Source organism: Streptomyces sp. NPDC048211 (assembly GCF_043202315.1).
GTDB lineage: Bacteria > Actinomycetota > Actinomycetes > Streptomycetales > Streptomycetaceae > Streptomyces.
In genome coordinates this window covers 1129744-1360429 of record NZ_JBIDAD010000002.1, presented here as the reverse complement: position 1 = coordinate 1360429, position 230686 = coordinate 1129744, and the positions used below count along the sequence as shown (strand labels likewise).

At 70.9% G+C, this 230686-nt stretch carries 193 protein-coding genes, 2 tRNA genes, 3 pseudogenes and 1 riboswitch (2 of these 199 running past the window's edge); of the genes and pseudogenes, 83 read left to right on the top strand and 115 right to left on the bottom strand.

The window, feature by feature from the left end; genetic code table 11:
* From ACGFZA_RS12765 to ACGFZA_RS12750, 4 genes are all read right to left on the bottom strand, one after another.
* Positions 1-3629: part of an acyltransferase domain-containing protein coding region (locus tag ACGFZA_RS12765; protein WP_393678874.1), annotated on the bottom strand (this coding region is incomplete at its 3' end). The annotated region extends 192 nt beyond the left edge of the window; the window shows 3629 of its 3821 annotated nt.
* 193 nt (positions 3630-3822) lie between these two features.
* Complete coding sequence (locus tag ACGFZA_RS12760) at positions 3823-6066, bottom strand: condensation domain-containing protein (RefSeq protein ID WP_393678873.1); 2244 nt, start codon at positions 6064-6066, stop codon at positions 3823-3825.
* A 6-nt stretch (positions 6067-6072) separates the two neighbouring features.
* Positions 6073-6936 carry a hypothetical protein gene (locus tag ACGFZA_RS12755; RefSeq protein WP_385289042.1) on the bottom strand — a complete coding sequence of 288 codons (864 nt, stop codon included), beginning with the start codon at positions 6934-6936 and terminating at the stop codon, positions 6073-6075.
* The gene (locus ACGFZA_RS12750) at positions 6933-7967 is read right to left on the bottom strand and encodes a methyltransferase (RefSeq protein WP_385289039.1); all 1035 of its coding nucleotides are present in this window, start codon (positions 7965-7967) and stop codon (positions 6933-6935) included. The genes ACGFZA_RS12755 and ACGFZA_RS12750 overlap by 4 nt, the downstream gene beginning before the upstream one ends.
* Positions 7968-8365: 398 nt before the next feature.
* Here ACGFZA_RS12750 and rfbB point away from each other — a divergent pair, with 398 nt between their 5' ends.
* The 9 genes and pseudogenes from rfbB to ACGFZA_RS12705 all read left to right on the top strand — a co-directional run bounded on the left by rfbB (position 8366) and on the right by ACGFZA_RS12705 (position 19915).
* Positions 8366-9334: a dTDP-glucose 4,6-dehydratase gene (gene rfbB / locus ACGFZA_RS12745; RefSeq protein WP_393678872.1), complete on the top strand. Its 969-nt coding sequence runs from the start codon at positions 8366-8368 to the stop codon at positions 9332-9334.
* 20 nt (positions 9335-9354) lie between these two features.
* On the top strand, positions 9355-10230 hold the full coding sequence (gene rfbA / locus ACGFZA_RS12740) for a glucose-1-phosphate thymidylyltransferase RfbA (protein WP_385287484.1): 876 nt from the start codon (positions 9355-9357) through the stop codon (positions 10228-10230).
* A gap of 198 nt (positions 10231-10428) precedes the next feature.
* Positions 10429-10890, top strand: coding sequence for a MarR family winged helix-turn-helix transcriptional regulator (locus ACGFZA_RS12735; protein WP_385287481.1), 462 nt, complete (start codon positions 10429-10431; stop codon positions 10888-10890).
* Positions 10887-12398: an MFS transporter gene (locus ACGFZA_RS12730; RefSeq protein WP_393678871.1), complete on the top strand. Its 1512-nt coding sequence runs from the start codon at positions 10887-10889 to the stop codon at positions 12396-12398. Before ACGFZA_RS12735 ends, ACGFZA_RS12730 begins: the two co-directional genes overlap by 4 nt.
* Positions 12399-12644: 246 nt before the next feature.
* Positions 12645-13949 carry a lipopolysaccharide biosynthesis protein RfbH gene (gene rfbH, locus ACGFZA_RS12725; RefSeq protein WP_385287476.1) on the top strand — a complete coding sequence of 435 codons (1305 nt, stop codon included), beginning with the start codon at positions 12645-12647 and terminating at the stop codon, positions 13947-13949.
* 265 nt (positions 13950-14214) lie between these two features.
* Positions 14215-15414, top strand: coding sequence for an aminotransferase class I/II-fold pyridoxal phosphate-dependent enzyme (locus tag ACGFZA_RS12720; RefSeq protein ID WP_385287473.1), 1200 nt, complete (start codon positions 14215-14217; stop codon positions 15412-15414).
* Positions 15415-15466: 52 nt separating this feature from the next.
* A complete protein-coding gene (locus ACGFZA_RS12715; RefSeq protein WP_393678870.1) occupies positions 15467-16732 on the top strand; it encodes a macrolide family glycosyltransferase in 1266 nt (421 codons plus the stop codon).
* A 354-nt stretch (positions 16733-17086) separates the two neighbouring features.
* Positions 17087-17527, top strand: a pseudogene (locus tag ACGFZA_RS12710) (AAA family ATPase); the annotation flags it as partial.
* A gap of 357 nt (positions 17528-17884) precedes the next feature.
* Entirely contained in the window at positions 17885-19915 is a 2031-nt protein-coding gene (locus ACGFZA_RS12705; protein ID WP_393678907.1) for a LuxR C-terminal-related transcriptional regulator, read from the top strand.
* A 58-nt stretch (positions 19916-19973) separates the two neighbouring features.
* Here ACGFZA_RS12705 and ACGFZA_RS12700 read toward each other — a convergent pair whose 3' ends face one another.
* The 3 genes from ACGFZA_RS12700 to ACGFZA_RS12690 form a co-directional block, all read right to left on the bottom strand.
* Positions 19974-21632 (bottom strand): carboxypeptidase regulatory-like domain-containing protein, encoded by a 1659-nt coding sequence (locus ACGFZA_RS12700; RefSeq protein ID WP_393678869.1) that lies wholly within the window; start codon positions 21630-21632, stop codon positions 19974-19976.
* 578 nt (positions 21633-22210) lie between these two features.
* A tRNA-Pro gene (locus tag ACGFZA_RS12695) sits at positions 22211-22284 on the bottom strand.
* Between the two features lie 49 nt (positions 22285-22333).
* Positions 22334-24967 carry an ATP-binding protein gene (locus ACGFZA_RS12690; RefSeq protein WP_393678868.1) on the bottom strand — a complete coding sequence of 878 codons (2634 nt, stop codon included), beginning with the start codon at positions 24965-24967 and terminating at the stop codon, positions 22334-22336.
* A gap of 109 nt (positions 24968-25076) precedes the next feature.
* Here ACGFZA_RS12690 and ACGFZA_RS12685 point away from each other — a divergent pair, with 109 nt between their 5' ends.
* Both ACGFZA_RS12685 and ACGFZA_RS12680 read left to right on the top strand, forming a co-directional pair.
* On the top strand, positions 25077-25634 hold the full coding sequence (locus ACGFZA_RS12685) for a DUF309 domain-containing protein (protein ID WP_385287464.1): 558 nt from the start codon (positions 25077-25079) through the stop codon (positions 25632-25634).
* A 360-nt stretch (positions 25635-25994) separates the two neighbouring features.
* Positions 25995-26423, top strand: coding sequence for a hypothetical protein (locus ACGFZA_RS12680; RefSeq protein ID WP_393678867.1), 429 nt, complete (start codon positions 25995-25997; stop codon positions 26421-26423).
* A gap of 28 nt (positions 26424-26451) precedes the next feature.
* Here the strand turns inward: ACGFZA_RS12680 and ACGFZA_RS12675 are convergent, their stop codons facing one another.
* Genes ACGFZA_RS12675 through ACGFZA_RS12665 form a run of 3 tightly spaced genes read right to left on the bottom strand, consistent with a single transcriptional unit; the run spans position 26452 to position 30543 of the window.
* Positions 26452-27681 (bottom strand): FAD-dependent oxidoreductase, encoded by a 1230-nt coding sequence (locus ACGFZA_RS12675; RefSeq protein ID WP_393678866.1) that lies wholly within the window; start codon positions 27679-27681, stop codon positions 26452-26454.
* Complete coding sequence (locus ACGFZA_RS12670; RefSeq protein WP_393678865.1) at positions 27678-29090, bottom strand: NAD(P)/FAD-dependent oxidoreductase; 1413 nt, start codon at positions 29088-29090, stop codon at positions 27678-27680. Before ACGFZA_RS12670 ends, ACGFZA_RS12675 begins: the two co-directional genes overlap by 4 nt.
* 19 nt (positions 29091-29109) lie before the next feature.
* Positions 29110-30543 (bottom strand): FGGY family carbohydrate kinase, encoded by a 1434-nt coding sequence (locus ACGFZA_RS12665; RefSeq protein ID WP_385287456.1) that lies wholly within the window; start codon positions 30541-30543, stop codon positions 29110-29112.
* A gap of 319 nt (positions 30544-30862) precedes the next feature.
* Between ACGFZA_RS12665 and ACGFZA_RS12660 the strand changes: the two genes are divergently transcribed.
* Positions 30863-31870 carry a hypothetical protein gene (locus ACGFZA_RS12660; protein WP_385287455.1) on the top strand — a complete coding sequence of 336 codons (1008 nt, stop codon included), beginning with the start codon at positions 30863-30865 and terminating at the stop codon, positions 31868-31870.
* Between the two features lie 87 nt (positions 31871-31957).
* Entirely contained in the window at positions 31958-33487 is a 1530-nt protein-coding gene (locus ACGFZA_RS12655) for an amino acid permease (protein ID WP_385287453.1), read from the top strand.
* Between the two features lie 52 nt (positions 33488-33539).
* Here the strand turns inward: ACGFZA_RS12655 and ACGFZA_RS12650 are convergent, their stop codons facing one another.
* A complete protein-coding gene (locus ACGFZA_RS12650) occupies positions 33540-34310 on the bottom strand; it encodes a sulfite exporter TauE/SafE family protein (protein WP_385287451.1) in 771 nt (256 codons plus the stop codon).
* A gap of 132 nt (positions 34311-34442) precedes the next feature.
* Here ACGFZA_RS12650 and ACGFZA_RS12645 point away from each other — a divergent pair, with 132 nt between their 5' ends.
* From ACGFZA_RS12645 to ACGFZA_RS12620, 6 genes are all read left to right on the top strand, one after another.
* Positions 34443-35633, top strand: coding sequence for a substrate-binding domain-containing protein (locus ACGFZA_RS12645; RefSeq protein ID WP_393678864.1), 1191 nt, complete (start codon positions 34443-34445; stop codon positions 35631-35633).
* A gap of 102 nt (positions 35634-35735) precedes the next feature.
* A complete protein-coding gene (locus tag ACGFZA_RS12640) occupies positions 35736-37097 on the top strand; it encodes an ABC transporter substrate-binding protein (RefSeq protein WP_393678863.1) in 1362 nt (453 codons plus the stop codon).
* A gap of 48 nt (positions 37098-37145) precedes the next feature.
* The gene (locus ACGFZA_RS12635) at positions 37146-38141 is read left to right on the top strand and encodes a carbohydrate ABC transporter permease (RefSeq protein WP_385287444.1); all 996 of its coding nucleotides are present in this window, start codon (positions 37146-37148) and stop codon (positions 38139-38141) included.
* Positions 38138-39013: a carbohydrate ABC transporter permease gene (locus ACGFZA_RS12630; RefSeq protein ID WP_385287441.1), complete on the top strand. Its 876-nt coding sequence runs from the start codon at positions 38138-38140 to the stop codon at positions 39011-39013. The genes ACGFZA_RS12635 and ACGFZA_RS12630 overlap by 4 nt, the downstream gene beginning before the upstream one ends.
* A 35-nt stretch (positions 39014-39048) precedes the next feature.
* Positions 39049-40089 (top strand): hydroxyacid dehydrogenase, encoded by a 1041-nt coding sequence (locus ACGFZA_RS12625; RefSeq protein ID WP_393678862.1) that lies wholly within the window; start codon positions 39049-39051, stop codon positions 40087-40089.
* Positions 40086-41987, top strand: a complete 1902-nt coding sequence (locus ACGFZA_RS12620) for a DUF2264 domain-containing protein (protein WP_393678861.1) — start codon at positions 40086-40088, stop codon at positions 41985-41987. The genes ACGFZA_RS12625 and ACGFZA_RS12620 overlap by 4 nt, the downstream gene beginning before the upstream one ends.
* A gap of 51 nt (positions 41988-42038) precedes the next feature.
* On the opposite strand, the gene ACGFZA_RS12615 is transcribed toward ACGFZA_RS12620, so the two are convergent.
* The 7 genes from ACGFZA_RS12615 to ACGFZA_RS12585 form a co-directional block, all read right to left on the bottom strand.
* A complete protein-coding gene (locus ACGFZA_RS12615; protein ID WP_393678860.1) occupies positions 42039-42671 on the bottom strand; it encodes a lactate utilization protein C in 633 nt (210 codons plus the stop codon).
* Positions 42668-44209, bottom strand: coding sequence for a LutB/LldF family L-lactate oxidation iron-sulfur protein (locus ACGFZA_RS12610; protein ID WP_393678859.1), 1542 nt, complete (start codon positions 44207-44209; stop codon positions 42668-42670). Before ACGFZA_RS12610 ends, ACGFZA_RS12615 begins: the two co-directional genes overlap by 4 nt.
* Entirely contained in the window at positions 44206-44973 is a 768-nt protein-coding gene (locus ACGFZA_RS12605) for a (Fe-S)-binding protein (protein ID WP_385287431.1), read from the bottom strand. Before ACGFZA_RS12605 ends, ACGFZA_RS12610 begins: the two co-directional genes overlap by 4 nt.
* A 180-nt stretch (positions 44974-45153) precedes the next feature.
* Positions 45154-45885, bottom strand: coding sequence for a FadR/GntR family transcriptional regulator (locus ACGFZA_RS12600; RefSeq protein WP_385287428.1), 732 nt, complete (start codon positions 45883-45885; stop codon positions 45154-45156).
* 293 nt (positions 45886-46178) lie between these two features.
* Positions 46179-47222 (bottom strand): S66 peptidase family protein, encoded by a 1044-nt coding sequence (locus ACGFZA_RS12595; protein ID WP_393678858.1) that lies wholly within the window; start codon positions 47220-47222, stop codon positions 46179-46181.
* Positions 47223-47275: 53 nt separating this feature from the next.
* A complete protein-coding gene (locus ACGFZA_RS12590) occupies positions 47276-47668 on the bottom strand; it encodes a DUF4440 domain-containing protein (RefSeq protein WP_393678857.1) in 393 nt (130 codons plus the stop codon).
* 307 nt (positions 47669-47975) lie between these two features.
* Positions 47976-48755, bottom strand: a complete 780-nt coding sequence (locus tag ACGFZA_RS12585) for a crotonase/enoyl-CoA hydratase family protein (protein WP_393678856.1) — start codon at positions 48753-48755, stop codon at positions 47976-47978.
* Between the two features lie 135 nt (positions 48756-48890).
* Between ACGFZA_RS12585 and ACGFZA_RS12580 the strand changes: the two genes are divergently transcribed.
* Both ACGFZA_RS12580 and ACGFZA_RS12575 read left to right on the top strand, forming a co-directional pair.
* Positions 48891-49784 carry a DUF2510 domain-containing protein gene (locus ACGFZA_RS12580; protein ID WP_393678855.1) on the top strand — a complete coding sequence of 298 codons (894 nt, stop codon included), beginning with the start codon at positions 48891-48893 and terminating at the stop codon, positions 49782-49784.
* Positions 49785-49899: 115 nt separating this feature from the next.
* On the top strand, positions 49900-50205 hold the full coding sequence (locus ACGFZA_RS12575; RefSeq protein WP_385278825.1) for a hypothetical protein: 306 nt from the start codon (positions 49900-49902) through the stop codon (positions 50203-50205).
* Here the strand turns inward: ACGFZA_RS12575 and ACGFZA_RS12570 are convergent.
* Together ACGFZA_RS12570 and ACGFZA_RS12565 are read right to left on the bottom strand one after the other, a co-directional pair.
* On the bottom strand, positions 50190-50486 hold the full coding sequence (locus ACGFZA_RS12570) for a hypothetical protein (protein WP_393678854.1): 297 nt from the start codon (positions 50484-50486) through the stop codon (positions 50190-50192). The two genes, ACGFZA_RS12575 and ACGFZA_RS12570, sit on opposite strands and share 16 nt — an antisense overlap.
* Entirely contained in the window at positions 50473-51903 is a 1431-nt protein-coding gene (locus tag ACGFZA_RS12565; protein WP_393678853.1) for a hypothetical protein, read from the bottom strand. The genes ACGFZA_RS12570 and ACGFZA_RS12565 overlap by 14 nt, the downstream gene beginning before the upstream one ends.
* A gap of 468 nt (positions 51904-52371) precedes the next feature.
* On the opposite strand from ACGFZA_RS12565, the gene fusA reads away from it, so the two are divergent.
* Entirely contained in the window at positions 52372-54447 is a 2076-nt protein-coding gene (fusA, locus tag ACGFZA_RS12560; protein WP_393678852.1) for an elongation factor G, read from the top strand.
* Positions 54448-54520: 73 nt separating this feature from the next.
* Here fusA and ACGFZA_RS12555 read toward each other — a convergent pair whose 3' ends face one another.
* Positions 54521-55966 carry a glyceraldehyde-3-phosphate dehydrogenase gene (locus ACGFZA_RS12555; protein WP_385278819.1) on the bottom strand — a complete coding sequence of 482 codons (1446 nt, stop codon included), beginning with the start codon at positions 55964-55966 and terminating at the stop codon, positions 54521-54523.
* 207 nt (positions 55967-56173) lie between these two features.
* Here ACGFZA_RS12555 and ACGFZA_RS12550 point away from each other — a divergent pair, with 207 nt between their 5' ends.
* Both ACGFZA_RS12550 and ACGFZA_RS12545 read left to right on the top strand, forming a co-directional pair.
* Positions 56174-57097 (top strand): LLM class F420-dependent oxidoreductase, encoded by a 924-nt coding sequence (locus tag ACGFZA_RS12550; RefSeq protein WP_393678851.1) that lies wholly within the window; start codon positions 56174-56176, stop codon positions 57095-57097.
* 444 nt (positions 57098-57541) lie between these two features.
* Positions 57542-59047, top strand: coding sequence for an aldehyde dehydrogenase family protein (locus ACGFZA_RS12545; RefSeq protein WP_393678850.1), 1506 nt, complete (start codon positions 57542-57544; stop codon positions 59045-59047).
* Positions 59048-59107: 60 nt separating this feature from the next.
* On the opposite strand, the gene ACGFZA_RS12540 is transcribed toward ACGFZA_RS12545, so the two are convergent.
* Complete coding sequence (locus ACGFZA_RS12540; RefSeq protein ID WP_385278813.1) at positions 59108-59734, bottom strand: TetR/AcrR family transcriptional regulator; 627 nt, start codon at positions 59732-59734, stop codon at positions 59108-59110.
* A gap of 88 nt (positions 59735-59822) precedes the next feature.
* Between ACGFZA_RS12540 and ACGFZA_RS12535 the strand changes: the two genes are divergently transcribed.
* Positions 59823-60962: an acyl-CoA dehydrogenase family protein gene (locus ACGFZA_RS12535; RefSeq protein ID WP_385278811.1), complete on the top strand. Its 1140-nt coding sequence runs from the start codon at positions 59823-59825 to the stop codon at positions 60960-60962.
* A gap of 103 nt (positions 60963-61065) precedes the next feature.
* On the opposite strand, the gene ACGFZA_RS12530 is transcribed toward ACGFZA_RS12535, so the two are convergent.
* The 3 genes from ACGFZA_RS12530 to ACGFZA_RS12520 form a co-directional block, all read right to left on the bottom strand.
* Complete coding sequence (locus ACGFZA_RS12530) at positions 61066-62898, bottom strand: AMP-dependent synthetase/ligase (protein ID WP_393678849.1); 1833 nt, start codon at positions 62896-62898, stop codon at positions 61066-61068.
* Positions 62899-63176: 278 nt separating this feature from the next.
* Positions 63177-64202, bottom strand: coding sequence for an LLM class F420-dependent oxidoreductase (locus ACGFZA_RS12525; RefSeq protein ID WP_385278807.1), 1026 nt, complete (start codon positions 64200-64202; stop codon positions 63177-63179).
* The gene (locus ACGFZA_RS12520) at positions 64202-65356 is read right to left on the bottom strand and encodes a CaiB/BaiF CoA transferase family protein (RefSeq protein ID WP_385278806.1); all 1155 of its coding nucleotides are present in this window, start codon (positions 65354-65356) and stop codon (positions 64202-64204) included. Before ACGFZA_RS12520 ends, ACGFZA_RS12525 begins: the two co-directional genes overlap by 1 nt.
* A gap of 260 nt (positions 65357-65616) precedes the next feature.
* Between ACGFZA_RS12520 and ACGFZA_RS12515 the strand changes: the two genes are divergently transcribed.
* The 4 genes from ACGFZA_RS12515 (at position 65617) to ACGFZA_RS12500 (ending at position 69307) form a co-directional block, all read left to right on the top strand.
* Complete coding sequence (locus tag ACGFZA_RS12515) at positions 65617-66336, top strand: TetR/AcrR family transcriptional regulator (RefSeq protein ID WP_385278804.1); 720 nt, start codon at positions 65617-65619, stop codon at positions 66334-66336.
* 43 nt (positions 66337-66379) lie between these two features.
* A complete protein-coding gene (locus tag ACGFZA_RS12510; RefSeq protein WP_385278802.1) occupies positions 66380-66889 on the top strand; it encodes a DUF4334 domain-containing protein in 510 nt (169 codons plus the stop codon).
* Positions 66886-67977: an NAD(P)-dependent alcohol dehydrogenase gene (locus tag ACGFZA_RS12505; RefSeq protein ID WP_393678848.1), complete on the top strand. Its 1092-nt coding sequence runs from the start codon at positions 66886-66888 to the stop codon at positions 67975-67977. Before ACGFZA_RS12510 ends, ACGFZA_RS12505 begins: the two co-directional genes overlap by 4 nt.
* A gap of 133 nt (positions 67978-68110) precedes the next feature.
* Complete coding sequence (locus tag ACGFZA_RS12500) at positions 68111-69307, top strand: TetR/AcrR family transcriptional regulator (RefSeq protein WP_393678847.1); 1197 nt, start codon at positions 68111-68113, stop codon at positions 69305-69307.
* Between the two features lie 98 nt (positions 69308-69405).
* On the opposite strand, the gene ACGFZA_RS12495 is transcribed toward ACGFZA_RS12500, so the two are convergent.
* Positions 69406-70605, bottom strand: coding sequence for an oxygenase MpaB family protein (locus ACGFZA_RS12495; protein ID WP_385278796.1), 1200 nt, complete (start codon positions 70603-70605; stop codon positions 69406-69408).
* Positions 70606-71279: 674 nt separating this feature from the next.
* On the opposite strand from ACGFZA_RS12495, the gene ACGFZA_RS12490 reads away from it, so the two are divergent.
* From ACGFZA_RS12490 to ACGFZA_RS12460, 7 genes are all read left to right on the top strand, one after another.
* The gene (locus ACGFZA_RS12490) at positions 71280-71456 is read left to right on the top strand and encodes a hypothetical protein (RefSeq protein WP_187285003.1); all 177 of its coding nucleotides are present in this window, start codon (positions 71280-71282) and stop codon (positions 71454-71456) included.
* A 10-nt stretch (positions 71457-71466) separates the two neighbouring features.
* Positions 71467-72183: a hypothetical protein gene (locus tag ACGFZA_RS12485; RefSeq protein WP_385278794.1), complete on the top strand. Its 717-nt coding sequence runs from the start codon at positions 71467-71469 to the stop codon at positions 72181-72183.
* Positions 72180-73202 carry a DUF6895 family protein gene (locus ACGFZA_RS12480; RefSeq protein ID WP_385278792.1) on the top strand — a complete coding sequence of 341 codons (1023 nt, stop codon included), beginning with the start codon at positions 72180-72182 and terminating at the stop codon, positions 73200-73202. The genes ACGFZA_RS12485 and ACGFZA_RS12480 overlap by 4 nt, the downstream gene beginning before the upstream one ends.
* A gap of 43 nt (positions 73203-73245) precedes the next feature.
* Positions 73246-74169 (top strand): DUF6895 family protein, encoded by a 924-nt coding sequence (locus ACGFZA_RS12475; RefSeq protein ID WP_393678846.1) that lies wholly within the window; start codon positions 73246-73248, stop codon positions 74167-74169.
* 14 nt (positions 74170-74183) lie between these two features.
* Entirely contained in the window at positions 74184-75224 is a 1041-nt protein-coding gene (locus ACGFZA_RS12470) for a serine hydrolase domain-containing protein (RefSeq protein WP_393678906.1), read from the top strand.
* A gap of 1383 nt (positions 75225-76607) precedes the next feature.
* Positions 76608-77732 (top strand): sporulation protein, encoded by a 1125-nt coding sequence (locus ACGFZA_RS12465; protein WP_393678845.1) that lies wholly within the window; start codon positions 76608-76610, stop codon positions 77730-77732.
* A 227-nt stretch (positions 77733-77959) separates the two neighbouring features.
* On the top strand, positions 77960-78373 hold the full coding sequence (locus ACGFZA_RS12460; RefSeq protein WP_393678844.1) for a signal peptidase I: 414 nt from the start codon (positions 77960-77962) through the stop codon (positions 78371-78373).
* A 480-nt stretch (positions 78374-78853) separates the two neighbouring features.
* Here the strand turns inward: ACGFZA_RS12460 and ACGFZA_RS12455 are convergent, their stop codons facing one another.
* From ACGFZA_RS12455 to ACGFZA_RS12435, 5 genes are read right to left on the bottom strand one after another with little or no spacing between them, the layout of a single operon-like run.
* On the bottom strand, positions 78854-79969 hold the full coding sequence (locus ACGFZA_RS12455; RefSeq protein ID WP_393678843.1) for an iron-containing alcohol dehydrogenase: 1116 nt from the start codon (positions 79967-79969) through the stop codon (positions 78854-78856).
* A gap of 1 nt (position 79970) precedes the next feature.
* Positions 79971-81167 carry a phosphoglycerate kinase gene (pgk, locus tag ACGFZA_RS12450; protein ID WP_393678842.1) on the bottom strand — a complete coding sequence of 399 codons (1197 nt, stop codon included), beginning with the start codon at positions 81165-81167 and terminating at the stop codon, positions 79971-79973.
* Between the two features lie 26 nt (positions 81168-81193).
* A complete protein-coding gene (gene argC, locus ACGFZA_RS12445; protein WP_393678841.1) occupies positions 81194-82300 on the bottom strand; it encodes an N-acetyl-gamma-glutamyl-phosphate reductase in 1107 nt (368 codons plus the stop codon).
* A 42-nt stretch (positions 82301-82342) separates the two neighbouring features.
* Positions 82343-83314 (bottom strand): NAD(P)-dependent oxidoreductase, encoded by a 972-nt coding sequence (locus ACGFZA_RS12440; RefSeq protein ID WP_393678840.1) that lies wholly within the window; start codon positions 83312-83314, stop codon positions 82343-82345.
* Positions 83315-83353: 39 nt separating this feature from the next.
* A complete protein-coding gene (locus ACGFZA_RS12435) occupies positions 83354-83767 on the bottom strand; it encodes an isocitrate lyase/phosphoenolpyruvate mutase family protein (protein ID WP_393678839.1) in 414 nt (137 codons plus the stop codon).
* Between the two features lie 156 nt (positions 83768-83923).
* On the opposite strand from ACGFZA_RS12435, the gene ACGFZA_RS12430 reads away from it, so the two are divergent.
* The gene (locus tag ACGFZA_RS12430) at positions 83924-84238 is read left to right on the top strand and encodes a hypothetical protein (RefSeq protein WP_393678838.1); all 315 of its coding nucleotides are present in this window, start codon (positions 83924-83926) and stop codon (positions 84236-84238) included.
* Positions 84239-85199: 961 nt separating this feature from the next.
* Here the strand turns inward: ACGFZA_RS12430 and ACGFZA_RS12425 are convergent.
* Positions 85200-85273, bottom strand: a tRNA-Pro gene (locus ACGFZA_RS12425).
* A 128-nt stretch (positions 85274-85401) separates the two neighbouring features.
* Between ACGFZA_RS12425 and ACGFZA_RS12420 the strand changes: the two genes are divergently transcribed.
* From ACGFZA_RS12420 to ACGFZA_RS12410, 3 genes are all read left to right on the top strand, one after another.
* Positions 85402-86103: a transketolase gene (locus ACGFZA_RS12420; protein WP_393678837.1), complete on the top strand. Its 702-nt coding sequence runs from the start codon at positions 85402-85404 to the stop codon at positions 86101-86103.
* Positions 86104-86188: 85 nt separating this feature from the next.
* Entirely contained in the window at positions 86189-87124 is a 936-nt protein-coding gene (locus tag ACGFZA_RS12415) for a transketolase family protein (RefSeq protein ID WP_393678836.1), read from the top strand.
* Positions 87125-87212: 88 nt separating this feature from the next.
* Positions 87213-87821 carry a carbohydrate-binding protein gene (locus ACGFZA_RS12410; RefSeq protein ID WP_393678835.1) on the top strand — a complete coding sequence of 203 codons (609 nt, stop codon included), beginning with the start codon at positions 87213-87215 and terminating at the stop codon, positions 87819-87821.
* Positions 87822-87928: 107 nt separating this feature from the next.
* Here the strand turns inward: ACGFZA_RS12410 and ACGFZA_RS12405 are convergent, their stop codons facing one another.
* The 5 genes from ACGFZA_RS12405 to ACGFZA_RS12385 form a co-directional block, all read right to left on the bottom strand.
* The gene (locus tag ACGFZA_RS12405) at positions 87929-90127 is read right to left on the bottom strand and encodes a right-handed parallel beta-helix repeat-containing protein (protein WP_393678834.1); all 2199 of its coding nucleotides are present in this window, start codon (positions 90125-90127) and stop codon (positions 87929-87931) included.
* A complete protein-coding gene (locus ACGFZA_RS12400; protein ID WP_393678833.1) occupies positions 90124-91590 on the bottom strand; it encodes a M1 family metallopeptidase in 1467 nt (488 codons plus the stop codon). Before ACGFZA_RS12400 ends, ACGFZA_RS12405 begins: the two co-directional genes overlap by 4 nt.
* Positions 91587-93260 (bottom strand): extracellular solute-binding protein, encoded by a 1674-nt coding sequence (locus tag ACGFZA_RS12395; protein WP_393678832.1) that lies wholly within the window; start codon positions 93258-93260, stop codon positions 91587-91589. The genes ACGFZA_RS12400 and ACGFZA_RS12395 overlap by 4 nt, the downstream gene beginning before the upstream one ends.
* 57 nt (positions 93261-93317) lie before the next feature.
* Positions 93318-94178, bottom strand: a complete 861-nt coding sequence (locus tag ACGFZA_RS12390) for a carbohydrate ABC transporter permease (protein WP_385278846.1) — start codon at positions 94176-94178, stop codon at positions 93318-93320.
* Positions 94179-94260: 82 nt separating this feature from the next.
* Complete coding sequence (locus ACGFZA_RS12385) at positions 94261-95274, bottom strand: ABC transporter permease (RefSeq protein WP_393678831.1); 1014 nt, start codon at positions 95272-95274, stop codon at positions 94261-94263.
* A gap of 339 nt (positions 95275-95613) precedes the next feature.
* Between ACGFZA_RS12385 and ACGFZA_RS12380 the strand changes: the two genes are divergently transcribed.
* From ACGFZA_RS12380 to ACGFZA_RS12360, 5 genes are all read left to right on the top strand, one after another.
* Positions 95614-96600: a hydroxyacid dehydrogenase gene (locus ACGFZA_RS12380; protein WP_393678830.1), complete on the top strand. Its 987-nt coding sequence runs from the start codon at positions 95614-95616 to the stop codon at positions 96598-96600.
* 62 nt (positions 96601-96662) lie between these two features.
* A complete protein-coding gene (locus ACGFZA_RS12375) occupies positions 96663-97757 on the top strand; it encodes a LacI family DNA-binding transcriptional regulator (protein ID WP_385278844.1) in 1095 nt (364 codons plus the stop codon).
* 159 nt (positions 97758-97916) lie between these two features.
* On the top strand, positions 97917-99275 hold the full coding sequence (locus ACGFZA_RS12370; protein WP_393678829.1) for a M60 family metallopeptidase: 1359 nt from the start codon (positions 97917-97919) through the stop codon (positions 99273-99275).
* 22 nt (positions 99276-99297) lie between these two features.
* Positions 99298-101709: a polysaccharide lyase 8 family protein gene (locus ACGFZA_RS12365; RefSeq protein ID WP_393678828.1), complete on the top strand. Its 2412-nt coding sequence runs from the start codon at positions 99298-99300 to the stop codon at positions 101707-101709.
* Positions 101710-101742: 33 nt separating this feature from the next.
* Positions 101743-103680 (top strand): DUF2264 domain-containing protein, encoded by a 1938-nt coding sequence (locus tag ACGFZA_RS12360; protein WP_393678827.1) that lies wholly within the window; start codon positions 101743-101745, stop codon positions 103678-103680.
* A 25-nt stretch (positions 103681-103705) separates the two neighbouring features.
* Here ACGFZA_RS12360 and ACGFZA_RS12355 read toward each other — a convergent pair whose 3' ends face one another.
* From ACGFZA_RS12355 to ACGFZA_RS12310, 10 genes are all read right to left on the bottom strand, one after another.
* A complete protein-coding gene (locus tag ACGFZA_RS12355; RefSeq protein ID WP_385278758.1) occupies positions 103706-104296 on the bottom strand; it encodes a GAF domain-containing protein in 591 nt (196 codons plus the stop codon).
* Positions 104293-105066 (bottom strand): ATP/GTP-binding protein, encoded by a 774-nt coding sequence (locus ACGFZA_RS12350; RefSeq protein ID WP_393678826.1) that lies wholly within the window; start codon positions 105064-105066, stop codon positions 104293-104295. Before ACGFZA_RS12350 ends, ACGFZA_RS12355 begins: the two co-directional genes overlap by 4 nt.
* Positions 105044-105415: a DUF742 domain-containing protein gene (locus tag ACGFZA_RS12345; protein WP_148017001.1), complete on the bottom strand. Its 372-nt coding sequence runs from the start codon at positions 105413-105415 to the stop codon at positions 105044-105046. The genes ACGFZA_RS12350 and ACGFZA_RS12345 overlap by 23 nt, the downstream gene beginning before the upstream one ends.
* A 2-nt stretch (positions 105416-105417) precedes the next feature.
* Positions 105418-105852 (bottom strand): roadblock/LC7 domain-containing protein, encoded by a 435-nt coding sequence (locus ACGFZA_RS12340; RefSeq protein WP_393678825.1) that lies wholly within the window; start codon positions 105850-105852, stop codon positions 105418-105420.
* A gap of 7 nt (positions 105853-105859) precedes the next feature.
* Entirely contained in the window at positions 105860-107821 is a 1962-nt protein-coding gene (locus ACGFZA_RS12335) for an ATP-binding protein (protein ID WP_393678824.1), read from the bottom strand.
* 369 nt (positions 107822-108190) lie between these two features.
* The gene (locus ACGFZA_RS12330) at positions 108191-109186 is read right to left on the bottom strand and encodes an alpha/beta hydrolase (RefSeq protein WP_393678823.1); all 996 of its coding nucleotides are present in this window, start codon (positions 109184-109186) and stop codon (positions 108191-108193) included.
* On the bottom strand, positions 109183-109896 hold the full coding sequence (locus ACGFZA_RS12325; protein WP_393678822.1) for a C39 family peptidase: 714 nt from the start codon (positions 109894-109896) through the stop codon (positions 109183-109185). The genes ACGFZA_RS12330 and ACGFZA_RS12325 overlap by 4 nt, the downstream gene beginning before the upstream one ends.
* 276 nt (positions 109897-110172) lie before the next feature.
* Complete coding sequence (locus tag ACGFZA_RS12320; protein ID WP_393678821.1) at positions 110173-111198, bottom strand: ArsR/SmtB family transcription factor; 1026 nt, start codon at positions 111196-111198, stop codon at positions 110173-110175.
* Between the two features lie 190 nt (positions 111199-111388).
* Entirely contained in the window at positions 111389-112654 is a 1266-nt protein-coding gene (locus ACGFZA_RS12315; protein ID WP_385278744.1) for an MBL fold metallo-hydrolase, read from the bottom strand.
* A gap of 99 nt (positions 112655-112753) precedes the next feature.
* Entirely contained in the window at positions 112754-113194 is a 441-nt protein-coding gene (locus ACGFZA_RS12310) for a PPOX class F420-dependent oxidoreductase (protein ID WP_385278742.1), read from the bottom strand.
* Positions 113195-113409: 215 nt separating this feature from the next.
* Between ACGFZA_RS12310 and ACGFZA_RS12305 the strand changes: the two genes are divergently transcribed.
* From ACGFZA_RS12305 to ACGFZA_RS12295, 3 genes are all read left to right on the top strand, one after another.
* Positions 113410-114000: a carboxymuconolactone decarboxylase family protein gene (locus ACGFZA_RS12305; protein ID WP_393678820.1), complete on the top strand. Its 591-nt coding sequence runs from the start codon at positions 113410-113412 to the stop codon at positions 113998-114000.
* 161 nt (positions 114001-114161) lie between these two features.
* On the top strand, positions 114162-115370 hold the full coding sequence (locus ACGFZA_RS12300; RefSeq protein WP_393678819.1) for a Glu/Leu/Phe/Val dehydrogenase dimerization domain-containing protein: 1209 nt from the start codon (positions 114162-114164) through the stop codon (positions 115368-115370).
* Between the two features lie 238 nt (positions 115371-115608).
* A complete protein-coding gene (locus tag ACGFZA_RS12295; RefSeq protein WP_385278736.1) occupies positions 115609-116220 on the top strand; it encodes a TetR/AcrR family transcriptional regulator in 612 nt (203 codons plus the stop codon).
* Positions 116221-116309: 89 nt separating this feature from the next.
* On the opposite strand, the gene ACGFZA_RS12290 is transcribed toward ACGFZA_RS12295, so the two are convergent.
* Positions 116310-117311: a DUF6745 domain-containing protein gene (locus ACGFZA_RS12290; RefSeq protein WP_393678818.1), complete on the bottom strand. Its 1002-nt coding sequence runs from the start codon at positions 117309-117311 to the stop codon at positions 116310-116312.
* Between the two features lie 63 nt (positions 117312-117374).
* Entirely contained in the window at positions 117375-117701 is a 327-nt protein-coding gene (locus tag ACGFZA_RS12285; RefSeq protein ID WP_385278733.1) for a hypothetical protein, read from the bottom strand.
* Between the two features lie 175 nt (positions 117702-117876).
* Between ACGFZA_RS12285 and ACGFZA_RS12280 the strand changes: the two genes are divergently transcribed.
* The 6 genes from ACGFZA_RS12280 to ACGFZA_RS12255 are packed head-to-tail and all read left to right on the top strand — an operon-like array spanning position 117877 to position 124047.
* On the top strand, positions 117877-118830 hold the full coding sequence (locus tag ACGFZA_RS12280) for an STM4015 family protein (RefSeq protein WP_393678817.1): 954 nt from the start codon (positions 117877-117879) through the stop codon (positions 118828-118830).
* Positions 118831-118837: 7 nt separating this feature from the next.
* On the top strand, positions 118838-119812 hold the full coding sequence (locus tag ACGFZA_RS12275; protein ID WP_393678816.1) for an STM4015 family protein: 975 nt from the start codon (positions 118838-118840) through the stop codon (positions 119810-119812).
* Positions 119793-120935 (top strand): STM4014 family protein, encoded by a 1143-nt coding sequence (locus tag ACGFZA_RS12270; RefSeq protein ID WP_393678815.1) that lies wholly within the window; start codon positions 119793-119795, stop codon positions 120933-120935. Before ACGFZA_RS12275 ends, ACGFZA_RS12270 begins: the two co-directional genes overlap by 20 nt.
* 37 nt (positions 120936-120972) lie before the next feature.
* Positions 120973-121788 carry an STM4013/SEN3800 family hydrolase gene (locus ACGFZA_RS12265; RefSeq protein WP_385278842.1) on the top strand — a complete coding sequence of 272 codons (816 nt, stop codon included), beginning with the start codon at positions 120973-120975 and terminating at the stop codon, positions 121786-121788.
* Positions 121785-123149 carry an STM4012 family radical SAM protein gene (locus ACGFZA_RS12260; protein ID WP_393678814.1) on the top strand — a complete coding sequence of 455 codons (1365 nt, stop codon included), beginning with the start codon at positions 121785-121787 and terminating at the stop codon, positions 123147-123149. The genes ACGFZA_RS12265 and ACGFZA_RS12260 overlap by 4 nt, the downstream gene beginning before the upstream one ends.
* Before the next feature lie 7 nt (positions 123150-123156).
* Positions 123157-124047 carry an STM4011 family radical SAM protein gene (locus ACGFZA_RS12255; protein WP_393678813.1) on the top strand — a complete coding sequence of 297 codons (891 nt, stop codon included), beginning with the start codon at positions 123157-123159 and terminating at the stop codon, positions 124045-124047.
* A 13-nt stretch (positions 124048-124060) separates the two neighbouring features.
* On the opposite strand, the gene ACGFZA_RS12250 is transcribed toward ACGFZA_RS12255, so the two are convergent.
* A complete protein-coding gene (locus tag ACGFZA_RS12250; protein ID WP_385278722.1) occupies positions 124061-124903 on the bottom strand; it encodes an SGNH/GDSL hydrolase family protein in 843 nt (280 codons plus the stop codon).
* Between the two features lie 211 nt (positions 124904-125114).
* Complete coding sequence (locus ACGFZA_RS12245) at positions 125115-126047, bottom strand: peptidoglycan DD-metalloendopeptidase family protein (RefSeq protein ID WP_385278720.1); 933 nt, start codon at positions 126045-126047, stop codon at positions 125115-125117.
* Between the two features lie 5 nt (positions 126048-126052).
* Positions 126053-126205: riboswitch (cyclic di-AMP (ydaO/yuaA leader) on the bottom strand.
* Positions 126206-126706: 501 nt separating this feature from the next.
* Here ACGFZA_RS12245 and ACGFZA_RS12240 point away from each other — a divergent pair.
* Positions 126707-127519, top strand: a complete 813-nt coding sequence (locus ACGFZA_RS12240; RefSeq protein ID WP_385278718.1) for a tyrosine-protein phosphatase — start codon at positions 126707-126709, stop codon at positions 127517-127519.
* Positions 127520-127660: 141 nt separating this feature from the next.
* On the opposite strand, the gene ACGFZA_RS12235 is transcribed toward ACGFZA_RS12240, so the two are convergent.
* The 18 genes from ACGFZA_RS12235 to ACGFZA_RS12150 form a co-directional block, all read right to left on the bottom strand.
* Positions 127661-127837, bottom strand: coding sequence for a DUF6126 family protein (locus ACGFZA_RS12235; RefSeq protein WP_326740262.1), 177 nt, complete (start codon positions 127835-127837; stop codon positions 127661-127663).
* Positions 127838-127884: 47 nt separating this feature from the next.
* A complete protein-coding gene (locus tag ACGFZA_RS12230) occupies positions 127885-128493 on the bottom strand; it encodes a helix-turn-helix domain-containing protein (RefSeq protein ID WP_385278717.1) in 609 nt (202 codons plus the stop codon).
* Between the two features lie 86 nt (positions 128494-128579).
* Positions 128580-129977 carry an aspartate aminotransferase family protein gene (locus ACGFZA_RS12225; protein ID WP_393678812.1) on the bottom strand — a complete coding sequence of 466 codons (1398 nt, stop codon included), beginning with the start codon at positions 129975-129977 and terminating at the stop codon, positions 128580-128582.
* On the bottom strand, positions 129974-131896 hold the full coding sequence (dxs, locus tag ACGFZA_RS12220) for a 1-deoxy-D-xylulose-5-phosphate synthase (protein WP_393678811.1): 1923 nt from the start codon (positions 131894-131896) through the stop codon (positions 129974-129976). Before dxs ends, ACGFZA_RS12225 begins: the two co-directional genes overlap by 4 nt.
* A 212-nt stretch (positions 131897-132108) precedes the next feature.
* Positions 132109-133128, bottom strand: a complete 1020-nt coding sequence (hpnH, locus tag ACGFZA_RS12215; RefSeq protein ID WP_385278713.1) for an adenosyl-hopene transferase HpnH — start codon at positions 133126-133128, stop codon at positions 132109-132111.
* A 5-nt stretch (positions 133129-133133) separates the two neighbouring features.
* Complete coding sequence (locus ACGFZA_RS12210) at positions 133134-133793, bottom strand: 1-hydroxy-2-methyl-2-butenyl 4-diphosphate reductase (protein WP_385278711.1); 660 nt, start codon at positions 133791-133793, stop codon at positions 133134-133136.
* Positions 133793-135796, bottom strand: coding sequence for a squalene--hopene cyclase (gene shc / locus ACGFZA_RS12205; protein ID WP_393678810.1), 2004 nt, complete (start codon positions 135794-135796; stop codon positions 133793-133795). The genes ACGFZA_RS12210 and shc overlap by 1 nt, the downstream gene beginning before the upstream one ends.
* A 107-nt stretch (positions 135797-135903) precedes the next feature.
* Positions 135904-137007, bottom strand: a complete 1104-nt coding sequence (locus ACGFZA_RS12200; RefSeq protein WP_385278707.1) for a polyprenyl synthetase family protein — start codon at positions 137005-137007, stop codon at positions 135904-135906.
* Positions 137004-138392, bottom strand: a complete 1389-nt coding sequence (gene hpnE / locus ACGFZA_RS12195) for a hydroxysqualene dehydroxylase HpnE (protein ID WP_393678809.1) — start codon at positions 138390-138392, stop codon at positions 137004-137006. Before hpnE ends, ACGFZA_RS12200 begins: the two co-directional genes overlap by 4 nt.
* Positions 138393-138511: 119 nt before the next feature.
* Entirely contained in the window at positions 138512-139432 is a 921-nt protein-coding gene (gene hpnD, locus ACGFZA_RS12190; protein WP_385278703.1) for a presqualene diphosphate synthase HpnD, read from the bottom strand.
* 29 nt (positions 139433-139461) lie between these two features.
* Complete coding sequence (gene hpnC, locus ACGFZA_RS12185; RefSeq protein WP_393678808.1) at positions 139462-140382, bottom strand: squalene synthase HpnC; 921 nt, start codon at positions 140380-140382, stop codon at positions 139462-139464.
* A gap of 452 nt (positions 140383-140834) precedes the next feature.
* Entirely contained in the window at positions 140835-141620 is a 786-nt protein-coding gene (locus ACGFZA_RS12180; RefSeq protein ID WP_385278699.1) for an ABC transporter ATP-binding protein, read from the bottom strand.
* Positions 141613-142542: an ABC transporter permease gene (locus ACGFZA_RS12175; RefSeq protein ID WP_385278697.1), complete on the bottom strand. Its 930-nt coding sequence runs from the start codon at positions 142540-142542 to the stop codon at positions 141613-141615. The genes ACGFZA_RS12180 and ACGFZA_RS12175 overlap by 8 nt, the downstream gene beginning before the upstream one ends.
* A gap of 107 nt (positions 142543-142649) precedes the next feature.
* Positions 142650-143522, bottom strand: a complete 873-nt coding sequence (locus tag ACGFZA_RS12170; RefSeq protein ID WP_385278840.1) for a glycosyltransferase family 2 protein — start codon at positions 143520-143522, stop codon at positions 142650-142652.
* A gap of 8 nt (positions 143523-143530) precedes the next feature.
* Positions 143531-144310, bottom strand: a complete 780-nt coding sequence (locus ACGFZA_RS12165; RefSeq protein ID WP_385278695.1) for a CDP-alcohol phosphatidyltransferase family protein — start codon at positions 144308-144310, stop codon at positions 143531-143533.
* Positions 144288-145349: an iron-containing alcohol dehydrogenase family protein gene (locus tag ACGFZA_RS12160; protein WP_385278693.1), complete on the bottom strand. Its 1062-nt coding sequence runs from the start codon at positions 145347-145349 to the stop codon at positions 144288-144290. Before ACGFZA_RS12160 ends, ACGFZA_RS12165 begins: the two co-directional genes overlap by 23 nt.
* On the bottom strand, positions 145337-146074 hold the full coding sequence (locus ACGFZA_RS12155) for a sugar phosphate nucleotidyltransferase (protein ID WP_393678807.1): 738 nt from the start codon (positions 146072-146074) through the stop codon (positions 145337-145339). The genes ACGFZA_RS12160 and ACGFZA_RS12155 overlap by 13 nt, the downstream gene beginning before the upstream one ends.
* A complete protein-coding gene (locus ACGFZA_RS12150; protein WP_393678806.1) occupies positions 146071-147873 on the bottom strand; it encodes a DUF5941 domain-containing protein in 1803 nt (600 codons plus the stop codon). Before ACGFZA_RS12150 ends, ACGFZA_RS12155 begins: the two co-directional genes overlap by 4 nt.
* 271 nt (positions 147874-148144) lie before the next feature.
* Here ACGFZA_RS12150 and galE point away from each other — a divergent pair, with 271 nt between their 5' ends.
* From galE to idi, 4 genes are all read left to right on the top strand, one after another.
* Positions 148145-149128, top strand: a complete 984-nt coding sequence (gene galE / locus ACGFZA_RS12145) for a UDP-glucose 4-epimerase GalE (RefSeq protein ID WP_385278687.1) — start codon at positions 148145-148147, stop codon at positions 149126-149128.
* 215 nt (positions 149129-149343) lie between these two features.
* A complete protein-coding gene (locus tag ACGFZA_RS12140; RefSeq protein ID WP_393678805.1) occupies positions 149344-150285 on the top strand; it encodes a cation diffusion facilitator family transporter in 942 nt (313 codons plus the stop codon).
* A 73-nt stretch (positions 150286-150358) separates the two neighbouring features.
* Positions 150359-150937 (top strand): GNAT family N-acetyltransferase, encoded by a 579-nt coding sequence (locus tag ACGFZA_RS12135; RefSeq protein ID WP_393678804.1) that lies wholly within the window; start codon positions 150359-150361, stop codon positions 150935-150937.
* Positions 150938-151084: 147 nt separating this feature from the next.
* Positions 151085-151678: an isopentenyl-diphosphate Delta-isomerase gene (gene idi, locus ACGFZA_RS12130; RefSeq protein ID WP_385278681.1), complete on the top strand. Its 594-nt coding sequence runs from the start codon at positions 151085-151087 to the stop codon at positions 151676-151678.
* A gap of 24 nt (positions 151679-151702) precedes the next feature.
* Here the strand turns inward: idi and ACGFZA_RS12125 are convergent, their stop codons facing one another.
* Both ACGFZA_RS12125 and ACGFZA_RS12120 read right to left on the bottom strand, forming a co-directional pair.
* Positions 151703-152158 carry an ATP-binding protein gene (locus ACGFZA_RS12125; protein WP_393678803.1) on the bottom strand — a complete coding sequence of 152 codons (456 nt, stop codon included), beginning with the start codon at positions 152156-152158 and terminating at the stop codon, positions 151703-151705.
* 134 nt (positions 152159-152292) lie between these two features.
* Complete coding sequence (locus ACGFZA_RS12120) at positions 152293-152916, bottom strand: HdeD family acid-resistance protein (RefSeq protein WP_385278677.1); 624 nt, start codon at positions 152914-152916, stop codon at positions 152293-152295.
* Positions 152917-152996: 80 nt separating this feature from the next.
* Between ACGFZA_RS12120 and ACGFZA_RS12115 the strand changes: the two genes are divergently transcribed.
* The 3 genes from ACGFZA_RS12115 to ACGFZA_RS12105 all read left to right on the top strand — a co-directional run bounded on the left by ACGFZA_RS12115 (position 152997) and on the right by ACGFZA_RS12105 (position 157441).
* On the top strand, positions 152997-153776 hold the full coding sequence (locus tag ACGFZA_RS12115) for an enoyl-CoA hydratase/isomerase family protein (protein ID WP_393678802.1): 780 nt from the start codon (positions 152997-152999) through the stop codon (positions 153774-153776).
* 194 nt (positions 153777-153970) lie between these two features.
* Complete coding sequence (locus ACGFZA_RS12110) at positions 153971-154828, top strand: hypothetical protein (protein ID WP_385278673.1); 858 nt, start codon at positions 153971-153973, stop codon at positions 154826-154828.
* A gap of 156 nt (positions 154829-154984) precedes the next feature.
* The gene (locus ACGFZA_RS12105) at positions 154985-157441 is read left to right on the top strand and encodes a Tex family protein (RefSeq protein ID WP_393678801.1); all 2457 of its coding nucleotides are present in this window, start codon (positions 154985-154987) and stop codon (positions 157439-157441) included.
* Between the two features lie 151 nt (positions 157442-157592).
* Here the strand turns inward: ACGFZA_RS12105 and ACGFZA_RS12100 are convergent, their stop codons facing one another.
* Entirely contained in the window at positions 157593-159230 is a 1638-nt protein-coding gene (locus tag ACGFZA_RS12100) for an ABC-F family ATP-binding cassette domain-containing protein (protein ID WP_385278669.1), read from the bottom strand.
* Positions 159231-159396: 166 nt separating this feature from the next.
* Between ACGFZA_RS12100 and ACGFZA_RS12095 the strand changes: the two genes are divergently transcribed.
* On the top strand, positions 159397-160359 hold the full coding sequence (locus ACGFZA_RS12095; protein ID WP_393678800.1) for an FAD-dependent oxidoreductase: 963 nt from the start codon (positions 159397-159399) through the stop codon (positions 160357-160359).
* A gap of 27 nt (positions 160360-160386) precedes the next feature.
* Here the strand turns inward: ACGFZA_RS12095 and ACGFZA_RS12090 are convergent, their stop codons facing one another.
* Both ACGFZA_RS12090 and ACGFZA_RS12085 read right to left on the bottom strand, forming a co-directional pair.
* Positions 160387-162132: a BCCT family transporter gene (locus tag ACGFZA_RS12090; RefSeq protein WP_385278665.1), complete on the bottom strand. Its 1746-nt coding sequence runs from the start codon at positions 162130-162132 to the stop codon at positions 160387-160389.
* 74 nt (positions 162133-162206) lie between these two features.
* Positions 162207-163598: a M14 family metallocarboxypeptidase gene (locus ACGFZA_RS12085; protein ID WP_385278663.1), complete on the bottom strand. Its 1392-nt coding sequence runs from the start codon at positions 163596-163598 to the stop codon at positions 162207-162209.
* A 217-nt stretch (positions 163599-163815) separates the two neighbouring features.
* On the opposite strand from ACGFZA_RS12085, the gene ACGFZA_RS12080 reads away from it, so the two are divergent.
* Positions 163816-164859, top strand: coding sequence for a LacI family DNA-binding transcriptional regulator (locus ACGFZA_RS12080; protein ID WP_393678799.1), 1044 nt, complete (start codon positions 163816-163818; stop codon positions 164857-164859).
* Between the two features lie 121 nt (positions 164860-164980).
* On the opposite strand, the gene ACGFZA_RS12075 is transcribed toward ACGFZA_RS12080, so the two are convergent.
* On the bottom strand, positions 164981-165862 hold the full coding sequence (locus tag ACGFZA_RS12075) for an oxygenase MpaB family protein (RefSeq protein ID WP_393678798.1): 882 nt from the start codon (positions 165860-165862) through the stop codon (positions 164981-164983).
* A gap of 378 nt (positions 165863-166240) precedes the next feature.
* Here ACGFZA_RS12075 and ACGFZA_RS12070 point away from each other — a divergent pair, with 378 nt between their 5' ends.
* Positions 166241-167215 (top strand): oxygenase MpaB family protein, encoded by a 975-nt coding sequence (locus ACGFZA_RS12070; RefSeq protein WP_385278657.1) that lies wholly within the window; start codon positions 166241-166243, stop codon positions 167213-167215.
* Here the strand turns inward: ACGFZA_RS12070 and ACGFZA_RS12065 are convergent.
* Together ACGFZA_RS12065 and ACGFZA_RS12060 are read right to left on the bottom strand one after the other, a co-directional pair.
* Positions 167133-167765 carry a TetR/AcrR family transcriptional regulator gene (locus tag ACGFZA_RS12065; RefSeq protein WP_385278655.1) on the bottom strand — a complete coding sequence of 211 codons (633 nt, stop codon included), beginning with the start codon at positions 167763-167765 and terminating at the stop codon, positions 167133-167135. The two genes, ACGFZA_RS12070 and ACGFZA_RS12065, sit on opposite strands and share 83 nt — an antisense overlap.
* 351 nt (positions 167766-168116) lie before the next feature.
* Positions 168117-168593 carry a macro domain-containing protein gene (locus ACGFZA_RS12060; RefSeq protein WP_393678797.1) on the bottom strand — a complete coding sequence of 159 codons (477 nt, stop codon included), beginning with the start codon at positions 168591-168593 and terminating at the stop codon, positions 168117-168119.
* Between the two features lie 129 nt (positions 168594-168722).
* Here ACGFZA_RS12060 and ACGFZA_RS12055 point away from each other — a divergent pair, with 129 nt between their 5' ends.
* Entirely contained in the window at positions 168723-169454 is a 732-nt protein-coding gene (locus ACGFZA_RS12055) for a MerR family transcriptional regulator (RefSeq protein ID WP_385278651.1), read from the top strand.
* Positions 169455-169521: 67 nt separating this feature from the next.
* On the opposite strand, the gene ACGFZA_RS12050 is transcribed toward ACGFZA_RS12055, so the two are convergent.
* The 4 genes from ACGFZA_RS12050 to ACGFZA_RS12035 form a co-directional block, all read right to left on the bottom strand.
* Entirely contained in the window at positions 169522-171693 is a 2172-nt protein-coding gene (locus ACGFZA_RS12050) for a 3-hydroxyacyl-CoA dehydrogenase NAD-binding domain-containing protein (RefSeq protein ID WP_393678796.1), read from the bottom strand.
* A gap of 31 nt (positions 171694-171724) precedes the next feature.
* Positions 171725-172939, bottom strand: coding sequence for an acetyl-CoA C-acetyltransferase (locus ACGFZA_RS12045; protein ID WP_385278647.1), 1215 nt, complete (start codon positions 172937-172939; stop codon positions 171725-171727).
* A 131-nt stretch (positions 172940-173070) separates the two neighbouring features.
* A complete protein-coding gene (locus tag ACGFZA_RS12040; protein ID WP_385278645.1) occupies positions 173071-174213 on the bottom strand; it encodes an acyl-CoA dehydrogenase family protein in 1143 nt (380 codons plus the stop codon).
* Positions 174213-175373 carry a CaiB/BaiF CoA transferase family protein gene (locus tag ACGFZA_RS12035; protein WP_393678795.1) on the bottom strand — a complete coding sequence of 387 codons (1161 nt, stop codon included), beginning with the start codon at positions 175371-175373 and terminating at the stop codon, positions 174213-174215. The genes ACGFZA_RS12040 and ACGFZA_RS12035 overlap by 1 nt, the downstream gene beginning before the upstream one ends.
* Positions 175374-175608: 235 nt before the next feature.
* Between ACGFZA_RS12035 and ACGFZA_RS12030 the strand changes: the two genes are divergently transcribed.
* A complete protein-coding gene (locus tag ACGFZA_RS12030) occupies positions 175609-176799 on the top strand; it encodes a saccharopine dehydrogenase family protein (RefSeq protein WP_385278641.1) in 1191 nt (396 codons plus the stop codon).
* 82 nt (positions 176800-176881) lie between these two features.
* Here ACGFZA_RS12030 and mmpA read toward each other — a convergent pair whose 3' ends face one another.
* The gene (gene mmpA, locus ACGFZA_RS12025) at positions 176882-177025 is read right to left on the bottom strand and encodes a morphogenic membrane protein MmpA (RefSeq protein WP_385278639.1); all 144 of its coding nucleotides are present in this window, start codon (positions 177023-177025) and stop codon (positions 176882-176884) included.
* An 81-nt stretch (positions 177026-177106) separates the two neighbouring features.
* Complete coding sequence (locus ACGFZA_RS12020; protein WP_393678794.1) at positions 177107-177784, bottom strand: endonuclease V; 678 nt, start codon at positions 177782-177784, stop codon at positions 177107-177109.
* Between the two features lie 93 nt (positions 177785-177877).
* Here ACGFZA_RS12020 and ACGFZA_RS12015 point away from each other — a divergent pair, with 93 nt between their 5' ends.
* On the top strand, positions 177878-178171 hold the full coding sequence (locus ACGFZA_RS12015) for a YciI family protein (protein WP_393678793.1): 294 nt from the start codon (positions 177878-177880) through the stop codon (positions 178169-178171).
* Here ACGFZA_RS12015 and ACGFZA_RS12010 read toward each other — a convergent pair.
* On the bottom strand, positions 178168-179253 hold the full coding sequence (locus ACGFZA_RS12010; protein WP_393678792.1) for a YCF48-related protein: 1086 nt from the start codon (positions 179251-179253) through the stop codon (positions 178168-178170). The genes ACGFZA_RS12015 and ACGFZA_RS12010 overlap by 4 nt on opposite strands.
* Positions 179254-179443: 190 nt before the next feature.
* Between ACGFZA_RS12010 and ACGFZA_RS12005 the strand changes: the two genes are divergently transcribed.
* Positions 179444-179860, top strand: coding sequence for an SsgA family sporulation/cell division regulator (locus tag ACGFZA_RS12005; RefSeq protein WP_393678791.1), 417 nt, complete (start codon positions 179444-179446; stop codon positions 179858-179860).
* Between the two features lie 359 nt (positions 179861-180219).
* Positions 180220-181851, top strand: coding sequence for an ABC-F family ATP-binding cassette domain-containing protein (locus ACGFZA_RS12000; protein ID WP_393678790.1), 1632 nt, complete (start codon positions 180220-180222; stop codon positions 181849-181851).
* Between the two features lie 36 nt (positions 181852-181887).
* On the opposite strand, the gene ACGFZA_RS11995 is transcribed toward ACGFZA_RS12000, so the two are convergent.
* Entirely contained in the window at positions 181888-182349 is a 462-nt protein-coding gene (locus ACGFZA_RS11995; protein WP_393678789.1) for an ATP-binding protein, read from the bottom strand.
* A 167-nt stretch (positions 182350-182516) separates the two neighbouring features.
* Between ACGFZA_RS11995 and ACGFZA_RS11990 the strand changes: the two genes are divergently transcribed.
* The 3 genes from ACGFZA_RS11990 (at position 182517) to ACGFZA_RS11980 (ending at position 184824) form a co-directional block, all read left to right on the top strand.
* On the top strand, positions 182517-183368 hold the full coding sequence (locus tag ACGFZA_RS11990; protein WP_385278626.1) for a Scr1 family TA system antitoxin-like transcriptional regulator: 852 nt from the start codon (positions 182517-182519) through the stop codon (positions 183366-183368).
* An 11-nt stretch (positions 183369-183379) separates the two neighbouring features.
* Positions 183380-183571 (top strand): hypothetical protein, encoded by a 192-nt coding sequence (locus tag ACGFZA_RS11985; protein WP_385278624.1) that lies wholly within the window; start codon positions 183380-183382, stop codon positions 183569-183571.
* A 278-nt stretch (positions 183572-183849) separates the two neighbouring features.
* Positions 183850-184824, top strand: a complete 975-nt coding sequence (locus tag ACGFZA_RS11980; protein WP_385278622.1) for an acyl-ACP desaturase — start codon at positions 183850-183852, stop codon at positions 184822-184824.
* Positions 184825-184913: 89 nt separating this feature from the next.
* Here the strand turns inward: ACGFZA_RS11980 and ACGFZA_RS11975 are convergent, their stop codons facing one another.
* Positions 184914-188270 (bottom strand): hypothetical protein, encoded by a 3357-nt coding sequence (locus tag ACGFZA_RS11975; RefSeq protein ID WP_393678788.1) that lies wholly within the window; start codon positions 188268-188270, stop codon positions 184914-184916.
* A 73-nt stretch (positions 188271-188343) separates the two neighbouring features.
* On the opposite strand from ACGFZA_RS11975, the gene ACGFZA_RS11970 reads away from it, so the two are divergent.
* Positions 188344-189255 carry a chitosanase gene (locus tag ACGFZA_RS11970; protein ID WP_385278838.1) on the top strand — a complete coding sequence of 304 codons (912 nt, stop codon included), beginning with the start codon at positions 188344-188346 and terminating at the stop codon, positions 189253-189255.
* A gap of 216 nt (positions 189256-189471) precedes the next feature.
* On the opposite strand, the gene ACGFZA_RS11965 is transcribed toward ACGFZA_RS11970, so the two are convergent.
* The 13 genes from ACGFZA_RS11965 to ACGFZA_RS11905 form a co-directional block, all read right to left on the bottom strand.
* On the bottom strand, positions 189472-191055 hold the full coding sequence (locus ACGFZA_RS11965; protein ID WP_393678787.1) for a GMC family oxidoreductase: 1584 nt from the start codon (positions 191053-191055) through the stop codon (positions 189472-189474).
* Between the two features lie 98 nt (positions 191056-191153).
* Positions 191154-191408 carry a WhiB family transcriptional regulator gene (locus tag ACGFZA_RS11960; RefSeq protein WP_385278616.1) on the bottom strand — a complete coding sequence of 85 codons (255 nt, stop codon included), beginning with the start codon at positions 191406-191408 and terminating at the stop codon, positions 191154-191156.
* Positions 191409-191503: 95 nt separating this feature from the next.
* On the bottom strand, positions 191504-192304 hold the full coding sequence (locus ACGFZA_RS11955; protein ID WP_385278614.1) for a VOC family protein: 801 nt from the start codon (positions 192302-192304) through the stop codon (positions 191504-191506).
* A 115-nt stretch (positions 192305-192419) separates the two neighbouring features.
* Positions 192420-192974, bottom strand: a complete 555-nt coding sequence (locus ACGFZA_RS11950; RefSeq protein ID WP_393678786.1) for a cysteine hydrolase family protein — start codon at positions 192972-192974, stop codon at positions 192420-192422.
* A complete protein-coding gene (locus tag ACGFZA_RS11945) occupies positions 192971-194359 on the bottom strand; it encodes an MFS transporter (protein WP_393678905.1) in 1389 nt (462 codons plus the stop codon). Before ACGFZA_RS11945 ends, ACGFZA_RS11950 begins: the two co-directional genes overlap by 4 nt.
* Positions 194360-194439: 80 nt before the next feature.
* Positions 194440-194898: a MarR family winged helix-turn-helix transcriptional regulator gene (locus ACGFZA_RS11940; protein WP_385278610.1), complete on the bottom strand. Its 459-nt coding sequence runs from the start codon at positions 194896-194898 to the stop codon at positions 194440-194442.
* 72 nt (positions 194899-194970) lie between these two features.
* A complete protein-coding gene (locus ACGFZA_RS11935; RefSeq protein WP_385278608.1) occupies positions 194971-196044 on the bottom strand; it encodes an LLM class flavin-dependent oxidoreductase in 1074 nt (357 codons plus the stop codon).
* Positions 196045-196048: 4 nt separating this feature from the next.
* Entirely contained in the window at positions 196049-196936 is an 888-nt protein-coding gene (locus ACGFZA_RS11930) for an ABC transporter substrate-binding protein (protein ID WP_385278606.1), read from the bottom strand.
* Entirely contained in the window at positions 196937-197695 is a 759-nt protein-coding gene (locus ACGFZA_RS11925) for an ABC transporter ATP-binding protein (RefSeq protein ID WP_385278605.1), read from the bottom strand.
* Positions 197692-198576 (bottom strand): ABC transporter permease, encoded by an 885-nt coding sequence (locus ACGFZA_RS11920; RefSeq protein WP_385278603.1) that lies wholly within the window; start codon positions 198574-198576, stop codon positions 197692-197694. The genes ACGFZA_RS11925 and ACGFZA_RS11920 overlap by 4 nt, the downstream gene beginning before the upstream one ends.
* A complete protein-coding gene (locus tag ACGFZA_RS11915; RefSeq protein WP_393678785.1) occupies positions 198573-199589 on the bottom strand; it encodes an NrtA/SsuA/CpmA family ABC transporter substrate-binding protein in 1017 nt (338 codons plus the stop codon). Before ACGFZA_RS11915 ends, ACGFZA_RS11920 begins: the two co-directional genes overlap by 4 nt.
* A complete protein-coding gene (locus ACGFZA_RS11910; RefSeq protein ID WP_385278599.1) occupies positions 199586-200614 on the bottom strand; it encodes an ABC transporter substrate-binding protein in 1029 nt (342 codons plus the stop codon). The genes ACGFZA_RS11915 and ACGFZA_RS11910 overlap by 4 nt, the downstream gene beginning before the upstream one ends.
* A 153-nt stretch (positions 200615-200767) precedes the next feature.
* Positions 200768-200878 carry a putative leader peptide gene (locus ACGFZA_RS11905; protein WP_385278597.1) on the bottom strand — a complete coding sequence of 37 codons (111 nt, stop codon included), beginning with the start codon at positions 200876-200878 and terminating at the stop codon, positions 200768-200770.
* 196 nt (positions 200879-201074) lie between these two features.
* On the opposite strand from ACGFZA_RS11905, the gene ACGFZA_RS11900 reads away from it, so the two are divergent.
* From ACGFZA_RS11900 to ACGFZA_RS11885, 4 genes and pseudogenes are all read left to right on the top strand, one after another.
* Positions 201075-201857: an IclR family transcriptional regulator gene (locus tag ACGFZA_RS11900; RefSeq protein WP_385278595.1), complete on the top strand. Its 783-nt coding sequence runs from the start codon at positions 201075-201077 to the stop codon at positions 201855-201857.
* A 106-nt stretch (positions 201858-201963) separates the two neighbouring features.
* Positions 201964-204231 carry a DEAD/DEAH box helicase gene (locus ACGFZA_RS11895; protein WP_393678784.1) on the top strand — a complete coding sequence of 756 codons (2268 nt, stop codon included), beginning with the start codon at positions 201964-201966 and terminating at the stop codon, positions 204229-204231.
* A gap of 317 nt (positions 204232-204548) precedes the next feature.
* On the top strand, positions 204549-206099 hold the full coding sequence (locus ACGFZA_RS11890; RefSeq protein ID WP_393678783.1) for an ArnT family glycosyltransferase: 1551 nt from the start codon (positions 204549-204551) through the stop codon (positions 206097-206099).
* Between the two features lie 78 nt (positions 206100-206177).
* A pseudogene (locus ACGFZA_RS11885) lies at positions 206178-206464 on the top strand (transposase); the annotation flags it as partial.
* A 463-nt stretch (positions 206465-206927) separates the two neighbouring features.
* On the opposite strand, the gene ACGFZA_RS11880 reads toward ACGFZA_RS11885, so the two are convergent.
* A complete protein-coding gene (locus ACGFZA_RS11880) occupies positions 206928-207845 on the bottom strand; it encodes a LysR family transcriptional regulator (protein ID WP_385289146.1) in 918 nt (305 codons plus the stop codon).
* Positions 207846-207964: 119 nt separating this feature from the next.
* On the opposite strand from ACGFZA_RS11880, the gene ACGFZA_RS11875 reads away from it, so the two are divergent.
* Together ACGFZA_RS11875 and ACGFZA_RS11870 are read left to right on the top strand one after the other, a co-directional pair.
* Positions 207965-208351 carry a VOC family protein gene (locus ACGFZA_RS11875; protein ID WP_393678782.1) on the top strand — a complete coding sequence of 129 codons (387 nt, stop codon included), beginning with the start codon at positions 207965-207967 and terminating at the stop codon, positions 208349-208351.
* Positions 208352-208780: 429 nt separating this feature from the next.
* Positions 208781-209887, top strand: coding sequence for a serine hydrolase domain-containing protein (locus tag ACGFZA_RS11870; protein ID WP_393678781.1), 1107 nt, complete (start codon positions 208781-208783; stop codon positions 209885-209887).
* A 103-nt stretch (positions 209888-209990) separates the two neighbouring features.
* Here the strand turns inward: ACGFZA_RS11870 and ACGFZA_RS11865 are convergent.
* A pseudogene (locus ACGFZA_RS11865) lies at positions 209991-210278 on the bottom strand (transposase); the annotation flags it as partial.
* Positions 210279-210758: 480 nt separating this feature from the next.
* A complete protein-coding gene (locus tag ACGFZA_RS11860; protein WP_385280318.1) occupies positions 210759-211772 on the bottom strand; it encodes a multicopper oxidase domain-containing protein in 1014 nt (337 codons plus the stop codon).
* A gap of 279 nt (positions 211773-212051) precedes the next feature.
* Between ACGFZA_RS11860 and ACGFZA_RS11855 the strand changes: the two genes are divergently transcribed.
* Positions 212052-214544 (top strand): ThuA domain-containing protein, encoded by a 2493-nt coding sequence (locus ACGFZA_RS11855; protein ID WP_385280315.1) that lies wholly within the window; start codon positions 212052-212054, stop codon positions 214542-214544.
* On the top strand, positions 214541-216778 hold the full coding sequence (locus tag ACGFZA_RS11850) for an OmpL47-type beta-barrel domain-containing protein (RefSeq protein ID WP_393678780.1): 2238 nt from the start codon (positions 214541-214543) through the stop codon (positions 216776-216778). The genes ACGFZA_RS11855 and ACGFZA_RS11850 overlap by 4 nt, the downstream gene beginning before the upstream one ends.
* A 16-nt stretch (positions 216779-216794) precedes the next feature.
* On the opposite strand, the gene ACGFZA_RS11845 is transcribed toward ACGFZA_RS11850, so the two are convergent.
* A complete protein-coding gene (locus ACGFZA_RS11845) occupies positions 216795-217820 on the bottom strand; it encodes an ABC transporter permease (RefSeq protein WP_393678904.1) in 1026 nt (341 codons plus the stop codon).
* Positions 217821-217990: 170 nt separating this feature from the next.
* Positions 217991-219001, bottom strand: a complete 1011-nt coding sequence (ligD, locus tag ACGFZA_RS11840) for a non-homologous end-joining DNA ligase (protein WP_393678903.1) — start codon at positions 218999-219001, stop codon at positions 217991-217993.
* A 97-nt stretch (positions 219002-219098) separates the two neighbouring features.
* Here ligD and ACGFZA_RS11835 point away from each other — a divergent pair, with 97 nt between their 5' ends.
* Positions 219099-220163 (top strand): ATP-dependent DNA ligase, encoded by a 1065-nt coding sequence (locus tag ACGFZA_RS11835; RefSeq protein WP_393678779.1) that lies wholly within the window; start codon positions 219099-219101, stop codon positions 220161-220163.
* A gap of 15 nt (positions 220164-220178) precedes the next feature.
* Here the strand turns inward: ACGFZA_RS11835 and ACGFZA_RS11830 are convergent, their stop codons facing one another.
* The 11 genes in view from ACGFZA_RS11830 to ACGFZA_RS11780 are tightly spaced (at most 59 nt apart) and all read right to left on the bottom strand, a layout consistent with a single transcriptional unit that may run on beyond the window.
* Positions 220179-221453: a lytic transglycosylase domain-containing protein gene (locus tag ACGFZA_RS11830; RefSeq protein WP_393678778.1), complete on the bottom strand. Its 1275-nt coding sequence runs from the start codon at positions 221451-221453 to the stop codon at positions 220179-220181.
* A 22-nt stretch (positions 221454-221475) separates the two neighbouring features.
* A complete protein-coding gene (locus ACGFZA_RS11825) occupies positions 221476-222210 on the bottom strand; it encodes a hypothetical protein (RefSeq protein WP_393678777.1) in 735 nt (244 codons plus the stop codon).
* Positions 222211-222249: 39 nt separating this feature from the next.
* Positions 222250-222780, bottom strand: a complete 531-nt coding sequence (locus tag ACGFZA_RS11820; RefSeq protein WP_385280301.1) for a nuclear transport factor 2 family protein — start codon at positions 222778-222780, stop codon at positions 222250-222252.
* Positions 222781-222839: 59 nt separating this feature from the next.
* Positions 222840-223535, bottom strand: coding sequence for a hypothetical protein (locus tag ACGFZA_RS11815; RefSeq protein WP_393678776.1), 696 nt, complete (start codon positions 223533-223535; stop codon positions 222840-222842).
* Positions 223532-224053 carry a hypothetical protein gene (locus tag ACGFZA_RS11810; RefSeq protein WP_385280297.1) on the bottom strand — a complete coding sequence of 174 codons (522 nt, stop codon included), beginning with the start codon at positions 224051-224053 and terminating at the stop codon, positions 223532-223534. Before ACGFZA_RS11810 ends, ACGFZA_RS11815 begins: the two co-directional genes overlap by 4 nt.
* A complete protein-coding gene (locus ACGFZA_RS11805; protein WP_393678775.1) occupies positions 224050-225312 on the bottom strand; it encodes an MCE family protein in 1263 nt (420 codons plus the stop codon). Before ACGFZA_RS11805 ends, ACGFZA_RS11810 begins: the two co-directional genes overlap by 4 nt.
* Positions 225312-226580, bottom strand: a complete 1269-nt coding sequence (locus ACGFZA_RS11800; protein WP_385280292.1) for an MCE family protein — start codon at positions 226578-226580, stop codon at positions 225312-225314. Before ACGFZA_RS11800 ends, ACGFZA_RS11805 begins: the two co-directional genes overlap by 1 nt.
* Positions 226577-227692: an MCE family protein gene (locus tag ACGFZA_RS11795; RefSeq protein ID WP_385280289.1), complete on the bottom strand. Its 1116-nt coding sequence runs from the start codon at positions 227690-227692 to the stop codon at positions 226577-226579. The genes ACGFZA_RS11800 and ACGFZA_RS11795 overlap by 4 nt, the downstream gene beginning before the upstream one ends.
* Before the next feature lies 1 nt (position 227693).
* Complete coding sequence (locus ACGFZA_RS11790; RefSeq protein WP_385280287.1) at positions 227694-228713, bottom strand: MCE family protein; 1020 nt, start codon at positions 228711-228713, stop codon at positions 227694-227696.
* A complete protein-coding gene (locus ACGFZA_RS11785) occupies positions 228710-229741 on the bottom strand; it encodes an MCE family protein (protein ID WP_385280284.1) in 1032 nt (343 codons plus the stop codon). The genes ACGFZA_RS11790 and ACGFZA_RS11785 overlap by 4 nt, the downstream gene beginning before the upstream one ends.
* Positions 229738-230686, bottom strand: the 3' portion of a protein-coding gene (locus ACGFZA_RS11780) for an MCE family protein (protein ID WP_385280281.1). It continues 359 nt past the right edge of the window; 949 of the gene's 1308 nt are visible here — the last part of the coding sequence; its start codon lies beyond the right edge, outside the window — the gene reads right to left on this strand; the stop codon is at positions 229738-229740. Before ACGFZA_RS11780 ends, ACGFZA_RS11785 begins: the two co-directional genes overlap by 4 nt.

Here is a 230686-nt window from a genome sequence, read left to right as displayed (position 1 = left end):
GCAGCCGGCTCCACACCACACGCCCGCCACACACCCGCCAACGACACCATCACCGCCCACAGAACAGGCTGCACCACCCCCACATCCGACAACGCCTCACCATCACCCCGAACCACCTCCAACAAATCCCACTCCACAAACTCCGACAACGCCTCCCCACACGCCCCCATCCACTCAGCGAAAACCCCCGACACCTCCAACAACTCCACCGCCATACCCACCCACTGCGACCCCTGCCCCGGAAACACGAACACCGGCTTGCGGGGGTGGGCGGGCCCGTTTCCGGTGATGGTGTTGCGGGCCTTCGTCTCGTGGGCGAGGGAGTCCAGAGCGGTCAGCAGCGTGGCGCGATCGGTTCCGAGGGCCACGGCACGGTGGTCGAAAGCCGTGCGGCGTGTGGTGAGCGACAGGGCGACGTCGGCGGGTGCGGTGTCGGGGTGGCGGGTGAGGAAGTCGTGCAGTTTCGCCGCCTGGCCGCGCAGCGCGGCGGCCGACGCGGCGGAGAGCGTCCACGGGAGCACGGGGGCCGTGGAGACCGGACGGACGGCTTCGGGGGTGGGCGGCGTGTTCTGTTCGCTCTCCTCAAGGATGATGTGGGCGTTGGTGCCGCTGACGCCGAAGGAGGACACACCGGCGCGGCGCGGCTCGCCCGTCTGCGGCCATGTCGTCTGCTCCGTCAGCAGACGCACCGCTCCTTCGGTCCAGTCGATGTGGGGGGACGGTTCGTCGGCGTGCAGGGTCCGGGGCAGCACACCGGCCCGCAACGCCATCACCATCTTGATGACGCCCCCCACACCGGCAGCAGCCTGCGCATGCCCGATGTTCGACTTCAACGACCCCAACCACAACGGCTGCTCCACCGACGCACGGTCCTGACCGTACGTCGCCTGCAGCGCCTGCACCTCGATCGGATCACCCAGCTTCGTCCCCGTACCGTGCGCCTCCACCACATCCACCTGACGCGGCTGCAGACCCGCATTCACCAACGCCTGCCGAATCACCCGCTGCTGCGCCGGACCACTCGGCGCACTCAACCCGTTCGACGCACCATCCTGATTCACCGCACTGCCCCGCACCACAGCCAGCACCCGATGCCCCAACCGCCGCGCATCACTCAGCCGCTCCACCAACAACATCCCCGCACCCTCACCCAGGCCGAATCCGTCGGCCGACGCGGAGAACGCCTTGCAGCGCCCGTCCGGGGCCAGGCCTCGCTGGCGGGAGAACTCCACGAGCATTCCGGTGCTCGGCATCACGGTGGCGCCGCCGGCCAGCGCCATGTCGCAGTCACCCGTGCGAAGTGCCTGGCAGGCCTGGTGCAGGGCTACCAGGGAGGAGGAGCAGGCGGTGTCGATCGTCAGGGCGGGGCCTTCGAGCCCCAGGACGTACGAGATACGGCCGGAGGCGACGCTTCCTGTCTTGCCCAGGAAGGCGTGCCCCTCGACCGAGCCCGCTTCGGCGGTGGGCTCTCCGGACCGGGGGCCGTAGTCCTGGGTGATGAGGCCGAGGAAGACTCCGGTGCGGGAGCCCTTGAGGGTGGCGAGGTCGAGTCCGGCGTCCTCGACCGCCTCCCACGCCGTCTCCAGGGCGAGGCGCTGCTGGGGGTCCATGGCGAGCGCCTCGCGCGGCGAGATGCCGAAGAAGTCGGCGTCGAACTCGGTTGCTTCGTGCAGGAATCCGCCTTCGCGCTGGGAGAACCGGCCGGGGCCGCGCATCTCGGGGTCGTAGCCGTCCGCGATGTTCCAGCCGCGGTCGGTGGGCAGGCTGCCGATCAGGTCGTCTCCGGCGCTGACGGCGTGCCACAGGTCGCCGGGGGCGGCGACACCGCCGGGGTAGCGGCACGCCATGCCGACGATGGCGATGGGCTCGGCCAGGTCGGCGGGGGCGACGGGTGCGGTGACGTCGGTGGCGGCGGGTGTGCCGTGGAGTTCGGCGTCCAGGTGGCCGGCGAGGGCGGTGGGCGTGGGGTGGTCGAAGACGACCGTCGGTGCGAGCCGCAGGCCGGTTGCCGCGCGCAGGCGGTCGCGGATGCCGATGGCGGCGAGGGAGGCGACTCCGAGGTCGCGGAAGGCCCTGCGGATGTCGAGGGCCGCGGCGGCGTCGGTGTCGTCCGGGAAGAGGACCGCGGCGGTGTGTACGCGGACCAGGGCGAGGAGTTCGCTGTGGCGATCCGCCCCGTCCAGAGGGGCGAGCCGCTCGCGCAGTACGGTGCCGGGCTCGCCCTGGACGGTGTCGGGGCCGTCGGTGGCGGGGCCCGCTTCGAGGACCTCGACGGGCAGTTCGACGGTGTCGTCGGTGGCGGGCAGCACGGCGCGCAGGTCCGTGTGGCCGCCGGAGACGAGGAGGGTGCCGAGGCCCGCGAGGAACCGGGCGGGGCCGCCTTCGCCGCGGCGGAGGGTCTCCAGAACGGTGGCCGGGCGGCTCGCGGCGGTGGCGGTGACCTCCATCGCGGAGGTGAGCACGGGGTGCGCGCTGACCTCGATCAGCGTGTGGTGCCCGGCGTCCAGGGCGGCACGGGTGGCGGCGGCGAAGCTGACCTTGGAGCGCAGGTTGCGGCACCAGTAGGCGGCGTCGGTCGGTACGCCGTCGAGTGTGCCGCCCAGGAGCCCGGAGTAGAAGGGCAGCCGCGGGGCGTGGGCGCGGATCGGTGCGAAGTCCGCGCGCATGCGGTCCAGGATCCGGTCGATGTGCGGTGAGTGCGCGGCAAGTCCCACATCGATGCGACGGCCGTGGACACCCGTTGCCCGAAGGTGGGAGACGAGTTGGCCGATCGCCTCGGTGTCGCCGGAGACGACGGCCGAGCCGGGGCTGTTCTCGGCGGCGACGACGAGCTGTCCCGGCCAGCGCTGTGCGAGCAGTTCGGCAACCCGGTCGGCGGGCTGCAGGACGGAGACCATGTCGCCGGCGCCCGCCAGGGTGGCCTGGGCCTGGCTCCAGTGGGCTACGACGCGGGCGCTGTCGTCCAGCGAGAGGGTTCCGGCGACCTCGGCGGCGGCCAGTTCGCCGAGGCTGTGGCCGAGGACGGCGGCGGGTTCGACGCCGGCCCGCTGCCAGACGGCGACGAGCGACAGCATGACCGCGAAGAGGGCGGGCTGGACGATGTCGGCGCTGTCGAGGGCGGGGCCGTTCGGCGCGCCGGTCACGGAGTCGAGCAGCGAGTGGCCCAGGAAGGGTGCGAAGGCGTCCGCGCACTCGTGCAGCCGACGGGCGAACACCGGTGAGGTGTCGAGGAGTTCGCGCGCCATGCCGGGCCACTGGGATCCCTGCCCGGGGAAGACGAAGACGGGGCCGGGGCCGGACGCGGCGGCGGGCCCCGCGTCGGTCTCCTCGGTGATCAGTGCCGGGTGCTGCTGGCCGGCGGCGAGGGCGGCCAGCGCCTGGAGGGCTTCGGTGTCGTCGGCGGCGAGCACGACGCCGCGGTGTGCGGCGCCGCGGGCGCGGTCGGAGGCGGCCAGGGCGTGGGCGACGCCGGCGCGGCTCCATCCGGATCGAGTGCTCAGGTGGGTGTGCAGAGCCCGTGCCCGTGCGTGGAGGGCGGCGGTGCCGGGGCCGCCGAGGACCCACGGCACCACGGCGTCGGCCGAGGGGAACAGCGGGGAGGCGCTGGCACTGTCACTGCGTCCGGACACGATGGTGCTCCCGTCGTCGACTTGTCACACGAGACTCTGCGGTGGGCGGGGCCGTGTGGCCGCCGTGGTGGTGAGGGCGTGGGCCGGGACGGTCCGCGGGTGCTGTGCGGACCGTCCCGGCCGTGGGATGTGCCGCTGCCTCAGCGGGGGTCCGAGGCGGCGGCACGGCCACCGGAGTGGCGTTCGTGGTGGTTCAGGCGGCGTATTCCAGGACGCGCACGTGTTGCGCCAGGGCCGCGGGCGTGGGGTTGTCGAAGAGGTCGGCGAGTTTGATGCGGTGCCCGGTGACCTGCTCGATGCGCTGGACGAGCTGGGCTCCGAGCAGTGAGTGGCCGCCGTGTGCGAAGAAGTTGGCGTCCGCCGCGGCCTCGTCGAGTTGCAGCAGGTCGCACCAGAGACGGCGGAGTTCGCCGACCAGGCCGTCGGTGGCGTCCTCCTCGTTCACGACGGGCGGTTCGGCCGCCAGGATCAGAGCTGCCTCGGTGTCCACGCCGCCGCCGGGGCGGGTGGGCAGCGCGTCCAGGCGCAGGATCCGGGCGGGCTGGGCGGCCCTCGGCAGCAGTCGGGCGGCGTGCACGGCGATGTCTTCGGACAGGCCGGGCCGGTCGGTGGCGGCCACGCAGGCGACGGTCTCCGGGTGACCGGTGGTTCCGGGTACGAGGACGAGGTGGGCGTCGGTGACGTCGGGGTGCCGCAGCAGTACGGCCTCGACGCGCTCGGGGTGCAGCAGCCGGTCGTGGACGCGCAGCGCGCGGTCGGCGCGTCCGAAGAGTTGCAGCGTGCCGTCGTGTCCCCAGCGGCCGGTCCATCCGGTCGGTTCCGGGCGGGTGCCGTCGGCCGTGACGGTGCCGATGTCGCCGCTGACTCCGGCGGGCAGCCCACGGCCGGTGGGTCCGGTGACAGTGATGTGGGTGCCGGGCTCGGGGTGTACGGAGCAGGGGTAGGGGTCGCCGGCGGCGACGGCTGCGTTCCAGGCGTCGGCGAGGCTGTGGACCGGCCCGTCGGCGCGGGTGCGGAAGCCGTCCGTGGCGGCCTCGCCGTCGCCGGCCGCTTCGCCGTCCTGGACGCTGAGCAGCGCGTGGTCGTCCGGGCTCCACAGGTCGAACTCGCCGACGGCTCGGTCGGGTTCCGCCGCGACGGCGCACAGCAGTGCCTCGTACCGGCGGGTCAGGGCCTCGGCGTCGGCGCGGGTGAGCATCTCGGTGCAGTAGAGGACCCGCAGCACGACGCGGTCCGGGCCCGACTGCACGAACAGTTCGAGGTCGAACTTGCTGTAGCCGGTCTCCACGTGCACGGGGAGAGCCGTCAGGCCGCCGATCGTCGCGCTGCCGGTGTCCTGGTGGGGGACGTAGTTGAACATGTGCTGGAAGAGGGTGTCGCGCCAGGACACGGTCTCGCGGCGGACCTCGTGGGCGATGGCGTCGACGGGGATGTCCGCGTGCCCGAGTGCCCCGAAGAAGACCTGCCGCGCCGTGGCGGCGAGTTCGCGGAAGGTGCGGCCGCTGTCGACGGTCATGCGCAGGGGCAGTGTGTTGACGTGGTAGCCGATGGCGTCCTGCGCGTCGGGCGGCCGGACGTTGACCGGTGAGCCCACGACGAGGTCGGGGCCGGCGCCGTGGCCCGCGAGCAGCAGGTAGAAGGCCGTCAGGAGGATCACGGCCTCCGGTGCCCGGGCCGTGCGCTGGAGGCCGCGGACCGCGGCGCGGGCCTCGTCGCCCAGGATGTGCAGGACGATGTCGCCGTCCAGGGTGGGCCGTGGTACTCCCCCGGTGCCGATGGCGAGGTCGAGGCCCGCCGGGTCGAAGCCGGCCAGCGCCGTACGCCAGTAGGCGAGGCTGTCCTCGCTGGGCGGTGCGGGGGTGAGGGCCGGGGCGGGGGTGCGCAGGGCGGGGGGCAGCGGGCCGCCCGCGTTCAGCGCGTCGTAGGCGGTGGCGAGTTCGGCGAGCAGCAGCGGCACGGATATGGCGTCGAAGACGAGGTGGTGTGCGGCCACGACGAGGATGTCGTCGGTGGGGCCGCGCAGCAGGGCGACGCGCAGCATCAGGGTGCCGTCGCACTTCAGTGGTGCGGCGGCCAGTGCGCGGAGTTCGGCTTCGGGGGTGTCGGTGGGGTGGAGCTCCACGCGTGGTGCGGGGGTGTCCGCGTCGAGCACCTCGCGCACGAGGCCCGCCTGCCGGTCGAGGTAGACGGTGCGCAGCACTTCGTGGCGGCTCACCACCGCGGCGAGGGCGGACTGCAGGGTCTCCTGGTCGAGGCGGCCTGCGAGGCGCACGGCGAACGGCACGTTGTTGATGCCGGCACCGGGCAGCAGCCGGTCCAGGAGCCACAGCCCGGTCTCCTTGGGGGTCGCTGCTTCGAGACGGCGCTTGCGGGTCAGCGCGGCGAGCAGCGCGGCCGCGGCGCCTTCGGCCGGTTTCGGCTTCTCGACTGGCTGCACGGTGGATCAACCCTTTCCTGTGGAGCGGTGGCCGCCGACGAGGTCGTGCGGGAGCGCCGGGGAGCGAAGGACCAGGCCGGAAACGAGGTCGGCGGTGGCCGGGGTGCGCAGGATGTCCTCGTGGGCACTGTCCACGGGGACGAGCCGGCCTGCGTGCCGGGCGTGCGGGTCGGCACCGGTGGAGGTGAGCGCGGTGGCCGTCGCCCACATGCCGACGGGGTCGAACGCGGAGGCGGCCGTGATGTACGAGACGAACGCGCTGTAGCTGGTGGTGAGTTCGTCGGCCAGTTCGCCGGGCAGCCCGGTACGTTCGAAGGCCGCGCGGGCGATGTCGTCGAAGGTCTTGACCAGCGCTGCCCCGAGGTCGGGGAGCGCGTTGAAGTCCTGCGTGGCCTCCTCGGCGGCCAGGGCCGCCAGCTCGCGCTCGGGTTCCGTCAGGACCGAGGACAGCCGGGAGACGGCGGCGCGGAAGTCGGCGGTCATCCCGGCCGCCATGGGCGGCTCGGGGTCGAGCAGCACGACGAGGGGCGGCTGGTCGTGTGCGTCGGCCAGCCGCTGGGCCAGCCGGGCCGCGTACAGGCCGCCGACACAGTAGCCGAGTACGGCGCGTACCGGCCGGCCGGTGGCGCGTACGGCGTCCGCCCAGAAGTCGACGAAGTCCTCGCCGTCGTAGGCGCGGGCGGCGGCCGGGGCGGGCTGGCGGGTCTCCCACAGCGGCAGCCGCGCGTCGATCAGCCCCGCGAGTTCGGTGAAGGTGGACTCGGGGCGTCCGGAGGCGGCGAAGTCCACGGCGAGCACGAGGCCTGCGCCGTCTCCTTCGGTGCGGGGCTTCCAGGCCTGCGCGGCGGCCGACAGGGCGGGGTCGGTCACGAGGCTCCTTCGGGCAGTACGCATTCGTGGACGGTGTGGCCCGTGGCGAGGCGGAATGTGCCGGCCACCTCGAAGCCGGCGTCGGTGATCTGGGCGCGCTGCACCTCGTCGGTGCGGCCGCGGGTGCCGTCCTCGCAGACGACCATCTGGAACAGCACGCGGATGTGGTCGATGTCGGTCTCGATGAGCGGCTCGACGACCAGCAGGCGAGGTCGGTCCTGTGCGGCGCGGTCGGCTCCGGTGCGCTCGATGGCTTCCCGGATGCGGCTGAGGATGACGACGCTGTTGGCGTGGTTCCAGTTGTGCAGCACGTTCTTGACGACGTACAGGTCGGCGCCCGCCGGCACTTCTTCGAGGAAGCTGCCGGGCGTGAAGGAGAGGCGGTCGGCGAAGGCGGCCAGTCCGGGCTCGGCGAGGGCGGCGGTGCCGCGTTCGCAGACGTCGGGGCGGTCGAAACAGATGCCCTTGAGGTGCGGATGGGCGGTCAGCAGGCCCTGGAGGAGCTCGCCGCTGTTGCCGCCGACGTCGAGGACGGTCCCGACGCCGTCGAAGGCGTAGGTCTCGGCGAGTGCCGAGGCGACGGGCCGGGCGAGGTCGGCCATGGCCTTGTCGTACAGGTCGGCGGTCTCGGCGTGGCTCTCCAGGTACTCGTAGATACGGGTGCCGTGCTGGGAGCGGAAGCCGGACTCGCCGGTGCGAAGGGTGTGGGTGAGGGCTCCGAAGGTGTCCGCGTACAGACCGGTCGACAGCAGCACGTAGTGCCGCATCGACTGGGGGTGGTCCTCGCGCAGCCGCTCCGACAGGGGGGTGGTGTGGTAGACGTCGGCTTCGTCGCGCCGGAACAGGCCGAGCACGGACAGGATGCGCAGCAGCGCCTCCAGGGGCTCCGGCTGGGTGTCGGTCTCCTTGGCGAGTTCCGCGACGGTCATGGGGCGCTCGGTGAGGTGGTCGGCGAGGCGGAGTTCCGCGACGGCGCCGAGCGACTTGCCCACCCAGCCCATCGCTGCCAGTCCCATCAGGTCCATTTCCATGGTGTGCCAAACCCTTTCGCCCGAGATCGTGTGTGCGGTAGCCGGTTCGCCGGCGAGGCGGCCGGACGCGGCGGGCGGCGTGACCAGGCTTGGTGTCGTGTCACGCCGCCCGCCGCGGCAGCTGGCGGATCGTTCCGAGATTCTCGGGAAAGTTCCGTGTCTTTCCGTCGACCGAGGTGCGAACCGGGATCGCCGCCCGACCTGCGGCAACGGCTTCTGGCCGCCTCGCCGGAAATCTAGGCGGCCGCCCCTACCCGGGCTGAACCCCTAACGCCCCCTACCGAAATCCCCCGGCGTTCTCCCCCTCATAAGGGGGCTGGACCGGCTGCCGGGCACCCCATTACAGTTGCGGCCGATCGATTTGGTCAACATTGATTCTGGTCAACTGAGGAGAAAAGATGCGAGCCCTGGTGACCGGAGCCGCCGGGTTCATCGGATCGGCTTTCGTGCGCAACATTCTGCTGAACTCCGCCGCCGAGTCCGGCGGCCTGGAGATAACCGCGTTCGATGCTCTGACCTACGCGGGCAACATGGCGAACCTGGCCTCTGTCGCGAAACGGCCGGAATTCACATTCGTACGGGGGGACATCACCGACGCGGGCCACCTCGCCGAGGTACTGCCGGGACACGACGTCGTGGTGAACTTCGCCGCTGAGACTCACGTGGATCGTTCGATCGACGATCCGTCCGTATTCGCGCGGACCAATGTGCTGGGTACGCAGACGCTTCTGCAGGCGGCGCACCGCGCCGGCGTGAAGCGGTTCGTGCACGTCTCCACGGACGAGGTCTACGGGTCGATCGACGAGGGAGCGTGGACGGAGAGCTCGCCCCTGGACCCGAACTCGCCGTACGCGGCCTCCAAGGCGGCGGCCGATCATCTGGCCCTGGCGTACCACCGTACGTACGGGATGCATGTCTGCGTCACCCGCTGCTCGAACAATTACGGGCCCTACCAGTACCCCGAGAAGGTTATTCCGCGCTTCTTGACTCTCCTCATGGACGGCCAGAAGATTCCGCTCTACGGCGACGGAGAAAACGTGCGGGACTGGCTGCATGTGGACGACCACTGCGCCGGAATCCGCCTGGTACTCGACCGGGGAGAGCCGGGCGAGGTCTATCACATCGGCGGTGGTACCGAGCTGCCCAATCGGGAGCTGGCCCGCCTTCTCCTCGATGAATTCGACCGCACCGACCAAGCGATCGAATGGATCCCCGACCGTCCCGGTCACGACCGGCGTTATTCAATCGACGACTCGAAACTCCGCGCGCTCGGATACCGGCCACGCGTCCCCTTCGACGAGGGGCTGCGGTCGACCGTGACCTGGTACCGGGAGAACGCTTCCTGGTGGAAGGCGCTCCTGCCCTGACGCGGAGCCGGAAGGACATCATGCGTGGAATCCTCCTGGCCGGCGGCTCCGGCACACGATTGCGGCCTGTCACCCATGTCGCCTCGAAGCAGCTGCTGCCGGTCTACAACAAGCCGATGATCTACTACCCCTTGTCCGTGCTGATGTGCGCGGACATCCGGGAGATCCTGATCATCACCACTCCGGCGTTCCTGGAGACGTACCGCCAGCTGCTCGGCGACGGGTCCTGGCTGGGGCTCGATCTCCAGTACGCCGAGCAGCCGAGCCCGGACGGGCTCGCCGACGCACTGCGCATCGGCAGCGACTTCGCGGGCGACGAGCAGATCGCGCTCATCCTCGGTGACAACATCTTCTACAGCCACCAACTGCCCACGATGCTGATGCGCGAGCGGGGACATCTGGACGGCTGCACCCTGTTCGGGTACCCGGTGGCCGACCCGGAGCGGTACGGCATCGCGGTGACGGACGCGGACGGGACGCTCATCGCACTGGAGGAGAAGCCGGAGAAGCCGGCGTCGAACCTGGCGGTGACGGGGCTGTACTTCTACGACAACGACGCCCTGGCGCTCGCCCGTGAGCTGACCCCTTCGGCCCGGGGGGAGCTGGAGATCACCGATCTGAACAACAAGTTCCTGGAGGCGGGCCGGGCCCGGCTGGTCGATCTGGGCCGGGGCAGCGCCTGGTTCGACACCGGGACCCACGACAGCCTGCTCGACGCGGCGACATTCGTGCAGCTCATAGAGAAGCGCCAGGGCATCCGGATCGCCTGTATCGAAGAGGTCGCGTACCGGATGGACTTCATCGGCGCCGACCAGCTCTTCGAACTCGGCCGGCGCACCGGCGGAGCGACCGACTACGGACGTTATGTGATGCAGCTGGCGGACGCCGCCGTCTGACCAGCAGGAACTCCACGAACCCACCGACCCGCACACGCGGGGCCGGTGGGTTCGTCGTTTCCGGGGGCGTCGCCCGCTGTGCGAGACGGCCTCCGCACACAGAGATACGGTGTACTCTCTCAGTATGAGTACACACACACTAAGAGATGGCCGCCACTCCTCGCCGTGGCCCGCCCCGAGCACTACGGGAGCACGCCGATGAGCGCCCCCGGCGACGAAGTCCCCGACGCCCACTCACTGTTGAACGCGTTCGCCGAGGTGGTCGGCCCCCTGCTCGACCGCACGGCCGAGATCTTCGCGGGCCACCAGGTGCCGTTCTCCCAGGCCAATCTGCTGGTCCAGATGAACGAAATGGGCGGACCGCGCCGGATGGCCGTCCTCGCCCAGGCCCACGGGGTGGCACCGCGCACCGTGACGTCCCTGGTGGACGGCCTGGAGAAGCGCGGACTCGCCGCGCGCACGCCCGACCCCGCCGACCGCCGGGTCATCCTCGTCTCGCTGACGGAGAAGGGCGAGGCCCTGATGCAGCAGATCGACGAGACGTCCGCGCAGCTGGCCGACGAGACCTTCGCGCAGTTGCCGGCCGAGGACCGCGTGGCGCTGGCGAAGCTGCTGGGCAAGATCCGTACCCAGAACACCGAGGGGAAGCCGGAGTCATGACGACCGAGAACGACACCCCGGCAGTGGTCCTCACCAAGGCCCAGAACCGGCGCCGTTGGGCCGGTCTCGCCGTCGTGGCATCGGCGCAGCTGGTGGCCATGCTCGACGAGACGGTCATCAACATCGCGCTCCCCTCCGCGCAGAAGTCGTTAGGCATGGCGTCTGCCGACCGCCAGTGGATCATCACCGCCTACACCCTGGCCTTCGGCAGCCTGCTCCTCTTCGGCGGCCGGCTGGCCGACCGCTTCGGACCCAAGCGCACCTTCATGGTGGGCATCACCGGCTTCGCCATCATGTCCGCCGTCGGCGGCAGCGCCACCAGCGGCGGCTGGCTCATCGCCGCACGGGCCCTGCAAGGTGTCTTCGCGGCCATTCTCTCCCCTTCCACGCTGTCGATGGTCACGGCTCTCTTCGACGACAAAAAGGAGCGGGCCAAGGCCTTCGGCATCTACAGCGGCATCATCGCCAGCGGAGCCATCCTCGGTCTGCTGGTCGGCGGCATGGTCACCGAGTACCTGTCCTGGCGCTGGTGCCTGTTCATCAACGTGCCCATCGCCGCTCTGGCACTCGCCGCGGCCCCGATGCTGCTTCCGAACGTACGGGGTGACCGCACCGCCCGGCCGAACGTGCAGGACGTCCTGCTGACCGTCGCCGGCATGGCCGCGCTGGTCTTCGGCTTCTCCGAGGTGGAGGGACACGGCTGGGGATCGACCCGGGTGCTCGTACTGCTCGCACTGTCCGCCGTCCTGCTCACCGGATTCGTCCTGCGGCAGACGCGCGCGCAGCAGCCTCTGCTGCCGCTGCGGGTGGTACGCGACCGCAACCGCGCCGGCTCCTTCCTCGCCGTGGCGCTCGCCGAGTTCGGCCTGCTGGGGATCTCGCTGTTCGCGTCCTACCAGCTCCAGGTGATCATGCACTACAGCCCCGTCAAGGCAGGCCTGGCGTTCCTGCCCATGGTCGCGGTGACCGTGGTCGCGGCCACTCAGATCGCCGCCAGGCTGATGCCGCGGGTGCCCTCCCGCTGGCTGATCGGGCCGGGTCTGCTGTGTATCGCGGCAGGCGTCGCGATGTTCAACCTGATGTCCACGGAAAGCACTTACCTGGGCACGATCCTGCCGACCTGGACGGTGCTCGGCTTCGGCCTCGGCCTGATCACCCCGTCCGCGACCAACATGGTCATGTACGGCACCCTGCCGAACGACCGGGGCATCACGGCCGCGTTCCGCACCACCTCCCAGCAGGTGGGAGGTTCCGTGGGCCTGGCACTCGCCAACACCATCGCGGCCAGCGCGATCGCGTCCTTCGTCACCGCTCATCCCACGGGGCACATGTCCGCCGACTACACGGCGCGAGCCCTGGTACACGGCACGGCGGTGGCCGCCACGTGGTCCAGCGTGCTGATCGCCGTGGGCACCATCGCCGTGTTCTGGCTCGTCAACTCACGCCCCGAATCGCAGGCTTCACCCTCGGACGGCGGAAAGGCCCCGGCCGAACCCGTCACCCCCTGATCCCCGGTCCGTGAAAGGCCGTGGAATAGGGGTGGCCGCCGAACGCTTAGGGGTTGACCCTCGGGCTCGGCCCCTCAGTAGGATCACCGGCGACGGACGATTTCGAAGTCCTGGGCCAACGGGCCCCCATCGCCGCAGGATTCCCTTTCGCGGCGGTCGTCGTCACCGGCATTCGCGGATATTCCACGCACCACGCGGACGACCGTCCGCAACCGCACAACGACGCACGGAGGAAGCGAGTCCGAGGTGGACACCAAGACACAGATCCTGGAGCTGGTACGGAAATACGATCAGGAGTCCTCCCGGCGGACCTCTGCTTTCGAACCCGGCGTCACACCGATCCTGCCGTCCGGAGCGGTACTGAGCGAAGAAGACCGGATGGCGTTCGTGGAGGCGGCGCTGGAGATGCGGATCGCCGCGGGAGTCTCCGCCCGGCGGTTCGAAAGGACGCTGGCCCGGACACTCGACGTCCGCAAGGCGCACTTCACCAACTCCGGCTCCTCCGCCAACCTGCTGGCGCTCGCCTCCCTGACCTCCCCCGTACTCGGGGACGCCCGGCTGGTCCCGGGGGACGAGGTCATCACCGTGGCGGCCGGCTTTCCCACGACGGTCAACCCGATCGTGCAGAACGGGCTCACCCCGGTCTTCGTCGACATCGAGCTGGGCACCTACAACACCACGGTCGAGCGCATAGCGGAGGCGATCGGCCCGCGCACCCGGGCCATCATGATCGCGCACGCACTCGGCAACCCCTACGAGGTGCAGGAGATAGCCGAACTGGCCTCCTCCCGCGACCTCTTCCTGGTCGAGGACAACTGTGACGCCATGGGCAGCACGTACAAGGGCAAGCTCACCGGCGGTTTCGGCGACCTCAGCACGGTCAGCTTCTACCCGGCTCACCACATCACCACGGGCGAGGGCGGCTGCGTCCTCACCAGCAACCTGGTGCTCGCCCGCATCGTGGAGTCACTGCGCGACTGGGGCCGCGACTGCTGGTGCGAACCCGGCGAGAGCGACACCTGCCACAAGCGGTTCTCCTACCAGCTGGGCGAACTCCCTTACGGCTATGACCACAAGTACATCTTCTCGCACGTCGGATACAACCTGAAGGCCGGTGACGTCCAGGCCGCCCTGGGCCTGAGCCAGCTCACCCGGGTGCACGAGTTCGGTGCCGCCCGGCGGGAGAACTGGCGCCGGCTGCGCGAGGGGCTGGACGGGCTGCCCTGGTTCCTGCTCCCCTCCGCCACCCCCGGCAGCGACCCCAGCTGGTTCGGATTCGTCCTCACCCTCACCGAGGACGCGCCCTTCGGCCGCAACGACGTCGTGGAGTTCCTGGAATCCCGTCGCATCGGCACGCGGCTGCTCTTCGCGGGAAACCTGGCCCGTCATCCCGCCTATCTGGACCGCCCCTACCGGGTGTCCGGTGAGCTGACCAACAGCGACATCGTCACCGAACGCACCTTCTGGGTGGGCGTCTATCCCGGCATCAACCAGGAGATGACCACCTACATGACCGACTCCCTGTGGGAGTTCGTCCGGCGCTACCAGTAGCGGGTCATCGTCAGATACCGGCCCCGGCGTCACCGACGGCGGTTCGCTGCCGGAAACCGGCCCCGAGGCCATCCACAGCGTTTCGTCGTCACAGGCCGGGCGTGGGCGGAGAGCCGGACATCGCCGAAGGCCGGCCCGGCCACGAACCGGACGTCGCCGGGCGACGCCGGAAGGCCGGCGCCCCGGCGGCCGGGGCGCCCCCTGGCCGTACGCACCCCCGTTCCGTGCCCGCCGATCCGTGCGCAGAGCCGAAAGTGAACCCATCATGACGCGTACTTCCGTCGAACTCGCCCTTCTGGGCGGCACTCCCGCCTTCACCGAACCGCTGCACGTGGGCCGCCCCAACGTGCTCGATCCCGATCGGGTCATGGAACGCATCAGGGGTGCGCTCGACCGCCGCTGGCTGACGAGTTTCGGCCCGCTGGTCAAGGAGTTCGAGGAACGCCTCGCCGAGGCCGCAGGGGTGCGGCACGCCATCGCCACCTGCAACGCCTCCATCGCCCTGCAGGTGCTCATCCGTGCCCTCGGGCTGCGCGGCGAGGTCGTGCTGCCGTCCTTCACCTTCATCGCGACGGCGCACACCCTGCTGTGGGAGGGCGTCACCCCGGTCTTCTGCGACATCGACGAGAAGACCGGGAACATCGACCCCGAGCACGCCCGGAAGCTGATCAACGAGAACACCAGCGCGCTGGCCGGCGTGCACCTGTGGGGAAACCCCGCGCCGACGCAGCAGTTGGCCGACCTCGCCGCCGAACACGGCATCGCGCTGTACTACGACAGCGCCCACGCCATCGGCAGCCGGCACCTCGGACGGCCGGTCGGCGGCTTCGGTGACGCGGAGGTATTCAGCTTCCACGCCACGAAGTTCATCAACTCCTTCGAGGGCGGCGCGATCGTCACCGACAACGACGAACTGGCGGAGCGGGTCCGCTCGATCCACAACTACGGTCGTGGCGAGGGCGAATACGTCTCCGGCATCGGCACCAACGCGAAGATGACGGAGGTGGCTGCGGCGATGGGGCTGACCTCGCTGGAGAACATGCCGACGCTCATCGACATCAACCGGACCAACCACCACCGCTACCTCACGGGCTTCGCCGACGTGCCCGGCATCCTGCTGCGCGACCCGGCGCCCGAGGACGCCAACCACCAGTACGTCGTCATCGAGGTCGAGGCGGCGGACGCCGGCCTCACCCGCGACGAGCTCGCCGCGGTCCTCCGGGCGGAGAACGTCCTGATCCGGACCCACTTCCACCCCGGTTGCCACCGCACCGAGCCCTACCTCCACGATCCGGCCCGGCACGCCCCGCTTCCACTGCCGCACTCGGAGGCCCTGGGCGAGCGGGTGATCTCCCTGCCGACGGGCACGGGTGTCACCGGTGAGCAGATCGACCGGGTCTGCGCCATCGCCCGGCAGGCGGTCGCGGCGGCCCCCCGGGTGCGCGAGACCCTGCGGACCCGCTGACCCGTACTGTGCCGTCCCTTCCGCCCACCGCCTTCCCCAGGAGATACCGCCCGTGTCCCGAGTGCCTTTCGACCCGGCCGTCCCCTCTGCGCCGGCCGCGTCGCCGGTGAGGCGGCGGTTCGCGTTCTTCTCGACCCCCGCGCACGGCCATGTCCGGCCGACCCTGCCGATCGTGGCGGAGCTCGTCCGCCGCGGTCACCACGTCAGCTACGCGACGGCCGAGCAGTTCTACGACGATGTGGCGGCCACCGGCGCCGAGGTGCTGCGCTATCCGTCCACGGTGCGCGACATCGCCACGGCGATCCCGGCGGACTCCGAGGACTGGATCGCCCTCGCGCTGACCATGGCCGTCACCGAGGCCGAGGCACTGGTGCCGGTCCTGGCGTCCCGGTTCGCGGACGCGCCCCCGGACGCGCTCGTCTACGACTCCGCGATGAACGCGGCCGGGCGGCTCCTGGCGCGCCGGTGGAAGTGCCCCGGCGTGGAGATGTTCCCGGTGTTCCTGCCGCACGGGCAGGGCGTCAAATCCTTCTCGCTGGGCAAGCTGGTCGAGGGTGCCGAGGACGCGGCACCGCGCCCCGCGATCCGTACGTTCCACGAGACGATGTCGCGCTTCCTGGCCGAACACGGTGCCGGGGACTACTCGCTGAGGGATTTCGCCGCGGGCTTCGGCGGTAACCGCATCGCCTTCTTCCCCCGCGCCTTCCAGAAGGGCGGGGACCTCTTCGACGACCATTACGCCTTCGTCGGGCCCTGCCTGGACTTCGAGGCGGCCAACGGTGCCTGGCAGCCGCCCGCCGACGGGCGCCGCGTCATCCTGGTATCGCTCGGCACCACGTACGGCAATCGCCCCGAGTTCTTCCGCGCCTGCGTCAAGGCGTTCGCCGACGGGCCCTGGCACGTCGTCATGACCCTCGGCAACAACGGGGTCTCCCCCGAGGAACTCGCGCCGCTCCCGCCGAACGTGGAGGTTCATCGCTGGCTGCCGCATCTGGCCGTGCTGCCGCACGCGGACGCCTTCGTGTGCCAGGCCGGGATGGGGAGTCTGATGGAGGCTCTCGCCTGCGGTACACCCCTGGTCCTCGCCGCGGACGGCCGGGAGCAGGCCATCGACGCGGGGCGGGCGGTCGAACTCGGACTGGGCGTGCTGCTGTCCGGCGGCGAGCCCTCGGCCGCGGAGGTGCACGCCGCGGTGACCACGGCCACGACATCGCCGCAGATCCGTGCCCGGGTGGACGAGATGCGTGAGCACATACGCGTGGCAGGTGGGACCGCACGCGCCGCCGACGTACTGGAAGGGAGCGCCTCGGCCGGCTGACCGGACGTCCGATCGGACGCAGCCGCAAGGGCATCGCCGGACGTCGCCGCGGGTCCGAAGAAGACCGCGGCAGTTCTCTACCCGTATCGACCGCCTCAAAGTTTCGTTCACTATGCGAACGGCACCCGAAACCTCCGTTTTACTCTTCCGCGCCCCCAGGCTCGCAGCCCCCTGCAAACATATGCGTTCATGGGAAAGACTTTATCGGTTCTTTGCGATTCGTGTGCTTTACTCGACGACGGCAAGGCCTGATGGGGGGCGGGGCAGGCGTGCCTACCCCCAGGACATCTTTTCGCTGGCTTCATCGCCGGAGGCATTTCCCATCCGAAGGCGAGGCGTCGGATAAACGGGGGTATGATATTCGTGTCTTTAATTGAGAGAGACGAAGAACTTTCCATTCTCGACCGTCTTCCGGAGGAGGCGGTCCGGCGGCGCGGCAGGGCCGTCGTCGTGAGCGGCGCCGTCGGCACCGGAAAGACCACGCTGACCCGGGAAGCCGGCGAACGATGGGCAAAACAGGGCGCTTCGGTGCTCAGCGCCACCTCGTCACCTGCTGAGGCGGGCGTCTCACTCGGCGTGATCCAGCAGCTGTTCGCCGGGGCGGGCCTGCCATCCGAGCGCACCCATGCCGCCGAGAAACTGATCGAGGCCGGTGTCGCATGCGTGAAACATCCGCTTGCACCCACCATCGATCAGTCGCATGCGGAAATAGCGGAGAGACTCTGGGCCATTTTGGTGGCCACTTCGGAGCAGCAACCGATCATTCTTCTGGTGGAGGACGCGCGGCACAGCGACCCGCTTTCCCTCCATTTTCTTCTCTATTTCGTACGCCGCATCAGACTGACTCGAATCGTGATGGTTTTCGTCGAATCGGACGGGGTACGCGCACCACACCCGCTTTTCCGTGCGGAATTGATGAGGCAGCCGGAGCTTCTGTATCTGAAGCTTTCGCCCCTCAGTCGCAGGGGCATTACGAAACTGCTGGCGGAGCGCCTGGGTGCCGCGGCGGCGCAGTCGCTGACCGACGTCTGCGAAGAACTCACCGGGGGCAACCAGCTGCTGACGGCCGCGCTGGCCGCCGATATCGAGGCGGCGGGCGGCGGCGAGGCTGCCGATCCCGACCGACTTGAGGGTGAATCGTTTCGGCAAGCCGTGTCCCTCCTTCTGGGCCGGCTGGACTCCGAAACCAGGGACGTCGCACAGACCCTGGCCCTCATCGGTAACGCGGCGTCTGCCGAACTGATCGGCAAGGTCCTCAAGATCGGCGGCTTCTCGGCCGAGCGCGCACTGCACGCACTGACCGCGACCGGGCTGCTGCACGAGGGACGGTTCCGGCATCCGGCCACCCGGAGATCCGTCCGGGACCAGATCGCGGACGAGCCTCGCGCGGCCCTGCAACTGCGCATCGCACGCCTGTTGTACGAAAGCGGGGCGCCCAGCGAGCACGTCGCCGAACACCTCCTCGGAGCGAAAGCGGACTCGGACGACGGGAGCCGGCTGGACACGTGGGGCGTCACCGCCCTCAAGGAGGCCGCCGACCACGCGCTCGACAGCGGCCATCCGCGCAAGGCGGAAGTGTGTCTGGAGCGGGCCCATCTGCTCGCGGCCGACAAGGGGGAACGGGCGGCGATCCTGGCGGCACTCGCCAAGTTGCTGTGGAGACACAGCCCCAGAACGGCATTCCGCCTGCTGGCACCGATCATGATGGCCCGTCAGCAGCCCGAGCGGCACATCACCTCGTACGACTTCCTGCTCGTACGCTACCTGCTGCACCGGGGCCAGCTCCAGGAGGCGCGCAAGCTCCTGCACAGCCTCGTGGAGAAGGCCGACTCGGCCCCGGAGATGGCCGAGGAGATGTATCTGCTGCGCACCTGGCTGTCCGTGGCGTTCCCGGGTGTGGCGGAGTATCTGACCCACGAGCACGGCGAACAGAGCAGGACGCGGCCGATGTCGGAGCGCAACGCGCTGCAGCGGTGGACCACCGACCTGCTCGGGTCCGTACTCCGCGGCACCGCCGGGGAGGGCGAGGTCAGCGAGGCGGAACAGGCTCTGCACGTCTACCAGTTGAACGAGCACACCTTCGACCCGCTGGTGTCCGGCCTGACCGCCCTGGTCTATGCCGGACGGGCCCCGTCCGTGGGCCGCAGGTGCACCGAACTGCTCGCCGAGGCCTGTCGCATGAAGGCGCCCTCCTGGTCTGCGACCTTGCTGCATCTACGCGCGGAGAGCGCTCTGCAGACCGGTGATCTGGAGACCGCCGCCCAGTCCGCGCAGGACGCCCTGACCGAGCTGCCCGCCCGGGAGTGGGGGTCCGACATCGGATACCCCGTGGCCACCCTCGTCCTGGCGAAACTCGCCACCGGACGCGTCGACGAGGCGGGCGACGCGCTCCAGCTGGCCGGTCAGGAAGCCACCGTGCACAACCGCAGCTCCCTGCACTACCGTTCGGCTCGCGGCCACTACTACCTCGCCATGGACAAGCCGCACGCGGCGCTCCGCGACTTCACGGACGTCGGCGTGCTGATGCGGCGGTGGAACATGGACGTCCCGGGCCTGGGGTCCTGGCGGTCCGGTGCGGCGGAGGCCCTGGTCCGCATGGGCAAGCACACGCGCGCCAAGGGCCTGGTCGAGGAGGAACTCAGGCTCCTGCGGGGCGACACCCGAAGCCGTTCCTACGGGCTGGCTCTGCGCCAGCTCGCGGCGGTGTCGGAACCCGAGCGCCGCCCGGAGATCCTGCGCGGGGCCGTCGACGTCCTCAAGGGCTGCGGTGACCGGTACACCCTGGCCAGGACGCTGCGGGATCTGGCCGACGCGCACGAGGCCCTGGGCGAGAGCCAGCGCGCCCGGCACACCGCCCGGCGGGCGCGACGGGTGGCGGAGGCGTGCGGCGCGCGGTCCTTGGTGGCGCAGTTGGGTCCGTCGAGCGAGGAGATCGTCGTACCGGAGCAGCGGACCGCCGACGATCACCACGTGGCCGTCAACGGGGACGAGTTGAGCAAGGCGGAGGAAAAGGTGGCCATGCTCGCCTCGCTCGGCTACTCCAACCGGGAGATCGGGCAGAAGCTGCACATCACCATGAGCACGGTCGAGCAGCACCTCACCCGGGTGTACCGCAAGCTGAGCATCAGCGGCCGGGACGATCTGTCTCCTGCCCGGTTCCAGTCGAACGCCGTCCTGCTGTAGCCGGTTCCATTGGCCGAGGAACCTGAACGGGCCGCGCGCCGTCCGGCGCGCGGCCCGTTCAGGTCTCCTGGTGCGGCGTGCGCAGTGAGAGGTTCTTCTCGATGGGCGCCTCCACGATGCGCACCGCGGCCACCGCCGGCGGCGCGCCCGCGGCCAGGGTGTAGTCCCCCACCGGCACATCGGCGAACCGGTACCGGCCGTCCGGCTCCGTGGTGGTGGTGAGGCCGAGACCGCTTTCGTCGGTGAGCGTGAGCAGGACCCCCGGTGCCGGCACACCCCGCTCGCTGAGGATCACTCCCTCCAGGCGGCCGAACTCCGAGCGGGGGGTGAGGACGACGTCGAGCGGGGACGGGCCGTTGGAGGTGATCTGCAGGACCATCGCCGAGGGGCGGTAGTCCTCGTGGAGGAGGACGAGCGTGTAGGTCTCGCGGGCGAGTCCGTCCAGGGTGAAGTGGCCTCCGGTGTCCGTGGGTACGGTGGTCAGGGCGCCGTCCGGAGACATGAGGACGACCCGGGTCCGGGGCACGGGGATGCCGTCCGAGGCGTCCCACACCCGCCCGGTCACCACATGCGTGCCGACGCGCACCGGGTCGGCGACGAGCGTCAGCCGGTGGCGCGGTGCGGGCTGCTCGGCGGGCAGGGTGAGTTCGGTCACCGCCGGGTGATACGTTCCTGCGCCGGCGACCAGGACGAAGCCCCCGGTGCCGGACGCGTCCAGCGAGAACCGCCCGTCGGCACCGGTGCGGGTGCGGGCCACGTCGTCGCCCTCCGGGGTCAGCAGGGTGAGTGCGGCACGGGCCAACGGCTTGCCGTCGTCGGACCGTACGCTGCCGAGCACTCGTGTCCGTGCCGGAGCCGGGATCGGGGCCCGGCTGTTCCCCGGGGTATGGCGTCCTTCCCATATGGCGCGCGTCGCCAGGGCCACGGCGGCGGTCAGGGTCCAGACAGGTGCCAGGTCCAGGGCCACCGGGGCGTGCTGCCACCCGTACAGGAGCGCCAGGCAGGGGCCCAGCGCGCTCGCGGCGGCCGCCAGCGCCTGGACGGTCGGCAGGGGCCATGACCGGTTGTCCGCCTGCAGCAGGGGATCCACCAGGGCCGGGCGCCCCAGGAACAGGACGACGCCGAGCACCAGGGTGATCAGCGTGAGCACCGAGATCCCGCACATCACCCACCGCCAGCCGAGCTGTTTGGTGAGGAGTTCGCCGGCGGACCTGCTCAGGGCCGCTCCGAAGGCCGCTATGACGCCGAACAGGGCGAGGGCGCGCAGCGGTCCCCGGCCGGCGGACGTCCGGGCGAGCGGTGCCGCGGCGCGCGAGCATGCCGCGAACAGCAGGCAGAGCGCCCCGAACTGCGCGAAGGAGGCGGAGACCGCCTCCAGGACGCAGGCCGCCGCCAGCACGCCGGAGTTGGGTGCCGCCACCGCGACCGCCGCGCAGGTCGCGCTCCCGAGGAGACCGATCAGGACCGCGGGCCGCGGGTCGGGGCTACGGCGCAGCGCGGCGCAGGTCACCAGCACACACGCGACGGCGCACGCGCACAGGACGGTCATGCGTCGGGTGTCCGCGTCGAAGACCTGGGCAGCGGCCCGCGCCGAAGGGGCGGTGGTGGCGACGGCGACGTTGAGCATGGCCAGTAACTGCGCCAGGGCGGCCACTGCGATGGCGAACCAACGGGCCAGCGGCGGCACCGACGGCATCATCGACGAAGGAGGACTCATAGTGAGAGGATACTCACTAACTATCCGCATCGCAGCACTTACAGACCTCATCCGGCCTTGGAACACCAGGAGTTCAGCGGCAGCCCCCCTCCCTTCACACCGTCAGCGAAGGCCCTCCCCGGGGTAATCGGTGGCTGAGCGCCGCACCCCGGCCCCGCTCGGTTCGAGGCCATGGATCCCACCCGGGGCGGCCCGGGCGACTCGGCGGACTCGATGCGGCCCAGCGGCCCCGGAGCAGGCGAGCAGCGTCCGGGAGCACGCGAAGGGGCAGCTGCGCGCGGTCCGGTCCTGGTGGGCGCGCCACGGACGCGGACCGCCGCATCGCATCGGCGACGGGCACGACGGCAGCGCCGGCGACTGGCTTGTTTTCGAGCAGGGAGCTCCCCCGGCCCGAAGCGGCCGATCCTGGGGTGACTTGACTTGAATGTGTCGTCGCGTCGCCGCTGCGCCCGGCGCACGGACCCCCGTCGGCGTCGCGAAGCGCGGCGTGGAACGTGCGGCCCGTCCGGTCCCCGAAAAAGGTCGAGGGGCCGTTTCAGATTGCTCTGAAACGGCCCCTGACCTGCGACTCTTTCGAGTCGGGACGACAGGATTTGAACCTGCGACCCCTTGACCCCCAGTCAAGTGCGCTACCAAGCTGCGCCACGTCCCGCTGCCAGTCCCCCGGACCTGCCGGGCGGCTGCGCAGGACAAACATTACCTCACTCCGCGGACCGGATCGACGCCCGTGCCTGCTGGGCGCGGGTTGCCAGCGCCTCGGCGCCGCAGGCCGTGGCCAGCTTGTGCGCGCGGGCGAGCTCACGTGGCGACCGGATGGCGACGCCGTGGTCGAACAGGGCGAGCGCGAGCTCGTAGGCGGCCGGTGATCCCTCCAGGTGGCGGACCGCCTCGCCCAGCAGCTCGGCGGCCTCCTCCGGACGGGCGAACAGGGAGACACAGCGCAGCGCCTCCCCGATGGCCGTCTCCGTACCGAACCGCTCGGCGTGCACCCGCGCCGCGTTGGCGAGCTGGGCGGCGCGGCCCGGGTCGTCGTCGGCCAGGGCCCGGGCCAGGTCACCGGCCCAGGGGCCCCAGATACCGTTGAACCTGCCGCGCGGTTCGAGTGCCTGGCCGGCCGCCTCCAGCTCCGTGACGGCCTCCTTCGTACGGCCTTCGGCGAGCAGCAGCCGGCCGCGGACGCACGGAGCGTCGGGCAGCACCATGGCACTGGGGTAGGGCAGACCGAACTCGTACGTGTCGGCGATCTTGCGGGCCTCGGTGATGCGGCCCCGGGCCAGCAGCGTATCGATGAGCAGACAGGCGGCGTCCCAGTGCACGGGCAGTCCGCTGCCCACACGGTCGGCGAGGCGGAGTCCCTCGCGCAGGAAACCCTCGGCCTCGGCCAGACGGCCGCGACGGCGGTGGACCAGACCGAGCAGCGTGTGGGCGAAGGCCAGGTGGGCACCGCTCCAGCCGGAGATCTCGAAGGCGCGCACGGCCTCGCCGAAGAGCTCCTCGGCGCGGTCGAGTTGGTCGGTGAAGGCGTAGGTGATGCCGAGCAGGGTCGGGAGCTCGAAGCCCCATTCGGTGTCGGTCCAGCCGAGGCCGCGTGCGGGGTGGCCGTTGACCAGGGCGCGTTCGCAGAGGTCCACGATCAGCTGGGAGTTCTCACCGCGCAGCATCGCGTCGAAGGCGCGCAGTGTGAGGAGTGCCCGCTCGGCGTTGTCCCGGCCGGTGAGGTGGTCCGCGTTGGCGGCGAGCCGGCGCGAGCGGCCGGGACCGTCGTCCTCGGTGGCCTGCATGCCCTCCCAGAGGAAGTGGGCGGCCTGCAGGCGCATCAGGCCCGGTCCGGGTGCCGTGCGCTCGGCCTCGGCCGCGAGAGCGAGCGCCGCCTCCTTCAGCTGGTTGTTGTGCGACAGCGCGGCGGCGAGCCGGTAGGTGGCGTCGACCCGCAGATCGTCGGCGAGGCCGGGCATGTCGAGGGCGGACCGCAGGTGCTGCACGGTGGTGGGCGGCGAGCTGAGCAGCGTGGCGCAGCCCAGTTCGTAGAGGAGGGTGGCGCGCACGTCATGGCGCGGGGGCTCCTGGAGCGCCCGCTCCAGACAGCGCCGGGCGGCCTCGGGGGCGCCGACCGCAAGGTGCTGGTTGGCGGCGGCCCGGAGCTGCTCGACCAGCTCCTGGTCGTCGTCCGGGTGGACTTCGAGCAGGTGCCGGGAGGCTGCGGCCGGCCCGAGTCCGGCCCGGGCGATCGCCCAGGCGGCCCTGCCGTGCATGGCCGTCCGGGTGGCAGGCGGGATGGAGCGGTACACGGCGGTGGCGATCAGGGGGTGGACGAACTCCAGCGGGTCGAAGCCGCTGACGATACGGGCCTCGCGCAGCCGGGCGGTGCAGTCCGCCGCCTCGGCGGCACTCATCCCGGCCAGGGTGGCGGCGAGGTCCTGCGAGATGTCCGTACCGAGGACGGCGGCGGCCCAGGCGAACCGGTTGGCGTTGGTGCCGAGCCGTTCGAGCCGGGCGACGAGGCCGCTGCCCCGGGCCGACGCCCCGAGTTCGCGCAACAGCCCGGCGGACTCCTCCAGCGGGGCCAGTTCACGGTCCTGGACCTTGGCGACGAGTTCGACCGCCTCGTAGGGGTTGCCGCCGGTGACGGCCCACACCTCGCGGCAGAACGGGTCGTCCGCGTGCTCCCCGAGTGCCGCCCTGACCAGTTCGGCGGTGGCGTCGGGGGTGAGCGCGCGCAGGGCGACCCGCACCTGCGCCGGATGGCTGCCCGCCGCGATGCTCTGGGCCTCGCGGGCTGCGAGCTCCTCGGGACGGTGTGCCTGGACGACCAGGACCTTGAGTTCACCGAGGCGGGCGGTGAACGAGGCGAGCCAGGCGAGGGATTCGCCGTCCGCCCAGTGCGCGTCGTCGATGAGCAGGAGCAGCGGGCGGTGGCTCCACCGGGAGGCGAGCTGGGAGACGACCCAGTCGAGGCCGTCGCGCACACCCTGCGGGTCGGGCTGCGGGCCGGTCGGCTCGACGAGGCCGAGAGCCGGTGCCGCGATCTCGTACCAGGCGCCGAACAGAGCCTTCACGTCGTCGGCGGGGAACTGGTCCAGCGCGGGCTGGAGCAGTTGGCGTACGACGTGGAACGGCACCGAGGTGACCGTCTCACCACCGCGCGCGGACCACACGGTGCAGCGGTCGGCCGCCATGGTCTGGATCTCGGCCAGTAGCGCTGTCTTGCCGATGCCTGCTTCGCCGCTGAAGACCAGCAGCCCGCCGGTCGCCTGCGCGCCGCACAGCGCGTCAACGGCTTCTGCGGCAGCGGCGAGTTCCGGTTCTCGCTCGTACAGCGGCCGGGACGGCTTCATGCCTACCCTCCCCCAAAGTCGTATCGATGACAGTCGAGCCTAGTCGTGCGCGGGGGCCCACCAACAGTGGTTCGGGCAGTTCGTCGCAGGTACGGGGCACAATCGACGGGTGGACGAGACTCGCAGGGACCGGGACGCAGAGGGCCGGGCGCACAACGCGCGCCCCCGGGACGGGCTGGGGCGCCCCTTGCCGTACGGCACTCCGGGGGTGGAGCGGCAGCCCGAAGGCGTGGTGCGCACTCCCGCGGACACCGTGCGGGAGGCTCAACGACTGCTGGACGCGGGAATGCCGTTCCACGCGCACGAAGTCTTCGAGGACGCGTGGAAGTCGGGACCCGAGACGGAGCGGGAGTTGTGGCGCGGGCTGGCCCAGCTGGCCGTGGGGCTGACCCACGCGGCACGGGGGAACGTGACGGGCGGGGCACGGCTGCTGCGGCGGGGCGCTGCGGCACTGGCGGAGTTCGCCGGGTCCGGCGGGGTGGACGCGTCCGCGGGGACCGGCGCCGCGACGGCCGGGGACGAAGCCGAAGCCGCGCCGCCGTACGGGATCGGCATCGGCGCACTGACCGGCTGGGCCCTGGAACTGGCCACGCGGGTGGAGGACACGGGCGCCCCGACTGTCGACGCGGCCGCGGAGGCTCCGCGGCTGCGAGCGGACGGCGGGTGACACGGGCCTCCTGGCCTGCAACCGGACAGCGGGAGGTACGGCGGACCCGTGACCGGCCGGCAGGAGGCACAGGCGCCTGGCCTGCGACCGGACAGCGGGCGGCACGGACTCCGGATCTGCGACCGGACAGCAGGAGACACGGTCTCCGGATCTGCGACCGGCCGGCGGAGGTGCCGGCCGCCTCCCGATGATCCGGCGGAGTTGCGCCGGAACGGGGAGCGCGGGAGCCGCACCGCACCGGAACCGGATCGTGGGAGCCTGGCCGCACCGGAGTCCGATGGCGCCGAACTCACCCTGCTTTTCCTTCCCTTGACCCGGAGCGGTGAACACTGTCGTGCAAAACCATTAGCATCCGGCGTCATGAGCACTTCTGACCAGGACCAGCACCAGGCCGTGGACGCGCCGATAACCGTCCTCGAAGAGACCGAGGCAACCGAGGCAACCGAAGAGACCGAGAAATCCGGAGAATCCGCGGCGACCGGGGAGACCTCGGCGACCGAGGAGGCTGAGGATGCCTCGGAAGACGGGGACCGGCGGCTGACGCCGCGGCAGGCGAGACGCCTGCGCATCGTCCTCTCCTCGGTCGGGATGGCGGCGATGGCGGTCGTTCTCGGGATGCGGATCGCGAGCCGGTCCTCCGTTCTGGTGGTCGGCGTGTACGGGCTCGCGCTCATCCTCTGCGGGATCGTGATCGAGCTCAGCAGGAACGGCCGGACCCGGCTCGGCAGCTGGCTGCTGGGCGTCGGTCTGGTGGCGGCGATCGGTTCGGACTGGCTGCTGATCCCCTGAGTGACCGGTTGATCCCCCCGCACCCCGGTCAGCCGACCGAGACGCGCACGGTGCCACCGCGTGGATCGGTGCGGTCCAGCCAGTCGGCGGGCAGGTGGAGGGCGTGGCCCGGCCGGGCGGGGCGCAGCAGGCGTCGGCGGTACAGCTCCGCTCCGTCCTGCCGGACGACGAGCAGCGGGGCCGTGAGCGGCCGGCCGGTGCGCAGGATGAAGCGGTTGCCGACCGGCCGGAATCCGTCGGGGCCGGTCAGATTGGGTGCGATCCACTCCAGTGGGGCGGCGACGGCGAGCGCGGGCCCGCCGGCGGGCCAGGCACCGGTGGCCAGGTGGCGTCGTACGGCGGCGGCGAGGGCCCGGCCCTCCGCCGCCGCGGTGCCGGCGCTCTCCACGGCGTGGAGCAGGTTGCCGACGGCGAAGACGCCGGGCCTGTGGGTCCGGTAGGCGGGGTCGTGGGCGGGGCCGCGGGTGCCGGGGTCCAGCGGCACGTCACCGTGGCGCGCCAGTTCGTGGTCGGGGATCCAGTCGCCGGTGAACACCACGGTGTCGCAGGGCAGGGTCGTCGTGCGGCCGTCCTGATGGCGCACCGCGACGCCGGTGAGCCGGGGGCGGCCCGTCAGCGCCGTGACGGTGGTGCGGGTGAGCAGCGGGGCGCCGTGACGCGGTGCCATGGCGGCGGGGAGGGCCGGGGGGCGGTCGGTGACCCGGGCGACGACCGCCACGCCGCCGGCGCGCAGGGTGTCGGCGGCGGCGATGCTGACCGGTTCGTCGCCGACGATCACGGCCCGGGTGCCGATGTGCTGGTGGTGGACGTGGACGGCCTGCTGGAGCTCTCCGGTGGTGTAGACGCCCGCCGGACGGGTGCCGGGGACGAGCCGGGCGCTGCGCGGGCGTTCGCGGGCTCCGGTGGCGAGGACGACGGCGTGTGCGGTGATCCGTTCGAGCCCGCCAGGTCCGGTGGCGTCGAGGGTGCGGGGTCCGGCCCAGCCGGTGACGGTGATGCCGGTGCGCAGGGTGGCGCCGGCCCCTGCCGCCGCGGCCGTGGAACGGCGGGCGTACTCGGGTCCGCTCGTCCCGCCGTTCGGACGGCTGCTGCCGAATCCCCTGTGGTGGCAGTGGCGCGGGATGCCGCCGGTGCTGCGGTCGCGTTCCAGGACCTCGACGCGCCGTACGCCGGATGCGGCGAGTTCGGCCGCGGCGCCCAGCCCGGCCGGTCCCGCTCCGACGACCAGCACGTCGACGGTCCGTTCGCGGCGGGTCATGGCCGGGTCCCCTCGATCAGCGCGCGGAGTCCTGCCCCGCAGTGGAATCCCTGGCAGCGGCCGTTGCCGGCCCTGGTTCTGCGGGCCAGGCCGGCGACGGATCGCGGGGGGAGTGTGGCGGCCAGGGCGTCGCGGATCTCGCCCGCGGTGACGCGTTCGCAGTGGCAGACCAGGGTGCCGTAGGCCGGGTCCCGGGCGATGAGTTCCGCGTTCAGGTACGGGCGTTCGGCCGCCTCGCCGAGGCCGGGCATGGTGAGGGGGGCCAGTTCGGCGGGGGTGCCCGGGTCGAGTCCGGTCCGGGCGAGCAGGCCCGTGACGTGGTCCGCGATGGCCATGGACGCGGTCAGTCCGGTGGAGCGGATGCCGCCGACGGCGATGTAGCGCAGGTCGGGGTACTCCTGGATCCGGTAGTCCTCCTGGCCGGTGGCCGCGCGCAGTCCCGCGTAGACGGCGGTCACCTCCTCGTCGAGGAGCCGGGGCAGGATCCTGCGGCCCTTCTCCCGCAGCAGGGCGATGCCCTCCCCGGTCGACTCGGTGGCGGTCTTGTCGCCGAGCTCCTCGGCGGTGGGTCCGAGCAGGACGTTGCCGAAGACGGTCGGGGCCACGAGGACGCCCTTGCCCGCGCTGGTGGGGACGGGCAGCAGGATGTGCCGGACGAGGTCGCGGGCGAGCTTGTCGAACACGATCAGCTGTCCGCGGCGCGGGGTGACGGTGAAGACGTCGTGGCCGAGCAGGCGGTCGATCTCGTCGGCGTGCAGCCCGGCGGCGTTGATCAGGAAGCGGGTGCGCAGCGGTCCGCGGCCGGTGGTCAGGGTGTGGACCCCGCCTTCGGTTCCGATGTCGCGGACGGGGCAGTCCAGGTGCAGGTGTACGCCCGCGCGGACGGCCTGGGTGGCGAAGGCGAGGGGCGTGGTCCAGGGGCAGATGACCGACTCGTCGGGGACCTCCAGCCCGCCGAGCGCTCCCGGGCCCAGGTGGGGTTCCCGTGCGGCGACCTCGTCGGCGTCCAGCAGCCGGGCCGCGTGGTAGCCGTTGGCTTCGGCCTTGGCCAGCAGGGCGGGCAGGGCCTCGAGTTGTTCCGCGTCCCAGGCGACCAGGAGTGCGCCGACGCGTTCGACGGGGATGCCGGTCTCCGCGGCGTACGCGGAGAGCCTGCGCTGTCCTTCGCGGACGAGGCGGGCCTCAAGCGATCCGGGTACGGCGTCGAAACCGGTGTGCAGGATCGCGGTGTTGGCCTTGGATGTGCCGTCGCCGATGTCGTCGGACGCCTCGACGAGAGCGGTGCGCAGGGGGTAGCGGGCCAGTTCACGGGCGATCGCGGTGCCGACCACGCCCGCCCCGATGACGGTGACGTCGTACGGGGCTCCGCCGGGCAGCGGGTCCCCGGCGGTCGTGACGAGGTGCGTCATCGGGCCGCTCCGCCAGGGGTCATGACCGTTCCATGAGGGTGTCCACGGCCGCGCGGAAACCCGCGAGTCGCTCGGCCGCTTCTTCGGGGCCGATCCGCGGTTCGTACACCGCGGCCGGCCGCCAGGCAGGAACGGCCTCGGCGAGGGCGGTCCCGGGATCGAGACCGAGCCGGGCCACGGCCCCGGCGCCGAGCGCCGTGACGTCGGGCAGCGCGGACACCTCGACGGGCCGTTGCAGCAGATCGGCCTGGGTCTGCATGAGGAGTGCGGAGCGGGTCAGTCCGCCGTCGACGCGGAGGGCGGACAGCGGCGATCCGAGATCTGCGGCCACCGCGTCGGCAAGCTCGACGACCTGTGCGGCGATGCCCTCGCACAGGGCCCGCACGAGGTGGCCGGCGGTGGTGTCGAGGCTCAGGCCGGTCACCGAGCCCCGCAGGTCGCCGCGCCACCAGGGGGCGGCGAGTCCGGCGAGCGCCGGTACGAACGTGACGCCGCCGGAGTCGGGGACGCCGCCGCCGACGGGGTCGAGATCGGCGGCGCCGGAGATCACGTGGAGGTCGGTGAGCCAGCGGACCGCGGAGGCGGCCGTGTAGACCTGTCCGTCCAGGCAGTAGCTGGTACGTCCGCCGAGCCGCCAGGCCACGCAACTGACCAGGCCACTGGAGCCGCGCCGCGGCCGGGGACCGGTCTGGGCGAGGAGGAACGCGCCGGTGCCGTACGTGCACTTGGCGCTGCCGGGTTCCAGGGCGCCCTGTGCGAGCAGCGCGGCCTGCTGGTCCACGAGGAGGCCGGTGAGCGGGATCTCACCGCCGAACGCGGTCGTCGTGCCGAACGCCCCTGCCGCGTCGACGACGGACGGCAGGCGTTCACCGCCCAGACCGAACACGTCCAGGGCGGCGGATGACCAGCCGACGTCGTCGAGGTCGAGCAGCTGGGTGCGGCCGGCCGTGGAGGCGTCCGTGACGAAGGCACCGGTGAGCCGGTGGACCAACCAGGAGTCGCTGGTGGTGACGACGCCTTCCCGGGTCAGTTCGCGGCGGATCCAGGCCATTTTGGGAGCGGCGAAGTAGGGGTCCAGCGGCAGTCCGGTGAGGTGCTTCAACTCCTCTTCGTGCGGGGCGAGTTCCTGACAGAGCCGCTCGGACCGCCGGTCCTGCCAGACGATCGCTTCGGTGAGCGGTTTCCCGGTGTCCGGGTCCCAGGCCAGCACCGTCTCGCCCTGATTGGCGAGCCCGACGGCGACGACGGGTTCGCCGGCCTCGGCCAAGGCCTGCGCCCCGGCGTCGAGGACCGACCCGAGCAGCTCTCCGGGGTCCGCCTCGACGGCTCCCCCGGGCCCGTACCGCGGGCGCACCGGAGCGGAACCGGAACCGATCACGCCCCGCTCGGGGCAGATCACGAGCGCCTTCGTCCCCGAGGTGCCCTGGTCCACGGCGAGTACCGGGCCTGTCATCGGGTCTCCAGCGGTACGCAAGCCCTGCGGCTTGAACGGAATCGTGATCTTAGGTCGCCGGACCCCAGACTGGTGCAGCCCAGCGACTACGTCAAGCACCGCAAGACGTACGCCCGGGACTTCCCCTCGATGCTCAACCTCCGGTTTGTGTACGTTACTTGAAGAAGATCCACGATTCGTTCGGGAGTTCGGCCCGCAGGGCTCTACACTCACCGCCGAGCAACAACCGGACGCTTTACAGCAGTTCATTTTTCAACTGCTGCTTCACCCCCCACGTCCAGAGGATCGATGAGTCCGACACCATGCCCCGAGCACTTCCATGGCCAACAGTGAATTCCGGCCGGTCTACCATCCGGCCGGCCATGACAACGAACTCCGCTCCGCGTTACAGGACTTACGCACCGGGCGCTGGCTCTCCATGCGCGATCTGCTGGAGAGCACTCCGGACTGGACCCTGTGGACCCAGCGGACCCAGGTGCTCGGTGCGGTCGCCGCGGGATCGGACGCGGTCCAGGCCTGGCTGACCGAGGAACCGCGCAGCGTCGCGGCCACCGTCATGCACGCGCGGGTCGCCGTGGAACGGGCGGTCCGCGCCCGCCGCTCCGGCCACCCCAGCGGGCAGGCGCTCTGGCAGGAGGCCTGGGAGGCGTGCCGTTCGGCCGCCCACGCGTCGCCCGCGGACCCCGTGCCCTGGGTGTGTCTGCTGGCCCTGTCCCAGCTGGACGAGCGGCAGCGGCTGGAGGAGCACCGGCTGCACCCGCCCGGGCCCATGCTCTTCCCCGGACCGTGGGGTCTGCTGGCGGAGGCTGACAAACGCGATCCGCACAACCGCGAGGCCTACCACCGGATGCTCCAGTTCGTCTATGCGCGCCAGGCCGGTGGCTCACTGTCCGAGGCGGTCAACTTCGTTCAGTGGGCTGCCTCTTCGGCGCCCGACGGATCGGCGCTCCATGTACTGCCGCTGTATGTGCGGGTGGAGCGGTACCGCCGCGAGAACGGCCACGAGAAGGCGCTGGACCTGCACTGGGTCACCGAGGACGCGGAGCGCGAGGCCCTGCGCGCCCTGGAAATCTGGTTCCACCGCACACCGCGGGCCACTCACACCCTGCTCGATCTCAACCATCTGGCGCACGCGCTGTGGGGGGCGCTCCAGTTCGCCGACGCCGCTCCCGTGTTCCAGGAGCTCGGCCCGTACTTCACCTCGCTGCCCTGGGTGTATCGCACCCGCACGCCCAAGGACTCCGGCGGTGCCGAGGAAGTGTTTCTGCGCGCCCGCAGCCGCGCCCTCGCCGCTGCCCGCGATCCCGGCAGGGGGCCGCACGGCTGAGCGGGAAATCCGCTCTCCCCATGTCCTTGAGTTCCGTTCCCCATTTTTTTCTGGATTCCCCCTTTTTCCGCTCACGGAGGTCCCCCCATGTCCATATCCACCTCGAACCGGAAGGGTGCCGAGGCCACCCCGCCCAAGGACGAGGAGCAGCGGCTGCGCGAACTCGGCTACCAGCCGGTGCTGGCCCGCCGCATGGGCGGCTTCGGCAATTTCGCCATCAGCTTCTCGGTCATCTCGATCCTGTCCGGCTGCATGACGCTGTACGGCTTCGGCATGTCCACCGGCGGCCCGGCAGTGATGCTCTGGGGCTGGGCCGGCGTCGGCCTCTTCGTCATCTGCGTCGGCATGGCACTCGCCGAGGTCACGAGTGCGTACCCGACGTCCGGGGCGCTGTACTACATGGCGGACCGGCTCGGCGGCCGCAAGTGGGGCTGGTACACCGGCTGGCTGAATCTGCTCGGGCTGCTGGGCGCGATCGCCGGCATCGACTACGGCGCCGCGCTGTTCACCGGTGCGCTGATGAACCTCCAGTGGGGCTTCACACCCACTCCGGGCAAGACGATGGTCATCTTCCTCTGCATCCTGCTGCTGCACGCCGTGCTGAACCTCTTCGGTGTGCGGCTCGTCAGCGTGCTCAACTCGATCAGCGTGTGGTGGCATCTGGCCGGTGTCGCGGTGATCGTGTCCGTACTCGCGATCGTTCCCTCCCACCACCAGTCGCCTTCGTTCGTCTTCACCGAGTTCGTCAATGACACCGGCTGGGAGAATCCGCTCTACGTGGCGGCGATCGGTCTGCTGCTGGCGCAGTACACCTTCTGCGGTTACGACGCCTCCGCCCACCTCTCGGAGGAGACGTCGGACGCCTCGGTCTCGGCGCCCCGCGGCATCGTCCGTTCGATCTGGGTCTCGTGGGTGGCCGGTTTCGTGCTGCTCGCCGGGCTGACGTTCGCGATCCAGGACTACGCGGGCACCCAGGGCAGCGCCACCGGTGTGCCGCCGGCCCAGATCCTCATCGACGCGCTGGGGACCTCGGGCGCCACGGCGATGCTGCTGATCGTGATCGCCGCGCAGTTGTTCTGCGGCAACGCCGAGGTCGCGGCCACCAGCCGGATGGTGTTCGCGTTCAGCCGCGACAACGCGCTGCCGGGCTCCTCGACGTGGCGCAAGGTGAGCGCCCGCACCCAGACGCCGGTCAACGCGGTGTGGCTGTCGGTCGTCGTCGCCGGGGTGCTCGCCCTCCCGTCGCTGTACTCCGCGACCGCGTACGGGGCCGTGACCGCCATCAACGTCATCGGCATCACGCCGGCCTACGCCATCCCGATCTACCTGAAGCTGCGCGCGGGTGACCGCTTCGAGCACGGTCCGTGGCACCTGGGGCGCTGGTCGAAGCCGGTCGGCTGGATCGCCGTGGTGTGGGTCGTTCTCGTGACCGTGCTGTTCCTGCTGCCGCAGCGGTCCCCCGTGACGGTCGACTCGATGAACTACGCGTCGATCGCTCTGGTCGCCGTGCTGGTCCTGGCCACCGTGTGGTGGTTCGTCGCCCGAGGTTCGTACGGCACGCCGTCGGCGTACGGAAACGCCCGCGAACAGGCGGAGATCGAGGAGGACATCGTCTGACGGGCGCCCGCAGACGCTTGCCGGCCCCTCCGGATCATGACCCGGAGGGGCCTCACGGGTTCAGGAGCAGTTGCAGGCCGCCGAGCACGGTGGCGCCGATGACGAGGCGCTCGAAGAGCCTCTGGTTGATCCGGTCCACGCATTTCCGGCCGATCCAGGCGCCCGGAACGACGAACACCAGCATGCAGGCGTCCAGCAGCAGCGACCGCGCGTCGATCAGCCCGAGGCCCACGCTGAACGGCACCTTGGACGTGTTGACGATCAGGAAGAACCACGCCGACGTGCCGAGGAAGCCGAGTTTGCGGAAGCCGGCGGAGAGCAGATAGAGCGACATGACGGGGCCGCCCGCGTTGGCGACCATGGTGGTGAATCCGCCGAGCACCCCGTACGAGCGGGCCTTGATCCGCTCGGCCGCGGTGGGCGGACCCGCTTCGGCCGCCGGCTCACCGCCCGCCTCCGCGGTCCGGCGCCGCCAGACCGTGACGCCCGCCATGAAGATCAGGATCGCGCCGATGGAGGTCCGTACGGCGGCGTCGCCGGCCCACATCATGAACAGCGTGCCCGCCACCACGCCCACCGCGACGGCCGGGAAGAGCCGGAGCAGGGTCGGCCAGTGCGCATGGCGCCGGTAGGTGAGCACGGCGAGCAGATCACCGGCGATGAGGATCGGGAGCAGCACTCCGGTCGACTCGCGTGCGGGCAGTACCGCCGCGAAGACCGCGAGACTGATCGTGTTGGCACCGCTCACGGCCGTCTTGGAGAAGCCGACGAGTACGGATGCCGCGGCCAGTGCCGCCAGTTGCCAAAGAGTGAGGGTGTCCATGCCAGGGACCGATCGTAATCCCTGTGATCTCCCGGCCCTGACCGAGCCCCGTCGACCGCATGGTTATGCTGCGCTCCAAGCGCTCACACGAAGCGCTCAAACGCACAACGCGCAGCGGTAGGGGGAACCAGCATGCGGGAGCCGGTTGAACTCAGGCGTCAGCGAATCCTGGCGGTGGTGGAGTCGCGCGGCGCGGTCAAGGTCAGCGCGCTCGCGGACGAACTGGACGTCTCCGTGGTGACCGTGCGGCGGGACGTGGAGGAGCTGGCGCGGGCGGGGCGGCTGCGGCGCGGGCACGGTGTGGCCCGGCCGGTGCGCGATCCGGCGGGGCCGTCGGCGGTGCCGTCACCGCGGGCCGGCGATCCGGCCGGCGACGGGGGCGCGGTCGCCCTGGTCGTACCGGAGCGGCATTCGTACCTGTACGAGACGCTGCACGGCGCCAGGACCGTGCTGGAGGAGTCCGGGATCCGTATCGCGCTGTACCTCGCACCCCAGTCGGCCGACGCCGAACGGCCGCTGGTGGAGCGGGCGCTGGCGGACGGGGCGCGCGGACTGCTGATCGCCCCGCGATGGCGCAACGTGCGCTACGAGGAACTGGCCTACGGCTGGCTGGCGGACACGGGCGTTCCGACCGTGCTGATGGAGCGGCTGCCCCGGCCCGGCAGCGTCCTGCACGCCCTGGACTCCGTCTGCTCCGACCACTGGTACGGGACGCATCTCGCCGTGGAGCACCTGGTGGCGCTGGGCCACCGCAGGATCGTGCTGGCCGCCCGGGACGACAGCCCGACGGCACGCACCGTACGCGCCGCGTTCGCGGAGATCGCCGCCTCCCACCCGGCCGTGGAGGACTGGACGGTAGTGCTGAGCTCGCCCGACGCGGTGCCCGGCCCCGGCCCGGACGGCCCAGGCCCGGACGGGCCGGGGCCGGTGCCGCCCGGCGCCCCGCTCCGGAACAGTGCCGGGACACCCGGTCTCGATCTTGCCGCGCTGCTGCGGGAGCGCGGGGCCACGGCCGCGGTGCTGCACGGCGACGTCGACGCGCTGATGCTGGTGCAGCGCCTGGCCGAGAGCGGGGTGCAGGTGCCCCGGGACTGCTCGGTGGTGGCGTACGACGACGTGGTCGCCGCACTGGGCAGCACCCCGCTGACCGCGGTGGCACCGCCGAGGGCGGAGATCGGCAGGGCGGCCGCCGAACTCCTGCTCCACCGGCTCTCCGGAGCGGCCGGGGCGCTCGGCCCGGTGCGCCGGACTCAGGTGCTGCCCGAGTTGAAGGTGCGGGGATCGGCGCAGGCGATCACGCGGATCACCCCCCTCACGGACTGAGCGTTTGACCGCTTTATTTTTCTTCTGATCGATCTATTGACCGCTACCGATCAGCCGATCAGTATTCCCCGTGTCTTCATTCAGGAGCCGCGGGAGGCGCCCATGCCCGGTCGACACAGCCGTCGATCCGTGCTCGCCACGATGACCGGACTACCACTGGCGGGCGCGCTGAGCGCCTGCAGCGGTGGCACATCGGGGGCGGACAGCACGAGCAGGACCAGCACCGTCAGCAACAAGTCCGGCCGCAACGCCACGCACATCACCTTCTGGTCCGCCCTGCGAGGAAGCCAGCAGGTGGTCGACGCGTTCAACCGGACGCATGACACGATCCAGGTCGACTTCCAGCAGATCCCCTCGGGCGGGCAGGGCGGTTACGCGAAGCTCAGCAACGCCTCCCGGGCCGGCAACGCCCCCGACGTCGCGACGATCGAGTACCCCCAGATCCCGGGCTTCGCCATCGACGGAGTCCCCCTGGAACTCACCGGCCTGATGAGCGACACCCTCCGGGCCAAGCTGCTTCCGCAAGCCCTGGGGCTGACCACTTTCGACAAGCGCGTCTTCAGCGTCCCGCTCGACGTCGAGCCGATGGTGATGCACTACCGCACCGACCTCTTCGACACCTACGGCATCGAAGTCCCGCGCACCTGGGCCGAGTTCGAGGAGACGGCCCGTACCGTACGCAGTAAGGCGCCCGGCCGGCGGCTGACGGCCTTCGCCACGGACGGCGGGCCGCAGTTCGCCGGATTCGCCTGGCAGGCCGGTGCTCAGTGGTTCGACACCCGTGACGACGCCTGGAACGTCTCGCTCACCGACGAGCCGAGCCGCCGCGTGGCGGCGTACTGGCAGCGGCTGATCGACCAGGACCTGGTTCTCATGACACCCGTCGACAGCAGGCAGTACGACGCCCAGGTCAGCAACGGCCAGGTGCTCGTCCGGCTCAGCGGCGTGTGGGACGCCGGGGCGCAGATGAACGCCCGCCCCGGGCAGAAGGGCAAGTGGGCCATCGCGCCGCTCCCCCAGTGGGACGCGGCCGATGCCGTGCTCGGCACCCACGGCGGATCCACCTTCGCCGTCACCAAGGGCAGCAGGCACCCCGAGGCCGCGCTGGAGTTCATCGAGTGGCAGGTCTCGCACCCCGACGCGCTGCGGGCCCGGCTCTCCAGCGGGGCCAGCAGCCAGTACCCGGCGGTCCCCGGCCTCGTCGACGTGTACCGCAAGGCCTTCAACCGCAGCTACTACAGCGGCCAGGACGTCTACACCCTGTTCGAGCAGGAGGCCCACAAGATCCGGGACGGCTGGACCTGGGGGCCGCGGATGACCGCGACGCTGAAGGTCATGCAGGACGGCTTCGCCCGGGTGAGCGGCGGCCAGGGCTCACTGCTCGACTCCGTGCGCGCGGCCCAGCAGGGCACGATGCCCGATCTCAAGGCGCTGGGTCTGTCCACCACCGAGCACAGCAGCTGAGCCGCAGCCCGTCCCCCCTTCCCCGCAGCAGAGAGGCAGGTGACACCGATGACCAGCCCAGTCACCACTCCGGCTTCCGCCCCCGTGAGCGTCCCCGCGGCGGCTCCGGCACCCACCACGTCCCCGCGCACCGCCCGAAAGTCGGCCCGCCGCCGTGAACTCGGCGCGGCCGGCGCCCTGATGACCCCCTTCTTCATCCTTCTGGTGACGGTCTTCCTGATCCCGGTCGTCACCGCCGTCTGGCTCAGCTTCTTCAGCGACGACCAGCCGGGGCTCGGCTTCGGCCCGGAACGTACGGTCTTCGTCGGTCTGCGCAGCTACACCGCGGTGCTGACCGACCCGACGTTCCTCAGCGGTCTCGGCACCGTCGTCCTGTACTGCGTGATCTACATCCCGCTCATGGTCGTCGGCGCGCTGGCACTGGCGCTGCTGCTGGACTCCGGCGTGGTACGGCTGCGTTCCTGGGCGCAGCTCGGACTCTTCCTGCCGCACGCCGTGCCCGGCATCATCGCCGCCGTCATCTGGCTCTACCTCTACACGCCGGGGCTGAGCCCGGTGGTGGACCTGCTCGGCAAGGCCGATATCACGGTCAACTTCCTCGGGGTGCACACGGTGGTGCCCTCGATCGTGAACATCGCCCTGTGGAGCAATCTCGGATACAACATGGTGGTCTTCTACGCGGCCCTGCAGGCGGTGCCACGCGAGGTGATCGAGGCGTCCGTCGTCGACGGTGCCGGACCGGTCCGCACCGCGCTCCAGATCAAGACGCCCCTGGTGCGTTCCTCCGTCGTGATGGTCGCGATGTTCACGCTGATCTTCGCGCTCCAGCTCTTCACCGAGCCGATGCTGCTGAGCCAGTCGACCCCGATGATCAGCTCGCGCTTCTCCCCCAGCATGTACATCTACGACGCCGCCTTCACCCGTAACAACTACGGTCTGGCCGCGGCCGCCTCGGTGGTCCTGCTGGTGTGCACGATCGCGCTCTCCTACGGCGTGACCCGCTGGACCAACCGTTCCGACGCCGCCGAGGAGGACGCCCGATGAGCGCCACCGCTCCCGCCCGCACCGCTGCCGTCCTGCGGCCCCGGCTTCTCGGCCGCTCCGTCGTCAACCTGGTCGTCGGCATCTCGGTGCTGTACACGCTGCTGCCGGTGCTGTGGCTGGTGCTCGCCGCGTCGAAGGACCGGGACGCCCTGTTCGGCAGCGACGTGCTGTCGCTCGACCACTTCTCCTTCGCGCAGAACCTCAGGGACCTGTTCGCGATGGACGGCGGCCTGTACACGCGGTGGTACGGCAACAGCCTGCTGTACGCGGTCCTCGGCGCCGGGCTCGGGGCGCTGATCAGCATCGCCTGCGGGTACGCCTTCGACAAGTACCGATTCGCGCACAAGGAGAAGCTGTTCGGCCTCGTCCTCGCCGCCGTGATGGTGCCGCAGACCGTGCTGGCCCTGCCGCTCTATCTGATGGCGTCCGGCACCGGACTGGTGAACACGTTCTGGTCGGTCTTCATACCGGTGCTCTTCAATCCGTTCGGCGTGTACCTCGGCCGGATCTTCAGCCAGGGCTACGTACCGAACGAGGTACTGGAAGCGGCCCGGGTGGACGGGGCCGGTGAACTGACCACGTACGTCCGGGTCGCCCTGCGGATGCTCGGCCCCGGTCTCGTCACCGTGTTCCTCTTCCAGCTCACCGCGATCTGGAACAACTTCTTCCTGCCCATGGTCATGCTCTCCGACCAGGACCTCTATCCCGTCAGCCTCGGCCTGTACACGTGGAACAGCGCCGCCACCGTCTCGCCCGAGTACTACCCCGTGGTGATCATGGGTTCGCTGCTCGCGGTCCTGCCGTTGATCCTCGCCTTCGCGTTGCTCCAGCGCTTCTGGAAGTCGGGGCTCACCGCCGGCGCCGTGAAGTAGCCGCACCCCGCACCCCCTCCGGAATCAGGAGAAGAATGACCGGCACCATCCCCCTCGCACCCACCGGAGGCCGACGGCCGCGCGCCGCCGTCGCCATGCAGCCGGGCACCGCGGCCGCGCTGCTGAACGCCCGGTCGCTGTCCGCGCTCTCACAGGTGTGCGACCTCGCGCCACTGCCCGTGCTCGACGACTTCACCACCGAACGGGCCCGTACCGTGCTCGCGGACACGGAACTCCTGGTCACCGGCTGGGGCTGTCCGCCTCTCGACGCGGCGGCGCTCGCCTCCGCTCCCCGGCTGCGCGCGGTGGTGCACACCGCGGGCAGCGTCCGGGGGCACATCACGGACGCCTGCTGGGAGCGCGGCATCGAGGTGTCGTCCGCCGCGGCCGCCAACGCGCTCCCGGTGGCGGAGTACACCGTCGCGATGATCCTCCTCTCCGGCAAACGGACCCTGGAGCGGGCGCACGCCTACCGGTCGGAGCGCCACCGCGACGACTCGCTGACCACCTCGCCCACCCTGGGCAACTACGGCCGGACCGTGGGCATCCTGTCCGCTTCCCTCATCGGACGCCGGGTCATCGAGCTGCTGCGCCCGTACGACCTGCGGGTGCTGCTGCACGATCCGTACGTCTCCGACGAGCAGGCCGCCGAGCTCGGCGTCCGGTCCGTCGGGCTGAACGATCTCTTCGCGCAGAGCGATCTGGTGAGCGTCCACACGCCGCTGCTGCCCGCGACCCGCGGGCTCGTCAGCCGTGAACTGCTCATGTCGATGCGCCCGGACAGTGTGCTCCTCAACACCGCGCGGGGCGCCGTGGTCGACCAGGACGCGCTCGTCGACGTCCTGCGGCTCGGCCGCATCCGGGCGGTCCTCGACGTCACCGACCCCGACAGGCTGCCGGCCGGACACCCCCTGTGGGAGTGCGAGAACGCCCTGATCACTCCGCACCTCGCGGGCTCCCAGGGCAACGAGTGGCAGCGGCTCGTCGACCTGGCGGTCGGCGAGGCCGAACGCTGGGCCGCGGGCGACGGATTCGCCCATCCCGTACGACGCGAAAGGCTGGCATTCCTCGCATGACCGATCCGTACCCGAACTCCCCTCTGGAGCTCCCCGCCGACGACCGGACCGCGAGCCCGGTCACCGGCTACACCCGCGCGCACTGGGAGGCGGCGGCCGACGGACTGCTCAAGGCCGCCTGGCAGTGGGCCACGCCCGGCAGCGCCCTCCTCGACCTGCCCGGCCGCCCGTCCGCGTCCGGGGTCCGCTCCGACGGTCTGGAGGGGTACGCGCGCACGTTCCTGGCCGCCGCGTTCCGGGTCGCGGGCGCGGACGGCAAGGACCCGCACGGCTGGCTCGACCGGTACGCGGACGGGCTGGCAGCCGGTACGCGGACGCCGGGCCGGGACGATGCCGAGTCGTGGCCGCTGATCCTCGACCACACCGTCTTCGGCCAGCCCATGGTCGAATCCGCCTCGGTCGCCATCGGGCTGCGGCTCACCCGGCCGTGGCTCTGGGACCGGCTGGACCCGGCCGTGCAGGACCGTGCGGAGGAGTGGCTGCGCGGCGCCCTCCGCCACACCCCCGCACCGAACAACTGGTACCTGTTCCCCTACTCCGTGGCCGGATTCCTGGAGTCGGTGGGCCGCGGTGACGCCGAGACGGCCCGCGCCCGCGAGCGGGCGCAGGACCTGATGGAGAGCTGGTACCGGGGCCAGGGCTGGTACGCGGACGGCGACGGCCGCGCCTTCGACCACTACAACGGCTGGGCGCTGCACCTGTACCCCGTACTCGATGCCCACCTCTCCGGCGACGCCGAGCTGTCCGCGCACTACGGGGCGCGGCTGCGCGAGCACCTGGAGGGCTTCTCGCTGCTGTTCGGCGGGGACGGTGCCCCGATCCACTTCGGCCGTTCGCTGTCCTACCGGTTCGCGGCCGGTTCGGCGGTCGGGCTCGGCGCGCTCACGGGGAACACCCCGCTTTCGCCCGGCGCCTCCCGCCGGGTGATCAGCGGGTCGCTGCGCTACTTCCTGGACCGGGGGGCGACCGGCACCGACGGCCTGCTGAGCCTGGGCTGGCACGGTCCGCACGACGCGACGCTCCAGCCCTACTCGGGTCCGGCCTCCCCCTACTGGGCGTCCAAGGCCTTCGTCTCCCTGCTGGCACCCGCGGACCATCCGCTGTGGACGGCCACCGAGGAGCCGGCGCCGAGCGAGGGACCCGACCGGGTGCTCGCGCTGCCCGCGCCGGGGCTGCTCGTCCAGTCGACGCGTGCGGACGGGATCGTGCGGCTGCACAACCACGGCAGCGACCACGTCCGGCCGCACGAGGGCGAGTCGGCGGTGCAGGACGACCCGCTGTACAGCCGCCAGGCGTACTCGACGGTCACCGGTCCCACCGCGCGCGCGAACACGGCCGACAACCACCTGGCCGTGGTCGTCGGCGGGACCCGCAGCGGCCGCCGGGCCATCCGCCCGCTGGGCGCGGGCGGGGGCGACGGCTGGGGCTGGGCCGCGTCCTGGCACCGTCCGGTGTTCGCGGGCGGTGCGCCGATGGTGCCGGGCCTGCGGGTGGAGAGCGTGACCGTGGTGCGCGGCCGGTACGAGCTCCGGGTGCACCGGGTGATCAGCGCCCCGCACGGCGCCCGGGTGGAGCAGACGGGCTGGGCGACCGGTCGCGGGTCCGCGGTGACATCCGCGCTGCACGGTCTGCACGGCTGGGAGTCGCGTGACGAGGTACGCGCCCCGCAGGGCACGGCGTACACACCGTGGGCGGTGCTGCCCCGGCTGGGCGCGGAGGCGGAGGGCACGGTGGTCCTGGCGGCGCTGGCCTCGCTGAGCGGGGAGCCGGGAGCGGAGGCGCTGGACGCGGTGGCGAGCGGAGTGAACGTCGACGGGGACACCGTCGAGGTGTGCTGGGCCGAGGACTCGGCGACGACCCGGGTCGCCTTCGGCCCGGTGACGGTCACGCACGGATGAGCCGGTGACGGGACGGGGGTGCGCGCTCCCGGGCGCCGCACCCCCGTCCCGTCACACGTCCGTGCGGATCACGACGGCCAGGGTGCGCGGTCCGTGCACGCCCTCGACGCGTTCGAGTTCGATGTCGGACGTGGCCGACGGACCGCTGATCAGCGTCGTCGGCCGCTCCGGCACCAGACGGGCCACCGCCTCGGGTACGCCCACCTCCACGGTCGACAGGTCGACTACGCAGACGTGCAGGTCGGGCACGAGGGACAGCGCCCGCCGCCCCTGGTCGGGCGATCCGTCCAGGAAGATCGTGCCGGTCTCGGCGCAGCCGGCGGCCGAGGCCGTCACGACCCCGTCCAGGGAGTCCAGCCGGGGTGCGGGGATGTCGGCGGAATCCTGCTGGACCTCGCCGTCGTAGGCGGTGAGCCACTGCGGGTCGAGGCCGGCGGGTACGCCGATCCGGCCGGCTCCGCGCTCCCTCAGCACCTCGGCGACGACCTCGGCCGTGCGGTCGGCCGTGCAGGGGTGGACCTGGGCCTTGTAGTCGACGAGCCGGTCGGTGAACAGCTCCAGGCGCTCCGCGTCGGGGAGGGTGCGCCCGGTGCGGTAGGCGCGCGGGACCGGGGTGTCGGCGGCGGGAGCCAGGGCCAGGGCATCCCGGACACGTCCGAGCACCGTTTCGCGAGCGGTCGTCACTTCTCCTCCTCCTGCTGCTGGTTCCGCGTGTACGACTCAGCGGCGGCCCGCATCGTCGCCGCGCCCTCGGCCGAGGCCAGCCAGGAGCGGAAGGTCTCCTTGGGCGGGGCGGGCGTGTCGCGGCTGTCGCTCCAGCCGTTGAACGGCGGAGGCAGATGTGAGATCTTCCCGTCCCGCCCGGCGAGGACGCGGCCGAGCCCGGAGGCCTTCTGCGCCGCTGTGAACAGCTTCGGACTCTTCATCACCCCGGCCGCCGCCTTCATGGCGATCTTCTCGGCCGTGGTACCGGACTGTTCGGTGTGCTGGTGGCGCAGCTCGACCAGCAGCGACGGAATGTCGATCTTGACCGGGCAGGCGTCGAAGCAGGCTCCGCAGAGACTGGAGGCGTACGGCAGCGAGCTGTTGGGATCGTCCTTGGCGGCGTGCATGCCGGCGAGCTGCGGGGTGAGGACGGCGCCGATCGGTCCGGGGTACGTCGATCCGTAGGCGTGGCCGCCCGCGCGTTCGTACACCGGGCAGACGTTGAGACAGGCCGAGCAGCGGATGCAGTTGAGCGCCTCGCGGCCGATCCTGTCGGCGAGGGCCGCGGTGCGTCCGTTGTCGAGCAGCACCAGGTGGAAGGTCTGCGGCCCGTCGCCGGGCGTGACTCCGGTCCACAGGGACGTGTACGGGTTCATCCGCTCGCCGGTGGAGGAGCGCGGCAGCAGTTGGAGGAAGACCTCCAGGTCCTGGTAGCGCGGCAGCACCTTCTCGATGCCCATGACGGTGATCAGGGTGTCGGGCAGCGTCAGGCACATGCGGCCGTTGCCCTCCGACTCGACGACGGACAGGGTGCCGGTCTCCGCGATGCCGAAGTTGGCTCCGGATACGGCGACCTTCGTCGTCATGAACTTCTCGCGCAGATAGGCGCGGGCCGCTGCCGCCAGGTGGGCGGGGACGTTGTCCAGGGACGGGTCGATGCCCGGGATCTCCTTGAGGAAGATCTCCCGGATCTCGTCGCGGTTGCGGTGGATGGCGGGTACCAGGATGTGCGAGGGCTTGTCGTGGGCGAGCTGCACGATGAGCTCGGCGAGGTCCGTCTCGTACGGGGTGATACCGATCGATTCGAGGTGCTCGTTGAGGCCGATCTCCTGGGTGGCCATCGACTTGACCTTGATGACCTCCTTGCTGCCGGTCTCCTTGATCAGCCGCGCGACGATCTCGTTGGCCTCGCCGCCGTCCCGGGCCCAGTGGACGGTGCCGCCGCGCTCGGTGACCTTGCGCTCCAGTTCCTCCAGCAGTGCGGGGAGCCGGTTCATCGTGTCGGTCTTGATGGCCGATCCCGCGTCGCGCAGCTCCTCCCAGTCGGGCAGTTCGCCGGTGACGTTGAGGCGTTTGGCGCGGATGGTGTGGGTGGCCTTGCCGAGGTTGCGGCGCAGTTGTGCGTTGCCCAGGTCGTCATGGGCGGCGGCGGGGAACTTCCGGTCGCCACGCAGGTTGCCCGTGCCGTACGGGGAGCGGGGCGGCGTCGCGGGCATGCCGAGAAAGGTGCTGCTCATCGGGCGGCCTCCGTCAGGACGTGCGGCGAGGTGCGGGTGGCGGAGAGGATCTGGGCCAGGTGCAGGGTGCGGGTGCCGGACTCGATCCGCGAGAGCCCGCCGCCGATGTGCATCAGACAGGACGAGTCGCCGGCGGTGCACACGGCGGCGTCGGTGGTGGCGATGTTGCGCATCTTGTCCTGGAGCATCGCGGTCGATGTGTCGGCGTTCTTCACGGCGAAGGTGCCGCCGAATCCGCAGCAGGCGTCGGCCTCGGGCAGTTCGACGAGGTCGATCGAGTCGACGGCCCTCAGCAGCCGCAGCGGTTTGTCGCCGACCCGGAGCATGCGCAGGGAGTGGCAGGTGGGGTGGTACGTGACGCGGTGCGGGAAGTACGCGCCGACGTCGGTGGCGTTCAGCACGTCGACGAGGAACTCGGAGAGCTCGTACGTCTTGGCCTTCACCGTGGCAACGCCCGCGCGCAGCGCCGCGTCGCCGTAGCGTTCGGCGACGATCTCGTGCTGGTGGCGGACCGAGCCCGCGCAGGAGCCCGACGGCATGACGACGGCGTCGATGGACGCGTCGCCGAACTGCTCGGCGAAGTTGCGCACCAGCGGAACGGGCTCGCGCTGGTAGCCGGTGTTGACGTGCATCTGGCCGCAGCAGGTCTGCCCCGGCGGGAAGACCACCTCGTGGCCCAGGCGGGCCAGCAGCACCGCCGTGGATTTCACCGCCTCGGGGAAGAGTGTGTCTCCCAGACAGGTGGCGAAGAGTCCGACGCGCATGGGGTCTCCCCGATCAGTTCTCTGCATGATGCTCTGCGTTTATGGTCCGACCATACTATCCTCCAGCCGAAACGGGGAAGGGTGCGGCACCGGCGGTCGGGTGACACCTGCCGGTACCCGCGCACGCAAAAGCCGTCGCGGTGCCCCTGCCAGGGGCGCCGCGACGGCTTGGTCCGTGGTTCAGGCCGTGGTCTTCTCGTCGACCAGCTTTCCGTGCAGGCCCCGGATGTGCGCCTCGACCACATCGGCCGCCCGCGCACCCTGGCCCGCCCGCACCAGGCGGAGCAGTTCGGTGTGGTCCTCGTTGAGTGCGGCGGCGGTGGCCGGCCAGTCCTCGGCGGCTTCCAGTGCGCGCAGGATCAGCGGCCGTACGGACTCGCGGACGGCGGAGGTCAGCGTGGAGGTCAGCTCGTTGCCGGAGCTGCGGGCGATGTGCACGTGGAAGCGGGTGTCCAGGTCGTTGAACTCGGGCACGTCGACATCCGGCGCCCCCATCCGCACGAGCAGCGCCTCGGCCTCGTCCAGATCCGCTGCGGAGGCGTGCCGCGCGGCGGCCTCGAAGCTGGAGCGCTCCAGCGTGACCCGCGCCTCCAGCACATCCTCCAGGCTGTAGCTCCCGAGGGCGAAGTGGAGCCGGAGCAGCCGGCCGAGCGCGTCGTCGGGGTTGCGGACGATGCGCGCCCCGGCGTCCGGGCCGCGGCCCGGCTGGGCCACCAGGACACCGATGGTCTCCAGCACGCGCAGCGCCTCGCGCAGGGCCGACCGGCTGACGCCGAGGACCGGTGCGAGCTCCCGTTCGGGCGGCAGCCGGTCGCCGGCCTTGAGGTCACCGGCGAACACCCGCTGCTCGATGCTCTGGAGCACCAGTTCATGTGTGCGCGACTGCCGTACGGGCTGCCATTCGACGGGCATCCGCCACCCCCTGCCCCGGCCGGCGCCGTTCGGTTGCCGACCGCTCCTGTCCGAATCTCCCACTATGTCACACACGGTATGTGGTCGGACCAGAAGGAGCACGCCGGAGCGAGGCGCTAGGGCGTGTTGCGAAAGTAGCGTCGTCCGCCCGGAGGGCGGGGCTCGCGGCGTCTGGTGCGGTGCATCGCAAGGCGGAGGGTCGCCCGCGTACTGGACGTACTCGGGCGATCCCGACAACGCGGCGAGGTGCCGTGCCAGGCGTCGCGAGTCGGACGGGACTTTCACAACACGCCCTAGTAGGTGACCACGATGCGGCGGTCCACGCCGTCCACCCGTATCCGCCCGCCGAAGGGGACGATCATCTGCGGGTCCGTGTGACCGAGGTCGACGTCGAGGACGGCCATGGTCCCGGGGGCGTACGCGTCGAGGGCGCGCAGCACGGCCTCGCGCTGCCGCTCGCGGTACCGCTCCCCGTCGGTGGTGTCGAGGGGATGCTCGAAGGACCAGTTCTTGGCGCGGCCCATCAGCAGCGCGGGGAACCGCTGCAGGAGTCCGCGCTCCCCCATGTTCCGCAGGATCCGGTACACCTCGTCGGCGCTCGGCATCTCCTCGGAGGTTTCGAGGAACAGCACCCGGCCCTCGTACTCGGCGGGCGGCCGGATCTCCCGGTCGGCCATGAGCAGCCAGGACAGGATCTCCAGATTGCCGCCCCAGCTCGCCCCCTCGACCACTCGGCCGGCGTTGTGCCAGATCCAGCCGTCGGCGGGCAGCATTCCGGGTTCGTGATCGAAGGTCCGCGGGTCCTCCCAGGGGCTGTTGACGCTGCCGGTCTCCTTCGCCGGAGTCAGTTCGTGGTCGCCGTGGGTGAACAGCGCCGCCCGCAGCGATTCGGCCGTCAGCGGGTGCAGGGCGCCGGGGCGACCGAGTTCGACCATCACCGATCCGCCGTGATAGCCGACGATGCCGAGGTTGTCGAGGAACACCAGCAGGTTGGTGTTGTCGCTGTAGCCGAAGAACGGCTTGGGATGGGCGCGCAGCAACTCGGCGTCCAGATGGGGCAGGACGGTGATCTGGTCGTCCCCGCCGATGGTGGCGACGACCGCCTTGATCGTCGGGTCGGCGAAGGCCGCGTGGATGTCGGCGGCGCGTTCCTGCGGCGTGGAACCCATCTTCCGGGTGGCCGGGTACTCCACGGGTTCCAGCCCGAATTCCTCACGGAGCCGGCGCAGGCCCAGTTCGTACGGCAGCGGGAGGACGCCGGGGAGTCCGGACGCGGGGGACAGCACGGCGACGCGGTCGCCGGGCCGGGGCTTGGAGGGATAGCGGGATGTCGTCATCCGAAGAGCCTAAGCAGCCTCCTGCGGACTGTCCGCAGGATATTCACCGGCGGCTACGACGGGCCGGTCGGCGTGCCCTGATGGAAGTACATGCGCCAGCCCGATTCCGACTGCCGCCAGATCGAACTGCGCCGGACGCGGCGGCCGTCGCCCTCCGACACGTAGGTCAGATGAACGAGGCCCGGGGCCAGCAGCGCTCCGGACATCTCGGTGACGACGCTCGGGGCGGGGGCTTTGTCGTCGGTGGTGTTCCCTGCGCCGGCGGACGTCACGTCCAGGATCGACGTCCGGTCGTAGCGCCGTCCCGACGCTCCGAACTCGTGGAACTCCGGGTCGAGGAGTTCGGTCACCGCCTCGGGCGACGCCCGCACGCCCGGATCGAGCAACCGCAGTTCCCCCTCGACGGCGGCCCGCACGGACCGCTCTTCCTCATGGCTTCCGCTCATGCGTGGACCCTAAGGGCTGTCCCGCAATTCCCGGTGGACCAGCGCGCGGCGTCGGACGCGGTGCACCGCAAGGCGGAGGGACGCCCGCCATACCCGATGTATTCGGGCGTTCCGAACAACGGAGGGGGTCCCGGTCTCCCCGTGCCGTTGAGGCGACGGCGAAGGTGCCGTAGCCGTCGTCGCGCGCCCGCACGGAATTGCGGGACAGCCCCTGGGCGAAGACCGCGTGCAGGCACGGATCCCGCCTCCGCTCCGGACGTGGACCGGTGGGGCCGTCCACCCGCCGTCCACGCGCCGTCCTGCCGGCTCAGTCGGTGAACGCACCATGGCGTCCCGCCCCGCCGCCGAAGCGGTCGGCGCCCGACTGCGTCTCCCCCGCCGCCAGCGGCACCAGACCGTGCCGGTACTCCGCGGCCAGCGCGTCCGGCTCGCTCAGGCCGTGCTGTTCGCGCACGGAGAGCCGGTCGTGGCGCAGGCACAGCTGGGGGAACCCGGCGATCTCCCGGGCGAGTTGCTCCGCCGCGCTCCTGGACTCGCCCGTGGGGACGAGCCGGTTGACCAGCCCCATGCCGTGCGCCTCCGCAGCCGGGACGGGCCGGCCGGTGAGGATCATGTCCATGGCCCGGCTCTCGCCGATGAGGCGCGGCAGCCGTACCGTGCCGCCGTCCACCAGCGGCACTCCCCATCGGCGGCAGAACACCCCGAAGACCGCGTCCTGTTCCGCCACCCGCAGATCGCACCAGGTGGCCAGCTCCAGACCGCCGGCCACCGCGTGCCCGGCGACCGCGGCGATCACGGGCTTGCCGAGCCGCATCCGGGTGGGCCCCATCGGACCGTCGCCCTCGGCGGTGACGGTGTTGCCGCGTTCGGTCCCGATCGCCTTGAGGTCTGCACCGGCGCAGAACGTGCCGCCCTCGCCCCACAGCACGGCCACCGCCGCGCCCTCATCGGCGTCGAACGCGCGGAAGGCGTCGGCCAGTCGGCGGGCGGTCGGGCCGTCCACCGCGTTACGGGTTTCGGGCCGGGCCAGGATCACCGTGAACACGGGGCCGTCACGCTCGATCCGTACGGCGGGACTCTCGCTCATCGTTCGCCTTCCCACGGGTGCCGTCCGGGCCCGGCGGTGGACCGTGCGCCCGCCGTGCCCCGCTCCCGTGCACCGTACGGCGCCCGAGCGCGATGATTCATAGGATTCTCACGCAGTCCGACTACGGTGGCTCCCGTGACGCAGACGAGCCCACCCGGCTGGCATCCAGACCCCGGGTACACAGGATTTGGCCCCATCCAGGAACGCTGGTGGGACGGCACACAGTGGACCGATCAGCTCCGGGTCCCCCCGGCCACGCTCCGTAGCCGACGGATACGCATCGGCGCAGGCATCACCGCGGCCGTGGTGCTCCTCGCCGCCATCGGCGGCGGCGTGTACCTGCTGACGGACGACTCCGGCACGAGCGAGACCGCCGCGACCGCCCCCTCCGCCTCGCCGTCCCCGGCCCCCAGCCGCCGACCCGGCGCACCGGGCGGCCGCGGGGGCGACAGCGGGGGCGACCAGAGCCCCGAGCAGCAGCAGCCTCAGACCGAGGACGGTTACGCGACGGACATGGCCAGCGGCATCAGCATCCCGGTCCCCGACGGCTGGAAGGGCCAGTCGGGACTGGGCGCGGGCGTGACCACCGGCACGTATGCCTGCCCCGGGAACAGCAAGGAGGAGTGCGTGCGCGGCGGAGTGTTCTCCGTACCGGCCACCGCGCTGAAGCTGACCACCAAGACCGCGAAGGCCACGGCCGAGAAGGACATCGCGACCAATGCCGAGGAGTCGTACGGCGGGAAGATCTACGGCGGCATCACCTCGCACCAGCAGCTGAAGTCCGAGGCGGTCACGGTGGCCGGCGGGCAGGGTTACCGGGTCCGCTGGAAGGTCGTCACGAAGAACGGTGACGACGGGTACGTCGAGTCGCTGGCGTTCCCCTCGCCGCTGGCCGAGGACACGCTGATCGTCCTGCGCTCCGGCTTCGACATCAACCCCAAGGCACCCGGCCTGTCGGTGCTGGACGACATCACCAAGGGCATCAAGGCCGCCTCGGGCATGGACGCCGGCCCGGGCACCAACGCGTAGGACCGTTCGAAACCCCTCTCACGGGGACGCCGCACGGCCCGGGTGAGTACCCGGGCCGCCCGGACTGAGTACGTCACCCGATCCCGTTCCGGTCCACCGTTGCTGGAATGGGGTCATGGCTCCCGACGCACCGCGCCCCCGCATCCAGCAGATGACCAGCACCGGCACCACACTGGCCGTCACGTTGGCCCCGCTGGTGATCGGTGTCCTGCTGGCCCGCACCACGATGGCCCTGGACCCGCACTCCCCGGTGAACGCGCTGATCACCCGCACCGGTCACGGGACGGGCGTCTCCCCCGCCGAGTGGCGCGGCTGCGGCCGGAGCGCGCTGCGCCGGTGCAGGACCTGGAAGCCACTGGCGCGGCGCGGTGTCCGCCGGACCGGTGACGCGGGCCGCGCCCCGGTTCAGCCCAGCCGGTAGACGAAGGTGGGCCAGGGCTCTCCGGTGGTTCGCTGCCAGGCAGGCACGATCCCCTCGGAGTCCCGGTCGCGTGCCCGGGCGAAGGTGGAGACACAGGCCGCGTGGACATCGGTCAGCGGGGCGCGAGCGGTGAGTTCCTTGAGGCGCCGAAGGGCTGCCGCCGCAGCGTCCGCGCGGCCGGCGTCGAGGTACACGTCGGCGGCCGCGCCCAGGGCCCGGCCGAGCGCCGACTGCGCGGCGGCGAGCCCGGCCGCGTGCGGTTCCGGATCACCCGCCTCCATGAGCTGCCGCAGCAGGGTCTCGGCCTCTTCGAAGCAGGCCGCGGCCCCTTCGTCGTCCTCGGCGCGGTACCGGGCCCGGCCGAGAATCCGCAGGCGGTCCGCGACCTGTGACCGCCCGCCCTGCCCCTCGGCCCCCACGAGGCGCCGGGTGATCTCCAGGGCCTCGCCCCCCGGCGGCCACCGCACCCTCGAACTCGCCCGTCAGGCGCAGCCGGACGCTGAGGTTGGCGAGCGTCCGGGCCAGCTCCGGCTCGTAGGAACCGGGATCGCGCCCGACGGCGCGACGGTAGAGCTCCACGGATCGCCGGGTGACGGTCACGGCCCCTGACCCCTCGCCGTCGCGGGTGTGACAGCGGGCGAGGGCATCGAGGGCGACGGCGAGCCGGGGCCCGTGGGTTTCCGGTTCCGCGTCGGCCAACCGCTCGGCCAGGGTGACGAGTTCCTCGCGTACCACCCTCTCATCGGTGTGCGCGTCCAGCAGTTCGAGGTGGTGGGCCAGACAGTCCAGGGCGACCGCGAGCAAGGTCTGGTCAGGGACCTCGGTACCGGCCGGCAGGTCGCGGCAGCGTGTCACGGCCTCCTCGGCCGTCGCTCGCGCCCGGGAGAGGTCTTCCGTGGCACCGAGGCACCACGCCAGGTCGATGAGCAACTGGGCCCGCATCACCTGCGTTTCCGGGTAGAGCCTCGGGACGAGGTCGCCGACCAGTTCCCTGGCGTCGTCGCCCGCCTCGACCGCTTCCGTGAACCGGCCGAGCGCCCGCAGTCCGTGTGCCAGTTCGCCCAGCACCCTGGTGTGGAGCACGGCCAGCCGGAACTGCTGCCGCCAGGGCAACTCCCGCAGCAGTTCGGCGCACTGGAGATACACGTCGACGGACTCGGCCGTGCGACCGGCCCGGTCGAGGACCCACGCGTGCGCGCGCAGCGCGGCGGCGGCGCTGCCCAGGCAGCGGTCGGCCTGCCCCGGCAGCACGGACCCGTAGACGGCGACACTGAGACGGGCCGTCACGAGCGCCTCGTCCGCACGGTCCAGCCCGGCCAGCGCCAGGGCGCGCACCAGGTGGCAGTAGGCGGTCCGGCTCGGAGAGGGACGGGCGTCCGGGACGTTCAGGGACTCCTGCGCCGCCGCGCACGCCTCCTCGTACCGGCCCGCGTGGAGCAGGAGCTGGGACTGGAGCACGAGCGAACGGGCCAGCACGTCGGGTGCTCCGGGGCGCTCGCGGCGCATCGTGGCCCGGCACAGTGCGACGGCCTCGGCGCCCCAGGCGATCCGCCGCTCCAGCGGCTGCGGACGCACGAACACCCAGTGGGGCGACGAACAACGGAGCAGCGCGGACACGAGCAGCCTCCCGCCCGGCCCGTTCCCGTCCCTGCCGGCGACCGGACGCAGCACCGGCAACAGCATCCGGACAGCTCCCATGGGCTCCCCCTCGGCGCTCGGCGATCGTAGGGGTGACTGCCGAGGACGCCGCATGGTTGCGCTCCGATCGGCACGGATGCGTCCCCGGTCGGCCACAGCCTCGCGACGGCCCGGAAAACCGGTTCCCCCGGCCGGGCCCCCCTCCCTAGACTCGCCACGACATCGCGCCCCGGCTCTCCGCCGCGGCGCACGCCGTGACCATCGAGGGGAGACCTGCCGTGCGCTACCGCACCGCTGTCGTCGTCCCCCCGTCGCGGTACGAGGTGATCCTGGTGTCTACCTCCGCCCGGCGCCGGCTGCGCGGCCGGCCCCGGACACCCGCGACGAACGTCTGAACCCTGCCCTCTTCCTGACGGGCCGTCCGTGTGCGCCCATGCCGTGGACGAAGGGTTCCGCCGCGCCCCGAACAGGGCGCTCCGTCCGGGCATCGCGCCGTCTTCTTCCGGATCACCCCGAAAGGCACGGACCGTGCGTACCGAACTGCACCGTCAACCCACCAGCGCACTCGCCGACGTTCGCAACCTGGGCATCCTCGCCCACGTCGACGCCGGCAAGACCACCGTCACCGAGCGGATCCTCTACGCCACCGGCACCACGCACAAGCGCGGCGAGGTCCACGACGGGACGACCATCACCGACTTCGACTCCCAGGAGCGCGACCGCGGCATCACCATCTTCGCCGCAGCCGTGAGCTGCACCTGGGCGGGTCACCGGATCAACCTGATCGACACCCCGGGGCATGTCGACTTCGCCGACGAGGTCGAGCGTGCGCTGCGGGTGCTGGACGGAGCGATCGCCGTGTTCGACGCGGTCGCCGGCGTGGAGCCGCAGAGCGAGTCGGTGTGGCGCCAGGCCGACCGGCATGCCGTGCCGCGCATCGCGTTCGTCAACAAGCTCGACCGGTCCGGCGCCGACCTCGACACGGCGGTCGCGTCGATCCGGGAGCGGTTGCGGACGGTCCCGCTGGTGGTCCAGCTGCCCATCGGCCGCGAGGAAGGGTTCAGCGGAGTGGTGGATCTGCTCCGCATGCGGGCTCTCGTCTGGGCCGACGGCGACGACTCGTACGAGGAACGGGACGTACCCGATGAGCTTCGGGCGGAGGCGCAGCGACGCCGACGGCAGCTGGAGGAGGCGGTGGCGGAGCTCCACCCGGCCGCGCTGGAGGAGTTCTGTGCCCGGTCCGAGCTCACCGAGCAAACGCTGGCCGGGGCGCTGCGTGATCTGACCCGTACCGGTGAGGGTGTCGTGGTGCTGTGCGGTTCGGCCTACCGCAACCGCGGTGTCGAACCGCTGCTGGAGGCCGTCGTGGCGTATCTGCCCTCCCCGCTGGACGTGCCGCCCGTACGGGGCACGCTCGGCGACGTGGTGCAGGAGCGGGCCGCCGATCCGTCCGCGCCGTTCGCGGCGCTCGCGTTCAAGGTCAACGCGACCGCGACGGGCCGGCTGACCTATCTGCGGGTGTACTCGGGCGTGGTCAGGAAGGGGGAGACGGTGCTGGACGTCGGTGCACGGCGAAGCGAGCGCATCGGCCGGATCCTGCGGGTCCGGGCGGACCGGCACGTCGACGTGGACTCGGCGGTGGCCGGGGACATCGTCGCGGTCATCGGTCCCAAGGCCGCCCGGGCCGGTGCCACCCTGTGCGCGCCGGACGCCCCGCTGGTCCTCGAACCGCCGACGGTGGCCGATCCGGTGGTATCGGTGGCGGTCGAGGCCGTCCGCAGCACCGACACGGAGCGTCTGATGTCGGCGCTCGTACGGCTGGTCGAGGAGGATCCGTCGCTCGCGGTACGGACGGACTCCGAGACGGGTCAGACGGTGCTCTCGGGCATGGGCGAACTGCATCTGGAGGTGGCTACGGAGAAGATCCGGCGCGCCCAGGGGCTGGACGTCCGTGTCGGGCGGCCGCAGGTCGCCTACCGGGAGACGGTCGCCCGAGGCGTGTCCGGTCTGGTCTACCGGCACGTCAAACAGGACGGCGGGGCCGGACAGTTCGCACATGTCGTCATCGACGTGGAGCCGCTGGAGGCCACCGCGGACGAGGGTTCGGCGGACTTCGTGTTCCGTTCGGCCGTCGTCGGCGGCCGGGTCCCCCAGGAGTACGTCCGGGCGGTCGCGGCCGGCTGCCGGGACGCCCTGCTGGAGGGTCCCATCGGCGGGCATCCGGTGACCGGAGTGCGGGTGACGCTGACCGACGGCACTACTCATCCGAAGGATTCGTCGGAGATGGCGTTCCGTACCGCCGGCCGGTTCGCACTGCGTGAGGCTCTGCGCTCCAGCGCGATGGTGCTGCTGGAACCCGTGGTGGAGCTCACGGCGACGGTGCCCGACGAGGCGGTGGGCGGGGTGCTCGGCGATCTGGCCGCGCGGCGGGGCCGGGTGTCCGGCTCCACCGCACGGGCCGGCGCGGCGGTGATCACGGCGACCGTGCCGCTGGCCGAGCTGTTCGGCTACGCGACGCGCCTGCGCAGCCGGACGCAGGGCCGGGGCACGTTCACGACCCGGGCCACCGGCTACGCCCCGGCGCCGGCATCGGTGTCCGGCTGACGCGCACAGGGCCGGTCCCACCCGTCGACGCGGGTGGGACCGGCCCCAGGGGGCCGTCAGGGAGGCGCCGGGATCAGTGGACCGGCTCGGGGTACGTCGGGTACTCCACCCCGGAGACGTGTTGCACGACCCGGATGACCTGGCAGGAGTAGCCGAACTCGTTGTCGTACCAGAGGTAGAGAATCGCGTTGTCGCCGTCGACCTGGGTGGGGCCCGCGTCCACGATGGAGGCGTGCCGCGAGCCGATGAAGTCGCTGGACACCGCGTCGGGGGCGGTCGTGAAGTCGATCTGCCGCTTGAGCGGCGAGGTCAGCGACACGTCGCGCAGGTAGTCCAGGACCTCGTCGCGCGTGGTCTCACGGCCGAGCTTCAGGCTGAGGATGGCGATCGAGACGTCCGGCACCGGCACCCGGATGGAGCTGCCCGTGATCGTCGCCTCCAGGTCCGGAAGCGCCTTGGCGACGGCCGAGGCCGCGCCCGTCTCGGTGATCACCATGTTGAGCGGCGCGGAACGGCCGCGGCGGTCTGAGTTGTGGTAATTGTCCAGCAGGTTCTGGTCGTTGGTGAACGAGTGGATGGTCTCCACGTGCCCGCGCAGGACGCCGTACTCGTCCGCCATCGCCTTCAGCGGCGGCACGATCGCGTTGGTGGTGCAGGAGGCGCAGGAGATGATCTGCTCGTCCGGCTTGATCATGTCGTGGTTGACGCCGTGCACGACGTTGAGAACGTCACCCTTGCCCGGCGCGGTCAGGACGACCTTGGCGATCCCCGGGCGCAGGTGGTTCGAGAGGCCCTCGCGGTCGCGCCACTTGCCGGTGTTGTCGATCAGGATGGCGTCGTCGATGCCGTACGCCGTGTAGTCGACGGACGTCGGGTCGTCGGAGTAGATCACCTGGATCTCGTTGCCATTGGCGATGATCCTGTTGTTCGCCTCGTCGACCGTGATCGTGCCCTGGAACTGACCGTGGATGGAATCGCGTCGCAGCAGCGAGGCACGCTTGACGATGTCCTGGCCCGCACCCTTGCGGACGACGATGGCGCGCAGCCGCAGACCGTTGCCGGATCCGGCCTTCTCGATGAGCAGCCGGGCCAGCAGACGGCCGATGCGGCCGAAGCCGTACAGCACGACGTCGCGCGACTCGCGGCGCTCGATCTTGTTGGCCCCCGTGGCGCCGGCGACGGCTCCGGCGGTGAACTCCGCCTCGGAGAGGCCGCGGTCATCGGCCTTGTAGGTCGCGGCGAGCATGCCGATGTCGATCTGGGAGGGGCCGAGATCGAGCGTGGTGAGGGCCTGGAGGAACGGCAGGGTCTCGGTGACCGAGAGCTCCGCGCCGTCGATCTGCCGGGCGAATCGGTGGGTCTTGAGGATGCTCACCACCGACTTGTTCACCAGGGAGCGGCTGTGCAGGAGGACGGTGACATCCCTCTCGCGGTGCAGCTTCCCGATGATCGGGATCATCGACTCCGCGATTTCCTCGCGGTGCATCCAGTTGGTGAACGAGTCGTCATTGACAGTCACAGGTTTATCTTTCGAGCTAGGCGGCGCTCATATGGTAACCCGACGGTCTTTTGATCTTCCCGACGGTGCCGCCCGACGACTCCGAAGGGGCACGGAACGAAGGGATACGGACGGGACGGGCGGGGCTCGAACGGGTTCACACAGTGGACACGAGGTCGCCATACGGGATCCGGAATGCGCGGCCAACTGCCCCTGGTTCTCCCCTGCATGACTGTAGGAGTAGCACTCAGCGCGACCGGATCCGGCAACCAGATCGACGCCACCGTGCACCTCGCCCGGGAGGCCGCCGCCGCGGGGCTGCGGTCCGCCTGGTTCGGGCAGACCTTCGGCGCCGATTCCCCGCAGCTCGCCGCCATCGTCGGGCGCGAGGTGCCGGAGCTCCAGGTGGGCACCTCGGCGATCCCCGTCTTCGGACGCCACCCACTGATCATCTCAAGCCAGGCCCAGACCGCGCAGGCGGCCACCCACGGCCGCTATCACCTCGGGCTCGCCCTCGGTACGAAGCCACTGACCGAGGCGGCCTTCGGCATCCCCTACGAACGCCCCATCGCGCGCCTGCGCGAGTTCCTCACCGCACTGCGGCAGCTCACCGAGACGGGCAGTGCCGACTTCCGGGGCGAACTGATCACCGCGTCCACCCCGCTTCCCGCCCGCGTACCGGGAGCCGAGGGCGGCGTCCCCCTGCTCGTGGCCGCGATGGGCCCGCAGGCCCTCCGGGTCAGCGGCGAGCTGGCGGACGGGATCCTGCCCTACCTCGCCGGGCCCCGGGCCCTGGCCGAACACATCGTCCCGGCGGTCACCGCCGCCGCCGAGACCGCGGGCCGCCCCGCACCCCGGATCGTGGCACTGGTGCACGGCGTGGTCACCGGTGACACCGACGCCGCGCGCAGCACCGCCACGGAACAGCTGGCGTTCTACGAACAGTTCCCGTCGTACGCGCGGGTCGTGGAGCTCTCCGGTGCCGCGCGCGCCGGTGACGTGGCCGTGATCGGTGACGAGAAGACGGTGGCAGCGGAGGTGCGGCGCTACCGGGACGCCGGGGCGACCGAGGTGGTGTTCTCGGGGACGGACCTGGCCGGGGAGGCCGACCGGCGGCGGACGTGGGAGCTGCTCGGGGAGCTGGCGGGCTGAGCGGGGCGCGCCCGGGAACCGACGGCCGGGAGCGCACACCTCTGCTCCCGGCCGGCCGGGACGGGCAGCCGCTCCGGCCCACCCGCACGCCGCCTCGGCCGGCGTGACCTGCCACACCCCTGCTCCCGTCCGGCCGCCGGGACGGGCAGCCCGGTTCGCTCAGGCGCATCCCGGACGCCTCGTCAGCTCCCGTGACCCGTAAGGACCTTGTCGGCATGAGCCCGCGCGACAGGGTCACCTCGGCGCGCCCTCCCAGCCCCGTTACGTCCGGAGTATTGACGCCCGATGAAACAAGTCAATAGTTTCAGTATCTTCGACTCATAGGGTGCTCCCCCATGGGATCCCGAACAGTCGGCACCACCACGCCCCGCTCCGGAGAGGGACGGAGCGCGCCTTCGTCCGGGCGCGGTCGTCCGCCCCTCGCGTCCCCCGTCAGGAGACCCGATGACCGACGCCACCCCGGCCGCCGCCCCACCCGCCGCGACCTTCACCACGCGTTCCCCCGCGACCGGAGAGCCGATCGCCGAGCACCCGGTGAACGGGCCGGAAGAGGTCTCCCGTGCCGTGGCGCGGGCCCGGACCGCCCAGGCAGGCTGGGCGGCGCTGCCCGCCTCCCGGCGCCGCGACCATCTCCTGCGCTGGAAGAAGGCCCTCGCCACCGACCTGGGCACGGTGGCGGGCACGATCGCCGAGGAGACCGGCAAGCCGGCCGGCGACGCCGCGCTGGAGGTCGTACTCACCCTGGAGCATCTCAGCTGGGCCGCTCGCCACGCCGGGCGCGTACTGCGCCGGCGGAAGGTGGGCACGGGGCTGTTCACCCTCCACCAGCGGGCCTCACTGGTACACCGGCCGCTGGGCGTGATCGGTGTGATCGGCCCCTGGAACTACCCCCTGTACACCCCGATGGGCTCCATCGGCTACGCCCTGGCGGCAGGGAACGGCGTGGTCTTCAAGCCGTCCGAGCTGACGCCGGGCACCGGGGTCCTGCTGGCCGGGCTCTTCGACGCCGCCGTCCCCGGGCACGCCGGGCTGCTCACCACGGTCACCGGCGCGGCGTCCACCGGGGACGCGCTGGCCAGGGCCGGCGTCGACAAGCTGGCGTTCACCGGGTCGCCGGGGACGGCCCGCAAGGTGATGGCGGTGTGCGCCGAGACCCTGACACCGTTCCTCGCCGAGTGCGGCGGGAAGGACGCGGTGATCGTCACCGCGGACGCGGACCTGGAAGCGGCCGCCGATGCGATCGTATGGGGCGCGCTGAGCAACGCGGGGCAGACCTGCGCGGGGGTCGAGCGCGTCTACGCGGTACGCGAGATCCACGCGGCGCTGTGCGAGAAGGTCGTCAGGCGGGCCGAGAAGCTGCGCCCGGGCGCCGAGGCCGACGCCGCCTACGGCCCGATGACACTGCCGGGCCAGCTCGACGTCGTCGAACGCCATGTGACCGGTGCGGTCGCGGCGGGAGCGGGGGCCCTGCTCGGCGGGCCCGAGTCGGTCCGCGCTCCGTACGTCGCACCGGTCGTCCTGACCGGCGTCCCGGAGGACGCGGCGGCGATGACGGAGGAGACCTTCGGGCCGGTGGTGGCCGTCAACGCGGTGGCCGACGTGGACGAGGCGGTGGAGCGGGCGAACGCCTCGCGTTACGCCCTGGGGGCCGCGGTGTTCTGCCGCAGCGGACGCGCCGGCGCGTCCATCGCGGCACGGCTGCGCGCGGGGGCGGTGTCGGTCAACTCGGTGCTCGGCTTCGCGGCGGTACCGGCGCTGCCGTTCGGCGGTTCGCAGGACTCCGGATTCGGGCGGATCCACGGCGAGGAGGGACTGCGCGCCTTCTCGTCCGTCCAGTCGACGACCGTGCAGCGGTTCACCCCGCCCCTCGCGCTGACCTCCTTCGATGTCCCGGCCGCCACGCGGGAGCGCGCGGTGCGACTGGCCCGCACACTGCACCGGCGCCGCTGATCTGCCACACCCCGCGGCCGGAACGTCCGGCCGGGCGCTTCCGCCCGGCGCTCCGGCCGGTCAGGCGTCCAGCAGCGGCGCCAGGTAGCGACGGGCGAAGGCCCGCGCCTGGTCCTCGTCGTCCATCTCGATGCAGCTGGCGGGGTTGAGCAGGAAGGAGACGGCGACCCGCACCATGAGCTCGGCGACCGGCTGCGGGTCCTCGTCAGGGCGGTCCTCGGCCTGCTGGGCGCGGCGCAGATGGCCCGTCAGATAGGTGACGGTGGCGGAGAGCGAGAAGCCGCCCTGCACAGTCAGATAGGGCAGCACGACCTCGGGTTCGAGGCGCAGCAGGCCACCGAAGAGCGGATGGGCCCGGGTGTGGCGCAGAGCGACCACGAAGCCCTCGACGACCCGCTCCTCCATCGTCGGCAACGCCGCCACGGCCGCGTCCAACCGCTGGAAGAACCGGCTGAGCTCCCTCAGCAGCGTGGCCTCGACCAGCTTGTCCTTGGTCTGGAAGCGCCGGAAGACGGTGACGCGGGAGACTCCGGCGCGCTTGGCGACATCGTCCACGGAGGAACGGCGCAGGCCCAGGAGGGTGAACTGCTCCAGTGCGGCGTCGAGGATCCGCAGTGCCGTACGGTCCTCCGCCTCCGGCCGGCCGATGGCCCGGGCGAGCCCCGAGTCGTTCGTGTCAGTTCTCATGGCGCTCACGATACCGGCGAACCCCTCCCATAGAGATAATGAAACGCTTATCATATCTCCGTATCACAGACGAACCCCGGAGGACCTGATGGGCAGTCGCCTCACCGAAGAGCAGGCCGATTTCGTCGCGGCCGTCCGAGATTTCGCCAAGCGGGAGTGCGGCACCAGGGAGCAGCGCTCCGCGCTGACCTCGGGCGGCCGCGAAGCCCACAACCCCGAGCTGTACGGCAGGCTCGCCGATCTGGGCTGGCTCGGGGTGTGCCTGCCCGAGGAGTACGGAGGCTCCGGCGGCGGTCTTGCCGATTCCTGCCTCTTCCTGGAGGAGACCTCGTACGGGATGGTCCCGGCCGGGGGTTTCATCACCACCGTCATCGCCGCGAAGGCGTACGAGAAGTTCGGCACCGAGCGGCAGCGGCAGGAAGTACTGCCCGGCGCCGTGAGCGGTGAGGTGCTGTCCATCGCCATGTCGGAGCCGGGGGCCGGGTCGGACGTCGGAGCGCTGCGCTGCCGGGCCCGGCAGGAGGCGGACGGCACGTGGGTGATCGACGGCCAGAAGACCTGGATCTCCAACGCGCACTGCGCGCGGCACATCCTGCTGGTGGCCCGCACGGGCGAGGACAAGCACGGCGGCCTCACCATGTTCCATCTGCCGTCAGGCACCGCGGGCGTGGGGGTGCGGCGCATCGACACCATGGGCGGCCGGGAGGTCAACGACGTCTTCCTCACCGGCGTGCGGCTGCCCCCGGACGCGGTCGTCGGCCGGGTGGACGACGGCTGGCGGCAGTTGATGGCCGGCCTGAACTTCGAGCGGCTCTTCCTCGCCGCGAACATGCTCGGCCTGGCACGCCGCGCCTTCGACGACACAGTCGCCTACGTCCGCGAGCGCGAGCAGTTCGGCAGGCCCGTTGGCTCCTTCCAGGCACTGCGGCACCGGATCGCCGACCTCGCCACCGAGATCGAGTGCACCCGGCTGCTGGTGCGCGAGGTGGCCCTGGACTGCGACGCGCAGCCGGACAAGCTGTTCCCGCGCGAGGCGTCGATGGCCAAGCTGAAAGCGACCGAGATCGCCAAGCGAGCCGCGCTGGAAGGCATGCAGATGATGGGCGGCTACGGCTACACGACGGAGTTCGACATGGAGCGCCACCTGCGGGCCGCGGTGGTCTCCACCGTCTACGGCGGGACCAGCGAGATCCAGCGGGACGTCATCGGCAAGACCTACGGCCTCTGAGACGGTCCGGACGCGAGAGGGCGGCCACCCGGCTGGGCGGCCGCCCTCTCAGGTCCGTGAACAGGTGAAGAGGGAGAGGGGACAAAGGGGCGAGGTGGCCCGGTCAGTCCTCGTAGAGCCCGGACAGCGCCTCTGCGTACTTGTCCCGGATGACGCGGCGCCGCATCTTCAGCGACGGAGTCAGCTCACCGGTCGCCGGGCCCCACTCCTGGGCCAGCAGCTCGTACCGCTTGATCTGCTCGGTGCGGTTGAGCCGGGAGTTGGCGGCGGCGACCGCGCGGTCCACCTCCGCCCGGACGGCGGGATGCTCCGCCAGCGCGGCCGGTCCCCCGCCCGTCTCCACACCGTGGGACGCGGCCCAGGCGGGGGCGGCCTCCGCGTCGAGCACCAGCAGGGCGACCAGGTAGGAGCGGTTGTCGCCGTGCACCATCGCCTGACCGATCAGCGGGTGCTCCTTGAGCGCGTTCTCCACGAGCGCCGGGGAGACGTTCTTGCCGGTGGAGGTGATGATCATCTCCTTCTTCCGGTCCGTGAGCCAGAGGTAGCCGTCCTCGTCCATCCGGCCGATGTCGCCGGTGGCGAGCCATCCGTCGGCGTCCAGGGGGGACAGCACCGATCCGTCCGGCTGGAGGTAGCCGGAGAAGACGGACGCGCCCCGCACGAGGATCTCGCCGTCCTCGGCCAGGCGGACCTCCGCGGATTCCACCGGGCGTCCCACCGAACCGAGCCGGAATCCGGCCCGCGGGCTGTTGCTCGTGGCCACGCCCGTGGTCTCCGTCAGCCCCCAGGCGTCCATGATGACGATGCCGAAACCGGCCCAGAACCTCACCACGTCAACCGGCATCGGGGCCGACGCGCTGGCCGACCAGGTCACCCGGTCCAGACCGCCCGCGGCCAGCATGGGCAGCAGGACGTCCTCACGGACGCGCGCGTACCGCTTCTCGAGCTCGGCGGGCGGTGTCCTGCCCTGCTCGCGGTGGCCGACGTGCTCGCGGGCGGTCTCGAAAGCCTGGTCGATGACCGCCCGCTGCTCGTCCGGCATCAGCGAGAGGATCCCCCGCACGGTGGCGGACAGCTTCTCCCAGATCCTCGGCACCCCGAAGAACTGCGCGGGACGCACCTTGCGCACGACGGCCGCCACACCCGTGGGGTCGGCACAGAGGTAGACGTGCGAGGCCCGGTGGCAGGGCAGGTAGATGCCCAGCATCCGTTCGGCGATGTGGGCGAAGGGCAGATAGCAGATGTGCTCGACGTGCGGGGGCAGCTCCACCACGGCATCCAGCGCGAGGGCGTTGGACATCACCTGGCGGTGGGTCAGGACGACGCCCTTGGGCTCGCCGCTCGTGCCCGAGGTGTAGACGACGGTCAGCGTGTCCTCGGGGCGGGAGGCGTCCAGTTGCCCGGACAGCTCATCCGGCGCCAGATCCCGCAGCAGTTCGGTGTACGGGAGATGGCTCCCCGTCCCGCCCGGCTCGGCCACCACCAGACGCTCCAGCGGGGTGTCGGCGTCGGCCAGCAGCGGCTCCCAGACCGCCACCTGGGCCGCCCCCTCCACCACGGCGAGCCGGGCCCGGCAGTTGCGCGCGATATGGGTGATCTGCTCGGGGGCAGCGGTGCCGTAGACGCTGACCGGAACCGCCCCGAGGCGGACCAGCGCCAGGTCGGACAGCCAGTGTTCGGGCCGGTTGGACATCATCAGCAGGACGCGGTCGCCACGGCCGACACCGAGGGCCGCGTACCCGGCGGCGAGGCTCCGGGTCCGCTCGTGGATCTCCCCCCAGCTGAGCGTCGCCCAGCCCCCGTCCGCCTCAGCCTGCTGCCAGGAGAGCCCGGGGAGCCGTGGGTACTCGCGGGCGTTGCGGGCCAGGAGTTGGGGCAGGGTCCTGTCGGCCGGGGCGTCGGGCAGGTCGCCGGCGGTGCGGGTTGCTGATGTCATCGGTGCCTCCATGCGGAGTGGAAGGAAACGTCCGGGCGGGGGGCGGCAGGAGGCCCGGCGGGTGTGTGCGGGGTGGGGCAGGCCTCCCGTGGGACGGGCCGTCGGGCTCCCGGCGTCCGAGGAGTCCGGTCATCGGGGCGATGGCTCCCGCGGCAGTCGGAGGCGTTCAGGCGTGGTCGACGTTCGCGCCGTGCTCGGCACCCTCCCCGTGGCCGGGAAGGTCCGTGCCCTTGCGCGGAAGGCTCGGTGGCCGGGGTCGCGGAGGCCGCGTTCCCCTGTCACAGCCAGCTCTTCACCTGCTCGATCAGCCCGGCGGGATCGGGACCGACGGGGGTGACGTTGAGCATGGTCACGCCCGCCTCGCGGAAGACCTCGACGCGGTCGCGGACATAGCCCTCGGGACCGGCCAGGCAGAGTTGCTCCAGCAGTTCGGCCGGCACGGCGGCCTCCGCGTCCTTCTTGCGGCCCGCGAGGTAGTGCGCCTGGACGGCAGCCGCGTCGGACTCGTAACCGTACGAGCAGACCAGGTCGTGGTAGAAGTTGCGGCCGGGCGCGCCCATGCCCCCGACGTAGAGGGCGACAGTGGGGCGCATCAGGTCACGGACCGCCTCGGCGTCGTCCCCGATGGCCAGCAGACCGCCCGCAACGACCGCGAGCGGGCCGAGCGCGGGGTCACGCTTCGCGGCGCCTTCGGCCAGCGGCCCGCCCCAGACCTTGGAGGCGTGCTCGGGGACGTACAGGAACGGCAGCCAGCCGTCGGCGATCTCGGCCGCCATGCTGACGTTCGCCGGGCCCAGCGCCGCGATGTAGACCGGGATGGAGTCGCGGACCGGGTGGTTCAGCAGCTTCAGTGACTTTCCGTGGGTGCCGCCCTTCTCGGGCGGCAGGGGCAGGTCCGTGATGCCGTGGTGCTCGATCACCTCGCGCCGCCAGATCCGCCGGGAAAGCTCGACCACCTCACGGGTACGGCCCAGCGGGCGGTCGTAACGGCGGCCGTGCCAGCCCTCGACGACCTGGGGTCCCGAGGCGCCGATGCCGAGGAGAGCGCGTCCGCCGCTGAGGGCGTCGAGTCCGGCCGCGGTCTGGGCGATCAGCGCGGGAGTCCGCGAGTAGACGTTGAGGATGGCCGAGCCGATCCGCATCCGCTCGGTCCTCGCGGCGAGGTATCCCATGATCGTCGGGGAGTCGAAACCGTAGGCCTCGGCGACCCAGACGGCGTCGAGGCCCGCGGTCTCCAGGGCAGCCGCACGGTCGGCGGTGACGCGCGGATCGCCGGCGTACGTCAGAGGTGAGGACAGTTCCATCAGCTGTGTTCCTTCAGCAGTTCGGGCACGTCCCAGTCGTGGGCCACGTCGGGGGTGTGCGCGCCGGGGACGGCGGGCGGCAGCCGCAGGGTGCCGGGGGTGTCGGAGAAGCGGGGGGCGGGTGCGGGCTGAGTGATGCCGTACGCCTCCGTATAGGTGCCGCGTCCGGTCAGGTGCCGGTGACCGGCCGCCTCGTGCAGCGAGAGGACGGGTGCGACGCAGGCGTCGGATCCCTCGAAGACGGCCGTCCACTCGGCGCGGGTGGCGTCCTTGAACCGGGTGGTGAACACGGCCCGCAGCTCGGCCCAGTTGCTCGGTTCGGCGTGGTCCGGCAGTTCCGCCCCGTCCAGGCCCAGCAAGGAGACGAACACCGTGTAGAACTGCGGTTCCAGGGCGCCGACCGCCATCCAGCCCCCGTCGGCCGTCTCGTACACGCCGTAGTACGGGCAGCCGCCGTCGAGCAGGTTGCCGCCCCGGACGTCCCGCCACGTGCCCTCGGCGAGCATGCCCCAGAACATGGTGGTGAGGTGCGCGGCTCCGTCCACGATCGCGGCGTCCACGACCTGGCCCCGGCCGGTTGCGCGGGCGGTGAGCAGCGCGGCGAGCACGCCGGTGACCAGGTAGAGGGAGCCCCCCGCGTAGTCGCCGAGCAGATTGGCGGGGAAGACCGGCGGCCCGTCCGGTGCGCCGGACATGGACAGGGCGCCGGCGGTGGCGATGTAGCCGATGTCGTGTCCGGCCCGGGGGGCGAGAGGGCCTCGCTGCCCCCAGCCGGTCATCCGGCCGTACACCAGGGCGGGATTGACGGCCAGGCACTCCTCGGGGCCGACCCCGAGCCGCTCCGCGACACCGGGCCGGTACCCCTCCATCAGGACCTCGGCGCGCGCGGCCAACGCCCGTACGGTTTCCGGACCTTCGGGTGACTTGAGGTCGACCAGGACGGAGCGCTTGTTGCGGTTGACCACGTCGTAGGCGGGATCGCCGCCGAGCGGCGAGGGGCCCGGACGGTCCACGCGCACCACGTCGGCGCCCAGGTCGGCGAGCAGCATCGCGGCGAACGGACCGGGACCGATCCCCGCCAGTTCGACCACACGGACGCCGTCCAGGGGGCCTGCCACGGCGCGGCCGGGAGGGTCGGTGGAGTGATGGCTCATGGGTTCCTCTCTCGGTGCACGGCGCGACCGCCGCTCGACCGGGACCTTACTGAGCGTTCGCTAAGAACGTAGAAGTGCGGCGGCGCCCGGTCAACTCCTCGCGCAGCAGCAGATTTTGTGGTCCCATGCTGGGGAACCCGGATCAGGCCGGATACGGAATGTCCGGCCGTACTGATCGATCGCTCAGCAGAGGAACGGCGGGGGTTCCGGACTCACGGCCGTACGATGCCGCTGATCGCAGCCCGTCCCGAGGAGAGCCGTTGAGCACCGAACCGAGCCGCCGCACCACGCCCCCGGCGGAGCACTGGCGCTCCTACGGACCGCTCGACCTGCACCCGATCCTGACTCATGCCATGGCGGCCTTCAACGAGCACGGCTACCACGGCACTTCGGTTCGCGACATCGCCGGCCGGGTCGGGGTCACCGTGCCCGCGCTGTACTACCACTACGAGAACAAGCAGGCCCTACTGGCCACCCTGCTCGAGACGTCCATCAAGGACGTCCTGGACCGCTGCCGGGCTGCTGCCGGGGAAGCCGGGGACGATCCGCTGGCCCGGCTCTGCGGCATGGTCGAGTCGATCGTTCTCTACATGGCCCACCGGCAGCAACTGGCCTTCCTGGACACCGAGATCCGCAGTCTGGAGCCACAGAACAGGGCCCGGTACGTCGCCCTGCGCGACTATCTGGAGCACATGCTGCTGGACACGGTCGAGGCGGGCCGTGCCCGGGGCGTGTTCACCACCCCGATCCCGGCCGACGCGACACGTTCGGTGCTCATCATGTGCCAGGGGGTCGCCAACTGGTTCCGCGCGGACGGCCCGCTCACCGCGGAGGAGGTCGCCGAACGCCACGTCCTGCTGAGTCTCGGCACCGTGGGCCACCCCGGCACGGTCACCGGCGGCTTCGCGTTCCCCTCCACGCGGCACTCCCCGCTCGCGCAGAGCTCCGGCCCCCGGGGTTCCGCCTCGCGCCCTTCCTGACGCTTCACTCCATGCCTCAGTACCCCGACGAGAGGACTCCCCCATGAACGAGCACGAGGCCGGCGCCCGATTCCAGGAGCTCCGGCAGAAGAACGGCCCGGTCCCTCCCGCCGAACTCGACGAGATCTGGGCGGCGTTGGCCACCGTCCGCCCCGAAGAGATACTCGGCGAGTGGAAGGGCGGCGAGTTCCGCACCGGTCACCCCCTCGACGGCATGCTGGACGAGGCCGGCTGGTACGGCAAGACGTTCGCCTCCGTGCACGACGCCAAGCCCTTGATCTGCCGGAACGAGGCGGGTGAGCTGTACTCCAACCGCGAGCTCGGACAGGGCGAGGCCAGCCTGTGGACCGTGGAGTTCCGCGGCGAACCGACGGCCACCATGGTCTACGACGGCCGGCCGGTCTTCGACCACTTCAAGCAGGTGGACGACACCACGCTGATGGGGATCATGAACGCCAAGGGGGTCCCCGCCGAAGGCCCCTTCTACTACTTCTTCCTCGAGCGCGCCGCCGTGGCCGCGCACGAGAACCCCGGTACGGGCGCGAGCTCTTGAGGCGCGTCCGCGCCGCGGTCGCCGAGGCGCCGGGAGCGCCGTTCACCGTCCGGGACGCGGACCTGGAGGCCCCGCGGCCGCGCGAGGTGCTGGTGAGGATGACAGCGGCCGGCCTCTGTCACACCGACCTGGGCATGCGTGACACCTGGCCCCGGAAACTCACACCGATGGTCTTCGGCCACGAGGGGGCCGGCACCGTCGAGGCGGTGGGTGCGGAGGTGACCCGCGTCGCGCCCGGGGACCACGTCTGCCTCACCTTCGCCAGTTGCGGCGCCTGCGAACAGTGCGCGGCGGACCACCCGGCCTACTGCCGTGCGGCGCAGGCCCTGAACTTCTCCGGCGGGCGGGACGACGGCACCACTCCCCTCTCACGCGACGGCACACCGCTCCACGCCGGCTTCTTCGGCCAGTCCAGCTTCGCCACGTATGCCGTCGTCCACGAACGCGGCGTGGTCGAGGTGCCGTCCGACCTGCCGGCCGCGGTCGCGGCGCCTCTGGGCTGCGGCGGCCAGACGGGCGCCGGCACCGTACTCAACCGGCTGCGCCCCGAACCCGGGTCCTCGCTGGTCGTCCTGGGGGCCGGCGGGGTCGGCCTGAGCGCGCTGATGGCCGCGGTGGCCACCGGCTGCGCCCCGGTGGTGGCCGTCGACCCGGTCGCCTCCCGGCGTGCCCTGGCCGTCGAACTCGGCGCCGAGGCGGCTCTGGCCCCCGGGGACGGCCTGGTGGCGGCGCTCCGCGACCTCACCGGCGGGGGTGCGCACCACGTCGTCGAGACCACCGGCCGCCCGGAGATGGTCCGCCGGGCCGTAGGCGCCCTGCGTCCCCGCGGCGAAGTCGCCCTCCTCGGCACGGGCGGTGAGGTGACCTTCGACGTGATGGGGCTGCTCGCCAAGGGCGTCCGCGTCCACGGGGTGATCGAGGGCGACTCCGACCCCCGCCGCTTCATCCCCGAGCTGATCCGCCTGCACAGGCGCGGCCTCTTCCCGATCGACCGGCTGGTCACCACGTTCCCGTTCGAGGACATCGAAGCGGCTGTGGCCGCCATGCGGGACGGCAGCGCGGTCAAGCCGGTCCTCACCTTCGCCTGACGGGCGGGTCGGGCTGACGTCGACGGGCGGCCCCGCTGCGCCGGAACACCGGCAAGTGATGCGGAAGTCACGTCCTGCGCAGTCCGCGTCGAGGCCCCCCTGCCTGGTGGGGGCGTGTGATTGACTGATCCGCATGGCTCCCGCCTCCCGACCAGCCCGTTCGGCCGTGCCCGCCGACCGGGCCGCAGCCACCCGGCCCCGCAACCGCAGGCAGCTCATCGTCGAGGCGGCCGGACGGGTGTTCAGCGAGCGCGGCTACCACACGGCATCGATGGAAGAGGTCGCCGCGGGCGTGGGCATCACCGCGGCCGCCCTGTACCGGCACTTCCCGAACAAGTACGCGCTGTTCGCCGAGTGCGCCGACGTCATGGTGGACGGGCTGGTCTCCGCGCTGGACGAGGTGCCGCCGGGGGCGCCGCTGACCGACGTGCTCGCCGCGGTCACGCGGATCACCATCGCGCATCGCGCGTCGGGCGGCGTGTACCGGTGGGAGGCCCGCTACCTGGACCACGACGACCGCCGGCGCCTCGCGCTGAAGTTCGGCCGCCTCGTCGAGCGGGTCGACGAGGCGGTGCAGCGCGAGCACCCACGGCCTGACCGGCGCCTGCGCGCCGTGGCGGCCCTCGGCGCGATCGCGTCCATCACGATGCATCACACGTCCATCGCCCAACGCCGCGCCGAGGAACTGCTGCTGGCGTCCGCGCTGCGGGTGGCCGCGAGCGACCCAGCGGCGGGCCGGCCGTGCGCGTGCGCCGTCGAGCTGCCCGACCGGCCGGTGCCGCGCACGCGCCGCGCGGAGATCCTCGCCGCTTCCATCCCCCTGTTCGCCCGGGACGGATTCGCCAGCGTCACGAACGGGCAGATCGCGCAGGCGGTGGGACTGACCCCGTCCGCGCTCTACCGCCATTACCCGGGCAAGATCGACATCCTGGCGGCGGCGTGCCTCCAGGCAGCGGGACTGCTGGCCCAGGGTGTGGAACGGAGCCTGCGCGAGGTGAGCGGCCCGCACGACGCGATCGTCGCGCTGGCGTCGACCTACGTGGCCTACAGCTTCGAGTACACCGAGCTCAACAGCGTTGCCGAGGCCGAGGTCGCCGGGCTGCCCGCCGGTCTGCGACGGCCTCTGGTCCTCGCGCAGCGGGAGCACATCGCCGTCTGGGAGCAGCAACTGCGGCTGGCCCGTCCGGAACTGGACCCGCGCCAGGCCCGGGTACTCGTGCATGCGGGCTTCGGCGTGGTGGTCGAGGCCGGACGCGGACTGCGGTGGCAGGACAGCGCCGGCCACCGTGAAGCGGTGACCTCCCTGGTGGTGGGTGCACTGGGCCTCTGAGCGCACAGCGCGACCGGGGGCCTTCGCATGTCGGCCCGGTGCCCGCCCCTCGATGCGGCGGTCGCGGGGCGGGCACCGCCAGGATCCGGCGTACGGGCTCAAGTGGTCCGGTTGCCGGTGGGGATCGTGATGGGTGTGGTGGTCCCGGAGTCCCCTTTGTTGAGGAAGAGCATGCCCAGGGCGCGCACCATCTGGTCGATCGCGTAGAACGTGCCGGGCATGACGGGCGACAGCCCCTCCCGGAACAGGATGTACGCCGGCCAGGCGGTGCGGACCAGGGCCGCCGACACGTAGTCGCGTTTCAGTCCCAGCCAGTCGCCGACCTCGTCGCTGAGGACGTAGCGCACGAACTCGTTCAGGAACCCGCGCGTGACGCCGAGGTCGACCTGTGCGGTCAGACCGAGCAGTTCCTCGGCCAGCGCGATGCCCTCGGTCGTCGGGGTGAGGATCGGGGTGAGGACCTTCGCCGACTGCGCGTCCGCGGCCGCCCACGTCTGCGGGATGTACTCGTCCGGCACGCCGAGCAGATGGATGGCGACCTGCCACGAGTGCAGGAACGCCTCCTGGTCCGCCGCAGGGAACGGGATCTTCCATTCGAGCAGCTTCCTGTGCACGTAGGTGCCCAGGCTGTGGAACGTGACCAGGATGTCGGCTGCGCTGATCGGGACGGTCTCGTCCGCGACCGCCCTCCAGTGCGGCGACTGCGGAAGCAGGTGACGCACCGCGGCGTGCACCACACGCGTCTTGTTTGCGGTGACGACGAACTGCCCCTCCGGCTCGAAGGCCCCGAGCTGGGACAGGTCGTATCCGAAGGTGAACGTCTTGGCCGCGCGGTCCTGCATGTTCGAGCCACCCGCGGCCCAGTAGACGCTCTTGGCCTCGCGCGGGATCACGGTGCTCATGATTCCGCTGCCGAGGCCGTACAGCATGAAGAGGTACAGGTCCCTGCGGCGGTTGAAGTCGGCGGCGCGGGCCAGCTTGGCGGGGTCGGCCCAGGAGGGCAGCTTGTTGACCCGCCCGAGGTACGCGGTGAAGTCGGCCGGCATGCCGCCGGGCAGCGGGTCGTTGTTGTTCACCCACGATTCCCAGGCGCTGTTGATCGCGGGTACGTGACCGTTCTCGAGCATCGAGACCATCAGAGGATCCGCCGCCTCGTCCCAGATCCACTCCGGACCGGTGCCCGCGGCGGCCCCAGCCACCGAGCCCGTCGACGCCCACGCCTGAGCGGGGCTCGACACGCCCACGAGCCCGAGCGCGACGCCGAGGGAGAGAATCCTTCGCCTGCTGAGATTTTCCATTGACTTACCTGCTTCCCTGATGGGCCAGATGGTCTTAGATGGCTTCGCAGACTTGCCGGTTGTACGACCCATGTGCTGGATGACCTTGTCGCACAGATGTGATTTTCGATTAACATAGCGAGGTACGCCGCCGTGGGCAATGGCGGTGACGGAGGGGGCGAGGGACGGGCCGGCAGGCGGTCCGCAGACCGCCGGCCTCCGACATCTACCCCCGCCCGTCCGGATCCCTGCGGAACGCGGAGCGGCGGCGGGAGCCCGGAGAAGACCACGCGGCACCCTCCCCACGCCCGGCGGCAAGACGACGCGGCACTCCGACCGCCCCCGGCGGCGAGACGACGCGGCACCCCGGCCGCCCAGGCAGGAACACGCCAGGGGGCGGATCCCGCCCGACCCGCGAACGCCGAGGGATCTGCCGCAGTGACCCCCGATGACGCGACGATCGATCGCCCGGGTGCACGCCTCGACGCGCTGAATGCGCCCCGCGCACCACCCCCCGTCCGGTGTACGGAAATGGCATCGCACCAGGTCAGCGCCGCGCGGCGAGCGCCGTGAATTCACCATTCAATTGAATAGGGAATTTCTCCGGACGGCCTATCCGATTTGCGGACTCGCATTCCGTGCATTCCACTCGGAACGTACGGCAACCCCATTTCCCACAGGACGGGGCAACACCCATGTACACCACCGAATCCACTGCCACCGACATCGAGCTCGACCTCGACGAGGCGCTCAACCCGGGCGAGGCCGAAGGCTTCTACCGCGACTCCCGCGAGTGCGCGTATCTCGCTCTCCTCGGAGGCGGCTCCGCACTGCTGCTCTCGCCGCCGACCCCCCGCCCGAAGAAGGGCTAGTCGGTAGCAAATGGACCAGTCACATGCTTCGTCCCCCCTCGCGGGTGCCGTGCATGACCTGGCAACAGAGGTGGTCCTCGCTCTTCGGAGCGGGGACCACCTCGCCACGGTTTGCGGCGCGGCCGGGATCGACGAGAACAATCGGACGGGAATCGCCGCGGTGCGCGTCATCGGCGCCGACCTGCTGCTGCCCAGTGTGCTGCACGGGCACCATCCGCATCCCGGAGACATCGCCGTGCTCCAGCGTGCCGTGCGGGAGTTCCCGCCCCGGCCCGACGCCTCCGACGCCGCGGTCTGGAGCCATTGGGGCATGATGTCCGCCCTGCACCGGACGGCATCGGCCACTGCCCCCGGGCCATTGCCGGTCGCCGTGCCCGGCGCCGACGAGCCGAACGCGGCCTGGCTCGAAGGGGCACCCTGGCAGGCCTTCACCCACCAACTCTCCGTACTGGCCCCGCTCGCCGTCCCCGCCGCCTCGTCGGCCGTGCACCGGGCCGCCGCCCACCGGGTCGTGGACCTGTCCCGGGGGTTCGTCCGCGCGGTACGGCGGCGCAACTGGCTCCAGGCGGCGGGCGCCGGCCGCTGGCTGGCCGCGCTGGACGGCCGGCCCGACAGCCTGGGCCTGGACCGGGGACTCGACTTCGTCGAGCTCATGGGTGGCGCGGACCCCCGGGTCGCGCTGCACGTACGGGCAGCCCGGCTCACAGCGCAGGGGCGGGCGCGGTGACGGCATCGGTGGCCACCGCCCCCGGCGGTACGGCGGGCGCGGCGCTGTCCGTCCTGCCCGGCGTACTGCGGAAGGCGCTCGGCTGGGCCGACGCCCACCGCGCGGGCTTCGTGCTCCCCCCGGACGTACTGGAGCCGCACACCGAGGTCAACCGCACCCTCAAACCCCTGGGCGAACTGGCCCAGCTCTGCACGACGATTCGCCGCAGCACGGCCCCGGACACTCCGGAACACGGGACGGCCGGCGACCTCATCACGTTCGCGTGGGACCAGGTGCACGGCGGCGAACTGCTGCTGGAGCTGCTGCGCGGCGAACCCTTCGCCGCGTACCCGTACGAGATCTACGCGGCCTTCGCCGGATACGGACTGCGCAACGAGGGCTTCGAGCGTCTGGCCGGGACGCTCTCGGCGACCAGGGGCTGGGCCCACACCGAACAGCAGGCCAACCGGGAGCTGGGACTCATCAACTCGGAGCGGCGGGTCGGCAACGCCCCGCACGCCGACGCCGGCGGCGTCCTCGCGCGCACCTGGCTGGGCGGGCTGTCCGAACCGTGGATGTTCGAGGGGCCTTCCGGCTACGCGCTGACCCACACCGTCTTCCACATCACGGACTGGTGCTGTGTTCCCGAGAGGATGCCCGCCGACATCGACGCCTATCTGCGGGCCTGGCTGCCGCCCTGGATCGACGGCTGCCTGGAGAGCCGGCAGTGGGATCTGACCGGCGAACTGCTCGCGGTCGCCGCGGCTCTGCCCGGCCCGCCGCCCACGGACCTGCTAGACGCGGCCTGGCCCGCGCTCGCCACCGCGCAGGCCCCTGGCGGATCCGTACCGGAGACGGGCCCCACGGTGCGTTCCGCCTCTTCGGACGATGCGGAACCGGGCGCGGACCCGGACCCGTATCCCTTCCTCGCCTGCTACCACTCCACGCTGGTCACCGCGTTCGCCGCCGCGCTGTGCCTCAAGCGGCTCACCGAGCACCGGACCGGTGCCCCGGCGGCGGACACCGGGGCCGCCGTATGAGCCGCGCCGGACTCCGCACCAGCCGCACGAAGGGAGCTGCCGCATGAGCGGCATCCAGCAGATCCATGACGTGGGCGCGCGGGCCCTGGACTGGCTGTACGAGCACCGGGCCGGCTTCAGGCTGGACGACGACCCGCCTCCCGAGGTGGGGGTCCTGGACCGGTTCAAGCCCCTCGGCGAACTGGCGCTCATCAGCAAGGTCATCTTCCGTGAGGGCGTCGCCGGGTCCCGGCAGGCCGCCCTGGCGCGCAAGCTCCTCGACCACGCCTGGCACGAACTGCTGGGCTCGGGAAGCCGGCTGGTGGACGGCCAGCGGCGCGAGCCGCTCTGCCCCGTTCCGATGGAGGTCTACGTCCCGTTCCGGGAGCTGGGGTTCAGGGAGCCCAACCTGGAGGCCGCCGTCCGGCTGAACCACCGGCTCGGCAGCTGGGGCGCGCTGGAGGTAGTCCCGGTGCGCCGGCTCGGGCTCAGCGCCATGGAACGCCGCTTCGGAGTGGAGCCGAGCATGCCGCTCGACGAGGCGTACCGGCGCACCTGGCTGTCCCGGCAGCCCGAACCATGGACCGTCGAGGGCAACATCGGCTACGACATCACCCACACCGTCTTCCATCTGACCGACTGGGGCGCCAACCCGGCCGGGCTGCCCGCCGACGTGGCGGACTACCTCGCCCTGTGGCTGCCCGTGTGGCTGGACGACTGGCTCGACCTGGGCCGCTGGGACCTGCTGGGCGAACTGCTCGTCGTCGACGCCTGCCTGCCTGAACCCACCCTGGACCCGGCCGCCTGGGCGGGATTCGCCGGAGCCCAGCAGCAGGACGGGGCGATGCCGGTGATGGGCGGCATGCCGGAGGGCGACGAGGAGTCCGTCTTCGACCTCGTCTACCACCCCACGCTGGTGGCGGCGTTCGCTTCGGCGCTGGCCCTGTCCCGCGCCCTCTCGGACCTCGCCGCCCCGGCCCCCGCGTGACGGCCCCCCACGAGGTGCGCCGGGCCTCCGCCGGCCGCCCTTTCCCGGACGACGGCGAGGCGGCCCGTCTGCTGGCCGATGCCGCCCGGACGATCGACGCGCCCGGCCTCGTGATCGCGCTCAGTCACCGGGGCCGGCGCACCTACCGCGTCGACGGAGGCGTGCGGCCGGGCGACGCACCCCGCTACGAGCTCGGTTCCGCCTCCAAGCCCTTCACCGGGCTGCTCCTGGCCGCGCTCGTCGCGGCGGGGCGGCTGCGGTACGAGGACTCGGCGGCCGAACTGCTGGCCCCCGGCCACCCGGTGCACCCCTCCGTACGCGCCATCACCCTGCGCCATCTGATCACCCACACCTCGGGCCTCCCCGCGCTGCCCGCCGATTTCTACCCCCAGGCGCTGCCCCGGTGGTCGACCGCGCCGTACAGCCACTACCCGGCCGACCGCGTCGTCCGGGCCTTCCTCCGCGCCCGCCCCCGCCACCGGCCGGGCACTCGCTGGCACTACTCGAACTTCGCGGTCTCCGTGCTCGGCCACACCCTGGCCGCCGCCACCGGTACGCCCTGGGATTCTCTGCTCAGGACGGAGGTGCTGGACCCGCTCGGTCTGCACGACACACGACTGCGCCCGAGCCCGCAGGCCGGCGACGCCGTGGGGCACCGGCGCGACGGCAGACCGCTGCCCGCGCTGGACACCGGCGGCTTCACCGCGGCCGGAGCGGTCCGGGCGACGCCACCGGACCTGCTCACGTTCCTGGAAGCGCACCTCCCGGCAAGCCCTGCGCCCACGCACCCGCTGGCCGCCGCGCTCTCGGACGTACAGCAGCCCCTGCTGCGGCGCGGACTGCGCCACGCCCATACGCACACGCTGACCTGGTTCCGTCATCCGTCGGCGCGCGGACCGGTCTGCTTTCACGCGGGAGCCACGCCCGGCCAGCAGATGTTCCTCGGCTTCCGCCCGGACACCGGCACCGCGGTGGCGGCGATGTGCACGCGGCGGGTGCACAGGACGGACCCGTTCATCGCGACGGTTCACGAACTGCTGACGGAGAAGCTCTGACCGTCGGAAACGACCGAGGGCCGGTTCCGGGTGCTTCCGGAACCGGCCCTGATCCACGACTGTCTCCAGTCGGGTCAGACAGAGTAAATGCGCCGGTGTCGACTTCGGCCCTCAGGGATCACCACGACCGCCACTCCACCACAGGAACGCCATGGCTCATACGGCAGCGGTCACCGTTCTCCGTCGTGCGAGCCGGTCCAGAGGTGCCGACGAGCGGATGTGATTCGGCCGGGATCTCGATGGTCGCGTGGCCGGCCGCCGGAGCCCGTGACCTGTCGTCGCGTCCTGTCGCCGAATGCGATCGCAAGACCGAGCGGACCTACCGACCTGGGCTTTTGACAACAGTGTCTGGCCCTCGTCGCACCGCGTCGGCCGGGCCGACCAGGGGCCGCCCCCGCCGGCGCCCCCATCCGCTTCTCCGGCACCGAAACCATCACCGAGCTCGCCCCCGTTGTAGTTCCTGACGGGGTACCGCCGATCCCACATCGACCCCATGGCACAAGGAATGAACCGCCTCATACCCGGGCAACACGTCGCCCCGGCCGGAGGCGGAGACAGGCTCCGCGAGGCCCTGTCCCTGGTCCCACCGACGACACCTGTGCGCGACTCACCTACTCTGCCGGCCCCCCGTGCCCGCACCCAACTCGGGCTCGGGGGCCGCTCCTGTATCCACAGCCACCTCAACGGGACCCCACCACTCGGCTCCCCACGCCGGACACGGTGACGACCGGACCGTGTCGCTGCCGGCACTCGCTGCCCGGCTGACAGCTGAAGGCCAACCGGCGACGATCTCGAGGAGGTGTGCCCCAGCCCTGCAACCCTCATCTACTTCCGATTGGTTCGCGTAAAGATCAGATAGAGGATCGCTCCGATCGGAATATGCAACTCCAATGTTGCCGCCGGAGAGAGAATCACCGACAGATTGATCATATCGAACATTTCCCGGCCTCCTTCGAGGGGTTTTCGAACCACCCGTGCGGGGCACCGGCGGCGCCTCGGGTCCCCCCATGGGATCCGATCAGCCGGAGCCCAGGAAGGGCTCACGAGGGGGCCCACAACTCGGCGGAGGGGCTCAGAGCACCCAACTCGCGGGTACCTTTGGGTAAAAGGAGGCGAGGCAGCATGGCTGACCCACGGGACGGTGCAAGTCGGTGCAATCTGCGGCTCGAGGAACTCGTGGCCGCATCGGGGATGAGCCGCAAGAGGTTGGCCCATCGGGTGAATGAACTGTCCGCCTCCGATGGAAATCCCAGTCAGTACACGCACACGTCCGTCGCGAACTGGTGTCGCCGCGGAATGGTTCCGAAATGGCCGACTCCCCAGCTCATCTGCAGGTCGTTATCCGAGGTACTGGGCAGGCCGGTGACCCTTCAGGACATCGGCATGCCAGGCGCGGAAGCGAACACGGCGCAGCTGGGACTGGAGTTCGCTCGGCACCAGGACGACGCGGTGACCGAAGCAGCAGCCTATTGGAGCGCAGTGAATCGCCGTCAGTTCCTCGCCAGTCAGACGTTCGCCATCTCGGCTTTCAGCACCCCGATGACCCGCTGGCTGATCGATCCGGCCGAGCCGACCCGCGCCCGAACCTCGGGGCCAGTGGTCGACCGGGAACACATCGCGGAGCTCAGGGAGGCTGCCGACAGCGCACGTCAGTGGGACTCGCGGTTCGGTGGAGCCAATCGCATGGCCAAGTCGCTCACGGAGTATCTGTACGACCGTGTGGCCCCTCTGTTGCAGGGCAGCTACTCCGAGCCGGTGGGCCGCGATCTGTTCCGCGTCACCGCGGAGATGGCCCGGCTGGCCGGCTTCACGGCGTTCGACGCGGGCCGCCACGACATCGCCCAGCGCCACTTCATCCAGGCACTCCGGCTCGCCCGGGCCGGCGGAGACGCCGAACTCGGCTCGTACATCCTCAGCACCATGGCGATGCAGTCGATGACGCGTGGCTTCACGTCCGAGGCGATCGACATGGCCCAGGGCGCCTTCCAGCGCGGACGCGGCCTGAATCCGCGAGTGGCGGGGTTCGCCAAGATGATCGAGGCAAGGGCACACGCACGGGCGTCCGACGGGCGGGCTACGAGCGCGTGCATCGCCGAGGCCGAACGCCTTCAGAATCGGGCGGAGGGCACGGAGAGCCCCGCGTGGATCGGGTTCTTCACCCAGCAGAGGATCGTCACCGACGCGACCGAAGCATTCCGTGACCTGGGTAATCACCGGGCCGTCTTCGCCTGGAACGCGACGGGCCCCATGCCCTCCGACGCGTTTCTCCGTTCGCGTAGCGTCCGGCTCTCCGTGCTGGCCTCAGCCCACGCCCAGAATGGCGACCTGGACCAGAGCCTGCGCCTCGCCCGCGAGTCACTGGCCCTGTTCACTCGACTGGGCAGCCTTCGCGGGATGGAGTGGCTGCGCGTCTACAACCGCTCCTTGGAGCCCTGGTCCAGGGACGCGCAGGTGACGGCCTTCAGCGCGGACGTCCGCAGGGCCGCCCGTTCGCTGGCGGCGGCCTGATTCCGGTCTGTCAGCTGTCCCGCACCCGCGCTGCCCACCGGACATCAGTGCGCTCCGGGGTGTCATACCCGGCCGGGATGAAGGAGGGCGCGCGCCTTAGAAGCGCGGGCCGGGATGGAGGAGTTCGAAGAGCTCCAGCCGTCTCCCTGTCGGAGGCGCGTACCGAGCGAGGCAGCGGCAAGAGCGGGGGCACCCCCGACAGCCCTCGGCTGCTACCTTCCAGAGCCATGAAGGACACCGTTTATGTGGGCAACGCAGGCAGGGATGCGGCACTGGACCGTGGGTGGCTGCTGGGCCACTTCAAGAATGCGTCTGACCCTCGGCACAGCGAGGAGGTTGAGATCAAGTGGGGCATCCACCCTCAAGGCGACGAGCGGGCACAGTGGGTAACCGGCGAGGAACGAACAGCCCTCTTGGTGCTCATCAGTGGTCGATTCCGCGTGGAACTTCCGGAACGCAGCGTTCTACTTGCCGAGCAAGGTGACTATGTCGTGTGGGGTCGAGGCGTCGACCACTCCTGGTATGCCGAGGAAGAATCGGTTGTTTTGACGGTTCGCTGGCCGTCCGTGCCTGGATTCAAGGTAGCTGACCAGGATGAGAGCACGGCAGAGTCGCCGGACGTGGTGCCGAACAACGACTGACACAATGAGTTGATCTACCGGTGGGCGATCGGGCAACAGGCGAGCTCGATGAAGCCTTCGCAGATGTCGGCTCGGCGTTCGCAGCGGCTGGGGAGGCATGTGCCCCGTGCTGTACAGGGGTCCGCAGCGGACAATGGCCGACCCGATACGTCCTCGGCCGACCAGGTCGCCGTAGATGTCGTGCTCGTAGGCATGGTCCGCGAATCGATCACGAACCGGAACCCGTCGAAACGGGCCGCTCGCTCAGCTCGGCCGGCAGCACTTCGTGGGTGCGCCGCCAGACGCAGGCTTCGTTCCAGTCCCCATCCGCCGCCGGCACGTCATGCCCGAACCGATGTCCCTCGCACGGCAGGAGCGGCTCGATCCGCTCCCACAAGTCGTCCGAAACCGTCCACGGCGAACTCTCTGTACACCGCCACACCTGGCTCCTCCCCCAGGCACTGCCACCAACGCCCAACCGCCTCATTGCGTCAGCCGTTGTCAGAGTGAGCGGAGATAGATTGTCTCGATCAGAGAGTTCCCCGGCTCGGAGGAAGGGTCGTTGTCGAGGTTGCCAGAAACGCGACTCGCGAAGTCATGGACATCGCGCAACACATATCCGTGATCTCTTAGCTTCTCCGTCAGCCCGATGTCCTGAAGCAGGGACTGGACGGCGTGGCGGAGGTCGGTTTCTCCGAAGAATCGTGCGACGGCTGTCGCCTCGTCGCTGGCCACTTGCTCGACGGAGTCCAGCCAGGCTGGATACAGCATCGCCAGGCCAGAGCCATGGGAAGGGCCGACGCGTTCGGTGGTTCCCATCGCCTGCTGCATTCTGTGCGGGAGACAGGTGCTGGCCGTGGCCACGTTGATGCCGCCCAGCAAAGCACCGAACGCCATTGTGTCCCTGACCTCCGCACTTGCATCACCGGCGGACAAGCGGCGCAGGGCCGGCGCCAAGAGCTCGATGGCCCGCTCGGAGAGCGCCTTGTTCATTTCGCCGGAACGGCGCGCCAGGAAGCCCTCGACAGCGTGAGCCATGGCGTCGAAGCCCGAGTCGAGGGCGGCGCGGCGGGGAAGCGTATCGGTCAGTGACGGGTCGATGAGCGCGGTCTTCGGGAAGAGATCGTCGCCACGTATACCTGACTTGAAGTCCCGCACCACGTCCGTGATGATCGCCCCCTTGGTGACCTCCGCACCGCTTCCCGCCGTGGTCGGTACCGCGATCACCGGTAAGGAGTCGAGGGAGGGCTTGAGCGTACGCCCGACGAGTCCGGCGACCGACTCATGTCCCATTCCGACCGATACGGCCTTCGCGGCGTCGATCGCGCTGCCCCCACCCAGCCCGATCACCACATGAGCGCCGAAGCGTCTGGCCTGCCGTATCACCGCATCTACTTCGTCGGAGCGTGGATTCGAGGAGATCCAGTCGCATATCTCAGCTTTGACACCCGAGGTGGAAAGGTTGGCTTGGACACGTGCCAGCACACCCGACGCCCGCATGGCGGAACGACCACAGACGATCAAAGCCTGATCTCCCCAGTCCTGGGCAAGTGTTCCCAGGTCCTCGATGCGGCCGCGGCCGAAGACGATCCGGGTCGGAACGTGGAAGTCGAACATGTCAGGTCTCCGTCCAAGGCGTGGCAGCGTTTTCGCGTAGGGCACGAAGGACAGGAAGATCGGCCTCGCCCAGATAGCACAGTGCCGAGCCGCCTCCGGTCGAAGTGGGTCCCGCGAAGGGAAGCTCGGAAACGGTGTCCCCGCCCAGGAGGATTGCCCTGACCCTCGGAGCCGAGGCCCAGTTCAGCAAGTGCGTCGAGGCATGTCCGAACCCTTGGAGATACAGACTCGGCGTTCCGGCCACCACGGCGCGGCATCCGATGCCGGCGAACTGCCGCATGAGGTCCAGCAGCCAACTCTCCAGGGAGAAATCCACGATGGCGAATCCCGATGGAACACCCTGGGCAATTCGGATCTCTCGCGGGTCCGTGAACGTTTCCCCAAACCTGCGGGCAATGATCACGCGATTGGGCACGTGGATACGAGCCGCTGCAGAACCCAAGATTTCGAGGGTCGCCTCCATGCATCGCTCGGGCTCTTCGCCGAGTTCGGAGTTGCCCACTTGGTAGCCCTGCGCCCGTAGCACATGATTCAAGACCGCCCCACCCGGCACTACGACGTCGTACGTATGGGAGAAATTGCGCAGCCCGACGAGAGTCTTCTCGGGTTTCACACCACCCAGAACCGCAAGAGAGGGCACGGACGGATCGGTGCCGGACCAGGGAGAAAGCCGTTCAAGCTCTATCAACATACTCATTGCGGCCCACCCTGGAATGCACTTCAACAGTCCGACATTGGAGGCGTGTTCACGGTGGGCCTTGGAGAAGCCACCCACCGCCACGGCATCTCCCAAACGGGCGAACTGTAAGGCGAGGACCGGATCATTGGCCTCCTCGCCGGGATGGTGCCGCGTGTTCCCGAAGAGCGCCACGCCGCCTGGAGCCAGCGCGTGAGAGTGGTCCACTGCCGAGTCCGTGGTGTTCTCCGGAACGTAGATCACGTCCTTGCCGAGGCGCCCGCTCAGATAGGCAGCGACGTCCCCCAGGTGCTGCGCCGAACCGTCCTTGTAGCGCCCCTGGTGAGAGAGTACCGAGACTCGCGCTCCCGCGTTGGCGAGACGGGCGATGTCGGCCACCTCAGCGTCTATACGGCTGACGTTGTGCATGCCTGACGCCACGTTGAAACCGGCCGAGAAAATCCAGCGTTCACCCCAGACTACGCACCGGTCGAGGAGCGGCCGGTTTGCGTCCTGCGGCACAGAGGCCTTTGTCGGAGGAGGCACAGTCACAGACCGTACGTCCGCAGGGCCGCCGTCTCGTCCAACCCGAACATGACGTTCATGTTCTGGATGGCAGAACCTGCGGCTCCTTTAACCAGGTTGTCGGTGACGGACAATAGCTTGATAATGCCCCGTCGAGAGTCGTAGTCGGCACCGATGTGGCAATAATTTGAACCAATGACACTGGCCAAACCGGGATAGACCTCGTATTCTTTGGAGTTGGTCTCTCCCGTCTTGGGAAGTGTGTTCACCCGGACGAAGAACTCCTTCTCACTTCCATGGCCGTAGAAGTCCGTGAGGAGTGCAAGTATCCGCTCACGTGTCATGGCTTCTCGAACGGCGGGATGCACGGCCAGGCTGGCCTGCAGGAAAATACCGCGGGCGAAATTACCGTGGGCGGTGTTGAAGTCCATGGTCAGTGGGCGACCCGCTTCGGCAGCGAGCTGGGTTTCCAGCTCTGGTCCATGGCGATGACCCTCCATGCTGTAGGGCAGCATGGAGTTGAGCACCTCAGCGTGCATGATGGACCGTTTTGGCTTGTTGCCGGCCCCCGTAGTGCCGTTGATCGCACTGATGTGTACAGGGACATCGAGATTGACCCATGCAGCACGCAACAGCGGCGTCAGTGCCAGGATCGCTGTGATGACGTAGCACCCCGGATTGGCGAGGAGCCGGGCTCTGGCAATGTTCTCGCGGTTCAGTTCTGTGAGGCCGTAGACTGCTGTGAGCAGCAACTCGGGAGCGGTGTGTTCGGAACCGTAGACCTGTGAGTAGAGTTCCGGGTCGGAGAAACGGAAGTCGGCGCTGACATCGATCACACGGATTCCGTGCTCAAGAAACCAGGGTGCGTTTCGCATCGCTTCACCCGAGGGCGTACAGAAGAAGACGACATCGAGATCATCCTTCTGGCGCCTGAGGTCGTCGACGCCAAGGAACTCCAGACCACTCCCCATGAGATTACGGTGAACACGGTCGAACTGTTCGTCACCCCGTGAGGTCGGCAGGATCCGATCGACCTGAGGATGATTGAGGAGGAGTCGACACATTTCGCCGCCTGTGTAGCCGGTGGCGCCAACGACGCCCACGCTCAATCTGCCGTTCTCGAGTGGCATGGACCTGCCTTCCAAAAAAAGAAGCGACGTTGTCCGGAACGGTCAGACGACGCGGGTGGGAGCGTCCTGACAGGTCAGACTCAACGCCAGACCGTCGAGGAGCATCGCCCCGATGCGGGCTTGGGAATCGACCGACATGGCGCCGATGTGAGGCGTAAGGACGACGTTGTCCAGTTCGGACAGTCGGCTTGGTTCACGTTCGATGGCTGGGACATCGATGGCGGCGCCGGCGATGTGCCGTCGAGTCAGGGCATCGTAGAGGTCGTTCTCATTGACGACTCCCGCGCGGGAGACGTTCACAAGGTAGGCGCCGGACTTCATCGCGGCCAGCTCTGCCGCGGTGATGAGGTGGCGAGTGCGGTCATTGAGGGGGCATGTCAGGGCCACAACATCCGCGTTGCGGAGCACTTCGCCGCTACTCATGAGAGTGATACCCATACGCGCAAACTCGGTTTTACGCTCTTTGGTCGGGCGACCTACTGAGCCCACCACTTGCATGCCGACACCGCACGCCAGTGCGGCCAGGCGGGAACCTATGTCGCCCAGCCCGACGACTCCCAGCGTCTTGCCTGCCAGTTCAATCCCCGCCAGTTCAGACTTCTTCCATATGTTGCTACGCATCTGCCGGTCAGCGAGGGCGATGTGACGGGTCACTGCGTAGGTGAGTCCGAGTGCCAGTTCCGCCACTGAACCTGAGGAAACATTAGGGATGTTGAAGACCTGGATGCCCGCACGTCTGGCAGCCGTGAGATCAATGTTGTCCGTGCCGTTGCCCGCTCGGGCGATCACCTTGAGCTGCCGGGCACCGTTGATGACATGCGCCGACAGCTCCACACCGCTACGCAACACGATCGCGTCCATGCCTGGCACGAGGTGGAGCAGTTCGGCTCCGGATGGCTGCATGCGGACGGTGACGTCGTATGTCACGCGGAGCTGCTCCAGCGCTTGAGGAGCGATGGGGTCGACGACCAGGATCTTGTGACGAACGGGCGATGAGGGCGCATCTGAGTTCACAGGTTGTCTCCCCCTGTCGGTCTGGATGCCTGCGATGGGCTATCCGCCACAGGCGCGAACGGGGCATGAGGACACCGCGCCCGCCAGGAATTGCGGGACAGCCCTTAGCGGGCCTGCCCCAGAGCGGAGAATCGAGTCGACGGCATCAGGCATTGGGCTTCTGCCATGTTCTGAGTTGAGGTTGTTCCCATATCCCGTGTCGCCGTCAGCGATGACCGGTATACCGATCGCCTTCCGCATGTTCGAGGCCGCATCAAGGTACACGGTCATCGTGATTACGCCGGCGTCGGGAATGCACCGGGCTGCCGATACCTCAAGGCTGGATGGCCATACGGCGTCGAAGCCCGCCTGCTGCGCAATCACGACACCCAGAGCGTCATGGGCTCCGACGACACGAACCAGTCCTCCCTTTTTCACCAGCGACCGAAAGGACGAGTACGAACGCCTGAGCATCTATTCCTCCCATATATATCGGCCAAGATGGATTCAGCGAGACACTCTCAGGCTCAAGGACACTGGGGTGACCATTTACCGGCGAGTCCGATACGGCCCATTCGGAGACCAGGATGTGCATTCTTCGACCAAAAGTCGACTGACCTGGCGGGAGCGGTGGATACCGTCAACGCGGCAGCCAGCAGGGCATGGAACCTCTGGACAATTTCTCGAACTGTGGCTCTATTGGATAAAGCCGTCGAAAACTCGACGACTCAAATCTTGAGTGCCGATCAGTCACGATGCCGAAGAGCACGCCATAAACATGATCACCCGCACATCAGCCAGGATGTCGGCTTCTCCGTGCTCGCCATTGCGAGCCTCAAGGCAGAACTGGCAATATTCTTGAGTGAAAATGTCCGGCATGACTCTGGATGCCCCTGCCTTTCCGGCCGAATTAATTCCTGGACGATCACCATTCAAGGCGAGTGATCTTCACCTTGAATGTATTAGCGAGATTCGCCACAGCACCCCCCTCCCCGTGTCCGTAATTTGCATCCTCGCCGCGTCTCACGCGAGGAGCTTCAAGAGGTAATATGCACAGGCACGTTAACCTGGTGTTCAATTATGAGTCAACTACTTGTCGGCTATCTGGCTTATTCAAGTTGCCGCGCACGACGACTTGCATGTACAGAGCTTCCTGAGGCGGGTGGCAAGCAAGGCGGTGAAACAAAGGTCAGCCCGCGTTCACGCCAATCACTGGTCGCTACCGAACCCACTCGCATCGAGTCGCGCGGGTGGCCTGTATGGGGCCCTTGACGCGAACCTGCCGTGGCCATGATTGAGCCGCACCGAAGGATCGGTCACAGAATGAGATACGGAAGGCTCGCCACACGATCCTCCTGAAACGTCCCGATGAGCCGCGAGCAGTGTGCGAATTCGGTCGTTCGTGAGGGTATGGGTAAGGGCTGTCCCGCAATTCTTGGTGGATCAGCGCACGGCGTCAGATGCGGTGCATCGCAAGGCGGAGAGGCGCCCGCATACTGGATGTATTCGGTCGTTTCGACAAGGGAGGGGGCCCCGTGCCGTTCAGGCTGCGGGGAAGAGGTGCCGTAGCCTGCTTTGCGCGCCCGCCAGGAATGGCGGGACAGCCCTTAATCGACCGTGGATCGTGGACGATGAGTTGCGGGCGCCGATCGGTCCCATGCTGCCCGAGCGGTCGGCGGACCACGGCTGGTCTCGGACCGGCTCTGCCCAGGGCACCTTGCTCGTGCTCTACGACGACAACGTCCGGCAACTCCTGGCGCCGGGGTTCGGCGCGCTCGCTGCCGAGCCCGATGGCCATGGCCTGCCGATCCGGCCAAGAACGCCAGCCCCCCACCGGCCCCCAAAAACGATCAAGGGCCGGTTTCGGATTGCTCCGAAACCGGCCCTGATCGACGACTGTCTCCAGTCGGGACGACAGGATTTGAACCTGCGACCCCTTGACCCCCAGTCAAGTGCGCTACCAAGCTGCGCCACGTCCCGTTGCCCGCCTGACCTGGGGTTTCCCCCTGGCTGAACGCGCATGAGAACAATACCGCACTTCAACCGGTGGTCACGAACACCTTTCACCGCTTGACCTCAACCGCGCTTGACGTTGAACGCTGATCGGCATGACGAAGACGACTGCCGCACCGACATCCGCATACCGCGACCTGCCCCGGCTGATGAGCCTGATGACCGGCGACGAGAAGCACGGCCCCGCCGCCACGTCGACCCGGGACGCGCTGTGGGTGCTCTACGACCGGGTCCTGCGGGTGACACCCGAGACCGCCGACGCGCCCGACCGGGACCGTTTCCTGCTGTCGAAGGGGCACGGGCCCATGGCGTACTACGCGGTCCTCGCGGCGCACGGGTTCTTCGACGAGGGGCTGCTGGCCGGGTTCGGCTCGTACGGATCGCCGCTCGGTCACCATCCCGACCGGCTCCTGGTACCCGGTGCCGAGATCGGCAGCGGCTCGCTGGGGCACGGCTTGCCGCTGGCCGTGGGGACCGCGCTGGGGCTGCGGGCCCAGGGACTGACCGGGCCGCGGGTATGGGTGCTGACCGGCGACGCCGAGCTGGACGAGGGCAGCAATCACGAGGCGATCGCGTACGCCGGCCCGGCCGGTCTGGAGCAGCTGCACACCGTGGTGATCGACAACGCCTCGGCGACATACGGCCGCCCCGGCGGGATCGCGGAGCGGTTCGCCACCGCGGGCTGGTCGGTCGCATCGGTGGACGGGCGGGACCACGAGGCGCTGTACGCGGCCTTCACCGCACCGCACCCGAGGCAGCCCCGGGCCGTCGTGGCCCGGGTTGCCCCGAAGCGCTGAGCCGTGGCGAGGGCGGGGCCGGGCACGGCGCCGCCGCAGGACCGGACTACGACACACACCTGAGCGAAAGCAGAGGAACACTCCCATGGACACGATGCGTGACCGTTTCATCGCCACCACCACACGGCTGCTCGACGAGGACCCCCGCCTGGCGCTCGTACTCGCCGAAATCAGCCGTGACGGATTCGGCCGGGCCGAGCGGGACCATCCCGGCCGGGTCGTGAACGTCGGCATCCGCGAGCAGCTGCTCGTCGGGGCCGCCGCCGGCATGGCGCTCACCGGGATGCGTCCGGTCGTGCACACCTTCGCGAGTTTCCTGGTGGAGCGGCCGTTCGAGCAGGTGAAGCTGGACTTCGGCCACCAGGGGGTCGGTGGCGTGTTGGTGAGCGCCGGGGCCTCGTACGACTGGCCGGCCGGCGGATTCACCCACATGGCACCCGGGGACGTCGCGCTCATGGACACGCTGGACGGCTGGACCGTGCACGTTCCGGGTCATCCCGACGAGGCCGAGACGCTGCTGCGGGAGGCCGCCGCCGGGGAAGGGCGGGTGTATGTGCGCCTGTCGCTGCAGTCCAACCAGCGGGCGCGCCCGGTCGGCGGGACGGGCGGGTTCACCACCGCGCGGGAGGGAAGGGACGGGGTGGTGATCGCCGTCGGCCCGATGCTCGACAACGTGCTCGCCGCTACGGAGGGACTCGACGTGACCGTGTTGTACGCGACCACCGTGCGGCCCTTCGACGCACGGGGGCTCCGGCTGGCGGTCGACGGCGGGGCCACCGCCGATGTGGTGATCGTCGAGCCGTATCTGGCGGGCACCTCGACGGCCGCCGCCAACGACGCGCTCGCCGCGCTCCCCCACCGGATCCTGGGACTCGGCGTGGCCCGTGAGGAGCTGCGGCGGTACGGACAGATGGATGAGCATGTCGCGGCGCACGGCCTGGACCCGCACGGCCTGCGGGAACGGATCGGCGCCTTTCTCGGCGGCCGGGGCGGCCGGCGTGGGGACGTACCGGCCCATTGACCGCGCGGAAGGCGTGACCCTACCCTGAACAACGCGTCCGGAAAGCGCTTTCTAAATCCTCTCGGCACCCACCCCACAGGGAGCGCCCGTGAACCGTCGCCCATCGATCCGCGGCGTCTTAGGGAGCCTGTTGCCCCCGCGGGACCTGGTTCCGCTCGCCGCCCTCGCCCTCTGCCCGGTGCTCACCTTCTGCGTTCTGGCGAGCTCACCTCCCCGGGCGCACGCCGCCTCTTCGCGGACGCCGGCCCTGGTTCCGGTCACCTGGCCGCAGCCCGCCTTCTGCGAGGCGGAGTGGTTCACGACGACCGGTGGCATGCACGGCGGCGCGGTCACGGAGAACCGGGCCGCAGACTCCGGCGGGAGGCGGATCACCGAGATCGAGGACGGTGACTGGATCGACCTCGGCGCGGTGTCGCCGGCGAGGGTCGGCTCGGTGACGGTCCGCGCCTCGTCCGGCGGCATCGGCGGCACGGTCGAGTTCCGGGCCGGGTCGCCGGCCGGGCCGCTCCTGGGGAGTCTCACCGTCCCGGTCACCGGCGGATGGGACCGCCCCGCGTCACCGGCGGCCCGGCTGACGGGCGCCGAGGGCGGGGTACGGCTGTACGCCGTGTTCACCAATCCGGCCTGGAGTGCGGGAACGGCCGACCTGTTCGCCGTGGACTGGTTCCGCTTCGACGGTCCCGAGGCCGGCGGATAGGCCGCGCGCGTATCCGGGGCCATTCACGCCGGCGTGAGCGCCCGGGGCGGCGCCGGACGCCGGACCGGCCCGAGGGGCCCGGTCCGGCGTCCGTATGCGGTGCGACGTCAGGAGTGGATGAGCACCTGCGCCAGCGCCACCCGGCCCGTGCCGGAGGTCACGATCCTCACCGTGCGGGTCCGGCTGTCCAGACTCACCAGCGTGGGACGGAGCGCCTTCCCGCTGACGTGCACCGTGCCGTCGTCCGTCACGACATCGAAGTCGGCCGTGGCGGAGCCGGAGTTGTTCCAGACCTCCACCTGCCGGATGTGCCGGACGCCGCCGAGGTCCACCTGCCACCAGGCACCCGCCTCGGAGAGCGTGCGGGTGTCCGTGTTGGTGTCGGCGTCCAGGGCGAGTGCCGCCGTGGCCGTGCCCTCGGTGGAGGACTGGGTGGCCGTGCCCGTGCGCGCGAGGTCGGTGCGCAGTTGCTCGACCGGGCCGCCTCGGGAACCCGCCCGGGCTGCCACGGCGAGTGCCTCGGCGGGCAGACGGTCCAGTCCGGTGAGGTTGTCCGTCATGACGGAGCCCCGGCCGGCGAGTGCGGGTGCGGCGGTGTCGGTCCAGTTGCCCCGGGCGGTGTTCTCGATGCCGTAGTCGGCCCAGTTGGACACCCACTTGTAGCCGATGCGGGTGATGACGTTCTTCTCGACGGTGATGTGCGACGACTGCTCGTCGAGGTAGATGCCGTTGCCGTCGCGCTCGGTGTTGCCGTACGCGGAGCGGTTGATGTAGTTGCCGCTCAGGACGGTGCCGGGCTGGGCGCCCTGGGTGTAGATGGCGCCGCCGTCGTGCTGCTCCTGCGCCACCTCCATGACGTGGGTGATGCGGTTGTCCGTCACCTTGTTGTCGCGCAGTACGGACTTCTGGGCCTCGGGTTGGTTCCAGCCCCAGCCTACGGAGATCCCGGAGTACGGAAGGTGGTCCAGGCTGTTGTGGTCGACGGTCAGCTCCGCCTCGTAACCGGCCCAGATGCCCACCGCGTCGGTGTACTCGACGCCGGTGCGGCTGATGGTGTTGTACGCGACGGTGTTGCGCTCCCCGGCGAGTTCGGCGCCGGGCATCGGCTCGGTGTCGCCGACGTAGACGGCGCCCGAGGACAGGTCGGTGAAGGACGAGCCGGTCAGGGAGCTGTCCTTCGTGCCGGCCTCCAGGATCGCGCCGGCCCCGCCGAGGTGGATGAACCGGCTGTGGCCGATGCTCACCCCCCGGCCGCCGCGGACGGTGACCGCGGCGGCCGGCTTGGTGTAGTAGCGGCCCGCGTGGTCGACGGGGCCGGTGGCTCCGGTCAGGGTGAGACCGGCCTGCATGCCCGCATAGCCCTCGTCGGTGCCGGGCTGTCGGTACGCCGCATACGCGAAGCCGATCCCGTCGACGGTGACATCGTGGGCACCGTCGACGACGAGCAGTTGTTCGGTGTGCGGAGTGATGGCCTGCGCGCGGCGCATGTTCTCGCCCTTGCGCGGCAGGTAGGTCACGGTGCGGCCGGCCGAGTCCCAGACGAACTCGCCCGGCTGGTCAAGCAGTTCGGGAGCGTTCTCGAAGAATGCGACGCCGCTGTAGCGGCTGGAGTCGACCGTGGTGGAGTCCCAGGCGGGCCCGGTGCGGTCGGTGCCGCTCGCCGAGTTGGTCCAGCAGGGCCGGGCGAAGGTCATGGTGTCGCCGCTGACGCCCGCGATCCGGCAGTGGTAGTTGCGCCAGCGGACCCGGATGACGGCCTCGGCGTCGGTGGGGCGCTGCCACCGGTCGATTCCGGTGGCGGTCGCGCCCGTCATCCCTGCCTCGGTCGCCTCGCACGTGGCGGCCGCGCAGGCATCGCCGCGGGCACGGGTCGCACGCCGGCCGTCGACGAAGAGCTGGCGCGGGGTGACGCCGTCGGGGACAGCCGCGCTCCAGGTGCCGTCGGTGTTCTGCCGCCAGCCCGTGATGTCCTGTCCGCCGGAGAGGACGGGGCGGGCGCCGGGGGCGGCGGCCCAGGAGACGCCGGAGTCGGCGGCGCCGAGCGTGAGGGGAGCGTCGAGGTGGTACGTGCCGTCCTCCAGGAGTACGCGGACGTCGCGCCGTGTCTCGGAGCGGGCCAGGTCCCGGGCGCCTTCGGGGGTGCAGGGGCGGAAGACGGTGCAGGAGGAGCCGTGGCCGTCGGGGGCCGCGTACAGGGTGCGGGTACCGGGTGCGGCCTGGGCAGCCGGGGCGGCGAGGAGCGCGGCCAGGAAGACCGCGGTGGCGGTGGCGGCGGTGGCTCGTACGCCGTTCATGGGGCGGTTCACGCAGCAGCCTTCCAATCGGGGTGGCCGGGCATGGGAGGGTTGACCGCTCCGAAGAGCCAGTCGCGCAGGAACGGGTCGACGGACCGGTCGCCGGTGACGTCGACGGCGTGCCGGATGAAGGCCTCGCTGGTGTAGGTGGAGTCCTTGAACCGCTTCACCCACGCGCGCATCACCCGGTCGAACGACGGCCGGCCGATCCGCAGGCTCAGCGCGTACAGGACGAGCGCGCCGCCGTCGTAGATGTTCGTGCCGCCGAGTGCCTTGGGCAGGCCGGGCGGGCCGTCGGCGGCGCGGACCGCGTCGAGCTTCTCGTACGTCGACTTCATCTTGTCGGCGAAGACGGACCAGCCCCGCTCCTCGCCGTACAGGCCGGCGTAGTAGACCGCGGGGCCCTCGTTGAGCCAGGCCTGCTGCCAGTCGTCCGGGGTGACGGAGTCGCCGAACCACTGGTGGACGAGCTCGTGGACCATGGTCGTCTCGTAGCCGGGCTGACCGTTGGCGTTGAGCTTGAACCAGTTGGTGGAGAAGAGGGAGAGGGTCTGGTTCTCCAGGGCGTCGGTGTATCCGTCGTAGATGTGGAGTCCGTAGACGGAGAACGGGTAGCGGCCGAACTTCGCCTCCAGCCAGGCGAGATGGTCGGCGGTACGGGCCACGATCGGGGCGTACGTGTCCTCCTGGCCCTGCGGGACGATATGCCGCAGTGGCAGGCCGCGGTGGCTGCTTCCGTAGAGGTAGGTGCCCTTGACGACGGCGATCCCGATGAGTTCGGTCGCCATGCGCTCGCGGAGGGCGAAGTGCCAGACGGTGGAGCCGTCGGCCCGCGGGGTCCGGTGGGTCAGCTCGCCGTTGGCGGTGGCGACGAAGCCTTCGGGGGCGCTGATGTGGAAGGTCCACGTCGCCTTGTCGGACGGGGTGTCGTTGCACGGCAGGAAGGTGTCGGCGCGCGAGGACTGAGCGGCCGAGGCGAAGCCGCCGTCGGTCCCGAACTTCCATCCGGTGAGGCCGAGCCGGGGCGCCTTGCCGTTGCCCCGGTAGCGGATCTCGGTGGTGAACGCCTGCCCGCGGTGGAGCGGGCGGGCCGGGGTGACGGTCAGCTCCTGACCGCTCCGGCCGGGTGCGATCGACCAGGTGGCGGGGCGGCCTGCGACGGTGACGGATTCGATGGTGTGGCCGTCGGTGTCGAGGTTGAGCGCGGAGAGATCCTGGGTGGCCCCGGCGTTGATCTTCACGGTGGCGGTGAAGTCGTACGTCACCGGGGTGAAGTCGAAGGTGAGGTCGTAGTGGACGACCTGGTAGCCGCCGTTGCCGAGTGTCGGGAAGAGCGGGTCGCCGACGCCGTCGGAGCCGGGCTGCGGGTCGAATCCGTGCCGCTGCGCGAACGCGGGCGAGCCGAGGGCGGGGACCGCGACGGCCGCGACGGCCGCCGACCCGCCGAGTGCGAGGACCGAGCGTCGTGTGGTCACTTCTTGCCCTTCTGGAAGGCTTCCTCGAACTCGCCGCGGGCCTTCTCGCCGCCCTTGGCCAGGTAGTCCTTGACGAGCTGGTCGTAGGCCGACATGGACTTGCGGCCGGAGATGATGTCCTTCAGCGCGTCCGACTTGAGCGTGTAGAGGCTGCCGGATCCCTTCGAGTCCCAGGTGGGTGAGGAGTACTGGAGCGTCGGGTCCTGCTCCATCATCGGGATCATCTTGGTGAAGGCGTCGTGGACGTGCCGGACACCCTGCTCCGAGTCGGCGCTGAAGACGGCGGGAACGGCGGAGGCCATGAACTTCCAGGGCACGGTGACGTCCTGGGTGCCCTGCTTGGTGAGCGCGGGGTTGCCCTTGGCATCGCGGGTGAAGTCCTTGCCCTCGATCCCGTAGTTGATGAGGGTGTACTCCTGGCTGCCGAACGGCGAGGCGGCGAAGTCGGCCAGCGCGAGGACCTGCTTGACACGGTCTCCGGACGCCTTCTTGACGTGCGTGTTCTCCAGCTTGACGTTGTCCATCCAGGCGACGGCGTCCTTGCCGACGGGGACGAAGGGGCGGGGGTCGTACCCCTTGTCGATGGCCCCCATGGCCGCGATGTAGCCGACGCCGGGTGCCAGATAGGTGGGCATCCCGTCGTAGACATAGGCGCCCTTGCCGTTCTTGAACATGTCCGTGTACTGGGCCTTCTGCGCCCCGGACATCTGGAGGGTTCCCGGATAGAAGCAGCCCGCCTTGTACAGCAGCCGGGCGGTCTCCACAGCCTTGCGGAACTCCGGCGTCTCCAGGTCGCAGGTGAACGTGCCGGTCTTCTCGTCCAGCCGCCAGTAGTAGGGCGCGCCCGCGGACATCGCGAGCATGGTGGTAGCGCCGGCGATGATCGCGTACTGGTCCTTCTTGGGCCGGGTCAGTTCCTTGCAGACCTCGACGAAGCGGTCGAGTCCGGTGATCTGGCCGAGGTCCGTGACGCCGACCTCCTCGAAGAGGTCGTGGCGGTAGACGCCCGCGCCGCCGGTGCCGGTCCGGGCGATCGGGATGCCGTACAGCTTCCCCCCGAAGATCGCGGCCTGCCAGGCGCCCTTCGGGATCGCGGCCAGGTTCGGGTAGTCCTTGATCTTGTCACCGGCGAGGTACGGAGTCAGGTCGGCGCACGTGGCCCGCAGGAAGCCGGCCTTGTTGTCGACGCCGCCGACCTCGGGGTACATGAAGAGGTCGGGAAGGCTGTCGCTGGCCACCATGGTGGAGAACTTGGTGCCGTAGTCGTCGGCGGGCACGGCGGTGATGTCCACCTGCCCGCCGAGGAGCTTCTCGATCTCCTGCCAGGCCGCGTTCCTGCCCCGCGAGGGCGGCGGCGGGGAGAAGGTCTCCATCGTCGCGCTGATCGGCTTCGCCCCCTTGAGCGGCGTGCCCTTCGTGGCCCTCAGCGGCTTGGCCGGATAGCTGAAGAAGCCCTGCGGGACCCCGGCGGCCGTGCCGGGCAGGTCGGGCTTCAGGCCGATGTTGCGGACCGTGGTGTCCGGGAGCAGCGAGGCGCTCTTGGCCTCCGCCTCGGCGGTCGTGCCGCCGTCGCCGCAGGCGGCGAGCAGCGGGGCGGCGGCCAGGCCCAGACCGACGCCCGCACCCATGCGGAACAGTGCTCTGCGATTGATGGGGGAAGAGCTCGACACCTGAATCTCCTTGGAAGTGGGAGAGGGGAAGGGAGGAGTGGGGGGCGGTGGCTGCGCTCAGCCCTTGACGGCGCCCGTGAGCACGCCCTTGGTGAAGTAGCGCTGGAGGAACGGGTAGACACAGAGGATCGGGACGACGGCGATCACGAGGACCGCCATCTGCACGGCCTGCTGCGGGGCGAGCACCTCGCCGGCCGATGCGGCGTTCAGGCTCTGGCCCTGGAGGACGTAGGTGCGCAGCACCATGGGCAGCGGCCATTTGTCGGTGTCGTTGAGGTACAGGAGCGAGTTGAAGAAGGCGTTCCAGTAGGTCACGGCGTAGAAGAGGCTGATCACGGCGAGGACGGCCTTGGAGAGCGGCAGGACGATCCGGACCAGGATGCGGAAATCACCGGCGCCGTCGACCTTCGCCGCGTCGTACAGCTCCTCCGGCAGGTTCATGAAGAAGGACCGCAGGACGACGAGGTTGAAGGCACTGACCAGGGTGGGCATGACGAGCGCCGCGTAGGTGTCGTAGAGGCCGAGTCCCTTGACCAGCAGGAAGTTCGGGATGATGCCCGCGTTGAACAGCATGGTGAACAGGGCGGTCATCAGGATGAAGCGGGATCCGGTGACGTCGCGGCGGGAGAGTCCGTACGCCATGCCGACGGTCACGAGCAGGCTGGCGAGCGTACCGAAGACGGTGATGCCCACGGAGACGAGCAGTGCCCGGGTGACGACACCCCCGGTGAAGATCGTGCGGTAGGCGTCGAGGGTGGGGTGGTCCGGCCACAGGACGAGGCCGGAGCTCTTGATGATGTCGGTCTGCGAGGCGATGCTCGTGCCGATGACGCCGATCAGCGGGTAGGCGACGGCGAGGACGACCACCACGACGGCGACCGCCTTGGCGGTCTGGCCGATGCGGGTCGGGCGCTCCATCCACGGGGGCCGGCCGTCGGACTTGCGTACGGGAGCGGGGCGGGGCGCCGGTGCGGTGCTCCGGGTCTTGGCGCGCGTCTTCTCAGCGGTCAGCACCGCGGTACACCCCTTCGTGGCCGAGCCGGTGGGCGAACTTGTTCGCGCCCAGCACGAGTGCGGTGCCGATGACCGCCTTGACGAGTCCGACGGCGGCGGCGACGCCCCAGTCGTTGTCCTTGATGCCGTGGTAGTAGACGTAGGTGTCGAGGACTTCACCGGCGTCCGGGCCGACCGCGTCGCGCTGGAGCAGGATCTGCTCGAAGCCGACGGAGAGGATCTGGCCGAGGTTGAGGATCAGCAGCAGGATGAGTACGGGGGCGATGCCCGGCAGCGTCACGTGCCACAGGCGGCGCCTGGGTCCCGCGCCGTCGATCGCGGCCGCCTCGTACTGCTGCCGGTCGATGTTGAGCAGCGCGGCGAGGATGATGATCGTGCCCCAGCCGGCGTCCTTCCAGGCCACCTGGAGGGTCAGCAGCCAGGGGAAGGCGTCGGGGTCGCTCATCATGTCGTAGCGCGGAAGTCCCAAGCCGCCCAGGACGTCGGGCAGCACCCCGGCGCCGCCGAGGATCTGCTGGAAGATCGAGACGATGATGACCCAGCCGATGAAGTGCGGCAGATACACGACGCTCTGCACGAAGCGCCTGATGCGGTCGCTGGCGATGCTGTTGAGCAGCAGGGCCAGGGCGATGGGCACCGGGAAGAAGAACACCAGCTGGACGAGGGCGATCTCCAGCGTGTTGAACGTCGCGCTCCAGAAGGCCGGTTCGGAGAACGCCGCGGAGAAGTTGGCGAAGCCCACCCAGACGCTGTGCATGTATCCGAGGTAGGGCTGGTAGTCCTGGAACGCCACCACGTACCCGAGCAGCGGGACGTAGTGGAAGACGACGAAGTAGAGCAGGCCGGGCAGGGTGAGCAGCAGCATCACCCGGTCGCGCCTGATCCGCTGCCCGAGCGTCAGACGGCGTGGCGCGACGAGGGCCGGGCCGGCCGGCGGGGCGGGTTCTTCGACCCGCTTTCGCCGCGTTTTCCGCGGCAGCGGGGGTGCTGTGTCAGCCATGGTGCGTCCTGTTCGGCTGGGTGGCGCGTGGTGAGCCTTCTGCGGCCGCAAGTTAGTAAGCGGTTAACCCAAGCGTCAAGAGATCCGGGCGAACGTCTTTGTTACGCGATGGGTCGGAGAGGAAATCCGATCCAGCAAAAGCTTGCATAGGGGGGTAAACAGGGCAGTTCTGCGATGGCAGTGCTTGACGGTCGCCCTCCAGGCTCCCTAGCGTGCCGGTCATTCCATAGAACGCGATTACTGTCCGGAGGCAGGGTGCGAACCACCGAAGAGGCGCCGGCTCGTTCCGGTACCGATGCTGCGGCCCCGCCCGAAAGGCGTCCGCGCACGGTCCTGGTCATGAGCCCCGGACTGCTGGACGACGTCTTCCCACCCCCCGTCCGGGCCCGTCTGGAGGAGACGGCCGAACTGCTCGATCCATCCCTGATCAGCGAGTTCGACTCCCCCGGCGCCGCTCGGGCACTGGCCACGGCGGAGGTGCTGCTCACCGGCTGGGGGTGCCCCGCCGTGGACGCCGGCCTGCTGGACCGGACTCCGCGGCTGCGGGCCGTGATCCACGCGGCCGGCACCGTGAAAACGTTTCTGTCGCCGGCCGCGTTCGACCGCGGGATCGTGGTCTCCTCGGCCGCCGCGGCCAACGCCGTGCCGGTGGCGGAGTTCACCCTGGCGGCGATCATCATGGGCGCGAAGCGGGTGTTCCCGCTGGCGGGGCTCTACCGCGCCCGCCGCACCCACCGCACCGGGGCGGACCTCGACCGGCAGCACTGGCTCGGCACGCACGGGCTGACCGTCGGAGTGGTGGGCGCGTCCCGGATCGGCCGCCGGGTGATCGAGCTGCTGAGGGTCCTGGACGCGGAGGTGCTGCTGTACGACCCGTACGTGAGCGCCGCCGAGGCCGAGCTCCTCGGCGTGACCCGCACGGACCTGGACACCCTCGTGGCGACCAGTGACGTGGTGAGCGTCCACGCCCCGGACACCCCCGAGACGCGCGGGATCATCGACGCGCGCCGCATCGGCCTGATGCGCCCCGGCACGCTGCTCGTCAACACGGCGCGCGGCACCCTGGTGGACACCGAGGCGCTCACCGGGCATCTGGTCAGCGGGCGGCTCGACGCGGTCCTCGACGTCACGTCGCCCGAGCCGCTCCCCTCCGACCACCCGCTGTGGGACCTGCCCAACGTCTTCCTCACCCCGCATCTCGCGGGCGCCCAGGGCAACGAGGTGGGCCGGCTCGGAGCGCTCGCCGTCGAGGAGCTGGAGCGCTACGCGCACGGTGAGCCGTTCGCCCATCCGGTGCACCGGGCCGACCTGGGGAGGATCGCATGAACACCGTCCCCGGGCAGGCTCTAGGCTCGGCGTCACACAACAGCCACCAGGGGGTGAGCCGGATGCGCCGGCAGAGCACGGCCGCGGACGGACAGCGGCGGGCCACGGTCACCGACGTCGCACGGCGCGCAGGCGTCTCGACGGCCACCGTCTCCCGCGTCCTGAACCGCAACTACCCCGTCGCGGAGGCCACCCGGGAACGGGTCGAGTCGGCCATGCGCGAGCTCGGCTACGTGGTCAACGCGCACGCCCGCGCGCTGGCCGGCGTCTCCAACCGCACGGTCGGCATCATCGTCAACGAGGTCATCGACCCCTTCTACGCCTACATCGCCCGCGGGGTGGAGCGCGAGGCGGCGCTCGGCGGGCGGCTCTGCCTGGTCTGCTGCACGCAGGGCGACCCCCAGCGCGAGCTTGCCTTCATCGACCTCATGCACGAGCGCAGGGCGGACGCGGTCGTGGTGGTCGGCGGCTCCATCGCCGACCGCGGCTACACCTCCGAGCTGGCCCGCCGGGCCCGCGAGCTGGACGCGGGCGGCTCCAAACTGGTGCTCTGCGGACGGCCTCCCCTGGGCGAGGGCGCCCCGACCGCGGCTGTGGAGTACGACAACGAGGGCGGCGCCTTCGCCATCACCGACCATCTGCTGATGCAGGGCCACGAGCGGATCCTCTACCTCGGCGGGCCGCCCAAGCTCTCCACCACCCGCGACCGGCTGGCCGGCCACCGGCGGGCCCTGGAGCTGCGGGGTATCGCCATCGACCCGGACCTGGCCCAGCCCGGCGCCTTCAGCCGCAACTTCGGCTATCGGCGGATGGCCGAACTGCTGCGGGACGGTCCGGAGTTCACCGCCGTCTTCGCAGCCAACGACATGGTGGCCGCGGGTGCCGCCCAGGCGCTGGAGGAAGCCGGGGTGCGGGTGCCCAAGGACATCTCGCTGGTGGGGTACGACGACATCCCGGTCGCCCAGGAGCTGCGCCCCCGGCTGACCACCGTCCATGTCCCCCTGGAGGAGATGGGCCGTCAGGCCGTGCGGCTCGCCGTCTCGGGCGGGGACGAGGACGACTGGCGCGAGCCCACCACGGGCGCTCTGCGGCTCGGCACACACATCGTGGTACGCGATTCCGTCGCCCCCAGGGCCGGCAGGTCCTCTCGCATGTGACCGGTTACTGACCGCCTGTCCACAGTTGGCCATAGAAAATCACAGTAACTTCCCGACTCCCCTTGCGGCTGGATAGCAACCGCTTACATGCTGACGGGACGACCCACCCCCGTTCCGCACGCTTCCGCCCCTCATTCATTTCTGCAGGGAGAGTTCCGCATGCGTAAGCCCAGTTCCTCCGCCCCGGTTTCCCGCTCCGTCGGCCGCCGCACCGTCCTGGCCGCCGGCGCCGGGGCGGTGGCCGCCCTCGGCGCCACCGCGACCTCCGCGCGGGCCGCGACCGCCCGCCCCGCCGCCCGCCCGGTCTCGCTGACCATCACCGCCCGCCCGGCCGCCGAGGCCGAACGGCTCCGGCTGGCACAAGCCCTGCGCGGCTCGGAGTTCCAGCCCACCGGTCTGTACGCCCCCGCCGGCACCCCGCTCTCGCTCACGGTCCAGCCGTGCGACGGCCTGGTGCCCACCCTCTGGATCGGTGCCTGGGACTACTACGGCGAGATCACCGAACCGCGCAGCTACCCGCTCACCGCCGGCGCCAACACCGTGACCGACCCGCACGGCGGGCCGGTCTATCTGACGCTCACCGGGCATGGCGAGCGGGCAGAAGTGAAGTTCCGCTCCGGCACCGTCCCCATGCCGGTCTTCACCCTGGGCCGCACCACCGAGGCCGACTACCAGCACCAGCTGGACACCCTGACCGCCGCGCCCTGGGTGGAGCTCCACGCCCCGAACACCATCATGACGCTGAGCCGTGAGGGCGCGCTGCTGTACCGCGGGGAGGACCATGCCGCACTGCTCCGGCTGGTCGAGACGATCATCGACTCGCACGCCCGCATCAGCGGCCTGGACGGTTCGAAGCCGGTGCACCGGCGCAAGGCGGGGCCGTACCACTTCACCGAGGTCAGCAAGGTGCCGACAGGCGTCGGCGCCTACGCCACGCACGGCTACAACGGCTTCCCGCGGGCCTATCTCGACCGGGCCACCACAGTGGAGGGGCTGCGCACGCGCGGGTGGGGGCTCTACCACGAACTCGGCCACCTGCATCAGCAGATGGCGTACAAGCCGGGGGGCCTCACCGAGGTCACGGTGAACATCTACTCACTGGCCGCCCAGCGCACCCTCGACCAGCCGTCCAACCTGCTCACCGTCGACCCGGCGACCGGGCTGACCGCCTTCCAGACCTCGCGCGCGAAGTTCGGCACAGCCGGGCTGACGTACGAGAAATCCTTCGGAGCGTACGAGAAGCTCGTGCCGCTGCGGCAGTTGGAGCTCGCCTTCGGGGACGACTTCTGGCCCCGGCTGCACAAGCTGGTGCGCGAGGAGAACCCGCAGTCGGACTACACGGAGAACGACAAGCGATACCGGGCACTGGCCACCTACTCCAGCCGGATCGCGGGATACGACCTCACCGGCTTCTTCGTGGACACCTGGGCGTTCCCGATCGATGCCGTCGGCAGGGCGGAACTGTCGGCCCTCAACCTGCCGCAGCCGCCCGTCGACCCCAGCACGCTCACCGACTGACGGCCGCGGAAAAGGAGTCAGTATGCAGCTGAGCAGAAGGACCGTTCTCGCCGCGGGCGGCGCGACCCTGTCCGGAGTCCTGGCCGCGGGCGCGGCGCGGGCGGCGGAGCCGGAGCCCGCGGAGCCGGGTGCCGAAGAAGACTTCGACGCCCTGCTGGCCCGGGCCGAAGCCCTGCTGACCGGGGGCGCGTTCGACCCGTCGGACCCCGACTTCGCCGCAGGGGTCGCCGCACTGGACGGCACCGCCGGAGAGCTCTGGGACACGCTGGACCGCAGCGCGGGCCGCACCGCGCTGTGGAGCGACCTCTCCCCCCTCACCGCTCCGGGGAACTTCGGACAGAGCTATACGCGACTGCGCACGCTCGCGACTGCGTGGGCCACCCCCGGCACCGCGCTCTCAGGCAGTTCGGAGGCGGCGGACGCCCTCGTCTCCGCCCTGCGGTTCACGTACGACACCGCCTACCGTCCGAGTGCCCCGGAGAGCGGCAACTGGTGGTTCTGGGAAATCGGTGCGCCGCGTGCGCTGATGGACACCTGCGTCCTGGTGCGCGGCCGCCTGCCGGCCGGTGATCTCGCGGACTATCTGGCGGTCGTCGACCGCTTCTGCCCGGACGCGGACCGCCGCACCAACTCCCCCACCCTGTCCGAGACCGGCGCCAACCGCACCGACAAGGCCGTGATCGTCGCACTGCGCGGGCTGCTCGGCAGGGACGCGGCCAAGATGGCATCCGCCCGCGACGCCCTTTCCGACGTACGCGACGCGGGACGCAACAGCCTCTTCCGGTACACGAGTTCGGGAGACGGCTTCTACGAGGACGGCTCGTTCGTCCAGCACGAGGTCGTCGCGTACACCGGCTCGTACGGCACCGTGCTGCTCGGTGGCGCCGCCTATCTGCTCTCGCTCCTCGCCGGTTCCCCGTGGGCGGTCACCGACGCGAAGGTCTCGGTGATGTACGACGCCGTGGAGCGGAGCTTCGCGCCGGTGGTCTTCGACGGACTGATGATGGACGCGGTACGCGGACGTGCCGTGTCCCGGGAGCGCGCGGGCGACCACCGGGACGGTGCGACGGCCGTCGCCGCGATCCTGCTCCTCGCGACCGGCGCGCCGGCCGACCGGGCGGACCGGTGGCGCGCCCTGGCCAAGGGCTGGCTGACGCGCAACCGCACCACCCCCTTCACCGAACTGGCCACGCTCCCCCAACTCGCCCTGGCCAAAGCCGTACTGAACGATCCCGGCGTCCCGTCCGAGCCCCGCACGACGGGCAGTTTCGTCTTCGCCGACATGGACCGTGTGGTGCACCGACGCCCCGGCTGGGCCTGCGCCCTGTCGCTGTCCTCCCGGCGCATCTGCGCGTACGAGGCGGGCAACGGCGAGAATCTGCACGGCTGGTACACCGGCGACGGCATGACGTACCTGTACGACGCTGACGGCCTCGGGCAGTTCAACGACGGCTTCTGGCCGACCGTGGACCCGTACCGCCTGCCCGGCACCACGGTCGACACGCGCGCCCGTGCCGATCTCGGCACGGGCGGCGGCACCGCCACCTACCGGCCGGCGAACGCCGTCGCGGGCGGTGCGGTGCTGGGTGGCGGCTACTCCGCCGCCGCGATGGAGCTGACGGGCGCCCCGGGCAGCACCCTGCGGGCGAGGAAGTCGTGGTTCCTTCTCGACAACGCGGTGGTCGCGCTGGGAGCGGGCATCACGTCGAGCGACGGCCGGACCGTGGAAACGGTCGTGGAGAACCGCAATCTCGGCGCGGACGGCCGCAACCGTCTGCTGGTGAACGGTGTGCCCGGCGCCGTGGAGGACGGCAGGCCAGCCGAGTTCGGCCGGGCCGGCTGGGCACATCTCCAGGGCGTCGGCGGTTACGTCTTCCCCGGCGCGACCGCCCTGCGTGCCCTGCGCGAGCGGCGCACCGGTACCTGGCGGGCGATCAACACCGGTGCGGACACCGGGGGAAGCACCGATCCCGTCAGCCGCCGCTACGTCACACTCCTGATGGACCACGGGATCTCCCCCACCGACGCGGGCTACGCCTATGTACTGCTGCCCGGCGCGTCCGCGGCGGCCACCGCGGTGTGGTCGCACTCGCGGCCGGTGCGGATCCTCGCCAACGACGCCACCGCACAGGCCGTGGAGGACCGCAGGACCGGACTGACCGCGGCACACTTCTGGGGCGCCGGTTCGGCGGCCGGGATCACCGCGTCCGGTCCGGCGACGGTCCTCGTACGGCGGCAGGGCGCGCACGTGTCCGTCGCGGTCGCCGACCCGGGCCGGACCCAGACCGTGGTCTCGGTCCAGCTCCCCTTCCGTGTCCGGTCGGTGTCGGCGTCCGACGACACCGTCACCCTCACCCCGGGGCTGCGGCCCGTGCTCACCGTCGCCGTCGGCGGCTCCCGGGGCCACACCCACCACGCCGAACTCATCCGGTAACCACCCGCACCGACCCCGAGGAGCAGCACCACCATGTCCGTCGCCCCGCATCTGCACCTGCCGCCGACCGACCGGATCCTGTCGTCACGTACCGGCTGGACCCGGGCGCACTGGGAGGCGACCGCCGACCGGATGCTGGACGCCCTGACGCCGTACGCGACCCCCGGATTCGCTCAGTACAGGCTGCCGGGCCGCGGCAGCTGGTCGGGGATCGTCTCCGACGGGCTGGAGGGTTTCGCCCGGTCGTTCCTGCTCGCCGCCTGCCGCATCGCGGGTGCGGGCGGGGCGGTCGATCCCGCGCTGACCGAGCGGTACGCCGCCGGTCTCGCGGCCGGGACGGACCCAGCAAGCGGGGAGGCCTGGCCGCGTCTGACGGACTGCTCCCAGCAGATGGTGGAGGCGGCGTCGGTGGCGGTCGCGCTGCACGAGACCCGTCCCTGGATCTGGGACCGGCTGGACGCGAAGGTCCAGGAGCGGGTCGTCGACTGGTTCTCCGGGTTCGTCGGCGGCCGGACGTGGGACAACAACTGGCGGCTCTTCCAGGTGGTGTCCGAGCAGTTCCTCGCGTCCGTGGGAGCCCCGTACAGCGCCTCGGACATCGAGGAGGGGCTGGACAGGATCGAGGACTGGTACGTCGGTGACGGCTGGTACACCGACGGGGACGGCCGCAACTTCGACTACTACATCGGCTGGGCCATGCATCTGTACCCGCTGCTCTGGGCCCGGATCGCCGGCGCGGACGGTGACGGTGGCCGGAGCGCCGTCCACCGGCAGCGCCTGAGCCGGTTCCTGGAGGACTACCCGCACTTCTTCGGGGCGGACGGCGCCCCGGTCCACCAGGGCCGCTCCCTCACCTACCGGTTCGCCGCGCTCGCCCCCGTGTGGATGGGCGCGCTCGCCGACTGCACCCCGCTCGCTCCCGGCCTGACGCGGCGACTTGCCTCCGGCACGCTGCGGCACTTCGCGGAGCGCGGGGTGCCGGACGAGCGGGGACTGCTGACACTCGGCTGGTACGACACGTTCCTGCCGTCCACCCAGCCGTACTCGGGACCCGCGTCGCCGTACTGGGCGAGCAAGGGCTTCCTCGGACTGCTGCTGCCGCCGGACCACGAGGTGTGGACCGCTCATGAACTCCCGCTTCCCGTAGAGGAGTCCGACACCTACACCGCGCTGCCGGCACCGGGGTGGCTGCTGCACGGCACCCGGCACGACGGCATCGTCCGCCTCGTCAACCACGGCAGCGACCACCATCCGCCCGCACCGGGGACCGCGGACATCGAGGCCGGTGCCGATCCGGACGAGGGCGCGGGTGCGGACGATCCGCACTACGCCAAGCTCGCGTACTCGACGGCGACCGCACCGCAGTCCGCCCCGCACGCCCTGGCCCGCAACATCGACGGGCATCTGGCGCTGCTCGCCCCTGACGGGACCCCGTCCCGGCGCCGCCGGATCCATCCGCTGCGCTGCGAGGACCGCGTCGCCTCCTCCTGGTCGACGGCGCGGCTGCCCGGTGACGAGCGCGGGTACCGCATCGAGACGACGAGCGTGCTGCACGGTCCGTGGGAGATCCGGGTGCACCGGGTCGAGGCGCCCGAGGGCGCTGTGGTCCGGGAGGGCGGCCACGCGGTCGGGGACGCGCAGAGCCCGTTCGCCTCGTCGGGCCCCGACTGGGCCCTCGCGCGCACGGCCGAGGGGCTGAGCAGCGCGCTGGTCGCGCTGTACGGCTGGGACGGGGGCGAGGAGGGCGCCGCCGTGGCACGCGACGTCGAGACCCATGCGTACGGACCGTACTCGGCGGTGCCGTATCTGCGCAGCGCTCCCCGTGCGGGCGGCCGCAGCATCCATGTCTCGCTCGTCGTGCTGTCCCGCGACCGTGTCCATCCCGAGGCGCTGCGCACGGCCGTGCGGGTGCGGGTGGACGGTGAGGCGGTCGTGCTCACCTTCCTGGACGGCCGCACGGTCGAGGCCTGACGGCGGCGGGCCCGTCGTCCGGCGCTCAGGTCCCGAAGATGTTCTCCTCCCGCTGGTCGATGTGCCCGAGAAGCTCCTGCGCCAGGGACTTGATCGTGTCGAGTCCCGCCCGCCCCCACGGGCGGGGCACGATGTCGACAGCGCAGACGGCACCCAGGGCGATACCCGTACGGTCGATGAGGGGTGCTCCGAGATAGGAGCGGATGCCTATGTCGTCGACGACCGGGTTCCCGGCGAATCGCGGGTAGTCGCACACGTCCTCCAGGACCAGCGCCCTGCGCCGGACCACGACGTGCGGGCAGAAGCCGTGGTCGATGGCCACATAGCGGCCGCGGCGGCCGCTTCCGGCCGCCGCGCCCCCCAGGTCCGAGCCTTTCCAGGTGCCCGCCGGGGTGTGCAGCCCGGCGAAGAACTGACGGTTCCCGTCGATGAAGTTGACCATCGAGAAGGGCACGTCGGTCACTTCGGCCACCCGGTCGGCGAAGGCGTCGAAGTTGTCGAACGAGGCATCGGACCGCTCCCCGAGGCCGAGGCTGCGCAGCCGCTGGGTCCGTGCCCGGGCGTCACTGTCGACGGGTGTCAGCAGCAGCCGGCCCAGGGCGTGCGGGGTCGTCACGGATGAGCTCCGTAGCTTCCGTGGCCGGTCAGCGGAGCGGGTTCGGCGGTGGCGTTGATGAGGTGCTGCACCAGGGTCACCAGCGCTCCGGTGCCCGAACTGGCGATGCGCGCGTCGCACAGGACCACCGGAACCGCGGGAGCCAGGTCGAGCGCCGCCCGCACCTCCTCGGGGCCGTAGCGGAAGGAGCCGTCGAACTCGTTGACCGCGACGATGAATCCGATCCCGCGCCGCTCGAAGAAGTCGACGGCGGGGAAGCATTCCTCCAGTCTCCGGGTGTCGGCGATGACGACCGCTCCGAGCGCGCCCTGGGAGAGCTCGTCCCACATGAACCAGAAGCGCTCCTGTCCGGGCGTGCCGAACAGGTAGAGCACATGCTGCTCGTCCAGCGTGATGCGGCCGAAGTCCATGGCCACGGTGGTGGAGCTCTTGGACTCGATGCCTTCGAGGCTGTCGGTCGCCGCGCTGACCTGGGTCAGCAGCTCCTCCGTACTCAGGGGAGCGATCTCGCTGACCGCGCCGACGAACGTCGTCTTGCCGACGCCGAAGCCGCCCGCCACCAGCACCTTGAGCGCGACGGGGAAGCTCTCGGGCGCGCCGGGGGCCTCGTCGTATCCGGATGGTCCGGGCACGGCCCCGTACCCGGTGGCGCCGGGCGGGGCCGCATACCCGCCGCCCGGGGCGTCCGCGTATCCGACGTGTCCGGGGCTTGCGGTCCCCGCGTACGGGGCGGAGCCGTCGAAGCCGTCAGAGCTGTCGTCGTAAGCCATCGAGCACTGCCTCCAGCAGGGATCGGTCGGTGGGCATGTCATGGAAGGCGGGCGGGTGCGCGGTGACCGCGCCGCAGTCGACCAGGTCCGAGAGCAAGACCTTGGTGACGACCGCGGGCAGCCGCAGGTGCGCGGCGATCTCGGCCACCGAGGTGGGCCCGCCGCACAGCCCGAGCGCCACGGAGTGCTCGGGTCCGAGATGGGTCTGCGGGACGGTCCCGGTGGCCATCACCAGGGAGAGGAGATCGAGCACGGTCGTGGGACGGGTACGGCCGTTGCTCACGGTGTAGGGGCGGATGAGGCGGCCTGCCGCATCGTCGAGCAACGGCCCGTCCTGCGTGGCCGGCACGGTCACAGCCCCGTGGCGCCCGGCGCTCCGGCCGCTTGTCTCGTCGGGGTCGTCAGATAGGGCCGGACGCTCTTGACCAGCATCGTCATCTCGTAGCCGAGCACGGCGGCGTCGGCGTTCCGGCCGGCGAGCACGGCCAGGCAGGTGCCGGAGCCGGCGGTGGCGACGAACAGGAGCGTCGAGTCGAGCTCCACCACCACCTGGCGGACCTCTCCGTTGTCACCGAACCGGGCCCCGGCACTGCGGCCCAGCGAGTACAGTCCGGCGGCCAGCGCGGCCATGTGGTCGGCGCTGTCGGCGTCCATGCCGTGGAGGGATTTCACCAGCCCGTCGGCGGAGAGCAGGACCGCGCTGCGCGTGTACGGCACACGCTGTACCAGCCCGCTCAGCAGCCAGTCGAGGTCCGAGACCTGACCGGACGGCATATCGGTCGCCATGGTGCATCTACTCCTTGGTGGTGTTCAGGTGCGTGTCGAGTGGGTCTTGATCGCTGGAGTACGAGCCGGCCCGGAGGAGTTCCACGGGTGCGGCGCCACGGACCGGGAGCGGGTCCAGCGGTGCCCGGCCCCGCGCCGGGGCTCCCCGGCCGTTCCGTACGTCCGCGGGCCCGCCGTCGTCCGGGTACGCCCCGGACCCCGGGCCGGTGTCCGGTCCGGGCTCCTCCGCCTCGCACTCCTCACGCGCCTCGGCGAGGTCGATGCCGCGCCGGAACGCCGCCACCAGCCCCGGGTCGTGGAGCGTGGGCTCCTCCTCGGAGCGCGGTGCGGGAGCCTCCCTGAGCTGCGGGACCAGGTGTTCCTGGTTGGCCCGCCTGGGGAGCTGGGGCCGGCCCATCGTGCCGCGCACGACCCCGGTATCCGGCGGGAGCGCGGGGGCCGTGTCGCCGAGGGGCGGGATGCCGGCCGATGCGTCGGCGGGGGCGGGCCGGTCGAGGCGCTCGGCCCGCAGCGGGAGCGGGGGGCCCTCGCCGCCCTGACGCGGGGTCTGCTGCGGTGCCTGGTGCAGCCGCAGTTGCTGCTGCTGCGGTACGTACGGGCGCCGCTCCCGCTCGGTGACGGATGCCGGTCCGGGGGCCGGACCGCGACGTACACCGGCGTCGTCCGCGGGCGGCGGCCGGTGCACGGGGCCCAAGGGTGGGACCGGTGCGCCGTCGGCCTCGGCGGATACGTCCTCGTCGGCCCCGAGCAGGGACTGCGGGAGGACGAGCACGGCCTGGGTGCCGCCGTAGATATTGCTCTGGAGGCGGACGGCGATGCCGTGCCTGCGAGCCAGCGAGGCCACCACGAACAGGCCGATCCGGCCGTCCTGGAGCAGACGGGCGACGTTGACCTGGTCGGGGTCGGCCAGCAGGGTGTTCATGCGCTTCTGCTCGTCGCCCGGCATGCCGAGGCCCCGGTCCTCCACCTCCAGGGCGAGGCCCGCGGTGACGCGCTGGGCGCGGAGCAGGACCTGGGTCTGCGGTGCGGAGAACACCGTGGCGTTCTCCACCAGTTCGGCCAGCAGGTGGATCACGTCGGCCACGGCGTGCCCGCGGAGCGTGCCGTCGATGGGGGGTACGAGTTTGACGCGCGGGTACTGCTCGACCTCGGCGATCGCCGAGCGCAGCACCTCCGTCATGGTGACCGGGTTGCTCCACTGCCGCCTGGAGACGGCACCTCCGAGGACGGCGAGGTTCTCGGCGTGCCGGCGGATGCGGGTGGCCAGGTGGTCGACGTGGAAGAGCCCCTTGAGCAGATCGGGGTCCTCGACCTGGTGTTCCAGCTCGTCGAGCAGCTGGATCTCGCGGTGCACGAGCGACTGCAGGCGGCGCGCGAGATTGACGAAGACCTCGACCTTCTGGTCCTCGCCGGTGTGCTCGGACAGCCGGGACGCCTGGACGACCGCGGCCACGGCCCCCTCCTGCTGACGGCCGAGCTCCTGCGCGAGCAGCTCGAAGGCGTCGCTGCCGGGGACGACAGGCTGTGAAGGACGCCGCGCGGGCACGGGTTCGCCGTTGCGGAGCTGTTCCACGACCCGCTGGAGTTCTGCCTGGCCCTGTGCGCTGGCCCGGCGCAGGGCCAGGCAGCGGCCCAGGACGGTGGTCGCGACCCGGTTGGCGGCCAGGAAGGCGGCCACCATCGCGGCGACCGACAGCGCGCCGGCGGTGCCGAACGCCGTCCACAGTTCCGTGGACGGCCGGATACCGCCGGCGCGAGCGGTGAAGATGACGGCCGCGGCGCCGGCCAGCGCGACGACGACGGCCGGCAGGACGGCGGTACGCAGGAGTTGGGGGCGTATGCGCGCCTCGGGGGACGGCTGGGCAGCGCGGGGCCTGGCCGCGGCCGAGTGGGAACGGGGACCCGGTCGGCCGTGCCGCCCGCCCTCTCGTCGTTCCGGTCGCGCGTCGGGTGCGCGAAGTTGAGACATCAGCGTCCTCGGTACGTGGGGCACCAGGAATCGGCATTCATGTGGTGACACCTACGGTGGTCGGTCATTCTCGGGTCATCGGCCGGGCAGGCTCGGAACATATGAGCCCACCGTTGATCACCGGCCACACACGGTAGTCGCCTCGTGCGAGGGCGCGACGGGCAGTTGTGGAACTTGCCCGCTATCCGTCCCGCTCTGGTATGACCTCTCGCACGAGCGACCGATTCCGGCGGGCGGATACCGGGGGACGGATACCCGCGCGGCCATGCCCCGGCACGGCGACGCGGCAGCCACGGACCCGGCAAGCCCCCTCGACACCGTCGAGGGGGCTTGCCGGAGAGCGGGGGGACTTGCCGGGGAACGGGACCGCTACGCCTTACGGAGTCTGGCGATGATGCCGTCCAGGTCGCGCTGGAACATGTAGTCGCGGAAGACGTGCCCGCCGGGCTCCTCGTGCCACTCGTGCGGGATGCCTGCGTCGCCGAGGCGGGCCCGGAACTCCCGCTGCCCGGCGAGCACCTGGTTCTCGTTGACCTGGTCGAACCAGTTGACCGGGTCGGGGCTGGTGCCCGCGACCAGGAAGACCCGCTTGTTGCGGTAGCTCTCGACGCGTTCGACCGGGTTGTCCGCGCTGACCCTGGCCTCGTCCCACAGCGGAACTCCGTAGACCGTGCCGCCGGCCAGTTCCACGGCCGCCGAGGAGGCGTTGGCCCAGTGCCCGACCAGGCCCGCGTCCCGGCGCAGGCTGGCCGGGCCGGAATGGGCGCTCACCGAGGCGAAGTGCCCGTAGTACTTGGCCGCGTACTTCAGCGCGCCGAAGCCGCCCATCGAGAACCCGGCGACGGCTCGGCCGTCGTACTCCGCGTACGTACGGAAGTTCGCGTCGATCCAGGGCAGCAACTGGGCGATGTGGAAGGTCTCCCAGTTCCGGGGACCGGCTTGGGAGCTGACCGGGTTGGAGTACCAGCCCGCGTGTCCTCCGTCGGGCATCACGACGATGACCGGCCTGCCGGCCGTCCAGGCCCGGATGCCCGCACGGTCGAAGGTGATGAAGTCCTGGTCCGTGCCGCCCCCGTGCAGCAGGTAGAGCACGGGGTAGCGGCGGCCGCCGGTGTGGTAACCGTCGGGGAGCAGGACGTTCACGCCCGGGTTCCAGCCGATCGCGTCCGTCGCGAACCGGTAGTACCGCATCCGGGGGTCGCTCTCGTCGCTGTCGACGATGCGCAGTCCGAATCCGTCTCCCGCGGCGCCGGCGGCCGTCGCCGCCGCGAGGACACCCCCGGCTCCCAGCGCCATCGCCGCGCCGAGCCCCCCGGCGGCCCTGAGGACGCTCCTGCGCGTGGGGCAGCCCTCGTTCGCGCTCATGCCGAGTACCCCTTCGGCGGAATCAGCGTGGCGAGCTGGTCGAAGGAGATCCAGTAGATCTGGTTGCCGCTGAAGGAGGCGGGGTCGGCTATGAGTACCGTGCGGTCCACCTCGTCGTAGCCGAAGACGGTGAAGTAGTGGTAGATCGTCTGGTCCGAGGGGTAGCCGGGCGGCTGATTTCCTGGCGGGGCGACGATGTTGGCCACCAACGGGTAGTTGCGGTCGATGTCGAAGACGATGTCGTACCAGAGCAGGTCCCGCTGAGCCTGGGTGGGCGGGTCGTTCGGCATCTCCTTCGTCTCGTACCAGCCACCGCCGAGATTCGAGTTGAGCACGTTCGTGACCTGGCCGATGTGGTCGGTGCCGTTCTGCGTGGTGCCGAGCTGCCAGGCCAGGTCTCCCTGGCTGGGCGGGGCCATCCGGGCGGACAGCGCGATGCGGGTGGCAGCCGGACCGCACCAGTAGCCGGTCTCCTGGACCTGGTAGTCGATCTGCAGCCAGTGCGCGCTCTGCGTACGTCCGGCGGCGACCTCCAGCCGGCTGCCCGGCTCGTTGTGTCCGCTGACGACGGCCGTGCCGGCCTTCGAGCCGTGCGCGAGCACGGACACGGACGAGGTCTGCGGTACGGGTGACGCCTGGGCCAGGGTGGGCTGGAGGAGAGCTCCGACGGCGGCTACGGCGATCGCGGCGGACACAAGTCTCTTGCGCATGAAGGCTCCTGAGGAGGGTGGGGGTGGCCTTGCGAGCGGAAACGCATGTGACGTGCTCAGCTGTGCGGGACAGCGGGAATCAGCGTCGCCGTTGCCGTGCGAGGCGCGCAACCGATGAAAGTTCAGGCTTACGGGGGGACTTGAGCGATCGTCATCTCTCGACGTCGTCACACCTGGGCCGACCGTCGCCCTCCGGGCCTCACGCTCCGGGTTCGGGCTACCGGCCTCGCGCCCCCGGGCTTCCGGCTTCCGGCTTCACGCTTCACGCTTCCGGCTTCACGCTCCGCGCTCGGGCCGCCGACGGTTCTGCCCCTCGGCTGCCAGCAGGGCCCTTCCCTCCGGGGTCGCGACGTGGAAGGAGCGTCCGGCCTTGCGCACCGTGGCGACCAGTCCCGCCGCCCGCAGCACGTTCAGGTGCTGGCTGACGGCGGGGTGTGTCACAGCCAGGAGCCGGGCCGCCTCGACAGTGGAGCAGCCGGTACGGGTGGCCCGCAGGATACCCGCCCGGGTGTGCCCGAGCAGGGGCCCCAGCGGCCCGGCGCCCTCCGCGGAACGATCCCCGGGCGCGGACTCCGGGGCGGTTCCCGCCCAGTTGGCCGTGTGGTCGATCGGATAGACGAGAACGGGCGGCAGGTCCCCGTCGGCCAGCGTGATCGGCGTCGGCCAGCAGAAGAACGACGGCTGGAGTACGAGCCCCCGGCCGCGCAGGCGCAGGTGCTGATCGACGGGATACGTCACTTCCAGGACGGGCGGACGCCAGTGGAACTGCGGGCCGAGCCCGGCCAGCAGACCTTCGGTTCCCCCGTCGAGCAGGCTGTGCAGACGGACGGCGCGGTCGGCGTCGATGTGGGCGTGGACGCGCTGCCAGTACGGCGCGAGCGCTTCGCGCTGGTACGTACCCAGAGCTTCCCCGAGACGCCGCAGGGTCTCGGTGTCCCCTCCCGCCAACGATCCCACCCAGCTCGGCAGTCGGAGGGAGGACGCCAAGTGTGTCAGGTCGGTCCGCAGCCGGGGGCGCGGGGTGCTCATCAAGGTGTCGAGGGCCGCCTGCAGCGTGGCACGGTCGCCGGACGTGGGCGTGAGGAAGTCGGGTGAGTAGCCACGCGGGGGCAGTAACGAGGACAACAGCCGGGGGCTGTCGGAGAGCCGTGGCCGAACCCAGCGGCGCCAGGAGCCGAACACCCTCTCGCCGTCGCGCCGTTGCAGGGTCTGCACGCTGTTGCTGATCTCCCAGAGGAAGTCCGGGCCGGGAGCCACCCTGACCCGCGCCAGGTCCTCGGACGTGAAGTACACGCGCAGCATGGCCGCTCCCCCGGGAAGTGGGCTCCTCCGGGCGCAGCGTACCGCCGTTCGACCGCCCTCCCACCCGGTTCGGACATCACCGCGCCGACCGTCGCAATGGCACCTCGGCCCACCCGGACATCACCGCGCCCGCCGTCCGGGTGCGCCGCCCCGGGAGGCGGTGCACCCGGACGCGGGCCGCGCGTCCGTCCTACGCCTGGGCGGCCCGGTCCCGGTCGCGGTCGGGGGTGGCAGCCGCCTTGACCCCGCCGGGGAGCTGTACGTGTACGGGGGGCCAGTTGCCCCACCCCGGCGCGGGTTCCGCGGCGACGCCCCGCCACCACGGCTCGACGGCGGGCGGATCGGCGGGGTCGAACGGCTGCCCCGGTCGCGGGGCGGCCATCGTCACGCCGGCGAACTGCGTGGCGCGCATGGACCATTCGGCGGGTTCGGCCCACGGGTGCAGGGCGAGGTTGAAGGTGCCCCAGTGGATCGGCAGCATCACGCCCACCGACGGGTCGTCGCCCTGGAGGTCGAGGTGCGCCTGCACCCCCTCGTCGGGGCTCATGTGGATGTCGGGCCAGGCGCCGGGTTCCGGCTTGCTGTCCGTCTGGTCCTTCGGCCAGTACTGGCTGTACGCGCCGATCTGGATCATGGTCGCGTCGAACGGCCCGTGCTCGGCGCCGATCTCCTTGAAACCGGGGAAGTAGCCGGTGTCACCGCTGTGGTAGATCCGGTGCTCGGGCCCCGCGACGGCCCAGGACGCCCAGAGGGTGTGCTGCTGGTTGCGCAGACCCCGGCCGCAGAAGTGCCGCGCGGGCGTGGCGGTCAGACTGATTCCGGCGACGGTCGTGGACTCGTTCCAGTCGAGCTCGTGGATCCGGTCCGGGGGCACACCCCAGCGCTCCAGGTGCGCACCCACGCCGAGCGGTACCGCGAAGACGGTGGCCGTGTCCGCGAGGGTGCGGATCGTCGGAAGGTCGAGGTGGTCGTAGTGGTCGTGCGAGATCACCACGACGTCGACCGGGCCGAGGGCACCGAGCGGCAGCGGCGCGGGGTGCACACGCTTGGGACCGGCGAAGGCGAAGGGCGAACAGCGCTCGCCCCACACCGGGTCGAAGAGCACCCGCCGTCCGTCGATCTCGGCGAGCACGCTGGAATGCCCCATCCAGGTGAGCCGGAGGCCGGAGGCGGGGGGATCGGCGAGGTCGGCGAGGGTCGTGGCGTGCACGGGCACGGTCCCGGTCGGCGCCCTGAGGACCCGCTCCTCCTTGCGGAAATAGACCTTCGCGAACTCCAGCGCGGACCCGGACGGTCTGGTCCGCGCCCCGACGGGGTTCTGGAAGACCCCGTCGGCGAAGTTGGGGGAACGGCGGATGCGCTCCATACGGGCGCCTCCCGGGTCGGCCCCGAAGGCGGCGGGACGCAGCGCACGCAGCCTGGTGCGCAGCGGGAGTGGGGAGTCAGCGCCGGTCACAAGATCTCCTGAGGGAGTCGGTATCGTCTCATTATGGACAGGGGGGACGACTGCGCGCGTACGGAGCACCCAACGGGATGGCGCTCCGTAAGGACCCGTTCAGCCACGCTGCTGCCCGTACACGTGCTCGACGTGGAGCCGCAGGACGATCCGGCGGTCCCTGACCATGGCCCTGCGGTAGTCGTCCCAGTCGGGGTGCTCGCCCTGGACGTCGCGGTAGAGCGTGATCAGTTCCTCCACGGTGGCGTCGCCGGGGTCAGCGGCCACCGGTGTGAGCTCGGCCGTGCCGTCCGCCACCGTCCACGCCCAGCGGTCCTGGCTGGTCACGTGGTAGCTCGCCCGCGGGTCCCGCGCCAGGTTCCGGGTCTTCGCCCGGCCCTCGGTGACCGAGACGCGGATGATGCGCTCGTCGGGGTAGTAGAAGTGGTTCACATTGGACAGCTGCGGCCTGCCGTCCCGCCTGAGCGTGACCAGCACACCGCCGTTCTCCTCGGCGACCAGCCGTAGCAGCCCCTGCTGCTGTGCATCGAATCCCGTCATGCCGAATCCAACGTCCGGTCCGCCCGCAGGATTCCGCATCCGGTGCGGCCGCGTTCCGCCCGCGTCCGGATCCGGCCACCTGGCAGGGACCGGACTCTTCCCCTGCACACCGATGTCACATCCCGCGGTCCCCGCTCGTCGCATCCGTGTCAGCAGCCCGGCGCCGGTGCCTCAGCGCCCCCGCCGGGGCCGAGCCGTACCGAAGGAGACCGGTCATGACCGCCCGCATCTCGCTCGACCCGCCCCGCAGCCTCCTGTTCCGCGCCGTCTCGTGGTACTCGAACCGTGCGTACGGGAAGGTCATCGATCCCCTGCGCACCGGCGCCCATCACACCGGGGTGCTGTGGGCCCTCTCCCGGCTGGAGCTGTCCGTGAGCCGCTGGAAGAAGCTGGACCCGCAGCTCAAGGCGCTGGCGGTGATGGCGTCCGCGGCAACCGTCGGGTGCAGCTGGTGCATGGACTTCGGCTACTGGGTGAGCCACGGTGAGGGCGTGGACCCGCGCAAGCTCCGCGAGGTGCCCACGTGGCGCGAGAGCGATGCCTACACCCCGCTGGAGCGCGAGGTGCTGGCCTACGCGGAGGCCATGACCCTCACCCCGCCCCAGGTGGAGGACGAGATGGTGGAGCGTCTGCGCAGTTCGCTCGGCGAGGCGGCGCTGGTCGAGCTGACGACGATGATCGCGGTGGAGAACATGCGGTCGCGGTCGAATGCGGCCCTCGGTCTCACCAGCCAGGGCTTCAAGGACCGGTGCGAGCTGCCGTCGCCCGGAGCGTCCGGACGGCGCACTCCGGCCACGGACCGGTGAGGCGGCGCAGGCCGCGTTGACAGGGTGCCCCCGACTCCCGATACTGACTGGCGATTCAGTAAATGATCGTCGGCCGGCATCGGGGGCGGCGGGTCCGCTCCCCCGGTATCCACGGCACCGCCCCGGGCCCGCCCCGATCGCGTGACCGAGGAGTACCCCCGATGACGACGCCTCCGGTGTCCCCGCCCGCCCCGTTGATCTCACTGACCTGGACCGACCACGTCACGGGCCGCCAGGGACACCTCGTCGTCGACCGGCTGGTGCGGGGGGTGTCCAGCGGCGGGCTGCGGATGCGCGAGGGGTGCACGCTGGCCGAGGTGACCGGACTGGCCCGCGGCATGACGATGAAGGAAGCGCTCCACTTCGACGCGGACCGGCCGGGCGCGCGCTACATACCGCTCGGCGGCGCGAAGGGGGGCATCGACTGCGATCCCCGCGATCCGGCGGCGTACGGCATCCTGGTGCGCTATCTGCGGGCCATGCGTCCGTACGTGGAGAACATCTGGACGACCGGCGAGGACCTCGGGCTCACCCAGGACCTCGTCGACCGGGCCGCCGCGGAGGCCGGGCTCGTCTCCACCGTCCAGGCGGTCTATCCGTTGCTCGACGACGAGGCCGCGGCGCGCCGGCGACTGGCCGACGCCTTCGCCGTCGAGGTGGACGGCATCGGCCTGGACGAGCTGGCCGGCGGTTGCGGCGTCGCCGAGGCCGTGCTAGCCGCGCTGGACGGGGCCGCAGTCGCGTACGGGGACGCACGGGTCGCACTCCAGGGGCTCGGCACGATGGGCGGGGCGACCGCCCGCTTCCTGTCCCGGGCCGGGCTGCGCGTGGTCGCCGTCGCCGACGTCAAGGGCACCATCGCCAATCCGGCCGGCCTCGATGTCGAGGCGCTCCTTCGCGCCCGCGACGCCTACGGCACGGTGGACCGAGAGATGCTCCGCGAGACCGATCAGGAACTGCCCGCCGACGCCTGGCTGGCGCAGGACGCGGACGTGCTCGTACCCGCCGCCGTGTCCTACGCCATCGACCCGACCAACCAGGCCCGGATCACGGCCCGCTGGGTGGTCGAGGCGGCCAACATGCCGGTCCTGCCCGAGGCGGAGGCCCTGCTCGCCGCGCGCGGGATCACGGTACTGCCCGATGTGGTCGTCAACTCCGGTACCAACGCCTGGTGGTGGTGGACTCTCTTCGGCGACATCGACGCCGACGCGGACGAGGCCTTCGCGTACATCCGGCGCGCGATGCGCGCCCTCATCGAACTCGTCCTGGCCCGCGCCACGGCGGACCGCCACACTCCGCGCGCGGCGGCGCACGCCGTCGTCGCCGACCGGCTGCCGGTGATGGCCGAGCGCTTCGGCTGGTACCGCTGACCGTACGCCCCGCACCACGGGACGGGCACCGGAGCACCGGGACAAGGAACCGGACCACCAGGACGGGGCACCGGACCCGAGTACCGGGGACGACGAACCGGACCGGGGTACCGGGACGACGAACCGGACCGGGACCGCCCGCGGCGGCGGCGGCGAACAGGCAGACCACGAGAGGGACACGGCCGGTTCCCGCTCCGCCCCCGGCCTGCGCCGGGGCGCCATTGGTTAGGCTGAGGCCGTGGCGAGAGTGCGGTTGGGCGTAGCGGAGCGGCGCGAGGAGTTGCTGCGCGCTGCCGTCGAGCAGATCGAGGTGCGGGGTGTCTCCGCTGTACGGATCGCCGACGTGGCGTCCGTGCTCGGCGTGAGCAACGCCCTTGTCCTCTACCACTTCTCCACGAAGGAGAAGCTGGTGGCCGCCGCCTTCGCACACGCCGCCGAAGCTGATCTCGCCCATCTGCGCAAACTGCTGAGCCGTCGCACCACCGCGATACGGCGGCTGCGCGCCGCCGTGCGCTGGTATGCGCCGACGGGCCAGGCCAAGGGCTGGCGACTGTGGATCGAGGGCTGGGCGTCCTCCCTCCGCGATCCGGCGCTGCGCAACGTGGCGGGCGATCTCGACCAGCAGTGGAAGGCGGAGCTGGCCGAGGTCATCGAGGAGGGTGCGGCCGCGGGCGAGTTCCACTGCGACGACCCGATGTCCGTGGCCTGGCGGCTGACCGCGCTGCTGGACGGTCTGGCGGTACAGATGACGTCGTACGCGGGTCCGCTGTCCCGGGCCACGATGCTGGAGTGGACCGAGGAAGCGCTCGCCCGTGAACTGGGCATCGACCACGAGACCCTGATGGCCTGACCACTGCCCGCCGGGCCCCGCAGCCAGGTCCTCACGATCTGCTCCTTCGGTCCCCGTCCGACGACTCCCGGCTCCCGTCCCGGCGGCGGTCAGGTCTGGCGCACCGGCGCGTAGGACTCGCCCTGAAGCCCGAAGGTCCACGCGACGCCCTCCCTCGCGGTCATGGTGCGCGGTGGCACCCGGAGCCAGTACGTACGATGCGTCCCGTCCGGTTCCGGAGTGGAGTTGACCACCTCCACCATGACCACGTCCTCGTCGCCCTCGAGCGGGATCCGCCAGAGGATTCCCGTCTCGTCCCGGTGCACCGGTTCGGCTCCGGACTCGGTGAGATAGCGGTCGTATCCGTAGAACTCCAGCATCACGCGGCGCAGTTCCGCGTTGTCCTCGGCGCGGATGCGCTCGGGGGTCAGTGCGCCCAGCTCCGCGAGGAAGGCGGCGGGTACGGGCATACCGCGCCAGGCGTACAGGGCGAAGCCGTCGCGGTAGGCGAGCGCGGGGCCTTCACCGCTGTCGAGCCGGCCTGCCTCGTCCCGGCAAAGGGTCTCGGGACGCTCACTCATCACCACGGCACGCTCATAGGGCCACCACCAGCCCGCGTTCCTCGCGACGGCCGCGAGCCCGTCGAGCCGCCGGCCCCGGCCGTCGAAGGCGGCGAGCCAGGCCGCGTCGTGCTGACCCAGGACCGCGTCGAGCAGGACCAGCCGGACATCCGACTCCTCCTCGGGCTTCCGGGCGAGGTCCGCCACCACCCCCGCCCTTATCCGGTCGGCCAGCGCGGCTGTGGTCTCCCACAGCTGAGCGCCGGTGGCGGACCACAGCGCGGACCAGCCGGCCGGGCCCAGCTCGTCGTACATCCGGCGCCGTTCCTCCGCCCAGGGCCGGGTTCGTACGTCCTCACGGACCGAGCGTCCCGCGTCGGCAAGCTTCTCCACGGCCTCGACGGCGGCCCGGGGCGAATCCGCCCAGACGAACTCCGCCGGCTCGGCCAGACCCGCGCCGCGGTAGGCGAGCCGCACCCCCTCCTCGGCGGCCGCCCGGTCCGCCGCACCGGTCGCCGCCGCCACGGCCCGCCATGAGTCCACGTACTGCATCGTCTTCCCCGTCCCCTGTTCCTGTTTTCCTGATACGCGTGAGCTTTTGGGTGTTCCGGTTCCTCAGTCCGCGACGATGCGGACCGCACCCGGTGCGTACTCGCGCTGGCGCACCACCCGGAACCAGCCTTTCGGCAGCGAGATCACCGCGTGTTCCTCGTGCACCACGCGGCCTCCGTCGGGGAGATGGAGCAGCATCGGGCCGAACACCCCGCCCTCGCGGATCAGCCGGCCCGGCCCCGGCACCGCGTGCGCATGTCCGGTGACCTCACCGAGCGCGAGGACCAGCCGACCGCGCCCGTCGCGCAGTTCGCCCGGGGCCTCCCGGAGGTTCGCGGGCACCGCGGACTCCTCCAGCGCCATGATCAGTACGTCGCCCTGCCGGTACACAGACGTCTCCCCTCCGCGCCGCCACCCGCTGTGCCGGCCACCTGGAAAACGCTACGGCGGGGGTCTGACAATCCGTCGGTGAGCGCCGTCGACGGAGCCCGGCCGTCCCGTTGTCAGTGGGACTTGATAGACCTTGCGGACATCAAACCGTCGCCGTCATCAGGAGCTCAGGGCCATGTCCGGTGTGGACCACCTGCACGAGTTGCTCGGCCTTCCGGCCGTCGATTTCCAGTCCGGGGCAAAGGACGGTTCCCGGCCGGCCGCCGACGCCGCGGCCTGGCGCGTCTTCGTCGAGCCGTACGAGGACGAGGACCGCACCTGGGAAGAGGAATTCGCCGCGTTCCTGGACGAGGTGGACCCGGCCGCTGTCCGCGCTTTGATCATCGGGCAGTGGGGCGAGTCGTACGAGGAGAAGTCGTCGTATCCGATCGGTCTCGTGATCGCCGCCGCCGAGCGGCTGACGTCGCTGGAAGCGGTGTTCGTCGGTGACCTGATGGTGGAGGAGGCGGAGATCTCCTGGATCGAGCAGAGCGATGTCACCGCCCTGCTGCATGCCTTTCCCGCGCTGGTGGAGCTCGGGGTGCGCGGCGGAGCGGAGCTCGCCTTCCCGGCCACGAGACACGAGCGGCTGCGTTCGCTCACCATCGAGACCGGCGGGCTGCCGGTGCAGGTGGTGCAGGGGGTGCTCGACAGTGAACTGCCCGCGCTGGAGCGGCTCGACCTGTGGCTGGGCGTCTCCGCCTACGGGGGCGACACCGATGTCGCGGATCTCGCCCCGCTGCTGTCGGGGACGCGGTTCCCGGCGCTGCGCCACCTCGGTCTGCGCAACAGCGAGGTGGAGAACGAGATCGCGGCGGCCGTGGCCTCGGCCCCGCTCGTCGCGCGGCTGCACACCCTCGATCTGTCCTGCGGCACGCTCGGCGACGAGGGGGCGGCGGCGCTCCTGGAGGGCCAGCCGCTGACCCACCTCGAAGTCCTCGATCTGCACCACCACTTCCTCACCGAGCCGATGGAGCGCCGGATCACGGAGTCCCTGGAGCCGCACGGCGTGCGGGTGGACCTGTCGGAGCGCTGCAAGCCGTGGGGCGACCGCGGAGCCGCGGGCCGGTACGTCACGGTGTCGGAGTGAGCGCGCGATGACGGACATCGAGCACCCCGACACCTTCCACGGCCTGCCCGTCCTCACCCTGCCGCTGCCCGGCGAGGACGGCTCGGAGCCGGTGACGCTGCCCGAGGCGGGATCCGTGGCCTGGCGGCTGGACTGCGCCTGGGAGGGGCCGGCGTTCCCGGGGCGCTGGCAGCACTTCCTGGACACGGTCGACCCTGCCGGGGTCCGTGCCCTGCTGATCGGTCCCTGGTGGCCGGACGACTACACCTCCTTCGCTCCCGTTGCGGAACTGATCGTCTCCGACGCCGCGCGCTTCCCCGCGCTGCGGGCGCTGTTCCTCGCCGATGTCGTCGGCGAGGAGTGCGAGGTGTCGTGGCTGGAGATGTCCGACATCACCGCCCTGGTCGACGCGTTCCCGCGCCTCGAGGAGCTGGTGGTGCGCGGCGGCGGGGACGCGGTCCCCGAGGAGGAGAAACTGCGGCTGGGTCCGGTGCGGCACCCGGCCCTGAAGTCGCTGAGGTTCGAGTCCGGCGGTCTGCCCGGACACGTCGTCCGGGCGATCGGGGCCAGCGAACTGCCCGCGCTGGAGCGGCTGGAGTTCTGGTTCGGTGCCTCGTGGTACGGCGGCGACGCCACGGTGGAGGACATGAGGCCCGTCCTCTCCGGCGGCGCCTTCCCCCGGCTGCGCCATCTGGGCCTGCAGAACAGCGAGATCCAGGACGAGATCGCCACGGCGGTGGCGTCGGCCCCCGTGGTCGCGCAGTTGGAGTCGCTCTCGCTCTCCATGGGCACGCTCAGTGACACGGGCGCCCTGGCTCTGCTCGGCGGTCAGCCGCTCACCCATCTGACCTCTCTGGATCTGCACCACCACTACCTCACCGATCCGGTGATGGCGCGCATCCGGGAGATGTGCGTCCGCGAGGGCGTCCACGTCGATCTCGACGAGGCGGACCACTGGGATCCCGAGGACGACGAGCCCCGTTATGTCGCGGTCAGCGAGTAACGCGCCGCGCCTGGCGGTCGTCGGCAATCCCGGCAGCCGCCGGGTCGACCTGTTCCAGGACGCGGTGCGGGCCGCCGGGTTGCCGCCGGCCCGCACGGTGCCCTGGCTCGACGTGTTGTCGGATGAGGCGGACTTCCTGCCCGGCGAGACCGTGCGCATCGAGTCGCCCGGCGAGGACGCCGAGGTCGAGCGGCTGCTGCGCGGGGTGGACGACCCGACCAGGGTGGAGGGCTCGGCCCTCTGGTACGCGCGTTTCACCTCCGCCGTACGGGACGTGGCGCGGGCGGCCACCACGGCGGGCGCGTTCCTGCTGGACGGACCCGGCGACATCGCGGTGCTGTTCGACAAGCGGTTGTGCCACGGCGTCCTGGACGCGGTGGGTGTTCCCGTGCCCGCCTCGCCGACCTCGGGACGGGGCGCCCAGCCGGTCCGGGACTGGGCCGATGTGCGTGCGCTGATGGCCGAACACCGTATGCCGCGCGTGTTCGTGAAGCCCGCGCACGGATCCTCCGCGTCCGGAGTGATGGCCGTGGAGACAGCCGGCCCCGGACGGATCAGGGCGACCACCTCGGTCGAGCGCGATCCGGCCGGCCGCCTCTTCAACTCGCTCCGGGTTAGCCGCCTCACCACGGAACGGGAGGTGGCGGCGATCGTCGACGCACTCGCACCCGACGGTCTGCACATCGAACGGTGGCTGCCGAAGGCCTCGCAGCGGGGCCGGGTCGCGGATCTGCGGGTCGTGGTGGTCGACGGCCGCGCCACCCATGCGGTCGTCCGCACCAGCCGCTCCCCCATGACCAATCTGCACCTCGGCGGTGCGCGCGGCGATCTGGACGAGGTGCGGGCCGCCGTCGAGGCCGCCGGCGGCAGTTGGGCCGAGGCCCTGGCCGTGTGCGAGAGGGCGGCCGCCGCCTTCCCGGACACGCTGTGCGTGGGCGTCGATCTGCTGCCCGCCACCGGCTGGCGGCGCTTCGCCGTCGGCGAGGTCAACGCCTTCGGCGATCTGCTGCCGCGCCTGACCGGTCTGCCGGGCAGCGGAGCCGAGGGCCTGGACACCTATGCGGCGCAGGTCGCCGCCGTACTGAACCGAGCAAGGAACCACCGTGTCAGCGCAACCCCCTGAATCACCCTCCGGCGTCACGGACGCCGCCGACCCCGACATGAGCCAGGTCGTGGGCACCCACGATCTGCTTCTCGTCACTCTGGACACCCTGCGCTACGACGTCGCGGCGGAGCTCGCGGCCCTCGGCCGCATCCCGCATCTGGCCCGGCATCTGCCGGGTGGCGTCTGGGAGAAGCGGCACGCGCCGGGGAGCTTCACCTACGCCTCGCACCAGGCGATCTTCGCCGGGTTCCTGCCCACGCCGGCGTCACCCGGGCCTCATCCCCGGCTGTTCGCCGCACGGTTCGCCGGCAGTGAGACCACGGCCGAGCGCACCTTCGTCTTCGACACACCCGACCTGGTCTCCGGTCTCGCCGGGGCCGGGTACCGCACGGTGTGCATCGGCGGGGTGGGCTTCTTCAACCGGCAGGCGCCGCTCGGCTCGGTGCTGCCCGGGCTGTTCCAGGAGGCGCACTGGGAGCCGGGGTTCGGGGTGGCGTCGCCCACCTCGTTCGAGGAGCAGGTGGCCCGCGCCGAGCGGGTCGTCGGGGAACTCCCGGCCGGCCGGCGGCTCTTCCTGTTCGTGAACGTGTCGGCGCTGCACCAGCCGAACTGGTTCCACCGGCCGGGGGCCACCCGCCTCGCGGGCGACACCCGCGCCAGTCATGCCGCCGCGCTGGAGTACGTGGACGCCCACATCGGGCGCCTCTTCGCCGCCGTGAGCAGCCGCCGCCGCGCCTTCGCCATCGTCTGCTCGGATCACGGCACGGCGTACGGCGACGACGGCTACACCGGTCACCGGCTCGGTCACGAGTCCGTCTGGACCGTTCCGTACGCGCACTTCTTCCTGGAACCGGGGGCCACTCCACGATGACCAGTCGGCACACCGTTCGCCCGTACCGGAGCTACGTCTACGCCTATCCGCACAAGACGACGTACAGCAGGCTCGCCGAGCACCCCGCCGGGCGGCCCGCGCTGAGCGAGCTGTGGGCGGGCGAACGCAAGGACGCCCTCTCGCTCTACCTCCACATCCCCTTCTGCGAGGTCCGCTGCGGCTTCTGCAACCTCTTCACCCGGATCGGCGCGCCGGACGAGCTCACCACCCGCTACCTCGACGCCCTGGACCGGCAGGCGACCGCCGTGCGGGACGCGCTGGGCGACGCGGAACCGGTGCGCTTCGCCGCCGCCGCGTTCGGCGGCGGGACACCCACCTTCCTGACGGCCGGCGAGCTGGAGCGCCTGTGCGACATCGCGGAGAAGCGCATGGGCGCCGACCTGCGGTCCGTACCGCTGTCCGTCGAGACGTCCCCGTCGACCGCGACGGCCGACCGGCTGGCCGTCCTCGCCGACCGGGGCACCACAAGGATCAGCATCGGTGTACAGAGCTTCGTCGAGGCGGAGGCCCGCGCCGCGGTCCGCCCGCAGCGGCGCGCCGATGTCGAGGCGGCCCTGGGCCTGATCAGGGACAGCCGCATACCGGTCCTCAACATCGACCTGATCTACGGCATCGACGGCCAGAGCGAGCAGAGCTGGATCGGTTCCCTGGACGCGGCACTGCGGTGGCGGCCGGAGGAGCTGTACCTCTATCCGCTCTACGTCCGTCCGCTGACCGGCCTGGGCCGGCTCGGAGCCGCTGACGAGGCCGCTGCGGACGCCGCCTGGGACGAGCAGCGGCTGCGGCTGTACCGGGCCGGCCGCGACCACCTGCTCGACCGCGGCTACGAGCAGGTGTCGATGCGGATGTTCCGCCGCGCCGACGCCCCGCGAGCCGACGGCCCCGACGACTACGCCTGTCAGACCGACGGCATGATCGGCCTGGGCTGCGGCGCCCGTTCGTACACCTCGCGGCTGCACTACTCCTTCGACTACGCGGTGGAGATGCGCGAGGTGCGGGCGATCATCGACGGTTACACCGCCACCGAGGACTTCTCGCGCGCCGAGGTGGGCCGGTTCACCGACGGCGACGAGGCACGCCGCCGCCATCTCCTGCAGTCCGTTCTGCAGGCCGAGGGGCTGCGCGTGTCCGAGTACCGCGAGCGCTTCGGTACGGACCCGGGCGAGGACTTCCCGGATGAGCTCGCCCGGTTCGAGGCCCGGGGCTGGCTCGACGCGACGGCGGCCTCGACCGGCCGGCTGCGCCTGTCCCCCGAGGGGCTCGCCCACTCCGACGCCCTGGGCCCCGACCTCTTCTCCCCTGCCGTACGGGCCGCGATGGCCGCGTACGAGCTGAAGTGAGCCCCGCGTGGACCTGACGATCCTCTACCGCGGCCCGCTCGCGTCGTGCGACTACGACTGCCCGTACTGTCCGTTCGCCAAGCGGCGCGACAGCCGGGAACAGCTGCGGGCCGACCGGGCAGCGCTGGAGCGCTTCACGGCGTGGGCGGCCGCGCAGACGGGTGACCGGATCTCGGTGCTCTTCACCCCGTGGGGCGAGGGTCTGGTGCGCTCCTGGTACCGCCGGGCGCTGGTCGAGCTGGCCCGGCTCCCGCACATCCGCAGGGTGGCGATCCAGACGAACCTCAGCGGCCGCACGCAGTGGCTGGCCGCAGCGGGCTCCGCGGGCCGCGAGAAGATCGCGCTCTGGTGCACGTACCACCCGGGCCAGACACCGTACGAGCGATTTCTCGGCCGGTGCGGGGAGCTGGCGTCCCTGGGGATCCGCCACAGCGTGGGAGTGGTCGGTCTCGACACCCACCTCGACGAGGCGCGGCGGCTGCGCGCGGCCCTTCCCGAGGAGGTCTACCTCTGGGTGAACGCCGCCGAGGGGCAGACCTACACGGACGAGGAGGCGGACCGGTGGACGGCGATCGACCCGCTGTTCCCGTACAGCCGCCATCCGCACCCCTCGGCCGGTCTGCCCTGCCGGACCGGTGAGTCGGTGATCTCGGTGGACGGTGACGGCACGGTGCGCCGCTGCCACTTCGTCCGCGCCGAGCTCGGCAATCTCTACGACGGCAGCTACCGCGCGGCGCTGGGACCTCGGGCCTGCCCGCTCGCCGTCTGCGACTGCCACATCGGCTATGTCCACCTGGAGACGCTGCCGCTGTACGACGTCTTCGCCGGCGGGGTGCTGGAGCGCATACCGGCCCAGCCGCCGTCCCCCGCCGCCCCGACGGGATTCCCGGGCGGCTGAGGACAGCGGAGGGTCAGAGCGGCAGCAGGTCGGGGCGCTTGGCCTCGACGTGGTCCCCCGACGACTCGCCGCGCAGCCGCCTGCCGATCCACGGGACCAGGTACTCGCGGGCCCAGTGGATGTCGTCGCGCCGCACTTCGAGCGTTCCGCGCTGTGCCTGCGGCGGCCACGGCTGGTCCGGGTCGGCGGGCACGTCGAGGCCGAGCACCTGCGCGGCGCGCAGCGCGACCCGGGTGTGGCCCTCCGCCGACAGGTGCAGCCGGTCGTCGTCCCAGGCCCGCCGGTCCTGCACCGAGCGCAGGGACCAGAGGTCGAGCACCGGACAGTCGTACCGGTCGGCGATGGACCGCACATGGGCGGTGTAGGTGGCGATCTTGCCGCGCAGATGCCGCAGCACGGGAACGTTGCGGGTGTCGAAGCCGGTGGTGACCATGACGGTGCCGACCGACCTGGTCAGGTCGGCGACCGCGCGCTCGAAGCGCTCGGCCACGTCGTCGGGGTCCGTGCCCGGCCGGATGATGTCGTTGCCGCCTGCGCAAAAGCTCACCAGATCGGGGGCGAGTTCCCTGGCGCGCGGCACCTGTTCCTCGACGATCTGGTCGAGGAGGCGTCCTCGTACGGCGAGATTGGCGTATCTGAAGTTCCCGTGCGCGGATCCTGCGGTGTCCACCGCGTCGGTGTCCGGGAGCTGGTCCGCGAGGAGTACCGCGAACCGGTCGGCCCATCCGACGAAGGTTCCGTCCGGGCCGGGGTCACCGACGCCCTCGGTGAAGCTGTCGCCAATCGCCGCGTACGACCCGATGGCGCCCTGTCGGTTGATGACGCCCTGCTGGATGTTGTTCGAATCGTCTGCCACAAGGGCATATCCTGCACCGCCGAATGTGACCTACGCGACCGTAATACGGGGTTGACGGGTGGTGAGATAGACCACCCGGTCAGTTTTTGGTAAAGGGGGAATAAGTGCGCTGCGCATACCGCGCACCGCACGGCAGAGGGACGGTGCGCCGCCGCGCACCGTCCCTCTATGCATTGCTCGGATCCGGTTCACCGGACCGGTGTTGCGTGGATCAGACGTTGATCCCGTGCGACGCCAGGTAGGCGATCGGGTCGATGTCCGAGCCGTACGCCGGACCCGTGCGGACCTCGAAGTGGAGGTGCGGGCCGGTGGCGTTGCCGGTGGCGCCGGAGAGGCCGACCTGCTGGCCCGCGGTCACGGTCTGACCCGCCGAGACGGAGAGCGAGGACATGTGGCCGTACTGCGAGTAGTGGCCGTCGGCGTGCTTGATGACGACCTCGTTGCCGTACGCGCCGCCCCAGCCGGCGGTGACGACGGTGCCGGAGGTGATCGCCTTCACGCTCGTGCCGGTGGAGACGGGGAAGTCGATGCCGGTGTGGCTGCCGCTGGACCAGTTGGCACCGGAGGCGCGGTACGCGGTGGTGTGGTTGCCCGGGACCGGGTGGACGTAACCGGAGTCGTTGCTCTGGGTCGCCGGGGCCGAGGTCTCCTGGGACGACGAGTCGTCGGAGGAGGAGGTGTCGGAGGCCGTGGAGGCCTTCGTCTCGGACTGGACCGGGGCCTTGGGCGCGGCCTTCGACGGAGTGGTGGAGGTGGTCGAGGCGTGGCCCCAGGCCTTGCCGCCGAGGGTCAGCTTCATGCCCGGGAAGATCAGGCTCGGGTTCTCGCCGACGACCTGACGGTTGTCCTGGTACAGCTTCTCCCAGCCGCCCTTGAGCTTGTGCTGGGCAGCGATCTTCGACAGGTAGTCGCCGGAGACCACGGTGTAGGAGGTGGTGCCGGCCTGCTTCTTCGCGACCGGGGTGGCCGGGGTGGCGTGCGTGGCGGCCGACTGCGAAGCGGCGGGAGCGGCCTGCTCCGCGGCGTTGGCACCGGTGGCGCCGAGCAGCGGAAGCGCGATGACGGCTCCGCCGGCACTCGCGACGACGACGCCGCGGGCGATGGTGCTGGACTTGGGACGGCGGTGCTTACCCGATATGGGCATGAAGGTTTTCCTCTCCGGCGCCTACGAGGTGAGCTGTCGGGTTCGGACTGGAGATGTCCGGTCGCGGCTGGCGCGACTTCACCCCGAGCCGGCCGGTTTCCCGGTCGGCGGCTTACCTGGTTCCCCCGCTCCTGCCACGCGGTGAGTGGGTGCGAATTCCGGGCGGCGGCAGGATTAGGCGGTCCGTCCGGATTGACAGCGAACGTAAGCGAGCCAGGACGGCGGAAACAAGCCACGGGTTCCGCCGTCGAATCCGCTCCGGAAAATCGGCGAAGAATTCCCGTCACACTCCGTGGATTATGGATCTTGGCTTTCCGCGCGGCGTCCGGGATACCCGCACGCCCCACCGCCACACACCGTCACGGATATGATCCCGCTCACGAGAGGGCGATCATCTCCCGCATAAGCGGGGCATGTTCGACTAAAAGCCTCAATACGGACATGTCATGCCCGCCGCCCCGCCGCGCCGGAAGGACGGCGGGGGTCGGGACCTTCACGAGAGGGCCCGCGGGCCGGCACGACGACCCGAAACCCGGACCCGAAGTGCAGGCCCAAAATGGGGCCTGCCCAAGATGATTGTCCGAGGAATCAATGTCGTATCGTCACGAGAGTGGACCCACCGGCGACACGCGCCGGTGACAGAGCCTCCAGGAGTGACCGTGACGCAGCAGCTGCCGCAGACCCCGTCGACGGAGCCCGAACTGGCGGGTGTCCGCAATTTCCGTGACGTGGGCGGCCTGCCCACCACGGACGGCCGCCGGGTGCGGTACGGACGGCTCTACCGCAGTGGTCACCTGGCACACGCCACGGCCGAGGACACCACGTTCCTCGCGGGTCTCGGGCTGCACACCGTCTTCGACTTCCGCAACGAGGCCGACCACAAGCTGGACGGGCTGGACGTGGAGCTGCCCGGCGTGCGCAACGTGTGTATCCCGCTCACCGACCCGGCGGACGGTGCGGAGTTCTGGCGGATGGTGCGCGACGGCGACACGGACGAGCTGCGGTCGATCCTGGCCGACGGCAAGGGATCCCACCGCATGATCGCTTCCTACCGGCAGATCATCCTGGAGCGCACGGCCGAGCACAGCCGGGTACTGCACGCCCTGGCCGAGGACAGCGTGCCCGCCCTGATGCACTGCGCGGCCGGCAAGGACCGCGCGGGCCTTTCGATCGCGGTGTCCCTGCTCGCCGTCGGCGTCGAGCGCGAAGCCATCGAGGCCGACTACCTCAAGTCCAACGACGCACACCGCCGCTACAAGGTCCGCCGCAGCGACACCTCCCCCGCCGGAATGTCGCCCGAGGTGATGGAGCTGCTCAATCCGCTCTTCGGCGCCCACCCCGACTACCTCGCCTCGGCCTTCACCACCATCGACGAGACCTGGGGCAGCACCGACCGCTACCTCGCCGACGCCCTCAAGGTCACCCCGGAGACGCGGGAGCGGCTGCGCGAGCGCCTGCTCGACGAGGTCTGACCGGCCGGGCGGCGCCACCGCCCCAGGACCCGGTGGTGTGCCGCCGAAGCATCCGGTGGCGCATCACCACGGCCGCCGTCGGCGCACCGCCCCAGCATCAGGTGGCCCACCACCACGGTCGGTGCCTGTGTGTCCCCACCGCTACTGGTTGTGCATCCCCACGGCGAACAGCAGGTAGAGGAAGCCCGCGATGATGTGCCCGGCCACCAGGTAGGCGAAGAGCCTGATGACGAGCCCGCGGGGCATCTTCTTCTCCTGCGGGTCGTAGTTCTTCGGGCGGCCCGGGCCGAGCGGGTCGTAGTTCTCGGAATCGGACATGACAGGTCCTCTCTGGCGACCGGCGGGCCGGTGGCGGGGACGGCGCCTCAGCGACGGTGGATCCCGCTGCCGAGACACAGCTCGGCGGCGGGGCTCTGCAGCAAGGTGTGGACGAAGAGCAGCTCGGCGCCGTCGCGGTCCAGCGCCGCGATCCGGTGCGGGGTGAGCGAGTCGAAGTGCGCGCTGTCCCCGGGGGCGAGGTCATGGACCGTCTCCCCGAGCGTCACCCTGAGATGTCCGGCCAGGACATACAGCCACTCCTCGCCGGGATGGACGCGCACCAGATCACCCTGGGCGCCGTGCGGGACCCTGACACGCAGGGCCTGCATGGCCCGGCCGGGGCCGCCGGCCTGCTGGTACATCCAGCCGTCGGCCTCGGCACCCTCGAACCTGCGGCCGCGGACGATCGCGTCACGTTCCGTGGGGCTCTCGCCGAGCAGCTCGGAGACCGTCGTACCGTAGATCCTGGCGAGTCCGAGCAGCATCGGCAGCGAGGGCTGGCGCCGGCCCGTTTCGAGCCGGGACAGGTGGGCGGGCGAGAGTCCGGCCCGCTGGGCGGCGGTCTCCAGGGTGAGACCACGGCTGCGGCGCAGATCGCGCAGGCGTGGAGCGACCCCGGGCAGCTCGTCGGCCGCCCCTCCTTCTGGAGGATTCATACCCTCATTGGGCCAGGAAATTTCCTCGGAGGCAAATTTCTTGCCTCCGAGGCAAAAGCGTCCGGTCGTGCCGTATGCGCCCGTGATCAGCGGTTGGCGACAGCCTGCTTCACCAGGGTCCGGCCGAAGTCCCACATCAGCCCGCCGCCGCTGTGCGCGTCGTCCATCACGGCCGTGAACGCCCGCACAAAGCGTTCCACGTCCGCTTCGTCGATCACCAGCGGCGGGATCAGCTTGATCACTTCCAGGTGGTCGCCGGAGACCTGGGTCAGGATCCGGTGCTTCTGGAGCAGCGGCACGACCACCATCTGCGCGAAGAGCCCCTTGCGGGCCGCCTGCAGCATGGTCCAGCGGCTGCGCAGTTTCAGTGAGGACGGCCGGCCGAACTCGATACCGATCATCAGCCCGCGCCCACGCACCTCGTGCAGCAGCTCGTACTTCCCGACGAGCGCGGCCAGCCGTTCGCGGAGCAGGTCGCCGGTGCGGCGCGCGTTCGCCACCGTCTCCTCGTCCTCCATCACCGCGAGGACCGCGAGTCCGGCCGCCATCGCCTGTGCGTTGGAGCCGAAGCTCGCGGAGTGGACGAGGACGCGGTCCATCGAGGAGTAGACGCGCTTGAAGATCCAGTCCTTGCCGAGGGTCGCTCCGACGGGCACATAGCCGCCGGAGAGCGCCTTGGCCACGCAGACCAGATCCGGTTCCACGCCCGCCTCGTGCTGGTACGCGTAGAAGTCCCCTGTCCTGCCCAGGCCGGTCTGCACCTCGTCGGCGATCAGCAGGGCCTTGTGCCTGTGCAGCAGCTCCTGCGCCTCCCGCAGGAACCCGGGCGGCGAGGCGTGCACCCCCTTGCCCTGGATCGGTTCGACGACGAGTCCGGCCACGTCGCCGCGCTTGAGCTCACGGCGCAGGGCGTCGAGGTCGCCGAGCTCGATGGCCGTGTCGGGCAGCAGCGGGGCGAAGCCGTCCCGGAAGCCGGCCTCGCCGTTGACCGAGAGCGAGCCGGTGGTGAGCCCGTGGAAGGCGTGCGTGCAGTACAGGATCCTCGGCTTCCCGGTGGCGTACCGGGCGAACTTCAGAGCCGTCTCCACCGCCTCCGTACCGCTGTTGCCGAAGAAGACGCGGTCCAGGTGCGGGCTGTGGGTGAGCAGCTTCTCGGCCAGCAGGCCCGGCAGCGGCTGGCAGTCGAACCGGGTCAGATCGGCCAGCGAGGCGTCCAGGACGTCGTGCAGCGCCTTGCGTACGACGGGGTGGTGGCGGCCGAGGCCCATCACCCCGAAACCGGCGAGCATGTCCAGGTAGTCGTTGCCCTCCGCATCCCAGAAGTGCGCGCCCTCGGCCCGTTCGTAGACCTTGTCGAAGCCGATGGTGTGCAGCATGCGCGGCAGCTGGTGGTTGAGGTACTTCGTGTGCAGCTCGTACCGTTCGGCGCCACGCTCCGCGAGGAGCTGCGCCAGGTCGAAGCCCTTGGGCCCGTCGTCCATCATGCCCCGCTCTCCTTGTGCCCGTTGCCCGGGGCGCCCGGCCCCGCGTCCGCGTCCCGGGCGGCCAGCGCGGCGCTGATCCGGCCCGCGATCTCGACCGGGGTGAGCCCGATGTCGGCCAGCACCTCGGCCCGCTTCCCGTGGGCGAGGAACTGATCGGGAATGCCGAACGTCCGCAGCGGTACGTCGACTCCGGCGTCCCGCAGCGCCTGCCCGACCGCCGAACCGACGCCTCCGGCCCGGCTGTTGTCCTCGACGACGGCGACGAGCCGGTGCTTCGCGGCGAGCTGTGCGAGCTGCTCGTCGACCGGCTTGACCCAGCGGGGGTCCACCACGGTGCAGCGGATCCGGCCGCCCGTCAGGAGATCGGCGGCCCGCAGGCAGACGGGCGCCATCACACCGACCGCCACCAGGAGCACCTCGGCGTCCTCCGCGCGGTGCAGGACGTCCATGCCCCCGATCCTGCCGATCGCGGGGACCGGCTCCCCCACCGACGCCTTCGGGAACCGGATCAGGGTGGGCGCGTCGTCCACGTCCAGGGCCTCGCGCAGTTCTGTCCGCAGCCGCTCCGCGTCCCGCGGCGCCGCGATCCGCAGACCCGGCACGACCTGGAGGACGGACAGGTCCCACATGCCGTTGTGGGAGGCTCCGTCGGGTCCGGTGACTCCGGCCCGGTCCAGGACGAACGTGACTCCGCACCTGTGCAGGGCGACGTCCATCAGCAGCTGGTCGAAGGCCCGGTTGAGGAAGGTCGCGTACACGGCGACGACCGGGTGCAGTCCGCCGGTCGCCAGTCCCGCCGCGGAGACCGTCGCGTGCTGCTCGGCGATCCCGACGTCCCAGACCCTGTCGGGGAAGGCCTCGGCGAACCTGGTCAGCCCGACGGGGTGCAGCATCGCCGCCGTGATCGCGACGACGTCCGGACGCTCCGCGCCGATCGCGGCGATCTCGTCCCCGAACACGGAGGTCCAGGACGGTCCGGCCTCGGGGGCGAGCGGGGCACAGGTCAGCGGGTCCATCGCGCCCACGGTGTGGAAGCGGTCGGCCTCGTCCCGGAGCGCGGGAAGGTAGCCGCGGCCCTTCTCGGTGAGGCAGTGCACGAGGACGGGGCCGTGGAAGCGTTTCGCGCGCTGGAGCGCCGACTCGACGGCGGCGGTGTCGTGTCCGTCGATCGGGCCGATGTACTTCAGCCCGAGGTCCTCGAACATGCCCTGCGGGGCGAAGGTGTCCTTGAACCCCTTCTTGGCCCCGTGCAGCGACTCGTACAGCGGCTGCCCGATGACGGGTGTCTGCTGCAGGACGCCCTTGCCCCAGGCGAGGAAGCGTTCGTAGCCGTCGGTGGTGCGCAGGGTCGCGAGGTGGTTGGCGAGGCCGCCGATGGTCGGGGCGTAGGAGCGCTCGTTGTCGTTGACGACGATGATCAGGGGGCGGTCCCTGGCGGCGGCGATGTTGTTCAGCGCCTCCCAGGCCATGCCGCCGGTGAGCGCGCCGTCACCGATGACCGCGACGACGTGGTCGGGGCGGCCGAGGACCTCGTTGGCCTTGGCGAGGCCGTCGGCCCAGCCGAGCACGGTGGAGGCGTGCGAGTTCTCGATGACGTCGTGTGCGGACTCCGCACGTGAGGGGTAGCCGGAGAGGCCCCCCTTGCCGCGCAGCTTGGAGAAGTCCTGCCGGCCGGTGAGGAGCTTGTGTACGTAGCTCTGATGGCCGGTGTCCCACAGGATCCGGTCCACGGGTGAGTCGAAGACCCGGTGCAGGGCGATGGAGAGCTCCACCACCCCGAGGTTGGGGCCCAGATGGCCACCGGTCCTCGCCACTGCCTGGACGAGGAACTTCCTGATGTCCTCGGCGAGTTCGCCGAGCTGTGGTTCGTTCAGCGCCTTGAGATCGTGCGGCCCCCGGATGGACTGCAGCAGCGTCATGCCCGGGCCCCCTCTCTGGTCCTGTGATCGGCTCACGGTGACGGCGGGGACCCCGGCAGGGTCCCCCACGTCGTCCATGCCCTCGGCGGACTTCCACCCGCCGACCGCTGCCGGCCGGCCGGGACGCGCCGCGAGGGGCGGCGCATCGCCAGCGGCCTGACCGGCAGCGTGCGGAGACCCGGTACGAGACCGGCTCTCCGGCGGTCGTCACCTCACCGGTTCCCGCCGATGGTCTCCCGGGCGGCACGCAGGGATTCCTTGAGGGACCCCATGGTGGCGAGTACGGCGGTGGGCTCGTACCCGCAGTGCGCCATGCAGTTGGCGCAGCGCGGGTCCTTGCCGCGGCCGTACTTGTCCCAGTCCGTCTCCTCGATGAGCTCCCGGTACGTCGGCACGTACCCGTCGCTCATGAGGTAGCAGGGCCGCTGCCAGCCGAACAGGGAGTAGTTGGGAATGGCCCACGCGGTGCACGGGAAGTCCGCCTTGCCCTCCAGGAAGTCCAGGAAGAGCGGCGAGTGGTTGAGGCGCCACCGGGCCCGGTTGCCGCCCGCGAAGGACTTCTTGAACAGCTCACGGGTCTGCTCGACGCCCAGGAAGTGCTCCTGGTCGGGTGCCTTCTCGTAGGCGTAGGCGGGCGAGATCATCATCTCGTCGACCTTCAGGTCGTCGTTGAGGTAGTTGAGGACCTCGATGATGGTCTGGGGCGTGTCGGTGTTGAAGAAGGTGGAGTTCGTGGTGACCCGGAAGCCGCGCTGCTTGGCCTCCTTGATCGCCGCCACCGCCTCGTCGAACACCCCTTCCTTGGCCACCGATTCATCGTGCCGCTCGCGCAGGCCGTCGATGTGGACGGCGAACGCGAAGTAGGGCGAGGGCGTGAACTTCTCCAGCTTCTTGCGCATCAGCATCGCGTTGGTGCAGAGGAAGACGTACTTCTTCTTCGCCACCAGCTGGCGGACGATTTCGTCGATCTGCGGGTGCATCAGCGGCTCGCCGCCGGCGATGGAGACCATCGGGGCGCCCGATTCGAGCACGGCGCCGACGGCCTGGGCCACCGGCATGCGCTGCTTGAGGACTCCGGCCGGGTGCTGGATCTTCCCGCAGCCCTCGCAGGCGAGGTTGCAGGCGAACAACGGCTCCAGCTCGACAATCAGCGGGAACTTTTCCCGCTTTCGGAGCTTCTGTTCAATGAGGTACGTCGCAACCTTGATGGACTGACGGAGCGGCATGGCCATCTAGCTCACCTCCTGGGGAGCAGCAAAGATCGGTGCCATTCATAGAAAGCCGGCAGGACGGCACGGAGAACGCGGAAAGCCGATATTCCACCGCGGACCGTGCCGATGCGGACGAGCTCATGCTCCGGAGCGTCCACGACCACCCGTACGGCCGCAACCGGGCGTGGCCCGGACCGCAGAGCGATGCGCAGGGTCGCGGCGGACTCCATGTCCACCGCGATCGCTCCGGTGGCCCGCAGCTCGGCCCGCTCATGTCCTCGGACGACATGATCGGAGCCGGTCAGCGGACCGGTGTGGACGGTGCGTCCGGGTACGGCCCTGGCGAGTGCGTCGGCGAGCAGTTCCGTGCCGGTGCAGGTGTCCGACCGCCCGGCTGTCCGGGTCTCGTCGGCCACCACCAGGTCGCCGGGGTGCATGCCGGGTGCGAGCCCGGCACAGAACCCCGAGGCGATGACCGCGGCGCCGAGCGCCCGGCCCTCGCCGAGCGCTTTCGCCACGGCCGATTCGGCCGCCTTGGGCCCCATGCCCGTACGGAGTACGGTCACCGGGCCCGGAGCGGTGCCCGCCCCGGCCCTGCCGGTGCGCAGGGCCAGGTGCTCGATGCCCAGCGCGCAGGCGATGAGCAGCGGGGCGGCGGGGCCGGCCGGCCCCGGGGCATCGCCCATCAGGTCGCCTCGCGGACCGCCGTGCGGCCCGCGAACGGGTCGCCGTGCACGTACCGTCCGAGTGCGGTCAGCGGGAAGACCTGCCGATAGAGGTGGTAGTTGATGGAGAAGTCCCAGGGGAAGCCGGTCCCGGTGAAGTAGGGCTCGTCCCAGGAGCCGTCGGCCTGCTGGGTCTCGGCCAGCCAGGCGATGCCCCGGGTGACGGCCACGGTGTCGCGCCGGCCGGCCGCGAGGAGCGCCAGCAGCGCCCAGGCGGTCTGGGACGCGGTCGAGGCTCCGTGGCCGATCCACTTCTCCTCGTTGTAGGAGCGCAGGTCCTCGCCCCATCCGCCGTCGTCGTTCTGGACGGACTCCAGCCAGCCGGCCGCGCGGCGGATGGAGGGGTGCGAGGCGGGCAGTCCGGCGGCGACCAGCGCGGGGACCACCGACCCTGTCCCGTAGACGTAGTTGACGCCCCAGCGGCCGAACCAGCCGCCCGCAGCGTCCTGTTCGGCGAGCAGCCACTCGATTCCCCGCCGGGTTGCGGGGTGCTGGGAGTGGCCCTCGATGGCGAGCATCTCCACCACGTGACCGGTGACGTCGGCGGACGGCGGGTCGATGACCTCGCCGAAGTCACAGAAAGGCAGCCGGTTGGGGAACGCGCTCGTGTTGTCGGCGTCGAAGGCGCCCCAGGCCCCGTTGCGCGACTGCATGCCGACGTTCCAGCGCACCCCGCGCTCGATGGCGGCCTCGACCCGCGCCTGGTCCGGGTGACGGACCCGGCGCAGCGCGAGGACCACCTCCGCCGTGTCGTCGATATCTGGGTAGTTGTCGTTGTGGAACTCGAACGCCCAGCCACCGGGCGCCAGTTGGGGCCTGCGCACGGACCAGTCGCCCGGTCTCGCGATCTCCTCGCCGAGCATCCAGTCCGCCGCCTTCACCAGCGCGGGGTGGTCGGCACCGACTCCCGCGTCGGCGAGTGCGATGGTGGCGAGGCAGGTGTCCCAGACCGGGGACTGACAGGCCTCGATCATGCGGGCGCCGTCCTCGCGCCAGACCGCGAACCTGTCGAGCGATTCGAGTCCGGCCTTCATCACCGGGTGGTCGAGGTCGTAGCCGAGCAGGTGCAGGGCGATGACGGAGTACACGGCGGGCGGCTGGATGCCGCCCCAGCAGCCGTCGTTCTCCTGGCGTTCGATGATCCAGCGGGCGGCCGCGTTCATGGCTACTTTGCGCAGTCTGCGCGGGGCGACCCGGTGGTAGAGGTGCAGGGCCTTGTCGAGGCGCTGGAAGACGCCGTCCCAGCTGGCGGCCGGGGCGCGGCGGCGTGGCGGGTTCGGTGCGCCGGGATCGGTGTGCAGCTCGTCCAGGGCGAAGGGCGCCGGCCGTACCGGCCGCTTCGCGGAGACGACGGTGAGGGGCACGATGGTCTGGCGGGCCCAGCAGCCGAAATCGTAGATGTTGAGCGGGACCCACTTGGGGAAGAACATCAGCTCGGGCGGAAGCTCCGGCAGGTCGTCCCATTTCCACCAGCCGAAGAGGGCCAGCCAGATCCGGGTGAACACGCGGCTCGCCGCGATCCCGCCCTGTTCCCTGACCCATCCCGCGGCGCGGGCCATGTGCGGTTCGTCCGGCCGGTCTCCGGCCAGACGCAGGGCCACGTACGCCTCGATGGTGGCGGAGAGGTCCCCGGGGCCGCCGTGGAAGGTGGCCCAGGTGCCGTCGCCGAGCTGTTCGCCGCGAATGAAGCGGCCGGCCGCCCGGACCGTGGCGGGATCCTGGATACCGAGGAACTGCCGGAGCAGGAGGTCCTCGGCGTCCATGGTCACGTTGGTGGCGAGGTCACCCTTCCACCAGCCCTGCTCGTCCTGCCTGCCGAGGAGGTGCTCCACCGAGCGTTCCGCGGCCCGCCGCGCGGCGGCGAGTACGTCGTCCGCGGCGATCGTCGATTCGGTTGTCGGAATACTGGCCGAGGCTGCGCGGGGGTTCACAGCCCCGGTGCTTCCGTCGGTCGTCGCTGTCATGGCTTCCCCTTCGTGCAGTGGGTCCTCTGCTGTGCTGGGGTCTCCGTCGGCCGGTGCCCATGACGGGCACCGGCCGGCGACTGCGAGTCATATTGAGGGGATGGTCATCATCTCTTTCGTACGACGACGAAGTCCGCGAGCGCCGTGAGCTGCGCCCGCACGGTTTCAGGCATGTCCACACCATGCAGCGCCTCGATGGCGACCGCATGCTGACGACGGGCCTCCTGGGCGGTCCACTCGCGGCCGCCCGCCTCCTCGATGAGTGCCGCACGGGCGGCGAACTCCTCCTCGGAGAAGCTGTCGAAGTCGCTGCTCTTCGCGTCGGCGGCGAGCAGCTCGCCCAGACGGTCCGAGGCCGGCCCGCCCGCCGCGAGCGCGGCGACGACCGGCAGGGACTTCTTGCGCTGGCGCAGATCGCTCCAGGTCTGCTTGCCCGTGGAGTCCGGGTCGCCCCAGATCCCCAGCAGGTCGTCGACCGCCTGGAAGGCGAGGCCGAGGTGGTAGCCGTACGCCTCCAGGACGTCGGCGGTGCGGTCGTCGGCACCGCCGAGCACCGCCCCGATGGAGCAGGCGCAGGCCAGCAGGGCGCCCGTCTTGTTGCCCTCCATCTCCAGGCACTCCTCGACGGTGACCCGCTCGCGGTGCTCGTAGGAGATGTCCTGGGCCTGCCCGTCGATGAGTTTGCGGGTGGCCGTGGTCAGCCTGCGGGCCGCACGGCCCGCCTCGACGGTGCCGAGCTCCAGCAGGATCTCGTTGGCCAGCGCGAACAGCGCGTCGCCGACCAGGATCGCCTGGGCGGGTCCGTGCACCTTCCACACCGTGTCGCGGTGGCGCCGCTGCTCGTCGCCGTCCATCAGGTCGTCGTGCAGCAGCGAGAAGTTGTGCACCAGCTCGACGGCCACGGCGCCGGGGATACCGGCTTCCGCGGCTGCGCCGGCCGCCTCGGCGGACAGCAGGGCCAGCGCGGGGCGGACGGCCTTGCCGCCGTCGCCGTCGGACGGCCTGCCCTGGGCATCGATCCAGCCGAAGTGATAGGCGGCAACGGTGTCCATGGGCGGTGCGAGCCGGTCAACGGCGGCCCGGAGCACCGGCGTGGAAAGGGCCCGTCCGCGCTCCAGAAGCGCGGTGACGTCCGTGGTGTGCGCCACGGTGTCGGAAGCCGGATTCGCCGGGGTCACTGACTCTCCTCTTGTTCCGGTGGTACTGCTCATGCCGCCTCCTGCAGCGGATGTTCTTGGGGGCGGCCGAGCGCCAGGAGTGCGGCGTCCGCGGCGCCGGCACCGCTGCGGACGGCGCCCTCCATCGTGGCGGGCCAGCCGGTGGCCGTCCATGCGCCGGCCAGGAAGAGGCCGGGCGCGCGGGTGCGGGTCCCCGGCCGCAGCCGGCCGACACCGGGAGCGGGTGCGAAGGTCGCCGTACGCTCCCGGGTGACGAAGAAGTCCCTGATGCCGGCCCCGCGGGCGGCGGGCAGGAGCCGCTCCAGCTCGGGCAGGTAGCGCGCGCGGAGCTCGGAGACGGGCAGGTCGATCTCCTCTCCGGCGGCGGACTGGGAGACCGCGAGGTACTGGCCGGGGCCGGTGAGGCCGGAGGCCTCGGTCCGGTCGAAGACCCACTGCACCGGTGAGCCGAGAGCCGCGAAGAACGGCTGCCTGAGCACCTTGCGGTCGTAGACCACGTGCACGTTGAGGATCGGCGAGGTGCCGATCTCCAGCAGCAGCTCCGGTTCGTCGAGTGCGCCCTCGGGCAGCAGGTCGTGCGTCTCGCGCTGCGGTACGGCCAGCACGACGGTGTCCGCCTCGATCCGTTCGGCGCCCGTGTCGACCACCCAGCGTCCGTCGTCGGTACGGCTGAGCGCTCCGGCCTTCGTCCGCAGCTCGGTGCGGACACCGGCGGAGTCCAGGGCCTTGCGGCTGAGCGTGTCGTGGACGTCCCCGAGCGGTACGGAGGCCCAGCCGATGTCGGCGGCGCCGGGCTCGGAGAGAAGACCCGTCTTGAAGACCTTCGCGGCGAGCGCGAGCGAGGAGTTCGGTGCGGTGGCGTTGAGCGTGGCCACGCCCACCAGGTCCCACAGGGCCTCGACCGTCCGGGGTGACTGGCCGTGCCGGGCGAGCCAGCTGCCGAAGTCGACGTCGTCGAGTGCGGGATCGTCCGGGTCCAGCCGGCCGAGCGCCAGTGCGGCCCGGCCGACGCTCGCGCGCTCGACGAGCGAGAGGTGCGGGTAGGCGGCAAGTCCGGCGGCGAGGTGGAACGGGACCGGGAGGCCGTTGCGGCGCAGTCGGCCGAGCCGGGGCCCCGAGGGCCGCCCCACATCGAGAACCGGCACGTCCAAACGGTTTTGCAGCGGGGCAAGACGTGCGCCGTCGACCCGGTCGAGGAACCACCGGTAGGCGGTGCAGCAGCGCAGATAGACGTGCTGACCGTTGTCGACCGTCAGCTCGCCGCGCCGGAAGGAGAAGGCGAGGCCGCCGAGCCGGGGCCGCCCTTCCAGCAGGGTCACGTCAAGCCCGGCGTCGGCCAGGCGCAGGGCCGCGGTGATGCCGGCGAGCCCGCCGCCGATGACGACCGCGCGGGAGGAACGCAGCGCTCCGTCCGTCATACGTCCCCCTCTCGCCAGGTCTTCTCCGTCAGGGACGCGTCCGCCCGGCAGGGGGTTGCCCGCCGTACGGAGTGATCATCCATGATGCACATGGTGCGCGAGATGTCCGTGTGACGCATTCAGACACGCCCCCTGGTCGTGCGGCGCGAGATGTGGCGCGCGTCGAGACCCGACAGGCCGCGCACCGCCACGTACGCCTTCTCGTGGCCCGGGAGCGAGACCCGGCCGCGCAGCACCGCCTCGGGGTCGCGCTCGATCCGGTCGAGCAGCCGGCGGTAGATGCCGGCCATGGCCGCCACGCAGGCACCGCTGCGCCGGTCGAGCATCGGCAGCAGCCGGTAGCCCTCGGCGAACAGCGCCCGGGCGCGCCGGACCTCGAAGTGGACCAGCCCGGCGAAGTCGGAGCCGGGCGGCGGGGTGGCCCGGTGGAAGCCCGCGGAACAGCCGAACTTGGCGAGGTCGTCGGCGGGCAGGTAGGTGCGCCCGTTGCCCGCGTCCTCACGCACGTCGCGCAGGATGTTCGTGAGCTGGAGCGCGAGGCCGAGCGTGTCGGCGTACTCGGCCGCGCGCTCGGCGCCGGGAGCCCCGGGTTCCGTACCGAAGACACCCAGGCTGAGGCGGCCGATGGCGCCCGCGACGCAGCGGCAGTAGACCTTGAGGTCGTCCCACGTCTCGTAGGTCGCGCCGCGCACGTCCATCAGGACGCCGTCGATCAGCTCGTCGAGCCCCTCGAGCGGCAGCGGGAACCGGCGGGCCGCGTCGGCGAGCGCGACGGCCACCGGGTCGGTGTCGTCCTCGTCGACCGCGCCGCCCCGGATCCGGTCCAGCACCTCACGGGTGCCCTCCAGGCGGACGCGCTTGGTCTCCGGCTCCAGCTCGCCGTCGCCGATGTCGTCGACCCGCCGGGAGAAGGCGTACAGGGCCGACATGGCCTGGCGCTTCTCGACGGGCAGCAGCCTGATGCCGTACGCGAAGTTACGCGCCTGCTGTCCGGTGACCGCCTCGCAGTAACTGTATGCGGCCTGTACCGGTGCCGACATGTACGTCGTCTGTCCCTCCACGGTCCGGCTCACCCCTCTCTACGCGCTCTTCGCAAAACAACTCCCACTTCGCGCAGCAGGCTGGGCTTGGTGGGTTTGGGGGGTCCGGGCAGTACGTCGAACCCGGCGGCCGCGATCGCGGTGAGGGCGGCACGCCCCCCTCCCACGAATCCGGCGAGAAGCAGCTTGAGCCTGCCGTGGACGCTACCCACCAGGGGGGTGCCTTCATTCAGCAGATCCCGGGCGCGTTCGGCTTCGTACGCGATCAGCGCCCGCACGGACGCACTCCCGGAGGGGGCCGCCAGGTCGGATTCGGTGACATGGAACCTGGCCATGTCGTCGGCCGGCAGATAGATCCGGTCACGGCCGAGGTCCTCGGTCACGTCCTGGAGATGCTCGACGATCTGCAGTGCGGTGCACACGGCGTCGGAGCGGCGGACGCGCTCGGGACTCGCGGTTCCGGTGAGCTGGAGGACCAGGAGGCCGACGGGATTGGCGGAGAGCTCGCAGTAGGCGAGGAGCTCCTCGTACGTCCCGTAGCGGCGGACCTTCTGGTCCTGCCGGTTGGCCTCGATGAGGCCGAGAAAGGGTTCGGGGGTGAGCGCACGGCGGCGCACGGTGGGGCGCAGCGCCTGCAGAAGCGGGTGGCGCGGGCCCTCACCGGTGGTGGCGAAGATCCTGCGCAGGTCGGTTTCCAGCGCGTCGAGCATCGCGAGCCGGTCCTCGCCCTCGGCCGGATCGAGGCCGAGGTGGCGCGCGTCGGCGCCGCCGGGGGCCAGGTCGCCGTCGCCGATGTCGTCGACGAGCCGGGCGAAGCCGTAGACGGCCATCAAGTCGTCGCGCCAGGCGCGCGGCAGGAAGAAGGGGGCCACCGGAAAGTTCTCGTCGGCGGCCTTGTCAAGGGTTCCGGGTACGGCGGGATCATGTCGCGCCTGCCGGGTACGGGTCACTGCGTACCGCCCTGCGCGGGGACGGCGTGAGCACCTCGGAGCTGGAGATCTTCCGTCATAGCCGTCACATCTCCCGTTCTACACTGCTGACCCAAAACATCCCATTCCGGACACGCCGCCCGCTCTCCCGAGTGCGGAGGGCGGCTACGGGCCGTCCACCCAGGCGGTATCGCCCCACTTGCTACGAATCAGCACCGGTACAGCTTACGTTGTACAACGCTCATCCATACGCGGGGGTGCGGGGTGCGCAACACCTGCGAACTGTGCGCTGTCAACTTTCCCCTTGCGCAAGGAAATTGACGTCATCCGGCGGGAGGAGATCTTCCCGGGCGCCGTACGACGAGCCGTGGAGGCCCGGGCCGGCCCCACGATCCGGAAGCAGGAGCAAAGCAGTGGCCTCCGCCGGAAAAGCTCCGGCGGAGGCCACTGCGGTACGCGAAAGCGGCGGCGCCCTACTTGCCCGTCTCGCGCTCGTACGCCTTGAGGACCTCGTCGGTCGGTCCGTCCATCAGCAGTTCGCCCTTCTCCAGCCAGAGCACCCGGTCGCAGGTGTCCCTGATCGACTTGTTGCTGTGACTGACCAGGAAGACGGTGCCGGCCTCCTTGCGGAGCTCCCGGATGCGCGCCTCGGAGCGGATCTGGAACTTGCGGTCACCGGTCGCCAGCGCCTCGTCGATCATGAGGACGTCGTGGTTCTTGGCGGCGGCGATGGAGAAGCGCAGCCGGGCGGCCATACCGGAGGAGTACGTCCGCATCGGCAGGGTGATGAAGTCGCCCTTCTCGTTGATGCCGGAGAAGTCGACGATGCTGTCGTAGCGTTCCCGGATCTCCTCGCGGCTCATGCCCATGGCGAGCCCGCCGAGCACGACGTTGCGCTCACCCGTCAGGTCACTCATCAGCGCCGCGTTCACACCGAGCAGCGAGGGCTGCCCGTCCGTGTACACCTTGCCGCTCTCGGTCGGCAGGAGTCCGGCGATGGCCCGCAGCAGCGTGGACTTGCCGGAGCCGTTCGTCCCGATGAGGCCGATGGCCTCGCCCCGGTACGAGGTGAAGGAGACACCGCGCACGGCGTGCACCTTGCGGACCCCGCGCTCCTCACCCTTGCCGCGGCGCAGTATCCGGCTCAGTGCCGCGGTGGCGCCGCCCTTGCCACCGCCGCTGCCGTTGACGCGGTACACGATGTGCACGTCGTCGGCGATCACGGTGGGGACGCGCCCCGCGGTGTTGTCCTCAGCCACGGCCGTACCGCTCCTCTGCCTTCCAGAAGTACACGAAGCCACCGGCACCCACCAGGAGCGCCCAGGCCAGTCCCACCACCCAGACGTGCGCCGGCAGGTTCTCGGAGCCGTAGCCGTCGATCAGGGCGAACCGGACCAGGTCCATGTAGATGGCCGCCGGGTTGTACTGCAGCACATCACCGATCCAGGCCGGCTTGTCCGCGAGCATCACCGGGATGGAGAACATGACGCCCGAGGCGTACATCCAGGTTCGCATGACGAACGGCATCAGCTGCGCCAGGTCGGGCGTCTTGGACCCGAGCCTCGCCATGATCAGCGCCAGGCCGGTGTTGAAGAAGAACTGCAGGACCAGCGCGGGAATCACCAGCAGCCAGGAAAGCCTCGGATAGCTGCCGAATCCCACGGTCACGGCGACCAGCACGATCATCGAGTACAGCAGCTGCTGGAGCTGCTGGAGCGAGAACGAGATGGGCAGCGAGGCGCGCGGGAAGTGCAGCGCCCGCACCAGGCCGAGGTTGCCGGAGATGGCGCGGACCCCTGCCATCACCGAGCTCTGGGTGAAGGTGAAGACGAAGACCCCGGTCACCAGGAAGGGGATGAAGACCTCCTGCGTCATCCCCCTCTTGGTGCCGAGGATCAGACCGAAGATGAGGAAGTACACCGCGGCGTTCAGGAGCGGGGTGGCCACCTGCCACAACTGGCCCAGCTTGGCCTGGCTGTACTGAGCGGTCAGCTTGGCACGGGAGAACGCCATGATGAAGTGGCGTCGCCCGCGGAGCTGGCGCAGGTACTCGAAGAGCCCGGGCCGGGCGCCGCTGACCGTCAGACCGTGCTTCGCGGCCAGCTCGGCAGGGCTCAGGCCGTCGTCGGCCGATGGCGGGGTGCTCAACGCAACAGCACCGTCATGGGTTGTGTCACTCACCAGATGAAACTCTCGTATTCACATCGCGCAGCCAGTCGCGGGCGCGGCTCAGGGCGGACAGGTCCCGACAAGAAAACTTACGCCTCATGCTCCCAGAGGCGCACCTCTCAGATCACCGGAGGGCGGCCGAGCCTGGTCAGCCGCCACACCGTACGCCACTTCATCGGACGGCGCGGCCCGCAGGGAGTCGACCAGCCCTCGCGGAAGCCGCCGAACCATGCCTTCAGCGCAGGGCCCGAGGGCTTGCGGAGCAGGGTCAGCAGCAGCCACACGCCGAGATAGACGGGGACCAGGGGCGCGGGCAGATTGCGCCGCGCCAGCCAGACCCGGTTCCGGGCCACCATGCGGTGGTAGACGGCGTGCCGGGAGGGAGCGGTCGTGGGGTGGTTGAGGACCATGTCCGCGCGGTAGTCGATCTGCCAGCCGGCGTCCAGGGCCCGCCAGGCGAGGTCGGTCTCCTCGTGCGCGTAGAAGAAGTCGCCGGGCAGCGGGCCGACCTCGGCGATGACCCTCGTGCGTACGGCGTTGGCGCCGCCGAGGAAGGTCGTCACCCGCGAGGAGCGCATCGGGTCGGCGGCGCGCAGCCGCGGCACGTGGCGGCGCTGGGTTTCGCCGGTGTCGGGGTCGGCGATCCGGAAGCTGATGATGCCGAGCCTCGGATCGGCCTCGAACGCCTGGCGGCACAGCTCGGCGGTGTCGGTGAGCGGCAGATGCCCGTCGTCGTCGAGGAAGAGCAGGGCGTCGACGTCGGCGCCGGAGGGGCCGAAGGCCTCGATGCCCACGTTGCGGCCGCCGGGGATTCCCAGGTTCTCGGGCAGCTCGACGGTCCGCACGCCCGCGGGGACGTCCGGGACGGCGGAGCCGTTGCCCACGACGACCACCTCGATGCGGTCGCCGTCCTGGCCGGCGACCGAATCGAGCAGGGCACGCAGCTCGGCCGGGCGGTTACCCATCGTGATGATGACCGCGCCGAGTTTCATGGGGGTGCTCACTTCAGCCTGCTCGATGCCAGAACCGACACGAGATGGAGGAGGGTCTGCAGCAGCGCGATGCCGGCCAGTACCGCGACCGCGAGGCGGCTGAAGAAGAGGTCGTCCCGGACGGCGTCCAGGACGGCCGCGACCAGAATGACCAGCGACGCCTCGACGCACAGGATCAGCCGGTGGAACTTGAGCGCGCCGGCGGCCCGGCGGGCGAGCGCCATGCCGGACGAGCGCGGCTCGGAGGCGGCCTCCTTGACGGGCGGCAGCCCGCCCTGGTGGCGTGCGACGCCGACCAGGTCGGTCTCGGCCTTGATCAGGATGGCGCCGAGTGCGGCGAGCGTGCCCAGGAAGGCCCACAGCCAGTCGATGCGCCCGGTGCCCCACAGGTCCGCGGCGCGCAGGCCGAAGCCGACCAGAACGGCGGCGTCACACAGGTAGGCGCCGACCCGGTCCAGATAGACCCCGCCCAGGGAGAACTGCTGCTTCCAGCGGGCGAGCTCGCCGTCGACACAGTCCAGCAGGAGATAGAGCTGGACCATGAGGACGCCGAGCAGCGCACCGGGGATGCCCGGGACGAGCAGGGCCGGGGCGGCGAGCACACCGGCGACGGTCATCAGGTAGGTCAGCTGGTTGGGCGTCACCTTGGTGTTCACCAGGTACCGGTCCACGCGCAGTGAGACTTCGCGCATATATATCCGGCCCGCCCAGTGTTCGCCACTGCGCCGGTCCTTGACGCCCGGGGGGTGAACGACGGGACGGAGTTCAGCTACTGATGGTCTTGGCATAGTCGGCGTACGCGTCCCTGATCTGGTCGGTGGACAGGTTGAGGTGCTCCAGGACGGTGAAGCGTCCCGGGCGGGTCTGCGGCGCGTAGTCGACGGCCCGCACGAACTCGTCGGCGGTGAAGCCGATCTGTTCGGGCAGGACCGGCAGACCGTGCCGGCGGAGCACGTCGGCGAAGAGCCCGGACTGCTCGCGGGCGCCCCGCAGGTGCATGGCGAAGGCCGCGCCGAGGCCGACCTGCTCGCCGTGACTGGCGGCGCGCTTGGGGAAGAGCAGGTCGAAGGCGTGACTGATCTCGTGGCAGGCGCCGGACGACGGGCGGGTGTCCCCGCTGATCGAGATGGCGATGCCGGAGAGCACCAGCGACTCGGCGAGGACCGTGAGGAACTCGTCGTCGGCGACGGTGCCGGGATGCCGCAGGACGGCTTCGCCGGCGGTACGGGCCATGGCGGCGGCCAGTCCGTCGATCTGCTCACCGTTGACCCGGTGCGACAGTTCCCAGTCGGCGATCGCGGAGAGGTTGGAGATCGCGTCGCCGACGCCGGAGCGCACGAAGCGGTCGGGGGCCTCGCGGATCACCGTGAGGTCGATGACCATGGCGATCGGCATCGGGACGCCGTAGGAGCCCCGGCCGTTGTCGTTGTCCAGGGTCGCGACGGGCGAGCAGAGGCCGTCGTGGGCGAGGTTCGTGGCGACCGAGACCAGCGGCAGGCCGACCCGGGCCGCGGCGTACTTCGCCACGTCGATGATCTTCCCGCCGCCGAGACCGACGACGGCGTCGTAGCGCTTGCCCTTTATGGCGTCGGCCAGTTCCACCGCGGAGTCGATGTTGCCCCCGGCCACGCAGAACCAGTCGGCGCCCGGGAGAGCCGGGGCGAGCTTCTCGCGCAGCGCCTGTCCCGAGCCGCCGCTGATGGCGATCGCGAGCCGGCCGGACGAGGAGATCCGCTGGTCCACGAGGAGACCGGCCAGGTCGTCCATGGCGCCCCGGCTGATGTCGACGAAGACCGGGGAGGGGATGAGTCGGGTCAGTACCGGCACGCGATCTCCCTGCCGCGGGCGAGGTCGTCGTGGTTGTCGATCTCGACCCAGGTCACCTCGCCGATGGGGGCCACGTCGACGGTGAAGCCGCGGTTGACGAGCTCCTGGTAGCCGTCCTCGTAGTAGAGGTCGGGGTCACGCTCGAACGTCGCCCGGAGTGCGTCGGCGAGCTCCTCGGCGGCCTCGGCCTCGATGAGGGTGACGCCGATGTACTCGCCGGTGGCGGTGGCCGGGTCCATCAGCTTCGTGATCCGACGAACACCCTTGTCACCGTCGGTGATGACCTTCATCTCCTCGTCGGCGAGGTTCTTCACCGTGTCGAGGGCGAGGATGATCTTCTGGCCGTTGCCGCGCGCGTCCAGCAGGGTGCGCTCGACGGAGACCGGGTGCACGGTGTCGCCGTTGGCCAGGATCACGCCGCGCTTGAGGATCTCGCGGGCGCACCACAGGGAGTAGGCGTTGTTCCACTCCTCGGCCTTGTCATTGTCCACGAGGGTGAGGGAGAGGCCGTACTTCGCCTCCAGCTCCTCCTTGCGGTCGTAGACGGCTTCCTTGCGGTAGCCGACGACGATCGCGACCTCGGTGAGACCGATCTCGGCGAAGTTGGCCAGCGTGAGATCGAGGACGGTCTTCTCGCCGTCCACCGGCACGAGAGCCTTCGGAAGCGTGTCGGTGTAGGGGCGCAGGCGCCGTCCTGCGCCGGCTGCCAGTACGAGGCCGATCATGCGAGTTCTCCTTCGTCGTGAACGGCGGGCGCCCCGGAGGACACCCAGAAGCGGATGGACTCCACCAGAACGACCAGGGCCACGGCCACCGCGAGGGCGGTGAGAGCCACGGTGAAACCGGAGGCTCCCGTGGTGACGGCGGCGAATACGGCCACCACCAGCGTCCGGCCCTCGTGCCCGCCGATCGTGCGCACCAGCCACTGGGGCGGGGCGCCGGTGCCGCCTCGAATGCGGTACACCGTGTCGTAGTGATGGTAGGCGACCGCCGAAACGAGGCCGAAGGCCGCGGGCAGCGCCCCGTCGATGTCGCTGCGTGCCGCCAGGATGAGGACCGTGCAGTACTCCGCCGCGCGGAAGACGGGGGGCAGGAGCCAGTCGAGCGCGCCCTTGAGCGGGCGAGCCACGGCGATGCCCGAGCAGATCGCGTAGAACACCGCGGCAGCGATCATCTGGCGGCTGCCGAAGGGCTGCTGCAGTGCGGCGGCGATCAGTGCGCCGGTCCCGACGACCGCCACCACCGGGGCGCTCCAGGCGCCGGGGATCCGGGGCCCGCGGGCCGCCACGAGCTGGGCGATCGGGCCGGAGTCGGCCAGGTCGGCGAGGGCCTGGGCGGCGCGGTCGGTGCGGCGGGCCTTGCGGGTCAGGGACCGCAGCAGCCGGCCGGCCGTGGTGTAGCAGGCGGCGAAGGCGCAGCCGACGAGCAGGGCGTAGAAGACGATCCTCGGGGTGGTCAGCGCCGTCAGTACGGCGATCATCGCCCAGCGCTCACCGATCGGGAGCACGATTATGCGGCGCACCCAGTGGGTCCAGCCGACGCTGTCGAGCCTGTCCGAGAGTGCGGCCGTGGGGCTGGCGTTCGCGACCGCGTCCTGGTTCGCCTCGCTGAACGAGAAGTCGATGACGTGACGGCAGGACTGGAGCACCATCGCGCCGAGGGCCAGCGCCCAGACGTCGTCTCCACCGCGGGCGGCACCGAGGGCGAGGCCCGCGTAGTAGGCGTACTCCTTGGCCCGGTCGAAGGTGGCGTCCAGCCACGCGCCCATCGTCGAGTACTGCAGCGAGTAGCGGGCGAGCTGCCCGTCGGTGCAGTCCAGTACGAAGGAGAAGAGGAGCAGCAGCCCGGCGGCGACGTATCCGCCACGGGTGCCGGTGGCCGCGCAGGCCGCCGCGACCAGCGCGGTCAGCAGGGACGCGGTGGTGACCTGGTTCGGGGTGAACCCGCGGCGCGCGCACCAGCGGGCGATGTAGCGCGAGTACGGGCTGATGCAGTAGGTGGTGAAGAAGCCGTCGCGGGCCTTCACGGCGCTGCGCAGCCGGACCGCCTCGTCGTCGACCGCGGCGATGCCGGACCGCGCGGTGGCGCGTGCGGCCTCGTCCGCCGGCACGGCGGCGACGAGCGAGCCGAGCTCCGGACGCTGGACCGCGGTGCCCTCGGCGTCCATCGTGGCCGCGAGCCGCCCGGGGACGGTGCGGTCGGTCACCTCGACTGTGGTGCCGGGCGGACCGGTGGGGACACCGGCGCCGACCGCCTCGGTGGTGATGCGCAGCGCGCGGACCAGGGCGGGGCGTGCCTCGGGCTGCGCGGTGAGCGCACCGGGCACGGCTGCGGCCGGGAAGCGGGGGTCGGTCAGTCCGAGCCGTAGGGCGTGAACATGACCGACGAAACGGGGATCGACGAGGGCGACGCGGCTCTCGGCCGGCACACCGGACAGCAACCGGACCGCCTCGGTGACGTCGGCGGCGATCTGTACGTCGAAGCCCAGCGACCTCAGATCATCCTGAAGCGACGATCCGGGCACCGGAGCACCTGTGAGAATGGCGGTCGACAGACGAACTCACTCCTTGGTGCTGACACGTCGGCGCGCGACAGTGCGGCCCTGAAATGCGGCCGGCGGCATGTCGGCAGAGGCTATCGGATGAACGGAGGCAGGAATTCACTGCCCGTTCGGGCTCCGTTCCGGGCGGAACGGCATCATGCGGTCCCGTTCGCGATCATCATCGTCGATGGTCGCCTCGCCTGACAAAACACGGGTACGGGGCAGCCCCCGGGTCGGCCGTAGTCTGACGGGCATGACATGGCTGATCACAGGCGGAGCTGGATATATCGGGGCACACGTGGTGCGGGCGATGCGAAGCGCCGGGGAGCGGGTGGTCGTGATCGACGACCTCTCGGCGGGCGATCCGGACCGGCTGCCGGACGACGTCCCGCTGGTCCGGGGCTCGGCGGCCGACCGCGCCCTGCTGGACCGGGTGCTCGCGGAGCACGAGGTGACCGGTGTGGTGCATCTCGCAGCGAAGAAGCAGGTCGGCGAGTCCGTCGAGAAGCCGCTCCTGTACTACCGGGAGAACGTCGCCGGGCTGAACGTCCTCCTGGAGGCCGTCGTGGCCGCCGGGGTGCGGCGCTTCCTGTTCTCGTCGTCGGCCGCGGTCTACGGCGTACCGGAGATGGAGCTCATCACCGAGGACGCCCCCTGCGTCCCGATCAATCCGTACGGGGAGACCAAGCTCGCCGGCGAGTGGCTGGTGCGGGCCGCAGGGAAGGCCCACGGACTGTCCACCGGCTGCCTGCGCTACTTCAACGTGGCCGGTGCCGCCGAGCCGCACCTGTCGGACACGGGCGTCTCGAACGTGATTCCCATGTTCTTCGACCGGCTGACCCGTGGCGAGGCGCCGCGGATCTTCGGTGACGACTACGCCACCCCCGACGGCACCTGCATCCGCGACTACATCCACGTGGCGGACCTGGCCGACGCCCACCTGGCCGTCGCCCGGCAGCTGGCCGCGCAGGACGGTCCCGGGGACCTGACCGTGAACATCGGCCGCGGCGAGGGCGTCTCGGTGCGCGAGCTCGCCGGTCTGGTCGCGGAGATCACCGGCCGCGAGCTGAAGCCGGAGATCGGTCCGCGCCGGGCCGGGGACGCAGCGAAGGCCGTCGCCTCCTGCGAACGGATGTCCGGTGAGCTGGGCTGGACGGCCCGGCGCGGGGTGCGGGAGATGGTCGGGTCGGCCTGGCAGGGCTGGCTGCTGCACCATCCCGTGACGTCCGCGCCGTAGGACCGTGCGATCGGGTCGGCCCGGCATGGTCCGAACGAGAGGTACCAGGCGGCCGTACGGGCAGCTCAACTGCTCTGACCTGCGACCATTTCCGCAGGTCAGAGCAGTTGACAACGGTGTTCAGTGCCGTGTTGCCCGATACCCCCCACCCGTAGTTCACTGACAGTGCCCGGGCCGTTCGCGTCCGGGCCCGCAGACGACCGGGAGGCGTCCCCATGGGGGCAGGGCACGATCACGGACACGCGCACGGAGGGCCGCCGCCCACCGGCACGGCAGCCGCCGCGTACAAGGGGCGGTTGCGGATCGCGCTGGGCATCACCCTCGCCGTGGCGGTCATGGAGGTCGCCGGAGGCGTCCTGTCGGGCTCCCTCGCGCTGATCGCCGACGCGGCCCACATGGCGACCGACGCCCTCGGGCTGGGCATGGCCCTGCTGGCGATCCATTTCGCCAACAAGCCGGCCGGGCCGAACCGGACCTTCGGCTACGCCCGTGCCGAGATCCTCGCCGCGCTGGCCAACTGCGTCCTGCTGCTCGGGGTGGGCGGCTATCTGCTCTTCGAGGCGGTGGAGCGTTTCATCACCCCGGCCGAGACCAGGGGCGGGCTGACGATCGCCTTCGCCCTGGTCGGCCTGGTCGCGAACATGGTGTCGCTGTCGTTGCTGGTCCGCGGGCAGAAGGACAGCCTCAACGTGCGCGGTGCCTACCTGGAGGTGCTCGCGGACGCCCTGGGCTCGGTCACCGTGCTGGTCTCGGCGGGCATCATCCTGGCGACCGGCTGGCAGGCCGCGGACCCCGTCGCCTCGCTGGTCATCGGGCTCATGATCGTCCCGCGGACGGTGAAGCTGCTCCGCGAGACGTTGAACGTACTGCTGGAGTCGGCGCCCCCGGGAGTCGACATGGGAGAGGTGCGGGACCACATCACGGCCCTGCCCGGGGTGCTGGACGTCCATGACCTGCACGCCTGGACGATCACCTCGGGGATGCCGGTGCTCTCGGCCCATGTGGTGGTGCAGCAGGAGTTCCTCGACTCGATCGGGCACGAGAAGCTCCTGCACGAACTGCAGGGCTGCCTCGGTGACCACTTCGACGTCGAGCACTGCACCTTCCAGCTGGAGCCGAGTGGCCACGCCGAGCACGAGGCGAAGCTCTGTCACTGAGGCGCGGGGCCTGATGAGCCCACGGTGTAGGGTTTTGGCGGCGTTGTACGAAACACTCAAGGGTTGCCGCACGTTGACGGACGACGATCACTCCCCGAACGACTCATCCCCTCACGACCACGGTTCACGGCATCCGCACTCCGGCGGCCACTGGACGGCCCGTCCCGAGACGGCCGCCGACACCGCGGCCGTGCACGCCGTCAACGCCGCCGCGTTCCCGACGGAGGCAGAGGCCGATCTGGTCGACGCCCTGCGCGAGGACCCGTCGGCCTGGCTGCCCGGGCTCTCGTACGTCGTCGAGGCGCCCGACGGCTCCCTCGCCGCCTGCGCCCTGCTGACCCGCTGCCGGGTCAAAGGCGCGCCCGCGCTGGCGCTCGCCCCGGTGGCCACCCTCCCGGAGTACCAGCGCAGGGGCGCCGGACAGGCCGCGGTCCGGGCCCTGCTCGATGCCGCACGGCGGAGCGGCGAGACGCTGGTCCTGGTGCTCGGCCATCCCGAGTACTACCCGAGATTCGGTTTCGTGCCCGCTTCGCGGTACGGAATCCGGCCGGGCTTCGAGGTGCCGGACGAGGCGATGATGGCCCTGGTCCTCGATGATTCCGCGCCTGTGCCGCAGGGCACGATTGAGTATCCGGCGGCCTTCGGCGTCTGACGCACCGTCCGGCCCCGCACCTCACCGACGGTGCGGCGGAGCCGGACATGCCAGGACCCGAAGTACGGACAAGCCGCTTTTGTACGGCAGACTTGAGCAGACTCGACGGGACCGGCGCACGGGGCCGGACCATAGCGAAGGATGGGTATGCCGACCACACCAGCCACCGCGGCGAACACCTCGTCGAACGGCGCAGCAGAAGCGATCATGCTCGAACTGGTCGACGAGAACGGCACCACCATCGGGACGGCGGAGAAGCTCGCAGCCCACCAGGCGCCCGGCCAACTGCACCGGGCGTTCTCCGTGTTCCTCTTCGACGAGCAGGGACGGCTGCTGCTCCAGCGCCGCGCACTCGGCAAGTACCACTCCCCCGGCGTCTGGTCCAACACCTGCTGCGGCCACCCGTATCCGGGCGAGGCGCCCTTCGCCGCCGCCGCCCGGCGGACGTACGAGGAACTGGGCATCTCGCCCTCACTGCTGGCCGAGGCGGGGACGGTGCGTTACAACCATCCGGATCCCGCGTCGGGTCTGGTCGAGCAGGAGTTCAACCACCTCTTCGTGGGCATGGCCCAGGAGCGGCTGCGCCCGGATCCGGAGGAGGTGGGCGAGACGGCGTTCGTGACGGCCGGGGAGCTGACCGAGCGGCATGCCCGGGCCCCCTTCTCCGCCTGGTTCATGACCGTGCTGGACGCCGCCCGGCCGGCGATCAGGGAGCTGACCGGACCGGCTGCCGGCTGGTAGCCGCGGACCGCCGGCGTGGAGGGGTCACAGGCGGGTGCTGAGCGGCAGCGTCGCCCAGATGACCTTTCCGCCGCCTGCGGTGTGCTCCACGTCGCAGGTCCCGCCCGCTTCGCGGGTGAACTCACGGACCAGCAGCAGCCCGCGCCCCCCGGTCTGCGCGTAGTCCGTCTCCAGCGCCGTCGGCCGGTAGGGGTGGTTGTCCTCGACGGACACCCTGATCCAGTCGGCACCCACGGCGACCTCGACGGCGAGCTCCGGCGAGAGCAGCGCGGCATGCTTCACGGCATTGGTCGCCAGCTCCGAGACGATCAGGAGCAGCCCCTGGGCGATGTCCTCGTCGAGGGGAACGCCCTGGCGCTCCAGCAGATCGCGTACGGCGTGCCGGGCCTGGGGTACGGAGACGTCCGTGGCCGGGGCCGTGAACCGCCAGACTCCCTCGTACGACACGGGCCGGGCGGGGACACTCCCGCGGCTCTCCATTGTCCGGTACCCGCTCTCCACTCGATGGTGACTGCACGTCGAGTACAGGGTGCGGGGCGTAGTTGGTTCGGTCTGTGCCACTGAACAGAAGTCGACCCCAATCGACGGTTTTTGACCGAATCGGTGTGGGTGCGTCAGTTTTCGGACCGCTTCTGACCTTCCTCCGGAAGCTCTTCCCTGCCTTCATCGGGCGCCATCCGGTCCGAGACCATCGAGACGATCCGGCGGCCCCCGACACCGATCGCGATGAGCCCCAGCCCGTCGAAGAGCAGGGCGAGCGAGAAGAAGCAGCCGAGCACGTAGAGGCTGCTGTGCGGCCAGTCGAAGAGGACCAGCAGCCCGAGCAGCAGCCCGAAGGCGCCCTGGAGCAGCGTCCAGCCGAACTGGGGACCGCGCACCACGACGCTGCCGACGAGGCGGAACACCCCGCCCGTCAGGAAGAGCAGCGCGGCGAACATGGTCAGCGCCTCGGCGGTGCCGTGCGGGTGGCGGATGACGACGACTCCGGCGGCGATGTTCAGCGCCGCGACCACCACACCCAGCCAGAAGTAACTGGTGCCGCGCGACTGGATCGCGTGGAGCAGCCCGACCAGGCCGCCGATGAGCAGCAGCCAGCCGAAGAGGATCATCGAGGTGAGCGTCGCGACGCCCGTGTAGACGAGGCCCACCAGGCCGGCGACGACGAGCAGAACACCGAGCAGGGCCAGACCGCTGAAACTGCGGTGGAGCTTCCTGCCCTCCTTCACGGGATCAGCCACCAGAAGCTCCTCGGGGTGCGTACCTGCTGCGCGGCCCCTTCTTGATCATAGGTTCGAACGGCATGGATAGCATCCGGCGTATGGACCGTACGGAACCCCGGCTGGAGCACACCGTCACGGACGGCGTCGCCACCGTCGTCATCACCAACCCCGCCAAACGCAATGCGATGACGGCCGCCATGTGGCAGTCCCTGCCCGTGCTGCTCGAAGGGCTGGCCGCCGATCCCTCGGTGCGGGCCCTGGTGCTGACCGGCGCAGGCGACACCTTCTGCGCGGGCGCCGACATCTCCTCGCTCCGCGACCCCACGGGCGCCCCGCAGGGGCTCGCCGTGGCGGCCGAGGAGGCGCTGGCCCACTTCCCCCGGCCGACGCTCGCCGCGGTCCGCGGCTACTGCGTGGGCGGGGGCAGCCAGCTGGCGGCCGCCTGCGATCTGCGGTTCGCGGAGGAGGGGGCGTCGTTCGGCGTCACCCCGGCCAGGCTCGGGATCGTCTACGCCGCGTCGTCGACGCGGCGGCTGGTCGCGCTCACCGGGCCGGCGACGGCCAAGCACCTGCTGTTCTCCGGCGAGCTGATCGGGACGGACCGGGCGCTGCGGACGGGCCTGGTGGACGAGGTGCTGCCGGCGGGCGAGCTGGACAAGCGGGTCGACGCGTACGTACGGACCCTGGCGTCCCGGTCCCAGCTGACCCAGGCGGCGGCCAAGGAGTTCGCCGCGGGGCGCGTGGACCGGGACGCGCACTGGGCGGACCAGGCACGTCGCAGCGGCGACACCGCGGAGGGGGTCGCCGCCTTCCTGGAGCGCCGTCCGCCGCGCTTCACCTGGCCGGACGGGTCGGGCGCCCCCGCCGGCGGAGAATGAGGCGGCTCCCGGTGCGCACAGCGGCACGCCGCCCAGGACGCCGGACGACGTCCCGTCCCGGGCCCGATCCGCTGATCATCCCCGGCGGACCCGGGCAGGGCGCCTCCCCGCCTTTCCTGCCATCCCCGACTGCGGTGCACGTCACGGGCTCCCCGGGGTTCCGACACGTACCGACCAGTCGGTAACGTGCGGGCATGAGTACTCTTCCGCCCCGTGCCGGACGCCGCTGCCACAACGCCCTCAACCCCCTGCACTCCGCGTTCTACTTCTCCCCCGACCTCGGCAAGGAGTTCGGCGCGATCGGGATCGACGACGCCTCCGCCGCCTACTTCGCCACGCGCGCGGCGGCCATGGGCGCGGTCGGCCCGGGCACGGTCACCGCCACCTTCTACAACTTCAACCACGAGCTCGTGGCCAGGCACGTGCCCGCCGTCTGGGACATCGCCTCGCCCGAGACCGTCCTCGGGGCGCGGCTGCGCGCCGCCGACTCGACCTTGCGCCGGCTGCTCGGTGAGGAGATCATCGCCTCCCCCGAGATGGCCGAGGCCGCGCAGCTGGCCCTGCGCGCCACCGAGGGCTGTACGCGACACGCCCGGCCGCTCTTCGCCGCGCACGCCGATCTGCCGGTGCCGACGGAGCCGCACCTGGCGTACTGGCACGCCGCGACGCTGCTGCGCGAGCACCGCGGCGACGCCCACCTCGCCGCCCTCCTCGCGGCCGGGCTCGACCCGGTCGAGGCCCTGGTCAGCCACACCGCCACCGGCAAGGGCATGGCGCCGCGCTGGATCCTGGCCACCCGCGGCTGGCGGCGCACCGACTGGGACGACGCGTCCGCGCGACTGCGTGAACGCGGACTGCTCACCGCGGAGGGCGAGTTGACGGAAGCGGGCACGGCGCTGCGGGCCGGTCTCGAGGAGGCCACGGACCGGATGGACCTGGCCCCGTACGAGCACCTCGGCGGGGCGGGAGTGGCCCGGCTGACCGAGCTGGGCCGCGGATTCCTCGGCATCGCGCTGGCCGCCGGCGCGTTCCCTGCGGAGGCGACCGGCTGACGTCTCCCGGAAACGGGCGGCCGATATCCGAGGTGGCCGGGCGACACGGCGCCCGGCCACCCGGCAGAATGCAGGCGAGTGGCTCCGGACCGGCCCGCACGGCGGGCACCGGGCCCGACCAGCACAGCCAGCAGGAGAAGGCGAGTCGGTAGAACCGTGACGACGTCCATCGAAGGCAGGATCGCCGAGGAGCTCGGCGTACGTGAGCGACAGGTGAAGGCGGCCGTCGAGCTGCTCGACGGCGGATCGACCGTGCCGTTCATCGCGCGCTACCGCAAGGAAGCCACCGAGATGCTCGACGATGCGCAGCTGCGCACGCTCGAGGAGCGGTTGCGGTATCTGCGGGAGCTGGAGGAGCGCCGTACGGCGATCCTCGAATCCGTACGGGAGCAGGGCAAGCTCGACGAGGCGCTGGAGGCGCAGATCCGGGCGGCCGACACGAAGGCGCGCCTGGAGGACATCTATCTGCCGTTCAAACCGAAGCGGCGGACCAAGGCCCAGATCGCCCGTGAGGCAGGTCTCGAACCCCTCGCTTCGGGCCTGCTCGACGACCCGTCGACGGACCCGCTCGCCGCGGCCGCGGCCTTCGTCGACGCGGACAAGGGGGTCGCGGACGCCGCGGCGGCCCTGGAGGGCGCCCGCGCCATCCTCACCGAGCGGTTCTCGGAGGACGCCGACCTGATCGGCGGCCTGCGGGAGCGGATGTGGTCGCGCGGGCGGCTGACGGCCAAGGTGCGGGACGGCAAGGAGGAGGCCGGCGCCAAGTTCGCGGACTACTTCGACTTCGCCGAGCCGTTCACCGCGCTGCCCTCGCACCGGGTGCTGGCGATGCTCCGGGGCGAGAAGGAGGACGTCCTCGACCTGGTCCTGGAGCCGGAGGAGCCGTCCGAGACGCCGGGACCGTCGTCGTACGAGAACATGGTGGCCCGCCGCTTCGGGGTGAACGACCGCGGGCGCCCCGGGGACAAGTGGCTGGGCGACACGGTGCGCTGGGCCTGGCGGACGCGGATCCTGGTCCACCTCGGGATCGATCTGCGGCTGCGGCTGCGCACCGCGGCGGAGGACGAGGCGGTGCGCGTCTTCGCTTCCAACCTGCGCGATCTGCTGCTCGCCGCACCGGCCGGGACGCGGGCCACGCTGGGGCTCGACCCGGGCTTCCGTACGGGAGTGAAGGTCGCCGTCGTCGACGCGACCGGCAAGGTCGTCGCGACGGATGTCATCTACCCGCATGTGCCGGCCAACAAGTGGGACCAGTCGCTCGCCAAGCTGGAGCAGCTGGCGAAGGCGCACGACGTGGACCTGATCGCGATCGGCAACGGCACCGCCTCGCGCGAGACCGACAAGCTCGCCGGTGAACTGTGCGACAAGCACCCGGAGTTGAAGCTCACCAAGGTGATGGTGTCGGAGGCGGGCGCTTCCGTGTACTCCGCCTCCGCCTTCGCCTCGCAGGAACTCCCGGACATGGACGTGTCGTTGCGCGGCGCCGTCTCGATCGCACGCCGCCTCCAGGACCCCCTGGCCGAGCTGGTGAAGATCGACCCGAAGTCCATCGGGGTGGGGCAGTACCAGCACGATCTGTCCGAGGTGAAGCTGTCGCGGTCGCTGGACGCGGTGGTCGAGGACTGCGTGAACGGGGTCGGGGTCGACGTCAACACCGCGTCGGCACCGCTGCTTTCACGGGTCTCCGGGATCGGGTCGGGGCTCGCGGAGAACATCGTGGCCCACCGCGACGCCAACGGTCCGTTCCGCTCGCGCAAGGGACTCAAGGACGTGGCCCGGCTGGGCCCGAAGGCGTACGAGCAGTGCGCGGGCTTTCTCCGGATCCGGGGGGACGACCCGCTGGACGCGTCCAGCGTGCACCCGGAGGCGTACCCGGTGGTCCGGGCGATGGTGAAGCGGACGGGGAGTGACGTCGCCTCGCTGATCGGCAACACGGGCGTGCTGCGGTCGATCCGGGCCGACGACTTCGTGGACGAGAAGTTCGGGCTGCCGACCGTCACCGACATCCTCAAGGAGCTGGAGAAGCCGGGCCGCGACCCGCGTCCGGCCTTCAAGACGGCCACCTTCAAGGAGGGCGTCGAGAAGATCGGCGATCTGGCCTCGGGAATGGTGCTGGAGGGCGTCGTGACCAACGTCGCGGCGTTCGGCGCGTTCGTGGACATCGGGGTGCATCAGGACGGCCTGGTGCACGTGTCGGCGATGTCGAGGACCTTCGTGAAGGACCCCCGGGACGTCGTGAAGCCGGGTGACATCGTGAAGGTCAAGGTCATGGAGGTCGACATCCCGCGGAAGCGGATCTCGTTGACCCTGCGGCTGGACGACGAGGAGGGTGCGGGTCGCGGTGCGGCGGCGGGCCCCGGCGCCACCGCCGGTGAACGCGGCGGGCGTCCGCCGCGGCAGCGGCAGGGCCAGGGACAGGGACAGGGCCCGTCGGGTGCGCGTGGCGGACAGGCCGGCGGTCAGGGCGGCCAAGGCCGTGACCGACGCGGCGGCGGTGGCAACGGCGGCGGCGCGCGCCAGGCTCCGGCCGCCGCGCCGGCGAACGGGGCGATGGCCGACGCGCTGCGGCGCGCGGGGCTGCTGGATCCGAAGCAAGGCGGCAAGAAGCGGTAGCGCCTGCGGGCGTGGGGCGGGGTGGGAAGGGGTGCGCCTGCGGCGGGCCTTCTCCCCGCCCCGCCCCTTCCCGTAACCGGGACCCCGCCCCCGGGACCCCGCTCCTCAATCGCCGGAGGGGCTGCGAAGAAAGGACGGGTGGGTGCGCCCGTCAGATCTCCGTCAGCCGGCCCGCGGCCACCTCGACGCGGCGCGTCGTGCGGACCGCCTCCAGCATCCGGCGGTCGTGCGTGACCAGCAGCAGCGTCCCCGTGTAGGAGTCGAGCGCGGACTCCAGCTGCTCGATCGCGGGCAGGTCCAGGTGGTTCGTGGGTTCGTCCAGCACCAGGAGGTTGACGCCACGCCCTTGCAGGAGGGCGAGCGCCGACCGCGTCCGTTCGCCCGGGGAGAGCGTGGTCGCGGGGCGCATCACATGGTCGGCACGCAGACCGAACTTAGCAAGGAGCGTACGGACCTCGGCGGGTTCCGTGTCGGGGACGGCCGCGCAGAACGCCTCCAGCAGGGACTCCGAGCCGTGGAACAGCTTCCGTGCCTGGTCGACCTCGCCGACGACCACACCCGAGCCCAGGCTCGCCTGCCCCGAGTCCAGCGGGAGACGGCCGAGCAGGGCTGCGAGCAGAGTCGACTTGCCGGCTCCGTTGGCGCCGGTGATGGCGACCCGGTCCGCCCAGTCGATCTGGAGCGAGGCCGGCCCGAACGCGAAGTCACCGAGGACCACCCGCGCCTCGCGCAGGGTGGCCACGACGGAGCCGGAGCGGGGGGCCGAGGCGATCTCCATCCGCAGCTCCCACTCCTTGCGGGGCTCGTCCACGACGTCGAGGCGCTCGATCATGCGCTGGGTCTGCCGGGCCTTCGCGGCCTGCTTCTCGCTCGACTCGCTGCGGAACTTGCGGGCCATCTTGTCCGAGTCGCCGGCCTTGCGACGGGCGTTCCTGACGCCCTTGTCCATCCAGGACCGCTGCATCAGGGCCCGGCCTTCGAGCGCCGAGCGCTTGTCCGCGTACTCCTCGAACTCTTCACGGGCGTGCCGGCGGGCCCGCTCGCGCTCCTCCAGGTAGGCCGCGTAGCCACCGCCGTACAGGTTGATCTGCTGCTGGGCGAGGTCGAGTTCGAGGACCTTGGTGACCGTCCGCATCAGGAACTCACGGTCGTGGCTGATGACGACCGTGCCGGCCCGCAGCCCGGCGACGTACCGTTCCAGCCGTTCCAGACCGTCCAGGTCGAGATCGTTGGTGGGCTCGTCGAGCAGGAAGACGTCGTAGCGCGAGAGCAGGAGCGAGGCAAGCCCCGCACGGGCTGCCTGACCGCCGGAGAGTGCGGTCATCGGCAGGTCGAGCCCGACCGTGAGGCCCAGGTCCGCGGCGACCTCCTCTGCCCGCTCGTCCAGGTCTGCGCCCCCCAGAGCGAGCCAGCGCTCCAGCGACTCGGAGTAGGCGTCGTCGGACCCGGGCGCCCCGTCGACGAGGGCCTGCGTGGCGGTGTCCATCGCGGCCTGGGCGTCGGCGACGCCCGTACGGCGGGCCAGGAACGCGCGCACGGTCTCGTCGGGGCGGCGCTCCGGTTCCTGCGGCAGGTGGCCGACCGTGGCGGTGGGCGGGGAGAGCCTCAGCTCGCCCTCCTCCGGCTGGTCGAGACCGGCGAGCAGCCGGAGCAGCGACGATTTACCGGCGCCGTTGACTCCGACGAGACCGATCACGTCACCGGGCGCGACCACGAGGTCGAGCTCGGCGAAGAGAGTGCGGTCGCCGTGTCCGGCGGCGAGGTCCTTGGCGACGAGAGTGGCAGTCATCAGGGTGCCGATCCTAATCGGCCGCCGGACCTCCCTGGACGCCCAGGCCGGTCCGGGCGTCCGGGGAGGTCCGGGCGTGCTCGGGGTGCCCGGCCCCGGGCGCGGGGTGTTCCCGTCCGGGGCCCGCGGTGAGCGCGACGTGGCGGACTTCCGTTAGCGTCCGGCCATGAACGAAGACGGCGCGGGCAGGAACGGCGGGGCAGCGGTGACTGAGGTGATCGTGGTGGGCGGCGGGGTCAGCGGCCTCACCACAGCGATGGTGCTCGCGGACCGCGGTCACCGGGTGCGGGTCTGGTCAGCGGCGCCGGCCGCGGCCACGACATCGGCGGTCGCGGGCGCCCTGTGGTGGCCGTACCGGATCGAGCCGCTGGACCGGGTGGGCGACTGGTCCCTGGCCACGCTGCGGTGGTACGAGGAGCTGGCCGCCCGGCCGCGGGAGACCGGTGTGCGGCTCGTCGCGGGCGTGCACCGGGGCGAACGGCTGGCCGCGCTCGGGGCATGGGCGGCGCAGCTGAACGATGTCGTGGAGACCGCCGAGGGGCTGCGGTGCCGCCTGCCCCTGATCGACATGCCCGTCCACCTGGGGTGGCTGGAGGAGCAGGTCAGGGCGGCCGGGGGCTCGGTGGAGCGGCGGACCGTCGCCTCGTTCGACGAGGCGGCCGCCCAGGCGTCGACGGTGGTCAACTGCACGGGGCTCGGCGCCCGGGAGCTGGTGCCGGATCCCGGGGTGCGGCCGGTGCGCGGTCAGCTGGTCCTGGTGGAGAACCCGGGGATCGAGGAGTGGTTCACCGAGGCGGACCCGGCGTCGAGCGAGACGACGTACTTCTTCCCTCAGCCGGGCCGGCTGGTGCTCGGCGGTACGGCCGGGACCGACGACTGGCGCACCGCGCCCGACCCCCTTACGGCACAGGAGATCGTGGCCCGGTGCGCCCGGATCCGCCCGGAGATCGCCGGGGCGCGCGTCATCGGACACCGGGTGGGACTGCGGCCGGCGCGGGATGCCGGGGTGCGGATCGAGGCCGGGTCGCTCCCGGGCGGCGGGCGCCTGGTGCACAACTACGGGCACGGGGGCGCGGGCGTGACGGTGGCCAGGGGATGCGCGGAGGCGGCGGCCCAGCTGGTGGGCTGAGCCGCCGCAGGCCGTGCGGACCACGAGTCATTCGCCCGCGGCCGTGGAGCCACCGGGCTCGTCGTGGCGCTCGGTGGTGACCTGACTGCCTCCGGGGCCGATCCTGATCTCGAAGTCGCCGTCGTACTTGGCGTGCCCCTCGATCACCGCGGACTCGACGGCTTCCACGCCGAACTCGCGGCGCACGATCAGCGGGTCCTCGCGCAGGTCCCGCATCAGGGCCACGCACATGCCGATCATCACGATGGTGAAGGGCGCCGCCACCAGAATGGTCAGATTCTGCAGCCCTTCCAGCGCGTTGCCCTTGCCGTTCCCGATGAGCAGCATGATCGCCGCCACGGCGCCGGTGACGACGCCCCAGAAGACGACGACCCACTTGGCCGGTTCGAGGATGCCCTTCTGGGAGAGGGTGCCCATCACGATGGAGGCGGCGTCCGCGCCCGAGACGAAGAAGATGCCGACCAGAACCATCACCAGCACACTCATCACGGTGGCGATCGGGAACTCGGCCAGGACGCCGAAGAGCTGGGCCTCCGGGGTGTCCGCCCCGCTCAGCCGGCCGGCCTCCTGGAGCTTGATGGCGGTTCCGCCGAAGATCGCGAACCAGACGAGGCTGACGGTACTCGGCACCAGGATGACTCCGCCGATGAACTGGCGGATCGTCCGGCCCCGGCTGATCCGGGCGATGAACATGCCCACGAAGGGCGTCCAGGAGATCCACCAGGCCCAGTAGAAGACGGTCCAGCTGCCCAGCCAGGTGGCCACCTTTCCTTCGCCGGTCGCCTCGGTGCGTCCGATGAGCTGGGGCAGATCACCGAGGTAGGCGCCCAGCGAGGTGGGCAGCAGATCCAGCACGATGATCGTGGGGCCCGCGATGAACACGAAGACGGCGAGAATCAGGGCGAGCACCATGTTGATGTTGGAGAGCCACTGGATGCCCTTCTCCACGCCGGAGACCGCCGAGGCGACGAAGGCGACGGTCAGCACGGCGATGATCAGGACCAGGAGTCCGGTGCCGGTCTTCTCCTGCCAGTTCAGTTCCTGGAATCCGCTGCCGATCTGGAGCGCGCCCAGGCCCAGCGAGGCGGCCGAGCCGAAGAGCGTGGCGAAGATGGCGAGGATGTCGATCAGTCGGCCGAAACCGCCGTGGGCGTGGCGGGCACCGATGAGCGGTTCGAAGACCGCGCTGATCGTCTGCCGCCTGCGCCGCCGGAAGGTGCTGTACGCGATGGCCAGCCCGACCACCGCGTAGATGGCCCAGGGGTGCAGCGTCCAGTGGAAGAGGGTGGTCGCCATCGCCGTCTGCAACGCCTCGGCGGCGTCGGCGGGATGGGTACCGGGCGGCGGGTCGGTGAAGTGTGCCAACGGCTCGCTGACCCCGTAGAACATCAGGCCGATGCCCATCCCGGCGCTGAACATCATCGCGACCCAGGACACGGTCCTGAACTCCGGATCCTCACCCTCCTGGCCGAGTGTGATCTTTCCGTACCGGCTGATGGCGAGCCACAGGGCGAAGACCACGAACCCGGTGGCGGCCAGCATGAACGCCCAACCACCGTTGTGGAGAAGACCGTTGAGCAGCGTGTCCGACACGTCCTCCAGCGAGTCGGTGGCGGTGGCCCCCCAGACCACGAAGGCGAGAGTGAGGACCGCGGCGACTCCGAACACCACCCGGTCGGTCGTGGGGCGCCGGTCCTGGCCCGGATCTCCGGGAAGATCCGCCGTGACCGACAGATCCCCCCTGCCGCCCGTTCTCTGATCGTCCTGCGACACGAATGGCACCTTTCGCGGAAGCTGAAAAATCGCTCTCCGTAGGCAGTACCACACACGGTGTGCATCTTCCGGGATCAACAAGCGGTATCGGCTTGACCGTTTGTGAGGCGATATGTCGCCCTCGGGTCCAGGAGGAGCGGGACCAGCTTCCGGGCGGACTGCCGCAGGGGCACGTACACACCGTCACCGTCCGGCCGGGACGTGACGCCGTGCAGGGCCAGTTCGTCGCGCACGTCGGCCCAGCGCTCCGCCGTGAGCCGGTAGCCGCAGGGCGGGTCGACGAGGGTCTCTCCGGCCTCCGCCGCCTCGTTGTCCGCTCCCCCGAGATACACCGGCCCGCGGTCGGCGAATCCGGCCGCGCGTGACCGGGCGGTGGCGGCGCGGATGCGGTCGCGCTCCTCGTCGGCGTAGGCGAAAACGGCTTGGAGTGCCGCACGTTGGGACCGCACGCGGCGGCGTTGCCCCAGCGCCGGATCGGCCCGTTCGGCCGCGGAGAGCGGGTCCGCGCGCGATTCGACGAGGAGGCCGAGCGCGTGTTTGACGGCCGCCGTGTTGCGCAGGATGCGCTCCTGTCCGTCGCCCGCGGTCTGCTTGAGCGGGCCGCCGGTCACGGGGTCGGTCCATATCCCGTAGTGGCCGCTGCTGAATCCGGCGTCCAGCGCGGCCGGGCGCACGTGGCGTTCGGCCAGGTGCTCGGACGCGTCGCGCACCCGGCTGTCGGCGTTGAGGGTGCGGGGCCAGAGGACGTAGAGGTCCTTGTCGTAGTAGGGCGGGGTCGAGCCGTACTCGTGGAGGTCTTCGATCACGTCGGGCGAGTGGTCCCTGATGACCGCGGCGAGGGCGCGGGCCTCGGCGGTCCGCAGGGCGAGGTGATCACGGTTGATGTCCAGACCGTCGGCGTTGCCCCGGGTTCCGGCGGCCAGGCCGTCGGGGTTGGCGGTGGGCAGGACGAGGATCTCGGTGCGGGAGAGGAAGGCGCGGGTCGCCCGGTCCGTGGCGTATGCCAGGTCGCGGACCGCCGTCAGGCACGCCTCACGGCCCGCGGGCTCGTCGCCGTGCTGGCTGCACACCAGCAGGACGGTGAGCTCCGGGGTACGGCCGCCGCCGATCCGGACCAGGCGCAGGGGGCGCCCCTGTCGCGTCGCGCCGATCCGCTCGACGGAGACCCGGCCGCTGTGCCGGTCGACGGCGTCGATGAACGACCTCTCCTCGTCCGCACCGGTCCACCGCGACCCGTTGGCGGTCTCGAATCCCGTACGGGGCGGAGTGTGCGCCGCCTCGGAGGGCGCGGTGGACAGGGGGACGGCGAGTGCGGCGGCGACGGCCGTCAGGGCGAGGACGCGGATGCGGGGGCGGCCGGACCGGCTGCGGCGGGCCCCGGCCGAACTCCGGGTGCCGTTCTTCGAACTCCCCACCGGGTACTGGCCGCCGTCCGTCGGGCGGGCGCTCCGCACACGTTTCGGCATGGCCGGAAGTTACCCCGCCCGCCGCCCGCGCGACAGCCCTGCGGGGGTTCGGTCTCCCGCCCTTCGACGAGGCCGCGGGGGCTCCCGACCGGCCCGGCCGCCCCGCGACGACGTCCGGCCACGGACCGGCCGTGACAGCCCTTAGGCTGTCGAGGTTCGCGCTGAGCGGCCGGGCCAGGCCGCTCCCGTCCCAGTCCCCACCTCCGAGGAGCGTCTCTTGCCCGGTCCGACCCCCGATGCCCGTCACGACGCGCGTCCCACGCTGGAGGCGGTGGCGGCGCGTGCCGGCGTCTCCCGGGCGACTGCCTCCCGGGTCGTGAACGGCGGTGCGGGAGTGCGGCAGCCGCTGGTGGACCAGGTCCGCAAGGCGGTCGAGGAGCTCGGCTACATACCGAACCACGCCGCCCGGACCCTGGTGACCCGGCGCAACGGCGCGGTCGCCGTGATCATCGACGAGCCCGAGGTCCGGATCTTCTCCGACCCCTTCTTCTCCCAGCACATCCGCGGCATCAGCCGCGAACTCAGTGTGTACGACGCCCAGCTGGTCCTGCTCCTGGTGGAGGGCAGCGGGGACTTCGAACGGGTCACCCGCTATCTGGCCGGCGGCCACGTGGACGGGGTGCTCGCCTTCTCGCTGCACACCGACGACGAGTTGCCCGCGGTCATCCGGCGGTTCCGGGTTCCGACCGTCTACGGCGGCCGGCCGGGGCGGCCGGGCGCGGCGTCCGAGCTCGCGGTCCCCTTCGTGGACTGCGACAACCGCGGCGGCGCCCGCGAGGCCGTGCGCCACCTGGCCTCGCTCGGCCGCCGGAACATCGCGCACATCGCGGGCCCACGCGATCAGACATCGGCGCTCGACCGGATCGACGGCTACACCGACGTGTTGCCCGACGGCGATCCCGCCCTGGTCGCGGACGGAGACTTCACCACCGAGGGCGGCGCCCGGGCGATGGCGCAGTTGCTGGAGCGGCGCCCGGACCTGGACGCCGTATTCGCCGCCAACGACCTGATGGCCTCCGGCGCCCTGCGGGTGCTGCGGGAGCAGGGCCGCCGGGTACCGCAGGACGTGGCCCTGGTCGGGTTCGACGACATGGAGTCGGTCGCCGACGCCACCGATCCCCCGCTGACGACGATCCGTCAGGATGTGGTGGGAATGGGAAGGTTGATGGTCCGGCTGCTGATGGAGCGGCTCGACGACGGGACCACGGGTGCCGATTCCGTGATCACACCGACCGAGCTGATCCGGCGCGCCTCGGCGTGATGTCGGCACGCGATCGCCTCGTCGCATTGCCGTGATGTCGTCATGCGGCGGCGGATCGGCGTGATGCCGTCACGGTGGCGCCTCGGCGTGATGTCTCCGCCGTCCGGCGGCCGGACACCGGTCAGCGGACCGCGCGCCGTCGTGTTTCCCGGTGGGCCGCCCGGGCGCGCCGCGCCCGCGGCAGATACCGCATCCGTTCCGGCAGCACCGGCACGACCACTCGCACCACGGCGCAGAACCGTCGCAGAGCGCGTTCCTGCGCATCCGTCCACTCCAGGCCGATCGCCTCGCGTGCGTCCGGCGGCATGAGCCCGATGGTGAGGAAGCTGCGGAACCTGGCCAGCGGCGGCAGCAGGACGGGCCACAGGGCCCTGAGCAGCAGCCGGAGCGCCAGGGGCCCACGGTCCGGGGGCGGCACCGGAACGCCGGTGGCGACGAGCTCCTCGACGACGACGGTCCGTTCGACCTCGTCCGCGAGCATGCGGCGGTAGTAGGGCCAGAACTCCTCGATCGTCTGCGGCATGTCCCGGTCGTGGATCCCGAGCACCCGCCCCACCTGGAGCCACTCCCGGTACAGCGCCCGCTCCTGCTCCCGGCCGAGCGGACGGATGAGGTAGCGCGCCCCGTGCCGGTACACGGGAAAGCCGGTCGCGTGCACCCATGCGTAGTTCGCCGGTGACAGGGCGTGGTAGGGACGGCCGCGGGTGTCGGTGCCCTGGATCGTGCGGTGCAGCCGGCGGAGCCTGCGCCCTTCCTCGGCGGCCTCCGCGCCGCCGTACACCCACAGTTGGAGCGAGCTCAGGGAACGCTCCCCGCGCCCCCACGGGTCCGTACGGAAGACGGAGTGTTCGTCGACACCCGCTCCGACCGCGGGGTGGGCGACCTGAAGGGTGAGGGCCGCGGGAAGCATCAGCAGGGCCCGGACGTCACCGGACAGGCTCCACAGCACTCCGCCGGGCGGCGGCGGTACGGGATCGGCACCCCTGGCCTTCTCGCTGCTCATGCGGCACTCCCGGCGGTCTGCGGGCTCACGGCCCGGCGCCCGGCCCCCTGCGTGATCCAGTATGCGAGCGCGTCCGGAGTCGTGCGCACCGGCCCCCGGAAAGGGCCCCGCACGCAGAGACCCGCCACAGACCCGCGGCAGGCCCGCCACGGCCCTCCGCAGAGGCCCCTGCGGAGACCCCCGCAGGCTCCCCGCAGGCGAGGGTGGCGGCGGTGTTGACGGGACTCGTGAAACAAGTCGATAGTATTTGTAACTTTGACTCCCTCGACCGGACGGTCCTTCATATTCCTTGCACTGAACACGAGTTGGCGCTCCGGACAGCGACAACCCGCACCAGCGGTCCCGCAGGGAGTCGGCACACGGACAGGAGAGCGCATCATGGGCCGGTACAGCCGCCTGCACGAGATACGCCGGATGGATCCGGCGCGCGACTACGCCGAGATCCTTCGGCTGATCTCCCAGTACGAGTTCCCCTGGGACTACCGGCAGGGGGTGAGCGTCGCCTTCCTCCGGGACTACGGTGTCCCGCGGATTTCCGTGCTCCTCGACCGGACCCAGGAGTTCGAACGGGCCGGACAGAAGCGGTACGACGACACGGTGCTGATCGGGTACGAGATGGCCGCCGAGGGCTTCGACTCGGAGCGGGCGCGGGCGGCCGCGCGTCATCTGAACCGGATCCACGGGAAGTACAGCATTGCGAACGACGACTTCCGCTACGTCCTGGCGACCACCGTCGTAGGGCCGAAGCGCTGGATCGACCGGTTCGGCTGGCGCCCCCTGTGCGCCCAGGAGGTGCAGGCCCTGGTGGAGGTCGGCCGCAAGATGGCGTCGGTCATGGGCATCGCGGACGTGCCCGACACCTACGAGGGCTTCGAGCGGCTCCTCGACTCGTACGAGGAGCAGATGTTCGCGTACGACCCGGCCAACCGACGGGTCGCGAACGCCTCCTTCCGCGTCATGGCCGGCTGGTATCCGCGTCCGTTACGGCCCCTGGTGGCCAGATTCTCGCTCGCCCTGCTCGACGAGCCGCTGTTGAGGGCGCTGGGGTTCCGGCCGCAGCCGCAGTGGGCGCAGACCTCGGCTTCGGCCGCCCTGCGCCTGCGCGCGCGGTGCATACGCCGGCTGCCGGCCCGGCCGCGCCGGTTCCCCTCGCGCCCGCAGCCCCGTTCGTACCCCTTCGGCTGGCGGCTCGACGACCTCGGACCGCACTGGGCGCGCAACCGGCCGCTGGAGCCGCTGCCCGACGAGAAGGACGGGCCCGACGACGGTACTAGCCTGCCGCGAGCAGGGGCACCAGATAGCAGCGGGCGAACTCCCGCACCTGGGTCCCGTCGTCGAGCTCGAAACAGCTGACGGGGTTGAGGAGGAAGGAGACGGTGATCCGCACCATCAGCTCGGCGACCGGGGTCGGATCGCTCGTCGGCCGGCCTTCCGCGCGCCGGGCGTCGCGCAGCCGGTCGGCCAGGTAGGCACGGATGGCGAGGAAGGCGGGCGCGCTCTCCAGGGTCAGGAACGGCAGCATCGTCTCGGGCTCCAGCTTCAGCAGACCGCCGATGAGCGGATGCTCACGTATGTGCCGGAGAACCGCGGCGAAGCCCTCGACGAGCCGGTCCTCCGTCGTCGGGAGGGCGGCCACCGCATCGTCCACCTCCACCAGGAAGCGGCGGTACTCGCGCAGCAGACAGGCGGAGACCAGGCTGTCCTTGTTGCCGATCCGCCGGTACACGGTCACCCGCGAGACCCCGGCACGCTTGGCGACGTCGTCGACGGTGGAGCGGCGCAGCCCGAAAGTCATGAACTGCTCGCGTGCGGCGTCCAGGATCTGCTCGCTCAGCGCGTCGGAGGGCGGCGTCGCACCGAGCGCCAAAGCCAGTCGTGTCCCGTCGGTGCTCCGTGCCGTCATGGGCCCTCCCCGTTCCGCCGCTGCCGCTCCCACCATAGAAGTCGTGACGGAGGGACTCACCCCGTAGCCCTGCGACAACGCGGGCAGGCGGCCCGCCGGAGTCCGTGGGCGCCCTGCCGGGAAGGCGGTACGGCGGCCTCGGCTGCGCGCGGGTCCCGGCGAACTTCTCGCGGGCCGTGCAGTCCTACGGCGTCGGACCGGTGCCAGGACCGCCGTCCCGCTCCCCGGCCACTGCCACACCCCTCCCCTTCCTGCCCGTCTGCCTGCCAGACGCAGCACGGCGCCAGGCTGTCCGGCAGGTTCCGGCCGGGGGCCCTAAGGGCTGTCCCGCAATTCCTGGCGGGACAGCCCTTAGTCGAAGTCGTACACCGTCACCGGTATGCCCCGTCCGGTCAGCCGCTTCTCGATCAGCGGCTCGATACGGGACCACTTCCCGCCCGCCAGCCCGCAGCCGATCCGCGGCATGTGGACCGAGGCGCCCAGCTCGGCCGCCTTCCCGGCTACCTCCCCCAGCGCCTTGTCGATCGCCTCGTAGCGCACCGGGACCCCGTTGCTGCCCGTGCGCATGCCTCGCTGGCCCACGGTGTTCGCCACCCAGAGGTAGGGAGTCACCTGCACGAACTGCACGGCGCCGAGGGCGAAGTCGTTGCCCGCGCGCTCCCGGTGCCATCTGCGGTACGCCGCCTCGGGTTCCGGCCAGCGGCGCGAGAGGGCCAGGACGAATCCCTTGCCCCAGCCGCCGAGGTCGTTGCAGACGTGGACGATCAGCTTGACGCCCTTGCCGTGGGGAGAGGTCGCGTCGCCGCGTACGTAGGTGATCTCGGACATGGCATCAGGCTAAGGTCCCGCACTGACAGCCGGGCTCTTTCACATCACTGGTGAGACAGCAATACTGTTGCACCGGAGCGAGGCGCACGCACACCGTCGCCCGTCCGCCGGCGGACACGAGGAGCAGACATGGCGACCGAGGGCGAGGAGCCGAAGCTCACCGTCGACGAACTGGCGGCACGCGCCGGGGTGACCGTGCGCACGGTGCGCTTCTACAGCACCCGCGGGCTGCTGCCGCCCCCGGTCATCGGTCCGCGCCGGGTCGGGCACTACGGGCCCGAGCACCTGTCCCGGCTGGCGCTCATCGAGGAGCTCCAGCACCAGGGCATGACGCTGGCCGCGATCGAGCGCTATCTGGAACAGCTGCCGCCCGATCTCAGCGCGCACGATCTGGCCATCCACCGTGCGCTCGTGGCCTCCTGGGCACCCGATTCGGCGGAGGACGCGACCCGCGCGGAACTGGAGCGGCGCGCGGGACGTCCGCTGGCCCAGCAGGACATCGACCGGCTGGCCGCGATGGGAGTGCTGGAGCGGCCGGATCCGGGGGACGGGGTGTACCGGCTGGATCCGGGGCTGCTGCGGCTCGGCGTGGAGCTGCTGGACGTGCCCATCGCGCACGAGACGATCCTCGCCGCCCGCACGGTCCTGCTGGAGCACACCCGCTCCGCCGCGCATGAGCTGACCCGGCTGTTCCGGGACGAGGTGTGGGGTCCGTACCGGGAACGGGAGTCGGACCCGGAGCATCTCAAGGCGATGAAGTCGCTGTCCGCGCACATGCAGCCGCTCGTGCTGCAGGCACTGGTGACCGCCTTCCAGCGTTCGCTCAAGGAGGAGCTGCGGGCGGCCTTCGCGGCCGAGTAGCCGCCGGACGCCGGAGCGGCAGCCGCGACGGGCCGCACCGGTGGGTGCGGCCCGTCGCGGCTGTCCGTCAGTCGTGGAAGGTCTCGCCCTTCTCCGACTTCTCGACGAGCAGCGCGGGCGGCAGGAACCGGTCGCCGTACCGCTCGGCGAGTTCCCGGGCGCGGGCGACGAAGCCGGGCAGGCCGCCCTCGTAACCGTTGATGTACTGGAGCACACCGCCGGTCCACGGCGGGAAGCCGATGCCCATGATGGAGCCGATGTTGGCGTCGGCGACGGTGATCAGGACGTTCTCCTCCAGGCAGCGGACACTGTCCAGGGCCTCGGAGAAGAGCATCCGCTCCTGCATGTCGGCGAACGAGATGTCCGTGCCGGGCTTCGTGAAGTGCTCACGCAGTCCGGGCCAGAGGCGGGTGCGCTTGCCGTTCTCGTCGTACTCGTAGAAGCCCGCGCCGCCGCTGCGTCCGGGACGGCCGAACTCGTCGACCATCCGGTCGATGACCGCGTCCGCGGGGTGGCCGGGCCAGGTGCCGCCCGCCTCCTCGACGGCCCGCTTCGTCTCGTTGCGGATCTTGCGGGGCAGGGTGAGCGTCAGCTCGTCCATCAGGGAGAGCACCTTGGCCGGGTAGCCCGCCTGGGCGGCGGCCTGCTCGACCGACGCGGGCTCGACGCCCTCGGCCACCATGGCGACGCCCTCGTTGATGAACTGGGCGATGACGCGCGAGGTGAAGAAGCCGCGTGAGTCGTTGACGACGATCGGCGTCTTCTTGATGCGGCGGACCAGGTCGAAGGCGCGGGCCAGGGCCTCGTCACCGGTCTTCTCGCCCTTGATGATCTCGACCAGCGGCATCTTGTCGACGGGCGAGAAGAAGTGCAGCCCGATGAAGTCGACGGGGCGCGAAACCCCTTCGGCCAGCGCCGTGATGGGCAGCGTGGAGGTGTTGGAGCAGAGCAGTGCGTCCGGCTCGATGATGTCCTGGATCTCCTGGAACACCTTGTGCTTGAGTGCGGGGTCCTCGAACACGGCCTCGATGACGGCGTCACAGCCGGCGAGGTCGGCCGGGTCGCCGGTCGGGGTGATGCGGGCCAGCAGCTCGTCGCGCTCGGCCTCGGTCGTACGGCCCCGGGAGAGCGCCTTGTCGAGCAGCTTCTCGCTGTACGCCTTGCCCTTCGCGGCGGCCTCCGTGGAGACGTCCTTGAGGACGACGTCGATACCGGCGCGGGCGCAGGAGTACGCGATGCCCGCACCCATCATCCCGGCGCCGAGGACGGCCACCTTGCGGACCTGGCGCTCCTCGACGCCGTCGGGGCGGCTGGCGCCGGAGTTGACGGCCTGGAGGTCGAAGAAGAACGCCTGGATCATGTTCTTCGAGACCTGGCCGGTGACCAGCTCGGTGAAGTACCGGGCCTCGATGGTCAGCGCGGTGTCGAAGTCGACCTGCGAGCCCTCGACGGCGGCGGCCAGGATGTTGCGCGGCGCGGGCATCGGGGCGCCGGCGAGCTGCTTCTTCAGGTTCGAGGGGAAGGCCGGCAGGTTGGCGGCGAACTTCGGGTTCGACGGGGTGCCGCCGGGGATCCGGTAGCCCTTGACGTCCCAGGGCTGCTGGGACTCCGGGTTCGCGTCGATGAAGGCGCGGGCCTTCTCCAGCATCTCCTCGCGGGTGGCCGCGACCTCGTGGACGAGGCCGTTCTCCAGGGCACGCCGCGGGATGTACTGGGTGCCCTGGAGCAGCACCTTGAGCAGCGCGTCGGCGATGCCCATGAGACGTACGGTGCGGGTGACGCCGCCACCGGCGGGCAGCAGGCCGAGGGTGACCTCGGGCAGGCCGATGCGGGAGCCGGGGGCGTCGAGGGCGACACGGTGGTGGGAGGCGAGGGCGATCTCGTAACCGCCGCCGAGGGCCGCGCCGTTGATGGCGGCGACGACGGGCTTGCCGAGGGTCTCGATGCGGCGCAGAGAACCCTTGATGGCCGTGCCGGTGTCGAACGCCTGCTGGGCGTTCTCGGGGCCGACCTTGATCATGTCCTTGAGGTCGCCGCCGGCGAAGAAGGTCTTCTTCGCGGAGGTGTAGATGATGCCGCGGATGGAGTCCTTCTCGGCCTCGGCGCGGTCGGCGATCGCGGCGATGGAGTCCTTGAACGCCTGGTTCATCGTGTTGGCGGACTGGTTGGGGTCGTCGAGTACGAGGGTGACGACGCCGGTCTCGTCCTGTTCCCAGCGGATGGTCGTGCTCTCGGTCATGTGTCTGTCTTCTCCGTAGGAAGGGGGACGGTCAGAGACGCTCGATGACGGTGGCGATGCCCATGCCGCCGCCCACGCAGAGGGTGGCGAGGCCGTAGCGCTTGTCCTGGCGCTCCAGTTCGTCGATGAGCGTGCCGAGGATCATCGCGCCTGTGGCGCCGAGCGGGTGGCCGAGCGCGATGGCGCCGCCGTTGACGTTGATCTTGTCGAGCGAGAGCCCCATGTCACGGGCGAAGCGCAGAACGACCCCGGCGAAGGCCTCGTTGATCTCGACCAGGTCGATGTCGTCGATGGTCAGCCCGGCCTTGGCGAGCGCCTTGCGGGTGGCGGGGGCGGGGCCGGTGAGCATGATGGTGGGCTCGGAGCCGGAGACGGCGGCGGAGACGATCCGGGCGCGCGGGGTGAGTCCGTAGCGCTCGCCGATCTCCTGGGAGCCGATCGCGACGAGGGCGGCACCGTCGACGATGCCGGAGGAGTTGCCCGCGTGGTGGACGTGGTCGATCTTCTCCACCCAGTGGTACTTCTGCAGCGCCACCGCGTCGAAGCCGCCCATCTCGCCGATCCCGGCGAAGGACGGCTTGAGCGCGGCGAGGGAGTCGGCGGTGGTGCCGGGGCGCATGTGCTCGTCGTGGTCGAGGACGACGAGGCCGTTGCGGTCCTTGACGGGGACGACGGACCGCGCGAAGCGGTTGTCCTTCCACGCCTCGGCGGCCCGCTCCTGCGACAGGGCGGCGAACTCGTCGACGTCGCGGCGCGAGAAGCCTTCGATGGTCGCGATCAGGTCGGCGCCGACGCCCTGCGGCGCGAACCCGGTCTCGTAGTTCGTCATCGGGTCCATCGCCCAGGCGCCACCGTCCGAGCCCATCGGCACGCGGGACATCGACTCGACACCGCCCGCCAGGATGAGGTCCTCCCAGCCCGAACGGACTTTGGCGGCGGCCAGGTTGACGGCCTCCAGGCCCGAGGCGCAGAAGCGGTTCTCCTGGACACCGGCGACGGTGTCGGGAAGGCCGGCCGCGATCGCCGCGATGCGTGCGATGTCGGATCCCTGGTCGCCGAGCGGGCTGACCACGCCGAGCACGATGTCGTCGATGGCCGCCGGGTCCAGTCCGGGGAAGCGGTCGCGGAGCTCGTGGATCAGGCCGACGACGAGGTCGATCGGCTTGGTGCCGTGCAGGGCCCCGTTGGCCTTGCCGCGGCCGCGCGGGGTGCGGATCGCGTCGTAGACGAATGCTTCGGTACTCAAGACAGCTGCCTTTCGAGGGTGGTGGCGCAACAGGGTCGGGCGGGCAGTCGGACCGGCGGAGGTGGGACCGGAGAAGGGACCGGGCGAGCGGGTGCCGGGCTGGAGGGCGGGCGGGGTCAGGGCAGCGGAGGTCAGGCGAGCAGCGAACGGCCGATGATCTCCTTCATGATCTCGGTCGTTCCGCCGTAGATGGTCTGGATCCGCCCGTCGGTGAACGCCCTGGCCACCGGGAACTCCGCCATGTAGCCGTATCCGCCGTGCAGTTGGAGACAGCGGTCGGCAACGCGTTTCTGCAGTTCGGTCGCCCACCACTTCGCCATCGAGGCGTGCACGGCGTCGAGCGTCCCCTCCGAGTGGTCGACGATGCACCGGTCCAGGAAGGTCCGGGTGACGGCGCACTCGGTGGCCATCTCCGCGATCTCGAACCGGATGTGCTGGAGCTTGGAGAGCGGACGGCCGAAGGCCTCGCGCTCCTTGACGTAGGTGGTGGTGATCTCCAGGAGGTGCTCGGCCGCGGCGATGCCGGCGACCGCTATGCCCATCCGTTCCTGCGCCAGGTTCGTCATCAGGTGGATGAAGGCGCCGTCGAGCTCCCCGAGGAGGTTCTCCTTGGGGACGCGCACGTCGTTGAAGAACAGTTCGGCGGTGTCCTGGGACTTCTGGCCGATCTTGTCGAGGTTGCGGCCCCGTTCGAAACCCTCCGTGCCGCGCTCGACGACGATGAGCGAGAGGCCCTTCGCGCCGCCGTCCGGGGTGGTCTTCGCGACGACGACCACCAGGTCGGCGAGGATGCCGTTGGAGATGAACGTCTTCGAGCCGTTGAGCAGCCAATGGTCGCCCCGGTCCTCGGCGGTGGTGCGGATGCCCTGGAGGTCGGAGCCGGCGCCGGGTTCGGTCATCGCGATGGCGGTGATGATCTCGCCGCTGCAGAAGCCGGGCAGCCAGCGCCGCTTCTGCTCCTCGGTGGCGAGGCCGGTCAGGTAGGGGCCGATGATGTCGTTGTGCAGACCGAGTGCGAGACCGGGAGTGCCTGCCCGGGTGAACTCCTCGGCGAGGACGGCGCTGTAGCGGAAGTCGCTGTTCCCGCCGCCCCCGTACTCCTCGGGGACGGCGAGGCCGAGCAGCCCCTGCCGTCCGGCGGCGAGCCAGGCCTCGCGCGAGACGATGCCGTCCTTCTCCCACTGTTCGTAGTGCGGGAGGACCTCCTTCGTCAGGAAGGTGCGGACGGTCTCGCGGAACGCGTCGTGCTCTTCGGTGAAGATCTGCCGCTGCATCAGTCGGTCGTGTCCTTCCGGGTGGTCCGCAGGGCCGGTACGTCCCAGTCGGCGGCGACGGTCTCGGTGTCCGCGCCCGGCTGCGCCGGTCCGCTGTGCACCGAGGCGGGAGTGGCCGAGAACCGGGGCGCGGGCGCGGGCTGGGTGAGTGCGCCGTGCTCGACGAAGGTGGAGCGGGCGGCGAGGTGCGGGTGGTGCGGTGCCTCGCGAAGGGAGAGCACGGGTGCCACACAGGCGTCCGAGCCGTCGAAGACCTCGGTCCACTCGGTGCGGGTACGGGTGCGGAACCGGGCGGCGACGACACCGCGCAGGTCGTCCCAGCGGGCGAGGTCGCCCCGGTCGGGGGCCGTTTCCCCGATGCCGAGGAGCTCGGTGAACTCCGCGTAGAACCGCTTCTCGAGCGGGCCGACCGCCATGTACTCGCCGTCCGCGGTCTCGTACGAGCCGTAGAAGGGGCAGCCGCCGTCCAGCAGGTTGGAGCCGCGCCGGTCCTGCCAGCCGCCTGCCTGGAGCATGCCGTGGATCATCATGGTGAGGTGGGCGGTGCCGTCGACGATCGCCGCGTCGACGACCTGTCCGCTGCCGCCGGGGGTCCGTGCGTGCTGGAGCGCGGCGAGGACCCCGACGACGAGGTAGAGCGAGCCGCCCGCGTAGTCGCCGAGCAGATTGGCCGGGACGACGGGCGGCTCCCCCGGCTTGCCGATCATGGAGAGGGCGCCGGTCACGGCGATGTAGGCGATGTCGTGCCCGGCCCGTTCGGCGAGCGGACCGTCCTGGCCCCATCCGGTCATGCGCCCGTAGACGAGCTGCGGATTGCGGGCCAGGCAGGCGTCCGGGCCCACGCCCAGGCGTTCGGCGACGCCTGGCCGGTACCCCTCGATCAGGACGTCGGCGCGCTCGACCAGATCCAGGACCGTGTCCGGGCCGGATGCCGCCTTGAGGTCGACGAGGACGGACCGCTTGTTGCGGTTGGTGAGGTCGCGGGCCGGATCGATGCCGAGCCCGGCGCCGCCGGGCCGGTCGACCCTCACCACGTCGGCGCCCAGATCGGCCAGGAGCATCGCGGCGAACGGACCGGGGCCGATGCCCGCCAGCTCGACCACGCGCACCCCGGCCAGCGGGCCGCGCGGACCGTGCGAGCCGTTCCCTGCCGTTGCCATCGAGCCCCCAGCGGTGTGACACAACCGATGTAACATCGATGATGCTAAGAACGCACCGCGCTCCGCACAACCCCTGGGGACGAGCAAGCGCTTAGTTCTTTCTCCGGATCCTCCCCCACGAAGCCTCCCCGGCCGCACAGCGCCACGTCACGAAGCCTCCCCGGGCGCACACCGCCGCGCCGGGCTCCGCTACCCTCTGCCTGCTACATCGGCACCGGCCCCTGTGGAGGCACGTGTGAACAGGCAGAACGGGGCATCACGCCCCTATGACGTGGTCCTCTTCGGTGCCACCGGTTTCGTGGGTGTGCTCACCGCCGAGTACCTGGCGGCGCACGCACCGGACGGCTTCCGCTGGGCCCTGGCCGGCCGCAACCGCGCCAAGCTGGAACAGCTGCGCAACCGCCTCGCCGCGCGGCATCCGCACTGCGCGGACCTCCCGCTGCTGCACGCCGATGCCGGCGACGCGGACGCACTGCGCGAACTGGCCGAGTCGGCCCACGTGGTGGCCACGACCGTCGGCCCGTACGTCTGGTACGGGGAGAAGCTCGTCGCCGCCTGCGCCGAGGCGGGCACCGACTACGCCGACCTCTCGGGCGAGCCGGAGTTCGCCGACCGGATGTATCTGGAGCACGACGCCCGGGCGCGCGAGACCGGCGCGCGCATCGTGCACGCCTGCGGCTTCGACTCCGTACCGCACGATCTCGGGGTGTACTTCACCGTCCGGCAGCTGCCCGAGGACGTCCCGCTGCGCATCGACGGATTCGTCCGCTCCAACGCCGTCTTCTCCGGCGGTACGTTCGCCTCCGCGCTCACGGCCATGGGCCGCGGCCCGCAGATGCTGAGCGCCGCCAGGGAACGCCGGCTCCACGAACCGCGTCTGGTCGCCCGCCGCGCCCGCGCCCCGCTCGGCGGGCCGCGCTTCAGCACGGAGACCGGCACCTGGGCGCTGCCGCTGCCGACGCTCGACGCGCAGATCGTGGAGCGCTCGGCCCGGGCACTCCCCCGCTACGGCCCCGACTTCCGCTACCGGCACTACGCCTCGGTCAAGCACCTGCCGGTGGCCCTCGGAGGCACCGCGGCGCTGGGCGCCCTGCTCGGTGCCGCGCAGCTCCCGGCCGTGCGGAGCTGGCTCATGGACCGCTACGAGCCCGGGTCCGGCCCGGACGAGGAGCGCCGCCGGCGGAGCTGGTTCACGGTCAGGTTCGTCGGCGAGGGTGGCGGCCGCCGGGTCTTCACGGAGGTGTCGGGCGGCGATCCGGGTTACGACGAGACGGCGAAGATGCTGGCCGAGTCGGCGCTGTGCCTGGCCCTGGACGAACTCCCTCCATCGTCGGGGCAGGTCACCACGGCCGTCGCGATGGGTGACGCGCTGCTGGAACGGCTGCGCGGAGCCGGTCTGCGCTTCCGGGTGGCGGCGGTCCGCTGACAGGACCCCGGGCGGACACGGCCCGGGGACTCCGGAGGATCACGCCGGGCTCGCGGAGTCCGCCCGGTCCGAACGCAGGCCCCTAGAAGATCCAGGAGGCCAGGGTGTAGAGCATCGCCCCGGCCCAGACGAAGGCGACCGCACCCCCGATCAGCATGCCCAGCGCCACACGGCGCTGGGCGGGGTGAAGGGGGGCGGTTCGGGCGGCCGTGCGAGATGCGTTCATGTGTCCAGAGTGTCGACCATGATCGGCAGGCGCTATCCGTACGGATACTCAGATGCCCTGACACCCTGCCCGCTCCGGCCCTCAGCCGGTGGCCTCCCGGAGGGCCCGCCTGCACAGCGCGTCGGCCCGGCGGGTGGTCTCCGGCTGACGGAAGTCGCGGGCCAACAGCAGCGTGTGGGCGCAGGCGTTGTCCAGGCCGGTGCGGTGCCCGACCGAGACGTACACCGGTTTGGTGCCGTCCTGGGTGCGCAGCGCCTGCCCCACCTCCTCGTCCCCGTCGAGCAGCGGCGACCGGTCGCCGCGGCGGGGTCCCGGCTGTTCGTACGAGAAGGTGAACGGGTTCTTCGCGACGCCGATGACGGGGAGCCCGGTGAGCACGCCCAGATGGCTGGCGAGGCCGAAGCGGCGCGGGTGCGCCCGTCCGTAGCCGTCGCAGACGACGAGGCCCGGGTCGACGGACAGCGACTCCAGGGCGGCCAGCACGGTGGGTATCTCGCGGAAGGCGAGGAGTCCCGGGATGTACGGGAAGGTGACCCGCCCCACGGCGGTGGACTCGGCCACCACCTCCAGCGTGGCCGCGTCGAGCACGACGGCCGCCGCCACGACGACGTCGCGCTCCTCGTCGTAGGCGACGTCGACGCCCGTCACCCGGCCGGTGCCCGGCGGCGGCCCCGGCTCGTCGAGCACCACCCGGGTGCGCAGGGTGTCCTGGAGGGCGCGGGCCTCGGCCTCGTCGGCGGGCATCCGAAGTGTTGTCATGATGCCCGTCAGCTTAGGCGCCCCTCCCGCAAGGGCGGTCCTGTCATCCCTGGCGGGCGCGAGGACCACGGGACGACCCCTAACCTTGCGATCATGTTTGTACTGGAGCTGTCCTACACCGCCCCGCTGGACCGCGTCGACGCGGTGATGCAGGAGCACCTCGCCTGGCTCGACACCCATTACGCCGCAGGGGTGTTCATCGCCTCCGGCCGCAAGAACCCCCGCGACGGCGGGGTGATTCTCGCGGTCGGGGACGACCGGGCCGTGATCGAGCGGCTCACGGCGTCCGATCCCTTCGTCGTGCACGGCGTCTGCGCGTACCGGATCACGGAGTTCATCGCGACGAGGACGTCGGACCCGCTCGCTCCGTACCGCCAGCGGCTCTAGGGGGTGTGCGCGGCCCGCCCGTGCTCGCCGGCTGCCCAGCAGCTCCCGTCCACCGTGCAGTCGACCGTGTCGTACGAACCGGTGTCGACCGTGCGCCAGGTGCGGCCGCCGTCCGTCGTGAGGCCGGTGCCGGTCGGGCCGACCGCCAGTGCCGCGGACCGGCTGTGCGGCAGCCAGGCGACGCCCGAACGGTAGGCGGTGGGCGGAGCCTGCGACGGCTGCCAGTGGCGGCCTCCGTCGGAGGTGACGGCGGAGGCGCGGGGCGAAGCCTGGTCGGCGCGGTAGTCGCCCCCGACCGCGATGCCGTGGGTGCGGTCCCTGAAGGCGAGGCCGAACACGCCGCGGGCGGGGTCCCCGGCCGGGACCGGCGATGCGGACGCGGCCCAGGTCAGCCCGCGGTCGGCCGAGTGCAGGACCCGGGCGGTGGCCGCTCCACCGGTCGCCAGCCAGACGTCCTTCGGACCGGTGCTGACCAGGCACTGCCCACTGGCCGCGAATCCCGCCTCGCCCGCCTGGGCCTGCGGCATGCCGGCACTGGGCAGCACGTTCCAGCTGCGGCCGCCGTCGGCGGTCGACAGGATGCGGAACCGCCCGTCGACCGGGTCGCTCATGGCGAGGCCGTGGCGGCTGTCGAAGAAGGTGAGGCAGTCGTAGAAGGCGCGCGCGTCGGTGTTCCGGAAGGACTCGGTCCAGGTGGCCCCGCCGTCGTCCGTACGCAGCACCCGGGAGGCCTCGCCCTCGCCGATGGCCAGAGCCACCGCCCGCCGGGCGTCGAAGGCCTCGATGTCGCGGAACTCCAGCTCCGCGGCTGCCGCACCGGGCGGCGAGACGTCGCGCCAGTGCCGCCCGCCGTCGGTGGTGCGCAGCACGGTGCCCTTGGAGCCCGCCAGCCAGGCCGTGCGGCTGCTGACGGCCGCGAGGCCGCGGAAGCGGGCGTCGGTGCCCGTGTCGGTGAGCGTCCAGGCCCGCCCGTGCCGTCCACCGGGGGCCGCGTGGGCCGCGGGCGCGGCCACGGCGGCGGCGAGCGCCGCCCCGCACAGTCCCAGTGACATCAGTCGTCGCGTCTTCGCCATGGCTTTCATGGCGCTGGAAGCTAACCCACGCACCGCGCCCCGTCCAGGGTGCATCGCCCGTTACGGGGCACATGACCGGTCAGCGGCGTGCGGCGCGCGGTGACGCAGCTCACGCCGCGCTCCGGTGCACGGATCGGCGGGATCCGTCGTCTGAACGAGTGCCGGAAACCGTCCGTCCGGCCGCGAGAGGGAGCAGGTCTTGTCCACCGTTATCGAACAGTCCGTGCAGGCCCGCATGGTCGCATCCGCTCCGCAGATGGAGACGCTTCCCGCAGTTCTGAGTTACGACCGCACGGATCCCTTCGCCGTACGCATGGCGTTCCCCGCGCCGGCGACGCTGCGGGGCACCGAGGTGTCGTGGGAGTTCTCCCGGGAGCTGCTGGCGACGGGGATGGACGCACCGGCAGGGGTCGGGGACGTACGGGTCAGACCCTTCGGGTACGACCGTACGGTGCTGGAGTTCCACGCCGCCGAGGGGATCGCCATGGTGCACGTGAGGACGGCGGAACTGCGCCGCTTCCTGCGGCGCGCACAGCAGCTGGTCCCCGCCGGGGCCGAGCATCGCTTCCTCGACCTGGACCGGAACCTGACGGATCTGCTCGACGGCTCCTGCTGAGACGGGGCTGTCGGGCCCCACCTGGACGGCCCCCGCCGGCCGGGCCCCCGGGTCCGGACGCGTGCGCACGACCGGGGGCCGTTAATTCGCTTGCCCCGGTCCCCTGCCCGCCGTAGTTTCGTTCTCGTCCTTGTTGTCGCCGATCGGAGTAGGACGTTGCTCGTCTGAGGTCTTGAGACACCGTGTTGCGCGCCGTGCCATGTCCGCACATGCCCGCGCGCCCGAGTGTGACCTCAGTTCTTCGAGCCGTCCTCCGCGACCAGGGCCTTCCTCACCACTTCCGGATTCTCCGGTGGAAAGCCAGTGACCGGTGTCTCGCCCCGTTGCCCCTGTCCTTCCTCGCAACCGGGAGATTCCTCATGTCTACCCCCCTCACCCACATCACCTGCTCGTCGCTCTCCTTCGCCTGGCCCGACGGCAGCCCGGTCCTCGACGACTTCCATCTCACCGTGGGGCCCGGCCGCACCGGACTCATCGGGCTCAACGGCTCGGGCAAGTCGACCCTGCTGCGGCTGATCGCGGGCGAACTCACGCCCGTCGAGGGTCACGTCAGGACGGCGGGTGAGGTCGGCTACCTGCCGCAGAACCTGGTCCTGGACACCGCGTTGCGCGTCGACGCCGCCCTGGGCATCGCCGGGATCCGTGCGGCGCTGCACGCCATCGAGGCGGGCGACGTCGGCGAGGAACGGTTCGCCACGGTCGGTGACGACTGGGACGTGGAGGAGCGTGCGCTCGCCACGCTCGACCAGCTCGGCCTCGGCCACATCGGGCTCGATCGCACGATCGGCGAGATGTCGGGCGGCGAGTGCGTGCTGCTGCGCCTGGCGGCGCTGCTGCTGGCCCGGCCGGACGTGCTGCTGCTGGACGAACCGACGAACAACCTGGATCTGTACGCGCGCGGCCGTCTCTACGCGGCGGTCGACGCCTGGAACGGTGTCCTGGTCGTCGTCAGCCACGACCGGGAACTCCTGGAACGGGTCGACCAGATCGCCGACCTGCGGGACGGGTCGGTCACCTGGTACGGCGGGAACCTCTCTGCGTACGAGGAGGCGCTCGCCGTGGAACAGGAGGCCGCCGAACGCATGGTGCGGGTCGCCGAGGCCGATGTGCACCGCCAGAAGCGCGAACTCGCCGAGGCCCAGGTCAAACTGGCGCGGCGCAAGCGCTACGGACAGAAGATGCAGGAGAGCAAGCGCGAACCGAAGATCGTCATGGGCGCCCGCAAGCGCGCCGCCCAGGAGTCGGCGGGCAAGCACCGCATCATGCACGCGGCAAAGCTGGCCGACGCGAAGGAGCGGCTCGACGACGCTGTCGAGGCGGTGCGGGACGACGCCGAGATCCGGGTCGAACTGCCGCACACCAAGGTCCATCCGGGCCAGGACGTGCTGATGCTGAACGGTCTGCAGCCGGCCTACGGAGCACGCGTGCAGGGTGTGTTCGAGGTGCGCGGCCCGGAGCGCATCGCACTGGTGGGACGTAACGGAGCGGGAAAGACCACACTGCTGCGGACACTGGCCGGCGAGCTGGCACCGGTGTCCGGCGAGGTGTCGGTGCGGTTGCCGCTGCGTTTTCTGCCGCAGCGGCTGGACGTGCTCGACGACGAGCTGAGCGTGGTGGAGAACGTGGCGCGGTTCGCACCGGATGCCACGGACAACCGGATCAGGGCGCGACTGGCACATTTTCTGTTCAGGGGCGCACGGGCGGACCGGCCTGCCGGGACCCTGTCGGGCGGAGAGCGGTTCCGTGCGGCGCTGGCGGCGCTGCTGCTGGCCGAGCCCGCGCCTCAGCTGCTGATGCTGGACGAGCCGACGAACAACCTGGACATGGCGAGCGTGCGCCGGCTGACGGCGGCACTCGATGCGTACGAGGGAGCGCTGATCGTGGCCGGCCACGACGTGCCGTTCCTCGAATCGATCGGCATCACACGCTGGCTGCTGCTCGACGACGGTCTCCGGGACACGACGGCCGAGGAGGTGCGTACCGGCCTGTGACGTGCCCGGCACGGGGCGATGGGTCCACGGGGGTGGTTACCGGTGGAGTAAAGCCCAGGTCTTGGAGCCGCCGGCGGCAGTCAGCGCGGGAGCCAGCCCCCAGTCCCCGCCGTGTGCGTCCACCGCGGCGGCCAGCAGCCACATGCTGGCGCTGCGGTGTTCACGGCATTCCTCGGACTTCTCGGGCGAGTCATGGGCCGGGTGCTGGTCGTACAGGGTGATCCGCAGGGCGTCGAACTGCCAGTGGACCCGCAGCAGCATCTCCCGGTCCGGGGTGAAGCGGTAGGCGGCCGCCACCAGTTCCGAGGTGGCGAGGACCGCCGTCTCGGCGAGTTCGGCGAGACCGTGCCGGGTGAGGAGTTCGTCCACGGCGCGACGGGCGAGGCCCGCGCAGAAGGCGCCGCCCGGAAGGGCGAACGAGTAGCTCAGGTTGTCCGCTGCCGGCGGTTGTGGTCCGACGGGTGCGAGGGCCGGGAGACAACGCAATGCGCCCTTCATCAAGTGCTGCTCACATTTCTCGTACGTGTGGTGACGATCACACACAGGGGCACGGTCGCCCCGTGTGAGACTTGCGCTACCGACCGTAGCGCACGACCGGAGCACAGTGCTACTACTTGTGTGGTTCCGGTCATTTCGACACCCCCCCACCCCGGAGGACACCCACCGTGCCACCCAGAAGCACTCCGACCGCACGGCAGCAACGCCTCGGGTACGAACTACGCAAACTGCGCGAGCAGTCGGGGATGACGGCACAGCAGGCAGCCGCACTGCTCGGCGTCGACCGCACCCGCATCCCGAACATCGAGTCCGGCCGGTTCGGCATCAGCGCCGAGCGGGTCCGCACCCTGGCCTTCAATTACGGCTGTCCGGACACCGGCCTCGTGGACCTGCTGGCGGAGATGGCGCAGGAGCGGGCGAGAGGCTGGTGGGAGGAGCACCGCGGCCTGCTGCTGCCGAGCCTGCTGGACATCGCCGAAATCGAGTTCCACGCGGTGGAGTTGATCACCGCCACCACCACACACATCCCCGGCCTGCTGCAGACCGAGGAGCACGCGCGCGCCGTCTTCGACAACGCCGACCCCCAGCTCCCGGGCCCCGATCTGATGGCCAGGCTCTCCCTGCGGCTCCGCCGCCAGGAGGTGCTCGAACGGGACCGGCCGCCCCTGTACGAGGCGGTCATCCACGAGGCCGCCCTGCGCATGCAGTTCGGCGGCCCCAAAATCACCCGGGCACAGCTGGAACACATTCTCGACCAGTCCGAGCGCGGCCGGATCACCGTCCGGACGATCCCGTTCGCGGCAGGCGGTTTCCCCGGAGCCGGACAGTCGTTCACCTACGTCGGCGCGGCGGTCCCGCAGCTCGATACCGTGCAGCTCGATTCCTCGCACGGCTCCATGCTGCTGGACGCGGACATGCAACTGCGTCGGTACCGGGGCCTGTTGGAGCGCCTGCGAACGCTGGCGCTGCCCGTCGAGGAATCGCGCGATTTCATCCGATGCATAGCCCAGGACCTCTGAGGAGAGAGACCATGAAGGAAATCTGCTGGGACGAGGCGTTCTGCAGCGAGGGTGCGAACTGCTTCCGTTTCGGACTCGACGACCAAGGCCGCGCCTACATCGGCTCCACGACCGACACCGCGGCCTTCGTCAGCGACTCCGTGGAGGCACTGCAGGCACTGATCTTCGCGGTGAAGGCGGGCGCGGCTGACCATCTGCTCTGATCCGGCCCCCAACCGACCGTGCCCCTCGTGCACCGCGCTCCGAGTACGCCGACTGTTCAGAGCGCATCGCCACCGGGGGCCCGGCCCGGCCGATTATTCGACTTTTAAGTGCCCATCGGGACGTACCTGACCCTCCGTATATACGCTTGACCTGCATCTATGACACTGTGTGACCGATTGTCGCCCGGACGGGCTTGGCGGAGGCCTTACCGCCGCTTTAACCTACGGTCTCGTAACCTACGAAGCCGTAGGTAATTCTCCCGTCCCCAGGAGCCCCCGTGACGATCACCTCTCCCCACCTCGGCAGTTCGCAGGCGTGGACCGACGCCCAACTGCTGTACGCGCTGGAAGAGGTGGTGGAGAAGGAACTCAACCGCCATCTCAAGGTCGCCAAGGACTGGATGCCCCACGAGTACGTACCGTTCTCCGACGGCCGGAACTTCCCCGGCGTCTTCGAGGACGGCCAGGCCTGGGAGGCCGAGCAGTCCAAGGTCACGGACATCGGCAAGATCGCGCTGGTCGTCAACCTGCTGACCGAGGACAACCTCCCCAGCTACCACCACGAGATCGCCTCGCTCTTCGGCCGCGACGGTGCCTGGGGCACCTGGGTGCACCGCTGGACGGCCGAGGAGGGCCGACACGGCATCGTGATGCGCGACTACCTGCTCACGTCGCGCGCCGTGGACCCGGACAAGCTGGAGCAGTTCCGCATGGCGCACATGGCGGAGGGCTTCGAGTCCGACAACGGCCACTCGATGCTGCACTCCGTGGCGTACGTGGCGTTCCAGGAACTGGCGACCCGGGTCTCGCACCGCAACACCGGACACCAGTCGGGCGACCCCGTCTGCGACCGCATGCTGGCGCGGATCGCGACCGACGAGAACCTGCACATGGTGTTCTACCGCAACCTCCTCGGGGCGGCCTTCGAGCTCGCACCGGACCTGACGATGCAGTCCGTGCGCGACGTCGTCGTGAACTTCCGGATGCCCGGCCACGGCATGCCCGGGTTCGAGCGGGCCGCCGCCCAGATGGCGATCGGCGAGATCTACAACATGCGGATCCACCACGACGACGTCATCCAGCCGGTACTGCGCTACCTGAAGGTGCTGGACATCGACGGCCTGGGCCCGGAGGGCCTCAAGGCGCAGGAGGAGCTCGGTCTGTACATGAACGGGCTGGACAGCGAGGCGTCGAAGTTCGACGAGAAGCTCGCCGCGCGCAAGGCCCGCATGGCGGCCCGCGCCCAGGCCTGACGGCCGGCACACACGACCCCGGCGGGGGCGGGCCCTCGGCCCGCCCCCGTTCGCCGCGTTCACACCGCGGCGCCCCCTGCGGGCCGCGCTCATTCGCGCACGGTCACCTCCGCGTAGGCGGCGTCGCGCACGTCCGCGTCCGGGTGGCGCCGCAGCAGCCTCAGCTGGGTACGCCACGGCCCGCTCCAGCCCGTCCGCGGGCCCGCCGTCGCGGCGAGCTCCACGGCCATGTGGCCATGGGCCGTGCCCCCGTCCTCGGCCAGGCGTGCCACGAGCGCGAGCAGCGTTCCCCCGTCGTTCTCGCCGTGCGGCGCCCCGAGCCGTGCGCCGAGCACCCCCGCCGTCCGGGCGGCGAGCACGGGACGGCCTTCATGCAGCCGGGCCAGTCGGTCCAGGGCGTCGTACAGCGCGTCCGGCCCCGCATCCGGATCGACGGCCCGCACCAGCAGTTCCGCGGCCTGCGGCACGTGGTCCCGGTGGCGGGCGAGCAGTTCCCCGGCGGTTCCCAGCACGGGCCTCAGCGCGTCGTCGGTGCGCGCCCCCGCCGACGCGGCGAGCCGGTTCACCAGGTGGACGACCCGCTGCCGCCCCGGCCGGTCACGTTCGCTGCCCGCGTCGTCCATGGCCACGGCGTCGGCGAGCGTGCGCAGCGTCCGCATGAGCGCCTGCGCCGCCTCGGCCGCGGCAGGTGCGGCGGCGACCAGCGCGTCCCCGGCGGACCGCCAGGACCGGCGGCGGGCGAGATCCGTGGTCGCGGCCACCAGCACATCGCAGGCGCCCGGCGCCCACGGTATCCAGCGGGCCACCACGGCGTGGGCCGACGCCGCGAGTTCCTCGTCGTCCGTCTCGCACACCTCCCGTACCAGGCCCGCGTAGCGCGGCCGGTACGGCGCGGGCAGGTCCATGGGCCGCACGCGCAGCACGGCGGTGCGCATTACCGCGGTGCCGGCCGCCGCGTCCGTGAGCAGGTCCCACATCCGCTCGTCGCCGAGCAGTCCGGTGCCGCAGGCCACGGCGGCGGCCCGCACGTCGGGGTGCTGGCCGGACAGCCCGTACGCCTCGGCGACCAGCGCGGCGGCCTGTGACCGGGGCAGCCGGGTCGCCGCGAGCCGTACGGCCTCCTTGCGGGCGGTCACCTTGCCGGTGCCCGGCGCGAGCCGCTCGCGCAGCAGGGGCCCCAGCACGGAGGGGCGGACGTCCTGCGAGGCCCGGCCGGCCGCGAAGACGGCGGTCCTGGCGCGGTCACCCCCGCTGTGGGCGAGCAGCTCCGCCAGCATGTCCGGCGCGCGGTCCGTCCGGCCCAGTGCCGTGAGGGCGGCCTCCGCGAGCACGACGTCATCGGAGCCGGTCCAGGCGAGCACGGCAGCGGCACCGGTCGAGGGGATGCGGGCCAGTGAACCGATCGCGGCGGCACGGGTGTACAGCGGCAGCTTCCCGTCCCGCGCGGTGCGTTCCAGAGCGCGCAGGGCCGCGCGCCGCTGGCGCGGCACCCAGCGACGGACCCCGGAGTCCGGCGCCACGGTCCACGGTGTGCCGTGCGGCAGGAACCGTCCGTACGGCGGCGGATCGCCGAGATACGGGTCGAGCAGGTCGGTACGGCAGCCGGTGAGCACGCGCAGCACCTCGGGCAGGGCCCCGGCGGAGGGCTCGACCGCCAGGAGCCGCTCCACCCGCTCGCCGCGGTGGGCGACAGGCTCCAGCCAGAGTTCCACCGCCGTCCGCGCCGCGCTGTTCGTTCCGAAGCGGACGGCCTGCCACAGGAGGTCCTGCAGTTCGGGCAGCCCGGCCGCGCGACGGCCGAGCGCCCTGGTCAGCGCGAACACGAGTCCGTAGTCGGCCTTCTCCGCGCCCGCCTCCAGCCAGGGCCGGAGTGCCTCGAACACGTCGGTCTCCTGGCCGCGCCGCAGGGTCCGGTCGAGCCGTCCCAGGTCTGCTCCCCCGGTGTTCCCGGAGATCCGGACCAGGGTGCGCAGGGCCCAGTTGACGAGGGCGCGCTGTCCTGTCGCCGCGTGCTCGCGCAGCAGGCCGAGCGCGAGGGTGCTCAGGGCGTGCCGGGTGGCGTGCGAGGAGTCCCGCGCCTCGACGGCGTCAGCGGCTATCCGGTCGAGGGCGGGCTCCGCGGCGTCGGTGAAGAGACCTGCCGCCACGGCCGCCAGCGCGTGCAGGGCGACCGAGCGGACCGGGTCCGGTTCGTTGCGCAGCCGCTCCATGTCGGCGAGCGCGTACGCGAGGCGGTCCGGGTCCCCTGCCCGCCCGGCGTTGCCGATGAGCAGCGACCACGCCTGCGCCCGGTCCTCGGCCACGGGCGCGCGCGTGGCGGCGGTCAGCCGCTCGCGCACCTCGGCAACCGGCAGGTACGACTCCGCGATCAGCACGGTGCTGCGGGCCGCTCCGCGTTCGGCCGCCAGCCGGGCCGTGCGCCGCGCCTCGTCGGCGACGCCGCTGCGCGGCAGGGCGTCGAGCAGCACGGTGTCCACATGGATGCCGTTCCCCTCTCCCCGTCCGGCCGTGGCCGAGGTGTAGAGGGCGGCGCGACGGCCCGGCGGGAGGGCGGCGAGCAGGCGGGCGAGCGCCCCGGTGTCCGTTGCCATGGCCCGGCCGAGCTCCACCACGAGCCCTTCGGCCGCGGTGCGGGCCAGCCGGTGCAGGACGCTCCGCCCCAGTGCGGCCGCCCGCAACTCCGGTCGGGCCCCCGGACGCAGCAGGAGGCGGACGACCCGGTCGGGGCCGGCCGCGGCAAGTGCCCCGAGGCGCCCGGCCAGCGGCCACGGCAGCGTGGGCGGGGCGAAGCGTTCGAGCAGGTCGAGGACGCGCTCCGGAAGGGGCGCGACGGTGGCGGCGACCCCGGCGGAGTACCGGTGCCACCACTCGGCGCGGTGCGGCTCGGGCAGCGCCGCCAATTGCTGCCCGCAGACATCGAGGAGGAGGCCCGGGTGCCTCCGTCCGAGGCCGCCCCAGCCGCGTACGGCGTGCAGGAGTTCGGGCAGCAGCCGGGCCGCGCATCCCGGCGTGCACCCCGGCAGCAGTACGGCGGCGTCGGCGTCACCCCAGTCCGCACGGACCCCGTCGATCAGCCGGTCGGCGAGCCCGGACCGCCCGTCGGCGACGACGGCCCGCAGGAGGCGGCGGCGAGCGGTGCGCGGGACATCGCCGAGGAGATCGGCGTATGCCTTGTCCGGTACGCCGAGGCTGTGCGCGACGCGCAGGGCGTGCCCCTGCACGAAGGGGTCACGGTCGGCGAGGTGCGCCGCGATCCACTCCCGGTCCCCTCCCGCGGACGCGGCGACGACCGCGGTCTCCCGCTCGTACGCGTCGCCCCCGTCCAGTTCGTCCAGAACGGCACGCAGCTCTCCCGAAGCGGCCATATCGCGTGCGCGTGCGGCGAGTTCACGCATGCGCTGCGGATACGGAAGGGGATCCAGGGCGTTCAGCAGGGCATCGGTCATGGAGGCGATTGTGCCGTGCGGGGGCGGGCCCTCCCCCGGGCTCTGCGGACCGTACTCTGTGCCGGTGAAACCTGTGACCCGTCTCGTTCTGTTCGGCGCGCCGATAGCCATCGCCGTCTCCCTGCTCTTCAACAGCGGCGGCGACTCCGAGGAACTGCCCACGACCTCCCCCGAGGCGAAGGCGTCGGTCACCCCCTCCGAGCAGGCGGACCCGTTCGCCGCGGCGGACGACGAGGAGCGGCGGAAGCTCAACGCACGCGTTGCCGCCATGCCCCCGGGGCTGGCCGCGCCGAAGATGCGCGAGGTCGCCTGGAAGCTGCTGGCGAGCGCCGAGGGGTCGACCCTGGACTGGCGCAGTCAGTACGCCACCATCGAGGACACCGGCGACGGCACCGGATACAGCGCCGGAATCGTCGGCTTCTGTTCCGGTACGCACGACATGCTCGCGTTCGTCGAATCGTTCACCGAGGCCCATCCGGACAGTCCGCTTGCTCCGTTCGTCCCGGCGCTGCGCAAGGTCGACGGATCCGCCTCGCACGAGGGGCTGGATCCCGGATTCACGGCCGCGTGGAAGCGGTCGGCCGAGGACCCCGCGTTCCGCGCCGCTCAGGACCGGGTCCGGCTGAAGCAGTACTTCGAACCGGCCGTCCATCTGGCGAAGCTGGACGGGCTCGGCGCCCTGGGCCAGTACATGTACTTCGACGCCATGGTCCTCCAGGGCCCCGGATCCGAGTCGGACTCGTTCTACGGCATCCGGAAGGCAGCCGTGGCCGAGGCGGACACGGTGGCGGAGGGCGGCGACGAGAGCGCCTATCTGGACGCCTTCCTGGACGCGGCGCGGGCCGTGATGAAGTCGAAGAAGAACCAGCAGGACACCTCACGCCTCGACACCGCTCAGCGGTCGTTCCTGGAGGACGGGAACCTGGCACTGGAACTGCCGCTGACCTGGAAGATGTACGGCGAGACGTTCCGCATCCCGTCCTGACCCGGCCCGGCCGCACCCCGGGTGGTGCCGCCCGGGGCGGCCTTTCGTACGGACTCCGGGTGGTGCGGCCCAGGGTCCACGACTGCCCCCGTCGGCCCCGCATGTCCCGGACCGCACAGCCCGGCACGACCCGGACCCGCCCGCCCGGCACGGACCCCGCACAGACCGGCATGTCCAGAACCCCGCACAGCGCGGCACGCCCCCGGACGAAAGGCCCTACCCCCGCGCGTCCTGCCTGATCAGCTCCGCCGCCTTCTCGGCGATGGCGACCGTCGGGGCGTGGGTGTGCCCCCGGGTGATGCGCGGCATCACCGACGCGTCCACGACCCTCAGGCCGTGCACCCCGCGCACCCGGAGCCGTGGATCGGTGACGGACGCCGGGTCCTCGCCCATCCGGCAGGTACCGACGGGGTGGTAGAGGGTCTGCGCACCGCTCCGGATCGCCTCCGCGAGCCGGTCGTCGTCGACCGGTCCCGGGTACGGGCCCATGGGCCCCGAGATGTGCTGGGCCAGCGCGTCCGAGGCCAACAGGGTTTCGGCGCGGCGGACCCCGGCGATCAGTCGCGGCAGATCCGCGTCGGCGGTCAGATAGCCCGGGTCGATCCGGATTCCGGAACCGGAACCGGCGGTGTCCGGGTCGAGCGTGATCCGTCCGGCGCTCTCCGGCTGGAGCAGCACCACACCGATCGTCAGTCCGTGCTCGGTGGGCGGGACGAGGCCGTGATCGATGAACGGGGCCGGGGCGAAGATCAGCTCGATGTCGGGGGCCGCCAGTCCCGGCGTACTGCGGACGAAGGCGACGGCCTCGGCGAGGTTGGAGGTGAGCGGTCCGCGCCCGGCCAGCAGGAAGCGCGCCACGTTGGCCGGGCTGTCGGCACCGGTCAGGGTCACCGGTCGAGGGCAGCGCACGGTCACGGCGAAGGACAGATGGTCCTGCAGGTGGCGGCCCACGTCGGGGGACGCGGCGCGTACCTCGACGCCCGCCTGCCGCAGCTCGCCGGGGTCGCCGATGCCGGAGCTCATCAGCAGGTGAGGGGAGCCGATCGCTCCCGCGCTGAGGACGACCTCGCGGCGGGCGGTGAGCATGCTGCCGCTTCCGGTGACCACGCCGACGGCCCGGGTCCCCTCGAAGGCGAGGGAACGGACGCGGGTGCGGGTGACGATGTCCAGGTTGCGGCGGCGGGCGGCCGGTTTCAGATAGCCGTCGGCGGCGCTCCAGCGTCGGCCGCGACGCTGGTTGACCGGGGTCACGGCCACCCCGCTGTGGTCGGGGGCGTTCAGCTCGTCGAGCCGGGTGAGGCCGTCGCCGACGCAGGCGGTGAGGAAGTCGCCCGTCAGGCCGGTGGGAGCGCGGGGCGGCGACACGAAGAGCGGGCCCTCGGTTCCGTACACCGTGCCGCGGCCGGTCGGACCGGTCCACTGCTCGGCCCGCCGGAAGTACGGCACGACGGCGTCGTGACTCCACTCCGGTCCGGCGGAACCGGCCCAGCCGTCGTAGTCGTCACGGTGGCCGCGTACCCACATCATGGCGTTGACCGAAGATGATCCGCCGAGTGTGTGGCCGCGCGGCCAGAACAGTTCGCGACCACCGAGGGCCGGCTGCTTCACCGTGCTGAAGTCCCAGTCGTACGCCGTCTTGAAGAGCCTCGGGAACGCCGCGGGGATCCGGATCTCGGGCTTGCGGTCAGGCCCGCCCGACTCGACGAGGGCGACACGGACCGTGGGATCCTCGGACAGCCGTGCGGCCAGCACGCAGCCGGCCGAACCCGCTCCGACGACGATGTAGTCGTACTCGCTCAACTCGGCTTCTCCTCGTGGTCGACGCGAGTTCCGCGGCATTCACGGAATCCCGCAGGCCGATGTACGGAAGGGCGAAGTGTCCCACGGTGAGGGCGCGTTCACGCCTGGTCGCGGTCGACTCTGCGGAGCCGGTCGCGCTCCTTCTCGGAGAGACCGCCCCATACGCCGAAGCGTTCGTCGTTGTCGAGTGCGTACTCCAGGCAGGCCAGGCGGCCCTCGCAGGCGTTGCAGAGCCGCTTGGCCTCACGTGTGGAGCTGCCAGGAGCGGGGAAGAAGAACTCGGGCCCCGTCTGTGCGCACAGCGCTGTCTCCTGCCAGGCCAGAGCGGGGTCGGTCGCGGTGTTGATCAGCATGGATCCACCGTGCCCTGCCGGGATAAACGACTGATCAACGATCCATCAACCGGCCGGCCCGGCTTCGCACGGCGAGAGGGACAGCAGCCGCACGATCAGGCGGCGGGCGCCTCCGCGCTCCTGATCACGGCGAACGCGGCACCGTACGGATCGGCGACGTTGGCGAAGGTGCCCACGCCCTCCATCTCCAGCGGTTCCAGCGTCAGCTTGCCGCCCAGCCGCTCGACCGCCGCCACCGTGGCATCGCAGTCGTCGACCTCGATGTACGGCAGCCAGTGCGGCCCGGCGGCAGCCCGGACGGGCACGGCGTCCAGCGGGACGAGCCCGCCGAAGGAGGTCTCCTCACCGCCGCCCGCCGTCCTGATGACGGTGTACGCGCCGCCTCCGCCCGGATAGGGCATCGTGACGGTGTCCCAGCCGAAGACGGTGTCGTAGAACGCCGCGGCTGCCGGCACGTCCGGGGTGTACAGCTCCGCCCAGCAGAGGCTGCCGCGTTCGTTCACCATGCCGAGCCCCGGATTCTGCTTCGGCTGCCAGACGCCGAAGTACGCCCCGGCCCGGTCGGTGAACCCGCCCATCCGGCCGTACTCCAGGACGTCCATCGGCGTGAACGGCACCGTCCCTCCGGCCTTCCGCACGGCCTGCGCGGTGGCGTCGACATCGGCCGACCGGAAGTACACCGACCAGGAGGGCTTCGCCTGCTCCTCGGTGACCGTCATCGCGCCGCCGACCGTCTTCCCGTTCAGCATGAACATCCCGTAGCCGCCGGTCTCGGGGCCGCCGGCCTCGTAGTCCCAGCCGAGGAGAGCGGTGTAGAAGGCCGTGGCGCCTTCGAGATCCGGGGTGCCCAGGTCCATCCAGTTGGGGGCTCCGTCGACAAAACGGGTGGTGAGCATCGTGCGCTCCTTCGGTGGTCCCGTTCTCGGACAGCGGGAATTCCTGACTCTCCGAGTCTTGCACCGGGTACTGACAACCGCAGTCCCTGCGGTGCGGGACCGCCGCCGAGCGCGCTCAGGCCAGGCCGGCGATCCACGCGTCGACGGTGGTGACATCGGCCTGGCGTGGAAAGACCTTCTCCGTCAGGACGCGGTGGACCTCGGGGTCGGCGTCGTCGCAGCCGTCGGCCAGGACGGTGAGCCGGTAGTCGAGGTCGGCAGCCTGGCGGAGGGTGGACAGGACGACACCGCTGGTGGCCAGGCCGGTCAGGACCAGGCGGTCGACGGCGCCGCCGCGCAGCACGAGATCCAGGTCGCTGCCGGTGAAGGCGCTCACGCGCTTCTTGGTGACGACGCACTCGCCGGGGAGGGGTGCGACGTCGGGGTGGATGGCGGCTCCGGGATCGCTGTCGGTGAACGCGCGCTCGGGCAGGGCGCCGAAGAGCGGGCTGGACCGGGTCTCCGGGTGTCCGGGGCGGAAGCCGACGACGACGAACACCACGGGCAGGCCCGCCGACCTGGCCGCTGCGACGGCACGGGCGAGGCGGGGCGTGTAGTCGGGATCGAGGCCGGGGAGGCGGCCGGTGATGGACTTCTGGACATCCATCACGAGCAGGGCGGAGCGGGTCATCGTGCGTCCTTGGAATCGGGGGGCGGGTCGGTACGGCCTGCGGCGGCGGTCTCGTCCGCGCCGCCGGTGCCGATGCGGCGCAGCGAGCGGTCGGCGACGGTCACCGCGAGGAACAGCGCGCTGACGGCGAGCATGAAGGCGGCGAGATGGTGCAGGCCGCCGGTGTCGGCGCGTTCTCCGAAGAAGCTGCCACTGGCGGCGGAGGCGATGATGGCGCCCAGGTAGCCGAAGGTGCGCAGCAGCCCGGCGGAGGATCCCATGCGTTCGCCGTCGGCCTGGTGGAGGACGGCGTTCTGCAGAGCGAGGTTGTTCAGCCCCTGCGGTACTCCCAGGACGATCACGGTCATCAGGAGCATCCACAGGGGGCTGTGGGCGTTCAGGAGGAACAGCAGGGCGCAGGCGATGATCTGGCCGGTGGCGCCGGCCAGGAGCTTGCCTCGCACCGCCTGGCGTCGCCCGGTGAGGGTGGAGACGACGATCGCGGTGGCGAACAGCGGGAGCTGCACCAGTCCGGCCTGCGAGGGGGACAGTCCGCGGCCCTGCTCCGTCCACTGGGTGTAGCCGTAGAGGAAGGCGTAGGTGACCACGTAGCAGAGCAGCGTCCTCGTGTACGTGGCGAGGAGCGGCAGGTTGCCGCCCAGGACGCGTACGTCGATGAAGGGCTGCCGCGCGCGCAGCTCGCGCCAGGTGAAGCCTGCGGCCGTGGCGGCGGTCAGGACCAGCAGGTACCAGTGGCCGCCGCCGGGGTTCATGAGGAACAGCAGCAGACAGACCAGTGCCGAGGCGAACAGGCCCATACCCGGCAGGTCCAGGTCGCTCACCGGGTGGCGGCCGTTGTCCCGGCGGGTGGCGGGGGTCGCCGGGATGCGGCGGGCGCCGAGGTACAGGCCGGCTGCCGCGAGGGGGATGTTGACGGCCAGGGTCGCGCGCCAGCCGCCCGCACCGATGAGGAGCCCGCCGAGGCCGGGCCCGACGACGGCGATGGTCTGGGTGGTGACGGCGAGGGCGGTGAGCACCCCGGCGGGGCTCTTCTGACCGGTGCGCTTCGACTCGCTCCGGATGAGGTACATCGCCGCCGGATAGCCGGAGCAGGTGCCGAAGCCCAGGAGGACACGCGCGGCGACGAGCACGCCCAGGTTCGGTGCGAGCATGCCGACGAGTCCGGCCACACCGGTCAGCGCGGTCCCGGCCAGGAACAGTCGGCGGGGCCCGAAAAGGTCGATCAGCCGTCCCACGACCGGTTGTCCTATGGACGTGGCCAGGTAGAGGGAGGAGATGAGCCACGCCGTCCGGGAAGGCGGGGCTCCGAAGGCCGCACCGATGGGGACCAGCGAGACCGAGATGATGGAGGAGTTGACGGGGTTGAGCACCGCCCCCAGCATCATCGGGGCCAGCAGGCGCCGGTCGAAGCCGTCCGCCGCCCCCTTGGTGCCGCCGGGGCGCAGCCTGCAGACCGGGCCTCCGGTCACGAGCGGACGACCCGTTCCAGCAGGGCCGCCGCCTCGATCAGAAGGCGGCGCTCCTCCTCCGTACACCGGCTCTCCAGGGCGAGGGTGAGCCAGCCCTCGCCGGCCCGCCGGCGGTCCTCCAGGAAGACGTGGCCGCTCTCGGTCACGAAGACGAGCTGGCGGCGGCCGTCCCCGGGGTCGGGCCGGCGGGCCACGAGGCCGCGGTCCACCAGGATGCCGACGGTGGCGGCCACCGACTGGTGCCGGACGCGTTCGGCGGCCGCCAGGTCCGTGACCGACGCCTCGCCGTCCTTGTCCAGCCTGCTGAGGACGGACGTCTGGGACGGGGTGAGGTCGCCGGGGTCGTAGGTCTCGCGCATCCGGCGCCTCAGTCGGCTGTAGACCACGCGGACGTCATGGGCCGCGCGGACGGCCGATTCGGACACGCCGTCGGGGGTGCTGGTCTCCTGGTCCATACACGCAGGCTAATGTGCGCAGTCCAGACTGCGCAATACCGGCTGCGCGATCCGGAGTGCGCAGCCCGCCCGTCAGCGAGTGACGCCCAGAGCCGGAAGCACCGTCTCCGCCACCCTGTACGCCTCTTCCAGGAGCGGGTTGCCGGAGAGGATGAAGGTGTCGACGCCCAGGTCCTCGAACTCCTTGAGCCGTTCGACGACCTGCGCGGTCGAGCCCACCACCGCGGTGCCCGGTCCCGGCCGGAACAGGCTCATGCCCGGCCACATGTTGGGGTGGACCTCCAGCTCACGGGCGCGCGCGGGAACCTTTCCGCCGTGCTGGCGGAACTGCCGCTGCCAGCCCACGCCGTCCTCGCCCGCCCGGTCGCCGAGCTGCCGGGCGTACGTCGCGTCGCTGGTGACGTCGAGCAGCCGGTCGGCCGCCGCCCAGGCCTCCTCCTCCGTGTCCCGGACGATCAGGTGCAGCCGGAGGCCGATCCTGAGCGTGCGGCCGTACGCGGCGGCCCTCGCCCGGACCTTCTCCAGCTTCTCCTTCAGCAGGTGCGGCGGCTCCCCCCAGGTCAGGAAGACGTCGACGTGCTCGGCCGCCATCTCGATGCCGGGGTCGGACGAGCCGCCGAACCAGAGCGGGATGTGCCCGTCCTGGACGGGCTTCAGCTCCCGGAAGGAGGCTCCGGCGTTCTTCAGGTCGTAGAAGCGGCCCTTGTGGTCGAAGACCTCGCCGGCCGTCAGCCGCTTCACGATCGACCAGTACTCGGCGCTCAGTTCGTACCGCTCGTCGTGCTCCACGTGGAGTCCGTACTCCTGGAGCGTCTTCGTCGAACCGTTGACCACGTTGAAGCGCAGCCGGCCCCCGAAGAGCGTGTCGAAGCTGAGCGCCATCTTGGCGAGCAGCGTCGGCGGGATCAGCCCCGGGTGGACGGCGAGGAGGGGCTTGAACCGGGTACTGGTCGAGGCGGCCAGCGCACTGCCGAGCGGCCAGACGTCGTAGAGGTCGGTGGCGAGGAGCGCGCCGCTGTAGCCGAGCCGCTCGACCGTCCCGGCCAGCTGGCCCAGGTAGCCGAGATCGACGGGGCGCCTGCCTTCGGGCTCCCAGGGGTAGGCGCCTTCGCGGGGAATGATGTACCAGAGGACTTCGGTCGCCATGTCGTCATACCGCCTTGTCGGCAGCGGTACGGGCGCGGGCGTGGGCCACGGTGACCGGCCGGTCGATGAATCCGGTGCGGTGGAAGATGTCGGCCGCCTCCTGCTGCTCGGCGATGAAGGCGTCGGTGACGGGCTCGATCGTCCAGGGGAGCGAGGTGAGCGCGGTCTCCCAGTCGTCGGCCGATCCGCCGAGGTCCGCCGCGGCGATCTCGGCCGCCTGCCGGGGGTGGGCCGCCGCCCACGCGTCGGCGCGCCGGAGCGCCCGGGTCAGGGCCTCGACCACCTCGGGCCGGGATTCGGCCAGGTCACGCCGGGTGAAGAAGACGGAACGGTCGCTGATGACGTCACCGGTCCGGATCAGGGTCCGCAGTCCGCCGGTGCGCCGCGCCGCGGCCAGCTCGGCGCCCTGGGCGACCCAGGCGGCGATCTCTCCGGTGCGCAGCAGTTCCTCGCTGTCGGGGGTGCTGCGGACGGCGGTGATGTCGTCGGCGTAGGACAGCCCGGCGTCGTCGAGGGCCTTGGCGATGAGATGGGTCTGCCAGGAGCCGATCGCGAGGTGCACGGTCGAGCCCTTGAGGCCGGCGACGGTGCGCACGGGGCTGTCCTCGGGGACGAGGAGCGCGCCGTGTTCGGGGCGCGGGGCGGAGACCGCCGTGTAGACGATGTCGTGCCCGGCGGCCTGCCCGGTGACGGGCGGGGTGGATCCGGTGCCGCCGAAGTCGATGACCCCCCGGGTCAGGAGCTCTCCGGTGCGCACGCCGTTGGTGTACGGGTGGAAGACGACGGTCTCACCCAGCGGGGCCAGCTCCTCCTGGGCGAAGCCCAGCCGGGAGAGGTGGTACAGGTGGTAGAGGGACGGATTGCTGCTGTGGACACCGATGGTGAGGGTCATTCAGATCACTCCGGCTTCGGTACGTACGGGGGACGGAAGGGAAGGTGCGGGGGCGTCTACGCCGAGGTCGGCCAGGAGGCGCCGGCGCAGGGCCGCGAAGGCGGGGTCGCCGGGGTCGCGCGGCCGGTCGACGTCGACGGTCTCGTCGGTGACGAGCCGGCCGTCGCGCAGGACCGCGACCCGGTCGGCCAGCCGTACGGCCTCGTCGACGTCATGGGTGACCAGCAGGACGGCGGGCCGGTGCCGGCGGCACAGTTCGCCGACCAGGTCCTGCATCTTCAGCCGGGTCAGCGCGTCGAGCGCGGCGAACGGCTCGTCGAGCAGCAGGAGTTCGGGCTCACGGACCAGGGCGCGGGCCAGTGCGACACGCTGGGCCTCACCGCCGGAGAGGGTGGCGGGCCAGGCCTCGGCATGGCGTTCCAGACCGACTTCGGCCAGGGCCCGGAGACCGTGGGCGGAGCGGTTGCGCGGCAGCGCGACCGTCACGTTGGCGAGGACCTTCTTCGACGGGACGAGCCGGGGCTCCTGGAAGACGATGGTGCGCGCCTCGGGGACGAGCACCTCTCCCCCGTCGGCACCGTCGAGGGCTCCGAGGATGCGCAGCAGCGTGGTCTTGCCGCTGCCGCTGGCACCGAGCAGGGCGACGAACTCGCCCCGGGCGATGTCCAGTCGCAGGTCGTCGAGGACGGCCCGGTCGCCGAAGACGCGGCGCAGCCCCCTCACCCGCACGGCGGGCACGGACGTCGGATCGGTGGTCATCGGGTGGCTCCCCGGGAAGTGCGCCACGGCATCAGCACGCGTTCCAGCAGCCGTACGACGATGTCGGCGGCCAGCCCGAGGAGCCCGTAGACGAGGATGCAGACGGCGAGAATGTCCGTGCGGGCGTAGCTCTGCGCCTGGGACATGAGATAGCCGATGCCGGCGGTGGCGTTGATCTCCTCGGCGGCGATGAGCGCGATGACGCTGAGTGTCATCGACAGGCGCAGTCCGGCGAGCAGGGACGGCAGGGCGCCGGGCAGGACGACTTCGCGCACGAGGGCGAGACGTCCCATGCCGAAACTCCGCATGGCCTCGATGAGTTTGGGGTCGGTGTTGCGCACTCCGCTCGATGTCGACACGTACATCGGGAAGGTGGTGGCGACGGCGATGAGGAGGATCTTCGCCGTCTCGTTGATCCCGAACCAGACCATGAACAGCGGCACCAGGGAGAGGAACGGGATGGTGCGCAGGGTCTGGAGCGAGGAGTCGAGGAGTTCGTCACCGAGGCGGGTGAATCCGGTGGTGATGCCGAGGGTCAGCCCGGCGGCCAGGCCGACCAGGAGGCCGAGACCGGACCGGGTGAGGGAGGTGGTGAGGGCGTCGGGCAGCTGCCCGTTGCCCCACAACTCACCTGTGGCTCTCACTACTTCACCGGGTGACGCCAGGACGTCGGGGGTGAGGAGGCCGGTGGCGGATGCCACCCACCACAGGACCAGCAGCAGGACCGGGCCGATGGTGCGGACGGTGAGGGCGTAGCCCCGGCTACGGGCTCTGCGGAGCTGGGGACGCGGCCGGACGAGCCCGGCGGGCGGGGCCGCGGTGTCGTCGGCGCGGGAACCGCCCCGCCCCACGAGCCCGGGGGCAGTGGTGGTGTCGCTCATGTCAGTTCCCCGACGTCGAGCAGGTGCGCGGCGATGTCGACCCGGTCCTTGGTGACCTTCTGCTCGGCGTAGAACGCGGCGACGTCCTCGAATCGGGCGATGTCCTCGGGGCCGATGGGTTCGACGGTGCCGCCCTCGGCCGTGAACCGGGTCTGGACCTCTTTGGCCTTTCCGGTCACGGCGGTCGGGCCGACGTCCGTGAAGACGTTGAGGTACGCGGCCGGGTTCTGCTTCTCCTCGGCGCTGGCCTCGTGGAGGTACTGGTAGAGGGCCTTCACCACCTTCGGGTGCTGCTCGGCGAACTTCGTCCGTACGGCGTTGAGGCTGTAGTTGTCGGAGCCGATCGCCGCACCGTCCGCGACGAAGTGCGCCTTGCCACTGCCGATCTCGGCGACGGCGTAGGTGGCCCAGACGGCCCAGGCATCCACCTTGCCCGCGTTGAAGACCGCTGCGGTCTGGTCGGGCCGGAGATAGACGCGGGTGACCTCGTCCGCCGGGATACCGGCCTTGGCGAGGGCCTTGAGCAGCAGGTACTCACCGGTGCCGCCCTGGTTGACGGCGACCTTCCTGCCGACCAGGTCGGCCACCGAGCCGATGCCCGATCCGTTCCTGACGAGGATGCCCTCCCCCGCGGCGTCCGGGTCGACGGCGGTGAAGAACTTGAAGCCGGGCCGCTGGGCGAGCGAGGTGATACCGGAGGTGATGGAGCCCGTGGCGATGTCCAGCTGGTCCGCGTTCATCGCCTGGGCGGCGGGGGCGAACGGGCCGGCGCTGCCGGTCCACTCCACCTTGGCGCCCGCCTTGGACAGGGCCTTGTCGAGGCTGCCGTCCTTCTTGCCGAGGGCGAGTACGCCGGAGTTGCCGGGGTCCGGGATGCGGACGGTCACCGTGGCCTTCGAACCTCCCGGGGCGCTGTCGGCCTCGGACGTGCCGCAGGCGGTGAGGGCGACGAGCGCGGAGACCGTGAGGACTGCCGGAAGGGCTGTCGTACGCAGTGGCCGGGGGATGTTCACGATGAGGGTTCCTCTGGGCTCAGGGGGGCGGAGGTGCGGCGGGCCAGTGCGGCCGCGCGGCGCAGCGGTTCGGGGTCGGCCCAGGCCGCGATGTCGACGGGTTCGGGCAGGAAGCCGTGGGCGCGCAGCCCGGCCTCCTGCGCGGCGAGCAGGCCGAGGCGTTCGGCGGACAGGTCGGGGTGGAGGGCCAGGTGGGTGCCGGGCCGGTAGGCGCCGGCGACTCCGTCGGCTCCCGCACCCGTCTCGGCGCCGAGGATGCGGGCGACCTCGTCGGGCTGCCCGGCGGCCCAGTCGGCTGCCTTCAGCAGGACGGCGAGGAAGCGGTCGACCAGGGCGGGGTGGTCGTCGAGGAGCTGCTGGTGGACGGTGATGGGGCGCGGGGTGCCGTTGTTGACGCGGAACCGGCGGTCGGGCAGGTCGTCGAGTTCGACGGCCACCTCGGCACCGGCGCGGCGGGCCGCTTCGACGGCCAGCGCACCCTTCACGTACACGGCGTCGACGTCGCCGCGCCGCAGTGCGGCCAGTTCGGCCGCCCACTGGCCCTCGTGCCCGTCGGCGGGTACGTCGACGAGCGAGGTGTCCTCCGGTGCGAGTCCGGCGGAGGCGAGTGCCCCGTCGAAACCGCGCAGGGCCATCGCACGCCAGAAGTCGATGGCGATGTCGTGCTTCGGCACGGCGAGCCTCAGCCCGCGCAGCGCCTCGGCACCCCGGATGCCGGATCCGGGTGCGACCAGGACGGTCTGGCGTTCCTCGATCCAGGTGAGACCGATCAGCCGGGTGCGTTCGCCCCGCGAACGGGCCCACAGGGCGGGGACGTTACCGCCTTCCCGGAAGAGTCCGGGAAGGGCGTGGGTGTAGTGCGCGGCACGGTCGGCGTCCGGGGAGGCGTCCTGGAGGGAGCGTACGGAGATGCCGTCGGCGGCGAACTCGTCGGTGAGCCACTGCCGGTCGGCGGCGATGCCGGTGGCCGTGGGTACGGGACAGCGGGTGAACCAGAGGGTCCGGGGCAGGACGGCAGGCGTCATGGAGTCTTCCCGAGGATCGGCGAAGCAGGGGAGGCAGGCGGGCACGGCACGCACGTCCCGGAACCGGGAGGTGCGTCGGCGGGGGCCCCGTGAGGCGTCGGAGGGACGCGTCGGGCGCGAAGAAGAGAAGAAGAGAGGAGCGTGCGGGGAGGGTCAGCGACAGGCGGCGCTGGACACGCGGGCCAGATCGATGTGACGGCGCAGCGTGAGGGCGAGCGGGACCGGAGCGGCGTGGGCGGGGGTCGCGATGCGGCGGCCTGCCATGGCGGTGCTCCCTTCAGCTCGTCCGTGGTGACGTCCGCAGAGACTGCCACGGGACGGCGCCGGCCCACAACTCGCTTCCCATGATGTGGGATTACGTATGAACGGCGTGTTTCACCCGGCCGTTCCGGCCCGGACCGACTCCCGCAATGTGGCAACGTCGGGCCCCGCACCCCCCACGAGCGGAGAGTGAACCCCCATGACCGAGGCCGCCGCAGTACGCGCTCCCGGCGGGGCCCAGGCCGTCCGGCGCGCCCTGGACGTCCTGCACTGTTTCCACGACAACGGCCCCGACCTGAGCGCCTCCGACCTCGCCCGTCGCCTGACGCTGTCGGCGTCCACGGCTCACCGGCTGGCCCGCACCCTGCTCGGCGCCGGATTCCTGGAGCAGGACCCACGGACGTCCCGCTACCGGCTCGGCCCGGCCGTGACCGAGCTCGGCAGGCTCTCCTACCACCAGCGCGGTCTGCATCTGGCCGCGCCCGAACTGGCCGATCTCGCCGAACGCACGGGCGCCACCGCCGACCTGGCGCTCCGCAGTGGACCGCACGCGGTGATCGTCGCGGGCGGTTCGGTGACCCCCAAGGTGGGGCTGCGCCGGCCGCTGCACTCCACCGCGCTGGGCAAGGTGCTGCTGGCCTGGGCGGGGCCCGGCGAGGGCGGACCGTCCTCGCTGCCGCCGCTGCCCGCCTTCACCGACCGGACGATCGTCGAACCGGCGGCCCTGGAGGCGGAGCTGGCACGGGTGCGGTCCGACGCCTACGCCGTCAACGACGGCGAGTCGGCCCACGGGGTGCGGACCCTGGCGGTGCCGGTGCTGAACGGCGCCGGGCATGCGCGCTTCGCCCTTGCGGTACGGGCCACCCCGTCCGTGATCACCGAAGCGCGCACCGACTGGTTCCTGGCACAGGCGCGCTCCTGCGCACGCGCTCTGGAGGTCCTTCTGCTGTCCCCGGCGGAGCGGCGGCCCCCCTCGGCCTGAGCCCTCAGCCGGACCCCGCTGTCAGTCACGCGTGGGACGATATGAGTCGCTCCGGGCGGAATCCGTAAGAGCGGGGCGGCAAGGCGGCGGGGACAGAAGGAACGACATGACTGAGTCCGGTTCCACGGAGGGCGGGGCGCCGACCGGGCGTGCCGCCCGGGAGCTGCTGGCGCGGGCCGACGGGCTGCTCGACGCCGCACGGGGGGTCCTCGCGGACCACGCCCGCGCGGTCACCGCCGTCCGCACCGCCCTCGACCCGCTCCTCGACTCCCTCGTACGCGAGGATCTGTCGTCGATCCCCGTGTCCCGGCTCAAGGACGTCACCGAGGGCCGGCTGCGCCTCGGCGCCGTCGAGCAGGCCGGCTTCACGACCGTGGGGCAGGTGTACGGGGCCAGCCGCTACGAGCTCCGCCAGATCCCCGGGGTCGGCGCGCAGACGGCCGACCAGACCCTGGCCGCGGCCGGCCAGATCGCGCATGCGGTGCGGGACACCGTCGCCCTGCGGATAGACGTGGACACCCCCGACGACGCCACGACGGCCCTGGTCACCGCGTTGTACCGGCTGGTCGAGGCCGGGCCGGACGTGCGGCGGGCCGTGGACGGCGCCCGCCGGCTGGCCGATCGTCTGGAGCCGCCGCTCGTCGCGGCCGGACCGGCCCGGGGGCGGCTGCGGATGCTCTTCACCCGGCGCCGGCCCCGGGCACAGGCACTGGAGGCCGTCGTCTCCGTGCGGGCGGCCGTCGCCGACGCGGTGGAGCGCGAACTCCCCCTGCTGTTCGGCCAGGTGTCGGTCGATCTGCTGCGGGACCCGGAGTCCGACGTCGCGGCCTGGGTCGACTTCGAGCTGCGGTCGGCGGAGTACTACAGCCTGCTGGCGGAGATGTCCGGCACCGGCCCCGACCGGGACGCGGCCGAAGGCTTCCTGCCGTCCGGCATCGCCGACCGGGTACGCGGTCTGCGGCTCGACGACGCCCGGCTGCGGGTCTCGCTGCGCGGCTACCAGTCGTTCGGCGCGCGCTTCGCGCTCGCGCAGAAGCGGGTGATCCTCGGCGACGAGATGGGGCTCGGCAAGACCGTGCAGGCCATCGCCGCGCTGGCCCATCTCGCGGCGCGCGGGGAGACACACTTCCTCGTGGTGTGCCCGGCCAGTGTGCTGATCAACTGGACGCGTGAGATCCGTGCCCGCTCCACACTGCGCGCCCTGCCGGTGCACGGGCCGGAACGGCAGGCGGCGTTCGCCGAGTGGCGCGAGAGCGGCGGGGTCGCGCTGACCACCTTCGACGCCCTGCACACGCTCCCCGACACGGGCGACAGCGGGGTACGGCCCGGCATGCTCGTCGTCGACGAGGCCCACTACGTCAAGAATCCGGCCACCCGTCGCTCCCGTGCGGTGTCCGGCTGGTCGGAAGCGACCGAGCACGTGCTCTTCCTGACCGGCACCCCCATGGAGAACCGGGTGGAGGAGTTCCGCAGCCTCGTCCGCCATCTCCGGCCCGAGCTGGCGCCGACGGTCAGCACCACGCACGGTGTCGCCGGTTCACAGGCGTTCCGCCGGGCCGTCGCCCCCGCCTATCTGCGCCGCAACCAGCAGGACGTGCTCACCGAACTGCCCGCGCTCGTGCAGGTCGACGAGTGGGAGGAGTTCAGCGAGCCGGACCGGCGGGCCTACCACGAGGCGGTGACCGCCGGGCACTTCATGCGGATGCGCCGGGCCGCGTACGCCCACCCGGCCACGTCCGCCAAGCTGAACCGGCTGCGCGAGCTCGTCGCGGAGGCCGCGGACAACGGCCTGAAGGTCGTCGTCTTCTCCTACTTCCGCGAGGTGCTGGACACGGTCCGGCAGGCGCTGGGGGAAAACGTGTCCGGCCCGCTGTCCGGAAGCGTGCCGGCCGCCCGGCGGCAGCAGCTGATCGACGGCTTCGCGGCCTCGGACGGCCACGCGGTGCTGCTCAGCCAGATCCAGGCGGGCGGGGTCGGGCTGAACATGCAGGCCGCGTCGGTTGTCATCCTCTGCGAACCGCAGATCAAGCCGACGATGGAGCACCAGGCCGTGGCCCGTGTGCACCGGATGGGCCAGATACGCACGGTCCAGGTGCACCGGCTCCTCGCGGCGGACAGCGTCGACCAGCGGATGCTGGACATCGTGGCCCGCAAGGAGCGGCTGTTCGACGCGTACGCACGACGCAGCGACGTCGCCGAGACGACGCCGGACGCCGTGGACGTGTCGGACGGGTCGCTGGCCCGGCGCATCGTCGAGGAGGAGCAGCAGCGTCTGGCCGGGGTGGCGGACGCGGAGAGCCCGGACCGGTCCCGCCCCGACACGGTGGGCGGGACGCAGGGCCTTCCGTTCGGAACGGGCGCGAGCCCGGCCTGATCCGATCGGGATGCCCGGACCGCTCGCCGGCAGCGGGTCCAGGGGCGCGGGACCGCCACCCGCTCAGCGCCCGCGGTGGCCGGGCGCCGCCTTCGGCCCGGCCTTCTGCCGGGAGCGCCACGCGGTCGCGTGCGGGATCAACCGCCTCCAGAGGCAGAGCACCGCGGCCGCGCTCCACGACGCCGCGCCGCCCGCCATGGAACGACGGCGGTCAGGATCCGCCCGATCCTCGAACTCGCTTGAGCAGCACAGGGTTTAGGGTGTGGGCGGCTCGGCGTGCACCGGGCCGATGGGGCTACGGGGCGGGCGGGACGGCAATGGCAGACCAGGTGGGCACGGACCGGACGCAGCAGGCAAACGGGGCCGCTGACGGCGACGGACGGATCGCCCCCGTGGACCGACGGATCCTCACCGTCGCGGGCCTGGTCTTCGCCGTACTGATGGCCTTGTCCACGCGCTACGGCTTCCACATCGACGAGCTGTACTTCCTCGACTCCGCCCGGCACCTCCAGGCCGGCTACGTGGACCAGCCCCTGCTGGCGCCACTGCTGGCCCGTGTCTCACTGTCAATGTTCGGCGTCTCGGAAGCCGGCCTGCGGCTGTGGCCCGCGCTCGCCGCCGCGGGCACGGTGATCGTGGGTGGGCTGACGGCGCGAGAGCTCGGAGGCACCCGGCGGACCCAGTTCCTCGCAGCGGTCGCGACGGCGACCATGCCGGTACTCCTGGGCGGTGCCCATATCGCCAACACCACCTCGTACGAGGTGCTGGCCTGGGCGGCGATCGCGCTCGTGATCGTACGGATCGGCCGCACCGGTGACACCCGCTGGTGGCTCGTCGCCGGAGCGCTCGTCGGCATCGGAGCGGAGTTCAATCACCTCGCGGGCATCTTCGGCATCGTCCTGCTCGCCGCGACCCTGATCGGCCCGGCCCGCCGCACGGTGGCCGATCGCTTCCTTCTCGCGGGCGCCGGGATCGCCGTGCTGCTCGTCCTGCCCGACCTCTGGTGGCAGGCCCACCACGAGTGGGCCATGTTCGAGATGACGCGGGCGCTGAACGGGAAGAACGGAGGCCCGCAGAACATCCCCGTCTGGATAGTGGGCCAGCTCGCCACAGCCGGTCTGGCCATGGCGCTCCTCTGGACGGCGGGCCTGCGCTTCCTCTGGCGCTCCGGCCGGCCCCTGTGGCGATGCCTGGTCACCGCGTACGCCGTCCTGTTCGTCCTGTTCGCCGCGACCACCGGCGCCCAGATCTACTACCTGGGCGGACTGTACGTATGTCTGCTGGCGGCCGGAGCGGTCGGACTCGACGAGTGGCTGCACGCCCGCCCCGACCGCCTGCGCGCCCTCATGACCGCGACCGCGGCGTCGACCGCCCTGCTCGCCGTGATCGTCCTGCCGATCCTGCCGCCGGCCTCGATCGCCTGGACCTACGGCATCAGCACGAACTCCGGGGAAACCCTGGGATGGCCCCAACTCGTCAGCACCGTACGCCAGGTGTGGACCGGCCTCCCACCCCAACAGCGCGCCGACGCGGTGATCTTCGCGGCCGACTACGGCGAGGCCGGCGCCATCAACGAACTCGGCCGCGGCACCGGCCTGCCCACGGCCGTGAGCGCCCACAACACCGGCTGGTGGTGGGGCCCGGGCAGACCGGCGGCCACCACCGTGATCGCCGTGGCTCCCGGCCCCGACCACGCCCCCGGCTACGCCGCCCAACTGCGCCGGTACTTCCGCCACGTCACCGTGGCCGCCGACGTCTCCAACCCGTACGGCGTCCACAACGTGGAATGGGGCGGCCACGTCTATCTCTGCACCGGCCCCCGCCGCCCCTGGGCCACGATGTGGCCCGAACTCCGCCATTACGCCTGAGCTTGGCGTTTAACTTCGCACGTCACCCGACCTGCTGATCTGCGGTGTTTCCCAGGACAGCGGAGGCAGCCGTTCTCCATCGCCGCCCACACCCAGCTCCGCCTCGCCCGACCCCTCGCCAAGGACCTCCGACGGCCCTGGGAACGACGAGTCGAACCCCGCCGCCTTACCCCGGCCCGGATGAGGAGGGGGTTTCCCCACATCCGCGCGACCGCGGCCCGCCCGCAGCCGCACCGAAACCGTCCCGCCCAGGCCCCGGACGACCTCTGGGCTCGAAGAACAAGCACCGGGCCAGCCACCACAACGTCGGCAAGACGACCAAACGCGCCGAGCCGATCAAGGAACACAAAGCCCAGCGACCATAAATTTCAAGCTCGGCGGCCGCCGCACGGGTCGTCGTCCGCCGACACCTGCTCCGTGTCCGCCGCCAGACAGGAGGAGTAGACCCGCGGTGGGGTCGGCCGCGGCCTCGGTTCCGACGTGGTGCCCACGGCGATGGCTGCCCCGGCGCAGACGAGGGCCAGCCCTGCCATCGCGGCGAGCAGGGCAGCGCGGCTCACTGATCGCCACGCACGTGGATACGGAGACCGTCACGGCAGTCGTCCTCGGTGCCGGTCCGGACTCGCGAGTAGAGGGTGCTGGGACGGGAGAATCCATTCCGCTCGCATGGCCACGTTCTCCGGCAGGGCACTCCATCGCGGAGAGCGGGCCGGAGCACAACCGGAGCATCCGGCCCCGCGCCGAGAGGAACGTGCCAACGACGGCTCGGAGGCCTGCGGTCCCGTTGCGGGACCGCGAAGACTTCACGAGGGTCGTACCGCGCCGTTCCTACCGTTCCGTCCGGTCCGTGGCCGCAAGCTGAGCCGTATCGAGCACGGCCTGGGTGAACGCGTGCACTTTGTCGGTGCCGCCCACGGCCGCCCAGAGGAGACCGTACTCAACCGTCGGCGCGTCGCGGAAGGGCACGTATACGACGTCGGGACGAGAGTAGTAGTTGGCCGCTCGGGCGCAGGTGGGAGAGACGCCCTTGCCCGCGCCCACCAGCGCCAGCACTTCCTGCCAGGCGGTGGTGGAGGGACCGCGGGGGATGAGGCGTCCCTGTGGTGTGCGGTGGGGGTAGTGGTGGTCGAGGAAGTACTGGGGTTGACTCGTCACCGTGATCAGGGGGGCCTCCGCGAGATCCTCCATCGAGACCGACTCCTGCTGGGCGAAGGGGTGCCCGGCGGGTACCACGAGCGCACGGGGTTCGGAGAAGAGGACCGGGCCATTGACGATGTCCGGCTCCTCGATGGGCAACTCGACCAACTGGAGGTCGTGCCTGCCGTCGCGCAGGGGTCCGATCGGGTCAAGGAGCGGGGACTCGTGGATACGGACCCGGCAGTTGGGGTGGCGGGCGCGGAAGACGTCGGTGGCAGCCACGACGAGGGTGCCGCACCACGCGGCGGAGTAGGCGACGTCGAGCTCGCCGGTGATGCCTTGGCCGACGGAGGCCGCGCAGGACAGGGCTTCCTTGATCTTCTGGTGGCCGGCGGAGAGGCCCTCTTGCAGAACCTTGCCGGCGGGCGTGAGCTGGACGCTGCGGCTGGTCCGCTTGAACAACTCGGCGCCGATGACCCGCTCCTGCTTCTTGATCGCCTGGCTGACCCGGGCCGGTGTGACGCGCAGCCGCTCCGCCGTCCGGCCGAAGTGAAGCTCTTCCGCCAGCACCAAGAAGATCTCTATCTCCCGCAGTTCCACGCTCTCCATCCCCCGCTTCGTATACCGCTGACTTAACCGCCGTTGCACGAAACGTCCTTGATCGCCTCCTCGGCGGCCGTGATGCTTGACCGTGAAAGCAGCCGGACGCGTGGAAGGGGGTTCAGCGGATGAACATCATAGGGACGGCCGTATTGCTCACCATCGACGACCCGGCGTCATCGGCCCGGTTCTTCGTGAGCCACCTCGGGTACCGCGAGGTGCTGGCCGCGGAGGGGACGACCCTCCTCTCCCGTGACGATGCGGCCACCGACCTCGTGTTGAGCAGACATGCAGGCCCCGGTGACCGGCAGCCGACCTCCTCCGGGCATGCGGGCGTGGCCATTTCCTTCGCCGTCACCGGCATCCATGCCGAGTACCAGCGTCTGCGGCGCGAGGGTGCCAGGATCACGCTTCCGGTGCACAAAAGGCCCTGGGGAGAGTGGGCGCTTCAGCTCACCGACCCCAACGGCTTGGTGATCCAGCTCGTGGAATGGGTGCCGCCGACCGGAGCCTGACAACACTCGGCGTGCGCATGCCCCGCCCTTCCGACGCACTTCCCGTCAGTCCTGTCCGAAAGAGGCAACCGTGCCCTCAGTACTTGTCATGTCCTCGATCAGTTTTGCAGCTGGGCTCCCGTCCTCCGCGGTTCGAGGGGACGAAGCGGCTACGAGACGGTTGGCGCAGAGGCACCGGTGGGCTCGACACCTGCCCCGCACGGCGGGAAGGGTGCCGCTGAAACATCACCGGCCACCCCTACGGCGCTGAACGGGTCTCTGCTCGTGCATCACTGCCCCGGGCGAGGACGGCGAAGGCGGGGCACCGCGCTCACCACCTCGCGCGTGCAAGCTGAACGACACCCCAGCAATCCGAACGACGGGCCACGGCTCAAGCCCGACGACACCGTGGTTCAGGAATATCCAGCCACTCTTCAGGAGCACATACACATGTCTGCCACTTTTCCCGATCAAGACCGCCCGGAGTTGCAGAGGATCATTGACGGAATGATCGAGTCCGGTTTCGTCGGGGTCACGATGCTCGTGCACGACGAGAACGGCCGATGGGAAGGCAGCGCCGGCTTGCGCACGCTGGGCGGGACTGCGAAACCGCCGGCCGGCGGCCACATCAGGATAGGCAGCAACACCAAGACCTTCGCCGCGACAGCGACGCTCCAGTTGGTGGCCGAGGGCGCGATCGGGCTGGATGCCGCCGCCGCCGACTACCTGCCCGCCATCGGGCTCGACCCGAGAATCACCGTACGGATGCTGCTGCAGCACACCAGCGGCGTCTTCAACTTCACGGGCGAGTACTACGAGGACGGAACCTTCGCGCCGGGAATCATCGCCACGACCGCAGGCAGGGAATGGGTGGACAACCGCTTCCGGACCTACCCGCCCGAAGAGCTCGTACGGCTGGCTCTGTCCAAGCCGGCGCGGTTCGAGCCGGGCGCGGACTGGAGCTACTCCAACAGCAACTACGTGCTGATCAGGCTGCTGATCGAGAAGGTCACCGGCAACTCCCTGGCTGAGGAGACGCAGCGGCTGATCCTGAGTCCGCTCGGCCTGACCGACACCTCGCTGCCGGACACCGACGTCGACATCGCGGAGCCACACCCGAACGCCTACTACCGCTACGAGGACGATGCCGGCCTGCAGACAACGGTCGACGTCACTCGTCAGAACCCCTCCTGGATCTCCACAGGAGGCGACATGATCTCGACCACGCGAGACCTCCACACCTTCGTCTCCGCACTGACGAGCGGCAAGCTCCTCCCGGCCCCGCTGCTGGCCGAGATGTACAAGCCGCACGCCAAGGCCGGCTACGGCCTCGGAGTGTTCGTGCAGGAGACCGGCGAGCAAGGCGGCACGGTCATCACCCACAACGGCGGAATGGCGGGCCACGCGGCACTGATGTACAGCACTCCGGACGGCAGCAGGACGCTGACCGCGGCCCTGAACTACGTGGACGATGCGACGCTGTCCATGGCACCGGCCTTCCAGCAGGCGACGCAGTTGCTCGTCCAGGAAGTGTTCGGAGCCACCGGACACGCGTAACCACGTGCCATCCCCGCGAACAGGGGCGAGCGGCCGGTCGCACATGGGCCGCTGCCCTACCGTGACTGTGCCCTCCGCCTACGTCCCGGTCCGAGCTTGAAATTTATGGTCGCTGGGCTTTGTGTTCCTTGATCGGCTCGGCGCGTTCGGTCGTCTTGCCGACGTTGTGGTGCCTGGCCCGGTGCTTGTTCTTCGAGCCCAGAGATCGTCCGGGGCCTGGGCGGGACGGTTTCGGTGCGGCTGCGGGCGGGCCGCGGTCGCGCGGATGCGGGGAAACCCCCTCCTCATCCGGGCCGGGGTAAGGCGGCGGGGTTCGACTCGTCGTTCCCAGGGCCGTCGGAGGTCCTCGGGGAGGGGGTCGGGCGAGGCGGAGCTGGGTGTGGGCGGCGATGGAGAACGGCTGCCTCCGCTGTCCTGGGAAACACCGCAGATCAGCAGGTCGGGTGACGTGCGAGGTTGAACGCCAAGCCGAGAAGCCGTCGGCGTGACGCCGCGCGCGCCTTCTCGCAGCACTGGGCAGCGCCTCTCCCCGTCGCCGCCGTCCCCGACGAGGACGCCGCTCAGCTCTCCGGCCGCACCGGCCGGCCCGGCCGCAGGTGCGGGCCGCCGGCCGGTGCGGCGCCGGTACGGATCCGAAGGCCCCCTAGGGCGTGTTGTGAAAGTCCCGTCTGACTCGCGACGCCTGGCACGGCACCTCGCCGCGTTGTCGGGATCGCCCGAGTACGTCCAGTACGCGGGCGGCCCTCCGCCTTGCGATGCACCGCACCAGACGCCGCGAGCCCCGCCCTCCGGGCGGACGACGCTACTTTCACAACACGCCCTAGGGCTGCCCTACACCTCCGCGCGCCCGCCAGGAATGCCGTGACGGCCGTCAGTGGCCCTCGTGCGCGGACGCCTCCTTCGAGGTCTTCGCCTCCGGGGACGCCGCCATGGTGTGCCCGTCGTGCCCCGGTACCGTCCCGTCCGCCTTGGCCACCAGCAGCATTCCGGCCATACCCATGTCGGAGTGGCTCTGCACATGGCAGTGGTACATCCAGGCGCCCGCGCCCACGTGTTCGCCCGCGATGACCTGGAAGCCGAAGGAGTCCGCAGGCCCGACGATCTTCGTGTCGATCACCCGGCTCGGGTCGTCGGGCCCGGTCAGCAGGCCCGTACGGTTGTCCGCCCAGCGATGACCGTGGACGTGGAAGGTGTGGTAGTACTCGCCGTGCGTGATCATGACGACTTCGAGCCGGTCGCCCACCGTCGCCTCGAAGTCGGGGCTCTTGTCGGCGGGTTTGTTGTTGATGGTCATGTCGTTGAAGACGATCGTGATGGTCTTGTCGGGCAGGATGTCGCCCTTGCGCCGCACGATCACCGGCCCGTACAGCCCCTTGCGGATGCCGCCCGTGCCATGGTCCGTACCGACGACGTGGTCGTGGTAGTGCCAGTAGCCCGCGCTGCCCGGCTGCCAGGTACCGTCCTTGCGCCGGCCCGGGACATGGGTGCGCCAGGTGTACGTACGGGTCTCGCCCGGTTCGACGATGCTCCGGTTCATCCGGGTGCCGTCACTCGCGATGTCGTAGTCGACACCGTGCGCATGGAGGCTGGCCGCCACGTCCATCGTGTTCTCGAACTCGATGTGCAGGGTGTCGCCCTCGTTGATCTCGATCAACGGGCCGGGAATCGACGCCTTGCCCTTCTCGAATCCGTACCCCATCGAGCCGTCCGCCAGCTTCTCCGCATACAGCTTGAGATGACGTACCGCCCCTCCCGCGGGCGCCGTCGGAGGCGGGTTCTCCGCGGAGGTGGCCTCGATCGCACCGAGGGACAACGATGTCACGCCGGTCGCCGCCACCACCCCGCCACCCATCAGCATCCGCCGGTTGAAGCTCCTTCGGTCCATGTCTAACTCCCCACTGTTGGAAGGGTCTTGCGGAGCAAGCCGAGACAACTACGGCATGAGGCACGGAGATACGCAGGCCGCGAGGGCCGACGGGCCGCTGGCACGGCCACCTCCGGAACGGGCCATACCGTAGCCCGGGGATCTTCGTTTATCCACACTAAGGACAAAGTTCGTGCGATTGCTGCCATAGCTATTGGCGAGTCGCGAAAAGAGGTCTAGCTTCATGCGCTGTTGCAGTGCCAAAGCTGTTGCAGTGACCAAAGAGGGGTGGGTGACCACATGCAGCGCACACCACATCACAGGTCCAGATCGCGACGCGGGCCTGCGGCGGCCGTAGCTGCCGCCGCACTGACCGCTTCCCTGCTCGGCGGCAATGCCGCCAGTGCCAGGCCGGACCCAGGTACACCGGGGACCATGGCGACAACGTTGTCCCTGCCGTCGCCACCGGGCGGCGCCAACGTCAAGGTGCTCGTCTTCCACGCCTCCGCCACCGAGGAGTCCCCGACCGTCGACGCCGGTATCGCGGCGATCGAGAAGATCGGGCTCACCGGTCCGGAGGCGGGCCGGTTCAAGACCGTGGCGTCCGACGATCCGGCCGTCTTCACCAACGGCAAGCAACTCGGAAAGTACAACGCCGTCGTCTTCCTGACGGGCGGCGGCGACGTCCTCGATCCGGAGCAGGAGGCCGGTCTGGAGGCGTACATGGAGGCCGGCGGCGGCTTCCTCGGCATCCATGACGCCGCGCGTACCGAGCCGTACTCGGACTGGTTCACCGGTCTGGTCGGCGCACGTCCGGCGGCCGGCAGCCCCACCGCCGTACAGCGTGCGACGGTGGAGATCGGCGACCGGCAGCACCCGGCGACGAAGAACCTGCCGCTGGAGTGGAAGCGCCCGGACAAGTGGCTGAACTGGAAGGACAATCCATCCGGCGACGTGCACACCGTGGCGCGGGTCCGGGAGATCACGTACAAGCCGGGAACGAGCGCCAACGGCTGGGACCACCCGGTCTCCTGGTGCCGCGACTACGACGGCGGCCGGTCCTTCTACACCGCGATGGGCGGTACGGTCGACAGCTTCGCCGAGGCCGACTTCCGTGACCATCTGCGCGGTGCGCTGGACTGGACGACCCGGATCTCGCAGGCCGACTGCAAGGCGACGATCACCTCCAACTACAAGGCGGAGCGGGTCACTCAGCCCAACCAGCCGGGCAAGAACGACCAGATCGGCGAGCCGCACGGCCTGGTGACCGCCCCCGACGGGCGCGTCCTGTACATCGGCCGGGGCGGCGCGGACAGCAGCGTGCCGGTCGTCACCGACTGGAAGGACCCGAACGTCGGCAAGGGTCTGGGACAGATCCACGTCTACGACCCGAAGACGAAGAAGGTCACCCTCGCCGGTGAGCTGACGGTCTTCGGCAACAAGGGCGGCGGCGACGAGCTGGTCAAGGTCGAGGAGGGTCTGCTCGGCATCGAGCTCGACCCGGACTTCGAGAAGAACGGCTGGGTGTATCTGCACTACACACCCCACGACAAGATCGACCGCGACAAGCAGATGGCGGTCCGTCAGGTCTCCCGTTTCACTCTCGACCTGGCGACGAACAAGCTGGACCTCTCCTCCGAGAAGGTGCTGCTGCACTGGCCGGTCCAGATCCACAGCTGCTGCCACGCGGGCGGCGGCATGGCCTGGGACTCCAAGGGCAACCTGTACATCGCGGCCGGGGACAACAACTCCTCGGGGTTCAGCGACGGTTACTCCGGTAACAACCCCCAGCCGAACTACAAGGGCGTCTCGTTCGCCGACGCCCGCCGTACCGCAGGCAACACGAACAACCTCAACGGGAAGATCCTTCGGATCCACCCCGAGGACGACGGCACCTACACCCTGCCGGAGGGCAACCTCTTCACCGGCAAGGAGACCGCCGAGGGCGGCGGCAAGACCCGCGGCGAGATCTATGTGATGGGTGTGCGCAACCCGGCCCGGATCTCCGTCGACAAGTCGACCGACACGCTGTACGCGGGCTGGGTCGGACCCGACGCGGGCGCCCCGAGCACCACCTGGGGCCCGGCCAAGTACGACACGTTCGCCGCGATCACCAAGGCGGGCAACCACGGCTGGCCGTACTGCATGGGCAACAAGCAGCCCTACCGGGACCGCAACCTGCCGGACCCGAGCAAGCCGCTCGGCTGGTACGACTGCGACCACCCCAAGAACGAGTCGCCGAACAACGACGGCCTGGTCAACCTGCCGCCGATCACGTCCAACACCATCTGGTACTCGCCCCAGGGCGGCGGCGTGGACTACCCCCGCGACGCCAACGGCATCCCCAGCTACAAGGTGGAGGACCAGAAGGAACTCCTGCCCTGGCTCAAGGGCGGTGGCCAGGCCACGATGAACGGCCCGGTCTACCGGTACGACGCGGCGAGCACCAGCGCCGACAAGTGGCCGTCCTACTGGGACGGCAAGTGGTTCGTCGGTGACTTCTACGACGACACCCAGCCGCGGCACGCCGTGCTCACCGATCCGAAGACGGTCGGCAAGGGCGGTCTGCCCACCCACGCCGAGTCCCTCAAGGAGATCATCCCGGTGGGCGCGGACGGCATCCGCAACCTGATGGACTGGAAGTTCGCCCCGGACGGTTCGCTGTACGTCCTGGACTACGGGCGCGGCTTCTTCACCTCCGACTCCAAGTCCGCGCTGTGGCGCGTGACGTACAAGGGCGGCGCACCCACCCCGGCCGTCAAGGACCTGGCCAGGAAGGCGGCAGTGCAGTGAGACACCGTTCGATCTTCTTCCGAAGGCGGTACCGGCCCGCGCGGCTGTGGCTCGCCCTGCTGGGGTCGTTGCTGATGGTCCTGGGACTGACGTCGACGGCGGCGTACGGCCGGGCGGCGGCCCCGGCGGACGCGGCGGCCGACCAGGTGCTGACCTGGACGGCGGGCAACGCCATCGACCACTACCTGTCCGCACCGAAGACGGCGGTGGCCGGCAAGGCGACCATCGTCTTCGAGAACAGCGAGGCGACCGGGAACACCTCGGGCATGCCGCACACGCTGACGTTCAGCGTGTCGGACCCCGAGTTCAACAACGACGTTCCGCTGAACCTGCTGGCCAACCCGGGCGACGACCAGGGCGGCAAGCAGACGGCGGAGGTCACGCTCACCCCCGGCCGGTACTTCTACCACTGCACGATGCCGGGGCACGAGGCGATGCAGGGCATCCTGACCGTCACCGAAGGGGGCGGCGGTGAGGACACCACCGCACCCGAGACCTCGGCGAAGGTCGACGGCGACAAGAACGCCGACGGCGCGTACATCGGTCAGGCGACGGTCACCCTCGCCGCCACCGACGAGGGTTCGGGCGTCGACACGGTCGAGTACGCGGTCGGGGCGGACGGCGCCTGGCAGCCGTACACCGTGCCGGTCGTCGTGAACGAGGTCGGCGCGCACACCATCCGGTACCGCGCGACCGACAAGGCCGGCAACGCGGCGGCGGAGAAGACGGCCGAGTTCACGGTCGCCGCTCCGCCGACGGACGACACGACCGCGCCCGAGACCTCGGCGACCGTGTCCGGGGAGAAGGACGACCAGGGGCAGTACCTGGGTATGGCGACGGTCACCGTCACCGCGTCCGACACCGGTTCGGGCGTCAACACCATCGAGTACGCACTCGGGGCGGACGGCGCCTGGCAGCCGTACACCGGTCCCGTGATGGTGCACGAGGTGGGGGCGCAGAAGGTCCGCTACCGCGCCACCGACAAGGCGGGCAACGCGGCCGCGGAGAAGGCGGTGGAGTTCACCGTCGTCGAACCGCCGACCCAGGACACCACGCCGCCCGAGACGTCCGCGAAGGTCGAGGGCGACAAGAACTCGGACGGCGCCTACCTCACGAGTGCCAAGGTGACGGTCACCGCGACCGACGCCGACAGCGGGGTGGACAAGGTCGAGTACTCACTGGACGGCGGCCCGTACCTCGCGTACACGGCCACGGTCATCGTCGACCGGATCGGCTACCACACGGTCGCCCACCGGGCCACGGACAAGGCGGGCAACACCTCCGAGGCGAAGCAGACGTCGTTCACCATCGCGCAGAGCGGCGGCGTACCCGCGCCGAACTGCCCGGAGTTCGACGAGCGCCTCACCGTCATCGTGGGCACCGTCGACACCGGCGTCCCCAACCGCATCACCGGCAACCGCTGCACGATCAACGAGCTGATCGAGGACGAGAAGGACTGGTCGTCGCACGCGCTGTTCCTCAAGCACGTCGACAAGGTCCTCGACAAGCTGCTCACCGCCGGGGTGATCGACGCCCGCGAGCACACGAAGATCTACAAGGCGGCCAAGCAGTCCGGCATCGGCAAGCCGGGCCAGGACGAGGGCTACCGCAAGCTCTTCGACGGCACGGCCGCCTCGCTCGCCAAGTGGCAGCAGGTGGGCGGCGGGCAGTTCGCGCTCAACGAGGCGGACGGCTCGATCACCAGCTCCACGACGGTGGACGGCATGGGCATGCTGTGGTTCCCCGAGCGCCAGTACGGGGACTTCTCGCTGAAGCTCCAGTGGCGGGACGACGCTCCCGGCACGGGCAACGCCAACGGTGGTGTCTTCGTGCGCTTCCCCAACGTCCACGACAACCCGGAGGAGCCGAATCCGGAGTGGGTCGCCATCAAGTACGGCCATGAGATCCAGGTCAACGACCGGCCGGACGGCGACATGTACAAGACCGGTTCCGTCTACGGATTCGACCGGGTGGGTCTCGCGGGCGCCGGGGTCACTCCCAAGGGCACCTGGAACGACTACGAGATCCGGGTGGTGGACCAGCACTACTCGATCTACCGCAACGGTGTCCTGCTCAACGAGTTCGACAACACGGGCGGTCAGGTCTTCGAGCCGCCGCGGGGTGACGACCCGGGCACCGACGGCCGGCGGTACGCCTCCGGCTACATCGGGCTCCAGGTCCACAGCACCTCGGACGTGATCTCCTACCGGGACATCCGGATCCAGGAGCTGTAGACAGCGCCGTTCGGTATCAGGTGGCCGCGGCCGCATGCTCGGGCATGTGGTCGCGGCCTCCCGGGTGCCGGTGGCGCCATACCCAGAAGACCGTGATGGAGACGAGGCACCAGACCGCGAGCACCAGGAACGGGAAGAGCTTCCGGTGGCCCTGGTAGTAGACGGCGGTGTGCTGGGCGTTGACGGACGCGCCCGGCGGCAGCCAGCGTCCGATGTGCCCGAGCAGCGACGGCAGCAGCGGCCAGGACACGGCCCCGCCGGAGGACGGGTTCCCCAGAAGCACCATCACGCCCCAGGTCGGGAGCATGGCCCAGCGCCCCATCAGGGTGTTGAACATGGTGAAGACCATGCCCGAGGTGAACATCGTGAACGCCAGGATCAGCCAGGACTCGGCGAAGGGAAGATCGACGGCGCCCAGCAGCCAGTCCACCACCGCGGCGATGGCGAAGGCGCCCAGCAGCGAATAGGCGACGGTGAACGCGATCCGTTCGAGGGGGATCAGGCTCCTGGCGTGCACGCTCAGCTGGATGGAGCCGACGAATCCCACGATCACGGCGGCGAGCGAGATGTAGAACAGCGCGAGTCCGCGGGGGTCGCCCTTCTGGAGCGGTTTGACGTCCGCGACGGCGATCGGGATGTTCAGCGCGTCCCCCACCTTCACGGCGGATTCGGCGAGCAGCTGGGCGACGGCGGCGCCGGAGGCACTCGCGACGTCCAGCTGCACCCCGCGGCTGCCGGACCGCACGATCGTGAAGACCTCCTGTTCCTCCAGCGCCTCACGCGCCGCGGCCGGCGTCCGGTAGACGTGGATGACGAGGGAGGCGTCGAGGGCCTTGTCCATCGCGGCGACGAACTCCCGGCCGCGGGCCGTGTCCGGCTGACTGACCACGGCGGTCGGAATCCGGTGGGGGGTCGGATTGGCCATGGCGTACGTGTACGAACCGGCGAAGAGCCCCGCTGCCGCCGCGAGGATGAACAGCAGGACAGTCGCCGGGAAGTAGGGCGACTCCTTGTACGCCGCCCACTTCTCACCCCGGGTCAGCGGCCTGCTGTGCGCCCCGTGGCGCGCGTCGGGGTGCGCTTTCGGCTGCGCGTCGGGATGCGGCCCCTGCTGCGCCTTGTCATGCGCGTCGGGGTGCGCTTTCGGCTGCGCGTCGGGATGCGGCCCCTGCTGCGCCCTGTCGTGCGCGTCGGGGTCCTGGCCGGATGGGCTCACGCGTCGCCGTCCTCGTCGTGGCGGGCGCGGCTCGGCTGTACCCGTTTCGGTTCTCCCGGCATCTTCGGGTACTCCGGCGGGTAGGGCAGGTCACCCGGGCCGCCGTCGCTCTCGTGGCGGTCGGCGAGCTCCAGCAGCGAGTCGAGCCGGAAGGCCTCCTGGTCCATGTCCGCGTGCACGTCCCCCTGTTCCGCGTAGCGCACCGGCATGGTCCGGATGTCGAAGTCGCGCGGTTCGGCGTCCTCGATCTCCTCCCAGCGCAGCGGCGCGGACACCGGGGCGTGCGGGCGGGGGCGTACGGAGTAGGCGGAGGCGATCGTCCGGTCGCGGGCTGTCTGGTTGTAGTCGACGAAGATGCGCTCGCCGCGCTCCTCCTTCCACCAGGCAGTGGTCACCCGGTCGGGCATCCGGCTCTCCAGTTCCCGCCCCACCGCGATGGCCGCCCGCCGGACCTCGGTGAACGTCCAGCGTGCCTCGATGGGGACGAAGACGTGGATGCCACGTCCGCCGGAGGTCTTGGGCCAGCCGCGCAGCCCGTGCTCCTCCAGGACGGAACGCAGTTCGAGGGCCGCCCGGACGGCGTCGGCGTAGTTGGTTCCGGGCTGCGGGTCGAGGTCGATGCGCAGCTCGTCGGGGTGCTCGGTGTCGCCGCCGCGGACCGGCCAGGGGTGGAAGGTGAGCGTCCCGAGGTTGGCGGCCCAGAGGACGGCGGCCACCTCCGTGGGGCAGATCTCGCGCGCGGACCGGCCGCTCGGGAAGGCGATCTCGGCGGTGGGAATCCATTCGGGGAGGTTCTTCGGGGCCCGCTTCTGGTAGAAGAACTCGCCTTCGACGCCGTCGACGAACCGCTGGAGGGTGGTGGGCCGGTTGCGCAGGGCGCGCAGGATTCCGGGGCCGACGGCCAGGAAGTACTCGGCCACGTCCCTCTTGGTGTAGCCCTTCTCCGGAAAGTAGATCTTGTCCGGATTGGACAGCCGTACGGCCCGTCCGCCCGCGTCCAGCTCCACCGCTTTGCCCGCTGCTGCCATGTCGGCCACGGTAGGCGGGGTGCACATATGGCGCATATCGGAGGACTCCGGTCGCCTTACGGTCCACAATCGGGGCATGGATCTGCCGGTGATGCCGCCCGTGAAGCCGATGCTCGCGAAATCCGTGAAACGGATCCCGCCCGGGATGCAGTACGAGGCCAAGTGGGACGGCTTCCGGGCGATCGTGCACCGGGACGGTGACGAGGTGGTGATCGGCAGCCGCACCGGTAAGCCCCTCACGCGGTACTTCCCCGAGCTGGTCACCGCGGTCCGGGAGAACCTGCCGCCGCGCTGTGTCGTCGACGGTGAGATCGTGATCGCGTACGACGGCCGGCTGGACTTCGACCGGCTCAGCGAGCGCATCCACCCCGCCGACTCCCGGGTGCGGCTGCTGGCGGAGCGGACCCCGGCGAGCCTGGTCGCCTTCGACCTCCTCGCGCTGGGCGACGACTCGCTCCTGGACACCGGGCAGTCGGACCGGCGCACTGTGCTGGAGGCCGCTCTCGCCGATGCCGCGGCCCCGGTCCATCTGGCTCCTTCGACCACCGATCCGGCCGTGGCCCAGGAGTGGTTCGAGCAGTACGAGGGGGCGGGGCTCGACGGTGTCGTCGCCAAGCCGCTCGATCTGCCGTACCGGCCGGACACCCGCGCGATGTACAAGATCAAACACGAGCGCACCGCCGACTGCGTGGTGGCGGGCTACCGGTTCCACAAGAGCGGCCCGGTCGTCGGCTCACTGCTGCTCGGTCTGTACGACGAGCAGGGCGCTCTGCAGCATGTGGGCGTCTGCGCGGCCTTCCCCATGAAGCGCCGCGCCGAGCTGGTCGCCGAGCTCGAACCCCTGGTGACGGATGTCGCCGAGCATCCGTGGGGGGCCTGGGCGGACGCCGAGGCGCACGAGGGTTCTCGGATGCCCGGCACCCCGAGCCGCTGGTCGGGGAAGAAGGACATGTCCTGGGTGGCGGTGCGTCCCGAGCGGGTCTGCGAGGTCGCGTACGACCACATGGAGGGCGACCGGTTCCGGCACACGACCCAGTTCCGCAGATGGCGGCCGGACCGCACCCCTTCCGGCTGCACCTACGCGCAGCTGGAAGAGGTGGTCCGGTACGACCTGGCCGAGGTGCTGTCCGCAGGCGGCTGAACGTACGCGCCCGGATCAGGCGGTGGCCGGCGGCGCCGAATCGGTGGAGCAGGGCTCTTCCGTGTCCGTCGGGTCGGGCGCCGGGGTCTCCGTCGTCCCCGGGGTCTCCGTCGGGTCCGAGGTGTCCGTCGGGTCCGGCGAGGCGGTGTCCGTGGGACAGCCGGGCTCACTCGGATCGGGCGTGGTGGTCGGGTCGGGGGTGGTGCCGGGGTCCGGAGTCGTCGTCGGGTCGGGGCTGCTGGATCCGGTGTCGGTGGGGTCGGGAGTGGTCCCCGGGTCCGTCGAACCGCCGGGGTCGGGAGAACCCGTGTCCCCCGGCGACGGGCTCGCGGACGGGTCCCCGGTCCCCGGTGACGTCGGACCGGTGGAGTGGCTGGGCTGCGGGCCGACCACGATGCCGCCCCCGCCCTTGCCGCCCTTGTCGCCCGTGCCGGACCCGCCGACGGGGTGCTTGGGCTCGTCCGGGCTGCCGGCGCCGGGGCTCCTGGGCACCGGGCCCTTGCCGTCGGGCACCACGTGGATGCCGTTGCGGTAGAACGCCAGCCAGGACAGCACGGTGCGCAGATAGGTGTCCGAGTGGTTGTAGCTCAGGATCGCCCGGTCGAGGTCGGCGCGCACGGACAGATCGCGGGGGCCGGCGCAGAGATAGGCTCCGGCGGCCAGGGACGCGTCGTAGACGTTGCCCGGGTCGCTGCGGCCGTCGCCGTTCCCGTCCCTCGCCCAGTGTGCCCAGGTCGAGGGGATGAACTGCATGGGGCCGACGGCCCGGTCGAAGGTCTTGTCCCCGTCGTACCCGCCCCCGTCCGTGTCGGGGATGTTCGCGAATCCGGCGCCGTTGAGCACCGGCCCCAGGATCGGGGAGAGCGTCGTGCCGTGGGCGTCCACCCGGCCGCCTCCCGCGTGTCCGGACTCGACCTTGCCGATCGCGGCAAGTAACTGCCACGGCAGCCGGCAGCCCGGGTCACTGCGTCGCAGTGAGCTCTCCGCCTTGCGGTAGGCGGCGAGCACCGTGGACGGGATCCCCGCCTCGGCCCACGACTGGACGGCCGCCTTGCTGCGCTTCACACCGGTCCTCGGCGGCTCCGGGCTCTTCAGGGGCGGGAGTTCGGTGTGGTAGGAGTCGTCGTTGGGTACCTGCGACCACTTGACCTCCTCCGCCTCCGTCTTCTGTTTCCGGGTCTCCTCGTGTGTGACGAGTCCCGGTGCCTGGGACGCGGTGAGCGCTGCCATCGCGGCGACGGCGGCTGCGGTGCCGCCGATGCCGCGGCGCATGGTGCCGTTGAACCTCATGCGTGCTCTCCTCTCCCCCGGATCACCGGGTGAACGTGTCGATCGCGGATATCCGCCAGGTGCCGCCTCGGCGAACAGCGTCCACGGCGAACATGGCCGCCGCGTACGTGGTCTCCTCCGCCTTGCCCGTACGGGTGTTGCTCTGGTCGGCGAAGATGATCAGCCGGGCCCGGTCGCCGTCGAGCATCTCCACCCCGCTCTCGGTCACGGTCGTGGTGAGCACGAGCTTCTGCTTGGGCGCCTGCGCCCGTACCTCGGCCAGCATGTCCTGGTGCTGCTGAACCGCCTTGCCCGTCAGGTACTTCTTCACGGCGGTGTCGGCCTTGGCCGGCGAGGCGTAGTCGTACGAGAACACCGCGCCGACGGCCTCGGTGATCTGCCCCTTCACCTCGCTGGTGCGGGCGATGTCGGTGAGCGCGGTGTTCTGCCTGCCCGGGTCGTCGTTCAGCGTGGCGGCCGAGGTGAACGCCCAGGCAGCGAAGGCTCCGAGGAGGAGGGTCGCGGCGCACAGCACGGCGGGCAGCCGGACCCGGAGGCGAGGTGGCCGGCCGGGGCGCGGCACCGCCTGCTCCTTCTCGTCCTTCCGCTCCTCCTTCCGCTCCTCCTTCCGCTTCTTCGACTCCGGTGCTTCCTGCGGTTCGTCCGCGACGGTCCCGGGGTCCACGGGCTTGTCCACGGTGGCGGGCGCTACGGCGCGTTCGGCGGCGACGGTGGCCAGGCGACGCTGCCGGTTGACGAGGTGACGGGTCGTCGACATGTCCGGGGTCCTCTCGGTGCGGGGTGGGAGTCGGTGACGTCAGCCGGCGGTGTTGCCGACGGGCGCCTGGCCGAGGGCGCTGAGCTTCCACCCCTCGGAGGTGCGGGTGAGCTGCCCCAGCATCCGGCTCTCCTTCACCGCGGGCTTGCCCTTGGGCGCGGTCACGGTCACCCGTAGCGCCACCATCACGCCCGCCTTCCCGGCCCGGTCGTCGAGCTCGGTGACCGCACCGGACAGCACCTTGGCCGTGCTGACGGTCTTCGCCTCCTGGATCTGCTTCACGAACCCGTCCCGCCCGTCGACGAGTTGCTGGTGCAGGTCCCCGGTGGTGGAGTCCTCCCAGCTGTCGAGTCCCTCGGCGAGCCGTGCGTGGTCGAGCGTGTTCATGTTCTGCACGGCCTGCTCACCGGCGGCCAGTGCGTCGTCACGCGCCTGGGCGTAAGCGGCCGAGCCGTCGTGCTCCGCCTGATACCAGGACACCCCGCCCCAGCCCGCGGCACCCGCCGCCGCGACCGTCAGGACGATCGCCGCCGCCACCAGCGGATTCCTCGTCATCCGTACCCGTGCCATCGCTGCCTCTCCCTGCCCGCCGGTCTGTGCCGTGCTGTGCCGTGTGCCGATGTGCCGCGCTATCTGGACTTGATGTCGACGATCGTCCAGCGTCCTTCCCGGAGCCGGGCCGTGACGGACAGCTGTGCAGCAGCGGTGCTCGCGGCCTTGCCCTTGCGCTCGTAGACCTGGTCGAGGAAGACCAGCAGCTGTGCGCTGTCGTCCGTCAGCCGGATCACCCCGGCGCGGACGACATGGGTGGTGAGGGTGAGCTTCTGGTCGGCGGCCTGCTTCTCGACCTGGCCGAACAGTGCCGCGTACTGCTGAAGCGCCTTGCCCGCCAGGAGTCGCTGCGCGGAGGCCTTGGTGGCGGCGATGTCGGCGGGGCCGTAGGAGAAGACCTTGCCGAGGGCGTTGGTGACGTCTCCGGCGACCTGGGTGGTCGCCATGCTGTCCGTCAGCGCGAGGTTGTCGGTGGCGGGGGTGTCGCGGAGCTGCCGGCCCGCGACGTAGAACGCGCCCCCGGCCAGGACCAGGACGGCGGCGAGCACTCCGGCCACCACCCGGGGCCATCGGCGGCCGGGGCCGTCCTCGCGATCGTCCCCCGTGGTCCGCCCGGCACCGGAGTCGGTGTCGTCGTCTCCCGCAGACTCGGCGGTGCCCGGCGGACCGGCCTTCTCCGCGCCCCCGGAAGCCGGCTGGTCGCTCATGACCTCCTTCGCGACGTCATCCACCTCACCGGTCGCGACGTCCGTCGTACCGCTCCGCAGCTTCATGTGCCGCTCCCTATGCCGAGCGCCGTGAGCGCCTTGATCTTCCAGCCGTCCCCGGTCCTGACCAGGGTGGCCTCGAAGCGCTTGCGTTCGGTGCCGGCCTTTCCGGTGCGCGGGGTGACTTCGACGTCGACGGTGGCGATCATCAGGGCGGTGCCGGTCCGTTCGTCCACTTCGGTGAGCGCCGCGTCCGTGACCTTCCCGCGCGCCGTGGCGCCGGACTTCTTCAGCTCGGCGGCGTCCTTCTTGCGGGTGCGCGCGAGCTGGTCGTGCAGCGGGCCGGTGGAGGAGTCGAGCCACCCGGCGAGTCCGGCGTCCACGCTCGCGGCGTCCTTGCCGTCCAGGGTGTTGAGCCGGGCCAGGCCCTGCCTGCCGTCGGCCAGTGCGGCGTCCCTGCTCTTGGCGTACGCCAGCTCGTCGTCACCGCGCGCCCGGGCGTACGACCAGCCGCCCAGGGCGCAGATCAGCGCGGCGACGAGGAGGACGGCCCAGCCGCTCAGCGATCGGTTACATGAGGTCATGCGCCGTCTCCCTGTCCCAGGCCCAGCAGTCCGGCCATGCCGTCGGCTGCGGGGGCGTCGTCCGCCGTGGCGCCGAGTGCTCCGGGCAGCGCGTCCGGCGCGTCGTCGCCGAACAGCAGCGTGCCGGGCTTCGCCGGTGCGGCCAACGGCCCGCCCTTGGGGGCGTTCGCACTGCCCCGGACGTTGATCCCGGTGCCGGGCGACGAGGTGCAACGGGCCTTGGTGTTGAGGGCGGGTGCGGGTGCGAGATCGAGCCCGTTGCGGTAGTGCGTGGCGCCGTAGCCGGCGGTGCAGGGCAGCGGCTCGAAGAAGGTGAGGGACATCCCGAACCGGGCGCCGTCCTCGTCGACCGCACTGGCGCCCGCCGCGGCGACGGCCGGGAGCTTGACCAGGAGTTCCTCCAGGCCGCGCTGCCGGGTGACGGCGACGTCCGACGTGGTGAGGAGGTTGGCGACGACGACCCCGAAGCTCGGGTCGAGGTCGCGCAGCAGCCCGCTGATCTGGCCGGTCGCGTCGGGTGCGGCGGCGATCAGATTGCGCAGGTCGGTGTCCGAGCCCTTGAGCTGGGCGGCGAGTTCCTTCGCTCCCGAGGCGAAGCCCTTGAGCGCCTCGCCCTGTTCCACCTGGGTACGCAACACGGTCTCGCCGTCGACCATCAGCCTGGTGTTGACGGGCAGCGCCTCGTCGGCCGCCTCGACGAACTCGCTGCCGGTGTCCAGAAGTACCTGGAGGTCGTCGCCTCGTCCGGAGAAGGCGGTGCCGAACTCGTCGACCACCGTGCGCAGCGACTCCAGGTCGACCGACGAGGCCAGGTCGTTGACGCTGGTGAGCACGTTCGTCACCGGCGCGGGGACGGTGGTCTCGGCCTGGTCGATGACCGAGCCGTTCGCGAGGAAGGGGCCCTCGGTACGGGTCGGCCGCAGGTCGACGTACTGCTCGCCGACCGCGGAGAGGCTGGCCACGACCGCCTTCAGGTCGTCGGGGATGGGCGGCGCGGACCTGTCGATGCGCAGCTCGGCCTCCACGCCGTCGTCGGTGAGCTCGATGGGACCGACACGACCCACGGAGACACCCCGGTAGGAGACGTTGGAGTGGGTGAACAGACCTCCGGTCCGCGGGAGTTGCATCTTGACGGTGTAGTAGTCGCGCATGCCGATGTAGTGGCCCAGGTCGGCGTACCGCACGCCCAGATATCCGAGCACCAGTACCGCGATGATCAGGAACGCGATGTTCTTCAGCCGGATGGCGAGGGTGATCATCAGTTGCTCCCCTCTGTGGCCGAGGACGAGGATGAGGCGGAGGACGAGGCGGAGGACGTCGCCGAGGCCGAGGCCGACGCCTTCTCCGACGCCTTCTGCGAAGGCTTTCCGGAGGCCGTTGCCGTGGCCGGGCCGGTCGTGGGAGCCGAGGTCGCGGGAAGGGGCAGCGGAAGCCCCGCACCGGCGGCCGCCCTCGCCCCGGCCGGGGTCTCCGGCTCCGGCTCGTACGCCGGAATGATCTGGGTGCCGGGTGCGGCCGTCATGTCCAGGTACACGTTGAGGTAGTCGCCCTTCACACCCCGCAGCACCTCGTCCGTGAACGGGTACGTGAGAAGCACCTGGAGGGAGTCGGGCAGATCGTTGCCGGAGTCGGCCAGCTCCCGGAGGGTGGGGGCGATGGCCTTCAGGTCGGCGATGGTGTCCGCCTTGCTCTTGTTGATGGTGGTGACGGCGACGGTGGAGAGGGTGTCCAGGGAGCGCAGCATCGTCAGGAGCGAGCCGCGCTGCTTCTCCAGGACCTTCATCCCGGGGCTGAGTCCGGTGAGGACCTTTCCGACGTCCTGCTTGCGGGTGGCGAGTGTGGCGGAGAGCCGGTTGACGCCGTCGAGCGCCGCGGTGATGTCACCTCGGTGGTCGTCGAGGTTGGTGACGAGGGTGTCGACGCGCTTGAGCATGGACCGGACCTGCGGTTCCTGCCCGGCCAGTGCCTTGTTGAGTTCGGTGGTGATGGTCTTCAGCTGGTTGATGCCGCCGCCGTTGAGGAGCATCGACAGAGCGCCGAACACCTCCTCGACCTCCGGGTTCCGGTTGGTCCGGGTGAGCGGGATCCGGTCGCCCGGGGCGAGGGTGCCCTTGGCGGTCCCGCGCGCGGGGGGTGAGAGCTGGATGTACTTCTCGCCCAGCAGGCTCGACTGCTCCAGGTGCGCGTAGGCGTTGGCCGGGAGCTCGATCTTCCCGTTGACCTTCATGGTGACCCGGGCCTGCCAGGTGTCCGGGACGAGGGAGATCCTGGTGACGCGGCCGACGGCGACGTCGTTGACCTTCACCGAGGACTGCGGGGCGAGGCTGAGTACGTCCCCGAAGTCCGCGGTGATCTCGTACGGATGGTCACCGAGGTCCGCGCCGCCGGGCAGCGGCACATCCTCGATCCCCGAGAAGCTCGGGGCCCCGCACCCGGTGACGAGGAGGGTGCAGCAGAGGCCGAACGCGATCAGGGTGGATGCGCCCGTGGTCGCGAGGGCGCCGGGTCTGCGCGGGTTCCGGCTCATCGGTTCGCCCCCTTCTTGTCGTCCTTGCTGTTCTTCGTCGTGCCGTAGACGGTGCCCACGGCCGGCAGCGGCAGCGCGGGCAGCGCCTGTTGCTGCTCGGCGTCGACCGGGGAGAGCCCTTCGGGGCCGGGGGACGACTCCAGCAGGGGGCCGCCCATGCTGAGCTCGTTGAGGTCGGTCCGGCCGTTGAGGGTGCGGTTGGCCGGGTCGTACGCGTTCAGGACGTTGCCTGCCGACAGCGGAAGGGTGTCGAGCGACTCGGCCAGTGAGGCGCGCTGGTCGACCAGGGTCTGGGTGATCGGCACCAGGGCGTCCACGTTCTCCTTGAGAGCGCCCCGGTTGTCCTTGATGAACGTCTTGACCTGGGCGAGGGCGGTGCCGAGCTCCTTGAGTGCGGCCCCGAGGTTCTTCTTGTCGTCCGCCAGGAAGCCGGTGACGGAGTTCAGCTGGTTCTCGGCCGTCCGCACGTTGCCGTCGTTGTCCTTCAGCATGGAGGTGAAGGTCTGGAGGTAGGCCAGCGTGTCGAAGAGGTTCCCGCTGCTCTTGTCGAGCGTCTTCGTCGCCTTGCCGAACTGCTCGATGGAGTCGCCGATGTCCTTGCCGTTGCCCTTGAGGTTCTTCGCTCCGGTGTCCAGGAGCCCGGCGAAGGCTCCCTCGGCGTTCGCCCCCTCCGGGCCGAGCGCGTCGGAGATCTCGGTGATGGACTCGTACAGCTGGTCCACCTCCACCGGCGTCGCGTTCTTCTCGGCGGGCAGTTCGGCGCCGTCGGCGAGGACGGCTCCCCCGGTGTAGGCGGGGGCGAGCTGCACGTACCGGTCGGCGACGAGACTGGGCGCCACGACGACCGCGTGCACGTCCTTCGGCACCTGGACGTCCTTGTCGACCCGCAGGACGACCTTGACGTCCTTGCCCCGCGGCTCGACCGACTCGACGGTTCCGACCCGCACTCCGAGGATCCGCAGGTCGGATCCGGCGTAGACGCCCGTCGCCCGGTCGAAGTACGCGGTGACGGTCGTCGTTCCCGCCTCCTCCATGGCCATCACACCGGTGGTGGCCGCGACGGCCACGACGACGAGGCCGGCCCCGATGCCGATGACGCGGGTGAGTCTCATCTCAGCTCCCGCCTTCCTGCTTGGGAGGCATGCATCCGGTCGCCGGTGGTGTGTCGGCGGGCAGGTAGTTCTTCGGTACGACGCCGCAGACGTAGTTGTCGAACCAGCGGCCGTTGCCGAGGGTGTTGCCGACGAGCCTGTTGTACGAGCCGGAGAGCGCGAGCACCTTGTCGAGGCTCTTGCGGTTCTTGGTCAGCACCGCGGTGACCCGGCCCAGCGCCTTGAGCGTGGGCTTCAGCTGCTTGTTGTTGTCGGCGACGAGACCGGTGAGCTGGATGCCCAGGTCGCGGGTGCCGGTGAGCAGGAGGTGGATGGAGTCGCGGCGGGCCTGGATCTCGCCGAGGAGCAGGTTGCCGTCCTCCAGGAGGGTCTCGAAGCTGCTCTTCTTGTTGGCGAGGGTCTTGGTGAGCTGCTTGCTGCCCTTGAGGAGGGTCGCGAGCTGGGCGTCGCGCTCGGAGACCGTCCTGGAGAGGGCGGACAGCCCCTTGGCGGCGCTCTTCACGTCCGGCGGGGAGTCCTTGAACGTGGCGGAGATCGTCTCGAAACTCTTGGCGAGCTGCGCGGTGTCGATCTCCTCGATGGTCTCGCCCAGCCCGTTGAAGGCCTGGGTGACGTCGTACGGGGAGGTGGTGCGGCCGGCCGTGATGCGCTCGTCCGGGTTCTGCGGTGACTCGCCGAGCGGGTCCACGGCGAGGTACTTGTCGCCGAGGAGCGTCTTGATGGCGATGCCGACGGTGCTGGCGTTGCCGATCCAGGCGTCCTTGACCTTGAAGGTGACCTTCACCTTGGCGCCTTCGAGGGAGACTCCGGTGACCTTGCCGACCTTCACTCCGGCGATCCGCACCTCGTCGCCCTCGTCGAGTCCGGCGGACTCGCTGAAGTCGGCGCTGTACGTGGTGCCGTCGCCGATGAAGGGCAGGGAGTCGGCGCGGTAGGCCCCGTATCCCAGGAGGGCGAGCACGAGCAGTCCGACGATGCTGACGGCGACGGGGTTGCGGTCGCGTACGGGCTTGATTCTCATGACAGGCACCTCGGCTGGGTGATCTCGATGCCGGTCGGCGGGGTGCTGCCGTCGCTGGTCGTGACGCCGCTGACCTTGGCCTCGCAGAGGTAGAGGTTGAGCCATGACCCGTACGAGGCGAGGCGGCTGATCGCCTCCATCTTGGCCGGGGTCTTCTCAAGGAAGTTCTCGATCTTCGGCGAGTTGTCGGCCAGCCGGTCGGAGAGACGGCCGAGCTGCTTGATGTCCTCCTTGAGGGGTGCCCGGCCGTCGTTGAACAGATCGGCCGTGACCGTGGTCAGGGCGCCCATCGCGGTGACCGCCTCGCCGAGCGGCTTGCGGTCGCCCGAGAAGCCGGTGACGAGTTTCTGGAGGGTGTCGACGAGGTCGTCGAAGCCGGCCTCACGGTCGTTGACGGTCTTCAGGACCGTGTTGAGGTTCTTGATCACCTCGCCGATCACCTTGTCCTTGGCGGCGACTGTGCCGGTCAGCGATCCGACGTGCTGCAGGATGCTGTCGATGGTGCCGCCCTCGCCCTGGAGCACCTGGACGATGGAGCCGGCCAGTTGGTTGACGTCGGGCGGGGAGAGGCCTTCGAAGAGCGGCTGGAAGCCGTTGAAGAGCTGGGTGAGATCCAGAGCCGGCGTCGTCCGGGAGAGCGGGATGGTGGCCCCCGCGGTGAAGCTCCTGCCGACGGGCCCCGCACCCTGGTCGAGGTCGATGTAGCGCTGGCCGACCATGTTGAGGTACTTGATCGACGCGGTCACCGACGCCGGCAGCTTCCGGCTCTTCTGCACGTTGAAGCGGACCTCGGCGAGCCGCCGGTCGGCGACCTCGATGGACTCGACCTGTCCGACCTTGACCCCGGCGATCCGGACGCTGTCGCCGACGATGAGCCCGGTCGCGTCGGTGAACCTGGCCCGGTACGAACGGGTCTCGCCGACACCGGTGTTGGCGATGGACAGACCCAGCACCGTGGTGGCGAGCACCGTCACCAGGATGAAGACGATCGATTTCGCGAGCGGTCCCGCGAGGGAGCGGCGCTTCACTTCAGCTTCACCTCCACGCCGCGGAAGGCCGGACCGATGAGCACGCTGCTCCACTCGGGCAGGGCCTGCGGCCGGACCTTCAGTGAGGGAGCGACCAGTTCGTTCACGAGCCGGCTCTCCTGCGGGGAGTTGGGCATGCCGAGGGACGCGTCGGCCGCCGGCACTTCTTCGGGGGCGGTCGTCTCCGGGTCCGCCGTACCACTGCTGTGCTCGGAGGTCCTGGCGTCGGCGGTCGGCACGCTCTGGCCGACGTAGGGGATGGAGTAGCAGTGGGGTCCGCCGGTCGCGTCGTAGACCGGGGTGTCCTTGCCCGCTACGTACTTCCCCCGGGAGGGCACGGTCTTGAGCGTGACGTGGAGCCCCGGCCGGTCGGTGCCCTTGCCGAGCGCCTTGTCCATGGCCGGCACGAACCCGGCGATGGTGCGCAGGGTGCAGGGGAACTCCGAGGAGTACTTCGCGAGCGTCTCCAGAGTCGGTCTGCCCGAGGTCGCGAGCCGGATGAGGTTGTCCTTGTTCTTCTCCAGGAACGCGGTGAGGTCCCGGGCGGAGGCGGTGGTGGAGCCGTACAGGTCGGCGAGTTCGGCCTGCTGCTCGGCGACGGTGCCGCTGGTGACGGTGAAGTCGGTGAGGGCGTCCAGGACGTCTGGGGCGGCGTCCGCGTACAACCGGCTCACCTTGACGAGCTCCTTGATGTCCGCGTTGAGCGTGGGGAGCTGCGGGTTGAACTTCTGGAGGTGTGTGTCGAGGGTGGCGAGGGTGTCGCCGAGCTTCTCGCCGCGGCCCTGGAGTGCCTGGGAGACCGCGTTGAGGGTGGCCGAGAGCTTCTCGGGCTTCACCGCGGTCAGCAGGGGCAGGACGTTGTCGAGGACCTCTTCGAGTTCGAGGGCGTTGCTGGAGCGGTCCTGCGGGATCACGGCCCCGGCCCGGAGCGTCTGCGCGGACGGC

What these genes read in the sequence shown, in the direction of transcription:
- ACGFZA_RS12750 (WP_385289039.1), bottom strand. Translation starts at nt 7,967, where the DNA reads ATGGAAATGGACCTGATGGGACTGGCAGCGATGGGCTGGGTGGGCAAG.
- rfbB (WP_393678872.1), top strand. Translation starts at nt 8,366, where the DNA reads ATGCGAGCCCTGGTGACCGGAGCCGCCGGGTTCATCGGATCGGCTTTC.
- rfbA (WP_385287484.1), top strand. Translation starts at nt 9,355, where the DNA reads ATGCGTGGAATCCTCCTGGCCGGCGGCTCCGGCACACGATTGCGGCCT.
- ACGFZA_RS12735 (WP_385287481.1), top strand. Translation starts at nt 10,429, where the DNA reads ATGAGCGCCCCCGGCGACGAAGTCCCCGACGCCCACTCACTGTTGAAC.
- ACGFZA_RS12730 (WP_393678871.1), top strand. Translation starts at nt 10,887, where the DNA reads ATGACGACCGAGAACGACACCCCGGCAGTGGTCCTCACCAAGGCCCAG.
- ACGFZA_RS12720 (WP_385287473.1), top strand. Translation starts at nt 14,215, where the DNA reads ATGACGCGTACTTCCGTCGAACTCGCCCTTCTGGGCGGCACTCCCGCC.
- ACGFZA_RS12700 (WP_393678869.1), bottom strand. Translation starts at nt 21,632, where the DNA reads ATGAGTCCTCCTTCGTCGATGATGCCGTCGGTGCCGCCGCTGGCCCGT.
- ACGFZA_RS12690 (WP_393678868.1), bottom strand. Translation starts at nt 24,967, where the DNA reads ATGAAGCCGTCCCGGCCGCTGTACGAGCGAGAACCGGAACTCGCCGCT.
- ACGFZA_RS12680 (WP_393678867.1), top strand. Translation starts at nt 25,995, where the DNA reads ATGAGCACTTCTGACCAGGACCAGCACCAGGCCGTGGACGCGCCGATA.
- ACGFZA_RS12675 (WP_393678866.1), bottom strand. Translation starts at nt 27,681, where the DNA reads ATGACCCGCCGCGAACGGACCGTCGACGTGCTGGTCGTCGGAGCGGGA.
- ACGFZA_RS12670 (WP_393678865.1), bottom strand. Translation starts at nt 29,090, where the DNA reads ATGACGCACCTCGTCACGACCGCCGGGGACCCGCTGCCCGGCGGAGCC.
- ACGFZA_RS12665 (WP_385287456.1), bottom strand. Translation starts at nt 30,543, where the DNA reads ATGACAGGCCCGGTACTCGCCGTGGACCAGGGCACCTCGGGGACGAAG.
- ACGFZA_RS12660 (WP_385287455.1), top strand. Translation starts at nt 30,863, where the DNA reads ATGGCCAACAGTGAATTCCGGCCGGTCTACCATCCGGCCGGCCATGAC.
- ACGFZA_RS12655 (WP_385287453.1), top strand. Translation starts at nt 31,958, where the DNA reads ATGTCCATATCCACCTCGAACCGGAAGGGTGCCGAGGCCACCCCGCCC.
- ACGFZA_RS12650 (WP_385287451.1), bottom strand. Translation starts at nt 34,310, where the DNA reads ATGGACACCCTCACTCTTTGGCAACTGGCGGCACTGGCCGCGGCATCC.
- ACGFZA_RS12645 (WP_393678864.1), top strand. Translation starts at nt 34,443, where the DNA reads ATGCGGGAGCCGGTTGAACTCAGGCGTCAGCGAATCCTGGCGGTGGTG.
- ACGFZA_RS12640 (WP_393678863.1), top strand. Translation starts at nt 35,736, where the DNA reads ATGCCCGGTCGACACAGCCGTCGATCCGTGCTCGCCACGATGACCGGA.
- ACGFZA_RS12635 (WP_385287444.1), top strand. Translation starts at nt 37,146, where the DNA reads ATGACCAGCCCAGTCACCACTCCGGCTTCCGCCCCCGTGAGCGTCCCC.
- ACGFZA_RS12630 (WP_385287441.1), top strand. Translation starts at nt 38,138, where the DNA reads ATGAGCGCCACCGCTCCCGCCCGCACCGCTGCCGTCCTGCGGCCCCGG.
- ACGFZA_RS12625 (WP_393678862.1), top strand. Translation starts at nt 39,049, where the DNA reads ATGACCGGCACCATCCCCCTCGCACCCACCGGAGGCCGACGGCCGCGC.
- ACGFZA_RS12620 (WP_393678861.1), top strand. Translation starts at nt 40,086, where the DNA reads ATGACCGATCCGTACCCGAACTCCCCTCTGGAGCTCCCCGCCGACGAC.
- ACGFZA_RS12610 (WP_393678859.1), bottom strand. Translation starts at nt 44,209, where the DNA reads ATGAGCAGCACCTTTCTCGGCATGCCCGCGACGCCGCCCCGCTCCCCG.
- ACGFZA_RS12605 (WP_385287431.1), bottom strand. Translation starts at nt 44,973, where the DNA reads ATGCGCGTCGGACTCTTCGCCACCTGTCTGGGAGACACACTCTTCCCC.
- ACGFZA_RS12600 (WP_385287428.1), bottom strand. Translation starts at nt 45,885, where the DNA reads ATGCCCGTCGAATGGCAGCCCGTACGGCAGTCGCGCACACATGAACTG.
- ACGFZA_RS12595 (WP_393678858.1), bottom strand. Translation starts at nt 47,222, where the DNA reads ATGACGACATCCCGCTATCCCTCCAAGCCCCGGCCCGGCGACCGCGTC.
- ACGFZA_RS12590 (WP_393678857.1), bottom strand. Translation starts at nt 47,668, where the DNA reads ATGAGCGGAAGCCATGAGGAAGAGCGGTCCGTGCGGGCCGCCGTCGAG.
- ACGFZA_RS12585 (WP_393678856.1), bottom strand. Translation starts at nt 48,755, where the DNA reads ATGAGCGAGAGTCCCGCCGTACGGATCGAGCGTGACGGCCCCGTGTTC.
- ACGFZA_RS12575 (WP_385278825.1), top strand. Translation starts at nt 49,900, where the DNA reads ATGGCTCCCGACGCACCGCGCCCCCGCATCCAGCAGATGACCAGCACC.
- ACGFZA_RS12570 (WP_393678854.1), bottom strand. Translation starts at nt 50,486, where the DNA reads ATGGAGGCGGGTGATCCGGAACCGCACGCGGCCGGGCTCGCCGCCGCG.
- ACGFZA_RS12565 (WP_393678853.1), bottom strand. Translation starts at nt 51,903, where the DNA reads ATGGGAGCTGTCCGGATGCTGTTGCCGGTGCTGCGTCCGGTCGCCGGC.
- ACGFZA_RS12550 (WP_393678851.1), top strand. Translation starts at nt 56,174, where the DNA reads ATGACTGTAGGAGTAGCACTCAGCGCGACCGGATCCGGCAACCAGATC.
- ACGFZA_RS12545 (WP_393678850.1), top strand. Translation starts at nt 57,542, where the DNA reads ATGACCGACGCCACCCCGGCCGCCGCCCCACCCGCCGCGACCTTCACC.
- ACGFZA_RS12540 (WP_385278813.1), bottom strand. Translation starts at nt 59,734, where the DNA reads ATGAGAACTGACACGAACGACTCGGGGCTCGCCCGGGCCATCGGCCGG.
- ACGFZA_RS12535 (WP_385278811.1), top strand. Translation starts at nt 59,823, where the DNA reads ATGGGCAGTCGCCTCACCGAAGAGCAGGCCGATTTCGTCGCGGCCGTC.
- ACGFZA_RS12530 (WP_393678849.1), bottom strand. Translation starts at nt 62,898, where the DNA reads ATGACATCAGCAACCCGCACCGCCGGCGACCTGCCCGACGCCCCGGCC.
- ACGFZA_RS12525 (WP_385278807.1), bottom strand. Translation starts at nt 64,202, where the DNA reads ATGGAACTGTCCTCACCTCTGACGTACGCCGGCGATCCGCGCGTCACC.
- ACGFZA_RS12520 (WP_385278806.1), bottom strand. Translation starts at nt 65,356, where the DNA reads ATGAGCCATCACTCCACCGACCCTCCCGGCCGCGCCGTGGCAGGCCCC.
- ACGFZA_RS12510 (WP_385278802.1), top strand. Translation starts at nt 66,380, where the DNA reads ATGAACGAGCACGAGGCCGGCGCCCGATTCCAGGAGCTCCGGCAGAAG.
- ACGFZA_RS12500 (WP_393678847.1), top strand. Translation starts at nt 68,111, where the DNA reads ATGGCTCCCGCCTCCCGACCAGCCCGTTCGGCCGTGCCCGCCGACCGG.
- ACGFZA_RS12495 (WP_385278796.1), bottom strand. Translation starts at nt 70,605, where the DNA reads ATGGAAAATCTCAGCAGGCGAAGGATTCTCTCCCTCGGCGTCGCGCTC.
- ACGFZA_RS12490 (WP_187285003.1), top strand. Translation starts at nt 71,280, where the DNA reads ATGTACACCACCGAATCCACTGCCACCGACATCGAGCTCGACCTCGAC.
- ACGFZA_RS12485 (WP_385278794.1), top strand. Translation starts at nt 71,467, where the DNA reads ATGGACCAGTCACATGCTTCGTCCCCCCTCGCGGGTGCCGTGCATGAC.
- ACGFZA_RS12475 (WP_393678846.1), top strand. Translation starts at nt 73,246, where the DNA reads ATGAGCGGCATCCAGCAGATCCATGACGTGGGCGCGCGGGCCCTGGAC.
- ACGFZA_RS12465 (WP_393678845.1), top strand. Translation starts at nt 76,608, where the DNA reads ATGCCAGGCGCGGAAGCGAACACGGCGCAGCTGGGACTGGAGTTCGCT.
- ACGFZA_RS12460 (WP_393678844.1), top strand. Translation starts at nt 77,960, where the DNA reads ATGAAGGACACCGTTTATGTGGGCAACGCAGGCAGGGATGCGGCACTG.
- ACGFZA_RS12455 (WP_393678843.1), bottom strand. Translation starts at nt 79,969, where the DNA reads ATGTTCGACTTCCACGTTCCGACCCGGATCGTCTTCGGCCGCGGCCGC.
- argC (WP_393678841.1), bottom strand. Translation starts at nt 82,300, where the DNA reads ATGCCACTCGAGAACGGCAGATTGAGCGTGGGCGTCGTTGGCGCCACC.
- ACGFZA_RS12435 (WP_393678839.1), bottom strand. Translation starts at nt 83,767, where the DNA reads ATGCTCAGGCGTTCGTACTCGTCCTTTCGGTCGCTGGTGAAAAAGGGA.
- ACGFZA_RS12420 (WP_393678837.1), top strand. Translation starts at nt 85,402, where the DNA reads ATGACGAAGACGACTGCCGCACCGACATCCGCATACCGCGACCTGCCC.
- ACGFZA_RS12415 (WP_393678836.1), top strand. Translation starts at nt 86,189, where the DNA reads ATGGACACGATGCGTGACCGTTTCATCGCCACCACCACACGGCTGCTC.
- ACGFZA_RS12390 (WP_385278846.1), bottom strand. Translation starts at nt 94,178, where the DNA reads ATGGAGCGCCCGACCCGCATCGGCCAGACCGCCAAGGCGGTCGCCGTC.
- ACGFZA_RS12385 (WP_393678831.1), bottom strand. Translation starts at nt 95,274, where the DNA reads ATGGCTGACACAGCACCCCCGCTGCCGCGGAAAACGCGGCGAAAGCGG.
- ACGFZA_RS12380 (WP_393678830.1), top strand. Translation starts at nt 95,614, where the DNA reads ATGAGCCCCGGACTGCTGGACGACGTCTTCCCACCCCCCGTCCGGGCC.
- ACGFZA_RS12375 (WP_385278844.1), top strand. Translation starts at nt 96,663, where the DNA reads ATGCGCCGGCAGAGCACGGCCGCGGACGGACAGCGGCGGGCCACGGTC.
- ACGFZA_RS12370 (WP_393678829.1), top strand. Translation starts at nt 97,917, where the DNA reads ATGCGTAAGCCCAGTTCCTCCGCCCCGGTTTCCCGCTCCGTCGGCCGC.
- ACGFZA_RS12365 (WP_393678828.1), top strand. Translation starts at nt 99,298, where the DNA reads ATGCAGCTGAGCAGAAGGACCGTTCTCGCCGCGGGCGGCGCGACCCTG.
- ACGFZA_RS12360 (WP_393678827.1), top strand. Translation starts at nt 101,743, where the DNA reads ATGTCCGTCGCCCCGCATCTGCACCTGCCGCCGACCGACCGGATCCTG.
- ACGFZA_RS12350 (WP_393678826.1), bottom strand. Translation starts at nt 105,066, where the DNA reads ATGGCTTACGACGACAGCTCTGACGGCTTCGACGGCTCCGCCCCGTAC.
- ACGFZA_RS12340 (WP_393678825.1), bottom strand. Translation starts at nt 105,852, where the DNA reads ATGGCGACCGATATGCCGTCCGGTCAGGTCTCGGACCTCGACTGGCTG.
- ACGFZA_RS12335 (WP_393678824.1), bottom strand. Translation starts at nt 107,821, where the DNA reads ATGTCTCAACTTCGCGCACCCGACGCGCGACCGGAACGACGAGAGGGC.
- ACGFZA_RS12330 (WP_393678823.1), bottom strand. Translation starts at nt 109,186, where the DNA reads ATGAGCGCGAACGAGGGCTGCCCCACGCGCAGGAGCGTCCTCAGGGCC.
- ACGFZA_RS12325 (WP_393678822.1), bottom strand. Translation starts at nt 109,896, where the DNA reads ATGCGCAAGAGACTTGTGTCCGCCGCGATCGCCGTAGCCGCCGTCGGA.
- ACGFZA_RS12320 (WP_393678821.1), bottom strand. Translation starts at nt 111,198, where the DNA reads ATGCTGCGCGTGTACTTCACGTCCGAGGACCTGGCGCGGGTCAGGGTG.
- ACGFZA_RS12310 (WP_385278742.1), bottom strand. Translation starts at nt 113,194, where the DNA reads ATGACGGGATTCGATGCACAGCAGCAGGGGCTGCTACGGCTGGTCGCC.
- ACGFZA_RS12305 (WP_393678820.1), top strand. Translation starts at nt 113,410, where the DNA reads ATGACCGCCCGCATCTCGCTCGACCCGCCCCGCAGCCTCCTGTTCCGC.
- ACGFZA_RS12300 (WP_393678819.1), top strand. Translation starts at nt 114,162, where the DNA reads ATGACGACGCCTCCGGTGTCCCCGCCCGCCCCGTTGATCTCACTGACC.
- ACGFZA_RS12290 (WP_393678818.1), bottom strand. Translation starts at nt 117,311, where the DNA reads ATGCAGTACGTGGACTCATGGCGGGCCGTGGCGGCGGCGACCGGTGCG.
- ACGFZA_RS12280 (WP_393678817.1), top strand. Translation starts at nt 117,877, where the DNA reads ATGTCCGGTGTGGACCACCTGCACGAGTTGCTCGGCCTTCCGGCCGTC.
- ACGFZA_RS12275 (WP_393678816.1), top strand. Translation starts at nt 118,838, where the DNA reads ATGACGGACATCGAGCACCCCGACACCTTCCACGGCCTGCCCGTCCTC.
- ACGFZA_RS12270 (WP_393678815.1), top strand. Translation starts at nt 119,793, where the DNA reads ATGTCGCGGTCAGCGAGTAACGCGCCGCGCCTGGCGGTCGTCGGCAAT.
- ACGFZA_RS12265 (WP_385278842.1), top strand. Translation starts at nt 120,973, where the DNA reads ATGAGCCAGGTCGTGGGCACCCACGATCTGCTTCTCGTCACTCTGGAC.
- ACGFZA_RS12260 (WP_393678814.1), top strand. Translation starts at nt 121,785, where the DNA reads ATGACCAGTCGGCACACCGTTCGCCCGTACCGGAGCTACGTCTACGCC.
- ACGFZA_RS12245 (WP_385278720.1), bottom strand. Translation starts at nt 126,047, where the DNA reads ATGCCCATATCGGGTAAGCACCGCCGTCCCAAGTCCAGCACCATCGCC.
- ACGFZA_RS12235 (WP_326740262.1), bottom strand. Translation starts at nt 127,837, where the DNA reads ATGTCCGATTCCGAGAACTACGACCCGCTCGGCCCGGGCCGCCCGAAG.
- ACGFZA_RS12230 (WP_385278717.1), bottom strand. Translation starts at nt 128,493, where the DNA reads ATGAATCCTCCAGAAGGAGGGGCGGCCGACGAGCTGCCCGGGGTCGCT.
- ACGFZA_RS12225 (WP_393678812.1), bottom strand. Translation starts at nt 129,977, where the DNA reads ATGATGGACGACGGGCCCAAGGGCTTCGACCTGGCGCAGCTCCTCGCG.
- dxs (WP_393678811.1), bottom strand. Translation starts at nt 131,896, where the DNA reads ATGACGCTGCTGCAGTCCATCCGGGGGCCGCACGATCTCAAGGCGCTG.
- hpnH (WP_385278713.1), bottom strand. Translation starts at nt 133,128, where the DNA reads ATGGCCATGCCGCTCCGTCAGTCCATCAAGGTTGCGACGTACCTCATT.
- ACGFZA_RS12210 (WP_385278711.1), bottom strand. Translation starts at nt 133,793, where the DNA reads ATGGGCGATGCCCCGGGGCCGGCCGGCCCCGCCGCCCCGCTGCTCATC.
- shc (WP_393678810.1), bottom strand. Translation starts at nt 135,796, where the DNA reads ATGACAGCGACGACCGACGGAAGCACCGGGGCTGTGAACCCCCGCGCA.
- ACGFZA_RS12200 (WP_385278707.1), bottom strand. Translation starts at nt 137,007, where the DNA reads ATGAGCAGTACCACCGGAACAAGAGGAGAGTCAGTGACCCCGGCGAAT.
- hpnE (WP_393678809.1), bottom strand. Translation starts at nt 138,392, where the DNA reads ATGACGGACGGAGCGCTGCGTTCCTCCCGCGCGGTCGTCATCGGCGGC.
- hpnD (WP_385278703.1), bottom strand. Translation starts at nt 139,432, where the DNA reads ATGTCGGCACCGGTACAGGCCGCATACAGTTACTGCGAGGCGGTCACC.
- ACGFZA_RS12170 (WP_385278840.1), bottom strand. Translation starts at nt 143,522, where the DNA reads ATGAAACTCGGCGCGGTCATCATCACGATGGGTAACCGCCCGGCCGAG.
- ACGFZA_RS12165 (WP_385278695.1), bottom strand. Translation starts at nt 144,310, where the DNA reads ATGCCAAGACCATCAGTAGCTGAACTCCGTCCCGTCGTTCACCCCCCG.
- ACGFZA_RS12155 (WP_393678807.1), bottom strand. Translation starts at nt 146,074, where the DNA reads ATGATCGGCCTCGTACTGGCAGCCGGCGCAGGACGGCGCCTGCGCCCC.
- galE (WP_385278687.1), top strand. Translation starts at nt 148,145, where the DNA reads ATGACATGGCTGATCACAGGCGGAGCTGGATATATCGGGGCACACGTG.
- ACGFZA_RS12140 (WP_393678805.1), top strand. Translation starts at nt 149,344, where the DNA reads ATGGGGGCAGGGCACGATCACGGACACGCGCACGGAGGGCCGCCGCCC.
- idi (WP_385278681.1), top strand. Translation starts at nt 151,085, where the DNA reads ATGCCGACCACACCAGCCACCGCGGCGAACACCTCGTCGAACGGCGCA.
- ACGFZA_RS12125 (WP_393678803.1), bottom strand. Translation starts at nt 152,158, where the DNA reads ATGGAGAGCCGCGGGAGTGTCCCCGCCCGGCCCGTGTCGTACGAGGGA.
- ACGFZA_RS12115 (WP_393678802.1), top strand. Translation starts at nt 152,997, where the DNA reads ATGGACCGTACGGAACCCCGGCTGGAGCACACCGTCACGGACGGCGTC.
- ACGFZA_RS12110 (WP_385278673.1), top strand. Translation starts at nt 153,971, where the DNA reads ATGAGTACTCTTCCGCCCCGTGCCGGACGCCGCTGCCACAACGCCCTC.
- ACGFZA_RS12100 (WP_385278669.1), bottom strand. Translation starts at nt 159,230, where the DNA reads ATGACTGCCACTCTCGTCGCCAAGGACCTCGCCGCCGGACACGGCGAC.
- ACGFZA_RS12095 (WP_393678800.1), top strand. Translation starts at nt 159,397, where the DNA reads ATGAACGAAGACGGCGCGGGCAGGAACGGCGGGGCAGCGGTGACTGAG.
- ACGFZA_RS12085 (WP_385278663.1), bottom strand. Translation starts at nt 163,598, where the DNA reads ATGCCGAAACGTGTGCGGAGCGCCCGCCCGACGGACGGCGGCCAGTAC.
- ACGFZA_RS12075 (WP_393678798.1), bottom strand. Translation starts at nt 165,862, where the DNA reads ATGAGCAGCGAGAAGGCCAGGGGTGCCGATCCCGTACCGCCGCCGCCC.
- ACGFZA_RS12070 (WP_385278657.1), top strand. Translation starts at nt 166,241, where the DNA reads ATGGGCCGGTACAGCCGCCTGCACGAGATACGCCGGATGGATCCGGCG.
- ACGFZA_RS12065 (WP_385278655.1), bottom strand. Translation starts at nt 167,765, where the DNA reads ATGACGGCACGGAGCACCGACGGGACACGACTGGCTTTGGCGCTCGGT.
- ACGFZA_RS12060 (WP_393678797.1), bottom strand. Translation starts at nt 168,593, where the DNA reads ATGTCCGAGATCACCTACGTACGCGGCGACGCGACCTCTCCCCACGGC.
- ACGFZA_RS12055 (WP_385278651.1), top strand. Translation starts at nt 168,723, where the DNA reads ATGGCGACCGAGGGCGAGGAGCCGAAGCTCACCGTCGACGAACTGGCG.
- ACGFZA_RS12050 (WP_393678796.1), bottom strand. Translation starts at nt 171,693, where the DNA reads ATGACCGAGAGCACGACCATCCGCTGGGAACAGGACGAGACCGGCGTC.
- ACGFZA_RS12040 (WP_385278645.1), bottom strand. Translation starts at nt 174,213, where the DNA reads ATGCAGCGGCAGATCTTCACCGAAGAGCACGACGCGTTCCGCGAGACC.
- ACGFZA_RS12035 (WP_393678795.1), bottom strand. Translation starts at nt 175,373, where the DNA reads ATGGCAACGGCAGGGAACGGCTCGCACGGTCCGCGCGGCCCGCTGGCC.
- mmpA (WP_385278639.1), bottom strand. Translation starts at nt 177,025, where the DNA reads ATGAACGCATCTCGCACGGCCGCCCGAACCGCCCCCCTTCACCCCGCC.
- ACGFZA_RS12020 (WP_393678794.1), bottom strand. Translation starts at nt 177,784, where the DNA reads ATGACAACACTTCGGATGCCCGCCGACGAGGCCGAGGCCCGCGCCCTC.
- ACGFZA_RS12015 (WP_393678793.1), top strand. Translation starts at nt 177,878, where the DNA reads ATGTTTGTACTGGAGCTGTCCTACACCGCCCCGCTGGACCGCGTCGAC.
- ACGFZA_RS12010 (WP_393678792.1), bottom strand. Translation starts at nt 179,253, where the DNA reads ATGAAAGCCATGGCGAAGACGCGACGACTGATGTCACTGGGACTGTGC.
- ACGFZA_RS12000 (WP_393678790.1), top strand. Translation starts at nt 180,220, where the DNA reads ATGTCTACCCCCCTCACCCACATCACCTGCTCGTCGCTCTCCTTCGCC.
- ACGFZA_RS11995 (WP_393678789.1), bottom strand. Translation starts at nt 182,349, where the DNA reads ATGAAGGGCGCATTGCGTTGTCTCCCGGCCCTCGCACCCGTCGGACCA.
- ACGFZA_RS11985 (WP_385278624.1), top strand. Translation starts at nt 183,380, where the DNA reads ATGAAGGAAATCTGCTGGGACGAGGCGTTCTGCAGCGAGGGTGCGAAC.
- ACGFZA_RS11975 (WP_393678788.1), bottom strand. Translation starts at nt 188,270, where the DNA reads ATGACCGATGCCCTGCTGAACGCCCTGGATCCCCTTCCGTATCCGCAG.
- ACGFZA_RS11960 (WP_385278616.1), bottom strand. Translation starts at nt 191,408, where the DNA reads ATGCTGATCAACACCGCGACCGACCCCGCTCTGGCCTGGCAGGAGACA.
- ACGFZA_RS11955 (WP_385278614.1), bottom strand. Translation starts at nt 192,304, where the DNA reads ATGCTCACCACCCGTTTTGTCGACGGAGCCCCCAACTGGATGGACCTG.
- ACGFZA_RS11950 (WP_393678786.1), bottom strand. Translation starts at nt 192,974, where the DNA reads ATGACCCGCTCCGCCCTGCTCGTGATGGATGTCCAGAAGTCCATCACC.
- ACGFZA_RS11945 (WP_393678905.1), bottom strand. Translation starts at nt 194,359, where the DNA reads ATGATGCTGGGGGCGGTGCTCAACCCCGTCAACTCCTCCATCATCTCG.
- ACGFZA_RS11940 (WP_385278610.1), bottom strand. Translation starts at nt 194,898, where the DNA reads ATGGACCAGGAGACCAGCACCCCCGACGGCGTGTCCGAATCGGCCGTC.
- ACGFZA_RS11935 (WP_385278608.1), bottom strand. Translation starts at nt 196,044, where the DNA reads ATGGCGACCGAAGTCCTCTGGTACATCATTCCCCGCGAAGGCGCCTAC.
- ACGFZA_RS11930 (WP_385278606.1), bottom strand. Translation starts at nt 196,936, where the DNA reads ATGACCCTCACCATCGGTGTCCACAGCAGCAATCCGTCCCTCTACCAC.
- ACGFZA_RS11925 (WP_385278605.1), bottom strand. Translation starts at nt 197,695, where the DNA reads ATGACCACCGATCCGACGTCCGTGCCCGCCGTGCGGGTGAGGGGGCTG.
- ACGFZA_RS11920 (WP_385278603.1), bottom strand. Translation starts at nt 198,576, where the DNA reads ATGAGCGACACCACCACTGCCCCCGGGCTCGTGGGGCGGGGCGGTTCC.
- ACGFZA_RS11910 (WP_385278599.1), bottom strand. Translation starts at nt 200,614, where the DNA reads ATGACGCCTGCCGTCCTGCCCCGGACCCTCTGGTTCACCCGCTGTCCC.
- ACGFZA_RS11905 (WP_385278597.1), bottom strand. Translation starts at nt 200,878, where the DNA reads ATGGCAGGCCGCCGCATCGCGACCCCCGCCCACGCCGCTCCGGTCCCG.
- ACGFZA_RS11900 (WP_385278595.1), top strand. Translation starts at nt 201,075, where the DNA reads ATGACCGAGGCCGCCGCAGTACGCGCTCCCGGCGGGGCCCAGGCCGTC.
- ACGFZA_RS11895 (WP_393678784.1), top strand. Translation starts at nt 201,964, where the DNA reads ATGACTGAGTCCGGTTCCACGGAGGGCGGGGCGCCGACCGGGCGTGCC.
- ACGFZA_RS11890 (WP_393678783.1), top strand. Translation starts at nt 204,549, where the DNA reads ATGGCAGACCAGGTGGGCACGGACCGGACGCAGCAGGCAAACGGGGCC.
- ACGFZA_RS11880 (WP_385289146.1), bottom strand. Translation starts at nt 207,845, where the DNA reads ATGGAGAGCGTGGAACTGCGGGAGATAGAGATCTTCTTGGTGCTGGCG.
- ACGFZA_RS11875 (WP_393678782.1), top strand. Translation starts at nt 207,965, where the DNA reads ATGAACATCATAGGGACGGCCGTATTGCTCACCATCGACGACCCGGCG.
- ACGFZA_RS11870 (WP_393678781.1), top strand. Translation starts at nt 208,781, where the DNA reads ATGTCTGCCACTTTTCCCGATCAAGACCGCCCGGAGTTGCAGAGGATC.
- ACGFZA_RS11860 (WP_385280318.1), bottom strand. Translation starts at nt 211,772, where the DNA reads ATGGACCGAAGGAGCTTCAACCGGCGGATGCTGATGGGTGGCGGGGTG.
- ACGFZA_RS11855 (WP_385280315.1), top strand. Translation starts at nt 212,052, where the DNA reads ATGCAGCGCACACCACATCACAGGTCCAGATCGCGACGCGGGCCTGCG.
- ACGFZA_RS11835 (WP_393678779.1), top strand. Translation starts at nt 219,099, where the DNA reads ATGGATCTGCCGGTGATGCCGCCCGTGAAGCCGATGCTCGCGAAATCC.
- ACGFZA_RS11830 (WP_393678778.1), bottom strand. Translation starts at nt 221,453, where the DNA reads ATGAGGTTCAACGGCACCATGCGCCGCGGCATCGGCGGCACCGCAGCC.
- ACGFZA_RS11825 (WP_393678777.1), bottom strand. Translation starts at nt 222,210, where the DNA reads ATGTCGACGACCCGTCACCTCGTCAACCGGCAGCGTCGCCTGGCCACC.
- ACGFZA_RS11820 (WP_385280301.1), bottom strand. Translation starts at nt 222,780, where the DNA reads ATGGCACGGGTACGGATGACGAGGAATCCGCTGGTGGCGGCGGCGATC.
- ACGFZA_RS11815 (WP_393678776.1), bottom strand. Translation starts at nt 223,535, where the DNA reads ATGAAGCTGCGGAGCGGTACGACGGACGTCGCGACCGGTGAGGTGGAT.
- ACGFZA_RS11810 (WP_385280297.1), bottom strand. Translation starts at nt 224,053, where the DNA reads ATGACCTCATGTAACCGATCGCTGAGCGGCTGGGCCGTCCTCCTCGTC.
- ACGFZA_RS11805 (WP_393678775.1), bottom strand. Translation starts at nt 225,312, where the DNA reads ATGATCACCCTCGCCATCCGGCTGAAGAACATCGCGTTCCTGATCATC.
- ACGFZA_RS11800 (WP_385280292.1), bottom strand. Translation starts at nt 226,580, where the DNA reads ATGAGCCGGAACCCGCGCAGACCCGGCGCCCTCGCGACCACGGGCGCA.
- ACGFZA_RS11795 (WP_385280289.1), bottom strand. Translation starts at nt 227,692, where the DNA reads ATGAGACTCACCCGCGTCATCGGCATCGGGGCCGGCCTCGTCGTCGTG.
- ACGFZA_RS11790 (WP_385280287.1), bottom strand. Translation starts at nt 228,713, where the DNA reads ATGAGAATCAAGCCCGTACGCGACCGCAACCCCGTCGCCGTCAGCATC.